We start from the raw sequence: 230,686 nt of genomic DNA, 5'->3' as shown, positions 1-230,686 counted from the left end.
TTCTTATGATCTGCGATGAAATCCAAACCGGTTTTGCCCGCACAGGCAAAGTGTTCGCAACAGAATATAGCGGTGTCGAGCCAGATATGATGACAGTTGCCAAAGCACTGGCCGGCGGCTTTCCGCTCTCGGGGTTGATTGGCAAGGCTGATATTATGGAAACTGTAGCGCCCGGTGGCCTTGGCGGCACATATGGCGGATCACCCCTTGGCTGTGTTGCAGGGCTCAAGGTACTTGATATTATAGAAGAAGACAAACTCTGTAACCGTGCCGTTCAAATTGGTGATATGTTCCGTGAGCGTTTACTATCTATCAAACAGTCTGGTATTGCAGCCATGGGCGACATTCGAAACCTTGGCGCGATGATTGCCCTTGAACTGGTAAAAGACGGCGACGCAAGCAAACCAGATGCAGACCTGACCCGCAAGATAGTGGCAGAGGCCGCAAGTGAAGGGCTTATCCTTCTTTCCTGCGGTGTGCGCGGCAATGTCATACGCTTCCTGCCTGCTTTAACTGCAAGTGATGCTGTTTTACATGAAGGTCTTGATATTTTGGAACGGGTTATCAAGCGCTTGGTTTAATGCACACGCCTACTCTACATACTAAAAAGCGGCCTTCAAATAGTGAAAGCCGCTTTTTCATTTCAAGCCATTAGCTTACTTTTCCAGAACCACTTTTCCCTGAAACAGAACCAGTTCAACCTTAGTTTCGGCTATATCTTCCGCAGGCGTTTTGAAAATATTATGGTCAAGCACAATCATGTCAGCCGACTTCCCAACCTTGATTGAGCCGGTCACATCATCTTTACGAAGTGCTTTAGCGCCGTCTATGGTGAATATTTCGAGAGCCTGTTCTAGGCTAATGGCCTGCTCAGGCCAAAGTGCGCCGGGTGTTTTACCATAAGGATCGCGCCGGGTTACCATTGCCTCTATACCAATCCAGGGGTTAAGCGATGGTACTGCTGCTGGCCAATCTGATCCAGCAAGCACAGGTGCGCCCGCCGCCAGCAAGTCTTTAATAGGCCAGTAGCGATCTGCCCGCTCTTTACCCAGAGCGGTTTCAATCGAGAATATAATTGGTGAAGGGTGCCACAAATAAGGCGACAGGTCAGCCACCACATTCAGAGACTTAAACCGCTTGATATCATCTGTTGTCATATAGCCCGCATGCGCAAGCTCGTGCCGCAGATCAGAACGGCCACTGATAGCGTGTGCCTTTTCAATGGCGTTCAAGGCCACATGAACAGACCTGTCACCTGCCGTATGAATTTTAACTGTGAAACCGCGTTTTTCCAACTCGGAAACATCTGTTACCAAAATATCTTCCCCCACATGCAGCATGCCGCGGTAATTGTCGGGGAAGTTCTCGTCTGGCAGGTATGGGTCCAGCATAGCTGCTGTACGCGATACAGTTGGCACACCGTCATCAAATATTTTCACGAACCGTGTATCAACAAGCGGGGAAGCATATTTACTGCTCAATTTTTCAATACGGTTATAGTCAAGGGGCACTTCACGGTGCCCGTAGGGCGTTGAAACAAGCGCTGCCACACGCAAGGTGAGTGCACCGCTTTGATCAACTGCCTGATAAGCTTTTAAAATTGGCTCGCGGGCATTCGCATCTTTAATACCGGTAATACCATACCTATTAGCAAGGCGTGCCATTTCCTTAACACCGGCAATATACTGGCTTTCACTCCAGTCCGGTAAGGCGGCTTCCATCACAACCTGAGCTTCTTCAAGCAGCAAACCGTTTGGCACAGTACTACCTGCCTCGCGCACAAATGTACCACCTGCGGGGTCTTTCGTTTCAGCTGTTACACCAACAAGTTCAAGGGCCTTGGTGTTTGCCCATCCGTTGTGGCCAGAATCGTCACTAAAATAAACAGCCTTGCCGCCAGCGTATTGATCAAGCCATTTGCGCGGTGATTCAATATCATTGTTTTCAAAGAAGTTACTGTCCCAGCGCCCGCCAATAATCCAGCCTGCATCTGGGTTTTCTGCAACACATTTTGTTAGTGTTGAAGCAATTTCATCTGCGGTTGCTGTAAATTCAAACTTGCAACTAAACAGGTTGGCGATAGCTCCGTCTGTCGGGTGGCTGTGTGCATCTACCAAACCGGGTAGTGCCACGCGCCCCATAAGGTCATGAACCTCTGTATCTGGCCCCGCCAGCTTTTTAATATCTGCACTTGTACCAAGCGCTATGAACTTTCCGTCCTTAACAGCTACAGCTTGTACAATGGGCTGTGCTGCTTCCATTGTATGAATTTCGCCGTTAATAACGATAGAATCGACCGTATCAGCAAAAGCTGTTTGCGCAGCAGATAGCGCCAACCCCAAAGCTAAAACCGCTTTAGTCAAATATTTCGTATTGGTGGATATAGTATATTTATACAACATTACCTTGCCCTCGAAGAAAAAGAGCCACGGCATTTTACCGTGGCTCGATTATCAGAATACTTAGAACTTAAATGATGCTGTAATCCCGTATGTTACAGGCATTCCCGCCATTCTCACATAGGGGCCATTACCACCAACAAACGCTGCTGGGTAATAGTATTTATTAAAGATATTACGGCCATAAAGCTTTATGCTCCAATCGCCGTCAACATCACTGATACCCATACGAGCATTAGCAAGGAAATAATCTTCTGTTGCGTATGCCAAACCTTGGGCACCGCCAGTGGTAGAATCTTTATAAATAGCATCACCTGCAACCATCATCATCAGCTTGCTTGAAATCGCCCATTCATACGTAACCGTGCTGTTAAACTGCCACTTAGGGGAATTCGCAAGCTCAAGGCCAGAAGCATCAAAGGTAACAATTGTTGGGTACACACTGTCCGTAGAGCTCACAGCTTCCCATTCAGTAATTTCCGTATCCAGATATGCGGCTCCCATATCAACTGTCAGGCCCTCTGTCGCAAGCCAGCGCACCTCAACTTCACCGCCCTTAATTTTAGATTTAGGCACGTTTGTCAGGCCCGAAATATTGCCTACAAAAGTAACAGCCGTATCCTGCTCCTGTTTGTCTTGATAATCATAATAGAAGAAAGCTGCATTCACTTGCAAACGACCTTCAGCAAGTGTTGACTTCATACCAAGCTCGTATGATATCAGGTCTTCTGGGCCGTACGGCACAAGCTGGCTGTGCGTATTGGCATTTGCGCCGTTAAAGCCACCCGATTTAAAGCCTTTAGAAATGGTACCGTAAAATAACAGATCATCTGTTGGGGCATAATCAAGTGTTGCCTTCCACATCCACTTGTTAGTAGCAATATCATCTGTAAACACAGAATACTGGCCGTAATTATCAGACCCTTCAATATCGTTATAAACAGCACATGCACCGTCTGCCACATCATCAGGAATTGGCAGGCCTGCAGGCGCAATCAAGAACGGTGTAATAATATTATTCGCGGCAAAAGCTAGTGTACCATTACGGTCATAGGTACAACCGCTCCACTCACGGTCTTCTTCAGTATAGCGTGCACCAACTGTTAGCTTGAACTTATCAGTCATTTGCCATTCAACATGACCAAACGCCGCGATAGATTCAGTCGTTTGATCATAACGGGTGTCTAGTTCTGTAATCCCTAAGGCAACTGAATAATATGAATCATTCATGAAGTAATTATAGTCTTCACTCATGTCATCTTTTGAATAATAGACCCCTGCAATCCAGCTAAGATTGGAATCGTTATTGGATGAAAGCCTAACTTCCTGAGAGAAAACTTCAATATCGGTAACATTGATATTGTTTGAATCGCGGATTTCAGCTCCATCCCAGTCATTAGCCTCTGACCGATCAAATTTATCATAGGCCGTGATTGAGGTAAGGCTCATGCCTTCAAAATCCCAATCGAGACGAGCGGAAATACCTTTCATCTCATTATCGCGGCGTGGGCGATATTCACCCGGTGTCCAGTCAGCGGCACGGTTATCGCCCAGTGAATAAGGTATTGCGCCTGCACTAATGAGGTTTTGGGTAGAATCCAGCCCTATATCCGTGCCGTCATAAGCAGTTGTTGCAAGGTTATCGGATTTATCGCGGATCAAATGCATATTTAGAAGTAGTTTTGCATTGTCGCTCAGGTCGAAGTTGATCAAACCGCGCACAGCCACTTCATCACGCTTACCAAGGGTATCGCCCTCGCGAGTTAGGCTTTGCTGCCATCCTTCACTTGACTGAACAACCTTTGCAGATAACCGGGCCTGAATACCACTAGTGATCGGGCCACTCGCGTATGTTTCTACATCCAGCACGTTAAAGCGGCTATAATCAACAGCTACACCTGCCTCAAATTCATCTGTGGGCTTTTTGCTGATAAAATTAATCTGGCCAGCCGTCGTGTTACGGCCATACAAGTCGCCTTGTGGGCCTTTCAAAACCTCTACCCGCTCCATATCAAACAGAACGCCGCGGCTCATAACAGCATAAGGAATAGCCACTTCGTCAAAGTACAAACCAACTGTGCTGGAAGCCGCCGTTGAATAATCAGAAAAACCAACACCTCGGATCGTGTAAATCGGCACTCCCGTTGCCGCCGTATTGGTAATAGTAAGGCCTGGGGTAACAAGCGCCATATCTTCCGCTGATTTCACGCCTAAGTCGTCGAGCATGTCGCCAGAAAATGCGTTAACCGTAATACCAACATCGTTGATACCCTGTTCGCGTTTTTGTGCCGTTACCGTAATTTCCTCAAGCACCATCTGTGCTGCAACAGGTGCTGTTGCTATAACGCCGGTTGTTGCCAAAGCTGTAGTCAGCAATAGCCCGCGGCAGGTTTTATAATGTGTTTTCATTTTTATACTCATTGTTTCCATCCCTTTCTGAATAGTTCGTCCCGTGAAACATCTTTTGTGCTTCGTCTTGTTGCCGTAGTTATTTTAAACGCTCCACAAGTTTGCAGGCTTCAGTAATAACTGCCTCTTGGTGGGGCTGTAGCGTCTGGCCTCCCATTCCCTCAAACAGCGGCATAAACGGATCATCTACCGCTGTTTTAATGCCGCTCAACTCTTCCATTACAGCAAGGCCGTAGAAAGGAACGGTAGGCGCATTATAACCGCCTTCATGGCTCATCACCAACCGGCCACCACATAGTTCTTCTGCGATTGTGCGCATCTTGTGGGTCAGCGATCTGTAGCCTTCGCTGTGCATCATCATACGGCCAAGCGGGTCGTGCGCACCGGCATCAAAGCCGCTTGGAACAAAGATCATATCTGGTTTAAAAGCGCGCAGCGCAGGTATAATCACCCGGTCAAAAACCGCTTCATAAGCCCCCACACCGCTACCTGCTGGCAGTGGGATATTAATATTATAATCTTCGCCCTCACCGCCGCCCGTGTCTGTCATATCGCCGGTATCAGGTGGGAAGTTCCTGTCCTGATGCACAGAAATGGTAAGCGCACGGGGGTCCTCCCAAAAAACCCGCTCCGTTCCATTACCGTGGTGAACATCCCAGTCAACATAGGCAATACGTTTAAGACCGCGTGCTTCCAGCGCATGCAGGCCAGCAATCGCGGCATTAGCCAGAAGGCAAAAGCCTTTGCCCATATCAGGTTCGGCGTGGTGGCCCGGCGGCCTAACAAGCGCATAGGCATTATCGGCTTTGCCGTCGAGCACAGCATCAACAGCGGCTATCACCCCGCCTGCTGAAAGCGCTGCAATCTCAAACCCGCCAGGCCCAAAAGGTGTTAGCATGCCAGCGTCCCCGCCCTTCGGCAGCGCGCTCTCTTCTTTTAAACGATTAATATATGCTGGGGTATGCGCACGCAGTATTTGCTCGTCTGTCGCGGGCTTTGGATCTATCCTGACCAGTTGATCATACAGGCCACTCACCTCAAGCAGATTTTTAAACCGCCTTTTAGTTTCAGGGTTTTCTGCATGAGTGCCCGGTTGAATGGGGTTCCCCGCAGGCAAAACACCTGCATGGGTGCCCGTATCATGCCACATATAAATTTCATGCCAGACAAGCCCTGTTTTACGCGTCATCTATATCTCCACTTTACTCTTTAAAAGCCGGGTATGAGCTGTGCCACGGCAAGGCCTGCTCGAGTTGCCCCGATAACTGAAACAAAATATCTTCACGCCCGAAAGGCGCAACAAACTGGTGGCCAATCGGTAACCCACTGTTGCTACGATGAAGAGGTAACGAGATTGCGGGCTGCCCTGTCATGTTATAAAGCGGCGTAAAAGCCCCGAACCCAAAGATGTGCTCGCACCATGACTGCGCCGTCCAGCCGGCGGCATTTGCATTATATGTCCCTATAGGCTGCGGCAGCAAAGATAAGGTGGGTGTCAGCAACACATCATATTTTTCAAAGAAAGGCGCAACCGTGCGGCTTACTTCGTTCATAACAGCAAAAGCTGCAAGCAAATCTGATGCACGTAATCGCTTGCCATGCTCGTAACAGGCAAGTGTTGCAGTCTCAAGCGTCTCAAGTGACGGTTTTCTAGCTGTCGCCACCGCCAGTTGGTCTATCCAGCTAGCAATGTTTGCGCACCAGATATTCATTGTTGCTTCTAAAAAACGGGCATAATCAATTTGCGGGCTGGCTTCTTCCATCCTGTGCCCAAGAGAAGCGCATGTAACAGCCGTCTTTTTCAAGCTGCTGATAATTTCAGGGTCTACAAACTGGCCGCCGTACGTGCTAGAGGAATATGCAATTCTTAGGTTCCCCGGTGCCTTCGTAACACATTCTAAATATGGCATTGTCGGGCGCGAAATCTGGTATGGGTCACCGCTTGCTGGCCCTTCCGTTGCATCAAGTACGGCCGCACTATCTCGCACCGACCGTGTTACAACATGCTCAATACCCAGACCGTTAAGGCCGTCTGCAGCTTCCGGCCCAATGGGCGTACGCCCCCGTGTGGGCTTTAAACCCACTAAACCGCAACATGCGGCGGGTATACGGATTGAACCACCACCGTCATTTGCATGCGCAATAGGCACCATGCCTGCTGCCACAGCAGACGCTGCGCCACCGCTTGAGCCACCCGTCATCAGGCTTGTATCCCATGGGTTCCGGCTTGGGCCGTTTAACACTGATTCTGTAGCAACATTAAACGCCATCTCAGGAACGGCTGTTCGCCCCAATGTATTAAACCCTGCGTCTTTGAACCGCGCCATCAAGTCGGTATCAAAAGGGGCAACCAACCCTTGCGCTAAACGAGACCCCATCTCACACTTGCGGCCTTCACTGTGCAGAACCACATCCTTAATCAGAAAAGGGACCCCCTTAAACGGCCCATCTGCCAGATCTGGTGCATCTGGCGTATCATCAAACACCTCCAAAACCACATTTAATGAGGGATTGAGCGTATTTATGGCGGTACGTGCAGTTTCTGCCAACTCGTCAGCACTGACTGTTTTCTTTCGAACCAGTTCCGCGAGACCTAAGCCATCATACTGAATATATTCAGAAAATTTCACCCTGTGCCCACCCTAAAATAAGAATTACAGGCATTTTGCGCCTTATTTTCAGGAAGAATGGCAAAACGGGAAAAAGAACACCCGACCCAAAAGTAGGGAACCTTTAAAAAAAACATTACCACCCGAAAGTATGGGTGGCTTCTTATAGGTGGTAGGTAGAGGTGTAAAATTTATATCAGGTTGAGTTCTTGAGCGGTCAGAACGGCAGACGTACGATTTTTAACGTCTAGTTTTTCAAACAGGTTTTTAATGTGCCACTTGACGGTATTTTCTGCGATTTTCAAGTGTAGACCAATTCTTTGGTTCGAATAGCCTTGAGATAACAATCTTAAAACTTCGCTTTCTCGGTCGCTCAACGGTTCTAATATTATCGCAGTTTCAAAAAAACTATTAGGTCCCTTATGAGGCGGTGTTTTCGCGGATTGAAGTAACAATGCATCTTCAGCATCAAATGCTGAAATCAACACACGAACATATGACCCTAAAGATGGTATAGGTGCATTATTTTGCTGATCTTCTGCACTTTTCTGCCAATTGAGCAAAAGCTTTTTAAGAACGGCTCCTTCATCCACAAACAACCGGATATATTTTTCTGGAGCGGCATGTAATAGGGCTTCTGTCAGCATTTTTTGTGCGGCGATCGTATCGCCTTTCAAGGCGTAAGCCTGCACCAGTAAAACCATTATTTCAAGCAGACGCCTATACCGTTTTACTGACGCCGCGAAACCAAGCAAACTCTGAAGCAAAAGGATAGCCTGATCCGTTTTACCAAGAGCAATTAAAAGCCGGGCCTTGGTAAGATAGCGGACACACTTTATTCGGTCCCAACTTTGCAAGCCTAAATCCTGTTCTTGTATATCTACATTGATACCAACAAGGCGAGAACGGCTAATGGCTTCTTCAATTTTACCATCGGCTATAAGCTGCACCGCATATTCATATTCCGTTAGAACATGCAAACGGTGCAATTGTTCCTGATCGCAAATTTTATGCGCCGCTATAAGAGGACTGTATATTTTATCACTTAAACCAAGGATGCGGTTAATGCGTGCAAGCAAGGTATAGCCAACAATAGGTGCCTCTGCCTGACCGCACTCTTCCACCAAACCAATATTTTCATTCAGCAGGCGTGCTGCTTCTGGAACCTTGCCCCATTCATAGAGAACCATTCCCTGATAGAGCCTGCTAACAGCTATGGCAGGCGAATTTGGTAAATTATCATCCCCCGCCATTGTCTCAGCATGTACAAAATATTCATAAGCTTTTTGAAGGTGGCCCTGCGCCATCTCAGAAATGCCACTAAAACAATCGGCATAAACAATACCATAAATGGAATTTATACGCGTGTGGGCAACGCGAGCCTCCAATAACGCTTCTTTAGCAACATCAAACTTATTAAGCGATATGCAGGCATATCCCAGAATATTTTTCATGGCCCCATGCATAAAGCCGCCCTGATCGAGATCAATTTCCAAGGGCACAGAAGCGTATTTTTCTGCTTGCATCACATCATCTGCCGCTACTGCAATACCTGCATTAATAACTTTAATTTCCTGTTTAAGCCGAAGCAAATAACGCTCAGAGAACAACCCCGCCTTTTCAGCTTTTTCAATGTTTTTTTCTGCTCTGTAGCTCGCGCTTGCAGCCTCAATAGGGCGGCGCATGTGAAACAGAGCATAGCCCTCATAAATGGTAATAATGGGTCTACTCTGCACAAAGTCTGCAGGAATCTTTTTAACCCAATCTAGTACTAGTGGCATATGGCCGCGCCGTATAATATTTACGGCATGTTTTTCTACCAAATCCGCCAAATAATCAAAGTCACCACTTTCATGCGCCAGCGAAACAGCATCAATAATCAAGCCATTTTCGGCAAACCACTGGCTAGCCTGTAGCCGCAGCGACGCTATCTTGCTTTTGTGCTCACGCCCAAACTGGCTCAGCAAAAAATCCCTAAACAGATGATGGTACCTAAACCAGCCCCGGCTTTGGTCAAGTGGTACAATAAAGAGGTTATTATCCTCCAGATATTCAAGCGTTTCCTGCCCTACCAGCTGACCCGTAAGAACTTCTGCAATTTCTGCGTTAAACCTATCCAAAACAGATGTATAGAGCATGAAGGTTCTTACCGGTTCTGGCTGATTGGAAAAGACGTTGGTTGCTAGAAAATCCACCACATCACGACTACGACCAGAAAACTGCTTAAGGAACGTTTCTTCAAGGTGTTTGTCGCGCACAGCAAGCGACACCAGTTGCAGCCCAGCAGCCCAGCCTTCCGTTGATTGAATAAGCCTGTTCAGGCTTGCTTCTGAAATTTCAAGTCCACCCTTATCTTTCATAAACTCGGTAGTTTCTGCGTCTGAAAATCTCAAATCCTGCTCAGAAAGAACAAGGAGTTCGTCGTGCACCTTAAGGGTAGCAAGTGGCAACTGCGGCCTAACGCGGCTCGCCAGCACAAAATGAATATTCTCGGGCGCTAAGCCTATAAAACTTTCCATTAACCGGCCAGTGCCAGCACCGTCTGCATAGTGGTAATCATCCAGAAACAAAGCCACACTTTGCTCTACCCCTGCCAACTCATTTATCAGTGCGGTAAGAACAGCCATAAACCGGTTCTCAAGTTTATTTTGCAATAAACTCTCAGCGGTTTCGCCTTTTATAATGCCGCTCTTCCTAAAGGCTTCAATAAGGTACCTTAAAAACTGGCCTTCCTCTTGGTCATATGCATCCAGCGATATCCATGCTGTTGCCATACCTTGCGAGCTTAATAGTTGATACGCTTCAGACATAAGGGTAGTTTTGCCAAAACCTGCACCCGCAGAAATTAGCGTTACCCGTCGCAGCACATCTTTACGCATTAAACGCTCAAGCTGAGGCCGTTTTACCCGCACAGACCTGTTGCCCGGTGGGGATAGCTTTGTAATTATCAGCTCTGTGATCATACCCCGCTACCAACACAAGTTAACCCGACTATTATTAAATACCCTGTTTTCTTATCAGAACAAGGTCAAACACTGCTTGCAAGGCCACTTTGGCCACATTTGCACATTCCGGCAGCGTATCGAACACTGTGGCCATATTGCCCTAACAGATTAGGCATGGTACATCACGGACAAAGGCAGCTTAGCGACCTATAATAAACAAGCCCTTAGCAAAAGGCAGTCTGGCGTGGAAAAAACAGATAGCACCAATAGAATACCCAATTGGCTTGTTGGTGCCAAAGTACGCCCCCCACGAACTGGCATTCAGGAAGTTTTACGGCAATCATCAACACCTTCAAGCCATGCAGCCCTCCTAACATATATTGAGGCTCCCGCAGGATACGGTAAAACAACCCTGCTTGCCCAGCACCGGCAGCAAAAGCTGGCCAATGAGGATATGCGAGTAGCATGGTTTACCATATCTGCCGATGATACATACCTCACGTTTGTAGAATACTTAGCATTCAGCTTTGCGAATAACGGCCTTGATATACCTGCCACATTTTTTGATGGTTTGCTGGATAGTTCTGACCCTGCCCATTTTCTCAATGTGCTTATTGCTGCCATCGAGCGCGATGCCAATGAATGGCAGCTTATTCTCGATGACCTTGAAAATGCTGGCGATGATATATGCCGCGCTATTGAACAGATGTTATCCATATGTCCTGAAAACATTACATTCCTTATGGCGGGCAGGAAGAACCCTGGCATCGGTTTATCTATCTACAAACTACAAGGGCAATTATCCGAGCATACACCCGATACACTTTGTTTTTCTAAAATAGAAATACACTCTTTGGTAGGTGATCGTATTTCCATTGAAGATGCAGAAAAAATCCATAATACAACACTCGGCTGGCCAATCGCCGTTCAGATGGTCAATATGGATATTAAAGCCGGAAAAACAGTTGATACTGCACTTTCAAGACTACGGTATCCTTCAGAAACAGCATCGCTTTATATTAAAGAACAGATTGACCAGCGTTTATCACCTGCTATCAGGAACATGCTCCTAGATGCCTCTATTCTGGAATGGCTAGAACCAGAAGCGCTAAACTTTGTAGTTGGTGCCCATAATATACTTACCCACATGGATGAATTGGGTGAGGTGAGTTCCCTTATCAGCAATATGGAAGGCAACCATGAAACATACCGGCTTCACCCATTGCTGCGTGAATTTTTGCAAAGTGCTCTGCACCGTGAAGCACCTGAGCGTTATAAAGAAATACAACGTAAAACTTCTGTTTGGATGTGCCAACAGAACCATCTTCGATTAGCGCTCACACACGCACAGTGTGCCGAAGACAGCAATCTTATTGGTGAAACAATAGAACACTTCGGGGCCATGCAGATTTTTGTTAGAGAAGGCGTTTCTCGGGCTTTTGACGCCGAACACTTTTTAACAGATGAAATATTGATCAACTTCCCTCGTGTCGCACTGTTGCAATGTGGTATTCACAGTAAAAAAGGCCGATTGGCAGAAGCCATAAACCTGTATCAAAAACTTGGCCCTATAACATCTGATTATCAATGTGACAGAGAGGGCGGTAACACAGCAGCCTTTCTGCTCGAAGATGCTTTATGTAAACCATTTATTGCGCATTACTGTTGCCAGCCCCTTGATAAGCTCGACTGTGATGAACCCAATAGACTATCTGAAAAAGACAGCACGTCACCTTTGGTTGCTGGTGCCTTAAATAATATATTATGCATGACATGGTTTGTGAAAGGCGACCTGCCAAACGCCAATAATGCCGGTATAAAAGCTAGGCGCTATTATGAAACGGCATCCTCCAATTACGGCATTATGTTCATTGACCTTCATGAAGGATCCATTGCCTTGAACCGCGGCGATATAGCAAAAGCCAATGAGCTATATTCCGCCGCCAAAAGCAAACAGCGCCAATATTTTAAAAATGACACAGGTGCCCACCTTGTTGTTGATATTCTTATGGCTGAACTGGCCACAAGCCAAGGTGACCTGGCAAATGCTGATAAATTTTTTTATGGCCTTTCCAAAAGACTCATCGCCAGTGAAGCATGGTTTGATATATATGGTATCGCTGTAGAACAGATTCTTGACTATATGCTATACCGAAGTAAAATTTCGGTGGCACTTGCCTTTATCGAAGATATGATTACCTACGCAGAAGCAGAGCAACTCCTCGCCTTACAGCCTATTCTATCCCGACAAAAATTATTATTACAAAGCCTGAGTACAGATGAGCCGCTTGCAGTTCATTATCCTGACAGTAAAGAATCTATCCTAAACACTTTACACCAAAATTTATGGCGTGAAACAGAACTACAAACCCTTACGCTATACCGCATCTATGCCCGGCAGCCAGAAAAAATACCTGAGCTATCAGGCCTTGCCAACAGTGTTGCTGCGTATTTCCAAAGCAAGGGCCTTCGTGTGCCTACAATCCGTATCTTGGTGACTGCCGCCGTGTCACAGTGGGTTTGTGGCAACCATGAAATAGCTGCAGACCACCTCAAACAAGCTATGCCCCTCATTATGGATTCAGGATTTTTATGGCCGTGCATCATGCACGCAGATACCCTTGACGCAATTCTGGACCATATCGAAACAATGGAACCCACAGCCCCCGTTACAGAATGGAAAACTTTCCTCAGCAAACAGGAAGATACATCTGTTAAAGGCCCTCTCTTTAGCCCAAGGGAAGTAGATGTACTGAAGCATTTGGTTCAAGGAAAACAGGATAAAGTTATTGCTCGCGAGCTGGGCGTCACAGAGCATGCTGTTAGATACCACCTAAAAAATATTTATGCCAAAGCACAAGTTTCAAACCGCTATGAAGCCATTACAACTATTCAGGCTTCGGGGATCTTATCCAACCGATGACAACCGTAAACCTACTAACATCAGTAGGTTTAAACCCGAAAACCTCCAGAATGCTAACCTACCGTTTTTTAACAGAAATCTATTAAGATACAGCTTTGCTTTCGCTGCGACCTCACCGCTACACTTCAGATAGTTAAAGTGTAAATCTGAGGTATTTTTGTTATGCGGATTGGTGTTGATGTTGGTGGTACAAATACTGATGCTGTACTCATGGATGGGCGTAAGATACTCGCCTCTGAAAAGCAGCCTACAACTGAAAATGTAAGTGACGGTATTGTTGCCGCTATCAAGGCCTTGTTTACTACGTCAGGTGTGGCCCCCACCCTCATTAAAAATGTGATGATTGGCACAACTCATTTCACCAATGCCTTTGTAGAGCGCAAAGGCTTGCTTGAAGTGGGTGTTATTCGCATTGCATTGCCTGCGACCAAGGGCGTAGCTCCCATGATTGACTGGCCGGAAGATATTGCACAGTCAATAGGGCACCACTGTTATATGATTGAAGGCGGCTACCAGTGTGATGGTTCCCTAAATGCACCTTTAGATGAAAAAGCTCTCCTGCAAGCGGTAAAAGAAATTGGCAAAAAAGGACTAAAAACAGTCGCTGTTACCGGCTTATTTTCCTCGGTTAACGCCTCTATGGAAGAGCGTGCCAAAGACATTATTCTAAACGAACTACCAGATATTTCTGTGACGCTTTCATCCACAATTGGCCGTATTGGGCTGCTAGAGCGCGAAAATGCCAGCATTATGAATGCGAGCCTTGCGCATATGTCTGCACGGGTTGTGAAATCATTTTCTGACGCGCTGAAAAGACTAAACATAACAGCACCTTTTTACATTAGCCAAAATGACGGCACCTTAATGAGCGCTGAGTATGTTGAAAAATACCCAGTACTAACTTTTGCGTCTGGGCCGACAAACAGTATGCGCGGCGCGGCTTATTTATCCGGTTTGAAGGATGCTATCGTCGCAGACATAGGCGGCACAACAACAGATATTGGCATGTTATCAAACGGGTTTCCGCGCGAATCAACCGTACCAGTGGACATTGGCGGCGTCAGAACGAATTTTAGAATGCCTGATATTTTAGCGATTGGCCTTGGTGGCGGCAGCATCATTAAAACCGGAGACGCTCTTACAATTGGTCCAAAGTCTGTTGGGTATAAACTGCTTCAGGACAGCCTTGTTTTTGGCGGGCAAACCCTCACCACAAGCGACATTGCTGTTGCAGCCGGATATGCCGATTTCGGCGATAAATCGCTTGTAAAGCACTTACCTGCCAAAACAATAGCCGATGCAGTGGCAGAAATTCACGCCCTTATTACAGAGGGCGTTGACCGAATGAAACTAAGCGCCGAACCAGTGCCACTGGTTCTTGTGGGCGGCGGTTCTATTCTCGTTAATCAAAAAATACCGGGCACATCCAATGTTATCACGCCAGAACATGCCAGTGTAGCCAACGCTGTTGGGGCGTCTATCGCGCAGATCGGCGGCGAAATAGACCAAGTTTATTCTTATGATGAAGTTGGCCGGGAAACCGCCTTGAAAACAGCAAAAGATTTGGCCGTACAAGCCGCCATTAGCGCAGGCGCCGTGCCAGATAGCATCATCGTAACCGATATGGAGGAAGTCCCGCTTGCCTATGTTCCAGGCGGCGCTGTTCGTGTCCGGGTGAAAGTAGCTGGCGATTTAGCGATGGAAGACAATTCATGAGTAAAAGTTCGATGAAATTTGACAAAAAAAGCCTTGAAGACTTTGCACGCGGAGCAGCATTCCTTGGTACAGGCGGCGGCGGAGATCCCTATATTGGCCGCTTACTTGCCCAGCAAGCTATTGCGGAATATGGCGCCCCTGAAATAATTGATGCCGATAGCCTTGATGATGATGCACTCATCCTACCAATCGCCATGCTCGGCGCCCCCACTGTGCTCGCTGAAAAAGCGGCGTGCGGCGACGATATAGACTTAGCTCTAAAACGCCTTTCTGAAGAACTAGGCCGCAAACCTGACGCCCTTATCCCGATTGAAATTGGCGGCATTAATTCTACCCTGCCTATTATGGCAGCGGCGCGTGCTGGCCTGCCTCTGGTAAATGCAGATGGCATGGGCCGCGCTTTCCCTGAAATTCAAATGGTTAGCTTTAATGTTTATGGCTGCTCAGCAACCCCGCTTGCCGTTGTTGATGAACATATGAATTCGGTCATTGTTCGGGCCTCTAGTGCCCAAAAAGCGGAAAGCCTTGTTCGGGCGATCGCCGTGTCTATGGGCATGTCTGTTATGATCAGTTGCTACCCTTTATCAGGCAAACAGGTAAAAGCGTATGCTGTTAAAAACACCCTTAGCCTTGCTACAGGCATTGGTCAGGCAATTGCGGATGGGCGCAAGACAGGATCACCGATTGAAGCTCTCTTAGGCTTTCTGAAAACCACAGAATACTACCGCCACTGCAAGGTATTGTTTGATGGAAAAATCACTGATTTAAGACGTGAGACCACCCGTGGTTTTTCCATCGGGCACTGTATCATGACCGAACTTAATGGTTCGGGCCGCGAAATGTCTGTTGAGTTTCAGAATGAAAACCTTGTTGCCCGTATCGACGGCACTGTCTGTGCCATCGTGCCAGACCTTATTTGTATTGTTGACCGCGAAACGGCAGAACCCCTGCCAACTGAAGCCCTTAAGTACGGCCAGCGGGTCAAGGTCATAGGTGCCAGTGTGCCACCCATTATGCGCACCCCCGAAGCTCTGAATGTTTTTGGCCCCCAAGCCTTTGGGATCAATGAACCTTTCACACCTATCGAAGAATTCAAATAACCACTTGTTAGTAGATGTCAAAAAAACCGATAAACAATATGTCGTTGGGAGAAACGAAATGACCACAAAGTTGAAAACCATGCTTTTTGCTACAGTTGGGGCTTCCATTATGGGATCAGTTCCCACTTTTGCTCAAACGGAGCAGAGTACAAATGATACAGGCATGATGTTCGAGGAAATTGTTGTAACCGCGCGCCTTCGTAAAGAAAGCCTGCAGGATATTCCGGATTCCATTACAGCCTTTAGCGCATCCCAGATCGAAGCGGCAGGCATTGATGATGTTCAAGACTTTATCGATATGACGCCAAACATCATTATGCGCGAAGCATACCGTGCAGGCGTTACCTTCATTACCATTCGCGGCATCACAACAGGGCAGCAAGGCTGGCCACCAGTAACCTATGTGGTTGACGGTGTGAAAGCTGGTACGCTTGACGCGATCAACCAAGGCGCCCTTCTTGATATTGAGCGCATCGAGGTTTTGAAAGGCCCACAAGGCGCGCTGTACGGTGCTGGTGCAATTGCAGGCGCTATCAACGTTATTACAAAACAACCAGGTGATACATTTGAAGGCGATCTCAAACTTTCCTATGGTAAAGGGAATGACATTAAAGCCTCTGGCGCTATTTCCGGCCCTATCGTTGAAGACAAGCTCGCCTTCCGGCTTGCTGGCTACTATAATAATAACGACGGCCTGATCGACAGCACTGACGGTGTTGATCTTGATTTTGAGGAACAGGCAACTGTTCGTGGCTTGCTGGTATTCACGCCAACAGACAACCTTAAAATAGACTTTCGTGCGGCCTATACTGACATCACTGCAGGCGCAGGTTTCCAGGACAAGCTCTCTGACGTTAGCCTGCTTGACGAATTTGACAAAGACATTAACCCCGGCCCAGAACGTAGCGGCATTATAGGTTCTGAAGACCGGCAAATTACAGACCTTTCAGTGAAGATTGAGTGGGATTTTGGCCCTGCCATTCTGACAAGCGTTGCAGGTTACCAAGACATTGAGCAGCACTTTACCAATACAGCATCATGGGGCAAAACACCTGCTGATGGATCGCAGACCCTCTTTGGACTACCACTTGCAGGCGCTGATGCCGCTGCTGGCGAATTCATGGATGAAATTCAGGACCTGAGTGACAACTTTGAAACCTACACGCTTGATACACGCCTGACTTCAAACTCTGACAGTCCACTGCGCTGGGTATTAGGGCTTGAGCTTCTGGAACGTAAAAGCGACAACCATTTGGGCCTTGGCTGGCTTGTTGGCCCCAACCCCGGCACACCCTTCCTTGCACTTGACCGGTTAGACAAGAAAAAAGATACCATGTGGGGTGTTTACGGCCAGATCAACTACGACCTGACAGACAAACTAGAGCTTACCCTTGCTGGCAGATATGATGAAAATAAATATAGCACAGGACAGATTGTCTCTGCCGATGACCCAACACCTGTTCCAACGGTAGACCCAGACGGGAACCCTGTTGATATACTGGAAACAAAAGACAGCAAGTTCCAGCCTAAGGTTCAGCTTTCATATGATTTCACAGATGCCTTCATGGCCTATGCAACCTATGCTGAAGGCTTTAGAAGCGGGTTCTATAATACAGGTAACAGAACACTGCCCGAAAGTACCAAAAACTATGAGATCGGCTTCAAAAGCTCTTTCATGGATCGCCGCCTAACACTGAACGGCGCCCTCTTTCACACAGATTATTCTGACCAACAATTTACAACCGTTGTAGCCACACCGCCTTTCCGCATTACAACAAACCTACCGTCAACAAACATTAACGGTGTTGAACTGGAAACTGCGTTCCATGTAACCTCATCGCTCGAAATATTCGGTAGTCTTGGATACCTTGATGCTGAAGTTGCAGATGGCACTGCTGCACCCGCCACTCCAAAATGGACAGCAAACGCGGGCTTCCAGTACGAGCAGCCTGTAACAGACACGATCGACTTTACCCTGCGTACAGACTATAGACGCCAAGGCGCCATGTACCTGATAACAGGTAACGGTTTCCCGATTGAGGCCAAAGACTATCTTGATATTCGGGCGGGTCTTATTACAAGCACATGGAGCCTCAAGGCCTATGTAGACAACGTACTTGATACACAGCAAGCAACAGAGGTTGCCTTTATTGCCGGTGGGTATGTACGCGGCTTCACAAAACCTCGTTCCTACGGCTTAGAGCTGTCATACAGCTTCTAAAAAATACAGCACAGCCTGCATCCCACGGGGTGCAGGCCAGCATTTTCCTTTCCTGCATCACAACCCGTGAACCCTTACTTCAGACAGAGATAAAATGACCCCAAAAGACCCCTATATAATCGACAGCCTTGATGAACTTCGTACATATTACGGCGAACCAAGTCCGCTTGCCACAAAACCAACATTAGACTTTCTACACGACCATATGGTGGACTTTATCCGCAAGGCGCCTTTTGTTGTTATCTCGTCTGAATCCGAAGAAGGCATGGATACATCGCCTCGTGGCGGTAAACCCGGCTGCGTTAAGGTAATTGACCGCACAACTGTTGCCATTGGTGATTGGCCCGGCAACAACAAACTGGAAACAGTTACCAACATCATTACATCAGGCCGGTGTAGTTTGTTATTACTGGTCCCAAAGCTTGATCTGTTCTTACGGATGAATGGAACAGCCACCTTTACCCGCGACCCTGAACTTCTAAAGCAGCTAATGGAGTTTAACAAACTGCCTAAAGCTGCCATCAAGCTACAGATAACACAGGCCTATTTCCACTGCGGCAAAGCCTTTAAACGCTCTGGCCTGTGGGATTCTGATAACTGGGAGTCTGTCGACGAGTACCCTAAGGTAGGTAAAGTCTTAAACGATCTTGTAAACCTGCCAGACCTTAACCCTGAGGAGCTAGAGAGTATGTACCGACAGGCTTTAAAGGATGATCTATATTAAGGTACGATAGGGTCATGGGCATTTTAACTGCCCAGCCCAAAGATCTACCTACACATCATCATGATAGCCTGAATCCTTGGTGAAGGCATTAAAGCATATGATGGTTTTGGTGTTGGCAACCCCGGCTATTGTCTGCACTTTGTCATTCACAAAGCGCCCAATATCATCTGTGGTGTGCACACTAAACTGTGCCAGCAGGTCGAAATCACCAGAGATGGAATAAACAGTTGGTGTTTCTTCAATTTCATCAACCAGTCGCTCAGCAACATCATACACTTTTCCAAGGTTGCACTTTATCATAACAAAAAAAGTTCTCATGTCGCCTATAGCCCACTTCATATGATTAATCAGGCACCATGTTTGCCTGCGGTGCCTAACTAATCATACAAAAATTATGCTGTAAAGGCTGCGTCTGTTATTCAGTATCTACCGCCTTTTTCATATACCATGTTGGTGCTAGTTTTTTGGGCGTTGGCCACACTTCATCAAGGGTATCATCATTATATAGCCGGCCATTTTTCATCACAAACTCAATTGATTTGGTATTTTTAATATCGCTTAGCGGGTTTTCGTTCAGGATCACCATATCCGCAAGCTTGCCTGCTTCAATGCTGCCAAGATCATCTTTTCTGCCGATTACCTCACTTGACCCAATAGTCGCAGCCATCAAAACCTCGTGCGGGGTAGCGCCGCCCGAAGCATATGCTTCCATCTCCCAGTGATAACCAAGGCCTTGCACCTCGCCGTGGCTGCCCATGCCAACAAGGCCCCCAGCCCGCTGTATTGCGATCGCATCAGCGGCAAACTGGGGATAGGCATGGTCTTTGGTGCGGATCCATTTCCTGTCTGAAAAAACGCTTTCGATCATATGGCTTGGCATAAAGCGCTGCAGTTTTTCACTGCCTGCCGGGTCGTGCCTTATAATCATATCATCTAGTGTCAGGGGGCCACCATACAAAACCGTCAGAGTTGGCGTATAGGCTATCCGGCTTTCAGCAAACAGCGTAATAACATCCTTATGGATGGGTGTTACGGGCAAGTTATGCTCATTCCCCGAAAACCCGTCTAGAGCATGGGTCAGGTTAAGCCGTAAATCGCTCGCGCCTTCTGTTGTTGGCATCATGCCCACTTCACGGGCGCCCTCAAGCATAAAGCCGCGCTGTTCCCTGTCTCCCACCATATAGGCTTTGATATTGCGGGTGCGGTAATAATCACGGTAGCGGGTTAATACATTAACCGCATCAGCCTTTGAATGAATATCGCTGTTTACAAAAACACCCGGTCCCGTGGAAAAGGCACGAGGCCCCAGCATCATGCCTGCGTCGATCATGTCCTGATAAGAAAAGGTATCAACCGTAAAAGTTTGCACATCAAGACCCGAGGTAACGCCGTATGCAAGGTTAGCAAGGAAATTCCAGTGGTTTTTCTCGAGCAGTTCCCTGCGAATACTGAACCAATGCGCATGGGTATCGATAAAGCCCGGTACAATGTATTTTCCTGTAATATCCAACACCTCTGCGCCTTCTGGGGCAGCAAGGCTGCCAACCTCGCCAACAGCGGTTATCCGGTTATTGGTTACAATAACATCAGCATTTTCGATAATTTCATCACCCTTCATGGTGATAGCTGTTGCGCCGCGCAGCACCAAAACACCCTCTGGCACATCACGGGGTATTTCAACAACAGCGGTGTATTTATCAGCTTTACCTTGAACTGGTTCATGCTTTGAAAAATCAATGTCCGCCAAATTAATTTGATAAAAACTGGCGCCAACAGACCATGTGATCACCTCACCGTCTTTTGCCCAGTCAAAATAATCAGCGCCAATATCTGTTAGTTTAAAGAGCGCAACACTAGGGCTTGCCAAGTTAATAACCGGTGCTTCGCCGTTTAAAGGGGGCACATTCACCAGATAGAGGTCTGACGAACTGGTTTTAGCAAGCGCCCAATCTCCTTGCGGTCTGATCCGCACTTCGCTTACGGGAACGGGATAACCAGTATACTGTGACCTTGATACTTCCGTAACGGAAACCTGTTGGCGCAGATCAACACCGTCGAGCCTTACAGAGCTTAGCCCAGACGCCCCGTAAAACTGGATACGGTTCTGATCAACAGTGGAGAAATGCGGCGCATGTATCCCTTTTGCATGTAGCACAAGCTTGCTTGGCCCACCAGAGAACGGAACTTGGACTATATCTGTTGCATAAACTGCCCATATCTCTGATGTAGATCGCAACCGGTCATAGTGGCTGGCTTGTAGAAAAACGACTGCCTTGCCGTCTGGGCTAACAACAGGCTCTGTATAGTAGGCTGAGGCCTTTGTAAGCTGCTTTGGCTTTGATGTACCATTAGCCGCGATAGACCAGACATGGCCACCTTCTGCTGCTGACCATGTTACATAGACAAGGGATTTTCCGTCCGGCGACCAGTTAGGCTGAAATATATCACCTGCAGTTGCCGCAACACGGCGCGGCTTGGCACCATCTTTTAAATCCATCACATACAGTTGCCCAAGCGCTGTAAATACAATTGATCTTCCGTCTGGTGAAAGCTTAGGGGCCTGAATAATTCTGGCCTTCACAGGGCCTGTTTCCACTTTTTGCGCAACCCGGGTTTGGCTGCCCAGCTTTACATCAACTTGCACCGAAAAAGGAATATCAGTGAGTGTTCGCTCTGCCATATCAAAGCGTTTTATCTTGCCGTCCACAGACAGGATTAAGGCTTTATCATCGGGGGTAAACGCATACCGTGGTATTAGCCCCATATAATAACCGCCGTAATGACCGTCGCGGTCCACACGCGCTATAAGGCTTGTATCGTTTCCAGTCTCAAGATCACGCAGCCTCAGGCCTGTTGTCTGGCCCTCACGGCTGGCATAAACTATCTTTTTACCGTCATGCGATAAAGCTGGCTCCATCGCGCCGCCCGTTGCGGGAATAATAGTGTCAACAACACCCGTTTGCAGGTCGCGCCGCACAATAGACCAGTGCGGCAGCTTATGCTCTGACCAAGTGGAACCTTGCTTTGTGGCATAATAAACATACCGCCCATCAGGAGAGGCTACTATACCGAGTGCATTGGTACGGTCATCAAACGATTCTGTTCCATTCGGCTGCGCTTTGGTCAGTTTTACACCAGCGCCGCCGTCAACATGAAACATAAACACTTCAAACGCGAGAAGGGAATAAGGCGCCTTTGAAACGTAAACATATTGGCCGTCAGCCGACCAGTTGGGAGAGGCATACAGCATGGCACCATCATCATGAGACAGCTTTTTCAGGCCAGACCCATCAACGTTAGCGATCCAGAGATTATTTGAACCATCTCTGTCACTGATAAAGGCAAACTTCTTACCATCTGGTGAGAAAACCGGGTGCCCTTCAAAAGCCTTTCCTGTCAGAACCGGTTTTGCAGCCCCACCACGAACATCAAGGGTGTAAATATCGCCCAGCACATCAACCAAAATTTCTTTGCCGTTTGGCGAAACATCAAGCGACATCCATGTGGCTTGATCGGTTGTAAACTGAAGGTTTTTACCTGCATCAACAGCATCTGCTGCTACACCTGCCTGATTGAAGGAAACTGTTGCAAGCAGCCCTGCCAACACTGCTGTAAAACGATTATGTAAAGCCACCACTGTGTTCCCCCTATGTCACCAACCGTATAAAACCCTCTTCAAACGGCCTGCAATTTGAATATGTGTAAAAAACTATAAGCATCGATTTTACTGAAAACAATCAACTGGCCCAGTCTAAACATTAATTGGCCCATAGAAAGCGCGACACCCCTAGAAAACGCAAAACACGCCACTAACAACCCACATTGTCTATTACAATAGTTTATTGACCGACCATTTGGTTTATTATACTGACTAAATGCAGTCACTTTACGGCTATCTCAGCATTTCTATTGAAACCTGCTATAAATGTAAGTGCTAACCGGGGAAATATGATGAACGCACACTATGAGCCACTACTTGATGAGCATGAAAAGCTTACAATTCAAGAGCTTAGAGAACTACAGCTTCAAAGGCTCAAGGCTTCTCTAAAGCACGCATATGAAAATTCTGCGCCGTATAAGGCAAAATTTAACGACGCTGGCGTTCACCCTGACGACCTTCAAAGTTTAGCAGATCTGGCCAAATTTCCTTTTACCACCAAAGCCGACCTGCGCGGCGCATACCCGTTTGGCATGTTTGCTGTACCCACTGAGAATGTTGCCAGAATTCATGCTTCTTCTGGCACCACGGGCCAGCCAACAGTTGTTGGCTACACTAAAGGCGACATTAAAACATGGGCTGGTGTTGTGGCACGGTCTATTCGGGCAGCAGGGGGCAGGCCCGGCATGAAAGTACATGTCGCTTATGGCTACGGCCTGTTCACAGGAGGGCTTGGCGCGCATTACGGCGCGGAGGAACTTGGCTGTACAGTTATCCCCATGTCCGGCGGCCAAACAGAAAAGCAGGTTCAACTCATTCTGGATTTCAAGCCTGAAATCATTATGGTTACCCCCAGTTATATGCTTTCCATTTTGGATGAGTTTAAACGCCGTGGGATTGATCCCAAAACAAGTTCATTAAAAATCGGTATCTTTGGCGCAGAACCATGGACAGATGCCATGCGTAGCGAAATTGAAACAGCATTTGATATTGATGCTGTTGATATTTACGGCCTGTCAGAAGTAATGGGGCCAGGTGTCGCCAACGAGTGCGTTGAAACAAAAGACGGTCTAACCATTTGGGAAGATCATTTCTACCCTGAAATTATTCACCCTGATACTGGCGAAGTTTTGCCTGACGGCGAACTGGGCGAACTGGTGTTTACATCCCTCACCAAAGAGGCCATGCCGGTTATTCGCTATAGAACACGCGACTTGACCCGTCTTTTACCGGGTACCGCCAGAAATATGCGCCGTATGGACCGTATCAGTGGCCGCAGCGACGATATGATGATCATCAGAGGGGTAAATGTTTTCCCGACCCAAATAGAAGAGATTATCCTGTCAATCCCCGCGCTTACCCCGCACTATCAATTAGTGCTTACAAAACCAGACCGGATGGACCAATTAACGGTTCTTGTTGAAGCGCGTATTGGAACCTCCACCGCTGATGCAGAAGCTGGCGTCAAAAAATTAAAAGAACGGATTAAAACCCTTATTGGCATTTCTACAACCGTGACCCTTGCCGAACATGAAACCATTACGCGTTCAACAGGCAAAGCTGCCAGAATTATTGATAAACGCAACCAGTAGGACTTTCAAATGATCAAGCTTATTGCCCTTTATAAACACCCCGAAAATAAAGAAGCCTTCATGGACTATTACATAAATACCCATATCCCGCTTGTTCACAAAATACCCGGACTTGCAAAAGTAGAAGTCCGACAGATAACCGACACCTTCATTCCCGGTGCAGATACATTTTTCCTGATGGCTGAAATGTCATTTCCAGATAGGGAAACATTTGATAAGGCACTACGTTCCCCAGAACAAAAGGCTGCCGGCAAAGATGTACAAAATTTTGCAGCTGGCCTAGTCAGCTTAATGGTGGCAGACGAACTATAAGCCCACATAAGGGCCAGCAAGACCGCGCAGCAAATCACCAATTGAGGCGTCGAAATGTGCTTTCATGGCTTGCCCTGCAGCCTCTGGGTCCCGGTTGGCAATTGCTGTAGCAACGTCTGTATGGCGTTCAATCATAACAGACTTTTGTTCTTCCGCCTTACGGGTTTGCCACGCAGTTGGTACGGCTACCTCCATTAAGGGGGCAAAGGATGTTACAATCTGAATAAACAGGGCATTATGGCTGGCCCGTGCAATCGCTTCATGAAAAGCAATGTCGTGCCGTGTCATAGCTTTAAGGTCGTCGTCTTCGCTGGCGATCGCATCTGCTAAATTCATAATCTGGATCGCTTCGGCCTCTGTCCTTGAAACGGCCGCCAGTGTTGCTGTGCGAATTTCAATAGTACGCCGCACATCCCACACTTCAGGTACGGTAATCTGTGCTGTATCAACGGCATGGTTCAGTGATGTAGCAATAAGGGTGCCGTCAATAGCCCCTACTTTTGGCTTGCGGCCATTGGCGACATCGATAAGCTGTAACGCAGCAAGCGCACCAAAAGCCTCCCGCATCACCGCTTTACTAACGCCGAGAGCTGCAACAAAGTGCCCTTCGCCAGGGAGCGTGTCGCCCACGCGCAAGCGATTATCCTTAATGTGGAAAGTAACAGCTTGCATGGCTTTTTTTACAAGCGATCCTTTTTCATCACCGTTATGCATATTCATACTAATCTGCGCCCTCTTAAGATACCCGCACTATGTGACAGTGCCATACTAAGCTGCTATTTTACCAGTCCTGTATTCTGTTGGCGACGCACCAAACCGGCGACCAAACGCCCGTGTAAAGCTCGCATTATTTCTGTAGCCTGCCTTATAGGCTATTGTCGATACAGAGAAATCAGTAACCGCAAGCATTTTTCGGGCCTCAACCAGCCGCTTCTCTATAAGCGCTTCTGAGACTGAACAATGAAAAAGTTGCCTAAAACCACACGTTAACTTGGATCTATTCAGGCCACACGCACGGGCGATAAGATCAAGGCTAAGTTTATCGCCCCATTTTTCATCAATGACCTGCCGTGCATACACTATTTTTTGAATATCAGCCGCTGACAAGCCACCCTGATCAAGACAGGGGATTAATTCACCGCGCGCACCAAGGCGAACCGTTTCGCACAATAATTCCAGTGCTTTAGCCGTACGGTATGTTGTCATCATTTCCGAGGCCATATCACACTCAAGCAAGGAGTTAACAATAAGACGCAGGCTTTCAGGCAAATAAACCCGACACCCGGCATAATGCCGGTATGGCTGCGGGTGCAGTTTCTCAAGTGTTTTAGGGGAGACAAAAAGCGTTACACAATATTGATCTATGACTGCGTCAATAGTGTCCGTAAAAGCTACTGCTTCATCAACCAACAAGGTGGGAGAACCACCTTCTTTTCCCAGAACATATACATAAGAAACATAGTGTTCATGCTGCAGTGCAAGCTCGGGCAACCCAAAGCCCATGAACATGCTAATTTCGGTAGAAACAATAATATGTTCCGTAGCGCTTACGCGCCCAAAGTTGGAATATTCCATTCCCATTCCCCTTGTAGTCCCCTATGAACACTTTAACCTATCTGATAGATTAGTCAATACCTATCAGATAGGTTAAGGAAGGGAGGAAATAGGCATGACGCAAAGTGCCATAATCAGACATTCTGCTTATAAAGCATTAATCGAACGAAAAGATTTTACCCGGATTAAAAAGATTGTGTGGATCAAGCGCTCGCTTAATCGTGCGCATCACCTCCACAGTTTCACCCAGTTCCTTTTTAAGCCAGTCCTGCTTGCCAAGGCCGATGCCGTGTTCGCCGGTACATGTGCCATTCATTGACAAAGCACGCTCAATCATGCGGGTATTTAAGCTCTCCGCTTCGATAAGGTCATCTGGATTATTGGGATCAAGTACAAAGATAACATGGAAGTTACCATCCCCCACATGGCCCAGAATTGTTGCGGGGATTGTTGCCTTTCTGAGGTCTGCTTTAGTAAGCTGAATACATTCAGCAAGCCTGCCCAGTGGCACACAGACATCTGTAGGCCAGCCAACACTACCAGGCTTTAGCCCAAGTGCTGCATAGTATGCTTCATGCCGGGCACGCCATAATTTTGTGCGCTCTTCAGGTAAGTTAGACCACTGAAAATCACCCCCGCCATTATCAGCAGCCACACTACTAACAATTTCGATCTGCTCTTTCACATTAGTTTCTGAGCCGTGAAATTCAAAAAACAGCGTCGTTAGTTCGGGGTAGTTCAGTTTTGACCATAAATTCACAGCTTTCATCTGGACATCGTCCAGAATTTCAACCCGGGCAAGCGGCACCCCAAGCTGAATAGACTGCACAACTGTATCTACAGCGCCGTCAATCGTGTCAAAACTACAAACCGCAGACGAGATAACCTCAGGGATACCATGTAACCGCAAAGTAATTTCCGTGATAATACCGAGCGTGCCCTCTGCCCCAATCATAAGGCGGGTAATATCATAACCAGCCGCTGATTTTCTGGCCCTGCCGCTCGTGCGGATATCGCGCCCATCTGGTGTAACAACACGAAGGGACAGGATGGCCTCGCGCATTGTGCCGTAGCGTACCGCATTTGTGCCAGACGCCCGTGTTGACGCCATGCCGCCAATAGTGGCGTTCGCGCCAGGGTCAATTGGGAAGAACACGCCCTTGTCGCGCAGATATTCGTTCAGTTCTTCACGGCGAACCCCCGCTTGCACTGTGCAATCAAGGTCCTCGGGGTTTACCGACAGAATATTATTCATTTCAGAAAGGTCAATGCACACGCCGCCACAAACAGGCGTTACATTACCTTCCACCGATGTACCTGCCCCAAACGGAACAACAGGCACCTTTGCCGCAACACACAGTTTTACCAGCGCAACCACTTCTTCTGTACTATGCGGAAACACAACCGCATCCGGCAGCATGGTATCAAAATGGCTTTCACTGCTACCATGTTGCTGGCGCATGGCTTCACCAAAGTGAAGCCTGTCACCAAAGAGGTCGCCAAGCTGACGGATAAATATATCCGTCAGTGGTTTGCTATGTTGCTCTATTTTGGACATATCCATTCCTAGAACCTTATACTTGCCCTAACACCAATGCGGCGGCGCTCACCCTGCAGGCCCAAGTTTTGGGCAACAGCCCCAAGCCCCGCACGAACAAGTAATGACTGGTCGATATAGCTTTCAAGGTATTCTTCATTGAAGAGGTTGCTTACAAATGCCGCGATTTCAAACTTCGGGAACCGCATAGTGATAGAGCCATTTACCAGATAATAGGATTCCAGTAGTGGCGCAACATCAGGATCAAGGCTTGATCCCATACGGCTACCTTTGCCAACAAGACCGGCATCAAAAACCAGCTGATTTTCTCCCACTGGCACAGTATAATTTGTACCAAGGCTGAAGTTCCAGTCAGGCGTAAAGATAATGCGGTCGCTTGGCAGTGCAAAGCCGGTGACATCTTCAAACTCGCTACCATCTACAATACGCGCATGCAGCAATGTTAAGCTGCTATCAATGCGCCAGGCCTCTGTTACCTGCCAGTGCATTTCAGCCTCTGCACCGTAGCTGTGCACCGTGCCGCTATTCAGGTTTACAGCCACATAGCCTGCGCCTGTTGTGCTTGGTGCAAGCGCATTTTGCCCAATAAAGTGCTTGTAATCATTATAGAAAACAGCTGCATCAACGGACAGACTCTTTTCAAGCGCGGTAAACTTTGTACCCAGCTCATATGTCCAAACATTGTCGCCTTGATAAATAAGGTTTGGGGCACCCGGACCATTTTGGCCACCGCCACGTACACCGCGCGCAATCGAAGCATAGGTCATTAAGTCGTCATCCCATGCTTTCGTTAACGTTACCCGTGGCTGAAGGTCGTTTGAACTGTATGCATCTGTACTGCCGGCGTTTGTTGCGTCAAGCTTCTGGTGATCATACCGCAGGCCTACTGCCAGATCGAGCGTATCGGTAAGATCAAGGAAAGCCGTACCAAACACAGCTTGTGATTCAATTTCTGCGAATGCAGACGACGGCGCATTCACACCCAGCGGCACAATGGTTGTTACGGCTGACGCATCTGTTGTCGAACGGCTGGCAAAAACACCCACAAGAGTTGAAAAGCCCTCAGTCCAGCTTGTATCAAACCGGGCTTCACCCGTTTTTGTAATAAGCTTGGACTCACCTGTACTCCGCACAAAATCTACCGGGCCAAAATCTCCGTCATTAGACGATTCCTGATCACGGCGGTTATAGGCAAGAACTGTCGTGATTGTTGTGGACAGCGAATCCACATCAAATTCACCCTTTAGATTCACACCTTTATAAACATGCTCTGCAAAGTTGTTTTGGTTAGAAACACCGTCGAGCGTATAATCTGTAGGGCCTGTAATACCCAGATATGCTGTATTGCCACCACTGATTTTATCATAGTTGGCATTCAGGGTAAGTTCTGCCGCTTCTGATGGTAAAAACCGGACAGTACCATTAACAGATTTCTGCGTAAGCGGGTTTGTATAACCGCCCGCCAAAAGGTTTTCCTGAAAACCATCATGGTGGTGGTAGGCAGCCCCCACACGAACCTGCAACACATCCTCAATGATAGGGCCGCTCACGCTACCAGAAAGCGACTTGAAATCATCGCTGCCTGCATAAGCGCCGTCCATTCTGGCTTCAAACTCATTACTTGGTTTGCGCGTAATAACATTAATAGCGCCGCCAAGCGTGTTGTTACCAAAAAGCGTACCTTGCGGGCCGCGCAGCACCTCAACACGCTCCACATCAACAAGGGGGCTGTTCAGGTACGATGTATTCGGCTGGTAAATGCCGTCAATGAAGATGCCAACACCCGGCTGTACTGTATCAATCAGCGTGGTGCCAATACCGCGCATGGAGACAAACGCACGGCCAACACTATCTGAGTTAATATTAAGGCCCGGCACATAAGCCGCGATATCTTTAACAGCATAGATTTGCTGCTCTTTAAGCTTGTTACCTGTTATCGCACTTACGGCAATAGGAACATCTTTGAGTGATTCTTCCCGCTGACGCGCTGTCACGATAATCTCTTCAAGCATAATAGTATCAGATGTGTTTGCAGATGTTTGTGCAAAGACTGATGATGTCAGGACAGCACTAAGGCATGTTCCTGCAAATAAACTATATTTCGAATATACAGACATATATTCTTCCTCCCGGTATGTGTCATTCCCCAGACAGAGCGACAAAGCCACTTTCTGTCATGTTGTATCAATAGCAAACAACCTACCTATCTGAAAGGTATAGATTACCCTCCGGCTTTGCTTTGCCGCTTGTTTTGTTAGCATTTGTAATTGGAAAGGTGTTTTGGCGAGAAAAAAGAGGCTCTTTCATGAGCCCCTTTCGATTAGTTATTCGCTACACGAAAAGCTGCTGGCGAGGTTTGGGTCTCCTGTACCATCATACTCTGGATACAAAGGGTATTTGCAAAGTGGCCTTGTTAAAAGGTCGTTTCCTGCATCATCTTTTTTTGCAGTAACCACTAATTGCTGTGATGGGGCTACACCTTTTTCAACCCAGTTGGCCATAGCAGATAGCAAATCAACTTTATCTGGCCCGCTGCCATGCCTGCAATGCCCAACACCCGGTGCCAGAAACAATTCCACACTCTTGTCTGCTTCCTGTTGCCCAATTGTATCAATGACATTCTGGTAGTAACCGATGGTATCTGTTGCACTGACAGAACTATCTGCAACACCGTGCCACAACAGCAGCTTACCGCCATTTTGTGTGAATTTGGAAATATCTGGGTTTGCGGCCTGAAACAGGCTCTCAATATGGCCAAGCGAAGCTTTCCAGTCATCCGCATGCCAGCTTTCAAGTTTATAGTCCGGGTCACGCGTTATAAAAGAACGAATAAACCCGCCCGAAAACAGGCCTTGCAACGAATTGCCACCCTGCACCAGCTTGGGCCAAATATACTCACCCCATGCTTCTTTGTTTGCCGCCCCCGTAATAGAAAACCCACTATGCTCAATCCCTGTAACATGAGAGGTATAAGGGCTGGTAATAGCGGATACCAAAGCAATCTGCTGCTCTGAAAGGCATGTCTCCCTATCTGCACTCGCCGTGTCGCATTGCAGGGTAGTAATATCAAAGGCGCAAGCATTGCTATTGGAGACAATACCATCTTTAAGGCCGTCTGCCATATCGCAGCTTTTTAAAACAGCGTTTTCAAGCAGCATTTGCTGAGCATCAGAAAGAGCCCCTGCCTTATCCACTGCCTCGGCGATCTGGTGAAATTTCACAAATAACCCCATCACATTGCCAGCCGGCGCGCGGGCAATAATGCCATCAAAATCATAGGGGAAACGCTGTGATTCCATCAAGGCATCATGCCCTCCCATGGAGCAGCCTTCAAAATAATTCCGCTCAGGCCGTTGCCCATATACAGCGGCCACCAGTTCTTTCACCACCGGCAGCGCCCGATGTTCAGATAAATAGGTAAAATCAACCAACTGCTGGGCATTAAGCGCAAAATCTGCATCAAAATAACTGGTTGGCAAGGGGCTGGTATGACCGCCGTTGGTCATAACAGCCACATATCTGTCAGTCATAATAGAGGGGCTAACAAAATCAGGCGTATCAATAAGCAAACCGTCAAAACCGCCGCCGCCAACCATAACCAGCCGCTTGTTCCAGCCTTCAAGCGGCAATCTAGCTTCAAATTTCAGTTCTGAATCAGTGAAAGACACTCCCGCAAAACAGTAAGCAGGCTTTAGACCCTTGGCTTCTGTTATTTCGGCCCGCGTTACAACCGCTTGGCCTTCAGCAAGAAAGCGTTGGTTCAGGCTAGCGCAGGCTGCGGGCGAAATGGTTTTTGCCGGAACACCAGAAACCTCAATGGTTTGCTTTGGCGGCACAGGTACATCAACCCCAGAGAAGAAGCCCCCATAAAAACCAAAAACTGTCAAAATTGCTGCAACAGCCACCACACCAACAATGGTTTTCTTTTGCTTAAACGCCATATCTGCCCTCCCGTTTAAAGTTCAAATTCGCACTCATACAAAGCAGTTTTAGTTTGCGGTCCTGCATGACAAGGCCAGTAAGCCCGCACATAACATCGCCGCAGCCAGTGCGAGCATTCCCCCGTTAAAGCTGTTTGTCTGCTCGTGTAAATACCCAATCACAACCGGCCCAACATACCCGCCAAGATTACCGATCGAGTTTATAAGAGCAATGCCCCCTGCGGCTGCCGTGCCCTGCAAAGCTGCAGTCGGTAATGTCCAAAAAACTGGGAGCGTCGCATAAATACCAATAGCACCACAGGTTAAAGCAACAAGGTTTAACACTGGGTTATCAATAAGGGTGCTAACTGCAAACGCTGCAAAACCGAGAAATGCAGGAAGCGCCAGATACAAAGCTCGGTCATGCGCGTCGTCAGATTTTTTACCCCACCAATATAATGCAATAGCAGCAAGGGCATACGGCGCAATCGATATAAGGCCAACCTGAATATTACTGATGCCCCCAAAAGCTTTAATAATCTGCGGGGACCAAAAGCTAAATCCATAAAGGCCAATAACAAGCCCGAGATATATCAAGGCAAAGCGCCAGACATTCAGGTTTAACAGCCCAGCTTTCAAGGACGTATGCTGGGTTGGTGTACGGTCACGCTCCAAAAGGTCTTCCAATATTTTCTGCTCTGTATCCGTCAGCCACTTCGCAGATGAAGGCCTGTTAGGGAGCAAAAACAAAACCGCAATACCCAGTATTATTGCCGGCAGCCCCTCCAGCAAAAACATGGTTTGCCAGCCCTTAAAACCCAGCACCGTAATCTCTAGCAACGATGTGGAAATAGGCGCACCAAGCACGCTTGAAAGTGGTACTGCAATCAGAAAGCCGCCAATCACACGGCCGCGCATGTTAGACGGAAACCAGTTTGTGAGATAATATATCATACCGGGGAAAAAGCCTGCTTCCGCCACCCCCAGCAAAAACCGCACAATCCAGAAACTGGTAGGCCCGGTTACAAAGGCTGTAGCGATAGACAAAATACCCCATGTTACCATGATGCGGGCAATCCATGTACGCGCGCCTACCCGCTTTAAAATAAGGTTGCTTGGCACCTCAAACAAAAAGTAGCCGATAAAGAAAATACCAGCCCCAAACCCGTAGGCGCTTGCTGAAAGGCCAATATCAGCGTTCATTGTCAGCGCTGCATAACCAATGTTTACCCGGTCAAGAAACGACACAAAATATAAAAGCGCCATAAAAGGGATAAGGCGCTTTGATGCTTTCGCAAGTGTCGCCTTTTCAACTTCAGACAAAGAAAATTTTGGTGCCATGGTGCTATATTCCTTTTCAAAGCATGCTCATGTCAGAAGGGAAAGGCCTTCCTTACATGATATCCGCCTGATTATGGAATATAGAAAACAAAACCTATCTGAAAGGTTTTAAATGCCCGCTACTATGCCGATCCGCATATATTCTTAGCATTTCCCCCAACACCCTAAAACAAAGCCAGCATGGACCTTTATCACTGCCCTAAAAAAAGAAAGGAGCGCCCTTCCCATGAAAGGCGCCCCAGCCTTTACTCATAGTATATTTTAATGAGAGCGACGCTCAATCGGAAATTCATACTCTACAATAGGCTTACCTGAGCCATCTGTTGGTGTTGAAATCATTCTGATAACACCTGTATCACCCGTAAGTTCAACATGGGTAAAGCCCCATATCATACCGCGTACATAATGTGCCGTTTGCTGAGGGTATGCTTTTGCCTGATACGCAGCAAACGTGCTATGCGTTGAGCGCTCTTTTGACGCAGCACCAGACAGAACATGCACAAGCGGTTTTTCTGCTCGTCCTTTAGGGGTTGTTTCGCAGGTATCCGTATGAAGTTCCAGTGAATGTTCATGCCCGGCAAAGTAAACATCGGCATAGTCACATAACATCGGCAGCAATAAGCGGCGCAGCGTCCGTGCCTGCTCAAATTTGGAACCACCAGTAGACCATAAAGGGTGATGCGCCACCACAAACTTCCATTTAGCAGTTGAGTTTTTAAGGCTGGTTTCCAGCCACTGAACCATGTGTTTTTCAGCATCATTGGCAGGCATTGCCCACGGGTCAATATCATCTGGGCCAGTGCCCTTCATTTCACTGCCATCGGCATTCAGGATAGCCTCTGGGTATCCTTCACCAGACAGGATAACTTCGGTATCAATCACAAATATCTCTACCTCGCCGTGAGCGGAGGCTGGCTTTACGCTATAGAAAATACCATCCATGTAAAACTGGTCTGACTGTTCCATATAGGCAACCTGCGCCATTGCACCCTCGCGGGATGTATGCCAGTCGTGGTTACCAAGCGCTGTATAAATTTTGAAATCTGCTTCATTGGCACCAAGGCCCTGATACGGCGTTTCAAAAAGATCCTTAAACCTTTTGGCATCATCAACACCGTCAGCCCCCATTGTAGCGCCGTCAGGGTAAATATTATCGCCCAGCATCAAGCCAAATTCGCACTCTTTTTCAGCACAGTAAGCCTTCATGGCATCAGCAACTGGCTGCTGTCCACTCCGCATTATATAGCCGCCCATGTCCTGGTGATAATAAAGGGATGGCATACTAAACTCTGATGCGGGCTTATTGTCCTCCGTCCAATCAGCACGGTAATCTGCCTCAAAATCGTCAAGCGTGCGTAGCGGCTTTTTATACAGGCTCTTTTTCTGGTAGCCATAGTGATAGCCGCTGTCACCAAAGGCCAAAAAGGAAATGGTTTCTTCCTTTTTAGGCGCAGTGTCGCTGCTTGCCCAAGCACCGCTTGCACCAAGCCCAAGTGCTAAAAATACAGATAGTGACTTTAAATAGAACATGGTGATCTCCCTGTGTATCTTTTACTGTGCCAGCAGCACGTAAAAGAGAATTGTTACAATTGAAATCGCAGCGCCCGCTTTCACAGCATGGGGCCACGGTGTAATATCAACATCCTTGGTGTAAACCTGCTCGTAAGCTTGCTTTGCGGGCCTTATTTTACTCACCAGCAACATCAGTCCTGTTGTCACAACAAAGACTAGTGCAAGGAAATGCAGGAAGTGAATTTCCTCGTTTGTACCCAACAAGCTTTGCACAAAAGCCTGCACACTATCGCCACAGGCAAAGACCAACAGGTAAAAAACAATGGGGCCAATGATCATGCCCATCTTTGCCGCAAAAGCCGAAACATACCGCGTTGTCATACCAAGAAGGATAACCGCCAGCATGGGACCAAAGAAGGTCGCATTAATTTTTTGCAGATAGTTAAACAGGCTGCCACTAGTATCAATAAGTGGGGCAAAAGCCATCGCGGCCAGAGCGAGCGCAATACTGCAATACCGGCCGCTACGTACAAGCGCCTGCCCACCCGCATCAGGTTTAACAAAAAGCTTGTAAATGCCTTGGCTAAACAGCGTTGCAGAACTATTGAGAACACTATTGAAGGTGCTCAGAACAGCGCCCACCATTACCGCCGCAAAAAAGCCCACCAGTGCATCCGGCAAAACCGCCTTCACCAGCATAGGATAGGCCATCAGATAATCTTCTGGGCCAAGCGTATCCTTAAACATGTGGTAGGCGATCACCCCCGGTAGAACAATTACAAACGGCCCAACAAGCTTGAAGCAGGCTGCAATAAGCACACCCTTTTGCCCCTCAGCAAGGTTTTTGGCCCCAAGGGCACGCTGGATAATGGACTGGTTTGTACACCAAAAAAATATCTGGTTCACTATCATGCCCGTAAACAACACACCAAAAGGCAAAAACGAACCGGGTTCATCACCCGTGATATCAAACTTTGGGCGTTCCTCTCTATATACTTCGGTTAACCCTGCCAGCATATCCCCGTCACCCACCATAATAAGGGCAAGTGCTGGTACAAGCAGGCCTGCTATCAGAAAGCCAACACCGTTTACTGTATCAGAAATTGCAACGGCCTTAAGACCACCAAAAATAGCATAGAGCGAACCAAGTGTCCCAACACCCCACACCATTATCCATGTGGCTTCATTTTGGCTAATACCAAAAGTTTCAGAGACATTAAACAGGCTCTCAAGCCCTGCGGCACCAAACAGTAAAACAACAGGCAAAATAGCAATAACATAGGAAAACAGAAACAGAAGTGATGCAATCACCCGTGTTTGCTCGTCAAACCTGTTTGCTAGATATTCTGGAATGGTTGTAAGGCCGCTTTTTAAGTAGCGCGGTAAAAAATAAAGCGCTGTTACCACCATGGCAAGAGCAGCCGTTGTTTCCCATGCCATAACCGCAATCGTATGGTTGAACGCGTCTGCATTTAACCCCACCAAATGCTCGGTTGACAGGTTGGTTAACATCAAGGAACCCGCAATAACCCATGCGGTTAAGCTCCGCCCACCCAGAAAATAGGCATCGGAACTATCCATCTTATCGTCTTTGGTTTTCCAGTAAGAAACCGCTGCAACAAACCCGGTAAAGCCCACAAAAGTGACCAGAGCCAACATAGTACCCCCTCCCCAGAGAGCTAATTGCTCAATAAAAGAATTTAAATTTTATTTAATATCATAATTAGAATTATTATTCCTTTTATGGAGAAAGTCAATATTTCTATTCCGAAACCGTAAATCAACAGGAAAACCATAGAAGAATGAGCACTTAATCTCTGATCAATTGCTTACCATTCAGGCCAAGACCAATAGCAAGCGCCTGTGCGAGGCACATGGTACCCGTGATGGTACGAAACCCGCTCACGGTAACTTTATCTGTCAAAAAATACGTATCGCTCACTTTCACAATTGGGCTAACAAGTTTGTCCGTCATCGCGATAACCTTGGCGCCGCTCTCACGCGCCTGCTGTCCCACGCTAATAACCTGATCGGCATAATTGGGGAAAGTTGCAACAACAAGTACATCGCCTTTACCAATAAGCCTTGATTGCTCGATCAAGTTACCACCAACACCGTCCAGCAAAAAGGCGCGCATATCCAGGTTGCGCATCATATAATAAAGATAAGCCGCAACAGGAAAGGACCTGCGCTGCCCCAGAATATAAACATTCTGCGCTGCTTTTATGGTGCTAATAGCTTCGTTTAGCCGGTCTATTGTTACCTCGCTTTGTAAATTGGTAAGGGCATCGTGGTTTGCTTCCAAAAACACATTCAATATAGGGTGCTCACCGCCAAGGTTTTCACTATTACCTTCTTTCAGTTTTTGGATACGGTCTGAATAATTGGCAGAATAACCCGGCAACTGTTGCACCAGATTACTACGGAAAATCTTTTGAATTTCTGAAAACCCTTCAAAATCCAGTGCCTGAGCAAAACGTATCAAGCTTGAGGGCTGTACTTCCAACTGTGCCGCTATCTCTGCTGCGGTATCAAGCGCGGTATCAACAGGGTTATCCAGAATGAAGCGAGCAATTTTTTTTAATTGTTTACTAAGCCCGTCAAACCTGCCTGCAAGAACAGCATTAAATTCATCAAACTTATAACCAGCTTTGCTCTCATTCTTTGCCATTCTACCCGTCGCCTTTTGTTACTAACTATCAACCCGTACCCTTAAAAATAATTATACCCATATCATCAAAAAAAGGAATGCAAATTTCCTTCTCAGAATATATATTCCTATGACGCCCATATAAACGAAATGAAAATTCTTAAGGAGGGGACTGATGCAGGAAATTGGCATCGGGCTGATAGGCAGTGGCTATATCGGCAAAACACATGCAATTGCCTATAATGCGCACCGGGCTGTTTTTGGTGGGCCTCTTGTGCCCGTTTGCCGGGCACTTGCCGAGATAGACCAGCAAAAAGCCACCTCAGCGGCGGCGGCACTGGGTTTTGATCGCGGCGTTAGCGACTGGCAGCAAATGATAGCCGCTGATGATATTGATATAGTCGCGATTGCCACACCAAATGCCCTGCATAAAGAAATGGCGATTGCAGCCATTGAAGCAGGTAAGCATATCTATATTGAAAAGCCACTCGCGCTTGATACTCATGAAGCAAATGAGATTATCGCAGCCTTGGAAAAACACAATGCGCGCCATGCGCCTCTTGTTCATATGCTTGGATACAACTACCTCTGTAACCCCATGATAAGTCTTGCAAAAGAGATCATTGCCAGCGGCGAGCTAGGCACCATTGTTCACTTTAGGGGCAGACATATTGAGGACTATATGGCAGACCCTAGCATCCCCTTTAGCTGGCGCTGTTCAAAGGCGGTATCAGGTACTGGCGCGCTCGGCGATATGGGGTCTCATATCATTAGCATGGCTATGTATCTTATCGGGCCAATTGTATCGCTTTGTGCAGATACAGACATCATCATTCCTGAACGAACCGACAGTAACGGCGCGGTTAAACGGGTTGAAAATGAAGATCAGGCGCAAGCAATGGTGCGGTTTGCATCAGGTGTTATGGGCTTTCTTGAAACAAGCCGCGTGGCAACAGGCAAAAAGCAGGGATTGGGTTTTGAGATTGTAGGCACAAAGGCAAGCCTTGAGTTTGATCAGGAAAGAATGAACGAACTGCGGCTTTATGAAACTTCGTCGCCTAATGGCCGAAAAGGGTTTAAAACCATTCTGGTTGATAGTAACTGCCCGGATTTTAAAGCCTTTTGCCCAGCACCCGGGCACGGCCTTGGCTATAACGACCTCAAAATAATTGAGGTTAACCGGTTGATGAAAGCCATAGCAGAAGGGGCTGCAGTACCGGTTGATATTTACCAAGGCCGAAATATCGAGATGGTGATCGACACCTGTGTGCTTTCAGCGAGCGAGCGAGCGTGGAAGGATGTCAGATAGGGGTGCACACGGCTGGCACTAATGTGCCAGCCCCGCCTCTTTTGCATAGGCACTAAGAGCCGCGCAGCCTTTTTTTGCATACTCAAAGGGGTTGGCTTTAGCGGGATCCTGTTCTGCCTCTACCACAAGCCAGCCCTCGTATTCCGCACCTGCCAGCACCTTAAGGATAGGCACAAAATCCACATCGCCGTCACTCGGCACCGTGAAAACACCCTCAACAACAGCATCCAGAAAACTGCTGCCTGCGGCTTGCACATGTGCCTGCACACTGCGCCGAACATCTTTGCAATGAACATGCTTTATGCGCGCAGCATGGCGCTTGGCTACAGCAAGCGGATCTGCCCCCGCAAAGGTCAAATGGCCGGTGTCCAGCAGCAAGCCAACGTCCGGTGTTGTCTCTGCCATAAGCCTGTCTACCTCGGCCTCGGTTTCAACAACCGTTCCCATATGATGATGGTAGGCAAGATGCAGGCCCCTGCTTTTGACGTGGGCCGCCACTGCGGACAAGCGTTTGCAGAACTCAGGCCATTCGCTATCCTTGAGAACTGGCCGTTTAGAGAGCGGTGCTGTTCTGTCGCCGTGTACACAGCCAGTGGTCTCGGCCCATACAACAACGTTTGACCCCATCGCAGCAAGCAGGGAAAGGTGTGGCTCAAGGGCCGCGATTTCTTCCTCAACTGATCTAGTCATCAGCTCTGATGAATACCAACCAGAGATAAGGTCGATACCATGTTTTGCCAAAATAGGCCTTAATACATCTGCACTGCGCGGGAATTTGTGGCCCAACTCAATACCTTCGTATCCGGCGAGCGCCGCCTCGGAGAGGCAGGTATCCAGGCTTGTTGCAGCCCCCAATTGCCGCATATCATCATTAGACCACGCAATGGGGTTGGTCCCAATACGAATACTCTTAACCATCTATTTTTTGCTTTCCTTTTTGCGTCTGATAATGGGCCAACCGCTCGCTGGCGCCCTCAGAATCTGAATGTTCAACAACGGGTACATCCCACCAGTTTCCGCCATCTTCTGTGCTGATTGCTGGGTCGGCATCAATCACGATAACCGCTGTCTTGGGTGCGGCTTTTGCCCGTGCGACAGCTGCAGGCAGATCTGCAAGCGTTTCTGCTTTCTCTGCCAGCGCCCCCATAGAGCGGGCATGGGCCACAAAATCAATCACAGGTCTTTCGCCGTCAATGCGGGTACCTTTTTCAAACAGGTTATTAAACGACGTGCCCGTTGTGCTGCCCTGCAATCTGTTAATGCAGCCAAAACCGCCATTATCAACCAAAATGATAATCAGCTTTTGCCCCATCATCACAGACGTTGAGATTTCAGAGTTCATCATCAGGTAGGAACCATCCCCCACCAGCACAAAGACATCGCTAGAAGGTGTCGCCATTTTAACACCCAAGCCACCAGCAATTTCATACCCCATACAGCTAAAGCCATATTCAAGGTGATACGTGCCGGGGCTTTTCACCTGCCATAATTTATGTAATTCTCCGGGTAACCCACCAGCTGCAGCGACAATCGTGTCGTTTGCATCCACCGCACGGTTAAGCACGCCCAATATTTGCGCGTCGGATGGCAGCTGGTGGGTATCTTCTGCGGTCACTTTTTCTGTAGTTTGTGACCATGCATTTCGTCGTTCTTCGATTATAGCTTTTGGCCCCGCTTTTTTAGGGAGCGCCGCTTTTAGGGCAATAAGGCCCGTACGCGCATCTGTTACAAGCGGAAGGCTACGGTGTTTAATGGCATCAAACGCCCCAACATTAAGATTGATAATTTCAACATCCGGGTTCTGAAATAGCGACCGCGACCCTGTGGTAAAATCTGCGAGCCGTGTACCCACAGCCAAAACAACATCTGCTTCAGCGGCAAAGGCATTGGCCGCAGAAGTACCTGTAACACCAATACCACCCACATTCAGCGGGTGCGCCCATGACAGGCTGCCTTTGCCTGCCTGTGTTTCCGCAACCGGCAGGCCGCAGTGCTCTGCAAATTCGGTAAGCGCCGCTTCAGCCGCACTATACCGAATGCCGCCACCGGCAACGATCATTGGCTTTTTCGCCTTTTTCAAAATGGCAACAGCCCGTTCAAATTCAAACGCATCTGGGGGCTGGCGCCTTAAGTGGTGCACTGTTTCCTTAAAAAACACTTCTGGGAAATCATAGGCTTCTGCTTGCACATCTTGCGGTAAACATATGGTAGCCGGGCCACAGTTTTCAGGGCATGTCAGCACCCGCATTGCCTGCGGCAAGCTTGTAATAAGCTGCTCTGGCCGCGTAATCCGGTCAAAGTAACGGCTGACCGGCTTAAAACAGTCATTTGCTACCTCGATCGGATTCTGGGGGTTTTCTATTTGCTGTAAAACTGGGTCTGGTCGCCGGTTGGCAAACGTATCGCCCGGCAACAACAGAACGGGCAAGCGGTTCACATGCGCAAGCGCTGCTGCGGTTATCATATTTGTCGCACCCGGCCCAACCGATGTTGTGCACGCCATCATCTGCCGCCGCCGTTTGGTTTTTGCATAGGCAATTGCCGCATGCGCCATTGCCTGTTCATTATGGGCACGATACGTGGGCAGGTCCTCTTGCACCCGTGACAAAGCCTCGCCAAAACCCGCCACATTGCCGTGCCCAAAAATTGCAAATACACCTGTGAACATAGGCAGGATAGTACCATCTACATTCACTTTTTGGGCGATCAGGAACTTTGCCAGTGCTTCCCCTGCCGTTAACCGAACCGTCATTATGCAATCGCCTTTTGTTTTGCTGCTTGGTCAGTTCTGGCATTTATCCAGCAATTTACCAACCGGCTATAGCGTGCGGCCATTTCATCAACCACCTCTGCATCACTGGACGAGCCTGCAAACCATGCTCTAGCTGCCTCGCCAAAAATTGTTCGGCCAACAGCAAAGCCTTTGCAGATAGGGTGCTGTGCTGCATTCTCGATTGCCAGCATGACCTCCTCCTCTGGGGCGTCAAGACCCAATAGCACAATGCCCCGGCAATGTGGGTCAGCCTTTACCACAAGCGCCCCAAGGGTCTGCCATTCTGCTTCAGAAAGCGGGGTTGGCAATTTCCACCAATCAGGATATATGCCCAAACCGTAAAACCGTTCTATGGCACGAGCAACTGTCTGGCTATCACGCGGCATTTGGGCTGGGGGAATAATCTCAACCAGTAATTCATGACGCGTAGACCGTGCAGCATCGGCAAGCTGTAACAGCATGGCTTCCTGCTCAAGCTTCATCGCTTCATCGTCGTCTGGATGATAAAATACCAAGCATTTGACACAGTGTTCTTGCGGCCATTCCCGCAAGGTTGCCATAACACTGGGGCCGCCTTCAAACCGTAAAGGGCGTGACCCGGGGTATTCTATCGGGCGGCCAATCCAGATACTATTACCACTTGCTTTTGTAAGGGCATCTTGGCCCAGCCGACCATCGCATAGTATACCTAACCCGCGCCCAGCATGCTGTTTTTGTACCTGTTCAAAAGCTTTCCAGCACAATAGTTTAAAGGCTTCTATTTCTTCAGGGCCTTTCCCTGTATCAAAGGCCATATCCTCAAGCTGCTTGCGGTGGTCATAGGCAAATGCCAATACCTCGTTTATCTCGCGGTGCCGGGTGGTAGACCAGTGCAATTGCTCTAGTGCTGTGTCGTGGCGCAGGCTATAATGCTCACTGCCATTACCCATAAAATACTGCACTTCTATATAGCTTGGAATAGCAGGTGCACAGCCATGGCGCGATACAACAAGCGCGCCAGATGCATTTGCCAGCCTGCAACTTTCTGACCAGCTAAGACCCTTCAAATAGCCCCGCAGCAAACCAGACATAAAAGCATCGCCCGCCCCCAGCACATTAAATACCTCTACAGGGAAACCACCGTACACTTCATTGTCCCTGATATTTGCCGGTATTTCAGCTTCAAAAACTGTACAGCCTTCAGGCCCAAGCTTTAGCACCAGGTCGGCAGATGTGAGGCTGCGAATGTATGCGAGAGCCTGCTGTGTATCAGTTGCCCCGCCTGCAATATGAAACTCTTCTTCCGTACCGACAATAAGATCGCAGTCAGGTAAAACATCGGCTAGAATTTTTGTAACATCACTTGATGCAACGAAGCGTTCTTCACCCAGTCCAAGCTCTGTTAATCCCCACAGCACCGGGCGGTAATCAATATCCAGCACCACTTTCGTGCCGTGGATCTTTGCCAGTTCTACCGCTTTCAATGTTGCCGCCCTCACGCCGGGCTTGGATAAATGTGTTCCGGTAATAACCAGCGCTTTTGCAGATGCTATAAAGTCTGCGTCAAAATCGTCTTCTGACAAAGCCATATCTGCACAGTTTTCACGGTAGAAAATAAGCGGAAAGGTTTCCTTATCCCTAATACCAAGAAACACAAGTGCCGTTAGTCTTTCAGGGTCTGTTTGCAAATGGCTGACATCAACGCCTTCCGCCACAAGCGTTTCTCGAATGAAGCGACCCATATGTTCATCACCAACACGGCTGAGCAAAGCACTTTTTAAGCCCATTCTGGCTGTACCAACAGCAATATTGGCAGGGCAGCCACCGATATATTTCGCAAAACTGCCCATATCTTCAAGCAGACCACCGACCTGCTCGCCGTATAGGTCAACCCCTGCACGCCCCATGCAAATTACATCAAGGCGCCGACCGGCCATCATAATTTTACCCCTTTAGGCTGCCAAAAATCAGCATCTGGCTCCATTGTCCAAGCGTGCTCGTCAACAAATTTCGGGATACCATACCGATCACCCGGCAAATGGCGAATAACCCAAGCATAATACATACCGTAACCGGGGGCCGCGACCTGCGCATGGGTTTTTTTGTCCATAATTCGCACACTGTCGTTTGGACGAATCTTTACAACATCATCCTCTAGTTCACCGTGCCCCCAACCTCGCGGATCTGTAAATCGGTAATGATATATCTCTGGCTGCGGGTGATGATGCGGGGGGTAAGACGACCATTTACCCGGCATGGTTATGACTTCACCCAAAACCAGTTCTGCCTCAGGCACAGAATTTGTGTCATCAAATATTGTGCGCACAAAACGAAGGCATGTGCCCCCAACCTGCCCTTTGCCCCGTGGCTCATCAACACCCGCATCTGGGGTATAAATTTCTGTAGGGAATTTCACCTCATTGCCACACTGGTAAACGGTAAACTCTGCGTCCGTGATAGCAGTTACCTGCAAGTTCACTCCTTTAGCACCGTGCACACAGGAAGGATGTTCATCAAACAAGGAACCCCGTGACCAGTGAACCGTCTGCCCATCAATATCGCATGTTACTTCACCGTCCATCAACAGCCATGCGCTTTCGTTTTCAAACACAGACGTGATGCTTTCGCCTGCACGCAAACGCTGCACAGCCACGCCTATACCTGTGGGTTCAGACGTGTCTTTATGGTCCGTAATAGATGTATACCCAAAAGCAAAGCCACTTCTGTGTTTCGTGATATGCTCAAACAAGAGCCCCTCCCAGTAATCTTTTACCCGTGATAGAATACGCTACGAGCTTTATACATAATAACCATTTACGAAAAGAAATATTTATTCTATTTTAGCTTTAAGTCAAGAATTTTAATTTCGTTTTGTTGTTTTATAAAGGAAAAATAAATGGTCTACCCAATTTGCCTTATCGGCGCAGGCCGCATAGGGCGCATACATGCTGCTAATTTTGCCAATCGCCCTGATATTGAGGTGCGATATATTGTAGATTACCTGCCTGAAGCTGCCGAAAGCCTTGCATCTGAAGTGGGGGCCAAGGCGGTTGATGTTGCAACAGCGCTTGCTGATTCTGATATTAAAGGGGTTGTTATTGCCAGTGCTACCAATACCCATGCCGACCTGATTGAAATGGCGGCAAAAGCTGGCAAAGCCATTTTTTGCGAGAAGCCAATAGATTTGGATATGGCACGCACCAAAGCCTGCATTAAAACAGCACACGATGCTGGTGTGCCGCTTCTTATCGGGTTTAACCGCCGGTTTGATCCCAACTTTGCGGCCTTAAAGGCAAGCCTTACAAAAGGCAGTGTCGGCGAGGTAGAAATGGTTCACATTACAAGCCGCGATCCTTCACCACCACCTGTGAGCTATATCAAGGTAAGCGGCGGCCTTTTTAAGGACATGATGATCCATGACCTAGACATGGCCAGATGGCTGCTGGGGGAAGAACCATGCGAGGTTTCTGCACAAGCAAGCTGCCTTATAGACCCAGAAATAGGCGCCGCCGGTGATGTGGACAGCGCCCTTGTCACCCTCAAAACGGCTTCTGGCAAACTGTGTCAGATTTCAAATAGCAGGCGCGCCTGCTATGGCTATGATCAGCGCGTTGAGGTGCATGGCAGCAAAGGCATTATTAAACTTGGTAACCAGCTTGACAGCACTGTTTCCCTCAATCAGGGAACCGGTGAGCAAAGCGACAAAATCCAGCATTTCTTTCTTGAACGTTACGCCGAAGCTTACAGGCATGAAGCTGCCCATTTTGCCGATATTTTAAACGGTAAAAACCAGCCGCTTGTTTCAGGCACTGACGGCGAGAAAGCCCTCGCCCTTGCGGAAGCGGCCAAACAGTCCTTGCTAAACGGTGTAACTATTAAACTATAAAACACCGCAGTTTACGCTAGCCCCACAAAAGCCGGCACATTTGCCGGCTTTTTTTAATGATTTTATCCTGCCATAAAAAAAGGGGCCCTTAGGCCCCTAAGTATCCTCCTTGTACTCAATGAGCACACCTGGAAGGAAGACTAGAAATTGTACCGTGCTGTTAAAAGGAAAACCCTTGTGGATTTTTCTCTTTCAACTTCAAACTCATCCACGACACCGGCCCGCATATCGTCCAGACTGTCAAAGTTGCGCTCTGCCTGACCACTTTCAGCATTCAACAGGTTGTTTGCTGTTAAGCGCAGAATAAGGCCGCTTTCAAAGCGTTTCTCAAGGAAAAGCTCTAGGTTGCCGCCGTAACGCTGGTCTTCAATTTCCGCATAAAACACACTTGTTGCGAGGCCCTGTTTCTGAAAACTAAAGCCTGCTGTTGCTTCAATCGACGGGAAGTTCTGCGTTAAGCCAAAATTGTAAACATATTTAGGCTGGTGATTAAAGCGCACATCTTCTTGCAGAAACTCATCATACCGGCTTGACCAGATACGGGTATAGTTTGCAAAAAAGCCTGTCTCATCAAGCCCCATAAACATAAGCGGCGTACTGATATCAAACTCGATACCATATGTTTTACCACTACCAACATTATCAAATGTATAAAGGCCGCCATCATCTGTATCGCCGATACGGATAAGCTGCGACAGGTCAGACACTTTGCGGTAAAAGAAGTTTACCCCAAAAATACCATTGCCGGGCAACACATGCTCGTAGCCAAGATCAAGACCCCATGATTTTTCCATCGCCAGATCAGGGTTACCAATCGTTACATCATCGTCGTCTGGCTCGTCCTGTAATTCAGCTGGAACCAACTGATCAAATGTTGGGCGGCGCACGGTGCGGGCAAGGCTTAAACGAAGCTGCCCGTCTTCAATGATGTCATACTGAATATGCATGGATGGATTGAGGAGTGTTACAGAGTTTGATGTCTCGGCCCCGCCAATAGCCTGAACCTTGGTGTTTGTATGCTCAAGCCGAACACCGGTTTCCAGTGTAACCTTGCTACCAAGCTGCCATTCACCAACCACATAGGCATCATAGCGGTTCTCTTTCACAGAAAATTCGCTTTCGCTTTCTGTCTCAAGGGTGCCAAAATCATCTGCTTCCTGAAGGATAAGCCCGTAATCACGGTTTTTGAACTTGGTTGATGCCCCGTATTTCAAAGACATACTGTCAAAATCGTGTTTGATACCAAAATCGGCCGCGATTTCTTTATCAAGGCTATCGATCAGTTCGCGTTCACGGTCATCAAGGCTCTCCGTGCCATCGTCGAAGTCAAACTCGCGGTCATACTGGTCTGAGGTATTATCAAACTGGCTGTATCGCACCATTGCGTCATAGGTTGTTACATCTGAAAACGCCCCTTCATACAGGGCACTAAAGCCAAAATTTCGCTGGCTTATTTCCGTATCCTGAGAGGCAGTTTTGTCGCCGACAAGCTCGTCGCCGTCCCGCTCCCATTCTGTCGTGTCTTCCCGTTCATCCCGGTCTGTGTCGATAAAGAAGCCATCAAACCGCAGTTCGCCGGTTTCCCCAACCTTGAAGGTCACATCGGCATTCAACGAGATATCAAGGTTTTCACGACTATCAAGCTGAACCGCGCGGCCATCTGCGACAGACGCATCAAAATTATCTGGCTGAAACAAGTCACGACCATCAAAAGAATCTGGAAAATCACCTGCTACAATTTTTTCTTCAACAAACTTTTTGGCATTAAAACGCTGCTGCAAGTTTGCGGTAACAGAGTAAAATATACGGTCATTATCGCTGCGGCCTGAATAGGAAATAGCGCCAGCACCCCGAAGTTTTTTATCTTTTGCGGAATAAAGCGCACTTGCACGAACCGAGCCACCCTCAGGCAAGGTCGCGCCTTCTTTCAAAATAATATTAATGGTACCGCCAACACCCTGGCTATCAATATCGGCGCCTGGGCTACGAATAATTTCAATACGTTCAATAATTTCGGCTGGCACCCGGTCTACAAGAACCGTTCGGTCATTACCCGCGCCCGGCAAAGGCCTGCCATTTACCAGAACCTGCGTAAAGCCATCTGCCATACCGCGCATTTGCGGCGCATCATATTCGCCAATATCACTGGTGAATGCGACCCCCGGCACGCGCTTCAGCATGTCGCCTGCGGATACCGGTTCAAACTTTTGAAAGAATTCCGTATCGTATGTAAGCTCTGGCGAAACAGATGCTGTTCTGTTTCTGGTAACAATCTGACCTGTTACAACAATTTCTTCCAGATTTAACGTTTTTGAAGTTTCGCCTTTAGTAGCTTGTTCTTCTTGTGCCATAGCATGCGGTGCAAAAGCGAGTACCATACAGCCACATAAAAGGCGTTGCTTGAATAAAGCACGTTTCATGTTCACCTCCCCAGGTTTCCTTTTAAAACTTCCAAATATTTAACCCGAACATTAACCAGCTTGGATCAAAGCCCGGCTCCTTCCCACGGGGCATAATTTACTGAATTACCCTTCCCGATGAATAGCATTATAGAATTTTTATTCTTTTTTGCAACAAAAATGAAAATTTTCTTCTTTTTTGTCTTGAAACTGTAACAAATCTGCGCATATACACTATAACGGAAGGTTACAACGGGAGCGATTACCATGAATAAAAGAAACCTATTTGCCACGGTAGCTGTGATTTCACTGGCAGCATGTTCACCTGAGCATGAAACAATCACGAACGAAACTATAAAACCAGATGCAACCCACATAATTCAGGTTAGCGCCGAAACTGAGCCCAGCACATCAGACAGCGCCAGTACAGCCATATGGTGGCCAGCGTCTGACAGTAGCACAGATGCCTATATTATCGGCGCGGTTGAAGACGGCATTGAAGTATATAGTACAGAGGGTACCCGCCTTTCCAAAACAGACGGCGGTGAAATCGAATCCCTTGGCCTCGTAACCCGTTTCGGCAAAAACAAGCAAACCACTTTACTGGCGCTTGATACATCATCCAGCACACTGAAACCTTATACCATAAAAGATGGCTCCCTGCAGCAGGCCTTAAGTGGCTCTGTCAAGTCTTCCTTGCTGCTTGAAGGCATGTGTAGTTTCACAAGCCCGCTTGACGGGCAAAGCTATGCTTTCCTTCTGGGTTCAAACGGCCAGATTGAACAGTGGCATATTTATGAGGACAAGACCGGCACCTTCAAGGGCACCCTTGCCCGCAACCTGCAAATGGGCACTGAGCCAAAATTCTGTGTAACAGACCCAAAAACCAATAGCGTTTATATAACGGAAGAAGCCGTCGGCGTATGGCACTTTGATGCTGATGTGGAAGCTGAAACTATCCCGAAACTGATTGATGTTAAAAAGTTTGGCAACTTCACAGGCGAAGTGGGCGGGCTTGCCGTTTATTACACAGCATCACATCAGGGTGTTTTACTGGCATCCGATGTAGAGACCAGCACTATTAATGCGTATGATATAATGAACGACCATAAATTTATTGGCCGCGCACAGTTTGCCGCTGGCACAGCGGTTGATCAGGTGGATAATGCTGGCAGCCTGTTTGCGTCGTCTGGCGGAAATGCCGTTTTGCTCCTCAGCGACGAGGATAACGGCGAGGATGCCACAAATTTCAAAATGGTGCCCATGTCTGCAATAGCCACCGCCTTTGGCTTTGATACAAACCTGACCGCCGCACCAGAGCATGATGTGACAGCAAACTTTGCCCTTGTGCAGCCCAGCCTTGAAACTGCGCCGGTTGCAACCGGCGGTGATGCAGCAGACGACCCGGCAATATGGGTGCACCCAACCGACCCAGATAAAAGCCTGATTATCGGCACCAACAAAAAGGGCGGCCTTTATACCTATAATCTGGATGGCAGTGTGCACCAATATTTGCCTGACGGTAAAATGAACAATGTGGATATTCGCTATAATGTGCATATTGGCGACAAAGCCATGACCCTCGTAACTGCCAGCGACCGTACCCACGAAAGCATTGCTATTTACCAGATGGATGAAAAAAGCAGGCAGCTTGTAGATGTGGCTGACGGCCTGCAACCAACGGGCATGCCTGACCCCTACGGCCTGTGCATGTACCAAAGTGCAGCAAGTGGCAAAGCCTATGTTTTCATTAATGAAAAAGATGGCCTTATTCGCCAGTGGGAACTGGGTGCGGGTAGTGAAGGCCGCGTGAAGGCAACCCCTGTACGTGAATTTGCGGTTGGCAGCACGGCTGAAGGCTGTGTCGCAGACGACGATACAGGCGCTCTGTATGCTGCGGAGGAAGATATCGCCCTCTGGAAATACGGTGCTGAACCAGACGCAGGTAGTGAGCGTGTAAAAATTACAGACCCAAAACAAAACCCTGCCCTGAAAGACGACCTTGAAGGTGTATCACTTTATTACGGTGAAAACGGCAAAGGCTATATCGTGCTATCGAGCCAAGGTAATAACAGTTATGCGCTGTTTGACCGCGCAGAACCCCATGCTTACATCGGCTCGTACCGGGTGATTGCTGACAGCGAAAACGGCATTGACGGTTCGTCAGAAACGGACGGGCTGGATATTATCAGCACGCCGCTTGGCAGCAAATTCCCTTATGGTGTTTTTGTGGCGCAGGATGGTCGCAATATCTCCCCCGCTGAAAACCAGAACTTCAAGCTGGTACCGTGGGAACGGATAGCAGATGCTTTCCAGCTTGAAAAATATACCGGTCATAACCCACGCGGGGAATAATCTCTCGTGCAAAATTAGGTGCGTTTTCCCGGGCACCTAAAAGAAAGGCGGCGGATACATTTGTACCCGCCGCCTTTTATTTTCTAACTGCTACAGCCTAGAACTTCTGGCCAAACCGTAGGCCAATTGTCCTTGGCCGGTTTGTCGCGATAGTTGTGTCTACCTCGCTTGGGTAACCCGGATAGAACTTACTGATTTCAGCGCGTGTATCAGTTACGTTGTCGGCAAAGACGCTAAACGTCCAGCCATCACCGCTAATACCAGCAGAAAGGTTAAGCAGCGCATAATTATGCTGCTTTTCCCGTATGCTTAAATCCAGATTGCTCCAACTGTCCCCAGTGTATGAAAGCGACGCCTGAAAGAAGGATGGTATATCTGCGATATCCTGCTCGTACCGCGCAGATGACGTGAACTGGAATACCGGCACATATGGCATCCGTGTGCCAGGAGGTGCGAGTACATCGCTATCAGGACTGCGCTTATATTCACTTGTCAGCTTGGCATCGTTATAAGAACCAGAGAAAGAAACAGTCAAATTCTCTGTGGCGGCAAAATCAAGGTCAAATTCGGCACCATATGTGCGCGCGCCCCCAACGTTCTGAATGATCGTAAGGTTGGAAACCGTGAAATCGAGGAAGTTGAACTGAATATCGCTCCATTTCATATAGTAGGCAGCGCCGTTGAACCGCAAGCGGTTATCAAGCCAGCTGGTTTTCCAGCCCAGTTCATAGTTGGTGACAAAGTCTTCATCATAGCCCGGGATATTTGGCACCCGTGCACGGTTCACGCCGCCGGGGCGGTACCCTTCCGAGTATGTAGCATAAACCATCTTGTCATCATCAATCTGATAGGTCAGGTTCAGCTTGAACAACACATCAGAATTTTTCTTACGTCCATCAAGTATCTTGGTATCAAAACACGGGTATTGCGGCGTACCATTTTCGCGGTCTTCTACAAACACGCCGTCTACATAGCTACCAGTACAGTGGCCAATAAAGCCGTTAAAGCCGTATAGGCTATTGTCGTATTTATAAAAACGCACACCGCCAAGCAAGGTTAGCTTTTCGGTAAGATCATAGCTTATTTCACTGAAGGCCGCATATTCACGGTCTGTGCGCACCTGTTTGGTTTGCCATGTTGTTGTACCGCCTTCGATCACAGAATCCGCCGGGTTCATTTCTGGCACAACCCACTGCAAATCAAAATCGTGGGTTTGGCGCTGGTAGAACACACCCGCAATAAACCGCAGTCTGTTTTCAGCCGGGGATTCTATACGAAGCTCGTGGCTTTGGCGTTTATATTTTTCATCGCCAAGCACATACTGCGATGGATCCACGCAGTTGCCGCCAGCATCATAATAATAACAGTAACCAAAGCTTTCCAAATATTCAGCATAGCCAGAATAATCATAAATACTGTCTACGTTACGGTTCAGGTAAGAACCGGCATAAACAATATCCATATCACCGATTTTACCTTCAACAGTCAGCGAAGCCTGATACCAGTCTTCATCATATTCTGTTGGGAAAAACTCGCGCGTGTTCAAATCGCCCAAGTCTTCCGGATCATGCGAAAACACGCCGGTTGATTTTTGCTTTTGGTAGGTAATACCGGGCGTAATAGTCCAGTTTTCATTCAGGTCAAACTTTAGAAGCGCCCGCATACCGGTTGTTGACGTATCGTTAAAATCATCCTCAACCAGATCATCATTATTGATCGTGATACCGCTACCTAGATAATTCAATTCGGCCGGTACGTTATCAATATAGCCACCGTCCTTTTCGTGCCAACCAACAAGGCGGATGGCAGATTTTTCACTAACTGGCAGGTTTACATACCCTTCAAGCGTATAGCCCATCTCGCCGTGGGAAACAGAATTTACCGCCACATCATAACCAGCTTCAAACTCGCCGATTACAGGCTTGTTGGTAATAATCCGCATTGTGCCAGCTTGGCTACTGGCACCAAACAGCGTACCTTGTGGGCCAGAAAGTGTCTCGATGCGGGCAACATCATAAACGTGCAGATCAAGCACCTGATTAATAGTGGTAATGGGCTGCTCGTCAAGATACACGCCTACGCTTGGCATAGAGGCAGAGTGGTTACCATCCCCGCCGCTTGAAATACCGCGCATATAGATTTGCGCAACACCAGGGCGGGATGACTGGAATGATACAGTTGGCAAAAACTGGATATAATCATCAAACGCATTCACGTTCAGGTCTTCCAGTTGCTTGTTACCTAAAACCTGAACAGAAACAGCAACATCCTGCAAGTTTGATTCACGTTTCTGTGCTGTTACAACGATTTCTTCAAGTGAAAACCCTTTATCCGCTTCTGCCGCATAAACAGGAGAAAGCCCGGGTGCAACCCCAGACAATAACATGGTTGATGCAAGAAGTGCGGGTTTCGAAAATGAGTGTCTACTCTTCATTTTGTTCTACTCCCTAAAGTGTGGCTTATTATTTCACGCAAATATCCCAGTGTATTTGCAATATTTGCCTGTTTTTTATGAAATGCCCCATGATTGACTACATGAAACTTTCCATATATGACGGTACATAGTTTTGAACAAATGTACAGGACTAATTACACTTAAAAGGTACAGTATTCGCCTATCCATTATTTGGCGGAATGCTGCCATTTATAAAGATTAGGGATAAAATATTTACAAATCTCTAAAATAGACTCAAAACGTGAAATGCTTGCCAGTTTTATTTGGATTTGTAATTTACTTCTTTGTAAAATGTATGTTTAGCTATGCCTGCTTCGCCTTAAAATTTCTAGTTACCTAACATCGTGGAACTTTATGAAACCTTCAGATGACACGCCTCGCGGGGATTTAAAAACTGCTCTGCAACATGCCGCTAGCTTACTGCAAAGTAACCCGCAGGCAGCTGGCATACAGGCGGAAGAAATTCTAAAGGTGTACCCAAACATCAACCCTGCAAAACAGATTTTGGGCGCGGCTTACAGGTTTCAGGGCAAGCTGCCACAGGCCCTTGCCACAATAGAACCATTGGCAAAAGGCTTGCCAAACTCTGCCCCCGTATGGCTTGAGTTTGGCTTATGCCTCAGTGCCGCTGGGCGCGGCAAAGAGGCTATTCAGGCTTTCCAGAAAACCGTTGCGATCACCCCCGAATATGCTGAAGCGTGGCGTGCGCTTGCTGAACAACTTTCTCTCTACGGCGATACGACAGGCGCTAATACCGCCATGACCAGATACTTGCAAACCCTGTCAAAACACCCTGAACTTGCAGAGGCAACAAACCTGTTTCAACAAGGCAATATTCCTGAAGCTGAACACCTTGCGCGCAATATATTAAAAAAACACCCAACAGATGTTGTTGCCATGCGGCTGTTGGCCGATATTGGCATCAAGGTTGGGCAGTATAAAGATGCCATACAGCTGCTTGAGCGCGCCCTTGAACTGGCACCCGGGTTTCACTTTGCCCGCAACACACTGGTTATTGCCCTGTTTCGCAAACAAGATCTTGAGCCTGCCCTAAAACAGGTTGATATTCTTTTATCAACCGACCCCGGCAACCCAAACCATCTTATTTTAAAAGCCAGTATTCTTGTGCGCGGCGGCGACCATGAAGCCGCCCTTGAAATCTATGAAAAAGTTCTGGCTGATTACCCGGATCAGGCCAGAGCACAGCTAAACTATGGCCACACCTTAAAAACAGTTGGCCGGCTACCTGATTCAATTGCAGCCTACAGGGCCTGTATTAAGCTTACACCCAGCATCGGCGAAGCATACTGGAGCCTCGCGAACCTTAAAACATTCAGATTTACAGATGAAGACGTCGACCTGATGCTATCACAAGTGACCGCAGAAGGCGGCGGTGAAGCAGAAGATCAGGCCAACCTCGCGTTTGCACTTGGCAAGGCCTATGAAGACAGGAAAGAATATGAGAACTCTTTCAAATACTATAAGCGCGGCAACGCGATCCGCCGGGTACAGCAACCTTACGATGCCAAAATCAACATTTATGATACCGCCCGCCAGATAAAGGTTCTAGATACAGACTTCTTTAAAACCAGAGAAGGACAAGGCTGCCCTGCCCCAGACCCCATTTTTATTGTCGGTCTTCCGCGTGCCGGTTCCACCCTTCTCGAGCAAATTCTGGCAAGCCATTCACAGGTAGAAGGCACGGCAGAACTGGTCGACATTATCGCTATGTCCCGCGACCTTGGCGGCAAGAAGCGTGTGAAAAGCGCCTCAAAATACCCGGAAATATTGAACGATTTATCAGCCGATGATTTTGCAAGACTAGGCGCACAATATCTGGAGACAACACGCATCCAACGCCTGAACAACACACCGTTTTTCATTGATAAAATGCCAAACAACTTCCAGCATATTGGCCTTATTCACATGATACTGCCAAATGCCAAAATTATTGATGCCAGACGCCACCCTATGGGCGGCTGCTTTTCAGGCTACAAGCAGCTTTTTGCGCGCGGACAGACCTTTTCCTATGACCTAAGCGACATTGGCCATTATTACCGTGATTATGTGAAATTGATGGACCACTGGGACGAGGTTTTGCCAGGCCGTGTTCACCGCGTACAATATGAAGAAATGGTTGCCGACACCGAAACCCAGATACGCAAGCTTTTAGATTACTGCGACCTTGAGTTCGAAGAAGCCTGCCTGAAATTCTACGAAACAGACAGGGCCGTTAGAACACCTAGTTCAGAGCAGGTACGCCAACCCATTTACGACAAAGGGCTAGAGCAGTGGCGACACTATGAAGAATTTTTAGGCCCGCTCAAAGAAGCATTAGGCCCGGTGCTGGATCGCTATCCCATTTAAAGTCTGAAAAAGCCTGAAATCACGAAAAAGCCTGAGCATTTCTACTCAGGCTTTTCTTTTAAGGCCCAGCTTATTTAGCCAGTTCAGTTAAAATGCTGTGCCACATTTTTAGGGCAACTGGCAGCGTCGCGGTTGGCACACGCTCGTTCAGACCGTGGGCATATTCATCGGACGATTTCATGAAAATGCCTGAGAAAGTATAGCTTGGAATACCATTGGCCCGGAAATGCACCCCGTCTGATGCGCCCGATGCCATGTGCGGAATAATCGGCAGGCCCGGGTAGGATGCATGCACACCGTTCGCAATCGCTGTAAACACATCTGCCCGAATTGGCGAAGCATCACTTTCAATCGGGTTATCAAGCACAGTCCATTCCAGCGCATCATTCCCGGCCACAGCTTTTAACTGCTCAAGGGTTTTCTGTACACCAACCCCTGGAAAAATACGGCAGTTCACTGTTGCAACAGCTGACTGCGGCAGGGCATTTTCTGCGTGCCCGCCTTTCAGCATTGTTGGCACACAGGTTGTGCCAGTTGAGCCAACATAGCTTGGGTAACTTCTGATAATGGCAACAGCCTCGGCATCATCCGGGTTTTCAGCAAAGCGCTTCATGGCTTCCCCCAGCTCGCCGCCAATAAGCGGGGCAGATTTGCCAAAAAATTCAAGGGTAAGTTCGCTTTTTTGCACAGGAAACTCGTAGTTAAAGATATTTGTAAGGGCAGTTGCCAAATCTTTAATCGCATTATCCTTGCGCGGCACAGAACTATGACCACCGGGGTTCACTGCCTTCATCTCAAATGTTGCATAGGTTTTTTCGGCACTATCAACACTGAAGGCAATGGCATTCCCGTCTTCATCAAGTTGACCACCACCGCCGTCTGCCACAAGTGCATATTCAGCGTCTGTTAAATTGCGGTATTCCGTTGCCAGCTTGCTGGTGGTGTACATCTCGGTTTCTTCATCGCCAGAGAGGGCAAGAACAATGTCACGACCCGGCACAAAACCTTCTGACTTTAACCGCATCAACGTGGCCGTAAGGACAGACACGCCAAACTTGTTATCACTCGTTCCGCGCCCGAAATAATAGCCGTTTTCTTTTACCATTGTGAAAGGGTCGCGTTCCCAGTCTGCCGGATCAGCCGCCACCACATCCATATGGGCAGACAGTAAAATTGGCTTTTTGCCGGCACTGCCATCACCTTTATAGCGTACAACAAGCGCAGCCGTTTCGCCGATTGGCAGAATGTGAATGTCCGCTTTGTCAAAGCCTGCTGCTTCAAATTCCCCAGCAAGATACGCCGCCATTTTAGGAACCTGACCAAAACCTTGTGACGTGCGCATGCCAATTGTGGTGCGCAACATTTCTTCGGCTTTTGCCTGAAATGGCTGCTCGGCCTCCAGTGCATATGCTGGCATACACACATGGCCCGCCAGCAAAATACTACTAATTATTCCTGTTATTTTTTTCATCGTCTGCCCTTTAATCATGTTGATTGTTATTTCAGTCACTGATCTTTTTTAGGTACCTATTATACCAGCTAAGATTACGCCTTATTCTGTCTTCTTGATAACTGGGTACTGTCAACCCGTGATGCTCGCCCGGATAAATAACCAGCTCTGTATCTGTGCCTAGCGATTTAAGCGCCTGATACATTTGTTCAGCCCCAAGGCATGGTACATTAAGGTCTTTTTCCGCACACTGGTAAAGTGTGGCCGTTGTAATTTTATCTGCCTTAAAAAACGGGAAACTAACCCTAAGGTAGGCATCCATATTATGCCACGGCGTGCCCAGTTCCAGTTCATATTCCCGGGCATACTGGTCATGCCCGTACATACCAAGCATGTTTGCCGATCCCGCGCCGCTCACCGCCGCTTTAAAAGTCGTGTCCGTTGCAATCACATAATTGGTAAGCATGCCGCCGTAACTCCAGCCACCGGTGCCAAGCCGCGTTTTATCTATAATACCTTTACCCGCCAGATACTGCACGCCTGCAATAATATCCTTTGAATCTACATTACCCCAATCAGCATAAATAGCCTTTGCAAACTCAAACCCTTTGCCGGACGACCCACGCGGATTAATACCCACAACAATATAACCACTAGCTGCGTATATTTGCCAATCTGCCTCAAATTCATGCGAATACTGATACACAGGTCCGCCGTGCAGCCTAAAAAGAGCCGGGTAGGTTTTGCTGGCATCATAATCAGGCGGATAAACAATCAGGCCGCCAATCATGTGACCATCGCTTTCAAAGTCAAATGCCTCGGTTTTTGCCAGAGAATAGCCCCTAAGCCAGTCGTTATGGGCTGTAAGTTTCTGCTCGTCGCTACCAACGCTATACAGCTCGTAAGGGGTATTATCATCAGACTGTAAAACCACGATATGATCATCACCAGCCAGATCAAAGCCGTAGGCAAACTTTGGCCCCTGTGTAAGACGGGTAATTTCCTCTGTTTCTGTGTTGATTTTTGTGACCCACGTGGCCCGGTCTTCTTCCAGCAGCGCAACAACATGCACGCTGTCAGCCGACCATTTTGGCACATAAAAGCAGCGGTCGATACGGGCAACCTCGCGCACATCACCCGTGTGGATATTCGCGACTGTCAGTTGCCACGGCGCATAATAAATCCATTTGCTTTCGCCGCTTGCAAGCCAGACAAGCTTTTCACTGTCTGGCGACCACGCGGGCGGCGATGCCCAGTCTGGGTCTACATCTGTACCGTCGAATGTGCTGATACGTTTTAACGCGCCCCCTTCAACCGGCGGCATGATAAAAACATCTGTATTCAGGTTTTTATCCACATCGCCTGTATCTTTGGAAACAACAGCTATCCACCGCCCGTCAGGTGACCATGCTGGCAACCAGAAATCCTGCTCGCCGCGGGTTATTTGAACAGTAGTTTTCTGTACCACGTCAACAATATGCATGTGCCGCCGCTGCCCGGTGAGATACCCTACCCAGTCTTCCTGATACTTAAACCTGTTCACTACCACAGGGGCTGCTGTACCCGCTGCATTTGCCTGAGCACTGCCTACAAAAGCCGTAAATACAAGGCGTTTGCTATCTGGTGCCCAGTCAAATTCAAGCACACCTTCTGCAACATCTGTTATCTGCTGAACCGTAGTTCCCGTGACCGGTACAGTGAACAGCTGGCTTGTACCGTCCTCGGCTTCCGACAGGAAGGCAATGGTTTTGCCGTCTGGGCTAAACTGTGGTGCCCATTCACTTTTATCGGGCGTATCTATAAGTTTATACGGCGTACCGCCTGCATAAGGTACAAGCCATATATCGCTCGTTGATACATCCTTTTCCACATCATTATAGCTAACGTCATAGACAACAAGGCTGCCATCAGGCGACAGAGAAGGTGTACCCACGGCCTGCACCTTGTGTAATGCCTGTAAGTCAAAAGACTGCCCTTTGTCAGCCGCGCTCGCTGCGGACAAAGCACCAGCCATGCAAAAAACAGCCAGCCACAACCCTTGTTGTACGTTCACCCATAGCCCCCTAAAATTACTCAACCAGCGCACCGCCCTTCATGACAGCATCCACATGCTCAAGCAGGGTAATATCTTTTAATACATCGCCTTTTACCGCAATGATATCTGCATATTTACCCGGCGTTATGGACCCTACATTCGCCTCAAGTGACATACAGCGCGCACCCCAAATGGTGGCAGACTGCACTGCCTGCATAGGGGTAAGGCCGTATTTAACCATATAGGCCATTTGCCGTGCGTTCAGGCCGTGCGGGAAAACGCCGCTATCTGTACCAAAAGCGATATTAACCCCGGCTTTAACAGCCTTTGTAAAGGCTACCCGCTGGGTATCCGTTGTATCGTTGTTTTTTTTCAGAATTTCGGCATCCCAGCCTTCGGCTGTGCCAACTTCCTTGATATAGTCGCCGTTATAAATGTCAGCCACAAGCCAGGTGCCATGCTCTTTCATCATGGCAACGCCTTCATCGTCCATAATCGAGCCATGCTGAATAGAGCGAACCCCGGCACGTACCGCCATTTTAATACCTTCGGCGCCGTGTGCATGGGCTGTTACATACTTGCCGTATTTAGCCGCTTCATCTACCGCTGCTTTCATCTCGGCTTCGGTAAACTCAGGCTGGCCCGGGTCTGTGCCATTGGTTAGAACGGCGCCGGTTGCTATCATTTTTATAAAGTCTGCACCGCCTTCAATAAGGTGCCGCACCACAGTGCGCACTTCTTCTTCGCCGGTTGCCACACCCATTCTGTATTCTGCCGGAATATCAACCCCTGCGTTCAGGCCAACAACTTCACCGCCGCCGCCAGGGATAGTAAGGTATGCACCCGCAACAATCATACGAGGGCCTAAAATTTCACCCGCATTTATCTGATCGCGCAGTTCAACATCGGTCAAGCCCCTATATGTGCCCACATCCACCACTGACGTAAACCCGGCTTTTAAAGTGGCATACGCATTTTTAACCCCGTAAGCCAGATCATCAGCCTTTGTTACCTTAAGCGGCGCCAGAACATCTTCTGACTGCGGGCCACCAACCAAGTGTGTGTGCCCGTCTATCATGCCCGGCAAAACGGTATAGCCTGACCAGTCTATCACATCTGTGCCAGAAGCCTGTTCATGCCAAGGTTCAACACTTACAATCCGTTCGCCTTCAACCGTGATAAGCTGGTCAGTAAGCATTTTACCTTCCAGTACATCAAGCAGCTTGCCCGCATGAATATATGTAAAATCGTCGCCCTGCGCATAGGCGCTAGTAGCCCACATAAGAGCTGAAACACAGCTTGCAACACGTGCTATTTTAGTGATTTTCCTTTTCAGGTTTACAATCATTATTACTGTCCCTTGCTGGTGTTTGATATGCTGTCCTTCATGCTGCTCAGATACCAGTTCAGGAAATGCTGCTCGAACGATTCCATCTCGGACAGGCGACCAGATGTGTAAAAGTGCGAGTTCACACCCTGCTGGTTATTGACGATAATTTCTTCATCCGACTGTGTGGTGATATCCCAAAGCCATGTCAGTGTTTCAAGGTCGTAGTCTATACCTTCGTCTGCATCGCCGCGTACAAACCAGAATACATCGCAGCAGCATGTCTCGTGCGATGTCGGTGTAAACCTGTAGCCAACCATATGATCATTATAGATCAGGAAAAAGCTAACCGGGCCAACCATAAACTCTGACGCACCGCCGTCAAACTCAGCAATAGTCCCCAGTAAAGGGGCAATGCCTTTGCCGCCAAGGCTGCCACTTTCCATGCCAGACAATAAGGGGTTACGGGCGTATTGATAGCCTTCTTCTCCCGCCTTTGCCTGATCAAAGTAATAAGGCGATTCCTGCGTTCTAACCTTGCCGGCAAGGGCTGCTAAATATTTTTCCCTGTGGGCTGCGAATGCCTCTTTTGAAAGCGCCATCGCATGCACCTTGGCATATTCCTGATGGGACGGTGCACAGTGATAACATTCCTGATAGTTTTCAGCCGCCAGTTTCCAGTTCGCCGCGATGGGGAAGCTTTTTTGGGCGGCAAGCTTCATGTTATCAAACCCAAAAGTTTCAAACACGTCTGCCAAATCTTCTTTCATGCCAGCAAGCGATAACGGCTTTTCTGCAAGGCTGACGAATATAAGCCCGCCCACAAGTTCTACATGCACCGGATGCAGGCCGTTGTCGGCCTTTTTAAAGTCTGTCCCCATTTGGCGCGCCGTCATCAGCTTACCGTTGAGGTCATAAGACCATGCGTGATAAGGGCAGGTAAGAAGCTTGGAACGCCCTTCTTTCTCCAGACAAATTCTGGATCCCCTATGCCGGCACACATTAAGGTGCGCTTTAACAGCCCCCTCTTTTGTGCGCACAACAATGACCGATTCCACGTCAAACTCGAACAGGAAAAAGTCGCCCGCTTCTGGAATTTGTGAAACATGGCCCGCCAGCATCCAGTGCTTTAGAAATATGCTCTTGATCTCGGCCTTATATATCTCAGGGTCTTTATAAAAGCGCTGCTCCAGAGAATAGCCAGGCCTATATTCACGTATAAGGTCTGCGAGCGTTCTGCGATCGGGGTTTTCACAGTGGGCACGTACGGGCATTAAATTCTACTTTCATACAAACAATAAAATTAAGTCGAAGTTTATGTGTTGACAGGTTTGTACATTTGTACAATACACTGCATACGTCAAGAACATTTTAGTGCTGGGAAAAAATATGACAAAAGAAGCAATCATTGTCGGCGGTGGACACAACGGGCTGGTATGCGCCAACTATTTGGCGAGCGCAGGTATTAAGGTAACAGTTCTTGAACGTCGTCCTGTAATAGGCGGCGCTGCTGTCACTGAAGAGTTTCACCCCGGTTTTAAAAATTCGGTTGCGTCTTACACTGTCAGCTTGCTGAACCCCAAGGTTATTAAAGACCTTGAACTCCATAAACACGGCCTTGAAATTGTAGGCCGCCGGGTTAACAACCTGTGGCCCCACAAAGACGGCAACTATCTTTCTTTCGTGGTTGGCAGTGAAAACCTTAAAAAAGAAATCGCTCTTTTCTCTGAAAAAGATGCAGCAGCCCTTGATCGTTATTTCCGTGACATTGAAATGGTTGCGGAGCTTATCCGCAACTTCCTGCTTGAAACACCCCCCAATGTGGGCGGCGGGCTGAAAGATATTTTCAAAGCAGCCAAGTTTGGTAACAGGCTTCGTAAACTCTCGCTTGAAGATGAACGCATCGTGATGGACATTTTTACAAAAAGTGTCGCCGATTTTCTGAACATGTATTTTGAAAATGACTATGTGAAAGGTGCTTTTGCTTTTGACGGGGTGGTTGGCAACTATGCTGATTCGCAGACACCCGGTTCAGCCTATGTTCTAATGCACCATGCGTTTGGTGAAGTGAACGGTAAAAAAGGCGTTTGGGGCCACGCGATTGGCGGCATGGGTGCCATCACGCAGGCGATGGCAAAGTCAGCCGAAGCAAAAGGCGTAACGATTAAAACAAACGCTGCTGTCAGAAAAATTCTGGTGACCAACAACAAGGTTGTAGGTGTTCTTCTGGAAAACGGCGAAAGCCTGAGGGCAGACATCGTAGCGTCTAACCTGAACCCTTCCCTGCTCTATAACAAGCTTCTGAATAGTGATGACCTGCCAGAAGATGTGAGCCGCCGCATGAAGCATTATAAAAATGGATCAGGCACTTTCCGCATGAATGTGGCGCTCAAGGGCCTGCCAAAGTTCACCTGCCTGGAAAAGCAAGACCGTGCAACTGACGATCACCTAACAGGCGGTATCGTTATTGCACCAACAATGGCGTATCTGGATGCAGCTTACCGCGATGCAAAACAGTTCGGCTGGTCAAAAGACCCCATTATAGAAATGCTCATCCCGTCAACACTGGACAGTACACTCGCGCCCGAAGGGCAGCATGTTGCCAGCCTGTTTTGCCAGCAATTTGACCCTGACGTAGACTGGGACAAACACCGCGAAGAAGTGGCAGACCTTATTATCGATAAGGTGAATAATTTTGCACCCGGCTTTAAAGACCTGGTTGTTGGCAGGCAAATTCTTAGCCCGCTTGACCTGGAGCGCATTTTTGGCCTGACAAGAGGCGATATTATGCACGGCAACCTGTCGCTTGATCAAATGTTCAGTGCACGGCCCCTCTTGGGCCACGGCAATTACCGTTCGCCGATCAAGAACCTTTATATGTGTGGATCAGGTACGCATCCGGGCGGCGGTGTAACAGGTGCGCCGGGCCATAATGCAGCCCATGAAATTATCAAGGACCATTAGGGGGTAGCTTCATACTCTGGCACTTCAAGGCCGGTTACTTTGGCAACAAAGCCTCTGACAATCTGCAAGCCCTCTGCCGGTGAAAAGGTTTCAGGGTTTAAGCACCACTCTAGCCACAAGCCATCAAGAATAGCATTTATGCCGATGGCTTGTGCCTTAATCACCTCTGGGTCAACAGACCGGCCTTCCATGGAATAGGCCTCTGTCAACATATCCTCAATAGACGTGATATATTCCTGATAAGTTTCCTTATGGATATGGCTTAATTCTTTGTGCAGAAGTGTAAGCGACCAGAAAGCCAGCCACACGCGCAGCACTTTTGGGTCAAGGTTATCTTTCTCAAAAGTTTTAAAAAAAAATATTTGCAGCGCCTCAAGTGGCTTGTTCTTTTTTTCAGCAATACGTTCCTGAAAAATGCCCAAAAACTTTTTGGTCATATACCTGTAGCTTTCAGCAATAAGAACTTCCTTACCGCTGTAATAATGGGTCAATAGGCCCGGCGCTACTTTTGCAATTTCAGCAATCTTCCTTACAGTTGTGCCCTTATACCCATGTTCTGACAACGACGCGATTGTTGCATCAATGAATAATTGCTTTTTGTCGTCGGTGGTATGGTCAACCGAAAAGATATTTTTGCTTCTTGTCATGCATTACTCACTTAAAGTGTCGCTAAAACAGCGGCACTAGCCTACCATATCTATAATGGCATAAAAAAGAGACCAGATAACAACTATAATGCTGTACATTTGTACAAATTAACCCTTATCATTCAAAAAAAATCAAGGGCCTGTATATATGCGTACAAAAACAGTTGTAAACCCTAGTTTGCTTGATGCACTCATACCAGTATTGTTTCTGATCGTTTCTTTATACTTTTCAGTCACGCTTTATGGCCCTAGCTCATCGTATGGTGCCAACCAGCTTGCTTTGATTTTAAGCGGCTGTATTGCCATTGTGATTGGCTTCAAGAATGGTAACAGCTGGAAAACTATTGAACATGCTATTAGCGAGGGCATTAGCAAAAGCATCAATGCCCTGTTTATCCTGCTTATGGTTGGCTCCCTGATTGGGACATGGATTCTCTCTGGCACAGTGCCCGCCATGATTTATTATGGCCTCCAGATCATCCACCCTGATGTGTTTTATGTAACGGCCTGTATCCTGTGTGCCCTTACCTCCCTGAGCATTGGCAGCAGCTGGTCAACGGCAGGCACCATCGGTGTTGGATTAATGGGGGTAGCATTTGGGCTTGGGCTATCGCCCGCCATTACAGCGGGGGCTATTATTTCCGGTGCTTATTTTGGTGATAAGCTTTCGCCATTATCAGACACAACAAATTTGGCGTCCGCCTCCACCGAAACAGACATATTTGAACATATCCGCCACATGTTATGGACAACAGTGCCCTCGATCAGCCTTGCGCTCATGCTGTATTTAATCATCGGGTTAAACTCCAGCCCGATTACAGGCGAAATAAACATTGGCGAAAACCTGCGGTTAATTGAACAGAATTTCAACATAGGTCCTCATTTATTTATCCCGCTTATTGTTGTGTTTTATATGGCGATTAAAAAATATCCGGCTTTTCCAACCCTCACAATAGGGATGCTGTTGGGGGCTGTTTTTGCCGTAGTTTTTCAACCTGAAACAATCCACACTTTTAGCCTGCTTGCGACAGAAAGATCTATGTCCCCTGACGAATTTGCAGCCTATTCTGCCCAAGTACAAAATGGCAATATTTCCCCAGCCATGCAAACGCTCGACGGTGTGTGGCGCGCCATGGTTGACCGGTTTATGATCTCCTCAGGCAACCCAGAATTTGATGAACTGTTTTATAATGGCGGCATGACAAAAATGGTCAACACCGTTTGGCTTGCCATGTGTTCCATGTTTTTTGGCTCTATCATGGAGCGCCTAGGCATGCTTCAGCGTGTTGTTGATAGCCTTGTAAAAAGCGTTAAAACAACCGGTGGCCTTATTCTAACAACAGCCGCATCGTGCATATCTGTTAATATACTTTCTGGTGATCAGTATATGGCTATTATCCTGCCTGGCCGCATGTTCAGGGCTGAATTCAAAGCTAAAAACCTTGCCTCAAAAAACCTGTCCCGCGCGGTTGAAGACACTGCTACCATGACATCGGTTTTAGTACCGTGGAACACATGCTCGGTTTACATGTTTGGCGTACTCGGGGTATCGGCCTTTGCTTTTGCGCCCTTTTGCTTTTTTAATATTATCAGCCCGTGCATGACTATTCTGTATGGGTATCTGAATTTCAAAATAGAACCGCTTGCAGAACAGGCCGTCACAGAAGAAGTACCCGAGAAAACCCTGTAGTTAAAAAGCCTTTAACCCGACATTATAACGCCACCAGAACCGGCAATTCTGGCTACTTCTGCATCGTTAAAACCTGCTTCAGATAAAATCTCTGCGCTGTTGCCGCCAAGGTTGGGGGCTAGTTTATCTGGCAGGCTTTCGGCCCCATCCATTTTAAAGGCAGACCTTATATTGCGAATTTTTCCCTCTGTCGGGTGATCCACAAACTCGAACAGGCCCACATCACTGAGGTGCTCGTCCGTCAACAGATCATCGAGCCGGTTTACTTTGGCACACGGTATATCAGCACTGTGCAGTAAGGTGAGCCATTCACCGGTTGTATGAATGTGTGTAGCCTCCGCCACCACAGCATACAGCATATCAAGGCTTCGACTACGCAAGGCAGGATCATTAACCCTTTCATCTTCCAGCAAGTCATCACGCTTAATAAGCTTCAGAAATTTTTTCCAGTGCGCCCCGTTATAAGGAATGATGCTGATATAGCCGTCTTTTGTGGCAAATGGCTTTCGGAATGCAGACATAAGCCGTGTATATCCAACGGGTCCATTCGCCGGGCTAAATGTTTCCCCTGATAAATGCTCAACCATCAGGAATGCGGCCATGCTTTCAAACATAGGCGTTTCAATGGCTATACCACGGCCTGATCTTGCCCGCGCGGCAACACCAGCCAGTATTGCAATAGCCAAATGCAAGCCTGCAACTTTATCGCATAAGACAGTTGGTAAATATTTTGGGGCACCTGTTGCATCTGCATTCAAATAAGCAAGCCCAGATGCTGCCTGCACTGTATCATCGTAGGCAGGGTCATTCTCGTAAGCGCCGCCTGCGCCGTACCCACAGGCATTGCAGTATATAATGTCTTTCTTTATTTTTTTCAGATCACTATATGAAAGCCCCAATTTCTTAGCTGATTTTGAGCGCATATTGTGTACAAAAACATCAGCCGTAGAAATCAGCCTGTGTAAAGCCTCAAGCCCTTCGGGTTTTGTCAGGTCCAGAATGATAGACCGCTTGTTCCGGTTACAATTCAGGAAAGGCGCGCCCATATTTTCAGACTGTCCGGGCCGAACACTGCGAAACAGGTCACCAGACGGTGCCTCAACCTTGATAACGTCTGCGCCAAAGTCGCCCAAAAACTGTGTCGCGTAAGGGCCAAGCACAATGGTTGTCAGATCAATAACTTTAACGCCGTTCAAGATATTAAACACAAAACTACCCTACCTTAAAATTGAAGCGCATGGCTGGGCCAAGCTATGTTTCGCAAAGCCCGCAGATGGCATCAAGGCCGCCATCTCGCGCATTTTTGGCTTATAATGGCAAGGCGGCACACCAAAACGGCGGCTAAAGGCCACAGTAAAAGCGCTGACACTTTCGTAGCCCACTTCATAGGCTGCTGACGTTATTTGCTCACCGCCAATAATAAGTGACAATGCATTCACCAGCCGTACTTCCCGGCGCCACGCACCAAATGTCATGCCTGTTTCCACCTTGAACGTGCGTGTGAAGTTCCGGCGGCTCATACCGGCTTTTATGCACCAATCATCCATATTGTCCGGCACAGCTGGTGCCTTCAAAAGCTCCTGACACACACGCATCAGCCGCTTGTCTTGGGGCATTGCAACAGTCACTTGGTCTGGCACTGTGTTTTTACGGGCCATTTCACAAACAAGCAGCGACAAAACAGCGTTTTCATAGGCGATATCTCTATTGCTGCCGTTCAGGGACACAACCTCTTTCATCAAGGAACGAATAAGGTCTGATGTCATCAAAATTCTAATATGCTGCTGCTGTCTGAAAACAGATTTTTCTAGCGAGACAATATGCGCCACACCGTCGGTGCTACTGAGCTTGCATGTGTTTATCTCAGGGCATACCAACACATGCGAGGGATGCAAAACAAAGTTCCTCCCCCCCACATCTGCTGAAAAAACACCTTGCTGCGGGCAAACCAAAAATACGCAGTCATCATTACCTATATGCATGCTCCGCTCACCGGTCAGAGCAATTTCTTCTCCCACAAGGCTTCTAAATGGCTTTCTCTGCATTGAATTTTGTATCATTTATATGAACTCCACAGAATAGAAGTTTCTTCAGGATCAGGTGTCAGAACTGTATCTTTCAGTCCCGTCTACTATCGTCCGCAGTATTTCCACCTCTGTAAGGTGCGCAGGGTCCATGGTCAGCAGGTTGTCTGCAAACACGACAAAATCCGCCACATACCCCGGTGCCAGCATGCCAAATCTATCCTCTTGGAAACCGGCATACGCATTGGTAACCGTATAAGCCTCAAGGGCAGCCTCTATAGAGATTTTCTCATCCGGCAACCAGCCTTCCGGGTTCGCACCGTCAATGGTCTGCCGTAGTACAGCCGCTTGCAACCCAGTACGCGGGTCCAGAGGGGCCACTGGCCAATCAGACCCAAAGCTTACCTTCACGCCAGCATCCAGAAGCGAGCCAAAAGCATACGTGCCGTGCAATCGTTCCTTGCCTATCTTCTTCACAGCCCAGCGGCCATCATCCACCGCATGATACGGCTGCACAGAGGCAACAACACCAAGCTCGGCAAAGCGCGGTATGCTGGCCGGGCTGATATGCTGTGCATGTTCAATAAGAAAGCGCCGGTCCCGCGCGCCGTTCACTGCCTCTGCTTCTGCATATATATCGAGGATCATATCATTCGCGCGGTCCCCAATCGCATGAACAGCGATATGCAGGTTGTGTTTGTCTGCCGCCAACACCCACTCGCGTAAATCAGCGGGGTCAACAAAAGTAATCCCTTTGTTTTCCGGCATGTCACTGTAAGGTTCTTTAAAGAGCGCTGTGCCTGAACCAAGCGAGCCATCAACCAGTCCTTTAAGGCCGCCCCAGCGCACCCAGTCATCACCGCGCCCTTCTTCGCGCACGATCGCATCAAGCTTTGCCCAGTCTTGCAGGGGTACAAAAGAACTAAACCGCATATCGGTTTCGCCTTTCGCCCGCATCCGCCGCAGTGCATTCTGGCTAGTCCAATCAAGCGCTTTAATATGCACCTGTGTCACACCCAGGCTTAAGCCGTGTTCAATACCCTTCCTGAATGTTGCCTCTATCTCGGCCTCACTTGGTTCCGGTATTACCCGCTGCACCAAATCTTTGGCTTTATCTTTCACAATACCGGTCGGTTCACCGTTCGCATCGCGGATAATAACGCCCCCATCCGGGTCCGGGGTGTTTCTGTCGATCCCCGCAAGCTTCAAGGCAAGCGAGTTCAAAAACCACATATGCAGGTCTAACCGCGCCACCGCGACCGGTGTATTGGGGGTAACAGCATCGATCCAGTCTTTGTGCGGTAGCTCGCCGCCCCAAAGCTGCTCATCCCAGTTACCGCCTTCAACCCATTTACCGGAGCCTACTTCTTGGGCTGCTTCTGCAATAATGCGGCTAAACTCTGCTGGCGTTGATGCCTGCCGCAAGTTCACACGGCTTAACGCCTGCGACCCCATCAGGAAATGGGTATGATTATCTATAATGCCGGGGGTTACAAACGCGCCGCCCAAATCAACCACACGGGTCATGGGGCCCGTTGAGGCAGCCACTTGATCTTTGCCAACTGCGGCAATTCTGTTGCCAACGGTACCAAAGGCAGAGGCAAGCGGCGCACCGCGCACACCTGTCCACACAGACCCGTTTACATAGGCTGCATCCAGGCGCACACCGCCCGCTCTTAAGGCATACGGCAACATAAAAGTTGCTGCGCCTGCCATTAGTAATTGCCTTCTATCGATCATTTCCACCCACCTGTTTTAAATTATCATCTTGATTTTCAACAGTTACCAGTATCAAAGCGCTTCACTCTCCCAGATATGCCGCTCGCACTTTTTTATCATCCAGCAGGTCATTCGCAGGACCAGAAAGTGTTATCTTTCCCTGCTGCAAGACATATGCGTAATCGACAAACCTTAAACTTAACTCTACATTCTGTTCTACCAGCAAAAGGCTAAGGCCAGTTTTTGAAAGCTCGCCTAACACTTCAAAAATCTCCCCCACTATACGCGGGGAAAGACCAATAGACGGTTCATCCAGAATTAAAAGCTGTGGCTGTGTCATCAGGGCGCGGCCTATCGCCACCATCTGTTGCTCACCGCCTGACAATGTACCAACACGCTGTGCTGACCGTTCGCCGAGGCGCGGAAAAAGCTTCATGATATTTTCAAGGCTTTCTTCACGCTTCTCTTTTGCTTTCGAAAAAATTGCCGCTGCCGTCAGATTTTCAAGTACCGAGCACTCAGGGAACAAATGCCTACCTTCTGGCACAGTTGCTATACCCGCTCTGGTACGCATGGCAGCCTTCACTGTTTGCACGGGTACAGTATCCCACAGTAAGTGCCCTGCCGATATCGGGATTAGGCCATTTATCGCCTTCACCAAGGTGCTTTTCCCGGCACCATTAGACCCAATAAGCGCTACTTTACTGCCCGTTTCCACATTAAGGCTAATGTCACTGATAATTTCTACCTTGTTATAACCAGCAGCAATATTTTGTGCAGATAGTATGCTCATGATGCCACCTTCCCAAGGTATGCACCCTGCACACGCTCGTCCTTAATCACTTCTGCCGTGGGGCCGCATAACAGCACTTGCCCAAAATCAATAACGACAGAGCGCTCACACAAACTGCTAATAACAGGCACAGAATGTTCCACAACAATAACAGCAATGCCCCTTGACGGTAAAAGCCGTATTTTTGCACATAAAGCATCGGCTTCCGCCTTGGTAAGACCAGCGAGCATTTCATCAAGCAAAAGCAGCCTTGGCTCTGTGGCCAGTGCGCGGGCAATCTCAAGGCTTCTGAGTTCAGAAACATTAAGCTCTCCGGCATCTACATATGCCTTGGAGGCTATATCCAATTCTTCCAGCACGGCAGCCGCAGCCTTCCGGGCAGCAAGTGTGGTTTTATGCTTTGCAAAAGCTGCAACCTGCACATTTTCCAGAACTGTCATGCCCCTAAAAGGTTTTACAATTTGAAATGTACGCGCCAAACCCCTTTTACAAATTGTATGCGGCGGTAAATGCTCAATACGCTCACCCTCAAAGAGGATTTGGCCACTATCTGGATGCAAAGCACCAGACAGGCAGTTAAACAGTGTTGTCTTGCCTGCCCCGTTTGGGCCTATCACAGCGAATATTTCATTTTCATCAACAGAGAAATGAACATCTTGCAGCGCTTTTAAACCACCAAATGATTTACTAATCGATTGTACATCAAGAAGTGCGGTCATTGCCCTGCCTCCTTGTTTGCAGCTGCCTGTTTTGCCTTGCGGCGGCGCATCATAGCGGTAAACCAGCCGCCAATGCCCTGAGGCAAGGCTATCGCAAGCAAGATAAGCAGCGTTGCATATACAATCACATTACTTCCCTGAAGTGATGTTATACTGCGCAGAAAATCATCAAGCGGCACTAAAATCGCAGCACCCAACAGCGGCCCCCATAACAATGACATGCCACCAATAATAGAGAAAACAAGCATCTGAATTGAAAGATCAATACCCAGAACAGAGCGCGGGTCCACGTATGAGATATAATTTGCATAAAAAGCGCCGCACAGACCTGCGATTGCGGCACTAATAACAAAAGCCCGCATTTTCATTTTGCGCGTGTCAATGCCAAGTGCTTCTGCCGCTTCTTCATTATCGCGCAGCGCTTGCCAATAATAGCCGGTTCTGGATTTAAGTAAAAAGTTTCCAAGCAGCAGCGTTATTATAAGGATAGCCGCAATAATCAAGCCGTAAGGCCATTTTTCGTAAAACTGCAGATAAAAGCCCCCATCCTCGCGCAGCGGGATCATAATACCATCTGAGCGGCCAAGGGCGGCAATGCCCGAAACCAGAAAAAAGGCAACTTCACTAAAGGCAAGGGTCGCGATACCAAAGAAATAGCCTTTCAAGCCGTACCTGAAACATAGCATCCCAATGATAAAGGCTACAGCCATTGCCAGTACAACTGCCAAAGGCCATGTTAAAAGCGGTGGCCACCCAAGGTGAACACTGCACCACGCAACTGTATAGGCACCAATACCAACAAAAAGCGCATGCCCCAGCGACACAAGCCCCGCCATACCACCCATAAGATTCCATGAAATGGCAAGCGTGCCGTAAAAACAGGTCAGGATAAAAATATCCATGAGGTATCGGTCAGCGAGCGCACCCGCAAAAGCCAGCACAATAAGTCCGCATACAATAATTATAGGCGACACTTTATACATTAGTGCGCCCCTTTCTGGCTAAACAGCCCTTGGGGCCGCACCAGCAAAATAAGAATAAGCAAGCCAAAGGGAACCGCCGCCGCAAAGGATGCAGGAAACCAAACCCCTGCAATGCTTTCAGCCAGCCCCACAATAAGGGCACCAACAAGCGCGCCGCCAAAACTCCCTAACCCGCCAATAATGACAATAACAAAGGCTTTGAGTGTAAAAAGTGCCCCCACATGAGGGTTGACATAAAGTACAGAAACCAAAAGCGGCCCGGCAACACCAAGTGTGCCAATACCAACTGCCATCGACCATTTGTATACTGATGAAATATCTATGCCTGAAAGGGCCGCCCCATCACTGGACTGGGACACACTGCGCATCATTAAGCCAAAGTCTGTGCGCTTTAAAATAAGATACAGTAGCGCCAGCAAACCAAAGGCGGCCGCGCCCGCTATCAATTGCGGCATTTGAATAATGGCAGAGCCAAACTCAAACCCTGTTGAAGAGCGCGGCAAGGTAACCAGCCTGTTATCGCCGGTAAAAAACACCAGCGCAAGGTGCTGTAGCAACAACGAAAGCCCAAGCGTAACCGCCATTTGGTTAATCTCTGGTGCCCCAATGGTAAACCTTATGATACCGCCGTATAACAGTACGCCTGCCAACATTAAAATGGGTGTAACAATGAAAACAGCCAACACAGGGTCTATGCCGGGTACAGCCCACGCAAAATAGCCAAGATACATGGCGATCATCAAAAACTCGCCATGCGCAAAATTGATAACCCGCATCACACCAAAAATAAGCGTTAGCCCAACAGCGATTAGCCCGTATATGGCCCCATTCGCCAAGCCGCTAATCACAGCCTGCATTATAATAGCTGACGAAAAACCAGATTGCTGGGTTTCAGCTTTCTCGCCAGCCTCAAGCGGCACATCAGAGGGTATATTGGTTGTTTCAATGCTTGCTGGCAACCGCACAATATTTTTCACTTCACTGCTGGCAACCGCTTCTGGCCAAACAGTAACAAAGGCACCGTCGACAACCTCGGCAATAACATTACCAACCGTATTCTGGCCGTTTTCATCAAACGCCAGAACGTCACCCGGCAGTAATGAAGCTGGCCCTGTTTCAACATGTAGCTGCCGGAGAGCATCACGCACTTTAACGGTATCGCGTGCTCCCGCGCCTTCAAGCGCAAGGGCCGCAACCCATGTACTAGCGTAAGCCTGTGCTGCATTACTCAGCGGCACGTCACCGTAGGCTGCTTTATAGGCTGTTACAAAGTCTGTGCTCGCCTGCTTCTGGATATCTGACATCCATTCAACAACGCCAAATGTGCCTTCTGCCAGATCACCAATTTGCAAAAGTGACGGGTGAACATGACCACCGCCAAAGCCCAACACAAAAGGAGAATAGCGCTGAGCTGCAAGCGCCCGCAGCAACACCACTTCATCATCAACATAAGCAACACTTAACACAAGATCAGCACCGGAGGCTTTAAGCTTTGCTGCCTGCGTACTAAGGTCTGGTGACCCGGTTTTAAAATTCTGTGCACTTACAATCGCAACATCTTCTGTTGCCAGAACATGTTTATACCCGTCCGATACAGTCTGCCCAAACGGGCCATCTTCATAGACCAAAGCAACTTTATCAATCGTCTGACCTTTTGCACGCATAAACCGGATAAATTTGGCCACATCCACGGCGGCCCAGCTACCCTTCGGGGCAACACGGAACACAAACTTCATATTCTGTTCGGTAATTTTATCGGTTACCGCACTGGTCACAATAAAAGGTGTGCGATAGCGCTCTGCCACCTGCATGGAAGGTATTGTCGCAGATGATGTCCATGCCCCCATAATAACGGATACTTTGCTTCGAGAAATGAGCCTTTCGGCCTCACTTCGGGCAATTTCAGGGCGCGACTGGGTGTCTGCCACAACCAGTTCTATTGTAGCGCCCCCCAAAGCGCGAATCCCACCGGCCTCGTTAATTTGCCGAGCCGCCAGTTCGTGTGCACGCAGCAACCTGCCACCATCTGCTGCACTAACACCTGTAAGCGGCACCAAAACACCCACCTTTACAGGTTCCACAGCATAAGCAGGGGAAACAAAGGCCATAAAAGCAACGGTAAGATACAGCACTAGCTGCCGGTAAAACCCTTTCACACTTCCCCTCCCCTATTAGTCAGATTGTCCGGTTATCACCGGCAAGTATAGCCACCATCAACCGGCAGAGCCACACCTGTCACAAAGGACGATTCGTCGGATGCCAGCCACAAGGCGGCTTTCGCCATTTCTTCCGGGCGACCAAGACGGCCAAGCGGTACAGACGCTAGCAGTTTCTTTTCGTTTGCCGCCAGCTGTTCAGGTGTTGCATCCCGGCCCACAAACCCGGGCATCATGGGTGTATCTGTCAGGCCCGGGCAGATAACATTCACGCGGATACCGTCTGGTGCAAAGCTTTGCGCCAGTGATTTACAAAGGCCAACAACTGCAAACTTGCCCGCAGAGTAAATCGGGCTAAACATCGACCCAACAAGCCCGGAAACAGAGGCCGTAAAAATAAGCGAACCGCCACCCCGTTTGCGCATATATTTTGCCACTTCGCCCGAGCCAAGCACAACCGATGTAACATTAAGTGCCATTGCTTTTTCATACGCTGCAAGATCAAGGTTTTCAACAGACCCAGGCCCCGGAATACCGGCATGAGCCCATAAAATATCAATACCGCCCAGCTTTTCTGCAGCTTCGTTAATGCTACCACGCGCACCTTCTGGTGTTGAAAGATCTGCTGTAACTGTTACAATTTCGCAGCCCTTAGCTTTCATTTCTGCGGCAAGTTCTGCAAGTGCATCAGCATTAATATCGACAGCCGCTACTTTGGCGCCTTCCTGCGCAAAATATTCAACACCAAATCGCCCCATCCCGGAAGCTGCTGCAGTAATAACCGCAAGTTTATTCTTTAAACGCATATCTACCTCTTCACATTATTAGTTGGCAAAACAGTAGGCCTTATTGTGCAAACGCATCAGGGAACTGGCCTGTTGCACTGATGACAGTTGTTTTTGTTTCCAAGTAGCTATCAAGCGCCTCAAGACCATTTTCGCGGCCCCAGCCACTGGCCTTAAAACCACCATAAGGCGTTGACCACCGGATATACCGATATGTATTCACCCACACGATACCGGCATTAATGCGCGCTGAAACACGGTGAGCACGGCCCACATCACCTGTCCACAATCCTGCAGCAAGGCCGTAGTTTGCATCATTTGCAATCGCAACAGCTTCTTCTTCACCGTCAAAAGGAATAAGGGCAGCAACAGGGCCAAAAATTTCCTCGCGGGCAATGCGCATGGTATTATTTGCGCTGGCAAAAACCGTAGGGCTTACAAAATAGCCATCTGCAAGTGGCCCTTCTGTCAGGCGCTTGCCGCCCGCCACAAGGTCTGCACCTTCCTGTTGCCCTATCTCAATATAAGAAAGGGTTTTTTCCAGTTGCTCCAAATGCGCTTGCGGCCCCATATGGGTTGCAGCATCCAGCGGCATACCAACACGCACCTTTGCCGAGCGTTTTACAAACTCATCAACCACGCGGTCATATACTGACCTTTCAACCAGCACTCTTGAGCCCAGCGCACAGCTTTGCCCGCAAAGCGCCCACGCTGATGATGTTGCAGCATTCAGGGCCTGATCAACATCAGCATCGCCGAATATTATGTGCGGTGCTTTGCCGCCCAGTTCGAAAGAGAAACGCTTTAGGGTTTCTGCCCCGGTGTGTAAAATCCGCTTTGCCGTTTCGCCCTCACCTGTAAAGGCAATTTTGTTTACATCAGGGTGCGCCACCAAATGGGCACCCGCTCCCGGTCCATCACCCGGCACAACATTCACCACGCCCGGCGGGAAACCGGCTTCTTCGAAAAGCTTTGCAAGCTCAAGCGATGTAACCGGCGTTTGCTCCGCAGGCTTCAACACAACCGTACAGCCTGCAGCAAGGGCAGGCCCAAGCTTCCATGCTGCCGACATCATTGGCACATTCCACGGCGTAATAGCGCCCACAACACCAACAGGCTGACGTGTTGTAAAGGCATGCACCGAATCTTCTATCGGTATGGTTCTGCCTGACATTTTATCTGCAAGGGATGCAAACCAGTGATACCAGTTATTGTGACTACCAATATCCATACGCGATTCTCTAATGGCACGACCATTATCACGTGTTTCAAGCTCGGCAAGGCGCGGTGCGTTTTCTTTGTATAGATCTGCAAAACGGCGCATTATTGCTGCACGCTCGTGGCCCGGCATTTTGCGCCATGGCCCCTCAAAGGCTGCACGCGCCGCAGCAACTGCACGATCAATATCTTTTGCCCCCCCAAAAGCAACTATAGCCCAAGGCTTTCCGGTAGAAGGGTCAATACTTTCAACCAAGCTGCCATCAACCGGCGCAACCCATTCACCACCAATAAAAAGCTTTTCGTACCGTGCCATATCTGCGGCAGACGCCGTTCCTGCACCTTGCATTGAAGTAGAATTGCTCACGCGTAACCCCTTACCCAATTTGTTCATATTTATGAATAAATTGTACATAATTATGATTTATGTCAAGGCATAAAAATTTCCACCACAACGCTATTTAAGCGAATACTCTTTAATAAACGCCATATATTAACAATTAAATGCTACTTTCCTTAAAAATAGCACCGCCATCAATTTCAATTTAAAGCTTAACATCAGCATTATATTCATATATATGAATTATTAATACAATATATGATGGTTTATTCATTTAACCGTCTTAAAATTAGGGAATACCTATTTATGGCAGGTTTGTTTTATGAGGAATTCAGCGAAGGTCAGGAATTTAATCATGCCTTTACCCGCACTGTTTCAGAGGCTGATAACACAACATTCAGCCTTATGACCATGAACCCCCAACCCTTGCATATTGATGCGCATTTTTCTGAAAATACAGAATGGGGCCAACGCCTGTTTAACAGCATCTATACTCTTGGCATCCTCATAGGCATGACTGTTTATGATACAACACTTGGCACAACAGTTGGCAACCTTGGCATGAAAGATGTTCGGTTCCCGAAACCTGTCTTTCACGGTGACACGCTCAGGGCACACACAAAAGTTATGTCAAAACGCCTTAGCAAATCAAACCCCGGCGCCGGGCTTGTTGAATTTGAACATACTTGCTTCAACCAGCACGGTACTATTGTTGCCACTTGCATAAGAACCGCCATGATGAAGCTAAAACAAAAGAGCGCAGCATTATGATACGGTCTTTCCTGTTTGTGCCCGGCGACAGCCCCTATAAGTTTGAAAAAGCAAAACAAGGCACCGCCGACGCACTGATCCTTGATTTAGAAGATTCCGTCGCAGACACACATAAAAACACCGCGCGTACAGAAACCCTTAAAATGCTGCAACAGCCTTCACGGCTGCAAAAGCTGTATGTACGCATAAATGGTTTTGACAGCCCCTATGCAGCATATGACCTAGCAAGCATTATGCCCGGCAGGCCCGATGGTATCGTTTTGCCAAAATGCGCAGGCCCAGAAGACATAAACCGGTTAGGCTACATGCTTGATGCCCTGGAAGCTGCACACACGATTGAAGCTGACACCACGCGCATTGTAGCGATTGTAACAGAAACAGCGCAGTCCCTTTTTACACTTGGTACATATACCCCAGCTCATAAAAGGTTATGGGGCATAATGTGGGGCGCAGAAGATTTAGCATGTTCGCTTGGCGCGCAAACAAACACTGAAAAGGGCATCCTGCTTGAGCCTTACCGCCTAGCACGCACATTATGCCTGATAGCGGCATCGGCGGCTGGGGTGGTTGCCATTGATGCTGTATCTACTGACATTCACAATCTTGACGCCATATCAGAAGAAGTACGGCAGGCGCGGCGCGATGGCTTTGGAGCCAAGGCCGTTATTCACCCCAAGCATGTTGATATTGTTAACACTGGATTTCAGCCAAGTACCGCAGAAATAGAATGGGCAGAACGCATTATTGAAGCATTTGACAACCATTCAAACGAGGGAGTACTTACGTTGGATGGAAAAATGCTTGATAAACCCCATCTTATCGGGGCCCGGCAAATATTGGCTTCCAATCGGTAGCAGAAACGTTCAATAAACAGAAAATAATGTAGGAATATTATGCTCGTCAAACAAGCGGCCAATGTAATCGAAATACTGGAATATTTCGTTCAAAGAAAACGCCCTGCTACCCTTTCAGAAATATCTGATGATCTGGGATGGCCGCGCTCCAGCACCTTCAATCTGGTTGGTACGCTTGCGGACAAAGGCTACCTGTATGAACCACGCAGCCGAGGCGGTTACTACCCAAGCCCGCGCTGGCTCACAACAGCACAGTCTCTTGCTGATGCCGAGCCCCTGCCCGAAGCCCTACTCTCACTCGTGCGCGAAATTGTGAAAGAAACCGGCGAAACAACATCCGTTTGTGCGCCAAGTGGCACTCATGCCGTCATGATCCACGTGTTCGAATCAATCCAGTCCATACGATATTATGCTCACGTCGGCAGCAGGGTACCCATTTATGCCAGCTCTGCAGGCCGCGCTCTTCTTGCCCAGTACGCCCCCCATGAACGCCTATCCATCTACAAAAAGATAAAGTTTGAACATTATACAGAGACAACACCGGTTAGCATAGAAACGCTGGAAGAAGAGTTACGCCGGGCCCATGAACGCGGCTACCATCAAAGCCATTCAGAATATATTCCAGATTTAGCTGGGGTTGCCCTCCCCCTACCTTTACCGTACCGCAAATTATCTATCGTAGTCGCAGGGCCTGTTTCCCGCTGCCTTGAAAAACGCGCAGCGATTGCGGAGATAATGATAAAAGGCTTACAGCGCTTTTCCAAGGAACTCGACATAAAGCCTGTTGAAGCCTAAAATGACAGATGGATCTTACTGAAAACTTCTCACAAGCCTTAACGACTGGAGAGAAACTTACCCCTCCGTAGCCATTGCGTTAAAACCGCTCAAATAGCGGTTGATCAAGGCACAATCACGCAAAAATAAAGCAGCCATTACTTACCCAGATGCGCTGCAATTTTAGGCCATGCAGCAGCACCTTCTGTCAATAATTGTTTCAGTAGTTCATCAGACCAATCAACTGCAGCAGCCGTTTGAGTTGATCTAGGATAGCCCGTAAACCTCAAAGGGCACGCCGCAACCCAAGATCACGGCGCAACCTCTGTGCATTGCCTAGCGAAATATCATTCACAAGCCTGTGGTAAACCAGACAAAATAGCCCATGTTTTCTCAAAACCCTTAACAGCAGCATCTGAAATGACTTTGCTTTTAATTGATGCAAAAACACCAATAACAGCATGTCCATCAGGGCCGAAAAAGGTTATGCCTTGTGTCTGCCATTTTCCATCTTTCGATTTTAAGTTAGTGGCATAAATGTAAGAGATGTTTTTAAGCTGGACATGTGCATGAACGCCCCCATCGCCATTAGCAACCATATCGAGGTAGCCTTCCTTGGCGCCTTCCTGTAGCAAAGGCACACGGTGCTTTGGAAACACAAAAGCATGCTGATCTGACGGCGAGAACACCATCCCTATATCTGTATCTGCCCCCCACGCATCAATAGATTTCCATATTTGCGTTGTAATTTCAGGGTTAGCCTTAACACCAACTGCTGCCGTTTTGGGCAGAGCACTCGTCAGAAGCGCTTCAGGCACCTCAAGCCCACGGCTTGCTATAGCAAGCGGCGCGCCCGGCTGATTTTTTTCGATATAATCAAGAAATTTCGTTTTATCACCTTGAGAGACACATAAATCACGAACATCATCAGAAGCCACTGAAACAGAAGTAAATGAAGCACTTGTTGCCAAAGCTATTGTAGCAAAGAGGGTGAGACCACGCATAAAAAATCCCTTACATTGTGTAATAATTTCGAAATTATTACACGGAAATATTATACACGCAAGTAGATGCTTACGGTCTTATATCGTTTATGAAATTTTAAATTATATTACAAACCCGGCACATAACCCTTGATACCAACATCCAAGATAAAAAACTTATTCCAAGACTGGAAGTTCAGATTTATTCTAAAAATACTTTGCAAATAAGATAATTTTCCTCCTTCTTGATGGTATCTTTGTACACATTCAGCACTATGTAATCCTTGGGCCAGCAGGTAGGATAAGATGCGAGTATATGTGTCAGGCATTCAGCATGAGACGAACACGTTTTTAGGGACTGAGACGTTATACGGTGCCTTTGAGGTAGCGGATGCGTGGCCGGGGTTGTTGCAAGGTACGGAAGTTATTACGGGAACGCGGGATATTAATCTGCCGGTTGCAGGGTTTATTGCCGTTGCCGAGGCTGAAGGCTGGGACCTGGTACCGGGCGTGTGGTGTTCAGCAGGGCCGTCAGGGCCGGTTGCAGCCGCCGCCTATGCAACGATCACAGAGGAAACCCTCTCCCGTCTCAAGGCTGCAGGGCCGGTGGATGCGGTGTATCTTGACCTGCACGGTGCTATGGTGGCAACCGGTACACCAGACGCAGACGGTGACCTCTTGCACCGGGTGCGGGTGCTGGTTGGGCCTGAGGTGTTTGTCGTTGCCAGCCTTGATATGCATGCCAATGTTTCCCAAAAAATGGTAGAAGCTACAGATGCGCTTGTTGTGTATCGAACATACCCCCATGTAGATATGGCAGAAACAGGGCAGCGTGCAGGCGTGCGTCTCAAGCGCCTGCTTTTGTCAGGCCGGCAGGAAAGCAACTTGAAGCAGCTTCCTTTCCTGTTACCCATGGGTACACAGTCCACCCTCGATAGCCCAATGGCAGAGATCATCCATCAGATCGAGGAGATTGAGCGCTGGGGTGGCAGTGTTGAACTGGCAACAGGTTTTCCCCTTGCCGATGTTGCAGAGTGCGGGCCTAGCATTATCAGCTATGGCCCCTGTGCTGCCGCCAGCAGCAAACAGTTATATCAGGCTATGCTGCAGCTTGAAGGGCGCTTTCGGGAAACGCTCCTGACACCGGACGCGGCACTAAGCGCTTGCAGGCAGCAGCTTGCAGCGAACCCCAAAGGGCCAGTGCTTCTGATCGATACACAGGATAACCCCGGCTGTGGTGGCACAGGTGATACTGTCGGCCTTCTCAAAGCCCTTATTGAAGCAGCGATACCGGGTACAGTCGTGGGTGTTGTCGCAGATGCCCAAACCTGCGCACAGGCTCATGCGGCTGGTGTAGGGGCCAGCCTTGATGTCAGTATCGGCGCACAGCACGGGTTTGGTGAAACACCCTTACAGCTACAGGCAACGGTTACAGCCCTTGGCGATGGTTTTTTCACCGGTACCGGGCCTTTTTATCTGGGCTGCAGGTTTAGCCTTGGGCTCACGGCCTTGCTCACCTATGGCACGGTTCAGGTTGTGCTTGCCAGCACACGGCAGCAGGCAGCAGACCAGGCCATGTTCCGGCACCTAGGCATAGAACCCGCTGACGCGAAGGTTCTCGCCCTTAAAAGCTCGGTCCATTACCGGGCTGACTTTGGCGCTATCGCAAGTGCCATCATCACCGTGATCAGCCCGGGCGCTAATACCGCAGACCTCACCGCAATCACATACAAAAATATCAGCCCTAACACACGCATCGCTGGCCGTAATAAAATCAGTAAAGGCGTTTAAACAGGAGGAGAGAAGAATGGATATGGATGGTTTGAGGGCGCGTCTTGAGGGTGGCGCGGACGAGTATATTAAGGTTGGTGTTGTTGATATGGACGGCATTGTTCGCGGGAAGTATATGTCCGGGAGCAAGTTTTTATCGGCGCTTGAGGGGGGTTTTGCATTTTGCGACGTTGTTTTGGGCTGGGATTCGAACGACAAGCTGTATGACAATGTGAGCTATACGGGGTGGCACACGGGGTATCCTGATGCGGCGGTACGGGTTATAGAGGAGAGTGGCCGGTTATTGCCGTTTGAGAATGATCAGCCGTTTTTTCTGTGTGAGTTCACGGGTGCGGCGGAGGCCTTGTGCCCACGGGGTGTGCTGCGGCGTGTTCTGGCAGATGCGGCATCGCTTGGTTACAGCGTCAAGGCCGGGATTGAGTATGAGTTTTTTGTTTTTGAAGAAACCCCGGAGAGCGCGCGGGAGAAAGGCTTCCGAAACCTGAAGCATCTGGCCCCGGGCACCTTTGGCTATTCTGTTCTGAGAAGCTCTGAACATGCGCCGTTTTATCAGGCGATCCTGGATGCCTGTACCGGGCTTGATATCCCGCTTGAGGGCCTGCACGAAGAGACCGGACCGGGAGTGCTGGAAGCCGCTATTGCGGTTGATGATTGCTTGGCGGCGGCGGATAAAGCAGCCCTGTTCAGAACCTTTACCAAGGTTGTTGCCCGCCAGCACGGCAAGATGGCAACTTTCATGGCCAAATGTACACAGGAATGGCCGGGCCAGAGCGGTCATATGCACCTGTCGCTTTGGAAAGACGGTGCCTCGGCTTTTTATGATGAGAAGGGTGAGCACCGGATGAGCGAGGAGATGCGCTACTTTTTGGGCGGCCAGCAGGCGCTGATGCCGGAGGTGCTGGCAATGATCTCGCCGACGATTAATTCTTTCACCCGGTTGATACCGGGGGCATGGGCACCAACCGCTGCCACATGGGGTGTTGAGAACAGAACCTGCGCGCTGAGGGTTATCCCAGGCTCGAGCAAAAGCCAGCGGATAGAATACCGGATATCAGCGGCAGATGCGAACCCCTATCTGGCCCTGGCGGCGGCGATTGCCTCAGGCTTATGGGGTATCAGGAACAAGATAGAGCCGGGTACAGAGATCCGGGGCAATGCCTATGATGTCCAGATGCCGGATAGCTATAGCCTGCCAACCACCTTGTGGGATGCAGCACAGCGCTTAAGGGCAAGTACAGCAGCCCGCGAGGCATTTGGTGACGCATTTGTCGAACATTTTGCCGCGACCCGGGAATGGGAAGAACGCGAGTTCCGCAAACATGTGACCGACTGGGAACTGAAGCGCTATTTTGAAATCATCTAGCGCTTCCCCCTATACCCCGCCGCCTTTCTGAAGGGGAAACGGCGGGGAACACCCCTAAAGCCGAACACCGGCTAGAACCAAGAGAACAGATGTGATGGACAGTGTAAAAACAGTTTCCCCCCTTGATGGCCGTATTGTTATTGAACGGCCCTTCGCTGATATGAATGCGGCCCTTAGTGCTGTCGCTGCGGCACTAAGGGCACAGACCTTGTGGCACGCTGTGCCTGTTGCTGACCGGGTTGCGGTGCTGGAAGCGGCTATTGCCTCTATGGTGGAGCGCAAGGCCGTGCTCGCCGCTGAGATTACCCTGCATATGGGGCGGCCCATCAGCCAGAGTGCGGGCGAGATTGACGGCATGGCCTACCGGGCGCGCCATATGCTGGCGCTGGCGGCAGAAGCGCTGGCTGACCGCGAGGAAGCAGCCCCTGATGGCAGGCGCTATTTTATCCGCCGGCAACCGCACGGTACGGTGCTGGCGATCACACCGTGGAACTATCCGTATCTGACAGCGGTGAACAGTATTATCCCGGCACTGGCGGCAGGCAATGCGGTGATCCTGAAGCCATCACCACAAACCCCGACCATTGGTGAGCATTTTGCAGAAGCCTTTAAGGCGGCCGGGGTGCCGGAGGGGGTGTTCCAGTCTTTACACCTGAGTGCAGATACGACCCTGAAGCTTATTGAAACCGCCTCGATCCACTATGTTGGCTTTACCGGGTCTGTTGCCGGGGGTACCGCGGTTGAGAAAGCGGCGGCTGGCCGGTTCCTGCCTGTGGGGCTTGAGCTTGGCGGCAAGGACGCAGCCTATGTACGGGCGGACGCTGATATTGATAACGCGGTCGCAAACCTTGTGGACGGGGCCTTGTTCAACAGCGGCCAGTCCTGCTGCGGGATTGAGCGCATTTATGTGGCAGAGGCTGTGTATGACCAGTTTATCGCAGCCTATGCAGCGCTTGTGCAAACCTACAGGCTTGGCGATCCGCAAGACCCTGCAACAACGCTGGGGCCGGTGGTGAGTGTTCAGGCGGCAGAGCGGATACGGGCCGAGATTGGGGCAGCCTGCGCGGCGGGTGCTGAAGCATTGATCCCTGAAAACCTGTTCCCGGCAGCAAAAGCGGGCACTGCCTATGTGGCACCGCAGGTGCTAGTGAAGGTTGATCACACCATGGCCTTTATGCGCGAGGAGACCTTTGGGCCTTGTGTCGGGATTATGGCGGTACAGTCAGACGGGGAAGCCATTAGCCGTATCAACGACAGCCCGTACGGCTTGACCGCCAGCCTCTGGACGGAAGACACAGCCACAGGGCTAGCCCTTGCTGACCAGGTAAATACCGGGACGGTGTATCTTAACCGCTGTGATGCGCTTGAGCCAGCACTTGCCTGGGCCGGGGTAAAACACTCTGGCCGGGGCTGTACGCTGTCGCGCTATGGCTATGATGCTCTGACCCGCGCCAAATCCTTCAACATTATTGACCGTTCATAAAGAGAGATCCCATGGTACCATCATCCCCCAGCCTTACGGCGAACTGGAACTACCCAACCCGCATGCATTTAGGTGCAGGGCGCATTCAGGAGATTGCGGCGATCTGCACAGAACACGGTATGAGCCGCCCCCTGGTGGTAACAGATACGGGTGCAGCCAGCCTGCCGTTCACGGCCCAGATTATGGAACTGCTGACAGAGGCTGGGCTGAAGGCTGGCCTATATAGCAATGTGCCCAGCAACCCGACCGATGCCTCTATCACCGAGGGCACAGACCTATACAGGGACGGTGACTATGACGGTGTGATCGCACTTGGCGGCGGGAGCGGGCTTGATGCCGGGAAAGCGATTGCGCTGTTGGCGGGGCAGGGCCGGCCGCTTGCTGACTTTGAGGATGTCGGCGATAACTGGCTACGGGCGGATGCCAACAGGATTGCACCGGTGATTGCGGTTCCCACCACTGCGGGGACCGGTTCAGAGGTAGGCAGGGCTTCGGTCATTACCTTCACCGCCACCCATGAGAAGAAGATCATCTTCCACCCGAAGATGATGCCTGTTGCGGTGATCAGTGATCCGGTGCTGACGGTGGGGCTTCCCGCTCACCTGACGGCAGCGACCGGGGTTGATGCCTTCACCCACTGTTTTGAGGCTTTCTGTGCGCCGTCCTATCACCCGATGGCAGATGGTATTGCGCTAGAGGGCATGCGCCTGATTAAAGACTGGTTGCCGGTCGCCTACAGAGAAGGCACCAATGTTACAGCGCGCACCCATATGCTGACAGCGGCCAGCATGGGGGCTACCGCCTTCCAGAAAGGGTTAGGGGCTGTACATGCGCTCAGCCATCCGGTTGGTGCCGTCTACAACGCCCATCACGGTCTGACCAATGCGATCTTCCTACCCTATGTGATGCAGGAGAACCGCCCCCTGATCGCTGCAAAGATGGAACGGCTCGCCGCCTATCTCGACCTCGGCCAAAATGGCTTCAATGAGGTGCTCGACTGGGTGCTCGCCTTCCGCGAAAGCCTTGGCATACCCCACGATGCTAAATCTCTCGGCATCAAGGATGCAGACATACCAGACCTCGCCCTCGCTGCAACACTCGACCCCTCAATGGCCGGTAACCCAAAACCCCTGAACATAGATACCGTACAAAAGCTCTACTCATCGGCAATATTAGGTAATCTATAACGCTAAAAGATAGACATATAATACGCCTGCAAAAAATGCAGCGCCTTAAAGGCTCAGCACACTAAAAGCTGAGCCTTTTCTTTTTTTTCCCACCTTTGGCAGGTTAATTATTCGGAATACTCCACCCTAATCAGATAAATCCTACTTCTGCCGATTGCTATCATATCGATCAAACTTAAATTCGTTTAATGGTTAAAATGATATGACGCAAAAACAGGCAATCCTGTCACACATCAAAAACAACGCTTTGTTGGATGTCTTGCAGCTTGAACATGCTGGCACTAGCTTTTCTATTACCAACCCAGCTACAGGGGATGTGCTGGGAACTGTTGCCAATATGGGCGCACGGGAAACTGTTGCTGCTATCGCGCACGCTGAGGGTGCGCTTGATGGCTGGCAAGCGCTAGGCGCTTACAAACGCGGCGATATTTTGCATAAATGGGCAAGCCTAATGGCAGAGAACAAGGAAGATCTCGCCGTTATCATGACCCTTGAGCAAGGCAAACCACTGTTTGAAGCGCGCGGCGAGATCGATTATGCGCTTTCATTCTTGCACTGGTTTGCAGAAGAAGGCAAACGCCATTACGGCGAAACAATACCCTCGCACAAAGACGGGGCGCGACTTTTAACAATGCGTCAGCCTATCGGCGTTACAGCTGCCATTACCCCGTGGAACTTTCCTTCCGCCATGATCACGCGGAAAGCAGGGGCTGCCCTTGCTGCTGGCTGCAGTATGATTGTACGCCCAGCAAATGAAACCCCTTTTTCAGCCATCGCGCTGCAATATCTGGCACAGCAAGCTGGTGTTCCGGGTGGTGTTTTTCAAACGATTACAGGCGACCCTGAGCCTATTGTTGGTGAACTGGTAAAAAGTGACAGGGTCCGTGCCCTTAGTTTTACTGGCTCAACACATATTGGTAAAATGCTGGCGAAAAGCAGCATGGATACACTGAAGAAAGTATCAATGGAACTTGGCGGCCATGCCCCGTTCATCGCCCTGCCTGACGCTAAGCTCGATGATATAGTAGAGGGTGTCATGGCAGCCAAATTTGCGACATCCGGGCAAGACTGCCTTGCTGTTAACAAATGCTATATTCCTGAAACACTCTATACCGACTTTTGCGAACGCATCACCAAGCGTGTAAAAGCTCTTAAAGTGGGTAACGGCATGGCAGACGGGGTTGATATTGGCCCGCTTATGCATGAAAACGCCGTACTGAAGTGTGAAGAGCATGTTGCTGACGCCCTAGCAAAAACAGCAAAGCTGACCTGTGGCGGTAAACGCCAAAAGGCTGGCAGCCTGTTTTATGAACCCACCGTACTCACAGATGTTACGCCCGATATGCTTATCCACACAGACGAGACATTTGGGCCTATTCTGCCTGTAAGCCGCTATTCGAACCTGACAGACGTTATTAAGGATGCCAACACGAGCCCCTACGGCCTTGCCGCCTATGTATATGGCCGCGATATTGCCGCCCTGTGGCATGTGGGCGAAAAACTGGAATACGGCATGATTGCTGTGAACACACCTTCCTTTACCGGCCCGCCTGCTCCTTTTGGCGGGTTCAAGCAATCTGGCCTTGGCCGTGAGGGCAGCAAGCACGGCCTCGATGAATATACTGAAATTAAATATATGTGCCTTGGGAATATGTCGACCCTAGCACCAGAATTTGCAGGAGATGCAGCATGACAACAATCAATGACCTAGACAGGAAAACACTGGTCCACCCCTTTGCACACCTTGCAGACCACGATGCAGGTAACACGCCCTCACGCGTGATTAAAAAGGGTAAAGGTATCCGTATTTACGACACGGACGGCATTGAGCTGATTGATGCCTTCTCAGGCCTTTACTGCGTCAACATTGGCTACGGCAATGAAGCTGTAGCGGATGCGATTGCAGAGCAAGCACGCGAACTTGCTTACTATCATGCCTATGCTGGCCACGGCAGCGAGCCATCCATTAAGCTTTCAGACGAAATTTTAAAGTGGTATGGCCCCGGCATGGCACGGGTATTTTATGGCCTTTCGGGGTCTGATGCCAATGAAACACAGGCCAAGATTGTATGGTACTATAATAATGTCCTTGGCCGCCCGGCTAAGAAGAAAATTATCTCACGCCTGCGTGGCTATCACGGGGCCACTGTTATCTCTGGCAGCATGACAGGCCTGCCGTTTTACCACACTGCTTTTGATATGCCGTGTGGCCCCATATTGCACACAACCAACCCGCATTATTATTTTGAAGCAGAAGACGGCATGACAGAAGCCGAGTTTTCAAAAAAATGTGCGCGCGATCTTGAAGAAATGATTTTGAGAGAAGGGCCAGACACGGTTGCAGCCTTTATCGGCGAGCCTATGCTGGGCACAGGCGGCATTATTACACCGCCAGAAAATTACTGGGCAGAAATACAGGCCGTTCTGAACAAATATGATATTCTGCTGATCGCAGATGAAGTGGTTTGCGGCTTTGGGCGCACGGGCGAAAACTTTGGTTCGCACCTCTACGGCATGAAACCTGACCTGATCACAATAGCCAAAGGCCTGACAAGTGCATACCTGCCGCTATCTGGTTCTATTGTCGGCGATAAAGTATGGGACGTGCTGAAACAGGGATCTGAGAAATACGGCCCGTTTAGCCACGGCTACACATACACAGCGCACCCTTTGTGTGCGGCAGCGGGCCTTGCCAACCTGAAAGTTTTGAAAGACAATAACATTGTTGCAAACGCCAAAGACACCGGCGCTTACTTCAATAGTGAACTGAGAAAAGCCTTTAGCCAACACCCCCTTGTTGGTGAAGTGCGCGGCCAAGGCATGCTGGGCGCACTTGAGTTTGTTCAAGACAGAAGCCAAAAACAGCGCTTTGATGCAGCCCTTAAAGTGGGGGCACAAGTTTCTGCTGCCACCCTGAAACGCGGCATTATTGCCCGCGCCATGCCACACGGCGATATTTTAGGGTTTGCCCCGCCGCTGATTACCACAAAAGAGGATGTCGATCACATTATCAAAACTGTGGCAGAAGCAGTAAACGAAGTTACTGACACCCTAACAGCGCAAGGTGTAAAATTGGCCTAACGGTATAGAAAACACTGCTGTCATAAAGAAAGGCCCGCTTAACAAAGCGGGCCTTTTGCTATCACAAGGGCTTAAGCCTCGTTATTTCATCATCAGATCAGACAGAGGGTAGCCAGCATATTCTTTAACCGGCTTGGTAACAAAGTGGGTGAAATACTGGTTAATGCCAATATTGCTTTCAAGCAAACCTTCCATAAAGTTCTGATAGTCCGTAATATTATGAGCAATAACCTTTAGAATATAGTCAATGCCCCCACCAAGTGCGTGGCACTCGAGCACCTCAGGATACTGCTTTATATTACGTTCAAATATCGTAAAGTCACTCGCCCTGTGGCTCCCCAGTGTGATGGTAACATACACAAGGGAGATTTTCATGAAGCGGTTAATATCAACCTGTGCGTGGTAGCTTTTAATGTATTTATCTTTTTCAAGGCGCTTGACGCGTTCGTGACACGGTGTAGGGGAAAGCCCCACAACTTCAGACAGTTTGACACGCGTCATGCGGCCATCTCGCTGCAAAGCCTCGAGTATAGCCACATCAAAGCGGTCAAGTTTATGTGTCATCACAGGCACCTATTTATCAAAAGCATCACAAGCACACATCTTTACCCTACCTCGGTATTATCGGCAAAGTTATATATGATGGATATTCGGCCGTGTGGTAGATCGTTTGTTCTGCGGTCTGTATTTCTGCATCCTCAGCAAATTTATGCCCGGTATTTGGGTTACGGTCAAAGCGCGGGAAATTACTGCTGGAAATATCCACCCGTATCTTGTGCCCCTTTTTAAACAGGTTGCTTGTTGCCCAAAGGTCAATTGTATATTCATACACTTTACCCGGTGTGAGCAGCTTTTCAGACTTGAAAGATTCCCGGTGGCGCGCCCTGATAATACCATCAGCCAAATTATAGGCTTTGCCGTCTGGATGCACATCAACAAGCTTTGCTGTAAAGTCTGTATCGAGCGCAGAAGACGCCGCATATAACGTAACCTCTATTGGCCCTGTCACCTCTGTATCAGCCTCCAGTGGCCCTGTCGTATAGACAAGAATGTCTTTACGCTCTTCAAGGGCAGCTTGGTCATATGGCCCCGCAGGTGTTGTTTTAAACATCAGGTTGCCGCCCAGAGTAGGTACTGGGTTATTCGGGTCATATACAAACTGGTCATGACCTTTTTTGGCTTCAGGCTTTTCTGTACTTAGCGTGCCGTTACCTTGCGCACTGTTAGCGCTGCCTTTGCTGTTAAAATAATATTTTGTGTACTGCGTGCGGGCGAGCGGCCATTCCTGCTCATCACGCCACTTATTTTCGCCCATCACAAACAGGCGTACGGGTGCCTCATTTAGTACGCCGTTTTCTGTGCCCTTCAGCCAGTAGTCGAACCATTTGATATGTATATCGTCAAAGCTAACAACAGCCGCGTCTGTAAAGTCTAATTCACCTAATTTGGCTGACGGGGCTGCTGTGTGCGGCCACGGCCCAATAATGAGCTTTTGAGCATGCCGGTTTTTCTCGCTGCGGGCTTTTTTACCCATATCAGCAAAGCTTGTAAGGTTGCCGCGTAAGAAAACATCATACCAGCCCGCAATATTATAGGCCGGAACATCAATCTGGTCGGCCTGAGCCTCTACATTATATTCCATCCAGTACTCATCATGAGACGGATGTGCCAGCCAATCGCGGAAATGAGGCAGGTCGTGACCAATCGCTTTATCAAGGGTTTTCAGCGGTAAATGTAAAAGCTTTTCATCCCAGTCATAATGGCGAATCTGGTTTGTGCGGCCACTAATAAGCGCCGCCCAACCAATGCGAGATGAAAGCTGGAATGCCCCCCCGGTGTAAGCCACATCCTGATAATAATTATAGGGTGTCATGCGCGGTGCAAGGGCTGTGAGGGAAGGCGCCCGCAGCGGTGCGCTTAACCACTGTACAGATGCAAGGTATGACCCCCCCATCATGCCAACTTTACCGTTTGACCAAGGCTGTTCACCTGCCCAAACCTGCGTATCATAGCCATCTTCAGCTTCATATTTATAAGGGTAATGCTGACCGCCGTCAGAATCATAACGGCCGCGCACGTCCTGGTGGATAAAAACATAGCCTCGTTCTGCCCATGTATAGCCTTCTGCAATATCCTGATCACGCGATCCATTATCATAGGTATCTCGCGTTAAAATAACGGGGTATTTACCGGGTTTTGCTGGCCTGTAAATATCCGTTGAAAGGCGTACGCCGTCCCGCATGGGTACCATTACATTATATTCCGGGATCACGGATTTATTCCCAAAGTGAATGGGGTCAGCAGCATATGCGCCGTGCAGATACGCCGGAGCCACAAGTGCGGCAAACATTAATACTTTAAAGATCAGTCTTTGCATTTCAAAATCCCTTACCTCTTTCATACCATAACAAAACGACACACCGCGTACGCTATAAATGGTTATTTTCTATTTGTGTAAGCCCCGCACCAAGTCCGGCCATAGCAACACCAAATTCATTTAAAGCAACAAGCCAGGCCGCGTTGTTTTCAAGAGAAAACTGCCTTTCCGCTTGCGTCCATGCTGGCATTATCCATGGTTTTTTAAATTTTTCCGCCGCTACTGCGATACGTTTAATGTCTGTCCTGTCGTCACCGTCAAAACAGTAAGTTGACCGGCCCCTTGAAAGCGCAAGGTCTGACGGGCCAACAAAAAGGCCGTCCACTGTTGGCAAAGCCAAAATTGCTTCCACATCAGTGAGTGCCGCAGAAGATTCAACCATTGGGTAACATTTAACCCGGTTATTTTCGTTTTGAAAAAAACCCGCAGGCAAAGCATCATAGCGCACTATGCGCCCCGCTGCATAACTACGGTTACCAAGCGGGGGATATTTTGCATGTGCCGTTACTTCACGGGCATGATCAACGCCCTCCACATGGGGAATAATTACAGCGTCCGCGCCAAAATCCAGCGCCTGCTGGATTGCCATGGCTTCTGGTGCCAAAACCTTGGCGCAAATTTCAAAGCCAAGCGCTTTGCAAAAAGGAATAAACATATTCAACTGGGACTGGTCAAACGCCCCGTGCTCAAGATCCAGCACTAGCCGTGTTAGCCCTTTATCGTGTGCAGCTTCCACCATCATCGGGTTAGGCGTTGAGAGCCAGAAAGCAAAATTCTTAAATTTACTATGCATTTTGATATCCCTTTCTACTGGCCCAAAACATGGTGCCGCTGAACAGGGATGTCTGCTCGCACTTTATTCAAGTAATCAAAGTCTAGTGAGGCAACAATATGGCCTGTTCTCGCCTGTGCGCGGGCCAACACTGTGCCCCACGGGTCAACCACCATTGAATGACCATAAGAAGCCCGTGGTTCACCATTTTCAGAGTATGTGCCCACTTGATTTGTTGCCAGTACATAGGTTTGGGTCTCCATTGCGCGCGACCGGCACAATATTTCCCAGTGATCTTTGCCTGTCATAAGCGTAAAGGCTGCCGGGGCAATAATAATGTCGGCGCCAGCCTTGCTTAATTCGGCATAAAGTTCAGGGAAACGCAAATCGTAGCAAATACTGCAGCCAACTATATGATCATCTACCTTGTAAGTGACAATATTTTCACCGCGCCCAAACACATCGGATTCCCGGAAGACAGCGCCGTCAGGTGCCACAACATCAAACAGGTGAATTTTCCGGTATTTGGCAATTTCGCTGCCCTTGGGGTCAAACACAACTGTTGTATTGTAAAGCCGGTCGCCGTCCCGTTCGATCATGCTTCCGCCGTGCAGATAAACACCATACTCTTTGGCAAGCGACTGTAAAAGCCGATACGCACCACTTTCAGGGAAAACCTGCCCAGCCTCGCGTTTACCTTCCTTTGTGCCACCAAGATATGTAAACAGCTCTGGCAAAACAACCAGCCTTGCGTGTGTATCTGCAACGGCTGAACGCACTGCGTTTTCTGCCTGTTGCAGATTTTCAACGAGGCTATCGCGAGAGTTCATTTGTATTAGGCAAACTTTCATTTTTTTTCCTACATATTCTAAAATATTCAAACAGGTTTCAGGCAGATTTTTCGACCATCTGGGTCGCACCGGTAATATCAGGCAGGCATTCACCGCCGTATAAACGGGCCAGCACCTCAATTTCACGCTGCTGCATATCGAGCGCCGTATTAGCAACCATTATTGCATCGGCTTTCGAGAGAGCGATAACGCCGCTTTCATCGGCCAAAATAGCGTCACCAGGATGAACAATTTGCCCGCCCACAGTAACCGGCACATTAATGGCACCGTCGAGCCCAAGCAGTTTTGTTGTGATAGATGAAGGCCCCCTGCACCACACTGGCAACCCAAGAGAGCGTATTTCTGCAAAATCTGTTGCAGGCCCATCAATAACCGCGCCCACAATGCCCGCACGTTTCATGGCATGGGTAACAACCCCGCCCCAGCAGGCATGCCGGCTATCGCCGCAACGCTCCACAACAACAAAATCGCCCGGGCGTACGGTTTTCAGTAAATAATGCAAGGCTGTTGAGTCTGCATGCGGTATGCGAACTGTTACAGCCGTTCCTGCAACCCGCGCTTCTGGCAATACTGCCCGAATATCGCGGTCTATAAATCCTGTGTGCAGGAAATGACCAACAGTGGCTGTTTCAACTTGCTGCAAAAGTTCCACCAAACTAGGGGAAATTTGCTCGGGCATTTTATGAACATCAAACATTTCTTTCCTTTTCTGACAAAGCCTGAAACGCAACCAAATGCCCAGCTCCCACATCGTGTAACGTTGCTTCTCCCACGCTTCTGGTCACTGCCAATTCAGGGTGCCAACCGCCAAACATAAAGCCCTCTGGGGGCCTTGGGTTTTGTTCTTTAAGGGATATAAGCTCGTAGCTGTCGCCTCTAGACTTCACAAGCCTGGGTGCCGCTTCAAGAAGCGCACATGTATAGGGATGACGCGGGTCATCAAAAACCTGATCACGTGTACCGGCTTCTACCAGTTTGCCCTGATACATAACGGCAATTCTATCGCCGACTTGCTCTGCTACACTCAGGTCATGTGTAATAAAAAGACACGCAAACTTGTGGCGCTGCTGCAAGGCCTTGAACAGCTCTAAAATCTCTTCCTGCACAGTTATATCCAGTGCCGAAACAGGCTCATCAGCAACAACAAAATCAGGCTGCGAAACAAGTGCCCGTGCAATGTTCACCCGCTGCCGCTGCCCCCCTGAAAGCTCGTGAGGGAACCTGTCATAATAGCTTTCATCAAGGCCAACCTCGCGCAGAATATCAAGTGTGGCAGCCCTAACCTTGGCTCTCGTCATGTTGCTTTCATGACGCAGGCCTTCGGCAATGGTTGCCCCAACAAACATCCGGGGATCAAGTGCAGAATATGGATCCTGAAATACCATTTGCATTTTCTGACGAAGCACCAGAAAAGCACTTTTATCTAATGTCCCAATATCGGTTCCATTATAGATAACAGAACCAGAATCAGGCCTGATCAAACCCAGCATTGTTCGGGCCAATGTTGTTTTGCCCGAACCAGACTCGCCCACGACAACAAAGGTTTCGCCTTGCCGCAAATCAAGGCTGACATCATGCAGTACTTTATGCACAGGCTGTGCTTGCCACGGCCACTGACGCCGCCCCCTATAAGCAACAGACACCCCTTTTATTTCGCAAAGCGGCGGTGTTTTCACTTCGGCTTTTATATCAGTGTAGCGAACAGGCAGAGCGCCCATTAGTGACTGTGTATAAGCATGCTTGGGGGCTAGCAAAGTGTCGCTGATAGACCCCATTTCTATCAGATCGCCTTTTTTTATAACAGCAACCTGATCTGCATACTGCGCAACGAGGCCCAGATCATGGGTAATCAACAGCACAGCAACACCCAGTTCGTGCACAATTTCGCACATAATATCCATCACCTGCTTTTGTGCGAGAACATCAAGAGCAGTTGTCGGTTCATCTGCAATCAGCACCGCAGGTTTCATCAGCAAAACACTTGCAAGCAGAATACGCTGGCGCATGCCGCCCGAAAACTCATGCGGAAATTTTGCAAGGCAGGTTTCAGGGTCGGTAATCCGCACCCGCTTCAGCATAGCAATAGATCGTTCGCGGCATTCCCCGTCGGGCAGGTTAAAGTGCCATTTCAGGGCCTCTGCCATTTGAAACCCAACCGTTAAAGTAGGGTTGAGGGAAGTCATTGGCTCTTGGAAAACCATGCCTATGCTGACACCTCTAACGTCTTGCATCTCGCGGGCTGAAAGAGCAGCCAGGTCTTTGCCCTTAAACAGAATACGCCCACCAGATATGTGCCCGCCAGGGGGCAGTAATCTCAGCACAGCTCTGGAGACCATGGTTTTACCGCTACCGGATTCGCCGACTAATGCCAGAATCTTACCTGCATGCAGGCTCGCAGAAAAGCCCTTCACTACGGATACACCGTAGTCTGCACTACCAAAGCGAATACTCAAGCCCTCAAAGCGCAAGAGCGGTTCTGCGGTTTCTTTGGCTATGGTATCTGGTGCTGTCATCACATCTGTCATAGCCCTGACATCCTCGGGTCGTAGCGATCTCTTAGGGCATCGCCGAACAGGTTAATCCCCAGTAGCGTTACAGTGATGGCAAGGCCGGGGAAAATAACAAGCCACGGCGCGATCGAAAAATATATGCGCGCATCAGAAAGCATGCCGCCCCAGCTTGGGTATGGTGGCGGCACGCCTAAACCCAAAAAGCTAAGCGCACTTTCTGATAGAATGGAGAGCGCAAAAAAAACGGTACCCAGCACAATAAGGGGACCAACGCAGTTAGGAATAACGTGCCGAATAACTGTGTAAAGCTCGCTATTGCCCATAACCCGCGAGGCATCGACATACTCTTTTTCCCGGATAGAAAGGACAGACCCCCGCACAACCCTGATTACACTCGGTGTATAAGCAAGACCCAGTGCCAGAACCACACCCCATTTACCCGGGCCGATCGCGCTCATGATAGCAAGCGCAAGAAGCAAACTGGGAAGCGCCATAAACGCATCCGTTACAGACATAACCACCCGGTCAACCCAGTTACCGCAATACCCTGCCAGCGCACCAATGGGCACACCAAGCAGCATAGCAAAAGCAACAACATAAAAACTTACACTTAAACTAACCCACGAGGCCGACATAAGACGGCTAAAAACATCGCGGCCAAACTGATCAGTACCAAACCAGTGATCAGCAGAAGGGGCCGCTAGATATGCCTCAAAATCTAACGCAATAGGGCTGTAGGGCGTATAAATCTGTGCCATCACCGCCAGAATAAACGCAACACTAATAAGGAAAAGGCCTACTGCTCCGTTTACACGGCGCAGGTACCATGGACGGCTACTCGTCATAGTCTTACCCTTGGATCAAGTACTGGATACAGCAGGTCCACACACAAGTTTACAAGCACGTAAACCCCTGCCACAAATATCAACACACCCTGCACAACAGCATAGTCGCGAGCGTATATCGCCTCGACAAGGAAACGCCCCAAACCCGGTAATGTGAAGACAGTTTCAATAACCGCTGCGCCGCCAAGGAGCGAGCCAAGCGTTAAGCCCAGCATTGTAAGTGTGGGTGCAAAAGCATTTTTAAACACATGCCGCCTCAGCACCACACCTTCACTAAGACCTTTTGCACGGGCGTGCGTCACATATTCCTGACGCAGAACTTCAATAGAACTGGCACGCATCATCCGTGTAAGGGTAGCAACCTCCAGAAACACCAGAGACAAAACCGGCATCAGTAGATATTTCATACCGCCGCTGAAGTCCTCGGCAAGCGATACATAGCCAATAGTAGGTAACCAGTTAAGATAAACCCCAAACAAAAAGATGAACATCAGGGCCATCCAAAAACCCGGAATAGACAAAAATACATTCATCAAAAACACGATGGAGAAATCTGTCGGCCTATTTTGCCGCCACGCCGCTACCATACCTGCAGGAATTGCAATCGACGCAGAAAAGAGGATTGCAACAAGAACCACCTGAGCCGTAACAGTAAACCGCGATAGAAGCCCCGTTAAAATATCCTCGCCGGTAATAAGCGAAACCCCAAGATCGCCCCCAAGGGCGCGGCTAAGCCATAGCCAAAACTGCACATAAGCGGGTTTATCCAAACCAAGTTCCAACCGCACTTGTGCCAGTACCGCAGGGTCTGCAAGGTCGCCCACAATAAGAACGGCAGGATCACCGGGGACAGACCGCATCAACATGAAAATAAGGAGCGCAAGAATGAACAGCGTCGGTATCGTCATGATTATTTTTTTAAGTGTATAACTAAACATAACAATCGCCTGTTAGCGCTCCTCTTTCCGCACACCCCATAAACGGGGCCGCCCCATAACCCATGGTTCGTACCCTTGGATGTTCGTGCGGGTTACGTCGGCACCGTATTCGTTGAAAAGCCCGATGATGGGGACCTCGTCGTACATGGCGAGATGGATTTGCTCAAATAGCTGTTTTTGGCGCTCAACAAGGGGCTCCTGCTCTGCCTTTTGCAGCAGTTCCAGCATGGCATGATTATCCCACTGCATATTTGGCTTGTCGTCCTTAAGCCCGAGAAAGCTGTCATAGTTCAATGCAGGATGTGTACGGCCAGAATACCCAAATGCCGAAAGCTGAAAATTTCCACTGAAAAAATCACTAAGCTGGGTTGCCCAGTCTACCACCTCGAGTGGAGCATTTATGCCAACCGCTGTTAGCATTGCTTGAATTGCAATGGCATTTTCAAACATGTACGGAATTTTGCGGTTAGTTTTGATCGTTAGCGCTTGGCCGTGATAGCCCGCCTCTTTCAGCAGCGCCTTTGCCTTTGCCGGGCTATATTCGTACCATGTCTTATGAACAGGGGTATGAAAGGGACTATCAAGGGGTATAGCAGAAGGGTTTGCCTGCGCATTACCAAATGTAGAAATAGCCGCGACCTGATCAATATTGATAGCGTGGGCTATCGCCTTCCTAATGCGAACATCCTTCAGGGTTTCATCGTTTGACTGCATCAAAAGTACAGACCAGGAAAGAAGGTTTTTACCCTGAATTTTAACATCTGGCCTTCTTTTAAAGTCAGGCACCAAATGCAGCGGTAAAAGCGGTAAAATATCAATATTGCCCGAGAGAATACTGGCAACACCAATCGCCATTTCACCCACCACCATAAACCTTATACGGGGAACAAGAGCTTCACGGCGGCCAGCATAACCATCCCGCGGTTCCGTGCGTGCTGAATATTCATCAAATTTAGTCAGCAGCACATATTCACCGCGTTTCCATTCCTCAAACTTATAAGGCCCGGTTGCAATAGGCTCTATCCACGTTCCATCAGCGCTTACAGAATCCGGGTGTAAAATGGCTGTAATACACTGCACATTAGCCATTCGATCGAGAAAAACAGAGCTTGGTTTTTCAAGCTGAAAGACAATAGTTTGCGGGTCTGGTGTTGTGATTTCTTCTATTTTGCTGCTTTGCACATTGCTGCCGTCATACCAGTGCCTGCACCGCCAGCGTGTTGCCGGGTCTAACATGCGGTCCCAGCTCCATTTCACTTCTTTCGACGTCATAACGGATCCGTTATGAAATTTCACCCCGCCCCGCAAGGTAAAGGTAAATCGTGTCATATCGTCTGAAACCTGAATGCTTTTAGCAAGCATAGGGGCAACCGATAAATCAGATCTGTAGGCAACCAGCGATTCCGCAATATGATGTATAACAGTGTCAGTATTACCGTCGCGGGTTACACCGGGGTTTGTACCTTTAATATCACCCTGCAAAACAACCTTCAGCTCATCTGCTTCACTGGGTGCCCATGCACCAACTGGCAATGATCCCAACAGTAAAGTCACAAAGGCAAGAAACAAAAGCCCCTGACCTCGCCTTAGGGAAAACAAAGATATATTTGGCACAGGTAAAATCATTACAGGCTATACTCTGTATAAACAGCCCCGTCGTAAGGAGCGGGCGCAAGCCACATTTTGCCGGCTGTCGTATCCATGATCAAGTTTGCGACAGTGCATGAATAAGCGCCGTCTGCCCGGTAAGCAGGTGTGCGACATATTGCATTAGGGCTGTCAAATTTGTCCGCAAGAATGGTTTTAAAAGTCTCTGCGGTTATCTTGCCATTAGCCGCCTCAAGCTGGCGTCGGGCACGGCCATCGCGGTGCAATGATTCCGGGTGCCGGGCCAAGCTTAAATCTTCAACAGATAACAGCGCTGTTGGGTGCTTGAAATGGTTAGCATGGCTCAAAATGCCTTTTTGCGGCTCAATCCAGAAAGCTGATTTTGGTGTCGTTTCAAGGCAGATAGCCTCACCTTCCCGGTGGCTGATTATAATATTATGGGAAAAAGACCGTTTACTATTAAGCAAAATACCAATCGCTGCCGAATAATTATCCTGTGTGAACATTTTACGGCGCGTAAAAGGTGTTGGAATACCGTTGCTGGTGGTATCATGATTACTTTGTAAACCATTTGCGGTAAGTGCCAAGCCTGCACTGTTCATACCGTGGCGCGCCAATTGCCCAGCCTCGCAAAACAATAGCATGCGCGGGCCAGTTTTAGGTGTAATACGCAAAACGATAGAGGTGTGCGCACAGTCTGGGCGCCAATCCCAGCTTTGGCCGTGCAACAGATTACCTGCCGCCGTTGCCTCAGGCAGGGCCAAAATAGCAGTACAGCCATCAACATCCAAGGAGGCTGTATCTTTTTTCGAGAACGCCAATTCTGTACGGGCATTTAGCAGCAGGATCGCTTCTGTTGGCTGCTCACTACCCGCCGCGATACCGCGTATTTCCTGCCATAGATCATCTGAATATGCAGCAATAACAGGCTCATAATGTTTTGCAGCCAGCAGCGCATCTGCCCACGAGATGCCCCGGCGCTCAAAATCTGCCTGATATAATTGAAGCCCACGAACAATGCGCTCGCCAGCAAGCCGACCATGCTGCTCACCGCATTCAAACGGTGAACCAGATACATCAATTAAAGGGAAAGGCGTTGTCATAGAAATATTATCCACTGTTACTGTCTATTATGTGATTGAGATTGTTTTAAAATGCTGGCGAAGAAGGCTTTTACTGGCTCAAGAAGCTTAAACCCGTCGTGTCCCACACCCGTTACAAGGCTGTACTGTACCGACACGCCTTGTGCCTCGTAACTGTGCCTAAGCGCGGCTAGCCGCTCTAACCTCGTACGGCCTGCATCGTTTACACCCGGCATCCAGAGGGGGTCATCTTCTTCAATAGTGATTTCCCATGTCTCGGTATCATCTGCGCCAACAACCATGTGGACCGCAACACCGCGCATCGATTCATAATCAAGTGCTTGACCAAAGCGGCCTTCAAAGTCTTTCACACCGCAGTGCCAGTTCTGACTTGCGTCCAGTAAAGTCACCATGCCCGGCGCGCCAATTGAAACAGCCTTCAGGGCCTGTGGGTGGAAATAGAAAAACCTGTGAGCAAAGTGACCGCCACCAGAAAAACCATGCATATAGAACGGCACATCTGGAAGCATGTAGCGCCCGCGTACTTCCTTCACCATTTCAAGCAAAATGGTATCAAAATTGAGACCACCCGAACGAAGAAACTTATAATTCGCCTCGGTACCGTCTTCATAAATGCCCGCTGGGAAAAGCGGCGTTAAAACAATACACTTATGTGCGGTTGCAAAATCCTTGAACAGGTCGCGGTAGGTTTGAGGCGTCCGGTTTGAACCATGAATAACAACAATAAGCTGATAGTCTGCTGCACAGTCAAAGCTAAAAGCCTCAGGCACATAAAGATAATACCCAAAGCGCTGATCATACCTTGATGCGACATAAGCAGTTGCGCCCTTTTCATAAACATTAAGCATTGCCAGCTCCTTTTGCGCGGTGCACTTTGGGCTTCCTAATTTGATACCGACGCCACCATAAAATCGGGCCAGTGATTGTTAAAAGCGTAATCACCAAACCACCCAAAAAGCTTAACAACTGACCAAAGCGACCCAATGCAAAATCAACATGAAGTGGGTACATCCACGCAAAGAACGCTTCAACAAAGCTCATGTCTGACGCCTGCTTCTGTGCGGTGACTGCACCTGTCACAGGGTTAATCCAAACCTGCGAAGCTGGCGCGGTTGCGCCGAGGGTGCTATGATAAAAAACCACCCGGTTTAATACGGCACCTGACGTAAAACGAACATTTCGCACTTTGGCAAACGGTATTGCCTCTTTTGCAAGCTTGAGCAATTGAGCATTAGGAAGCGCGACTTCCCCTTCTTGCACAGCAATGGCTTTCGGTGATGTCACCCCTAGAAAAGGTTTTATCTTCGATCCAAAAATCAAAAATATGCCAGTGAACGCCAACAAGAAAATAACAACCAGAGACACCATGCCCGCACTGCGGTGCAGTTCAAAGAGTGTGCGCGTTGTATTTTTAAATGTAACTTTTAAGGATCGCTTTAATCGCTTAAAGCCTGGCCACGCAATGATAATACCCGTCACAATACCAACAACCAGTATTATACCCATAATGCCAATAAAATAAGCGCCCGCCTGCCCCGCCAACAAATCAACATGAAGATCGAACACAAATTGCAAAGCCCGGTCTGCAAAATTTTGTTCGGACACAGTGCCTAGTTCAGGGCGCACCATGAGAAACCCTGCGGCACCTGTATCTGTGATCATTCTACCAACATAGGGGGCACCAGGACTTGCGGGAAAATCGATCCGCCGAACAGACCACTTGGGGTATTGATTTGCTATCAAATCGATGGTGGTTTCTAAAGCGCGCTCTTCACTTTCCAGAACTGGTACTTCTGCAACAGAAATACCAGCGCCAGCCATATGCAAAATATCAGCACGGTAAACGAGGGCCAAGCCAGTAACAGCCTGCAATAAAAGAAATGCTGCCGCAGAAAGCCCCACCCACTTATGTACTGTAAATACCTTCTTTTGCATCCCTGCCTCTTACCGAAACATCGCAACCAAGCACATGATCCAAGTTTTTTTAAAAATAGTAGAAACGTGAAAGTCACAAACCTTTATTTTGGTTTATAATATATAATAAGTACCTCAAGTCAAATATATTAAGTGAAATATTTGGTATTTTGTTAAAATAAGTACCAAAATAGCATTTTCTGAAATGTGGTTCCTGCTATGCTACATGCATGGCAAATTTAAAAAGGCCGCAACAATGGTGCAGCCTTACAAAATCATGTGCTTTTTACTGGAGTAGCAGCGGCTTTATGAACCAAACGATAGCTTGGCCAAACCAAAGCTGCTCTGCGATGCTTTGGTAAGGTGGCTAAACATTAAGTTTGCTGCAGTGGTTCGGTTTCCGTCTGCAACAGCCTCTAAAATGCGCATATGTTCCTGACAAGAGTCCATCATGCGTGCAGCGTGTCTTGCAGCCCTGTTTTCCATAATAAGGCGAAGCTGGTTTTGCTTGCGAATAGCTTCATGGAAAAAATCATTATTCGAAAAGTCAGCCAGCATTTGATGCACTTCTGCGTTTGCTTCAAACACCTCACTGCTCGACATATATTGCAAGCGGCCTTCGCTCATTTCTTTTTGCAAATTATAACAGCGCTGTAACCTTGCCTTATCAACCACAAAGCTATCAGATAAAATAATTCTGGGCTCTAACGCCAAGCGGAACTCATAACTTTTAAAATTAGCTTCCATGGTATTAATGATAGGAAGGCAGCGCCATCCATGGCCCTGCCGCCGCTCAATGAGACCTTCATTGGACATTTTACCCAGAACCTTCATTAAAAGGCCCCTTGCCACATCATACCGGCGCAGCAAATCCGCCTCTGTAAACTGCTCTGGTAGTTTACCGGCTATTTGCTCATTGATAATTGTATCATAGAGATCGCCAAGCGGGTTCGCGGGCGCAGAAATAGCATATTTTTCAAGTTCCTTTTGGTCAACCGCCAAGAAGCGCCCACCACTTTCTTTTGCCTCAACAACACCTTCATCTGCGAGTAAATTAAGCGCAATACGCACTGGTGAACGGGAAACATCAAACTGTTTTGCAAGCGCACGCTCTGTCAAACGATAACCAGGCTCGGCAGAGATCTGCCGCAAGTAGCCTATAATCTGCTTTGACAAATCCATGGGTAAAAGGTTTGCATTATCAGTGGTCATTGTGTGCTTCCTGCGTCGTTGGCCCCGCTTTAGAACCTTCCCTTAGCCTATACAGGCTTGTAAAGTTTGGTTCAATATAAAGAAAAAAAACCAGCTAATTTATCCATACACCTACCATGCGCCCATACGTGAAACGCCTTACCGCGAAGGCACCTTCCCTTCCGTTTGCCAGTAAAAGCCAGAGAATTTTTTCTGTACAGGCCAAACCTGATTCATGGTCGCGCCCTCCCACATCTGGCCACCCTTCATAACATAGCTAACAGTGTTTGTATGACGAATATCGGCAAGTGGATTTTGGTTCAATATCACCAGGTCAGCATATTTACCTGCCTCCAAAGAGCCAATATCAGAATCTAACCCCAAGGCAAAAGCTGCATTAATTGTTGAAGCTTGCAATGTTTCCAAAGGTGTTAAGCCCCCCATCGCCATTGCCCACATCTCCCAGTGGGCACCTAGCCCCTGAAGATTACCGTGTGCCCCCATAACCACTTTGCCACCTTCATGAAAAACTTCGGCTGTCGATTTTGCCAACCATTTAAAATAAAAGTCCTCCTCAGGGCGCATGGTACGGTTGCGGCCCAAGTCTGCCAAAACTGTATATGGAGTAAAGCGCCGCAGCTTTTCATCGCGGAAAACGTCGCTTTGCTGAAAAAAGTAATCTTGTGCTGAACCACCGGTCGAAATGATAAGGGTTGGGGTATAAGATGTCCCAGTAGCGGTTAAAAGTGACCGCATGTCTTTATAAAGAACTTTGGTTTTCACCGCATGCTCAAGGTTTGTATACCCATCCATCAAAAGTGTCATGTTCATGAAAACTTTTGATGCGCCTTCAGCAACTGCATTCATACCTTCCTCGCGTGCAGCCTCCAGCACCCATTGGCGCTGTTCGCGGCGGCGCTGGCTATACTGCTTCACAGCGGTTGCCCCCAGTTTTTTCATGCGTTTCACTTGAATGCGTGCATCATCAAGGCTTTTAACTGGGTTAGAAAAAGGCATGCGCACATAATACATAACCTCGCCCGTGCTATAGCTACGTGGCCCTAATGTACGGCCCATTTCTATCATTTCAGCTTGGGTGAAAACCGCTTGCGAACGGGCTGAAGGGTTTCGTACCGTGGTTACCCCGTAAGCAAGCTGGGCAACATAACCCCAATCATTTTCCGGGAATACTTCCGTATTATAACTGGTACGATAATGGTAATGCACATCAATCAAACCGGGGATAATTGTTTTCCCTGTAACATCTATAACCTTTGCTGTAGCAGGCACCTCAAGTGTGCCTGTATCACCCAGCGCTTTAATCCGGTTATTCTCTACAAGAATATCCCCCTTCTCGATGACACCAGCGCCGCCCATTGTCACAATACGGGCGCCTTGCAGCAAAACCTGCCCTATTCCCATAACTCTGGGTTCAGTAAAGGAAATAGAAGCCATTTCAGGTTTCGCGTTTTCCCCTAACAGCAGAGCATCCTGAAGCGAAAGCCGAAAATATTCAGGCCCCCAGCTCCATGTAATCATATTGCCATTTTCAGCCCAATTTACAAAATAGCCACCCGCTTTACTAAGCTTGATAACCGGTAGTGCGCCTTTTCTCTCAGGGCTCACATAAACGGGCTTGCTGTGCGCCAAAGGCATTGGCACAAGATAGGTTTCAAAATGCTCAGTGAAAACAACCCATTTACCGTCAGGCGACGGTATAACATCGTCAGCAAACCGAAATTCGAGATACTGTTGCTTATCGCTACCATCAAGCCGGACCGAATTGAAATAGGTTGATTGCCGCTTTACCGGTGTTTCGGCAAAAAACACCCGGGTTGCATCTGCATTAAAAACCGGCCGAATAGCCTGCCGCCGGTCGCCGCGTGGCTGCACTGTAATCACATGCTGCGCTACCCCGCCGTCACTTGATATCCAACAGATAGATTTTTGGAGCGTTTCTTCCAGATTTCCTTCACCGCGCTGTTCACCGCCTGAGCTTTTCAGAAAAACCAGTTTCGCATTATCGGCAGACCATGCCAGATTTTCATAAAGCCCCGCGCTTTGTGTAAGACGCACCGTTTCCTTGGTCACAAGAGAGGTTTTGTATATATGGCCAAGGCCTGCATCTGTCCACGCCGTATAGGCCAGCCATTTACCGTCTGGCGAAACAGTGGGCGAATACCCAAGACCGTAGGCTTCCCCAACCGGGGTAACCTTTCCGGTATCAAGCGTATACTGATAGTTTTTACCTGCCGCACTGAAAAATAGCGTTTTTCCGTCAGGTGCTTCGTGGGTCCAACGTAATAACTTAGGCGTAACCGGGCCGTCTTCTATCTTTCTTTTAAAATGTACTGCCTTATGCAGTGTCTGCGTAAATGTGGCCTTGAACGGTATAATCCTAGTGTCTTTATTCTTTAAGTTATAGCGCCGTATTTTACCGTGTGACGCATATATAATTGCAGACCCATCTGGCAAAAAGCTATAGCCCGGCAGTTGGTCGCCGTCGCGAAAGGCATTATCTTGCTGGTCCCAGTCTAGTTCAACGTCCAGCACCTGTTCTGCACCTGAACTTATATCACGTAGAACCATGCGTTCCTGATTATCGAAGCGACGCCCAAACGCGAGAAAGCGCCCATCCGGGCTTACGGCTGGCCTTACAGATCCGCCGTACGCGTCTGCAACTGTGTACGTTTCGCCTGTTAGAAGATTATACCGCTCGATAGTCGCTTTAGCTGTATTGCTACTCTCTGTGTAATATACCCATTTGCCATCAGGTGACGGGGCAGCACCTAACGGGCTGCGAGCTTTGTCAACCAAAGCAACGCCTTCCCCACCCTCTATGCTATAGGCGTATAAAGCACTTGAGTTTGTAAATAGTAAATCATCATGACGGCTTACAAGAATATCTTGACCGTCTGCACTCCACTCTGGCGAAAAGAAACTGGCATCCGCTTCCTCGGTTAGTTTTTGCAAGCCTTCCCCGTCAGGCGCAATGAGCCATATGTTACTGGTACCGCTGCGATCTGATACAAAAACAATGCGTTTTCCGTCTGGTGAAAAGCGTGGCTGGCCATCGTATGCTGGTCCATTTGTAAGCCGCTTTGCCGCACCACCCTTGATAGGCATGATATAAAGGTCGCCCAAAATATCAAAAACCACTTGTTCGCCATCGGGAGAGACATCGAGAGATACCCATGTCGCTTCATCCAGTGATACTTCAAAGGGAATAGATGACCCGCGTATAGCATCCACAGGCCACTCTATTGCAGATGCGCTAGTATGTGCTCTCGCGCACAAGGCCAGCAGAAGAAGAAGACAATATAGATGATGGCAAATAGACACGTTTAACCGCCCACTTTTTACATACGTGAAAGATTTACTACGGTGAAAGTTAAAATAGCCCAAATCGTAACCAATAGGGAAATTTCATACCCTACCGACATCCGGGCTTTACCAATTGTTTTCATGCTAACGTGTAAAACGGCATATGAAAGAGGCAACAATAAAATATTATTAATATTAGCGCCCTTTAAAACAAGCTCCAGTGCACCGGGGTTAACAAGAATAAAAAGCAACCACACAAACGGGAAAAAGATTTGTAAAATACGAACCCACCGTGTTTTCCCCGCTGCATCTACTATAGGTTTCACGCCAGCTTTTTGTAGAAAGTCCACAGCAATGCGTGCTGAGGCCGCAGCAACAACAAGCAATGACGAAAACAAAGTGCAAAACCCACCAAGCATAAAAATATAGTATGCCCAAGAACCGATTGTTTCCGTAAAGATGAGAGACACCTGCTCAACAACACGCATACCCTGCGGGATGATATTGTTGTCTGCCAATACTGAGGCTCCCAACACATAATATGAACTCGTGATCGACAGAGCGATTGCCATACATACCAGCGCATCTAGCTTGACAACACGCATCCAACCTTTATAGCGCTCTTCCCATTCAGCAGAACCATCCGGCTTCCCCACAAAACCCGGGTAGCCCTTTTCTTGTATCAAATATGGGTACATAAAGAGTTCAGTAGCAGTGGTGCCCACTGCCCCCATCAGGGCAAGTGCCACAAAAGCGCCCTCTGCGGGCAATTCAAATGTTAGGCCAGAGAGAATATCATCAGGTGAAATTGCGTAAGGTGTCCATTGAAGCACAAACACAGAGCCAATCACGATAAGACTAAAACCAGTAACAAGAACCATAACCATCGTTTCAAGGTCGCTGTAAAGGCCGCGCCATAACAATGCCGTCATAATCAAAAAGACTACAACAGCCCACAATTTTTCAGAACCAAATGGGAAAATGGTAGCCATAAGGCCGGACACAGAACCCAATATGCCAATAAGGGAGAGCATGACGGCGAAAAAACCAATCACACAGACCCATACCATCCAAGATATACCAACAAAGCGAACGCCTGAAACTTTGTCTAAAATATCGATCGTTGAACTGTTACCAATGATGGCTTGCCTGCCTAATTCCAGTTGAATGAAGAACTTCACGATACACGCAAGAATAACACCCCACAGGAAAACAAAACCCACTTCAGCGCCCATTCTTGTCGTTACCAACAATTCGCCAGAGCCTACCACAGACCCTGAGATAACAATCCCAGGGCCTATGTTTTTGAGTATGTGCTTAAAACCTGACGGGGCATTTCTAATCGTACTCACTGTACTCATGACATTACCTTTCCAGGCATTAAAATCAGTTACTTACGGTTGTTTGATAACAATAGCCTTACCGGTCCACTCCAATGGGTCTACGGCATCAACCACATGGGGCACCCTCTTGCCGTTAACCAGAAAAGAAACCTCGATTTTTACTGGAGCCGTATCTTTCAATCCAAAATGGACAGGGACAGCGCTTTGTGAATTATAACCATCACCGGTCGAAACCAAGCGGGTTGCAAGTATATTACCTTTTGCATCAAAGATACGTACTTCTGACCCGGCTTTGGTATAGTTTCCAGCTGAATCTAGCACCAGAACCTTCAAGGAATTTTGCCTGCCCTCAAGCGGCATTTCACTCCGTAACAATGGGTGAGACCCATCCTCAGGGTACCCTTCTGTCAGCGAGACATCCAGATCGCCATCATTGTCAAAATCAACCCATTGTATACCGTGATCAGAAGCGTTTAGCGGGCTGTCTGCCGTGAGAATATTGGTAAATTTACCATTTTCATTCTCATATAACCGATCATCTGCTTTTGAAGCTTCATCCACTGTCATATAACCCGCTACATACAGGTCAAGATCACCATCGTTATCATAATCTGCCCAGCTTGCCCCAACCATATGGTTGGCCCCAGTTATGCCAGAAATAGCAGCGATTTCTTTAAAGATCCCATTTCCGACATTACGATATAAAAGGTCGGCACCGTATGTAGGGACAAACAGGTCTAGGTGGCCGTCATTGTCAAAATCACCAACGGTACAGCCAACGCCGCCTTCTTCTGTAGTTCTTGCAATTTTCCCAATGTCACTTTTAGCAGCAATATCTGAGAATGTTCCATTGGTGTTTTCATACAGAGCATCATTGTCACCGCTCATGTTGGTCGTAAACAGATCTAGATCACCATCTTCATCCATATCAAACCAGCAAGCACCTACAGTATGACGTTTCTCTGTAAAACCTACGCTCTCACTGACATCGGTAAAAGTACCATTATGGTTTTGCAGCAAGTGATTTGGCCCACTTCTATCGGGAACAAAAATGTCCAGATCGCCGTCTCCATCATAGTCAATCATGCTGGCCTGACGGCTATTAACATTTTCAAGGGCTAGAGCTGTCCCGTCACTAACCGCAACAAATTTTGTTCCCTGATCATTTCTATATAAAGTGTTATAACTTGGTAATGGCCTGATCTGTGTACCTACATACAAATCCAGATCGCCGTCTCCATCATAATCGCCCCATGCGGCGGACCGTACCTGCTGAGGGCCTTCCGTTGGCAAACCTGCAACAGCGCCAACATTCTTAAAAACATTGTTATTATTTTGGAAAAGGCGAATTTCACCATTTCCGAATGTCACAACAAAATCTAGGTCGCCATCATTATCATAATCACCCCAAGCATTTGACAAAGCGCCTGGTGTTGCAAAAAGCTCCGTTTGAACGGAGGTGAACTTGATCTCCGTAGGGCTTAATGAGTTAGCACATGCCGACACCCCTAAGGCCATTGAAGAAAGTAGTACAAAACGATTTAAGAAAGACTTGGTCATGGATATATACACCTGCAACTCCTGAAAATAACAAAACTTGAGTAACGGGGGAACACACACCGCATTCCCCCAACACATATTTTATTTAATAGCCATTCTAAGTTGTTTAGAATGTCACGCCGGTTCGTAGAATAATTGTACGGCCTCGCCCTGCATCATACAGCGAGTTCGCTGAAGTAGCGGCTTGCGCAAAATATGTAATATACTGCTGATCAAGAAGGTTACTAACAGACAAGCTCACTTCAAACGGGCTCAGATCAACAGATACAGAGGCATCGACCGTTGTATAGTTATCGAAGCTTGCAACCTCAGCACCAGCAGCATTCAGGAACGACTTGCTGAAGTATGTGAAAGCTTGAACGCGACCACTAAATTTGCCTTTTGGTGTAATATCCATAGACAGACTTAAACGGTCTGGCCCAATTTCACTTGCACCAAGGTCCCTGTCCAGCACACCGTCGTCATTGCTGTCATACACACCGTTCAACAGAGAGTAGCCAGCCCCCAAAGAGAGCCATTCAGCTGGGCGTAATTTACCGGAAACTTCCCAACCACTGGTTTTTGTTGCTTGGCGAGCAAGGTCAAATGTACCGTCGTCCCGCGCTATCAACCGTGAACCAAAGTCAGAAGACGATTCAAAATAGTTCAGTCGAAGTTCCCACTTGTCAGCAACATAGGAGGCACCCACTTCTTTGTTAGCCGTCACAAGCGGCCCAATATCCAGAAGCGTGTTAATGCTTTCACCAAACGTTGAAACAGAGCGCAGCACACGCCCAACATCAGGCATTGAGAAGGCCTCAGCATAGGAAGCATAAACAGTTAATTTGTCAGTTGGCGTAATAACCAGGCCTGCATTAAACAAGAAATCATCAAAACTACGCTTACCACCTTCAACAGGCACAGGCAGGAAGTCACTGCTCGCACGGTTACCTGCGCGCGTGATATAGTCTGGCACTTTCAGGTTTGCCACTTCCCAGCGGATACCGCCAGACAGTGTTGCCCATTCAGCAAGCTCATAGTTTAACTGCATAAATGGTGCATAGTTAAAGAATGTGGTTGGCGGTACTGAAACTCGTCCTGTCAACACAAGCGGCTGCGCTGTCTGGTCACGCAGGAAGTCAAAACCAAGAATAAGGTTCAAGGGCAGACCGCCTATATCATCAAGCCCGTATGTTAAGCGTGATCCATATTTTTCAGAATTATTCTGGGATTGCTCCAGTAGTGTACCAACAACAGCAATAGCTGGATCTTGAAAGGATGCTACAATATCAGCACCGTAAAGGGCCTGAAATTTCTGGTAATAAGCCTGAAGCACAAACCGGCCACCCATAAAATCATCATGGTGGTAATCAAACGACATGGTCGTCACATCGTTGTACGGTAGGCCGCCCTCTGGATCGCCCTCAATCGAAGTTGTAGGAATACCAAGCGTACGGTCGCCGTCTAGCGGGATGTAATTACCGTTCTGTTCCAGATAAAAGTCATTTACCATAAACTGAAAGCGCTGGTCTTCATCTGGCTCGTAGCCAACCTTACCAAAGAAGTTACGACTATAGGAATCTGCCACATCACCCTGAAAGTTTGAAATACCAATGGCATTATCATTTGCATCAAACATCAAACCACGCTCTTCATAGCTTGCTGATGCAGTGACATCCCATTTTTCAAACTTTTTCGCGACCAGATAATGCGCACGCCAGCCAAAGCTATCGCCGTTAAAATCATCATTAGAGGTAAGAGAAACAGACGCCCGCTGATGCAACTCACCGGTTTTTGGCGGGCTAACGGTAATATAGTTGATCATACCACCGGTACCACCAAGACCCTGAATAGCATTCGCACCAAAAATAACCTCAATACGCTCAATAACCTCAAGATCAATCGTGAAGCCTTCGCGGGCACCAGGGCGCAGCGGTGTTGATTGCGGCACACCGTCAATCAGGAACAAAGGGGTCCGACCACGGAATGTCTCGCCAGACCCTGTAAGCTTTTGCCGGCTTGGCGCAAAGCTTGGTACCATGTTCGCCAGCGCTTCCGCCGGGTTAGTTGACAGAGACTGCTGCAAACGCACTTCATCTTCCCTGAAAACATCAATCTTGATTGGAATATCTTTACCGCTTTTACCTGCACGGAATGACTGAATGATAATTTCTTCCAGTTGCTCTGGGGCATCAGCATCGCTTGACTGTGCAATTGCCGGCATACCAAGCGCAAGGGACATAATGCCCGCGCCAGCCCTTAACATGTTCTTTTTAATTTTATAACTTTTCAACTCACATCTCCCTGTAATGTTTCAGTCTCGTATCCAATAAACCTTGCTGGCAACTGAAAACTGCCTATTGCAAAATCCATCCCTTCACTTTCGAACCTAAGCCCTCCACCACTTTATCATTTAGGTATAAATAACCTACACACCAATATGGTCATTAATTATTATAAAATACCTTATTTTTGGCGAATTTACTTATAATTATGGTATTTATATTAAAAAGTACCAAATAGCAAGTGCATTTTTGTATTTATAGCATGAGATATACCAAATAAAAACTTTTACACGAACGTAAGCAAGGCCAATTTTACGCCAGATACCCCCTCTAAAAGGAGACGTTAAATAAAAATAAATACATTTATAATAATTAGTTAACGTTAAAAGTATGCCAAAATACGCACAAAATTGATGGTGTTTATTTTTGGTACTAATTAATTACAAATACCAAAAATAATTTTCCCATTAGATAGAAATCTTTTTGAAGCATACCTAACAAGAGCGTGCCTGCCTGAAACAAGCTCCAGAGCACACTATAAATCCACAAGGCTTTTGGTATGTTACTATGCCATGTGGCACAGAGATAAGCACAAGCTTGCTACGCTAGTTATGGGTACTGTAAGGAATATAATAAGGGAGAGGGATTCTATTTCACTGAAAGAGGCGACACGGATACAGATGGTAGCAAGATAATACACAACCTTGCCCTCAGCTATCGCCTGCAGATAATTTTAAAGAGAAAAACACATGCCACAGACTGAAAGGCTCATGCCCCCGAAAGCAGCATGCTAACCAGCGCCAACGTATCTGCATGCACCTTAACGTCAATAAATATGTCATTGCATAGGGAAAACACAGCAATACACCCTGCATAGGTTCATCTGCAGGCATGCTTAATCATGTTACTTTATCTCCCAATTGTGCCCAGTGATTACCACTCAAGCCCAAGTCTTAGGCCAAACAGCAAGGTATTATCGGTCACCGGGTTCATGCCCGGATTAATCACATACTGTATGTCTGGCTGAATATAAGCCCAGTTTGCAAGCGGCGCTTTATAGGTAAGCTCGACAGAGACTTCTCTCTTATTTGTTTGCTCACCTATAAGAGCCTGCGACTGCCTGTAAGGCTGACCTGCTTCGGTTACAACAACTGCAAAGCCGATCTGGTCTGTATCACGCCCAGAAAACAGCCCTGTGTAGACACCGCCTGCGCTCCAGTATCCGTCAATAGTATTAAAATCACTATCGGCAACACCAGCTCGAATGAAGCCCACCAGACCTTGCCCATCAGCCTCAGTCCAAACTGGCACTTCAACAAGACCGTAAAAACCATCGTTTCCTTTACGGTTCAATGGTTGCGCGGAGGAATCAACTTCCAGAATATCGTCATATGTCGCCGTATAACGCCACACACCCCCAGAAACCTTCACGTTACCTTGTTCGTAACCCGCTTCAATAACGATTAGAGCACCCTCTTGACTATCAAGTTTAATTGCTGTGCTTTTGGGGGCAGCAGGATTGCCAGGAACACCATCAAAAACGCCCAGCTGCACATAATAGCCTTCTTTATAGCTTTGCTTTACGCGAATACCCAGACCAGTATAGGGGTATGTGGAAGGCCCGGTTACGCCACTTGAACCAAATTCACCGCCTACGCCGTGCGAAGAATGCAGAAACACTGCCCGTGTTTCGCTGGCATCAAATTCTTCATTGATTTCCTGCAACCCTACCTTCACCGAAATCTTGTTGGAAAATACATGTTCCACCCAAGCTTCATAAAGCCATACAGAACTAACATCAGTTTCGATATTACTAAGCGGCTGTGATGCACCAGCCATTTCTGTAACAGAAACACCATTGCTGTAAATCGCGGAAACTCTGGCCTTCATGCCTTTCCAGCCTAACGCCGCCATGCCGTCAACGCTAATTCCAAGGTCACCATATGCCAGATATCTGGTGTCTTCTTTAATACCACCATCAACATTTGACCAGACCTCGCTGATGTGTGATGCATCAAATTCAAGAGCCTGCTCCGCATTACCGGCACAAGTAAGTGCCATGCCAGCGAACAGACCCGCTGCAGTTTTTTTCATTCTAAAATCACTTGGTTAAATTTGGCCCGTAAAGGGGGGAGTTATAGATCAGACCCAGAGTGTTATATTTCGTTCAAGGGAAATAAGCACACAGTACTGAGCCTGATCAAAGAGACGCTGACCTTGTTTATTAAGGCTTGATATTAAAGACAAAGCTGCTTTCTATGCTGATAGGCAGCTCTTTATCGCTTTTGTAAGCATCAACATCATTGCTAGATCCTTGGTAAGCAACATCAACACGCCACAGGCCAGCAACCGGCACGCGGAACTCACCCTCACCGTGTTTCAGTTCTGAAAACAAACCCCAGCGATCCCCAAAGCTCATGTTATAGGCAACAATGTGGGATTCATCCGAAAGGGTTTCGCCGTTCAACATAACTTTAAAGCGAACAACATCCCCTACGCGGGTTTTGTGAAGATCAGTAAGAGGAACAATTTCAAGAGGCATGCCAACTGGTTCTGGGTCGCTCCACGCACCAACACTGAATGACGCCTTCATCAGGTTTACGCCCAGCTTTTCTTTCGTAACCTTAACGCCTTTTGGCAACTTTGTAAGGTTAGCATCTATAAAGCCAGGCTTGCCGTCTTTATCCATATAATTAATAACATGGGCAACTGGTGTTGTGGCATATAACTGGTAGGTGCCTTTCAGTGTATCAGGCTTGATAACAAACTTGCGCCTACCTGTATCACCGCCAGCCTGAAATTCCATACCTGAAGAAAGCTTTTGTTTTTCCTTGGTTACAAGCTGTGGAACACCCAGTGCTGTCCGTGTACCTTCTGGGTCAATAACATCATATTCGGCAATATACATTGGCCACCAGTCTGGTGTTAACAGTTCACTGCCTGACATAGCATCACCGTATGCAATTGCGGCCAATACGTGCTTATCAAACTCAGGAATAACATTAATCCACATTGTATGCGCTTGTGCAGGCACTGTAAGAAACGCAAAGGCACTCGCACCAGTAATTAAAGCTTTAATCCGGTTTTTCATCATCTGTCCTCATTATTGGTTAGAAGTTTTATGTTCTACAGCCCGCTATAATTAGCGGCGATATATTCCCCTGATTCAGTCAGAAAAATGTAAAGCGTTTGCTGCGTAGGGTCGGTAGCTTTTGGGTTTGTGAAAACAACGATATACTCGTTTGCCTCCTCATCCTCTCTCAGTTCAACCTTTTCCAGTTTTGACAGAGCCCATGAACTTGGTAATTTTTCGGCATCAACCAGCCGTGTAATTTGCTGGGTTGCAATCATGGCCGCTTCATCCTCAGGGATAACTCCGCCGTGCCCGCCAGGATGAGCATTTGCAGAAAACGTTGCTGCCACCAACAAGCACACTGATAGTAAAGTCTTTTTAAGCATTGCTTTTCCTTAATCGATTGAATTATGCCGTGATTTCAGCGCTTCACGCTCCATATCGGCATGAGCATGGCTGTGCATATCTTCACTAAAGCCAAAGTCGTCAGGGTATGCTGTATGGGCATAACCATGTAGCTGGAACAACAGCAGCATAAAGCCCGCAAAGATAAGAGCCTTATTGGCAACATCGCTGAATTTATCGAAGGACGGCAGCTTGCGCCACGCAGCAAGCAACACCAGAATAACTGTGAGTGCCGCTATTTGCCCTAGTTCAACACCAAGGTTGAAAGATAAGATCTTTAACACCAGACCTTCATCACCGAGCGGCAAAACTGAAAGCCTAGTGGCTAACCCAAATCCGTGGACCAGACCAAAAAGGAACACCATGGTAACCAAGTTTGGCGGCGTAAAATGAAAATATCGCTGAAATCCTTTAATATTTTCAAGGCCTTTATAAGCAACAGTAAGTGCAATAAACGCATCCACCAAATAAGGATTAGCTGATATCCCCATTAATGTACCAAACAAAAGCGTGATACTGTGCCCAAGAGTGAAAGCCGTTATAAACTTAACGATTTCGCCCATTTTTGTTAGAAAAAACATTACGCCAAAAAGGAACAATATATGGTCGTATCCTGTAACCATATGCTTGGCGCCAGACTTAACAAATGCCCAGTTTCCGCCTTCAATAAGTGCTTGAATATCTTCTAGCGGTACACCGTGAGCAAAAGCAGCACTAGGCGTTAAAAGGCACGCCAGAATACCAATCGAAAACATTCCAAGATATTTTGAGAGATTATTGAACGGTGCAGATGTGCCTGCTTTTTCAGAAACACCTGAAGTCCTACACATGGGATTAGTCCCATGTGTAGTTGCCACAGCGTTCAACCGTTTAAGGTAAGAGATAAACATAACAGCTCGGCTCCCTTAAGGTTGATGTTATTATCCTTAGAATGATGTAGAAACTGAGAATTTAACGGTGCTAGGCTTGCCCTGAGCAAGAAGTCCTGCCCCAGTTGCCTCCCAGTAGCGTTTGCCCGTAACATTTTCTGCATTCAGGCGCAGCACAACCGGATGGCCGTCAGCGTCAAAGCTATAGTTCGCCCCTAAATCAAGCAGCGTGTAAGCAGGTGTAAAGCCATCATTTGCAGGGTTTACTGCGCGTTTACCGGTATAAAACACACCGCCATTCAAGCTTAAGCCCTCAAGAGCTGGTACTTTATACTCAAGGAAGAAAGATCCTGTATATTTAGGTGTGTTTTCAATAAGCTTGCCAACAATGGAGGCTGCACCGCTATCCATTTTTGCGTCAATGTACGTAGCACTTGTAGCGATCGCCAAATCTTTGGTTATCTCACCCGCCAGATTAAACTCAAACCCCTGATAAACAGCCTGACCATCCTGCACGAAGAAATTAGCTGCGTTAATATACGAGGATGACCGTTCAATATTAAAATAAGCCACTGTCATTAGCAGGCCGCGTTTAGGCTCGAACTTGATACCACCTTCCCACTGTGTACTCAGAGCTGCGGGTAGAACCTCCCCTGTATTATTAGCAATACCAGGTGCAATACCGCCTTCTTCAAGGCCCTCAATATATGTACCGTAAAGACTTATGTTTTCCATTGGCTTAAACAGAACACTGGCAGACAAAGTTCCCGGTGATGTTTCATAAGTGGAGGTATTAGATTCGTTGGTATATTTGGTAAAGCGATAGCCAATTGTTGCCTGCAACCACTCTGTAATTTGCATGCGGTCAGCAAGAAACACACCAAAATCTGTTGTTTTTGACTTAACACCAAGAGTGAAGGCAGCATCGCCCATTACAGGCAAATCACCATTTTGCGTATAATAGTTTTGTGTGATGACGCCTTGCCCAACACCCGCTGGGTTTACAACGGTAAGAAACTGCTTTGAAATACCAACAATAAACTCGTGCTCAATACCTGCGGTTTCTGCAGCAGCTGCCAGATCACCCCGAATGATAGAGCTTTCAAATGTATTTTCCGGGTACGTAAAGACCTGAACAGTACCATCACCTGTATCCAGATCATAATCACGGAACCACGAGAAACGGCGCGTTCTGTTAAGGTAAGAACGCCCAGCACTCACAGAGGCAGATATAGCAGAATTAAACTTATAAGTAGCCTTACCCATTAAGTTCAGCTCTTTACCATCTGCATAAAGCCATTCTGAACCCAGATTAGCAGAGGATGGTAATAGTGGCGGCAGTTCATAATCCGCAGCAGCAACCGGGTTAATACGTACAAGCGTGGCTTCGGTAACAGTGTTATCGATATACTCACCGTCTAGCTCTAAAGAGAACTGGTCAGTAGGGCGCCAGTCATAAGCGGCCGATACAAAAAAACGATCACCACCCGTATTATCAACGCCAATTTCAGTATTCGCTGCGGCCAAGTTTACGCGCAGGCCACTGTTGCCCCAAACATGGCTAATATCAACATCGCCGCCGTAACCACCATGGCTATTAACGCTGGCAGAAATACCTATTTCATTATCATCGGGGCGTTCTGTCACCAAGTTCACAACACCAGAAGGCGAAGCAAAGCCATAGTACAAACCGGCAGCACCTTTCAACACTTCAACCCGGCTTTTATTTTCAAGCGGCATATGAATATAGTTCACGACAGGCAACACACCATTCATCCGGTAGTTGCTCAGGTTACCAAGGCTGATCCCTCGAACTGCGAGGTTGCTATAAATAACCGTGTTAATTTGCGATGTCGTGACACCAGCAGTATTTTTCATGGCGTCTGACATATTCAGCGCCTGCTGCGATTCCAACAGCTCTTTCGTCATCACTGTTGCTGTTAACGGTGTATCAATCAAACGCGCATTCCGAAATGTTCCCGCCTGAACAAAATCAGCACTGAAGCTGCTTTTTCTATCTGCAGATACAATAATTTCTTCCAGCACAACCCCTTCGTCCTTATCGGCGGCCTGAACAGCAACCGGCATGAAAGCTGTACCACTCAGCAAGGCGGTACCAGACAGCACCAATGATATAAAATTACTTTTTTTCCGAGCGCTCTCAGACGCAATCAATTCCGCAGACATGTTAAATCTCCCATTAAATATTGTTTTTAACATCGGGCTTTTGCTGTTTTCAAAAACAGCGCCGCAAACAAATAAGCCCGACAGCCATGACCGATCTCTCCCGTTGATCAATCAAATTTATCAGTCAATTAATGAAACCAGATGCGCTTGGGAATGTCGATTTCAATAAGTGGAAGCATGGGGCGCAAAAAAGTTGGGTTCAAATTACACCTTAAATTTTCATTATAAAACAATATGTTAAATATAACAAAACCAGAAACACACACCCCAATTACAAACTAAATGCTTTTAAAATAAGAAAAGGGGCTCGCAAAGAAGCCCCTTTCACATAGTCAGCTTGGTCTTTTGAAAAACTTCTGGCTAGTCATCAAGAGCACGACCAACTGCCGCATAAAAAGCATCATCATCAAGCTCTACCCTATTCAGAGAACTAGGCTTTGAACGAGCACACAGAGTTACAATAACAAGCTGCTTTTTGGGGTTTACATAAATAGCCTGCCCGTAAATACCAAAGGCAATAAACGCCCCTTCATGTTCTGGCACATTTTGGTCAGGCACCCACCACATATATCCATAATCATACCCTTGAACAGCAGGCAAAAGTGGTGCTCCAGCCTCTTTAAACCAACCTTCGGGCACAAGGCGCTCACCGTCCACAACGCCGTCATCAACCACAAATTGGCCAAACCGGCCATAATCACGCAGCGAGGCACAAATACCACTACCGGCCAGTATCATACCGCCCGGTGCCTCAAGCCACCATCCTGCCGCTTGCTCCATGCCAAGTTTTGACCACAGCTTTTCAGAAAGATACTGTGCACCAGACATGCCGGTGGCATTCTCGAGGATTGCACCCATTATGTAACTTTCACCTGTATTATAAACAGACTTTATACCCGGCGCGCACGCACGCTTCAATGTCTTCATATAGCCAACGATACTGCCTTTACCGCCAGAAAGTGTCGCCTCAAGCAGGCGACGCCTGTGTGATGTTGGGTCTATGTATGTTTCGTCCCATTCAACTCCCGATGCCATCATAAGAACATGGCGCACACTAACACCTTCATAGGCACTGCCAACAAGCTCTGGCACATACTGGGTTACGGGGTCGTCTACACTGCCAATCGCCCCTTCTTTTACAGCAACACCAATCAATGTTGACGCAATAGATTTCGCGACTGAGCACGAAGCCCAGTGCTGATCAGGGTTTAGTCCATATTCATAATTTTCAAGCGCAACAGCACCATTTTTCAAAACAAGCAGCCCCGCAACCCGGTTTATAGTCAAGTAATCATTCAGGTCACAAATCCGGTCATGGCTTTCAAAGCTAATAGCAGGGAACGGCGTACCAGATACAGCAAGCGGTTTCGCATTATCTCCCCTTGCTACCTTTGCGGTAGGAAATAGCTGGTCACTATTCATAAGGGTACTTACAGCCACTGAAGGCCGCATTTTGCCACCAAACATATCCTGAAGGCTAGCAATAGGGGGATTTATCATACTCATTTTAGGTACCTTTTAGGTTTTATCATGGCCACACACGCATGACCTCTTATCTTTTGACTATAATGAATACCCCCCTGTGTCGATTTCAATAAATAGATGCCCGGTTACAAAAAACACTTCGTGGGGCATATAATAATCAGCCTCTCAACATAGGTGGTTTTCATCACAGAAAACGCCCGACAAAATTCGCACCCAACATTTTTGAGGCGCCCGGTTCAATTTATTGAAATCGACAATACACCAAAATTATGGCCCTTATTGTAGCTGATTTTACACATAGCACACCATTCGTTGCACTAATCTAAGTAAGGGTACCAAACATATGCAGGCAGATATTATAATTGTTGGTGGGGGTATAGCGGGTATATCTGCGGCATATTTTATTTCAAAATATGCTTCTGTGGTTGTTGTTGAGCGTGAAACAGCTATTGGCACACACAGCTCGTCACGAACTGCCGGGCAGTTTACTGTTGGTATATACGCAGATACCATGCGGCGGTTGGCAAAGGCGAGCCGCTCATTTTTAGAAACACCGCCTGCAGGCTTTGCCGATTATCCACTTTTATCACCGCGAGGCTGCCTAACTGTTGGTCGCCGAGACCAGCAGGACAAGCTTGATAAACTATATGACTATCTTGATGAGGCCGGTGCAGCTCTGCGCCGCGTAAGCGGAGAAGAAGCTTTGAGCCTGTTCCCAGCTCTGCGCCCAGAGAATGTTCACTGCGGAGTCTATGAAGAGAATGCAATGGATATTGATGTTGACCTGTTGCTGCAAAGTTATGCTAAGGGCGCAAAGGCAAACGGCGCTAAAATACTGACCAATATTCAAGTGAATTCTATTCGTCGAACCTCAGGGAAATGGGCAGTTGAAACACCGGATGAGGCCATTTCAGCGCCGCTCCTGCTGAACGCGTCCGGCGCATGGACTGATGAGGTTGGCAAGCTTGCAGGCCTTCCACCTATTGGCCTAACCCCTTGTCGCAGAACTGCTTTCACATTTGCATCTCCCGACAACCAAGATGTTTCACAGTGGCCTCATGTTAGCAATGCTGACTATAAATGGTATCTGCACCCCGAAAGCCATGGCTTTATGGGTAGCCCGGTTGATACCGTTCCAACACCTCCGAGCGATGTTTATCCTGACGACATGGATGTTGCGCAGGGCATTTATAATATTGAGCAGGATACCATATTCCAAATCAGACGGCCTACAGGCACGTGGGCTGGCCTTAGAAGTTTTATGGCCGATAAAAACCCGGTACTGGGCACTCGCCCAGATGCAGAAGGTTTTTACTGGCTAGCAGGCCACGGTGGCTGCGGGGTACTAACATCCCCGGCCCTTGGTCAAGCAGCGGCATCCCTCTTGTTAAATAGCGACCTGCCGGAAGAACAAAAAAGCCTTGGTATATCGGTAGCAGCTTTGGCTCCAGACCGCGCCAGCCTTCGTGTGTAAGGCCCCAAGATACCATTTATAAAATGAATTTGGAGACAACCTTTTATGCAGGCGCTTAGTCTATACCCTCATAGCCCCGACGATGTACTCTCGCGCATAAAGCAGAAGCATGAGGTTATGCCCAAAAATGCCGATGTTATCATTATTGGCGGAGGTATTGTTGGCACTACATCAGCTTATTATTTAAGCAAAAAAGGCCTAAACGTTGTTCTGGTTGAAAAAGACAAGGTTGCCTCTCAGCAATCAGGCAGAAACTGGGGTTTTGTGCGCACCCAGTATCGTGACTTGGCCGAACTTCCCCTTGCAAGCCTTGCTCTTTCGCTTTGGCCTAACCTTGAGAAAGAGCTAGCTGTTGACATTGGCTGGAAAAAAAACGGCTGTATTTTTGTCGCGGAAAACGAAGCTGAACATGAAAAGTTTAAAGCATGGCAACTGGATGCAAAAGACATTGCCTCAGATGCTAGAATGTTGTCCAGCACAGAGACAGCAAAATATATTCCTAATTTAAAAACAAAAGTGGCCGGCGCCCTTTATACTGAAACTGACGGCCAAGCAGAACCGTGCCTTGCAACAATAGCTTTTGCAAAAGCCGCGAGCGAAAACGGCGCGCACATTCTGGAAGATTGCGGCGCTGTAGAAATTGAAACAACCGCACGCAGTGTATCAGGGGTTTTAACAGAGCACGGCCTAATAAAGGCACCTATTGTTATATGTGCGGCAGGCGCAACATCTTACCGGTTCTTATCAAAACTCAAGTTAAAGTTGCCACAACAAATTGTGCGCAACACAGTTTCGCTAACAGAACCCCTGAACCTATTAAGTGAAGCATGTTTCTGCGGCATGGGCATTGGTATCCGTCAACGACCAGATGGATCATGCATTCTGTCTTCAGAGTCAGATGTTGATATTGATTTTACCCTAGATACCATGCGTGCTGCGCGTTTCTTTTTGCCCAGCCTTCTGAACCACTGGAGTACATTTTCCTTCAATTTGGGTGCCCCTTTTATTGATGACCTCCACAGAAAAGTTTTTGCTGCAAAAGAAGATAGGTTACTAGAGCCCCGTCGCCCTAAAATTAAACCTAACACCCGAAAAGTAAATGAGACATTGGGTCTGCTAAAGCGGCATTTTCAAATGCCGCAAGAGGCCGCAATTGTAAAATCATGGGCAGGCTATATTGACGTGTTACCCGATGCCATCCCTGTAATCGACAGCCCCCCCTCTGTACCAGGGTTAATTGTTGCGACCGGCTTTTCCGGGCACGGCTTTGGCTTGGGGCCTGGCGTTGGCACCGTCGTTGCGCAACTGGCAACAGAGGGAAAGTCAGATATATCCCTAAACGATTTTCGGCTGGATCGTTTCGTTTTAGGCACATTCAAGCCCCCCCACGCACCTCTTTAAACCCGGAGAATATAGTATGGCGCTAAAAGACAAAGCTTATTATCAAGCCATTGCAGACCAACTGGTTTTACCGTCGCAAGCTTTTATTGATGGAAGCTTTGCACCTGCCGCATCCGGGGCGGTTATAAGGTCTATAAACCCTGCAACTGGTGAAACGCTTGGCACTGTTAGCCACTGCCAGCCAGAGGATGTAGACCGGGCGGTGAAAGCGGCGCGTCGTGTATTCGGCGCAGGCACTTGGTCGCGCTGCGCCCCTGAAGAGCGCAAAGCAGTGCTGCTGAAGCTTGCAAATCTGATCAGAGAAAACTCAGACGAACTTGCCGTTATGGAAAGCATTGATAGTGGAAAACCTATTAAAGACTGCATCCATGAAATTTCAACAGAAGTACCAAACACATTTCAGTGGTATGCAGAACTGATAGATAAAAGTTTTGGTAAAATAGCCCCCACTGACGCCAGCGCCTGCGCCATGATAATAAAAGAGCCTATCGGCGTAGCGGGTCTTGTGCTGCCTTGGAACTTCCCGCTTTTAATGGCGGCATGGAAACTGGCGCCAGCCTTAGCAAGTGGATGCTCGGCCATTGTAAAACCCGCTGAACAAACATCCTATACCGCACTGCGCCTCGCTGAGCTCGCAGCAGAGGCTGGCATCCCGGCTGGAGTGCTTAATATTCTCCCCGGCCTTGGTGAAACAACAGGGCAGGCTATTGGCCGCCATCACGGGATAGATGTTGTTTCTTTCACAGGTTCTACCGAAGTTGGCCGGTATTTCCTGAAATATTCAAGCGAAAGCAACCTAAAGCCAATCGGCCTTGAAATGGGTGGTAAAAGCCCATTCATTATACTCGGTGATACCAAAATAACAGACGACCTTATAGACAATGCTGTATCATCCGCCTTTTGGAATGGCGGCCAAAACTGTTCAGCAAACATGCGGCAGATTGTCGATAAAAAAATAGTGGAGGAATTCACCCACCGTGTTGTTGAAAAAACCAAAAAAATCGCTGTTGGCAACCCGCTAGACCCTCTGACGGAACTTGGTCCTATGGTAACGCTGGAACACCGTAATACCGTTATGCGTTATGTTGAAGCTGGCCGAACTGGCGGAGCAGATATTGCCCTTGATATGGCTGATGCCTACACCAGCACATCAGACTGTTTTGTTGGCCCTTCTGTTTTCACAAATATGACACCAGAGATGAAAATTGCCCGCGAAGAAATCTTTGGTCCGGTTCTTGGCATTTTAACTGTAGACGGCATGGAAGAAGCGCTCGCCTGTGCTAACAATAGCGATTACGGCCTACACGCAACTGTCTTCACACAAGACATAGATAAGGCATTATACATGGCCCGCCGGCTTGCTTGTGGCACAGTAGGCATCAATGGCTTTACAGAAGGCGACATTAAAACACCATTTGGTGGCTATAAGCAATCTGGTTCCCTTGCCCGAGACAAAGGAACAGAAGCCATGGACCAATACCTGCAATCAAAAACAATATGGATTAATGTGAACCAAGGCTAAAATACGCTTATGAAAAAGCCTTTTTATGAAAAATATGGTACAAAGATTTATCGGACTGCCACACAGGCTTGCCGGTAGCACCTGTACCTAACCGAAGGGAGTACATTATGGCACGCCGACTTCCATCCCTGAATGCTCTACGCTGCTTTGAAATCGTTGCTGACCAGATGAGCATTAAAAAAGCAGCCAATTATATGCGCATCAGCGAAAGTGCTGTCAGCAGGCAGGTACGCATACTGGAAGAACAGCTTGGCACCCCTTTATTCCACCGCAAGCATAGCGGCCTTGAAATCACTGATGTGGGTATTGCTCTCGCCGCAAGCACCAAAGATGCTTTCAGCCAGATTGCCAAAACCATTGAAACTTTCCAGCGCGATAAAGATACCGTACAAATAAAAGTATTGCCTACCATGGCGCTGCGCTGGTTTTACCCCCGCCTAAAACGCTTTCAAAGCCAATACCCCTTAATTCAGGTTATTGTACAAACACGCTGGCACGACATGATCTCGGGCGACGGTGAAGCAGAGCTTGGCATTCGCTATGGCCGTGGCAACTGGTCCCCTGAATATGTAACGGAATTATACCCAGAATGGCTAACACCTGTTTGCGCACCGGACTATCTAAATGGCCGCAAACTGGAATGCGCAGCAGACTTTGACAAGGTAACTCTCTTACACCCGCTGCCCAGCCACCAAGACTGGAAAATGTGGTCAGAAAGGTGGGGCGGCGAAAGCTTCAACACGGAAGATGGCCTTGATTTTGACGTGCTTGATATGGCACTGCGCGCAGCTGAAGCTGGGTTTGGCATTACCATGAGCGATGTTGTTCTAGGCGCTGACGCCATTGAAAGCGGGAGGTTGGTAACTCCAGTGAACATCGCTGTTCCAAGCGATATATCCTACTATCTTGTCCACCCCCCCATGCAACAGCAACGACGAGAAGTGCGCTTACTGCGTGAATGGATATGCGATGAAATGAGCGATACCAAGCGTATTATCAGCTCTTACCAATAAACCTATGTCGCCGCACAGCACACAATGTGGCCAGGGGCTATCTCAACCATAACTGATTCTGCTGAAGTTATAGCTGCGCCCGGAATACTGCCGTGGTTAAAAAACACATACCCTTCAGGGGCATTCGTTCTTGTGGCTACCGTATCAACAAGTCTGTAAGAGGTATCATCCTGCTTCACCAAGCGTGGGGTGGCTTCTAGCAGGCGTATTGTATAGGGATGGCAGGGCCTGTCAAAAATATCATCGCGGCTACCCACCTCCAGAATTTTACCTCTGTACATAACCACAACCCGATCAGCAACCTGCTCTACCACGCCTAGGTCATGGGATATGAATAAATAGCTAAAACCATATTTTTCCTGCAACCGCGCAAGTAGTTTTAGAACCTGATGCTGGATAGTTACATCAAGGGCAGAAACCGGCTCGTCAGCAACAATAAACATGGGCTGCGCGACAATAGCCCGCGCGATACAAACACGTTGGCGCTGACCGCCAGATAGCTCATGAGGGTAGCGGCCAGCAAAGTCACCCGGCAAACCCACTTCTGTTAACATATTCTGTGCTTGTGCACGCTTTTCCTTCGCTGTGAGGGATTTATTATGCCGCAGGCCTTCCGCCACCGTGGCTTCAAGTGTCATGCGTGGGTCAAGCGAAGAAAAGGGATCCTGAAACACCATTTGCATATTACCGCGCACGGAAGCGAGCTTCCCCTTTGCCATACTATCCAAATCCTGACCTTCAAAAAATATCTGGCCAGATGACTTTGCACACAACTGCATAATGGTGCGGCCAATCGTTGTTTTACCAGAACCGGATTCGCCTACTACAGCAAGGATTTCACCCTGATTAACAGCAAAACTGGCTCGGTCAACAGCCCGCACCATATTCGATTTTTTCCAGAATGATGAGCCAGACCGTTTGAAGTCAACACATAGGTTTTTAATATCCAGAAGTGGCTTAGTATATGTTTTTTCTAGCATATCTGTTCTACGCGCGGGCAAAGCCCCCATCAGGTCACGCGTATAATCATGTTGTGGGCTTAGCAAAATATCAGAACACTTGCCGCTTTCAATTTGCACCCCTTTACGCAGCACAACCACATCCTCGGCATACTGTGCAACCATGCCTAGGTCATGGCTGATAAGCAAAACACCCGTTCCTATATCTTTGGTAATTTCCAGCATCAACTCCATGATCTCTTTGCGGATGAGGGCATCAAGCGCTGTTGTTGGTTCGTCAGCGATCAATAAAGCCGGCCGCATTGCCAGTACCGATGCCAGCATGATGCGCTGCCGCATACCACCTGAAAACTGGTAAGGATACGCATTAAAGCTTTCTTCCGGATTGGTTATTTGCACCCGTTTAAGCATCTCAATACTGTGTATGCGCGCTTCTTCTCTGGTCATGTTCTTATGCAGCATCAACGCTTCTGACATCTGGAAGCCAATTCGAAGTGCCGGATTAAGTGAAGACATAGGCTCCTGAAAAACCATACCTATGTGATTGCCCCTTAAGCTGCGCATGCCTGCATCATTCGCAAGCTGCAGGTTTGTACCTTTAAACAGCATAGTCCCGGCGCTAACTCTTGCCACAGGAGGTAACAGCCTCAACAAGGCGCGGCCTATCATGGTTTTACCGCTGCCAGATTCCCCAACAAGGGCTGTTATACCACCAGCTTGAATGCCAAAGCTTACATCATTCACAATAGGTTTAGGCTTTTCACCGGCCACAGTAATATCAATATGCAGGTTCTCAACTGCGAGCACCGTATCATTTGCAAGAACAGAATTTGTCACAGATTTTTCATCCTTGGATCAAGATAATCCCGCAGCGCATCACCAAAAAGGTTGATGCCGAGTAAAGAGATAGAAATAGCAAGGCCCGGTGCCACCGCAAGCCAAGGGGCGTTTTCAAAATAATAGCGACTATCAGCAAGCATCCCGCCCCAACTGGCAGCAGGCGGCGAAACACCGAGCCCCAGAAAGGACAAAGCACTCTCTGCAAGCAATGCCCAGCCAAACAGCGATGTACCCAGTACAATAATGGGAGCGAGCGTATTAGGCAGGATATGTTTTAAAAGCGTAAAAAAGCGGCTATTGCCCATAATTGCAGACGCATCAATAAACTCGCGCCGCTTCAGTGACAGGCCAGAAGTGCGAACAACCCGCACCACGGAAGGCACATAGGCAATACTAAGTGCAATGATAACGGCGTACTCACCAGAACCATATATAGCAATAACCGACAGCGCTAATATAAGCGAAGGAAACGCTAAGAGAGAGTCCATAAATACAAGCATTATTCTATCGAACCAACCGCCGTAGAAAGCTGTTGCTGCCCCAATAAAAGCACCAATAGCCGTAGCAATAATTGCCGTAATACCGCTTATCGCAACACTCACTGTTGCCGCAGATAAAAGCCTACTCAGAACATCACGCCCCCATTCGTCTGTACCTAAAAGATGCGCGAGAGACGGGGCTGCAAGCCGTTCGGTCGTACTAACCGCGATAGGATCGTAGGGCGTATAAAAACTGCCAATAACAGCAACCACAAACACCAGTAGCATCAATAAGCTACCCACAAAGGCATTAGGCCTGCTTTTACAAATTTTCCACCATTCACTAATCATAGCTTGCTCCTGGGCTTAGGAGTAAATAAGTCGTGTCTACGATCACATTGACACATACATAAGAAAGGGTAACGATAAGCATACAGCCTTGGATCACCGGATAATCACGGGCAAAAATGCTTTCCACCAACAGCCTGCCAAGCCCCGGCAGCGTAAACACCGTTTCCGTTACAACCGCACCGCCAAGTAGCGCACCCAAAATCAAGCCAATCATGGTCCATGTAGGTGCTATGGCATTCGGCAATGCATGCCGTGTTCTAACTGTCCAGTTCGTTAAACCTTTAGCATAGGCATGGGTAATATATTCCAGCCGAAGCACATCAATAGTGCTAGAGCGCATCAATCGAACAATAACCCCCGCCTCAGTTAAGGCCAGAGCACTCACTGGCATTATCAGGTAGGTGACGCCTTCCCAAAAGTTATCGAACATGGACACATACCCAACAACGGGTAAGAACTCTAGCTTAAGACCAAAGAACAACAGGAACAGAAGACCTAGCCAAAAGCTTGGTATCGAGAGCGCAATTGTTGCAGCCGTCATCACAATAACATCAATTTTTGTGTTTTGTTTCCATGCTGCAACCGAACCCGCCGGAATTGCAATAAGGGCGGCAATAATAACGGCCGGGATCACAAGAGACGCCGTTACACCAAAACTGGGGATAATAATGCTCAGCACAGACCTATCCTGTGTAATAGAGACACCAAGATCGCCCTGAACAAGGCGGTGCAGCCAATTTAAAAATTGCATGATCACCGGTTGGTCAAGCGCAAGAGCCGCGCGCATTCTCTCCAGCGCGACAGGATCATCAATATTACCCAGCATGATCTGGGCCGGGTCACCGGGAATTAAGCGAATAAGGAAGAAGATGATAGCCAGTGATATAAACAACGTCATCGACGCCAGCAGTACCCGGATCAGTAAATATTTTGCAATGGACATAATCAGCTGCCCTCTTCCATACGTTTCACACCCCAAAAGCGCGCTCGCCCAAACACCCAAGAATTAAAACCCTTAATGCTGGTGCGCACAGCATTCACATCTGAAAGGCTATAAAGTACAATGATGGGGCAATCCTCGATCATCAGCGTGTGTAATTCATTGAACAATTGCTGGCGCTTGTCTGGGTCGGAAACACGCGCAGACTCTGCCAACAAGTCAATCGCCTCAGGCTTGTCCCACAGCTTCGTTTTATTGGCGTCTCTATCACCGAGAATAGATTGGTAATTAAAATACGGGTCTGCGCGCGCTGAATAACCAAACGACATCAATTGATAGTTGCCGGAACGCCAGCGATCGATTTGTGTAGCCCATTCTATTACCTCAAGTTCTATATTAATACCTGCCTGCCGCGCCATAGCCTGCACCAAAAGCGCCTGATTAAACATGGCCGGATACCGGCGGTTTGTTACCAATTTTATAGGCTGCCCCTTATAGCCGATCTCATCCAAAATCCTCTTCACCCTATCTGGATGAAAGCCATCACTTTGCTTTTGAATATCGCTGTGGAATACACTGGAACTAGGGATCACAGAAGCATTTGCAACCCCCACGTCTTCCGTGACAAGGCTTGCCACCGTTGTTCGGTCAATGCTCATTGCCAGCGCTTTACGCATCCGTACATCTGATAATAAAGTGTCACGGTCTTGAATAAGAATGCCGTAATTCACCAGCATCGGTTTGCTGATAATCTGCACATTATGCATGCGCCTAACTTGCAGCATCTCGGCGGCGGGAAGTTCTGGCATAGCCTGCACCTGCCCCTTGGACAAAGCCGCCAAACGCGCCGCAGAATCCCTAATAATCAACCACTTTATTTTAGTGGCATAGGCAATTTTTCCGCCCGTATTACCATCCCTTGGCTCAACACGACTTTGATAATCCGCAAAGGCGTCCAGCTCAATATACTGGCCCCTAACCCACTTGCCCAGCATATAAGGCCCCGTTGCAACAGGCCTGTTCCAGCTGCCATCTGCATTCAAGGAACTGGGGTGAATAATACCGCTGGCGCCGCAGTGTATAACAGCCATTTGGCTTAAAAACATAGGCTGCGGATGGTTTAGCTTGAAAACAACAGCATCATCACCCACCGCTTCGATAGATTCAATTTTATCACCGTTTGAACCATCAAAACTTGCGAGACACCCCCACCCTGTAGCGGGGTCAAGGTATCGCTTCCATGTCCAAACCACATGCTCTGCTTTTAAGAGATCACCATTATGAAAGCGCACCCCTGAGCGTAAATGAAAAGTATATGTTTTTTCATCTTCTGAAATATCAACAAAGTCAGCAAGCAACGGCCCTGTGCTCCCATCTTCACGGTAAGCAACCAGCCCTTCCAGAACATGCATCATAACTGTATCTGTATTGGCGTCTCGGTTTACGCCTGGGTCTGTACTTCTGATATCAGAGGTTAGAGCAACGTCAATAACCTCCATCTCAGCAGCCTGCACTGCAACACTGTAACAAGATAAAACCAGCCCCAGCAAAAAGACTTTTAATCCGCAGTGGTGCAAATCGAATATGCTCTTTTTCTGAGGGCACTTGCCTTGCATGGCTTTTATCTCTCCTGACAAATCTGTGTGTTAGATAAATATTTTCACCCCTATGTAGCGCCAAAATAACTGTGCTTGTCCATTGCAATAAAGAGAATGGGGGGTCTTAAAAATTTCAGCAGCTTTTGAGTAATGCCTAAAACCGCCTTTCAATATGAAGCTATAGCTCACATTTATAAGGCCGTTGTGCCAGACAGTAATTTGCGCGCACGAGCATAAACAGGCTGATCAACCATCTCGCCGTCAAGAGTTGTAATTGCTTGCCCTGCTGCCCGCGCTTTTTCAAATACAGTAATCACATTTTGCGCCCAAGCTACTGCATCCTCTGTAATAGAAAATACTGTATTCAAAATTTCAATCTGGCGTGGGTGAATGGCAAAGGCTCCATCACCGCCCGCATGCTTGGCAAAACAAGCAGCTTTGTTGAAAGCCTCAAGGTTTTTATAATCAGCAATACCTATTGGCATACCATACGCCTTTACGCCTGCTGCTTTAGCAACCATTACCATACGCACATAAGCAGCTGTAATGAGCGGTGCATCAGGCGAACAGCCACAGTATGCACTAAAATCTTCCGTTCCCAGCAAAAGCGCGTCTACTGCTCCTGGCATCATTGCTTCTTGTTCAAATGCCAGTAATGCCTTTGGGTCTTCAATCATGGCGACAAGCCTTAGATTACCAGACAGACTCAAGCCTTTAGTGACACTTGCCGCTTGCAACCACCCCTCTGCTTTTGGCAGTACAATACCATCCGGCTGTACCGTTAAAGCGGCTAAATCCTGCACGTGGTTAGCCCTGTCCTGTAGTGGGTTAACCCTAACATAAGCCGTGCACCCTGCCTCTATCACGACCTGAAGAGCCTCAGGAAGCATGTAGCGCGCCGTATCTTTTGCCGTGCCTGCCACCCCGTCTTCAAGGTCAATACATATGGCATCCGACGAGCCTTTTACAGCCTTTGAAACCAGATCGAGCCTATCCCCTGGCACAAACAGGAATGAGCGACACACTGTGCCAAAATGCCTTTCATTATCTGTCATTTCTGGGCTTCAAACTCGGCCCACACCCGGTCCGTTGCATCCCCCAAACCGGGCACTGCATGAACTTTGGGGTTTGTCATATGCGTAAACTGCACCGGCAACGCAGGCAGCGCGACCTGTTGCCCTGTGCTTGTCATAGTGTGCCGTAGCCTGAGCGCCTTGTGCCTCGCCAGACCTGCAACATCATTTAAAGCGCCAAAAGCAATGGATGCATCAAGCAGCCGCATACGCAGCTCACTCGCTGTTAGCGTGATAAATACTGCATTGAGCTTTTGGTCCATATCTGCACGGTTTTGAACCCTTTGAGTATTACTGTAAAAACGCGGGTCGTTAACAAGCTCAGGCAAAAAGAGAACAGTTTCACACAAACGCTGCCATTCCCGCTCATTTTGGATAGAGAGTATGGTCAGCGCCTTATCTGCCGTTTGATAAGCACCGTAAGGCGCAATGGAACAATGCTGCAACCCTTGCCGCGCTGGCGCACCTTGCCCGTATTCACTCTGCAGAAAAGGCACTGTCATCCAGTCGGCGGCTACATCAAAAAGGGAAACTTTAACACCAGTTCCCACACTGCTCACACTTCGATAAAGCAAGGCCTCAAGAATACCCGCGTGCGCAGAAAGGCCCGCACCAATATCACACACAGAAACACCAATTCGCCCCAGTTCGGTTGGCCCACCAGAAACACTAACCAAACCGCTCTCTGCTTGAACAAGAAAATCATAGGCTTTCATATCCGTTGCAGCAGAGGTTTCACCGTAGCCCGAAATGTCACATGTAATAAGCCGAGGGTGCCTTGCACGTAGGTCAGCCGAGCCAAAACCTGCCCTTTGCAGAGTGCCGGGCGATAGGTTTTGTACAAAAACGTCTGCTTTCGCAATTAGGGTATGTAAAAGCGCATTATCTGCAGGCTGCTTGTAATCAAGCACAACAGACTCTTTATTTTGGTTTGCCCAAACAAAGTAAGCGCTGTCACCCTTTGCTGCTGTATCATACCCTCTGGCAAAGTCACCTTCAGGACGCTCTATTTTTATCACTCTCGCCCCCGCTTCTGCAAGCCGAGCGGTACAAAGCGGTGCGGCAACAGCCTGCTCAACTGATACAACAAGTAACCCTGTAAGAGCCTGCATAGAAGCAATCCTTTTATAATGCCCGAACCGGCATAAAAAATACGTTGCTATTGAGGTACAGCAAAAGTTATCTTTTAAAAATTGCTTTGATGTAACGAATTAGTTCTAAAAATTAGAAGTATAAACATGTACCCACCGCTTAATGCCTTGCGCGCCTTCGAGGTTGTAGCCCGCAGCGGCAGCATTCGCGCTGCCAGCGAAATCCTGAATGTGACCCAGTCTTCTATCAGCAGGCATGTATCAATTCTGGAGGGCCACTTACAGAGAAAGCTTTTCTACCGTGAAGGACGCGGCCTTAGGCTAACAGAGGCAGGAGAAGATTATCTGCTGCAAATAGCAGACGCGTTTGAAACAATCAGTAATGCCACCGCTGCCATTAAAAATCGCTCAAAACGCGCACAACTCACGCTTTCTGCACCGCTTAGCCTTACAGCGAACTGGCTTATTCCGCGCTTGAAAGGCTTTCTTGCCGAAAACACTGATATAGATATACGCCTTGTTGAGGGACTGACTTTTGATCCATCCAAGAAGGATATAGACTGTGCGATTGAGTACCGCTTTCAACCAGCCCCAGAACTAGCATCAACACTGTTGCTCCGAGATGAAATTGTGCCCTTGATATCACCCAACCATTTTAATGTTTTGGCACTTTCCACGCTTGACTGTGTAAAAGGAATTACCCTTATAGAAACATCTAGGCGGCTTGTTTCATGGCATAACCTACTGGAAGGCAAACATTGGTTATGCCAGCAACCGTTCTTTACCGTGAACCATACAGTTCATGCTTTAGAAGCTGCCCAAAGGGGTATCGGCATTGCTCTTGCTAACCGGCATAATGCCCACCATCTGATAGATACAAAAAAGCTTGTCATTCCTTTTCTGATTGCCCCTTCAAGCCTACCGCGTACACCGCGGTATTATATATCTGTTCCGCCCCACCGGGGGCAAAACAAACAGGTGCTCAAGCTGCAAAGCTGGCTTCTGAAAGAAAGCAAAGACCGCCCAAGCCCCAATAATTAGACCCAGTGCATCAATTGTTGCAGGTTGACAATAAAACGGCTTCGCACGAAGCTTTTCCCTATGAAAAAACTTGCACAAATACATAAATGGATCGCATTGGGCTTTGGCATTTTCTGGGTCTTACAGGCCGTAAGTGGCGCATTGCTTGTATTTCAGCGCGAACTAACAGACCTCACGACCATAGCACCATACGGCAAAGACATGCCTTATACCAACGCCGGGCTTTCAATCGGTATTGAGAAACTAAAACAAACCAACCCAACCCATAAGCCGGTTTTTCTGATTAACAACAGCACCAGTTATAATATCTTTGACCTCATCACAGAAACCCCAGAAAAAGAACTGCCTGTATACCGCCTATCGGCCACAACCGGGGACACATACAAAACCTATTACTGGGAAGGGTCAGTTTCCACGCTTAGTTTTTTCCGTGCCCTCCATTTATTTCACACACGGTTGCTTGCCGGTAATCTCGGGCACTGGATAATAGGCCTAAGTGGCATATTTTTAACAACATCTCTTGCCTTGGGCCTTTATATCGGCTGGCCACGAAACAGAACCGCAAAACATGTTTTAAAACCAAAGGCCTTCAAATTTAAAATAGCCAGCTTGTATGCTTGGCACAGGGCAGTAGGGCTGTGGTGTGTGTTTTTGCTTTTATTCATTACTGTTTCCGGCACTATTCAGGTTTGGCAATCTTCATTACGGTCTATGTTAGGGGCTACCCATAACCCCACCATAGAAAGAGCAGAAAACAGCGGCCTTACCCTGTCCCTGACAGATGCCATCAATATCGCAAAACAGGAATTTCCCGGTAGTGCACTGGCTATGGTTAGCTTTCCGCAAGCATCCACACCATACTATCAGGTGCGGCTTACCCAACCAGATGAAAGCAGGCTGGTATACGGCACCACAACGCTTTACATCAGCGAGCAGGATGGCCGTATTCTGCGCATCTATAACCCGCTAACCACTAAGTCCCTTAAACTTAAAGTCTTTGATGCCCTTTATCCACTTCATACAGGTGAGTTTTGGGGCCTTACAGGCCGCATCCTATACCTGATTGCAGCAATAGGACTGGTCCTGTTAACAGTGATGGGTTTAAGCTTGTGGATGCTTAAAAGCAGGCGTACTACCCGTAAAAAAATAACCAGCTGATAGCTGGTTATTTTACTGATCTATACCTTCATGCGTTAGTGCAAGATACTAAGCTTCCACAATAGCATCCATGTCCATTTCGATCTTGATTTCCGGATCAAACAGCCCAGCCTGAACAGTTGTACATGCGGGGCTAATACCTTTGAAAGTCTCTGCAAAAATATCCATGATAGCGTCATAGTCATCAACTTCCGCTATATACATCCTGACCCGCACCACATCTGAAAGGCTACCGCCAGCCTTAACCAGTGCATTATTTGCATTCTGCATCAACTGGGCGGTTTGTGCGGCGGCACCTGCTGCCAGTGTGTCGGTAGAATAATCGTAGCCTGTTGTGCCTGACAAAAACACTTGCGGCCCAACTTTTACAGCCCTGCTATAGCTATATGTTTTTTCATAATCGCTGCCAGAAAAAATATTCTGACGTTCATAGCCTGCCTTAGAAATCATACTCATAATAACACCCTGTATGTGATTTACGTTACGCGAAAATCACCTGGAAACCATAGCAGGGTCAATTTCAAAAACCTGTGGTAAGGCTCAGATTTACGAGCTGTTTAGCCTGAACTGCACCCCACCGCATAGTTGGTATTTGTCCTGCCCCTGTTTCCCGATGGCCATTTCTATGAGGATACTGGCTGGCGAAGGCTAAAAAACCTCGAAGAAAATGGTTATATATTAAGGAAAGCCCCACTTTTGGCTGTTGCGTTCACGCCTACGGCGCACCAGAATACAGTATAAAAGCACTTCCTTTACCGAATTTGAAGCCCTGCACCAAGAAAGCCCCCATCTACAGCCAGCACATGTCCTGTTATATAGGCCGATTGTGGTAATGCCAAAAATAGCGCGGCGTGCGCCACATCTTCCGGCAAGCCATACCGGTTGGCCGGAATGGCTGCTTGATACAGTTCCCTCGTAAGCTTGGAATGCATTTCCTGAACTAATTCCGTATCTATTGCACCGGGTGCCAAACAGTTCACCGTGACATTCTTGCTGGCAAGCTCCACCGCAAGGGTGCGAGAGAGCATAATCACCCCAGCCTTTGCCGCACCGTACGCGGCACGGAATGTCCCGCCGCGAACACCCGCTGTTGAAGACAGAGTAACAATACGGCCATACCCGGCTTCCGCCATAATACGCCCTGCCTCCCGCATGACATAGAAGGTTCCCGAAAGATCAATATCAATAATGCGCTGCCAGTCTGCATCCGTTGTTTCTAGAAAACCACGTTCTACACCTACCCCTGCACTGTGAACAAGGATATCGATGCCGCCCATCAGTTGGCTTGCTTCATCTATAGTTTTTTTAACCTGTTCCGGCCTCGAAACATCCACTGATAATGTATGCACGACCGCACCATCAGCCTGAAGGTCTTCTGCAATTGACTTTAGTTTCTCAGCGTTCAAATCCAGCAAAACAAGGTCCGCGCCCGCACGGGCAAAGAGGCGTGCGGTTGCTGCCCCTATGCCACTGGCCGCACCAGTGATTACAGCCCGCTGCTGTTTTAGGGAATATAGACTGCTTTTATCCATGATGGACCTCTGATATTTTCATGCGCATTTCAAGCTTGAAACCATCAGCGTTTCTTCTTTTGGGCGGTTCGCCACACATGGGCCGCGATACCAACGAGCGGCAATAAAAAGACAATCAGACCCAAAATGAAAACAAGTGTTTCACCAACGATACCACCGATTTTACCATTATGAAAATCGAGCATGTAGCTAAGCATCACGTCACCAATCCTATTAGCTTCAGCGGGGCGAAAATGTGTTAATGTTGAGCATTCTGAAAGAACACGTACCTCTGAATTTCCACGTGTTGGATAGCGAGTTCCCTCTGGGCCCATAAATATCTGATATCCAGCATTTCTCTCACTCGGGAGAAAGAACATTGTAATCTCAGAACCGGGGTTGGCCTCAAGCGCCGTTGTCCATGCTCTGTCAGCCGAAGGGGTAGCACACATCTGCTGATTTTCAGATGCTACAGTGCCATCAGCCATACCTAATAGGCTGGCAAACGCCATGGAAATATCAAACCGGGCCAACCCAAAGCCTGTAATGGCAAAAAGAAAAAGGGGGACACACAACCATATGCCCAATGTGGCATGCGAGCGCCGCATTTTGGGAGGGGATGAAAATCCGGCGATTTTTAAATCTGACTTTTTTGTTTTTGGTCGCTGAAGCCATAAAAATACCCCAGACACGCAGAACACCATGATCAGAATACTTAGAATCATTATCGTGGGTATCGCAGCATCCCCCATAAACATACTATGGTGCAACCACAGAGGCCAAACTGCTGCTGTGTCTTCCGCAATAAAATGTGCCTTAGGTTCACCTGTGTACGGATCTACAACAACCACCCCGTGCCCGTGGCCACCGCCAGCACGTTCAGTATCATATATAATAGTTGGGGCCCCAATACGCATAGGCGTTGTTTCTGGCCCAAAAATACCCTCTATATGCTCGATAGGCCCATACTTAGCCTGTGCATTTTCAAGCCAAACTGACGGCAAAGCCCACGCCTGAGGCTTGTCTTCATAAGACATGATATCCGCGCCAAATTCCCACTCATAGAACGTTGACTGCAATACCATCGCTGTCCCGCTGATGCCCATAAGGGCCACATACAGGCCTAAAACAAGCCCACTCCAACGATGCAAAATCGATATATTTATTCTCAGGCGTCTCATACTCAGTTCCCTCCCGGCATTTACCACGGCGGTAGATTTCAAGGGGCCATGGTTTTATTATTGTAAACTACCAATCGATACGGCCATTGGCCCTTTTCATCCACGCTGCGATATCAGCTTTATCCGCACTCATAAGGCCCGCAACCATCTCTTTCAGAACATCAGGTTCTTCATTTTGCCCAAGCTTGAAACGGCGATTAACGGACTTAACCGCTGCCCTGAACCCAATAACGTAGCGCGACATAGGCTCAAAGCGCTCTTCCATACTGTCCACACTCCAGCTTGATCCATTGATCTTTTCCATAAAGACAACAAGGCGCTTCAAGTGTTCTTGGGTGTCCTTTTCAGCAGGCAGTAACGTGACATCAACCAAAAACGTTGCCGATGAAAACATCCATGTTGGCGCCAGACGTTTATTTGCCACCCACGCTGTCGGCATATAGGAATCAGGGCCTTTATATAGAATGGTCGCTGATTTTTCTGTTTCGAGGGTTTTAATGTGCGGGTTAGTCCGCGCCATATGGCCTTCAATCGCCACAATATTCTGCTGGTCATCAACAATAGGTAAGAGCGGCAGCAAAGTAGCATCCACCAAATTTGGCGAAACAAGCCATGCAAGCGGGTTGGTTGTCACCAGATCAACCAGAATATTTTTATCCTCATCTTCGGTTAAAACCACGCCCATGCTTCACCTTTTTTCGCACAAAATTACTGCGCAGCATTACTGCTGGCGCTTTCCGAAACACCTATCACCCACTGCAAAGCTGCCATGATTTAGCGTTGCTTTATGTCAAACATAATTATACAATGAACAATAGATTGTCAATTTAACAATTAAAACATAAACCACTGCACGGCAATTTGCCTCGTAAAAATGGCTCAAATCAGAGAGAAAATGGCAAAAAAAGCCCCAACAGAAGCGCCAAGAGCGCGAATGTTCTTTGATCACAGATGCTACTTTGGCAGTAAAAAATAAGGGAACCATTCATATGCATATAAAATGTTTGCACGTTTTTTTTGAAAATTCAGACCGTATTTCTAAACGCACCGCGACAACCGGGGAGTTATAGAATGTCCATCACAAACCATGGTGTTCTTCCTTTTCAAACAGATAAAGGAATTGGTCTGCGCGGTAATATAGCGCTGGTTGCGCTAGAGTATGACCAAACAATAGAGCATGAATTTTATCGCTTGACCGTGGAACTAGGTATGGGTGTTTATTGTACTCGCATACGCAGCCTGCCCGAAGTCACGCCTGAAGTACTGGGTAAAATGGAAGACGAAATCATTAACTGCGTTTCCATGCTACCCCCCGGTGTAAACATAAATGTTGCAGCCTTTGCCTGCACGTCTGCTGCTCTCGTTATCGGGGAGCAGCGGGTTGCGGAAAAAATCCAGCAAGTTCACCCAGGCGCCCATGTAACTGACCCCTTTACAGCAGCAAGTGCAGCCTTAAAGCATTTGGGCGCGCGCCGGATCGGGTTGTTGACCCCTTATATTCCTGAAGTGGCTTCCTTGATACAAACCCGCCTTGAAGATCAAGGGTTTGAGGTTGTCTCAGTGGGCTCTTTTTGCGAGTCTGCTGACAGCATTGTCGCAAAAATTGATCTGGAATCTATTAAAGCGGCTATGAAAACTGTGGGAAGCAATGAAACGTGCGATGCTATATTCATGTCCTGCACCAGCCTTCGGTCCATAGATATCATTGATGAACTGGAGCAAGAATTAGGTATACCAATTACAACAAGTACCCATGCACTGGCGTGGCATGCGCTGCGCCTTTGCGGGCAAACATCGCACAACCCTGTTGGCGCCTTAATGCGGTCTACCTAAGGCCAGACCACAGTACCAACATATGCTTCATTCGGTGTGAACAGCCCGCACCGAATGATAAAGCCCAATTAGTCTTTACTAGCCTTTTTCCTAGGCACCACAACCCGCCACGCCCCCACCGTTAAAACAGGCACAATAAATACTGCTAGTGAAACGAGGGTAAAAGCGCCGTACCCTTTTGAAACCAAGTCTATCAAGCCCACGCGTTCGGCAGCAAAAACAGATATTATAGTGATACCTATGCTTAAAGCACTGCGGTGCAAGGCTGTGAATGGTTTCTTTTTATGGTGAAAAGCTTGGTTCACACGTTCATTAAAACCATGAATAAAAGCAGCGCCTGTGTTGATCACCGTTCCAATCAATAATATTTGAAAAAATACAGAGAAAACAGGCATATCAATCACCTGCAAAAGCGTGTTGGTTGGAATTGGTTCTGACATTACCAATGGATACTGGCTGAGCAAAGACAAAAAGAGCAGAAGCGCAGGTGCCATAATGATAGGCCCAGAAAGCGCGCCAGAAATTAATGCGTTCTTTTTTGACTGCAAATGCACAACGCAAAACAAAGCAGCAGGAATAATACCTGCATTTAATGCTGCATATTTAGCACCACTGAAAAACCAACTAAATTCAATAGGGGATGGTTTGAACTGCGCGAAAATACTCTCGCCGTAGCGGCTAACCGTAATAAAAATAAGGATGCCATAAGCAATATAAATGAGGATGGACCAAGCCGCAAACAACCGCTTTATAAACTCACTGCCCCTATATGTTATATAGGCAATGGAAACCATAGCCAGCACCACCCCAACAATGGTGGGAGCGCCGGTAAGGCTGTGAAACAATTCACCCGAGGCGGCTCCGACAATCGATAAAACAAGAACTGTCCCAAGAAGATAAACTGCCTCGAACATAATCCAACCCGGGCCAAGAAGGCATTTTATAAAACTGATATAATCATACGCCTTGAACACCCGGGCCAACTCAAAACTGATGGCTAAAGCTGCGCTCCACACCAATGTGGCGGCAAGCAAGGCAAAAAGGCCACCGTATGGCCCCTCAGACAACAGAAATTCAGCAATTTCCCGGCCGGTACCATAGCCACCCCCGATGACAATAGATTGCATCACAAGACCAGGAAGAACATAGAGCGCCAGTAAGGAACGTGTGTTTTTAGCCATGATAAAGAGCACCCTTCACTAGTTTATTGACGGCCAAGAATTTTCCAGCAAATCACGTGTTTCTGCCACTGCAACACGCCACATTTCCAACATGTCTTCTTCCGGCGCTACATACCGCCCACCATAGCTGCCATCACCCAGCATTTTTTTTGCATGCTCCGGCGGGGAAGCATCCATATGCCCTTCATTGATAGGGGCTTTAGGAGGTCGTGCTTCAGCATCAAGCCGGGTCCACGGTAAATTCTCAAGCCAATTCGCGTGGGTACCATCTGGTCCTATTTTGCGGATCGCCGCCGCAGTTTCAGGACCCGTCCACCAACTATGAAAAATGATGGAACTGGAAGGATGTTTAGCGAGTATTTCCTGTGCCAAAATCTTGGCGGGTGTATTGCCCCCATGCCCATTTACAATTAATATGCGACGAAATCCGCCTTGCAGCAGGGATGTTAAAATATCCTCCACCATATTCAAAAATGTACTGAGCCGAACCGATATCGTACCCGGAAATGCTGCATGAGAAGGTGTTGCAGAATAAGACAGCACCGGGCAAACAGGAATGCCCAGCGGCTCTGCTGCCTCCACCGCCATCCGCTCAGAAACAATGGCATCCACACAGAGGGACAGTGCTGCATGCTGCTCAACACAGCCAAGGGGCAAGACACACCTGTCGTCTCTCGCCAGATAGTCTGCCATGTGCGACCAATTCATTTCAGAAAAACGCATAAGCTAGCCCTTTTAAGATGAGTAAATACGCTTGATATCCCACTCCTCTGGTGGATTAAGCGATTGAAGAATTTGCCGTGCCCGCACTTGTGCACGGGTATAGCGGCGTAAGCACTTAGATGCAGATGACAGCGCCTTATCTGTTCGATTAGTGTCGCTGAACGTAGGAAGTTCTGTCGCTAAAAGAGCCTGTATTTCTTTAAAGTGATCGGCCGTTTTCTTATTCGCATGCTTAGCCCGCAAAGCCTGACCCATTGCCTTCTCGGCTTTGGCCGCTAATTCACAAGCAACACTTTTGGCAATTTCAAGCATATCAATAATGCTGTCAGCCAGCGTCACTTCCCAGTAAGCATTCGTTTCATCATAGATAAAGTATCCATGCCCCGGACGATTAGGAGACACAGAGCGGTGCGTTATAGGCCCGATTGCTGCCAGATATTTCCGGTCTGCCGGGGCACCCGCCGCAACAAAAGCATTCAATCGGTGTGCTGCCGAGTGACGAGGAAGTAGGCCACCCGCATTCATATCCGCCTCGGCCTCACCCCAAGTCACAGCACCAACATCTGGGCCTTGTTGAAACAAAGACACCATTTTCTGCAGATCAAGAGCACCCTCATGGGCCCTTAAAGCATCATACAGATACTGGTTTCTGGAAGCCGCTGAAACAGACCATAACCGCCGCGTTAATAGGCCAGCATCGTCTGCTTTATCAGCCTGTTCACATATCCAGCCCTGAACTGGGTGCCACGTTTCCCCCACTGTACCGGGGAACACAGGCGAGGATATATTTTTGCTGATTATATTATTGGTCGCATACAAAAATTGGTGCCGAATGCCCGCAGTATCTTGCGTATCATACCGTATCACAGGCTTATCCCGGTCCCGGGATTCGTAAACAAAACCACCGCAATCATCAGCATAAAATCCACCGGGTGAGCCAAGCACATGCCCTACATTACCAATTGGGAAATCACCTTCCATGCTTTCCGCCTGCCCGGCTGATTTCGCATACCGTAAAACATGAAATGTGGATGCCCCTTTGGGAATACCGTAGCCCCACTCCTTGGTATTTTCAGCGCAGGCACCGCCGCCGCCATGATGAATATAAGCAAGCCCTGCGCTATTGAAACCCGGATGGCCCGCCAAACCAAACCTACCTACCCCCGGCACTGACCCGTTCACGGAAAAGGGTGTATATATAAAAGGATAGCCCTCGTCCGGGTATGCAATAATCGTTACCTGAAACGTACAATCATGGTCTGTAGAGGAGGAGAAATAAAGATGCCCATCTTTGGTGGCACTGCCCCATGCCGCAGCACCGCTGCAAAGCCCTTCCCCAATATCACCGTGCAGGGGCTCTGCACCTTCAACATTACCAAAATATGCCCCCATAACACCGCCCCCTTCTGCATCAAGCACACCAATGGGCGCTGGAGAAGTTGCAGGCTGCAGGGTGCCTATCCACAAGGATAATGCCTGATCTTGGCTTAGGGCAATGCCGCACTGGCTTGCCCCTTCGGCAATGCCAGTTGCCATATCAAGTACTTCAGGTGTGAACTGCCGGATCTTATCCGCCCATGCGTTTAAATGATCTTTTTCCGCCTTGGAAAAACATTTTTCGGCAAAGGCTTCAAAAATAAAGGGGCCAAAAATTTCAATGCACTGGCTGGCATATTGCCGCCCCATATCCACAGAAGAGCCTGCCAAAATCACCAGCGGGCATATGCTGGGGACAATGGGGGTATCCTGAAACCATGTAAGTTCGTTTTTCTGTGTGATACCGTCAGCTGGAACAGGCTGTTCTGCGAGGGTACTTTCGCTTATCTCGTCAATTATCCTGATCGCTTGGGTAAAACTTTTGCAAGCCTCGGTTAAATCATCCACTGAGAAGCTTCTTAATGCAAAATCTGCTAATTCCCCTGTTGCACGGCCATATAACCATTTCCCGCGGGATAGGTGTAAAATAGACCTATCCAGACATGCAAGCTGCGCAGTATAATGATCACCCGATAAGTCTTTCACAGACATAGACCCCTGCAAGATTGCATAATGAGCCCTCGACATCAGGCTTTGGGTCTGCAGGGTTAAGTCTGACGGCAACTTTAAATTACTCATTACCCAATATCTTTCGGTCTGCCTTTAACGTGGCCCAAAACCCAAGGGCCGCACCGCATACAGATGTAGTAGCAATCACAACCATCAAAACAAAGCCCAACCCCTGATCAGGGAATACAAACTCTGAAAGGCCTGCAATAACAACGGGGCCTGCACCAAGGCCAACCAAATTACTGATCATCAGACTTAGCCCAGAAACTTGGCCACGCATGCGGTTAGGAGTTGCAAGCTGTAACGCTATAGGCGGCAGCCCAAGCATTGCCGACCCAAACAAAGCAACCATGCCACAACCAACCAACGCAAGTTCAAAAGTATCCGCACGGAATGCAAACAAGGAAACCACGGCTAGTACGGCAAAAAAGCCACCGGCTGTAAACAGCGGTGCCGTGGCGCCGTACCGCACCTGCAAGCGATCAGCAATCCACCCAGCTAACAAGGGGCCTGTTATGCCCGCAGCAATAGCCAATAAGCCAAACCGAGGCCCCACAATTTGCGGCCCCATAGCAAAATCACGGATTAAATAAGACGGTGCCCAATTATAAAAACCATAGAGCACACCAGCAATAAGGGCATGAAGAACAAAGATGGAAGCATAGAACCTACCATGCCCTATAATATACCCAGCAACCGCAGCAACAGGTTCGACTGTTCGTTGTGCGCCCGCTCGTTCTGGCTCCTGCACACCAAAGTAAATTACAAAGGCAATCGCTATGCCCGGAATGCCTAGCACCACGAATGTCATTTGCCACGGCAAAAGCACACCAAAGCCAAGGAGGGAAACAGGCCCTATACTACTGAAATAGCCAAATAATGCCCCACCCAGCAACAGAGAAAGCCCAACCCCCGCAATCCCTCCAACGGTAAACACAGAGATCGCACGCCCCAATCGCCCTTTGTCGAACATATCCGCAAACATGGAATATGCCGATGGGCTAAGAGCAGCTTCCCCAACACCAACACCGATGCGGGCAATCAGCAGGCTTATAAAACCACCTGCCAAGCCACACCCCATTGTTGCAACACTCCAGAGCGCTATAGCAATTGAGATAAGATTTTTACGGTTCCAAATATCTGCGACACGCCCCAAGGGCACGCCCAGTACTGCATACAGAATCGCAAATGCAGGCCCTTGCAGCAAAGCGATTTCAAAGTCGCTTAAACCAAGCGATGCTTTCATGGGCTCCACTAACAGCCCAACAATCAACCGGTCAATTAACGAAAGAACATAGCAGACCGTCAATAGCCCAACAACATACCAAGAATGCCTGTTTTTTGCCGGCATGGTTTTCATCTATCCTAGATCAGGGTATTTATTAATCCATGGCTGCGCCTTCTCAAGCTGTGCGGACAATTGCAGCAAACGTGCATCTTGCCCAATAGCAGATTGGAACAGTACACCAACAGGCAAGCCCTCTGGCGTCCAATGCAATGGCACTGATGCCCCCGGAATACCTGAGAGAGACCCTAACACAGTCGTTGTGCCATACACCTGAGTAACCTTGGACACACCATCAATTGGCCCAGTAAGCGGGCTAAGCTTGCTTGGGTGCACAGGAGGCTGCCCAAGAGTTGGTGTTACAAGCACATCGTAATTGGTAAAAAAATCACCCATTTTTGCAGTCAGTTCAGCAAATTTTGAATGCGCTGCCATATAGGTGGCTCCATCGATTTTTTTGCCCTCTTCAGCTGCAATCCATTTACCTGCGTCAACATCACCCGGCTGGATCGGACGACCGTGAATATGCTCAAGAAACTGAACGAGACGCAGCATACCCACCTTAAAGAGGGTCGTGAAAGGCTGATACAACCCGGCCATATCAACCGGGGGTTTCACCTCCTCCACATGATGCCCTAGACTTTCACACAGCCGTACAGCATTGCGCGTGGCAATTTTGCATTCTTCATGCGTTTCGTACCCTTCGTACGAGTCAAAGAATGCCATTTTCAATTTTTTAGGTTCACGGTCCAAAAGCTCAAGATACGTATCGTCTTCGGGCATGGGTGCGCGGTACATGCTACGGTGATATGGCCCCGCAACTGCATCCAGCAAGGCTGCACTGTCACGCACAGTTTTTGTTACCGCATGCGCAACACTCAAGTCGCCCCCATAAGGGGTAAGCCCACGACTAACTTTCAGGCCGTATATGCCGCACTGTGATGCAGGCGCCCGAATGGAACCCCCGCCATCAGAAGCCTCTGCCGCTGGCACCATACCAGAGGCAACGGCCACACAGGAACCGCCAGACGAGCCACCCGCTGCAACCTCGGGGTTCCACGGATTTAAGGTAAGGCCATGCATCATAGATTCCGTAGAGCCCGCAGTACCACCTTCCGGCGCCGCCGCTTTTGCAAACATAACAAGCCCTGCTTTGCGATACCGCGCCACCAGCTCGCTATCCTGATCTGCTTTTTTTTGCATAAGCTTGCTACCGTTAGTGGTCACAGTGCCTGCAAGCTCAACTTCAAGGTCTTTCAGTATAAAAGGGACCCCTTTTAAAGGGCCATCAGGCAGGCCTGCTGCAATATCCGCACGGGCTTTTTCATAATGCTTGATCGATAGAGCATTGACCTTTTCATCTATGTGTTCGCATCGGGCTATTGTTGCATTCAACAACTCAAGCGGAGAGATCTGCCCTGTGCGGACCAGTTCTGCTAACCCAATCGCATCATACTTCCATAATGCCTGATCTTTTGTCAGCGCCCTAACTGCTGTGGGCAAACCCGCCATAGCAGCAACCCCTACTGCACTTAAAACAAATTCCCGCCTATCCATTTTCACGATCCCATACAATTCAATTTCAATATAGCCAACACCGTAACATGGCGCATATAAATCCACAATAGACAATTGATTGTTTATTTACAAATAACATCACATCATCACGCCATGTAGTAAACAACTAGGTCTCTTGTTCACAGTAAGCCTTGCAAATACCCCCAATTTAGTGAATAAGCTTTGTCAACAGGGCTGGTATAACTTTAAACCAATATCATACAATAATACGTCAGATATGATCAGACCAAACGACTGGAATTTCGTAAGGATAACAACACCAATGGCACGCAGATCTTCGGACTCAAAGATTGAAAATCGCAGAGGTGTTCAATCAGTTGACATTGGTGTCTCTATATTGAAAGCAATGGCAAAGGCCAACGGCCCCTTACCCCTGAAGGAACTCAGCGAAGCTGTTGGGATGGCATCCAGTAATGTACATAGGTACGTGTCCAGCTTTCTTCAGTCTGGCCTTTTGCGGCAAGACCCCTACACATCTCATTATGACCTAGGCCCCCTCGCGCTCGATATTGGGCTATCAGCACTCAGCCGCACCAATATTGTGGAAATTGCCACGCCGGAAATGAAGCGCTTAGCGCATGAGCACCATGTTATGGTTGCACTCACTGTTTATAGCGTACAAGGGCCTACCATTGTGAAGCTTGAGCAGTGCAGCCCCCCAATAATCACCTCTATTGCTCTGGGTTCCCTACTCCCGATGCGATCGGCAACCGGGCGCATCTTCAGGGCCTTTCTCCCTGAGCAAGTTACCAAACCTGCTGTGGATTTGGAATTCAAGACCAGGCGCGAAAAGGCCGCACAAAAAGCTATACTCAAGACTATCGAGTCATCCCTTGAAAACTTACGCAAAACGCGCCTCTCCTTTATTGATGTTGATGTCTTGCCTCATCTTCAAGCCGTTGCCAGCCCGATATTAAATTTTCACGGCGAAGCCAGCGCAGTCCTATCTGTAACAGGTGAGAATGAAAAACTGGACGACCCAGATCACCCGGCACTTAAGGACTTGCTGGAAACAACTACAGCCCTTTCCTATCACTTGGGCTTTAAGGACACCTAATTTTCAGGTGCTCCTTTGAAATCAAGGGCAACAACTCAGCTTCATACACCAGCGTGAGCATAACCGCTTACTCACCCGCTGCATTGGTTTTTTCTTGTTCGAAGCACAGCAGAATGCCATGTGCATATTCAGGTGGAATAATAACATAGTGCTCCCGCAGCACAGGCTTGATCTGTCGCTTTAATAAAAAATCGAGCGTTTCATCAATATTATTAACAGATATGTGCACACCCGCAGCATAGGGAAGCACTTCTTGCCTGTCAGCGCCTGTCTTAACAGGAACACCATAGGTATGCTCGAACCTTTCAGGTGTGAAAATCTTTAGGCGCATTTCGCTAGGACCAACCGCAACCATACCCTCATCATCAAGGTGAATATCACCACCCCACACAGCCTGCATACCCTTAGCTGTTTCCAGAGGTGTCTTTGATACTGCTATTGTAGAAAGCCATGAGCAGGCTCCGTTCGGATGGGTCCGCCAGACAGAATCCATATAAAAATCCAGCGTTTTGATCTGCGATGTAGAAATATATAAAGGTGGCTCAAGATCAGGCATAATACAATTACTGAAATTCACCCGGTACGGCATACCATCCGGCCCATTCTGCACAAAATCCTGTTCCAACAAAACAGGGGAAAAACCACCAGACGGGTCTGCCTGATGTCGTTTTTCAAAATGCGTAAAGGCGGCTCGTGCGTCATCGGTACGCATGATAAAAGAATGAATACCCTCATCACCTCGCACGCTAGCACCAAGCCATTTTTTCAGGTAGGATGGAATATCTCCAGACGCCCCTCCAAGCTGCATAAACTCAATATAATTCGCAATATTTTTATGTTTGGGCGTTAATAGGATACGGCGATTTACTACACCAACGCCTTCTAGTGGTGTAACCGGCCCCATGGTAAAGCCTAACATCTTAAATGCATCTTCTACTGCCTCTACATCCTTCACTCCGCACATAAGATGATCAAATTCTCGTATCGGCTTTATGTTTATATCTTCTATCATAGTCTGTACTGTATTTCCTTTCTAGCTGCGCCCCGCAGCCACCACAGACGTGACAGATACCTTGCTGGCCAACCATCAGGCTGCCCAGTTGGGTTACATCACCAACCATGGCTTTTGATTAGTGCAGATAGCCTTAGCCACCTGCCTGTATCAATTCAGATCTGGCGTTAAAATGCCTCACGACCTTCGTGTACTATTCCAGTGTAAGCATGATCATCATGAGTACCAGTCCAGGTTTCCCCTGCACCGCGACCAAGCACATCATCAAAACAAGCAGCATCATCCCCCACACGGAAACACACGGTTTTATCTGTCACATCCCAGACACCATCAAACACCCGTCCATCTTTCAGTTTAACCTTCATCGACATATCTTTGTTGATGTGCAGAAGCTTAAATCCTTCATGGTCCTTGTATTCCCATGTGTTGCCATAATAACCTGTCATTAGGTCTTCTGCATGGCTACCAGCATAAGCGGTGGCGTTTGCAGACCACAAAACCAAACCAGCCATCGCAAGAGGCAATACAGACATTTTAAAAGTAGACATAAATCAACCCTTTCCCTTGTATTTATTGTTGTGAGCTGACGCACGCGGCAGCTTCAGTACGACCTGAAAAAATATTACGCAGCGCGCCAGGCATCGTTTCACGCCATGCCAAATAATCGTGTCCACCCTCATAGGTGCGGAAAGAGACAGAATACCCCTTTTTCACAAGTGCATCTTTCAGCTGTATGTTGGAATTAACCTGCCAGTTTCCTTCCCATGCCCCTACATCCATATAAAAGCGCAGCGGCAGCTTTTGTCCGGCAGTGAAAGACCGCGCAAGTTCGTTTGCTTCAGGAGGCATTGACTCCAGAAGGCTAAAAGGAGGCCGGAGGGTTGATGACCACCAAGCTGAAGAAGAATGGGCAATAACTGCTCCGATCAGGTCAGAGTTCTTGAGGCCTGCATTCAAGGCTGCAAGCCCGCCGTGGCTAAAGCCCATAACTGCCGTTTGCTGATTATCCACTGAAAGAGCATAGGTTTTCCGCGCCCAAGGGATAAGCTCATCGCGCACAAAGCCTTCCATGCGGGGGTTTGGCGCCAGATCAGGCACCCGGCTCGCGCCAGTATGTATAAAAACGGCACCCATTGGCGGTACTATCTTTTCTGCGATCATATTATCAAGAACTATCGTTGTTGACATAAGCGACAGATAGTTTTCCGCATCGAAAACCAATACCCATGGGTAACGGCAACCTTCAGAATAGCCATTAGGTAAATAAACCGAAACCTGACGCGGACCGCCAAACGCTGCACTCTCAAGAGTTTTATGCTCCAAAGTACCTTTAGGAATATCCGCTTGTGCTTTTGAATAAGGCAAGCGCTGATCCGGAGAGGCAAAAAACACAGACATTTTTTTGTCTGGAAACTGTGGTTGTATAGTCCCCCTAATACTATGGCCCGCATTCGGGTCTGCAAAAAATTCATAATGAATTCCGTCACGGTGCGGATAGTCAAACACGGCCTCGCTGTTGCCGTCCTTACCGCGCGGCCAAGCCAGCCAATACATGCCCATAGCTTCATCTGATACTTCAAGCGTGGCAGACCACAGGTTTGTACCAACAACCGGAGAGAAGGCATAAAGTGGATGTTCAGGCACCATCATCGCGACGCGCACATTGCGAGGGTCTGCACCGTTTCCTGCACGCAGGAGGAATGTCATGGTCACCAGCCCCTCTTCAGCGCCCGTTTCCAGCATCGGCAGGCCTTCTTTGGTAACAGCAGCCCAGAATACGTCCTGCGCCTTGCTGTCGCCAGCCTGAACTTTCTCCGTTAGCTGCTGTAACCGAGGGCTTATGGCCACTTCGGGTGCGCCTTCCGCAAGTGCAGGAAAAACCAGCACTATCGCCATGGCCGCACTAAGCAGCCATGGCAGGATCGCATATGATATACGATTGGTTGAGAACATTGTTATCTCCGGGACCAAGAATTTAGAAGTTAAGCGTCACACCAGCAATCAAGCGCCGCTTTGGCACAAGAAAGGCATGATCAAGACTTGCTGTATTTCCTGGAAGAATGCCAACAGGATGGTCTGAATCAAACAAGTTGCTCACACTGGCGTATACTCGCACATTGTCCCACGCGTAGGAAAGTTGCGCATTCGCCAACCAGAACGGATCTATATAGCCGCGCGGGTCATTTAGCTCGTCTGTATAATATGACCCTGAGTAACTAGCGTCGACCGCAGCCCGGAAACCGCCACTTGTAAATATGACACCTGCATTACCCGTGATACTAGCTGAGCGTGTTAATTCGTTACCATCAATAAGAGAGCCGGGAGAATCTACATCACTTTCCAAAAGACCTACTTCACCGTAAAACTCGAAGTTTTCATTAACCGTCCAACGCAGTCCAAGCTCGGCTCCATACGTAATCACTTCATCAGCATTCAGAATAATCTGCGAATTCAGTGCAGGATCAGGGTTTTGATCAAACGGAATTTGCATGCCGCTATAATCTGAATAAAAGACGTTAGCCGTCAGAAGCACACCGTCTGCAAGACTGCTACGAGCATAAACTTCATAGTTCCACACAAATTCGGGGTCGAACTCAAAGTTTGTAAATGGAGGCTCGAATGTAAAGCCCGCACCACCGCCGTTATAGCCTTTGGACACAATGGCACCGATGGTGGTGGCATCACTTACATTATAGGCAATGCCAAATTTGGGCAGAAATACGCTGGATTTGTCATCAAGGTTGATAGTGAACAAGCCGGCATTTGTATTTTCCCGTACACGATGCTCTTCCTCATAGCGCGCACCTAAGGTAAGCGTAAAACTGTCCGAAATATCATAGTTAAATTCAGCGAAGGCTGCTTTTGTTGTTGTTTCATCACTAAAAGTAGACGGCACGCCAAACAGAATTTCTTCATCCTGTTCAGCCTCAAAATAATAGAGGCCCACGATACCACTGATCCCAGCATCAGCAGACGCGAAAGCCAGACGCGGCTCCAGAACAAATTCCGTACCGTCAACACGCGCTGGCGCGCTGGAAGCATAGCGGATCATTTTAAAATCTGTGTAAGAGAGAATATTCTGGAGCGTAACTGTCTCGTTTATGTCGTAGGACATATCCAAAATACCACTCAACGCTTCGGTTTTGTGCACAGGATCACCCGTGGCAAGAGCACTAACCCGGTCAGAAAATGGCCGTCCGACCCGCTCCACCTGTGGACCCTCGAAAGAAACAGAGGTGATAGTTGCCAGCGTCCGGAAACCTTCAAGGTTTTCAGGCTCTATCAGAATTTTCCCGCGCAAGGTGGTCGCTGTATAATGTTCAGGGCTGTCAATACCTAGGCCAGGCACAGGCACCAATTCTGCGCCCGCATCATATTCCCTGTGGTCTGCCGAAAAGCGTACTGCCACCTGATCGGCAACAATCGGGCCAGAGAGAGCGATAGAACCCTGATATAGATCCTGCGTACCCGCTTGCCCGCGAATGGCACCTTCAAATTCATATGTAGGGTTTTTTGTCGTGATAGCGATCGTACCACCAACAGCATTTCGCCCCTGAAGGGTGCTTTGTGGCCCGCGCAACACTTCAACCTGCTGCACATCCCACATCTGGGCATCGCCATAAGCAACTTCATTATAGCTGAGCGCACGCCCATCCACTTGCACATTAAGCCGGTTCCGTGTGCCTGCAAAAAACGCATTTGCTCCAATAGCCGGGCCTGTACCATCAACACCACGTACGGTTGGTACCAATCCACTTTTGCCAAATGAATTCGCATTTGGAAGGCGCATCACCAAATCACTTAAAGCCGCAATTCCGGCACGCTCTTTGAGGTCATCTTCATTGAAAAAAGACACACTAGTCGCGGTGTCCTTTATAGACCGCCCCTGCTTTTCAGCTGTAATGACGATTTCTTCAAAGGCGGAAACAGTACTATCCGCCGTTTCAGCCATAACTGCTTTTGGAAAAACCGCATAAGCAGCTGCACTTATAAGCCCAACTTTCAGACCAATTGTTCTTTTGGATGTCATTTTATTAAGCAATGTTTTCCTCCCTTTTTTATTGATGACTATACGAGCTCATCATTCGTGAACTGCTATCCTTACAGCGAAGAATGCGACTCTATCATCATTTATAAAATTGTAATATAGATAATTAATTTGTCAATTAATAATTAAAAAGGCTGAAGCTTACCCTAAACTCATTAGTCTACATGACTATATTTTCCATATTATGCTGCTCAAGAAAAAGCCCCTCCATGGAGGGGCTTTTTTAGTTACGTCACGTTAACTATTTGTATTTAAATAAAATTTTATGTCATCCGGTTCTTTTAGTAATTTCAGAAGAAACCAAATCTTGCATCAGAAATCATACGTTACAGACACTCCAATGCGTCTGGGATTTACTGTTGCTAAAACACCCGTAATAGAATTCGGGGGCAAATATCCGGTTGTGTAATCAGACCCGGTCAAGTTTTCTATATATGCAAGCACACGAATCTGTCCTACATCAAAACCAGCACGCAGGTTCAAGTAATCATAGGCCCCTACAAAGTCCGGAGGTGTTGCCCGCGCTTCATTATCCGTAAACACACTGTCACGGTAAATATATTCCAATCGCACGAAAGCTTCAGCATCTTGAAACATAAACCAGTTATATTCTGCAGACGCATTATATGTCCACTCAGGTGCAAGGGGTAGCCGATTGCCTGATGCATCTGCTGTGTTGCCGGTAGAGTCAATGATCGCATCCGGGAAATCACCAAATGTTGAATCCTGGTATCCAATTGCAGCCTTAAACTCAAGCCCCTCAACCGGCCGGATTGCAATATCTGCCTCAAACCCTTTAGAGCTTGCTTCCGCACCATTTTGCGTTACGACGCCACTGTCAAATGTAACCGGATCAAAGAAGAAACTGGAAACCTGAATTTTACTCCAGTCAATATAAAAGGCTGCCAGATTCAAAAGGACTTTGCGATCTGCAAGAACAGCCTTCATACCAACCTCATAGTTCCAGAGGCTTTCACTATCGAACGTTTCCGGAAGCCCAAGGTCAGGGAATGTCACGGTGGCCAAGTTAAATCCACCCGGCTTGGCCCCTTTCGAAACAGTACCGTAGATACTCACTTCATCTGATACTGCATAATTGGCTGTCAGGCGCGGCATAAAGCTATCAAACGACGCTTCGCCTGCTTCGTCTTGTGGGACAGCTGTAAAGGGTGGAAATACAGCATTCCGGAGCGCATAAAAGGTTGAGGCCACTTCATCATGCTGCCAACGCAGACCAGCGCTAACCGTTAACCGATCATCAAGACCTGTCCAGCTCAGTTCGCCGAACAAACCAAAAGACGTTACATCAAAGGTTTCCAAATCATTGATTGGGGTCACAATCGTCCCCTCAGGCACTGTTACACCAAAGAATGTGCTGAAGAAGGTGGGAGAAAAAGGCCTACGATCAAGTGTTTCGTTTTTGTCTTCTGCGTACACACCTCCAAGGAGCCAGTTAAAGCCCGTGTCATTCCCCGTTTGCAACCGCAGCTCTGTGCTCCAGCTGTTCAATTTTATATAGTTTTCATCGTTCCATAGGTCGAGACCAGACTGATCAGCCTCGCCGTTAATCGTTGCATCATGGTCAATAATACCGGTAACAGACACCAGTGTGACATTTTCAAAGTCATACTGAACCCGGGCTGTTGCCATCGTGGTTTCTGCTTTAATATCGCGTCCCCGGTCAGTCTGAATGGTATCATTGTTTTCCGGGAAATATCCTGCATCAAGAGTAAAGATAGGAAACCCAAGAGACGCCAGCGTATCGCCCTGAATGCCCGTTGGTACGGAATTCATGAAGCCTTGCTCATGGTCCTGATGCGAGAGCGCAAGGTCCACTGTCAGCTCTTCACTTGGCTGGAAACGCACGGCACCCCGGACAGCGTAGCTGGTGTAATCATTTGTTGCATCGCTCGGGCCTTCATTCTTCAAAAAGCCTGCGCTGTCCTCCAGAAAACCATTCACTCTCACAAACACAGTGTCTGACACTGGTACATTCACCGCTGCTTTCACCAACTTTGTCTTAAAACTGCTATAGCCGGCGGTTACATACCCACCAAATTCACTGGATGGTTTTTTGGTTGTAATGCTGATGGCGCCGCCAGATGCATTGCGTCCAAACAGCGTTCCTTGCGGGCCGCGCAACACTTCCAGCCGCTCAACGTCAATAAGGCGCTGATCGTAAGTCGCGTTTTCTACAAGGGGCGCCACATTAAATTCATCGACAAAGAAGCCAACAACATTCTGGGCACCACCAATGTTGGAAACACCGCGAACGGACACCTGATTATCAATAAGCGACCCCAAATTCACAGCTGCAATGTTCGGCGTGAGGTCAAAATAATCGCCCAGCTCTGTAATATTCTGCTTTGCAATGGCTGGGCCACCAAAAACAGAAACACTAATCGGCACGTCCTGAAGCGATTGTTCCCGCTTTTGCGCAGTAACCACAATCTCATCAAGCCACATTTCTGGCTTTTCAGTTTCTTCCCCTAACGCCGCTCCACCAGGAAATAGAGCTATTACTACCTGAACACACCCTGCCAGACAGCTAGCATTCAGCAACCGTTTTTTCATCGATCCCAATCCTGACACGACTTCCACTCCCTATATTAGAATATTTATTATTTCGGCCCTGCACAAACTTATCAAACTTGTGCTGTAACATGATTTAAATTTGTTATAAAATAATTAATTTGTCAATAGATAATTAAAATCACTCAAACTCATGGCCAAACAACCCTCCACGCCGTTACTATAAACGGTGAAAAAACCAGTCATAACAATGTGCTGCATGTAAAAAATTTACTGGAACTTACCGCCATCACCTTTGCCCGCAAAGAAGGTCGGGAAAAACAACTGGCATGAACAGGAATGTCCGTTGTTATAGAAAACTAGGCACAATCTCACAGATAGCCGAACAGTTTAACAAACTGAAAAGCTCTAAACGGCACCGCAATAGCGTAGTATAAAGGCTTAATCTGAATGTGCATTGGCGGCTATGCCTTATACCATCGCGTGGTATAATAACGCCTGCCTTCGGTGTGTGGATTGATACCTTGCAGTCATCGGCATTATGACAATGCACGCTAATGCAGCACAGTCACAAAACCGTGGCAATGATATCGTTATTAAAAAGAAAGACGGCAAATTGACAAGTGCTATCACAGCACAAACCAGCAACACTTACCCGAGGCTCATATCAGATATTGAACTGCTCTTTGTATGGTCTAGCATTGTTGATCAGCCCACTAAATATTATCAGTTTATCTGGAATAAATCTGACCGTGCCCCCACAGCTTTAATGCCACACCAATAAATATCAGAGGCAAAAGTCTCTCTTTATTTTTGAGACTTAACAAGAAAGTGGTGGACTTGGACGAAGAAACCTCGAACAAGGTTTTCGAGGTTTTGGGGGATTGGGAACACCAGCTAAAACATGCTGAAATTGACTTTGAAAGGCTGGAACCATGACCCAGCCTTCAACCGCAAAACCAGCCAAGAAACCAGCACCCTTTTCCCTGCGTCTGACCAAGGATGAGAAAGCCAAGCTTGTACGCCGGGCCAAGGGGAAGCCGCTTGGCGCATTTATCAAGGCGCAGTTGTTTGAGGGCAATCGCGCCGCCATCACAAAATCAGATGCCGCCACGGTGCTGGCTATCCTCGGTTCCTCTGATTTGGCGCGCAGCATGGCCTGTATCGCCAAAGCTGCCGAGATTGGTGCGCTACCTGTAACAGAGGAGCTTTCAGAGCAGCTAGAACAAGCGTGTACCGATATTCGCACCATGCGCGCCGCTTTGCTGCGTAAGCTGGGGGTGCGGCCTCAATGATCCTTGTCGGTAATCAGCGCGGCGGGGCATATGACCTTGCCCACCATCTAATGAAAGATGAAAATGAACATGTGGATGTTCATGAACTGCGCGGCTTTGCCTCAGATGATCTCCATGGTGCGTTTCAAGAAGCACATGCAATCAGCAAGGCCACCAAGTGCAAGCAATTCCTGTTCTCCCTTAGCCTCAACCCGCCGCCAGATGTGGAAGTACCCACGCAGGACTTTGAAGCGGCCATTGAGCGCGTGGAAAACAAGCTTGGCCTAGATGGACAGCCCCGCGCCATTGTCTTCCATGAAAAAGAAGGGGCTGACGGTATGATGCGCCGTCATGCCCATGCGGTGTGGTCCCGTATTGATGCGCAAGAGCTAAAGGCAAGGCAGCTTTCCTTTGACAGAAACAAGATGCAGGAAATTTCCCGCGAATTATATCTGGAACATGGCTGGAAGATGCCAGAAGGTCTTTCCAAGTCCAGCCAAGCTGATCCGCGTAATTTTACACTGGAAGAGTGGCAGCAAGCCAAGCGGCAAGATAAAGACCCGCGAGACATCAAGACCGCCCTGCAAGATGCATGGGCGATTTCTGATAATAAGGCCGCATTCACGCATGCTTTGGAAGAACGGGGCTACCGCCTTGCCCGTGGTGATCGGCGCGGCTTTCTGGCTGTGAATACGGATGGCAAGCATTATTCCCTGTCCAGATGGTCGGATGTCAAACCCAAAGACCTGAAAGCCCGCCTTGGTGATGCCAGCAAGCTGCCCGGCCTTGAGGAAACCAAAGCGGTAATCTCTCAAGATATGGGGGATATGCTGGACCGCTTTGATACGGAACTGGCACAGAAAGAACAACTGCGCAAAGAAGCGCTGCAAAAAGAGAAACAAGCGCTTATTGCCAAGCAGAGGGAACAACGCGCCGAGCAAAAACGAATGATGGAAGCCCGGCTGCAAGCTGAGGCCATACGAAGACAAGCACGTTTTCGCAAAGGCACGAAAGGTTTGTGGGATCGGATCAACGGCCAGCACAAACGCATTCGTGAACGCAATGAAATAGAAGCATGGCAAGCTACCCGGCGTGATCAAGCCCGGCGGGATGAATTGATATTCCGGCACATGGAGCAACGCAAACGGCTAGCCCGTAACGCCAAGCAAGACTTGGTGCAGATTAGGCAGCAACAGCGAGTAATCGCGCAAGATCGCAAAGTCACGGCTCAAATCACAGCGGAACACGTTCCGCCACAGCAAACGCGGCGCAGACGCAGCCCGCAAAAAATTGATGCAACCCGCACCATAAGCACTTCATTCAATGAAGCCGCCAATCGTGATGCGCGCCGAGAGGCTTTCATGAAGAAAAGAGAAATGCAAAAGAGTGATCCAGCCCGCCAAAGAAGGGGCAAAAACTCAGGCCCTGAGCGATGAAACTCTCGCTCATAATTCTGAACGAGAGACTTATGCTCCGAAGGTAATGAAAACGGCCTTGCTTTAAATTGTGTTTGGCTTGCCCATATGCATTATTGGGTATTTGTGGGTATATTATTGGGTATTTATTCTAATTTATTGCACTTATGGATATTTTTGGGTAAATATATGGATATGACATTTAATCTTGATACATTAAAAATAACACCGGAAATTGTCTTGTTGATTGCTGAAATCGACGAGTTTAAAGGGGCATGGAGAGCGCTTGGTACACTTGCCCCGGATCGCCTGTCTGCGCTACGCCGCGTTGCCACGATTGAAAGCATTGGTTCCTCAACACGTATTGAAGGAAGCAAGCTTTCCGACAAAGATGTTGAACGGCTGTTGTCCAATCTGGAAATCAAGAAATTTGAAACGCGCGATGAACAAGAGGTCGCTGGGTACGCAGAGGTAATGGAAACGATTTTCGCCCATGCGGATACAATCAATATTACAGAAAACTATATCAAGCAACTTCACCGCGACCTTCTTAAATATAGCGCCAAAGATGAACGGCATCGTGGGGAGTATAAAATCAACCCCAATCATGTTGTTGCATTTGATACGGACGGTAAAGAAATCGGGATCGTTTTTGAAACCGCTACCCCATTTGATACACCTCGGTTAATGACTGAATTAGTCGAGTGGACCCGAACGGCGCTAGAGGAAGGTAGACTGCACCCACTCCTTATCATTGGCATATTCACTGTTACCTTTCTGGAAATTCATCCGTTTCAAGATGGCAACGGTAGATTATCTCGGGTTCTAACAACGCTATTGCTGCTGAAAAGTGGTTATAATTATGTACCTTACAGCTCGCTTGAAAGCGTAGTGGAGCAAAGCAAAGAAGGTTACTATATAGCGCTCCGTAAAACGCAAGGTACGATCCGTAGTGATGCACCAGATTGGCAACCATGGGTGATTTATTTCCTGAGGGCCTTACAACAGCAAAAAAACAGACTTCAGGTTAAGATTGAGCGTGAGCGTATTGTCATTGAAACCCTGCCTGAGCTTTCCATACAAATACTGGAATTGGCAAAGGAACACGGCAAGCTCACTAATAGTCAAATTGTGAAACTAACAGGAGCAAACCGCAACACTGTTAAAAAGCACCTGCAAGCCCTAGTTTTAGCTAACCATTTATCCCAGCATGGAAGCGGAAAAGGCACGTGGTATGGCCGATTAAATGGCTAACACGGCAAGGTAGCGCTGGTGCTATGAAATATATGCAGTCGCCGCTTACTCTCAAGGAAGAAATATGAGTAAAAAACACGGAAAAGAAAAACTGGATGATAGCCTTCCCAAAAACACCAAGCTAGCCACCGATGACATAGAGTTAGCTCGGCAAATGGAAATAGGGAGAGAAATCATGCGCCGTAATCACGAGGTCTTAAAAGCACTCGCGAAAAAGTAGGCTTTATTTCCAAAGCGAATAATGCCCCTCATCAGCTACACCTATACACAATGCTCTGACCATTGATAACAGTTTCCGTGTAATCCACGCCCAGATCGCGTGCAATGGCATCGTAATCAAGATAACAGGCAATGTTCATGGGAATGTCACCAAACAGACCTTCATCAACAAATTGGTAAGCAAGGTCTTTCAGATTATCCACGTCATAGATATCGATATCAAAATCATAGGGGCTATCAGTATCTATATCGAAATCATAGCCGCATTCACCAGCGGCGATAATGATGTTGTATTTCTCATGGTCTTCCCACTCTTCGCATTTTTCAATGAAGGTGCAGATGTTGGACTGATTGATAGATAAGGCTTTAAAAAGCTCAAGGTCCAGTGTTTCACCATCTATGGGCTGAATTTCAAATTCTTCAACGATTTCATAATATTCATTCAAATGATTGGCTGATTTTTTACGGTATTCATCAGCGGAACTGAAATAGAAACCCGCGGCTGAAATATCGAAAGGTGTTGCGTGAAATGTGAATGTCATGATGTTCCTCCTTTGCTTTGAACAAGGAGGGAGCACTGGCTGCATAGGGGGTGGGTGCAACTGCCTTCTCAGTGCATGTGTGGAAGGTGGTTGCTCACAGCCCCGCAGCCATTAAAGTGCCAATCCTCAAAGCAAAGGGGGAATATCTAGATCATCGAGGATGTCTTCTGCAGTTTTAACACTGAGTTTATAGGCTACGGCTTATAATGACATAGAGGTGAGAGAACCAGCTTCGGCCAGAATATCACTCATGGATTTTTGACCCTCACCGCTTTCGAGTGCTTCTGTCACCAGCGTTTGCATATGGGCAATCTTGTCTTTGCGTTCCTGATCGTGACGAATGAGGTCGCGCACATAGTCACTGGCGTTGCTGTAACGGCCTGTTTGAGCCTGACCCTCAACCCAGTTTTTCATTTCATCAGGAAGTGAAACATTCATGGTCGCCATATCATAATCTCCATTTCTCAATATTGATTATTGACATATTTTGGCAAAAATTGTCAATTTTAAGCATAGACACTAGCGCAAGGGTTGGGCAGCCTGCACTCTTTGCACTATGGTGCCTTGAATTCTCTCGACCAAGCAAGCTTGAGTTTGAACATTAATTGGGGAAGAGTGTTTGCCACGCAGAACAAAGTTCTCGCTATTTTCATTAATTTTAGCGTAAAAATACTAAACAACAATAGTTTAAAATGATTTTAATCAAGGTTCAACAGTGAGCAAAAAGGTCCATTTCAAAGTCTCAGCACGAACAGCTCGGCTGATAGGCCGGGAAAACGTTAGTAGTGCCGAAAGCGCCCTAATTGAACTTGTGAAGAATGCCTATGATGCCGACGCACAGAATTGTATAATTTATTTCGACAACAAAGGACAACTCCATATAATGGATGATGGTCATGGAATGTCCGATACAATTATCGAAGATTATTGGATGACCATTGGCACCAATAACAAAGAGAGAGACTATATATCCTCAAAGCTAGGACGCATAAAATCAGGTGAAAAAGGTATTGGCCGCTTTGCCCTAGACCGATTGGGCCAAACCTGCTCAATGCTTACAAAACCTATAAAGTCAGAAGTGGGCTTTATTTGGGTGGCTGACTGGAAAGATTTCGAAAGTGACGAGTTTGATACAGTCGAGCAGATTGAGGCTGACCTTGATACTGTTAAACTGCAATTATCTAATACCGCAAATGAAATTTTTTCTGCCACAAAAACTCCCGCAATAAAAAGTATAAAACAGTTCCCCTTTAATTCAGGCACTTTTATTAGCGTAGAAGATTTGAGAGACTCTTGGCAATCAAATGAATTAGAGCGGTTATACAAGTCTTTAAGCACCCTAATACCGCCAAAAGAACAAACAACTTTCGACATTTATCTTTTTTCAGAACAATACCCAAAACGTTTTGGCAAAATAGAAACCAGTCCTTGTGATGACTACGACTACAAAGTAATCGCAGAGGTATCACAAGACAATAAAGCTCTTATCACAATTACTAGAAATGAATTTGATCTAAAGCGCATTGATCCAGACCTATTTAAACGTGGGGGAATGAAGGAGTTTCCCTTCGATATGCAAACGTTTTCTAATAAAACCTTCAAGTATGAGAAAACCTTATCACAACTCATGCCCGGTTTTGAACGCGAAGCCGCAGAAAGCGCAGTGGAAAATATAGGCGGTTTTACTTTTACTTTTTACTTTATGAAGAAACACCTTGGCTCTGAAGAGAAAGAAAAATTCTTTCACAAGGATATAAATGCCAAACTCAGAAATGATTGGCTTCAAGAACATGTAGGGATAAAGATATTTCGGGATAACTTCAGAGTTCGGCCATATGGCGAACCCAATAGTTCTTCAATGGACTGGTTAGGTCTAGGGCCGAGGTATGGTTCAAACCCCGCGGGTGTGGCAAGAAAAGGTCAGTATAAAACTCGTGAACACAACCTTTCAGGCATTGTAGATATTTCGCGGGTTAACAATCCATTTTTAAAAGACCTTTCTAGTCGCACAGGTATCCATGAAAATAGTGCATTCGACTTATTTAAACAGCTGTTAATTAGTATTGTGAATGAATTCGAGTACGATAGAAGTTATATAGCTTATGAAATGGATGCCTTGCATAAGGCAAAAAGTCCAAAAGAAGAAAGAGCCAAGCGCGCTGAAGAAATTGCCAAAAGAACAAAAAAAAACCAGAAACGCACTGAAACTGAAGAAGAAGATACAACAGAAGATATAGAAGTTTTAATCCAACACGCAGAAGACCTTAAAGAAGAACGTGACGAGCTTTTAAATGAACAAAAAATACTTCGGGTGCTAGCTAGCAGCGGGTCAATGCTTGCTACGTTTGGTCACGAAGTCCATGCGATGCAAAATATTATAAATGATAGAGCCGCGACACTGAAAAGCCTTATTGAACCGTATTTAGATGAAGCCACAGCGATTGACATTCCAAGTGCCTTCAACCCTTACTCATACATTGACCAAACAGCAGAGACTGATGAGAAACTTCTGCATTGGATGAAATTTGCACTATCCGGCATTAGAAAAGACAAACGAAATAGACGAAAAATTGGTCTGAAAAAGTACTTTTCCGACTTTGAAAGTCTGTGGAAACTATTTCTTGAAGATAGAAAAATAGAGATAAAGATCAATCCTGTTGAGGATGATGTAAAGTTTCGAGGTTTTGAGGCAGAACTTGATGCGTTGTTTAACAACTTAATTATTAACTCAGTTGAGGTTTTCAGTAAAAAAATTAAATTTGATGAAAGAAGAATTTCATTTTCAGTAGCTCGTAAAGATCAAGAAATTCATATTTCTTACAGAGATACTGGTACGGGCCTATCTCCAGACATTGACGACCCAAGCAAGATTTTTAATCTCTACTTTTCTACAAAACGCAACCCAAATACTGGCCAAACCATAGGAACCGGTATTGGAATGTACTTGGTTAAGTCTATTGTTGATGATTACGAAGGCTCCATGAGTTTTGGGAAAGCTCAAAATGGCTTTTCATTAAACATTACACTTCCAGCAGCATGAGAAACAAAATGGCTCCATACAAGATTTTGTATATAGATGAGGAAAAAATCTGGAGAGATAACTTCACCCGCTACACTTATGACGCTTTTGAAGTTGAAACCATTGCTCCGTTTGAAGATCAAGATGAACTATTACATTACATCCGTTACTCATCCGCTGAGGCTGTGATCTTGGATCATCTATTGTCAGAGAAAATGCCAGAAATAAATTATGATGGTGTTGATATTGTTAAAAAACTGAAACAATACAATGAACGATTTCCACTTTTTGTCCTTACTTCTCATGATGTCAAAGCAATGGAGCAAGCCGAAGATGTCAATTATGTTTATCCAAAAAATGTGATTTCACAAAAAGAGAAACAAGTTGATGGCAAAGGCGAGTTTAATGAGAGAATCCGATTACAAATCGAGCACTATCAAAAAGCGTGTGAAGCTTCAGAAAACGAGTTTATGGCCTTAATCCAAAAAGCAGATACAGGTCCATTAAACGCATTAGAAGAAGAGCGCCTAATCGAGCTTGATACATTTTTAAGCCAACAAGTTGGCCATGACCTTGATATACCTGAACACCTAAAAAAAACATCCAATGCTGAATTAACCCAAAAACTAATAAACATTTCCGAAGAACTAATTTCAAAAATAACGGCTCAAAAGATAGACAATGCTTAGGCGTAGCATACCAACCAGAACACATACTGATCAATCAGGCAATTATCGCGCTTACCGTGATCCACTGAAGGCTGACTTTAGTAATCGTTGCGGATATTGTGATATTCATGATGAAGTTTTGGGTGTTCCCTTCCATATTGACCACTTCGCTCCACTGGAACGCTTCGGAGAGCTAGAGACTGACTATTCGAATCTAGTATATGCTTGCCCAAGTTGTAATCGTGCAAAATGGAATCATTGGCCAATGAGTACCGCCCGGCCATCGCATGACAATCAACGAGGCTTTATTGATCCTTGCGAAAGTGAATATGATGACCATTTGGAGCGGCGCACTGATGGTAGTATTGCGGGTAAAACCCCTTTAGGTGCCTATATATCCAAGAGACTCAAATTGCAGTTAAGGAAACACCGTTTTCTATGGCTCCTAGACCGCGTGATGGAACAATGTGAGAAAGTGGAAGTTGTTTTACAATCCGTTGACGAGGATGATCCGGATATAGAAGAACTCAAAAAGCAGCATTATGAATTATTAAGACATTATCAGGCTTACCATAAAATTATCAGGACTAAAGTATGACGGCAAAAGATCATGGGGTCTATTATACCCCACCCTTACTTGCCAAGTTTTTAGCGGAACATGCTTTAGCTGCTTCGATGAAGGGTAAACCCCTATCAATTTTAGAGCCTAGTTGTGGTGATGGCGTATTTATTGAAGCCATCATGAGCTGTTTTCTTAAACACAAAAATAATGGTCACATAATTGACTGTGTAGAGCTAGATGAAACTGCATTGACGTTGGCACAAAAACGTTCGTCTCATAAAGTTATGCGCTGTAATTATATTAACGCAGATTTTTTTGATTTTTCTTTAGAAAATACAAAAAAATATGACTTAGTTATTGGAAACCCGCCGTATGTCGTTAAAAAACGACTCTCCCTAGAGACCACGGACAAATGCAAAGAAGTATACAATGCAGCAGGATTGAATAGTCGATGCTTTAGAAACCTGTGGGGTGGATTTTTAGTACAATCGGCCTCTTTCCTTTCGGAAAACGGCATATTAGCTTTTGTGCTACCCGCTGAATTACTGCAGGTAAAGTACTCAGAAGAGTTAAGAAGCTTTCTGCTGAAATGTTTTGATCGTGTGGAGATAATAGCCTTCGAGGATATTATTTTTGAGGACATTGAACAAGACACGATTCTGCTAATCGCTCACAAAAAACACTCTAATAAGGGTCTCTTTTCAACCAGTCGAAAGAACATTTCTAAATTACTAGAAAATAAGCCAAAATTTAAAAGAAGACCTATAAGTACGCACACTTTCAAATGGACTAGTCACATTCTAACACAAGAAGAACTTAAGCTTCTTGTGGACTTAGAAAAACAATTTAAACCAGTGTCCAGCTATTGTACTGCAGTCGCAGGTATAGTTACCGCCGCAAATAATTTTTTTATCGTAAATGATGAAACCCTTAATGAATACGATTTGGAAGAGTTTGCGCAGCCTATCATACAGAAAGGAATGTACGTAAATGGCAGTGCATCCTTTACCCCCGAAGCATTTAAAAAAATCAAAAAAAGTGGAAAAGCTTGCCATTTATTAGATTTCAGCAAGGTTAAAAAAAATAATTTCTCGGCTCAGACGCGGCGATATTTGGAGCTTGGTGAAAAACTGGAAATTGATCAAAGATACAAATGTCGAAAAAGATCACCTTGGTACAATGTTCCTGGAATATGGTCTTCAGAAGGACTCTTCTTTAAGAGAAGTCATCTTTACCCTAAGCTCTTAGAAAACACCTCTGATGCAGTAGCTACTGATTCAGCTTATCGCATTACAATGCTGGACGACTATGACATCCAAAGCCTTGTCCACTCCTTTTATAATTCTCTAACTCTTTCTTTGGCAGAATTAAGAGGTAGGTTTTACGGTGGCGGTGTGCTCGAGCTAACTCCAAATGAGTTTAAATCGATTCCGGTTCCCTACACTAAAATTAGCAAATCGGATTTTATAGAGTTTGCTGGTCACTTTGACAATAAAGGGTCGATTGATGAGATACTTCTCAAATCAGATCGTAAAATTCTGATTGAAACATTTCACTTAAATGATGAAGTGGTAGATAAATTACAAATCATAAGACAGAAGCTTACACAACGGCGTTTAGGCTAACCTTGCCTCCAGCATATCAAAGCCGGAGGGGATGCAACGGGGAACCGGGAACGGGTTCCCCTTGCCGAGCAAATGCGCAGCATTTGGGAGCACAAGATGCGTGGGTACTACCCCACGCACATCTTGCATTAGTTTTTAAATTTGAAATTATTGTGAAAATCTTTGGGTTAATTGAATTGGTATGACCCTATATTGCGTCTTTTATATTGCCCTTGACCTTGTAATTTTAAGCTTAATCTTATTCAAAAATTAACGATATTCGTAATATAATGATGCCATGAAAATGAGGGTTCATGGCTGGTGACGACTATTATTCAGGTGAGAAGGTAACTGCCCGCGCTGCTGAAAAGCGGCAGGTTGATTTTGATGATCTTCAACATGAACTGGCTGGCCGTGATAATGGCAAAATTTCCCGCTTTGTTACTGACGAAGAACGCAAACGGCGCAGCGGCAAAACCGCTTCTGACAAAGTGTTTCAGACTATGCTTGATGCCATGCTTGCCGATCCCGCATATGCAGCCGCCTATCAAGACACCATGAACGCAATAAACGATGCCGATAGCGCTGTTTATGATGCGATGGTTGAATCAGCCGATAAACTGCACGATGCCAGTGACGCTTTAGAAGATGCCAGAGAGCGCGGTGCCAGCCCTGAGGAAATCGCTCGGCTTCAAAAGGAATATGAAGATGCCAAAGAACGGCATCGCCGTATGCAGGAATATGAAGCCGAGCTTGCGGCGATCAGAGCGCGCATGGAAAACGAGAACGATCCACCTTCGCCGGAAGAACTAGAAGCCCTCAAAAAACGTGCTATCGATATTCAAGAGGGTGTTCAACCGGACCTTACATCAAATAACGAGTTAAAAGTTTCAAAGCCTCAAGATACCTCTGTACCCGATTTACCGTTGGGTTCCCCATAATGAGGGTCATTCAATCTTGGTATATTTACCGCATGCGCGTTCTGTCAGTGCTACCAGTATAACCACGGGCTGATGATCAGGATATTTCTTCATACTTTCCAGTATCAGCCAATTTCGTTCCCCAAATTTTTCACCAAAATACCAGTCATTCACGCATTGACCGATCTCTGCCTTCTTAAAGGCTGCAATATAGACAAGTGTACCAATAGAACCATTGAGCCAGTATTGCTGTTGCTCTGGCGGCATTTCGAGAAATTGCTTTCCCCGAAAGCCCTCGGCCAAAACATTCTGTGGATTAAAAGTGGTAAATGCCAGTGCGATACTGGCTGAAACCGCCAGTTTCTTTAGAGTCATAAGGGAACCCTTATGTAACCTTATACAACAACTTATTATGGAAATGAAATACGAACCGCACACCCGCAGAAATCAGGCATTTATATACCGGAAAGGACATCGCCATGACCTCCCTTCAAAAGGGTTCCCTTTTGGCAAGCAAGGAGTGCGGCCATGAGCAAGAAAAATGTGCCTTCCAAACGAAGCCGCAAGATCGGCTACGCGCGGGTTTCCACGGACAAGCAAACGCTCTATCAGTATCTTGATGCGCTGGAAGATGCCGGGTGTGATAAAGTCTTCACCGATGATGCAACCTCAGCCGTTGCTGCAGATAGACCCGGACTTCAAGACGCACGTCAAGCCCTGCGGCCCGGTGATGTATTTGTGGTGCTGTCCATAGACCGGGCGTTTCGTTCCGCTATCGAAGGGTTGCTGTTTCTCGATGTCCTACACAGGGAAGGCATTACCTTTTATTCCATCTATCAGCAGATGGACACGCGGACCCCGGAAGGGCGTAAGCGTTTTACCTATGATGTAGCGGATGCTGAATATGAACGTGCGGTTATCTCCCGCCGAACACGAGACAAGATGGCCGCAGCCAAGCGCCGGGGCTTGCATATGGGCAGGCCCTACAAGATCAGCCGCCGCAAAGCCGTAAATGCATGGCGCTTGCTTTCATCTGGTATGGATATTGGCCTTATCGCCCATAAATACCGCGTTGCTCCGGTGACACTGGGGCGAGCATTCAAGAGATACGGCATGGAAGGTGAAGTATGACCCGCTGGACCCCGGACGAGCCAATTAATCAGCATATTTGCCAGCGTGTGCGAGAGCGGCGATTAGACCTTGGAATCAGCCTTAAAACACTAGCCGGTGTTTTAGATGTAAGCTGGCAACAAATGCAGAAATATGACCGAGGCAAAAGCATTATAAGCGCGACGAAGCTGCATACGCTCGCTCATGAACTCGGCGTGCCCGTGGCGTGGTTTTATGAGGGGTTGTAGGGTGGGAGTTCGAGAGCGCCTGCCGCTTCAAGCATTTCTATGATTTCTTGATGACCTTTTTCTCTTGCCAGCCCAAGCGCAGTAGCTTTAATTTCCTCATATTCCCATACATCATCTGTACGCACATTCCGTTTCATTAGGGCTCTCACAACGTATTTCTGATTAGCATTGGCTGCAAACATCAGAGTGGTCAGGCCAATACTATTTTTACAATTGATCTCAACATCACTTTTAATCAGTTTCAGCGCCACGACTTCATGATCATAGGAACAGGCAAACATCAGGGCGGTCATGCCAACTTTATTCTTTGCCTCAAGGTTGGCTTGCGCCTCAATCAACTTCATGGCCGCAGCTTCTTGACCCTTGGCGCAAGCAATCATCAATGCCGTCCAGCCCTCATTATCCTGTGCCTTAAGATTAGCTTTCTCTTCAATCAACTGCAGTGCCACTATTTCCTGATCATAGTGGCAGGCAATCATAAGCGCCGTCGAGCCGGTATCACTCTGTGCTTCAAGGTTGGCTTTTTCTGCAATCAAACGTAAGGCCACTGCTTTTAAGCCATAGCGACAGGCAAGCATCAACGCTGTCAACTTCCCTTCGTTTTGTATGGATAGATTGGCTTTTGCATTGATCAACTTAAGTGCCACAGCTTCCTGACCATGAAAGCAAGCAACCATTAAAGCTGTCCATCTACCTTCGTTTTGCAAATTAAGCTTGGCGTTTGCATCTATTAATCTTTGCACAATGTTCTCGTGCCCATAGCAGCAAGCAAACATCAATGCCGTCCAACCTTTCTTGCCTTGGATATTTAAATTAGCTTTGGCTCCGATTAACTGGAATGCCAAAGCCTCCCGCCCATAATTGCAGGCAAATATCAGTGCTGTATTTTTATCTTTGTTCTGCACATTAAGATTGGCTTTTGCAGTTATTAGCCTGCAAGCCAAGCTCTCTAAGCCGTTGATGCTGGCGAGCATTAACGCTGTTACCTTTTCTCTATTTTGTATATTGAGGCCTACTTTTTTACTAACTAGTTTGACCCCCAAACTCTCTTGACTACTACCGCAGGCCATCATGAGCGCAGTCCAGCCATCTCTATTAACAGCGTCAAGATAGGCCTCACGATCAATCAAATAATCCGCTACGGTTGAGTTTGTAGCTAAAATAGCCAACATAAGGACGGTATAATTCTGATCCCCTTCTTGATCCCATATTTTCAGTAAGTTCTTCAGTTCTTTCGGTAGCTCAGAGCTTTCATTTTTTTTGACACCAAAATACCGGATTGCCTGCCAAACATGCCTTGCTGTCATATGATCTTTGGGCGGAATATATAGATCATCAGCGACAATTTTGCTGAAGAATTGATTGGCCCTATTCTTCAACTTTCTTCTCTTCCAAAATCTCCGCCAACTCAAAACAGGCGCTGGCTACAGCCCACCTGAAAGGGCTGTTTTCTGGAAACCGTTCAGGTGTTAGGAAAGTCTCAATAGCGTCCCAATGTTGTTGAGTTTCCATGAGCGATTGATCATCATTCGTTAGGTTGCGAGCCAGCCGTGTCATAAAAGCGACAAACTGCACGGCACTTTGCTCGGCAACGGACCTTTCTCCTTCAACGATGAGAGCCAAAAGTACCCTATCAAAGTCCCACAGGTTGCTTTTAATTTCCTGCAAAAGAAGCAAGAAGTGGCTCTCACCAAGAATATCAGGCTCAAAGGCTTTCAGATGTGTTTCCGTCTCACCCGAGACCACCCCGGCGCATAGAGCCTTGAAGTCCATTAAATCTTGCATAATCTGTTTTTTAGCATCTTCAAAACCATCGGGAATACAGTCAACTAACACCCGATAGTCTGCTCCTCGGCGTGCTGTAGCAGCAGCAATAAAGCATGCTGCCCACGCACCTTTCCGATAGGATAAATTCACATATTCTCTCTGATCCATACGCCAAGTGATCCGATGGCGATGCTGCAAAAATCCGGCGATCAACTCTCGACGATCTCCAGACACAAAGGATAGATTATTGAGAATCGCATCGCCCACAAGAGCTGCAAAAAGGGGCTGGCGAGCACCAATGGTATCCTTCAAGTAAGCAACACCTTTTTGAATCTCAACATGATCTGGTGGATACTTACAAACCCCAGAAATGATATCTGCTAAAAATTGGTCCCCTTGTTTATTTTCTGTGACTAAAAGCTTCAGAGGTTCGTCTTTGAAAAAGTAATTTTCCTCCACAATACCGGAATCTGCTAATTGAGTACCTCCGTAATCAAAACGAGGACCTTTTAAAAGGTCCTCCATATGATCTGGTGTTGCATGATCAAGTAATAACAATCGTACAGGATGAACAAAATCACCATCTCTTGCACAAGATAAAATGGCCGCGATTAGGTCCTCATAGCCATAAATATAGTCAATGGTTATAAGCGTTGGCTGATCAATATTGGTAAGGTCTGGTTGACGATATTGATCAACATTTATCACCCGCCACTTATCCAGAACCCCGCTGTTACCCCAGTGGACCATAAGGCGCGTTTTACCAGCCCCAGACGGACCAACAATAGCCCACATTTGAAAATTCTTTTGAGTTTCAATGGATATAAAGTCCGTCAGCGCAGACATCTCTTTCTCACGCCCTACAAAGGGAATGAACGTATCGTTATTTGCGCGTAGCCAATGCTTTTCTTCGTTAACCGTCTCGAACGGATTGACCTTTTTCCCGTATTTCTTGATGTAGGCATTCAATACCCATTCGTTGTCTTTTATTCGACCATATTTAACGCTGGTAAAATAATATTTTAGCCATGCTTTCTTTGCTGAATTGATAGACTTAGAGATTCGCTTGCGTTCACTCAGGGTTAAGTTATCGTTTCGGAGCATTTTGAGACCTTCTCTGAGCTCAATAATTGCGTCTTGAGAATAATCGCTCCCATTTCCGACAAAATTTGCAATCTCATTCAGTTGATCAAAAGCTTGTACCCTATTATCGTTGTAAAGTTCCTTGATGATTGATTTTACATGCTCAACCAAGTTTCCAGCTTTGGATAGCTTCGGATTTTCATCCAAATTGTGTGCTTGCTCACCATCCGATTTATTGTGATCTTTGGCCAATATTACCCCCTAAAATTCAGGGACAATTCTTGCCATAACTTTTAGAAATATCAACTTTTAGTATAGGAAAAGTGTGTTTAGGGTGCGGGTTGGAAGCGATCCATCCCGGGTAGGCCAACCAGCTCACGCATGGTCTCTTCTCCCGTATACCTGTTCCGCTCAATTGCTACTACGCCTCGTTTTGGCTGATCACCGCGCCGCCAATATTCTTCACGCACTACAATACCATTAGGTGCCGTCCATGTAACTGCTGGGCCCCGGGGACGACCAACATGGCCATCTTCATGCCAAATAGAGAGGGTGTCTTCACTACTTTCATCAATAATCGATGGCAGATCGTTCGCCCTGCCGTGCAAACCTTTATCGTACCATTCACGCCTGAAAACCTTTCTGGTGTCAGGGTGTCGATAAAGAACAGCAGGCTGGTCATTTATACTGTGTCTAACTCTATGTTTCCAGCGTGATTCAATGAGGCATGGCCCTACAATATCGTGTGTGCCCTCTAATTCAGAAACGCGTAATTCACCGGGTAACTCAAAACTCGAACTCATTCATGATAGTATCATTTGAGCAAACTTACCTGCAATGTTACTATGTAATGCATTCATATAGTTTTGTAATTCGGGCTGATAAAATTTGCAGAATCACCGAATTTCACCTGTTTTCACCTAAACCTTCACCTCGATAACCGCCTGTGTTTGTGGGATTATTTTCCTGTCAGCGGGTAATGAAGCCTGTTGATCGGTCTAAGGGCCCTTTGGACCGTAACGCAGTGCACTGCTCACTTTTCTTTGAGGACAAAGAAATGAGCAACCGGAACCAAAACAGGAATATCTCTACCGCTTCATCTGCACAGCAACGTGCGTATGCAAGAGTAGATAGGATGCTGGCGAAAACCCGCCGCCGGGCAAAAGCCCACCAGCAGGAACGAGCAGCCCTAAAAGCTGGAAAGCCGAGAAAACGGTTTCAAGACCGCATCCTTCTGATCGGTGTGATTGCCGGAATTATGTCTGATCGGGTTATCGCACTGGGCGGTTACTGCAAACAGGCCGTTGAACAGGTCGATCCGCTCATCTTCGCAAACGCGTTCCTCAGCTTCCTGAGCTGAGGGGCAATTCCAAGAATAATAATAGCGAAGGAGATAAATTATGGCTCTATGCACCCAATGCATCACCATCGGTTACTGCACCAAACGCAAAGTGCAACTGCTCACCGATAAGGAACTGGCTAACCCTTATATGATCCGCGATATCCGCGCCTATGCCTATACGCTCAACATTCCATATACCGGGTGGCATGAATATGCCGTCAACCTGTACCGGGACTTTCGCGGCTGGATTGCCGGACCGGATGGCAAAGAGGTGCTTCTGGACACCGAAGTATTCGAAACCGGAAACATTCAATACTGGTTTCGCGCCTTCTGTTGCACGCCCATTTCAGATGACATTACGCCCTATGTACGCGGAGAAGCCCGTGAACGGGTCAGGGTGCTTGCTACTATCCTGCGGGCCAATAACTCTAAAGCAGCCCTGATGTGGGGTGTACGGGCAGCAAACGACAATGAAAAACCCTAAAATCTGTCGCGTATCCTCCTCTGGCCTCCTGTGAACGCTGGTATCTCTTAAGGGGAACACCAGCACACAGCGAAAGGAGGCATCATGTCTAGTTCCACTAAAAACGCAGCGAAGGGTGTTTATGAGAAGTCGGTCCAGTCGATTGCCAACCTGTCGGCAATTGTGGCGGCGTTTTTCGCGACGGGTCCGCTTTATGCGGTGAGTATCGGATGGGTTCTTGACTTCACATCAACACAATACGGCGATGGATTTGAATGGGTCATTCAAGCCTTCTGGTTCGTAGTGACGGCCCTTTCCACATATGCCTTGGCGAGAGCCACCATTGCCACCGTCATCACCATTGGCGGCTTCGCTCTAGCCTCGAAAATCTTTTAATCCTCAGCAAAAGGAGAAAGCCAATGGCTAAATACGACAAAGTCGCAGGCGGTAGTTATGGCGTTTACAAGAAACGTCCTGAACCTACGAACTGGGGGGCAATTATTTTTGTAGTCGCCCTCATCCTGCTAATCGCCTCTTGCGCAACATAATCAGGAATAACGCTTTGACCGGGTGGTGCGCCGCCCGGTCTTTTTTTGACCCTTTGGAATTTTCACATGACAGATTTTGATAATGAACGGGACCGCTATGGAAGCGCCGGGTTTATCGATGCGGATGATCCGGCCCTGCGGCCCTGTTTCAAGAAAACGCCAGACTCGCTGTTTTGCGGATTTGTCGGCAACAGGCCCTTGTATTGGAACGGTATGGGCGGTGTGCTTCTGACCGCTGGCGCGCGCGGTGGCAAGCTCCGCGATATACTGGCCTACAGCATGCTTGATGGCATGTATGAGGGCACTTTGGTCATGCTCGACATGAAGGGCGAATGCGCCTATATCAGCCAAAATCAGACCCGCCTTGGTAAGCCCTGTATCTACTGGAATCCCTTGGCGCTTCACGGCGGGAGCCTGCCTCAGCACCGGATCAACCCAGTTGATTATATCCATGCGGATAGCCCCACCCTGATTGCAGATACCAAGGTCTTTGCCGAGAATATGATCGCACTCTCCGGCTCGAACAATGGAGAGTATTTTGAGCTTCGGGGCCGTGAGTTTCTCGAAGCTGTTATTCTGACCATAGTCGATATGGATGGCGCATTAACCCTGCCACGCCTGTATGAAATCATCAACCTGATCCCCGGCAATAGCGAAGCGTGGGTGGAGTTTGCTTTTCAGATGAATGAATGCGGGTTTGAAATCTCCCGCCGTATTGAAGAAGAAATCGCCGAAAGCAGACACGGCGAAAGCGCAGGTATGCGCGGTATATTGGGTGAGATATTCAAATCTTTCTCGGCGCTCTCTGATCCAGTTCTCCTAGACTCTATATCCCCGCCGTATGACTTCTCATTGTCACAGCTATGCGAGGGCAGCCAAGCCTACAATTTTTATATGATGCCACCAGCCGAGTTTATTGATGGTTGGAGATCAGTCATCAAAGCCATATTTGTCGGCGCTATGATCTATAAATCCCGCGCCCCATCCGCGCCGCGTCAAACATGGATTTTGGATGAATGCGCGCAGCTTGGCAGCTTCCCACTTGTACCCAAGCTCTTTACATACACCGCAGGAATCGGCATCCGTCCGGTCGCCGTTTACCAAAGCGCAGACCAAATGGAACTGACCGGGCGCGGGGCCAAGACCATCATTCCGTCATCGGCGGCGGTGAGGATTTACTTCACGATCCGTGATGAGGAAGGTTCCGCGCGCCTATCGCGGATGCTAGGGCACCAAACCCTTGAGTATGATGACACACTAACGCAAGGGCGCGATGACATGGCCCGTAAGGAAGCCATTCACGCCATGCTAAATGGGGCCAGCCCGGTAGAAACCGCGCATAAGCTGAATCATTACCGCATGGCGGCCAAGAACCGCAGCAAGCAACAACGGCTTTTGCGCACCCCGGATGAAATTCTCAAAACACCGAATGATAAAGCCTATGTCTTCATGGATGATGTACCTCTGCCCATCTACGCAGACCGTAGGCCGTATTACAAAGAGCGCTCCATGGCCGGGCGCTTCCATCCCAATCCATACCACCCGCCGATAGACCGTGTGCGCGTTAAGGCCCTCATTGGCTATCGCTGGAAAAACATCATCAACGAACCTGTGCCAGCGTGCTTTGCGCACCTGCCGCAATATGCGGATGGCATGTGGTCTTATGTGGAGGGCTTTAAGTGAGTACACCCCCTAAAAAACCAGCCGGACAGCGTGAGGGCGTAAGCTATGCGCATAAGAACCGAGACAACCTGCCACGGGCAAATGCGCCCTCCGGCCTCTCTAAGACACATATGCGCAGCAACTTTTACGTGGCGAGTGATCCTGAGCGTGTGCGTATTCAGCAGGAAGAATATATCGCCAAGCAAGTAAAGGGCAATCGCCTGTTCAAGCCAAGCCCATACGGATTGGAAGGACCAGCCGTAAAACGCAAACCTCAAACGCCCCGCATTCCGCGTGAAGAATTGGAAGGTATCCGGCAACGTATGGATGCGTTCAAAAAAACGCGCATGCATAATGAAGCCGTCAAAGCACAGAGCAAAACGCAGGCCCAAGCGCAGACCAAAGCACAAAGTGGAGCCGCCAATCTGGACAAAATGAGGCGTAAGGCCCTGTTCATGGCCCGGCGGCAAGTACAAACCCACAGCCAATCCCGAATACATCAGAAATCCAAAACCCAGAAAAGATAGGAGAGCATAATGAATGACCAGCAGTTACAGGCACCACTTGAGGAACAAACGCAGCAAGCGCAAAATCAGGGGCAATCCACCCCTGCACAAGTGCCCGCACAAAACAGACAGCCCGAAGACACGGTACGCGATGTCAATATCAAGGCGACAATCTGGCGGCGTGAGGGGCAGAAACAGGATTTCTTCACCACCGATCTTGCCAAGACCTACCGCGACAAAGACGGGGTGCTCAAAGACACGCATAACTTCAACAAGGATGACCTCCTGCGCGTGGCTGAGATCGCCCGGCGCGCTCATAACCGCGTGAGCGAACTATCCCGTCTTGAATTTATGAAACGCCGGGATAACGGGCAAAGTCGCAGCCAAAGCCAAGCTCGACAGCCCGGCCCTAATAAAGGTCGATAATGAGGAATATTTTCCTATACAAGCGGATATTTTTATATAAAAATGTTCTCTTTTTGTTCCGTTGCAGTGATGGAGCAGTAAACAGGAGAAAGTGAACGATAAGGATACAAAATATGACAGTTAAAAGGGCAAATAAACATAAAGATAATGGCTCAATTCAAGGTGTGTGGCTCAAGGCCAGCGGCGTACCGGGCATTCCCAAAGTGGACTATGATCGCTATATGGCCGAGCTTGAGGGCTACGATTATAGTGATGAGGAAGCGCACCAGCTTATTGAAACATTACATGCCCTTGCTGTCGGTTTTGTTGATATTGCAATGCGGGTCAGTGCCACGCAAACCGCCTGTGGAAAACAAAATGCACAGCAAACACCTTTGCCAAAATCTGCCGTAAATATGCTAAAATCATCCGGTAAATCCATAAAACCTAAAGCAGACAAAGGCGGCTGTGATATGCCGCTTGCGAGGAGTCACCGATGAAACCAGTATTATCCCAAAACACACCGGGCAAAGCGGCCCTTATATACTGCCGAGTTTCAGATTCGAAACAGCGTTTAGAAGGCCACGGATTAGATAGTCAAGAGCACCGCTGTCGCCAATATGCGGCTTTCCAAGGGTATGATGTTGAAGAAGTCTTCCCCGATGATGTGTCCGGCGGTGGTGATTTTATGAAGCGTAAGGGGATGGTGGCGCTTCTGGCGTATTTAGATGCTAACACTAGCAAGGATTATGTGATTGTGTTTGATGATCTGAAACGCTTTGCTCGTGACCGGGACTTCCATTTCAAACTTCGCGCTACTCTCGCTGCAAAAGGCGCTAGTGTTGAATGTTTGAACTTCAATTTTGAAGACACGCCAGAGGGTGAATTTATTGAAACCATATTCGCGGCCCAAGGCCAATTGGAGCGCAAACAAAATCAGCGCCAAGTCGTTCAAAAAATGAAGGCTCGTATTGAAAAAGGCTATTGGTGTTTTGCGCCTGTACTTGGCTACACTTACGCCAACGTACCGGGACACGGCAAAATGATCGTACGGGATGAACCTAACGCCTCTATCGTAGCTGAGGCGCTTGAGGGCTATGCCTGTGGCCGCTTTCAAAATGCCAATGAGGTACGCCGCTTCCTTGGTACATTCCCCAGCATACAAAAAGGCAAATACGGTGATGTGCCTCTCAACACTGTAGTCGATATGCTGGACCGTGTTCTTTACACCGGACATATCAGCGTTCCCAAATGGAACATCCATCTACATCCCGGCAAGCATGAGCCACCTGTGAGCAACCCATGACAGCTTCTTGGAGCAAGGGACGCAATAGCCGTTACGCCTATTATTTTTGTCATCAGAAAGCATGCAGCGAATACCGCAAGTCCATACGCGGTGATAAAATTGAGAGCGAGTTTGAGGATATGATCCGCACCCTCAAACCAGCGCCAAGGCTGTTCAAACTGTTCCACATGATGCTCAGTGATGAATGGGGCAAGCGCTCCGCTGCCGTTAAAACGCGCCAAGCATCCCTGAAAGCTGAACTGGTAAAAGCCGAGCAAGCGATTGATAAGCTCATGGACCGGATTGTCAGCGCAGACAATCCCAAGCTGATTCCGGCCTATGAAGCCCGCATTGAAAAGCTGGAAACCGAAAAAGCCCTTATGCGCGAAAAAGTAGACACTACGGCCTCGCCGCTGGCTACCTTTGACGAAACTTTTCGAACCGCTTGTAAATTTCTCGCGAACCCTTGGAAACTCTGGACATCCGAGCTATTGGAGCATAAAAGAATGTTACTAAGATTGGCGTTTCCGCAGCGTCTTGCCTATGACCGTGAAACAGGTATACGAACCGCCGCAATCGCCCAGCCACTAAAGCTTTTTGGGGTGTTTGATACCATGAAGTGCGGTGTGGTGGGCCCGGAGGGACTCGAACCCCCGGCCAGACCGTTATGAGCGGTCTGCTCTAACCAACTGAGCTACAGGCCCGTACCACGCGCACTACCTAGCAAAGGTTTTTTGTGAAGAATAGCAAAAAATGCAGTTTTTGCTTAAAGGGCGTCAATTTCTTCCTGAAGGTGGCTGCTTTTGTCTGTAGCTATCCGCTCCAACACTCTGATACGCTTTTCTAGCACATCGACACGCCCTGCAAGAACACCATCTTCTTGCTTGCTGGCATCCAGTGCTTTTTCCTTCAACTTAAGCCAGTGCTGAATAACAATTAAAAGTGACCCAATGGCCACCACTACCACCACCATTGTAAAAACATCCATTGAATGGTTTCCTCCCTATTTGCAATAATCATAAATATGGGTGTAATCACAAATATTTGCAATGCCTTATAGAACTACCTAGCCCATACTATTACGACTGATATTACAAATGACAAATAAGAACACAAGAGAGCCCACCATGCGTTTTTTCACTGTTATTGCGACCCTTTTGTTTCTTCATCTTCAGCTAACAGGTAGCGCCAAAGCCTGCCCGCAAGGAATCTGTGAAAACAGCTGGAAAACAGCCAGTAAAAGCCAAAAAGAACAGGCGTTTGATATTGGCGATTCTTACAAAGACTTTTTATTCACAGCCCGCACAGAGCTGACAACAGTTCAAAAAACCATTGCTCTTGCAGAAAAGCGCGGGTTCAAGCCATGGCAGACAGGTACCTCAATAAAGCCAGGCGATAAATATTATCATAACAACCGTGACCGGGGCCTACTGCTAATTTTAGGCGGGAAAAAGCCGGTTTCAAAGGGTGTACGTATTGTTGCAAGCCATATAGACAGCCCGCGGCTAGACCTGAAACTGCGCCCTCTTTATGCCACTAATGAATTTGCACTTGTGCAAACCAATTATCATGGTCGCATAAAGGCATATCAATGGACAAATGTACCGCTTGCGCTTGTCGGGCGTATTGATAAAAAAGATGGTACAATAGTAAATGTGTCTGTCGGGTTGCAGCCGGATGACCCAATTTTCATGATCACTGACCTATCACCCCATGTTGCAAAAGACCAAATGAAACGCTCTGCCGAAACGGTTATTAGCTATGAAGACCTCGACGCCATTATAAACCACGGGCCTGACGGTAAGCTTGATGTTTTGGCCTCCGTGCTTGCATACCTAAAAAATACATATGGCGTTGAGCAAGCTGACCTTGTTTCATCGGAGCTGGCGCTGGTACCGGCCATGCCGCCCCGTGACATGGGCCTTAATCGGCATTTGATTGCAGCAGACGGCCACGACGACCGGCTTGGTGCCTACACAAGCCTTGCTGCCCTGTTTAGCATGGCAACCCCAGAACAAACGGCCATCATCCTGTTTGCAGATAATGAAGAAGGCGGCAATGTGAATGTTACAGGGGCCTCTTCGAGTTACCTACAGGATATTATCGGCGAGTTGATCTATGCGGAAACAGGCGATGCCTACCGCCAGCCCATGCTGGCACGGGCGCTGCGCGCCTCTACTGCGCTGTCGATTGACATGAACCCTGGCATTAACCCGCTTGATACTAGCGTTTGGGAAGAAGGTAATGCACCGCGCCTTGGGTACGGCGTGAATATAAAGGCTTATGGTAGAGGGCTGAATGCTGACAGTGAAACAACGGCATGGATACGAGCAGCCTTCGATAGCCGTAACATTCCGTGGCAAACAACAACCTACAAGGTTGGTAAAGCCGGTGGTGGCACACTGGGCACAGAACTGTCTAAGCTGAATATTGACACGATTGACTTTGGGGCGCCCGTGCTTTCCATTCATTCGCCTTACGGTGTATGCGATAAAATGGACATTCTCTCGCTTAAAAATGCTGTGCAGGCGTTTCTTGAATATAACCGCCCATAAGAACGGGCTTTCATGGTGCGCTGCATAATGCTACAGTGAAATATGGACTAGAAGGCGCGGGTGTGCGCAAAAAATATATGGTGCTACAGTATGGTTAACCCTATTACGCCGGCAGCGGGCAATGTAACAAGCCCTAAAGCCACAGATAAACAGGCAGTCACAGGCAAAGCGCAAGACCAATCCGCGCTTGCTAAAAAACCTGCCCACACGGCAGACGACACAACCAGCCTTTCCAAAAATGCAAGCGCCGCGCTTGAGAAAGAAGAAAAGCTCGAAGGCCTTGTGCAGGAAGACCTGAACAAACAGGATGCTGCCGCACTCGCCAATCAGCTTAAGGAAGCACTGAGCGGGCAATCACAGCCGATTGCAAACGGTAACCCTTCTGCTATTTTTTCCCTGCTGGAAGAAGCAGCTTAACAAACACAGCGACGCACACCATGAAGCACCCATAAAAAAAGCGGCTTATACAGCCGCTTTTCTATTTCTGAGGCTAAAAAGCCCTTATGTATCAAGAAAGCTTCTAAGCTGGCGCGACCGGCTTGGGTGCTTCAGTTTCCGAAGTGCTTTTGCTTCAATCTGCCTGATACGTTCCCGTGTTACCGAGAACTGCTGACCTACTTCTTCCAACGTATGGTCGGTGTTCATGCCAATACCAAAGCGCATACGAAGCACACGTTCCTCGCGCGGCGTCAGGCTTGCAAGAACCCGTGTTGTGGTTTCGCGCAGGTTACTTTGGATAGCTGCATCAACTGGCAGGATCGCGTTTTTATCTTCGATAAAGTCACCAAGGTGGCTATCTTCCTCATCACCAATCGGTGTCTCCAAGGAGATAGGCTCTTTCGCGATTTTCATCACTTTGCGCACTTTTTCAAGCGGCATGGAAAGGCGTTCCGCCAGCTCTTCCGGCGTTGCCTCACGGCCAATTTCGTGCAGCATTTGGCGGCCAGTCCGCACCAGCTTGTTGATCGTCTCGATCATATGTACCGGAATACGGATCGTGCGGGCCTGATCAGCGATAGACCGCGTAATTGCCTGCCTGATCCACCACGTAGCATAAGTCGAGAACTTGTAGCCTCGGCGGTATTCAAACTTATCCACCGCCTTCATCAAGCCAATGTTACCTTCCTGAATAAGATCAAGGAACTGAAGGCCACGATTGGTATATTTTTTCGCGATCGAAATCACGAGGCGGAGGTTAGCCTCCACCATTTCTTTTTTAGCAATACGAGCTTCTTTTTCACCCTTTTGCACAGTCCGCACGATGGTGCGGAACTCATTCACATGCAGGCCAGTACGGTTTACAATTTCACTAACCTGATCACGGATATTATTAATTGCCACAGCTTCTGCTGTAACAAAAGCAGCCCAACCTTTAGCTTTCAGATTGCTAACACGGTCTGTCCAGCCATCTTCAAGCTCGTTACCTTGATATTCATCAAGGAAAGACTGCCGCGAAACCTTGTGCGATTCTGCAAGACGCAGTAAACGTCCAGAAAGGCTCATCAAGCGCTTGTTAAGGCCGTAAAGCTCGTCCACCAGTTCCTCAATCCGAAGATTGTTGAACTTAACAGAACTGATCAGTTCAATCAGTTCATCACCAAGTTTCTGAAACCGGCGTTCTTGCGTGCCAGAAAGCTCTTCACCCTGCACCGCAGCAGACATACGCGCTTCTTCCAGCTTCACATATTTTTTGTGTGTCGCAGTAATAAGGCGAAATTTCTCGATAGTTTCAGGTGTCAGATGCGCTTCCATAGCAGAAAGAGACATGGCCGCTTCATCGTCTTCGTCGTCATCGCGGCGACGTGGGCGGGCTTCGCCTTCTTCATCAGAATTGCGCTCACCGTCATCGTCTTCACTATCTTCATCTTTTTCAGGCTGCTCTGGCTCGTCGTCGTCATCGTCGTCGTTAGACTGTGCTTCCGCACCCGTCATCACGTCGCCGGCATTTTCGTCCTCAAGCTCATTTGCAGAAGGCTGTTTACCAAGCGTTGCCTCAAGGTCGATAATATCACGCAGCAACATATCTTCATTTTCAAGGCGCTCAGCCCATTCAATGATGGCATTGAAAGTTAGCGGGCTCATGCAAAGGCCCGTGATCATGGTGGCGCGGCCAGCCTCAATACGCTTGGCGATCGCAATCTCGCCCTCGCGTGAAAGCAGCTCTACAGAACCCATCTCGCGCAAGTACATGCGCACAGGGTCATCTGTTCTGTCACCAACTTCCTTTTTGGTTTCAGAAACCTTAAATTCCTCTTCAGGCTCGGCGGTCTCTTCTTCATTCTCATTGCTATCATCGTCCGAATCATCGCCGTCGATCACATTAATGCCCATTTCAGAGAGCATCGTCATGATGTCTTCAATTTGTTCGGAAGAGATTTCATCCGTTGGCAAGGCAGCGTTTAGCTCGTCATACGATATATAACCGCGCTCTTTTGCCTTCGCTATCATCTTTTTGACAGCAGCCTCAGCAACATCAGTCATAGGGCTATCGCCACTATCATCCTGTGCTACCGATGTGTTGTCATCATCTTCCTGAGTCGTAGCTTTCGCCATACAAAAAATCTCCAGATATACTCGCGAATCGGAGTAATAGCATATTAGCTGAAAGAAAACCGCCCTGATTCGAGCCTATAGCCCTCTTTATCCGCTTCTTTTTCCTCTAAAGCCCGGAAAACCTGCTGCGCTGCAACAAACCGGGCCTGATTTTCTTCTGTCATATTTGCCGCAAAATCAGCTTCAGCCTGCGCATAGGCTTTCTTTGCCATAATATATTGATACCGCATCATCAAGTGTTCAAAACCCGTAAGCGCATCAGAGAGAGCCGCCTCTGGCCACGCGAACCAGTCATCTCTAAGGCTATTATCCTGCATCATCTTGCTAACAGGCGCTAAAAGGCCCTTTTGATTGAGCCATATTTCAATCGCTTCCCGTTCAAGATGGTCACCACTTACTGCTTTTTCAAGTAGGGCAGACCTAATAGAATCAAGCTCTGGCACTGTAAAGTGAATACCGGCTATCCTTTCATCGTGCCGCACCAGAATTTCAGGATGGTTCACAAGCGTTAGAATAATAAGTTTTTCGATCTTGTCTTTTACGGCGATCGACCCTGCGCTACGACCAAGCGATGTTTTGGAAAGTAGCCCGGTGGCTGGCGGTTTAAAGGCAAACCCGCGCCCCCCTCGTGCCTGCCCTTTGCCTGCCGCGTAAGGCACAAAGGGTGCTTTTGCTTGCTTTTTAGGGCGAAAAAGCTGGAATAGCCTATCCTTGAATTCGCTTTGATAAAGCTTTCTGACATTTTCATCGGTAATTTCAGCGAGCTTTACAAATATCTTTTTCTCTAATCCAGCGCGGCGTTCTGGCGTGTCGTAAGCGGTGCCTGCAAGCAGCATATTCCATAACATGTTAACCAGTGGATCAGCACTATCAACCAGGCTATCAATAGCGCCCTTGCCTTCGCGCTGAACCAGTGTATCGGGATCATCACCTTCTGGCATTAAAATAAATCGAAGCGACTTTCCGGGTTTTAACATTGGCAGGGCCCGCTCTACCGCGCGTTCAGCGGCGCGCATACCAGCGTTGTCACCGTCGAAACACAGGGTAGGTTCATCCACCATTTGCCATAAGTGGCTAATCTGTTCTTCTGTAAGGGCTGTACCAAGGGGGGCAACCGCATGATCAATCCCGGCCTGTGCCAAGGCAATCACATCCATATAACCTTCAACTACCAGTATCTGGCCTGTGTCATAGCTTGCAGCCCGCGCATTCGCCCAGTTATAAAGCGTCGCACCCTTATGAAACAAAACCGTTTCCGGGCTGTTCAGGTATTTTGCCTTCACGTCTTTTGACAGTGCTCGCCCACCAAAGGCTATCATGCGGCCCTGCCGGTCAGTGATCGGGAACATAAGCCTATCGCGGAACCTGTCATAACCGGCACTGCCATCTTCTGGTTTAATCAACATGCCTGTTTCAACAAGCTGGTCTTCTTTAATACCGCGTGCCTGCATGGCTTCTTTCAGGGTGGTACGCCCATCAGGGGCATAACCAAGCCCGAAGCGCTTGATGGTTTCGTCCCTTAGGCCGCGCCCTTTTATATAGTCGTGTGCCGCTTTACCTATCTGGCCCACAAGCTGTGCCTGATACCAGCTTGAAACCGCATCCATAACTTCTGTACTGGAGGCGCGCTGCTTGTCGCGCTCCATTTGCTCGCGCGTAGGCTTTGGAACATCAACACCCACTTCCGAGGCTAACTGCTCTATTGCCTCAGGGAAGGTCATACCCTGTGTATTCATTACAAAGTCAATAACACTACCATGAGCACCACAACCGAAGCAGTGGTAAAAACCCTTTTGGTCGTTCACGGTAAAAGACGGCGACTTTTCACTGTGAAATGGGCATAGGCCGCTATGCTCGCGGCCGTTGCGCACAAGCTTCACCTGCCGCCCTACCACATCAGAAAGGGTGAAACGGTGTTTCAGGTCATCCAAAAACTGCGGACTAAGCGCCATTGATCACATCACTGTTGTTTGACTGTCTGCCACAATAGAAAAAGAACAGGGGCTATGAAAGCCCCTTTTATGCAGCGCTAACGCATTACAAACTGCTATTTTTAGCTCAGCATACCTTTAATCATGCCGCTGGCTTTGGCAAAGTCCATCTGGCCGGGGTATTTCCCTTTCAACGCAGCCATGCAGCGGCCAATATCTTTCAGGCCTTCTGCATCCAGTTCACCCACCACTTCCTTGCAGGCAACTTTGATCTCGGTTTCATCCATTTGTTTTGGCAAAAATTGCTGGATGATCTCAATCTCATCGCGTTCCTGTTCAGCCAGCTCGCAGCGCCCACCTTCTTCGTAAGCCTTGATGCTGTCGCCCCGCTGCTTTACCATTTTAGCCAGAATTTCAGTAATTACCGCATCGTCGTCTAGCTCGGCAGTATCAGAGCCACGCATTTCAATATCTCTTTCCTTAATAGCCGCCAGAATCAGGCGAACTGTGGAAAGAGTGCGCTTGTCTTTAGCGCGCATTGCGTCTTTCATCGACTGGGTAAGTTCTTCACGTAACATTTTTTTTGCACCCCGTTAGAACGAGTCGGAAGCGCCCATACTATATCACCTGCCCGCATGAAGCAATGAAGAATGTGCTCTGTAACTCATTGTTTTTATTGTGTTTTTTAATAAATAGTTTTACTTGACCCCAAGGGCCCTTTTGCTTATGTTCCCGACAATTTGGCCGCAGCCCGACACCTGACCGGGCGCGTGTATTTAGCGGCTATTCCCTTGTAGCGCAAGGGTCATCGTATGATAGACTGGCTCGATCGCCCACTAGGCCAGTATGAAAGGAAGGCAACTAATGACCGAATCCACCAAGGCTGTGCCGCCCTCACCCGATATTACGGCTGTTCTTGTTCTTGCAGACGGCACACTATTCTGGGGTTATGGGTTTGGCCGCGAGGGGGATACTGTTGGCGAAGTTTGCTTCAACACCTCCATCACCGGGTATCAGGAAATACTGACAGACCCGTCTTATGCCGGACAGATCATTACCTTTACCTTCCCGCACATCGGGAATGTAGGGGCAAACATTGAAGATACAGAAACCCGCACTCCGGCCGCACGCGGCCTTGTGGTGCGCGAAGACGTTACCGAACCTTCAAGCTATAGGTCAACAAGCCACCTGTGCGACTGGGCAGAAAGCATGAATCTGATAGGCATTTCCGGTATTGATACCAGAAAGCTTACCCGCCACATTCGGGCCGTTGGGGCACCAACAGGGGTAATCGCCTACAACAAAGATGGGGTGTTTGATATTCCATCCCTGCTCGCTAAGGCAACAGCATGGCCCGGCCTAAAGGGCATGGACCTCGCAAAAGATGTTTCCCGTACGCAGATAGAAAAATGGGATGGCACACGCTGGACCATAGCAGATGGTTACGGAAGCCTAACAAACATAAGGGCCCATGTAGTTGCCGTTGATTACGGCGCAAAAGATAATATCCTACGCTGCCTTGCAGAAACAGGCGCTGCTGTAACTGTGGTACCCGCAACAGCCAGCTTTGAAGAGATTATGGCCCATAAACCAGACGGGATTTTTCTGTCTAACGGCCCTGGCGATCCGGCAGCCACAGGCGAATATGCCCTACCGGTTTTAAAAGACCTTATAAATACCGGGCTGCCAATTTTTGGTATCTGTCTTGGGCATCAGCTCTTGGCACTCGCGTTTGGCGGCAAGACATACAAAATGAAACAGGGCCATCGGGGCGCGAACCATCCGGTGCAGGACCTGCGTTCAGGCAAGGTGGAAATCACCAGTATGAACCACGGCTTCAGTGTTGACGGCGACAGCCTGCCGAAAAATGTAAAAATCAGCCACATATCACTGTTTGATAAAACAGTATGCGGTATTGAATGCACTGATAAACCGATCTTCAGCGTGCAACAACACCCCGAAGCCTCGCCCGGACCGCAAGACAGCTTCTATCTGTTTGAGCAGTTCATGGACATGATCGTAAAAAGCAAAGCCGCATAAGGACACCTAATGCCAAAAAGAACCGACATCAAAAGTATCCTTATCATCGGTGCAGGCCCCATTATTATTGGGCAGGCATGCGAGTTTGATTATTCTGGCACACAGGCCTGTAAAGCACTTCGGGAAGAAGGCTACCGGATTATTCTGGTAAACAGCAATCCTGCTACCATAATGACCGACCCAGATCTGGCCGATGCCACTTACATAGAGCCAATCACACCTGAGGTCGTTGCCAAAATTATTGAAAAAGAACGACCTGATGCAGTGCTTCCCACTATGGGCGGCCAAACAGGCCTTAACACGGCACTGGCGCTGGCACAGGATGGCACACTTGAAAAGTACGGTGTGCAACTGATCGGCGCAGACGCAGACGCGATCGACAAAGCTGAAAATCGCACACGCTTTAATCAGGCTATGACAAAAATTGGCCTAGAGGTATGCCGCGGCAAAACCGCCCACAACCTTGCAGAAGCATATGAAGTGCTGGAATGGGTTGGCCTGCCGGTCATTATTCGCCCCAGCTTTACAATGGGCGGTACCGGCGGCGGCGTTGCTTATAATAAAGACGAGTTTGTTGAATTTGTTACCAGCGGGCTAGATGCCTCGCCCACCAATGAAGTGCTGATTGAAGAAAGCATTTTAGGCTGGAAAGAATACGAGATGGAAGTTGTGCGCGACAAGGCGGACAACTGTATCATTGTATGTTCTATCGAGAACGTCGACCCAATGGGCGTGCACACAGGCGACAGTATCACGGTTGCCCCAGCCCTTACACTGACCGACAAAGAATACCAGATCATGCGAAACGCCTCGATCGCGGTTCTGCGGGAAATTGGCGTGGAAACAGGCGGGTCAAACGTACAGTTTGCTGTCAACCCAAAGGATGGTCGCCTAATTGTTATTGAAATGAACCCTCGTGTTAGCCGCTCAAGCGCACTGGCATCGAAGGCAACAGGCTTTCCAATTGCCAAAGTGGCAGCAAAACTGGCTGTTGGATACACACTAGATGAGCTTTCAAACGACATAACAGGCGTTACCCCCGCCGCTTTTGAACCCACAATTGATTATGTGGTTACCAAAATACCGCGTTTCACTTTTGAAAAATTTGCGGATACCACCCCTGTTCTTTCCACCGCTATGAAATCTGTTGGTGAAGTAATGGCCGTTGGCCGCAATTTTGCGGAAAGCCTGCAAAAGGCCATGCGGTCAATGGAAACTGGCCTAACGGGCTTGAATGAGGTGGTGTTTGACGGCTATGACCGGCAAAACCCTGACAAAAGCATTATCCTGAACGACCTTGGCACAGCAAAACCAGAGCGTATTCTGCGTATCACTCAGGCAATTCGCGAAGGCGTTAGCCTTGAGGATATTAACAGGGTAAGCCACTTTGACCCTTGGTTCCTGAAGCAGCTTGAAGCCCTTGTTACTGCGGAAAAACACATTATTAAAGACGGCCTGCCAACAGACGCGCGCGCGTTACGCAAAATCAAAATGCTTGGCTTCTCTGATGCCCGCCTTGCAGAATTAACCAACATGCCAGAGGCTGATGTTCTGAAAGCCCGGCTAGATGCTGGTGTACGCCCAAGCTACAAGCGCATAGATACCTGCGCCGCAGAATTTGACGCCAAAACACCCTATATGTATTCCACTTACGAAACATTTGCGGACGGTGAAGCGCCAGAATGCGAATCTGCCCCTACAAACCGCGAAAAGATTGTTATTTTGGGTGGCGGCCCAAACCGCATTGGACAGGGTATTGAGTTTGACTATTGCTGCTGTCATGCCTGTTTCTCCCTGTCTGAAGCGGGTTATGAGACCATCATGGTAAACTGTAACCCTGAAACGGTATCGACCGACTATGATACATCAGACCGACTATATTTTGAGCCGCTGACATCGGAAGATGTGGTTGAGATTATCCGCAAGGAACAGGAAAACGGCACCGTAAAAGGCGTGATCGTTCAGTTTGGCGGCCAAACGCCCCTAAAGCTGAGTCAATCGCTTGAAGATGCTGGCATTCCAATTTTGGGCACCAGCCCCGATGCGATTGACCTTGCTGAAGACCGCGAACGTTTTCAGGAACTGGTGCAAAAACTGGGCCTAAAGCAACCCCGTAACGGCATTGCCCGCAGCCACGACGAAGCGGTAAAGGTCGCAGACGACGTCGGATATCCAGTTCTTATCCGCCCTAGCTATGTGCTTGGTGGGCGAGCTATGGAAATTGTTCACGACCGTCAAGGCCTCGACCGTTACATTAATGAAGCTGTGCATGTATCAGGCAAAAGCCCTGTGCTGATTGATGGCTTCCTGAATGACGCAACAGAGCTGGATGTTGATGCCCTTTCTGACGGCGAAACAATCCACATAGCTGGCATTATGGAGCATATCGAAGAAGCAGGCGTCCACTCTGGGGACAGCGCTTGTAGCCTGCCACCCTATAGCTTGCCTGCAGACATTATCGAAGAAGTGAAAAAACAGTCTATCCAACTAGCCCGTGCACTGCATGTTGTAGGCCTGATGAACGTGCAGTTTGCAGTTAAAGACGGCGAAGTCTACCTGATTGAAGTGAACCCGCGCGCCAGCCGCACAGTACCCTTTGTTGCAAAAGCAATTGGTAGCCCAATTGCGGCTTTTGCAGCGCGGGCCATGGCGGGTGAAAAGCTTTCAGCTTTTGACCTCAAAGACCCGATCACCAAGCATATTTCAGTGAAAGAAGTGTTGATACCGTGGGCCCGTTTCCCTGGTGTTGACGTGCTTCTTGGCCCTGAAATGAAATCAACCGGCGAGGTTATGGGGATCGATACCACCTTCCCCATGGCCTTTTATAAAGCACAGCTTGCAGCAGGTGTTAAACTACCACTTAGCGGCAAGGTTTTTGTATCTGTGAAAGATAGCGACAAGGAACGCTTCCTGCCGCTTGTTAAAGCCCTGACCGAAATGGGGTACGGTGTTGTGGCAACAGGCGGCACAGCATCGTTTATGGCACAGAACGGCATTACCGTTGAAACTGTCTTTAAAGTTGTAGAGGGCCAGCGCCCCCATGTGCTGGATATCATGAAAAACGGCGATATCAAGCTGATGTTTAACACGACAGAAGGCAAACAAGCCATCAAGGATAGCTATGCCTTGCGGCGCACGGCCCTTGTGATGAAAGTGCCTTATTTCACAACCTATGCCGCCTCAAGCGCAACAACAGAGGCCCTGCATGCCCTCAAAACACAGGAACTATCTGTTAAACGCCTGCAGGATTACGCATAAAAACATAGCGGTTTAATAATTTGCCTGTTTTAGCCCCGCATAATGATATGTGCGGGGCTTTTTAATATGTCGTGCCCTTGGTAAAACCCAAAACCCCGGTAAAGATGTAGATAGTTCGGGCAACACACATGGATAGAACCCCGTATTTTTGCTAAATCAGCACGTATCCCCACACCACTTTATGCAACAAATCATTGAAAATTAGGGATTTTTCAGGTGTCTCATACACACAGCCTTGATTTTTGACGATAATATGCCTAAATAGTAATTAGGTTGCGCCGGCCCTTCGGGTCGGCGCTCCTGTTTTGTATAGGGTGGAACATAAAATAACACCTGCCGTAATAACTATAAACGATGGACGGGACACATGAACGACAAAGTGCCCATGCTGGCAGACGGTCATAAAAAACTGGAAGCCGAGCTTAAAAACCTGAAAAGTGTACAGCGCCCTGCAGTAGTGGCAGCTATTGAAGAAGCGCGCGCACACGGCGACCTTTCGGAAAATGCTGAGTATCATGCTGCAAAAGAACAGCAAGGCCACATTGAGACCCGTATCGCTGATCTTGAAAGCAAGCTGTCTCGCGCTGATGTGATTGATCCGACCACACTCTCTGGTAACAGGGTTATGTTTGGCGCTACCCTGACACTGCTTGATGAAGACGATCATGAAGTAAAGTATCAGATTGTCGGCGTTGAAGAAGGCGATGTTAAACAGGGCAAGATCTCTTACCAGTCCCCCATTGCACGTGCACTTATTGGCCGCCAAATTGGTGAAGAAGTCGAAGTGAAAACGCCCGGCGGTGAGCGTTATTATGAAATCACTAAGATCGAATTCATTTAGACCGTGTCACACAGAAACACCAAAGCCCGCAAGTGCGGGCTTTTTTTATGGGTGTCTCAATTTTAAAAACTAGCCTATTTCAGGCATAGGCACACCAGGTAGGTGTTTTGATGTCCGGATCGTGAGCGATGTTTTGACGCTGGCAACATTCGGGGCTGGTGTCAGCTTGCCGGTTAGAAATTTCTGAAATGACGACAGGTCATGCGCTACAATTTTCAACATAAAATCAATTTCACCGTTTAACATAAAGCACTCGCGCACTTCTTCCCAGCCTAGCACCTGTTTTTCAAAAGCCTGCAAATCGCTTTCGGCCTGACTATGAAGGCCAACCATCGCAAAAACGATCAAACCATACCCCAAAACTTCCTGATTAAGCTGGGCATGATATCCTTGAATATAGCCTTCTTCCTCAAGTGCACGCACCCGGCGCAAGCACGGCGGGGCTGTAATACCCACACGCTCGGCAAGTTCCACATTCGTGATGCGACCTTCTGCTTGCAGACACGTCAAAATTTTTCTATCAACTTGGTCAAGTTTGACACGCCCCATCAGGCAACTCCTTAGCTTAAACTTTCAATTACGCTTACTATCTATCTTACAGAAGGGCTTTTGGGAAATAAAGTTCCAAATACTTATAATTTTATTTCCAATCTTAATCATCACTAGCTTCTGAGGCATTTTTGAGTACAATACGCGCAAAGGGTGATTCGGGAGCAGAAATCGCCCACCTTAAAAACAATATTTTATAGGCTGGGACGGCCAATCAGATTTATGCCGAGCATAGAGTCTGCTTGAAATGGGTTACAAGTTGTGAGCAAGGCATCCGCGTTCGACATGAACGCACTTGACAACAGAATCAAGGAACTTGTCGCTTACGCACGTTCGCGTGACGGCGAAGATAGATCAACCTTGTACCGTAACCTTATTGATCTGTTTCTGACAGGCAAGGCCCCAAAAGCAGACCATACCCGCAGCCAGTTACTTGATGTTATTGAAGCCATGATCCCGCATGTTGATAGCGAAACCAGACGCACGGCAGCAGATCTGCTTGCCAACATGCTCTTGCCACCCTCTGATCTTGCCTTAAGACTGTGCCGTGACCGCGCCAGTATTGTAGCAAACCTTATTAAATTAGCTCCGTTTGATGAAGATGATATCATTGAGTTGATTGGCCGGACAGGGCGTGAGCACCATCAAATTTTGGCAACACGAGAAGACCTGTCTGCAAACGTGTGGATTGCCCTTGCCCGTGCTGCGCCAAGCGCCCCTCCTTTTGACCACCAGTCTACCCTTGCACTCTGGAGTGATGATTTAGGTATTCTGCGCACGGCACCAAAACATAGTCCGCGCCAAGACACCGCAACCGTTACACCGCTGCACCCGGCTCGCCTTGATCAGATGCACGCAGAAACACCGCATCAAGCGGCCACAAACGGTATTCGCATTATAAAAACCGGCGATGATCTGATTGCAGAGCGTGCAGACACAAAACCTAATGCTGCGCAAGACAATGAAAAGCTTCCGCACACGGCATTAAAACAGCCAGCACCAAAAGAAACGGAGCCGGAACGAAAAACTGTTTCCAAGCCATCGGTGAATAACGCAGCGCTGCAACAGTTTTTAACCGAAGATTTTGCAACCTCCCCCCTAAAAGACCCCGGCCCCGGTGGCTGGTCATGGCAAACAGACCGGGATGGCATTGTAATGCAGCTTTCACCTTACGGCGAAAAACTTCTCGGCGAAACCAGCGTTGCACTTGGGGCATCCGTCCTTGACTTGCTGGGTTTGAACGCAAAGCTGGGGCATCCGGTTGCGCGGGCTTTCCAGCGCCGCAGCACGATCCATGATGCGCCCATTCACCTTGGCATGCTCGACAAACCGCACCAGCACTGGACGCTGGAGGCAACGCCTCTCTTCAGCGCACACGGTGGCATATTTGAAGGATATGAGGGCATTTTAACACCCGTAGTGCCCGCCAGCAACGATGACAGCTTTTTGCTGAACGATGATGATGGCAGCGCCATGTTCCTAGATGATCTGCACGGGGACGATGAAGACGATGCCCCAATAGAGAAACAGCCTTATTTCAAGCGCCTCGACAAAGAGCCTTTACCCTCGCAAGAAAGGCTTAATACACCAGAAGAATCGGTATCTCTTACAGACGATACCACCTCTCTTATATCTGCGACAACAGCCACAGCGGTAGCAGATATAATTAAAGATGCTTTTGGTGGCTTGCACACAAATAATGCACCAAAAGAGCCACAAGAAACCGCCGCACCACAACCAGCAGAAAGCACACCCGATACAAACGTTGCTGCCGCACCGGGCATTGAACAAATGCTTGCCACACTCGAAGTGTTGGATGAAGCTTTGAAACGGTTAACTGATGCTGCAAAAACATCAACAAACCCTGGCGTTCGCCTTCAGGGTGATATTGCCACAGCTTGTGCCCGCTCGCTGAAAGAGCAGTTGCTCAGTAAACAGTAACATCCTGTTGCCATAATTGATATTTACTTCCATTCTATGTATACCGGATATGCAATTATGGGAGCTATGCATGACACTTTACGGGGCTACCTGCTACAAACTATATCGCCGCATTACTGCTATTCTGGTGCTCACCTTCCTGAGCATAACTGCTACAGCAGGTGAAGGTCCGGCCATTTGGAAAGTGTCCGATGAGGATAGTGAAATCTGGCTTTTTGGCACAATCCATATTCTAAAACCCGATACAGATTGGTATTCTCCGGCTCTGAACAAAGCGTATAATCGGGCAGATGTAGTATATTTCGAAGCCCCGGCTGACCCAGCGGGAATCAAGCCTTATGTTATGAAATACGGCCTGAACACAACAGCCCCCTTGAGCGCCCAAATGACTTCAGAAGGCACGGAATATCTGGCGCAGGTTATTCAGATGCTTGGCTTGCCGCAAAACTTTCCGCAGCAGCTAGAACCTCTAAAGCCTTGGCTTGCTGCCGTGCAGATAGCCAATGTACAAATGCAGGCAAGCGGCGCTGACCCTGAACTGGGCGCTGACCGGGTATTATCAAAACGCGCAGCAACTGACGGCAAAAAAATGGCCTATCTGGAAACAGATGCAGACCAGGTGATGGCACTTGCCAACCTCTCCCCTTCTGCACAATTGTTTTTTCTGGAAGATGGCCTGAAAACCATGATTGAAGACCCAGACATGGTCGATGAGCTGATTGAAGGCTGGCGCACAGGTAATGTGGCTCAGGTTGATACAATTTTACTAGAAACTTTGGAAGCTCACCCTGAACTGCAAAAAGCGCTTTTGCTGGACAGAAACCAAAACTGGGCCAATCAGATCAACGAAATTTTAAAAGGGTCTGGCACAGTATTGATAGCTGTTGGTGCTGGCCACCTTGTAGGGCCTGATTCTGTTCAGGAATTACTACGTCAAAACTTTGGTATTATTGCAGCACGTGAATAACACTTTGTATATATAGAGGCACAGGCAGGCTAGGTATTCCCGGACCCGCCTGTGTAAAACTATCAGCCTTATAGCCTAGCCTCCAGAGCGCAAGCCCGCTGCCGCAGTCATACTGCTGCTCGGGCGCGACCAAATGCTGTAAGTACAGCTTGATCCTTTGCAAATACTAACCTTTAAACCTTCTTCAATAAGGTCCAGTTTACCGTCCAGCCCCCTACCTTTTGTAGACATTGCCACTTTGCCTTGGGCCCATTTATCTGAGGCCTTTTTATCAATAGGCCGAAAACCTTTCAGTATTTCGCCGCCCAAAACCTGCTCGGCACCGGTTTCTGCCCACACAATGGTGCCGCATATCCGCTTTGCTGAAGTACCGCACGGTGCGATCTCAACAATTGCCTGCTGCCCTTCCGTAAGCCAGTAACCAGCAACCATATTTTGATCTTCCGCCTGCACAGGCACTAAAGCACCCGCACATAATACCCCAGCTAGTAAGCTGTTTTTCATATAGAAATTCATGAGTGTATCCTCGCTCTTCATTAAGGTTGTATGGATGCTGCACATTCCGCCAGCTTCGCCATCACAGTAAGATGGGTACCTTATGAAAGGTTTACAGATACGCGTCCTGCTGATTTTTAAATCAGCTATAGTTTTAAGAAATCAGCTGATATTTTCAAAAATCAGCAAGCGCTTTTTTGCGAAACTCAGTGGGGGTCATGCCTGCACGCTCTTTAAAAGCGCGATTAAAAGGCCCAAGAGATCCATACCCAAGCGTCATGGCGACAGTCAACACAGGCACATGGCGTTTATCCACATCAGCTAAATGCGATTTGGCAGCTTCTACGCGGTGATGATTAATATAATCAGAAAAATTACGATACCCTAAATGCTGATTAATAAGGCGGCGCAAGCGGTGCTCCGGCATGAGTGCCGCAGAGGCAAGACTGCTTATTGTCATGCCTTGCTCAAGCAGCGCTCCAATTTTTACAAGTTTTTCAAGCGCCAACAAATCATGCCTGTCTTGCTCATTCGGCTTTTCTGTCCGTAATTTAACCTCTTGCTCAGCTTTACCAAAAACCCATTCGCCTTCAATGCGCGTCATATGCATAAGAAGATAAAACATAATGGCAAGAATAAAGCCTGACTGCACAACCCTAAAAATATGTGCCACTTCAGGGGCATAGCCCACCAACCATGTTTCATTGATGATGACCGCTGCAAAAATAACCGAAACAGCGCTTACAAATACCATTCGGAATTGCCTGCGTTTTTCCACAAGGTCTTCATCACGGCCAGACCAGGCAACCAACAGTAAGTGACACACAATAACAACCTTGATCAGCACGATTAGGGTGCTTGTAAGCCAGCCAAACGGACCAGCCCCCAGAAGAACCGGGTGGGTGCCAGACGGTAAAATCAGTGGCAACTGACCAGTTATGATGTAATATTGAATATACTGACCTATGCACAGAGCTTTAAAAGCACCTCCAACAACATAATGCAGGCGGCTTAACCGAAAAGAATCGTCAAATAAAGATAAGCAAAACAGCCATATGGCAATGGGCGAGATAATACAAACCAGCAACAGCAGTAGCATCCATGCGCCAATGGCATCACTAAGCCCTGGCCAGTAGCACATCATATAAGAGGCATTAGTAAGGGCTGCTAATACAGCAAGTCTGGCTGGCAGGCCGTGAACCGCATCGCGCCATATAAGTACAGCTATATAAACAGAACATGTGATGGCACCAAATCTGAACAAATTGTCCAGTAACTCCAGCATTTGTATTCCCCACGCTTTAATTGCTAGCCGGTCATGGCAATATTATACAGGCACAGGCTGCCTCATTCAAAGCAGAAGATTACATACCCCCGGTTACAATTATGAATATACCATTTTACCTAGCCCCCCACATTTCGCATGGCATTAGGCACTTGCATAAAAAGCCATGTTACGTTAAAAGTGACAATATTGTTTTTTATATTGATATTTAATCGAAAAAAACGATTACAGTAATCACTTTAAACCGCGTTGATTTTACCTTGAAAAAGCATAAAGTAACGCCGACTTAGTTAAGCAGTACTGCTGTCATATAAACAGCGTATGCATAACTGAAATTCAGTTAACCTTTAATTTTAAGACGAACAGGAGGCCCTAATGGCTGTACTAGCAGGCAAACCAGCACCAGATTTTACCGCAGCAGCGGTAATGGAAGATGGCAGCATCAACGAATCCTTCAACCTGAAAGAATATATCGGCGATGGGTACGGCTTGGTATTTTTCTATCCGCTCGATTTTACATTTGTGTGCCCTTCTGAAATTCTGGCATTCCACAACCGCATGAAAAAGTTCAAAGAACTTGGCGTGAAAGTTGTTGCCGTTTCTGTTGATAGCCAGTTCTCGCACGCTGCATGGCGCAACACGCCAACAGCAGAAGGCGGCCTTGGCCCTGTTGACTTCCCAATGGTTGCAGATATCACAAAACAGATTTCACGCGACTATGACGTTCTGATCGAAGCAGACGGCGTTGCTCTGCGCGGCACATTCCTTATTGGTAAAGACGGTAACGTTTGGCACCAGTATGTAAACTTCCTGCCGCTTGGCCGGAATGTTGACGAGTTTGTTCGCCTTGTTGAAGCACTTCAGTTCCATGAAGAGCACGGCGAAGTTTGCCCTGCTGGCTGGAACAAGGGCGATGAAGGCATGAAAGCTGATGCAGACGGTGTTGCGGCTTACCTCAGCAAGCATGCTGGCAAGCTCTAAACCTTCTGAATAATGTTTATTTTAAGGGCCTGCATTTTGTAGGCCCTTATTTTTTGCGCCTAACCCATCAATTTTTTCAAAAATTTTACAAATCTGCTAAGGAAATATTAACTGAAACTGTTTCATAATATTCTCTAATAATTTATAATATTTACAGACATTGCGATTGGGGTCATTTATGTCTGACATTATATTTAAAAAAGCTAATTCAACGACACGTGAGCCTTTATGTTGCTAAAGAACATATCCCTCAGTATTTTACTGTTTGCAATTGTATGCCTGACGCTCCTTTTGTTCGTCCACCCTACGCCTGCAGCCATAGTCAGCCTGCTAGTGGTTTTGCCAATTATCTCACTCGCCATTGTGCAACCCAAAAGACGCTGTAAATCTTGCGGTGAAATTTTCACTCTGACACCGCTTACCTACCTTCACTCACGCTTCAATATGTTAAAGTGCCCGCGCTGCAACGAAGCGGTTAAGCATTCCCATTCCATCTAACTGAAAACGATAGGCCTTTCTGACTTGAGGCTCCTAAAATATAGGTAACGCCTGCAGTATCGGCTTTCTCGATTAACATAATCGAAACAATCCATTGTAATTGCGCAGCTTATGGATTGGCATTTTCCACCAGAACCATTATGTAAAACAGCAAGAGACAACACGCTGGTGAACACTGGCGCCCCAGAGATACATAAGGATAGTATTATGAGTGATGTAAAACATACCAGTATGCTGATAATTGGTTCTGGCCCGGCGGGCTATACAGCCGCGATTTATGCAGCACGTGCCAATCTAAAACCTACTATTGTTACAGGCATGCAGGCAGGTGGCCAGCTCACTATAACTACCGACGTGGAAAACTATCCAGGCTTTGCTGAAGCTATTCAAGGCCCAGAATTGATGGAGGCAATGCGCCAACAGGCCGAAAATGTGGGTACAGAAATTATTTACGACCTTATCACAGAAGTAGACCTGAAAGCCGTACCAAAGCGTGCAGTAGGTGATAGCGGAACTGTTTACACAGCCGATACCATTGTTATCTCCACAGGCGCACAGGCCAAATGGCTTGGCTTGCCAACAGAAGAAAAGTTTAACGGGTACGGTGTTTCAGCCTGTGCCACGTGCGATGGCTTTTTTTACCGCGGCAAGGAAGTAATCGTTATTGGTGGTGGCAACACCGCTGTTGAGGAAGCTCTGTATTTGGCCAATATTTGCAGTAAAGTAACCCTTGTCCACCGCCGCGATGAATTGCGCAGCGAGAAAATTCTGCAAGACCGCCTCTTCAAACTACCTAATGTTGAGGTTAAGTGGAATTCTGTTCTTGATGAAGTTTTGGGAACAGAGGCGCCCTTAGGTGTAACCGGTGTACGTCTTAAAAATACCCAAACCGGCGAAACCGAAGAACTATCGGTACACGGTGTTTTCATTGCTATTGGTCACACACCATCAACCGAACTGTTCAAAGGCCAGTTACCTATGGATAGCGAAGGCTACCTTATCAAGCACCCAGACAGCACTAAAACCGATATTCCGGGTGTTTTTGCAGCAGGTGACGTAACCGACAAAGTTTACAGGCAGGCTGTAACCGCAGCAGGTATGGGCTGTATGGCAGCACTCGAAGCAGAAAAATATATTGCAGGCCTCGAGCACGCCTAAACGATGGCATAACTCAGTAAAGGCCCTTCAAACCTGAGGGGCCTTACTTTAAGCAGTTGCAACACTGGCCATTAAATTATCTTTGGCAGCATAGCCTTCGTCAGTAAGGCTTATAATGGTGTCGTCTCCACCCGTATTTTCCAATGAGAGCAACCCGGCACCACCCGCTGCCAGCAATGTTAAATGATTGTAAACATCCAGCTCAGCCATGTGCACTTCCTGCGCAAGCGAGCCAACAGTCACCAATGATGGCAAATCAATGAAAACCAAAAAACAAACAACAGCTTCTGCTGTCACCCCAGGATAGCTGGTTTTAAAAAAATTGGCCGCGCTTTCAAGTAGAGCTTTATTATTCACTCAGCAACTCACTTTGATCATATTATGACGAAGCAAAACCAAGTATGGTTTCCTGCGCAAAAGATTACCAGAAAAAAACCATCCCTCATACTTCTGCTAAAGCTTGATCAATCCGTAAAGGAATGAAATAGTTAATATTCGCGTTCAAAAGGATAGTCTATGGACTGGGACAGACTTCGGATTTTTCACACAGTAGCAGAATCAGGCAGCTTCACCAATGCCGGTGCACGCCTAAACTCTAGCCAATCCGCCGTTAGCCGGCAGATCAGGGCGCTTGAAGAAAGCATGAAGGTTTCCCTTTTCACCCGTCATGCACGCGGCCTTGTTCTCACTCAGGAAGGACAGGAGCTTTATAATACCGCCCGCGAAGTTGTGCTGCGTATCGAAGAAACCGAACGCAGCCTGATGGAATCTAAGGAGCGCCCTTCCGGGCTGTTACGGGTTACAACCATGGTAACCTTTGGTGCTGTATGGCTCACGCCTCATCTTGAGCACTTCATGTCAGAATACCCTGATATTGATATCAAGCTGATTCTGGATGATGAAGATCTTGATCTGGCAGCAGGTGAAGCTGATGTTGCGATCCGCCTGCACGAACCAGAGCAAGCAGACCTGATACAGCGACCACTGGCAACCTTTCATACGCATATCTATGCAAGCCCTGAATACCTTGACCGCAAGGGTATGCCCATCCGTATTGAAGACCTCGATCAGCACGACTTGATTGCCTTCGGGAACAGCAAGGTTAGCACCCTGCAAAACTTGAACTGGCTTGTGGAACTCAGCACAGGTAAAAAACGGCGCAGACCCCGACTTGAAATTAATAACCTCTACGGCATGCTTCATGCCGTTGAAGCCGGGCTTGGTATTGCAGTATTACCAGATTACCTTGTGCACAACAGAAAAAAGCTTGTCCGTGTTTTACCTGATGTTGAGGAACAACCGTTCAATAGTTACTATTGCTATCCTCCCGAACTGAGAGGTTCCTTAAGGGTTGCTTTATTCAGAGATTTTATGGTCCGCCAGATTCGATCTGAAAGTAATATTTTATAGTATTTCACAGCACCTAAAAATTAATTTTTATTAACGTTTTCACTATTTTAGCAGCTTTTACCGTGAATGCCTACAAAGGCTCTTTATTGCTTATCTTCCCGGACAAATAGCTAAACTATTGCAAAATAAAGATATTTTTTTCATAGCGATACCATTAACCAAGCAATGCGTTTCACAAATAGTTCACATAGCACAGACATGCAAAAAACGCATATCTGATACGACTATAAAAAGGGTTTTCCAGGCAAGAATTCAATCCTATATACCCATCAAGCCAAACGGAAACGTATCTCCCTGCGAATTTGTTAAAGGCTTTAGTTTTGAGTAAATGTACAGTGATTTGACGGTTTTCCGTCATAAAGGCCGGCTCCGGGACCCTCCCCCCTCCCCCACTTCCCCCGGGGCCGGCCCTTTTATTTAGCTCCTAGTGAGCTTCCTCCCTGAATGATACCTATACGGCTTGCTTTTGCAGGCCGTTTTTTTTTGCGCGCTTTATAAAAAGGGCCACCCCAAAAGGGGCAGCCCAAATTGTAATCGATGAAGAATCTATACTGGTATATTTCTAGCCAGCAAGTTCGGCGCCGCGCTTTGATGCAGCTGCAATCGCACGCTCCAGCAAACGGGTCATTGCGCTATCATCCATCAAAACATCAAGCGCCGCAGCCGTCGTGCCGCCTGGGCTTGTAACACGCTTACGCAGTTCAGCCGCTTCTGTTGCCTGATCATCTTCCATCAAACGCCCTGCGCCAATAACAGTCTGCCGCGCAAGTGCCATAGCCGTCTTCGCATCTAGGCCTTCTTTTACGCCAGCAGCGGCCATGGCCTCAACCAAATGAAAGACATATGCAGGGCCACTGCCCGATACCGCCGTTACCGCGTTCATCAATGTTTCAGATGGTATCCATACAGCCGACCCTGTTGCAGAGAGAATATCAAGCGCAAGCTGTTGGTTTTCAGGTGAAATATCATCAGCCGTTACACCCGTAATGCCAGCACCAACAGCCGCTGGTGTATTGGGCATAGACCGCACGTAAACCGCTGGCTTGCCAATACCCTTTTGCATCTGGTTAAGCGTTACACCCGCAGCAATGGAAATGATCAGCGTTGTGGGTGCCGTAATCGTTGCAACAGCAAGCAATATAGTGTTCATGATCTGTGGCTTAACCGCAAGAATAACCCCGCGTGCCATAATGCCTTTTGGCAGGGCATCTGCCCCTTTAACAAAATTAGCCGCCGGAACAGATGGAAAAGAATCAGCTGTTGCAAATGGGTCTGCCACATACAAGGCTTCTGCGGGCAGACCTGCCTTTAACCAGCCACTGGCAAGTGCCCGTCCCATATTACCAAAACCAACAAGAACAAGTGGATGCTGTGCAGAAAATACATGGTGCATGAAAAAACCCTGAACTGATTATAAAAAAAGAAGGGCAGAGCATAGCCCCACCCGTCTCGTACATCAAGCCTGCCAATCATGCAGACTGTATAAACTAAAACCTGACCACAGTAATTATTTTAAGCGCAGCCTGCACACTCTAGCATTGCTGATTCTATGGCTTCGGCAGGCGTTTGACCGCCCCACATAACAAACTGGAATACAGGATAAAAACGCTCGCATTCACCCAAGGCTGTTTCAATCATTGTTACCATATGGTCCTCGCCGATTCCCCCAAGAAGTGGGTCATTAGCAAGGCTTGCATGGCGGAACAAAAGAACTTCTTCTTCTGACCAATATTCAAAATGGCCAATCCACATACGCTCGTTAATAAGGCCAATGACCTGATAAATATCAGATTGGCGCCCTTCAGGCACCCTAAGGTCAAACAAACAGGCAAATTGCAGCGTTTTGAAATCTTCACGCCAGAAAACCCGAAACTGCATTTCGGTGTATTGGCCCGAAATAAACATGGTTAATTCATGGTCGCTATGGCGCTCAACAGCCCAATCATTAGCGCCTGCAAGCTCTTCTGCCATGTCAACAGGATTACTGACGGTTATTTCCGAATGGCCGGTACTGAGTGTGGTCATCTCAAATCCCCCTCGGAGATGCTCTTGCCGGAAGCCAATCCGACAAGATGGGTTGTCGGTAGCGCCTTAGTATTGATCAACCAGAAACACGAAATCTGGATCCCTTTAACTAACTTAACACTAAATATAGGGTGCCAGCCCACAGCGACGCTTGCAAGGGTTTAATTATATTTTTGTATTTTTTCTGTGGAAAACTTATTAAAAGCATCATTCTATTTTGCTGATTCAAGTAGAAAATTCAGCTTGTTAGCAACAAGAATTGAAGCAGATTATTGGAAGAAATTTTCATGAAAATAGCGTAAATTATTTTGCTTTTTTCTTCTTCATGAGCTCTATTTCAGCGCGTAAATCTTCATTTTCCATACGGGCCTTTTCTGCCATCGCCCGAACTGTTTCAAATTCTTCCCGCGTAACGAGGTCCATTCCAGCAAGCTGCCGATCAAGCCATGACCGAAATGCCTCTTCCATTTCGCTTTTAACACTATGGGCTGCACCAACCGCGCCGGTTGCGAGTTTTGCCATATCATCAAAAAACTTGTTGCTTGTTTGCATGTCATCTTCCCTTCATGTCTACAAATCACATATGGGGCAATAAATACAAAATTGCAATGGCGGCGTGCACCACCACAAGAGCGACATATTCCTGTATGAATACTTGACACCTGAGCCTTACCCCGCATGATGCAGAAAATTCATAGGACATACAAATATGCAGGAACTTTTCGCCGCTAGCGTGCTGACATACCCCCAGATTGATCCAATTATTTTTGCAATCGGCCCTGTGGCAATCCGCTGGTATAGCCTTGCCTACATTGGCGGTATCATGTTTGGCTGGTGGTATATTCGCACCTTATCCAGAAAACCCGGTGCTGCCATGTCAGAGAGTCACGTGGATGATTTTGTAACATGGGCAGTGCTTGCCGTCATTATTGGCGGCCGCATTGGGTATGTGCTGTTTTATAATTTGCCTGCCTATATGAACGACCCTCTTGCCATATTTCGCCTGTGGGATGGCGGCATGTCTTTCCACGGCGGGTTCGCAGGTGTGGTTGTTGCGGTTATTCTGTTTTGCCGCAAGCACGGGCTCGAACTGATGCGGGTTTCTGACCTGATGGCGATTGTCGCCCCGGTTGGGCTTTTTGCAGGGCGCATTGCCAACTTTATAAACGGCGAGTTATGGGGCCGGCCAACAGATGTAAGCTGGGCAATGATATTCCCAAGCGACCCCCTGCAGGTGCCCCGACACCCAAGCCAGCTTTACGAAGCGCTTGGCGAGGGGCTGATTCTTTTTCTTATTCTACAGCTTTTGTACCATAAAACCCGTGTCGCAAAAGATATGCCGGGTGTTCTAGCAGGCCTCTTTATTGCAGGCTACGGCTTGGTGCGCATCTTGGTGGAATTTGTAAGGGAACCAGACGCACAGCTTGGGCTAACCTCTGGCATATCACGCGGACAGATGCTTTCTGTTCCCATGTTCCTACTAGCGCTTTGGCTTATCTCAAAAGGCTTTCAGCACAAGGCAAAGAAAGCGAAAAAACCATGACAGAAAACGCCCTTAAAAAGCTAATGATCGAGCGCATTGCCACATCAGGCCCCATGACTATTGCAGACTATATGGCCGAGTGCCTGATGCACCCAGAGCATGGGTATTACCAGAAAGAAACAGTTTTTGGGGCAGACGGTGATTTCATAACCGCGCCTGAAGTTAGCCAGATGTACGGCGAAATGCTCGGCCTTTGGCTTGCTGACCGCTGGTATAAAATGGGTAAACCTGACGGTGTACAGCTTATAGAACTAGGGCCGGGGCGCGGCACATTAATGTCTGACATGCTACGCGCCACAGCTGCGGTTGAAGGCTTTCAGTCTGCCCTTACCGTTCATTTTGTTGAAGCAAGCGAGCAGCTTAGAAAGCTGCAAGCAGAGCTGGTGCCCTTTGCACACTGGCACGATACGCTGGCACAGGTGCCAGACGGCCCAAGCCTGATTGTGGCGAACGAATTCTTCGACGCCCTGCCCATTCATCAATTTGAAAAGTTCCAAGGCAACTGGCTGGAGCGCCGCATAAATGCAGAGGGAGAGGACTTCACCCTTGTGCTTACGCCGCCCACACCCAAGCTGGCGCTGACTGAGGAAACATTAAGGCAATCAGGTGCTGAAGGGAGTATTCTAGAGGTCTGCCCCAGCGCGCTTTCTATCGCTGGCGACATTGCTGAACGGCTGGATAAAAACGGCGGTGCAGCGCTTATTATTGATTATGGCTATAGGAAAAGTGCCCACGGCGATACATTCCAAGCCCTTAAAGAACATACATTTATCAGCCCGCTTTTAGAGCCAGGCACCGCCGATATTACCGCCCATGTTGCGTTCGATCAACTTGCAAAGGCAGCCACATCAAAGGGCGCTGTATCATACGGTCCTGCCGCCCAAGGCATGTTCCTAATGGCGCTGGGAATCGGCGCTCGCGCCCAACAGCTTTCAGACCATATTGGGTCAGAAGAAGGGCAATCACGCATTTTGTCTGAATTAAAACGCCTGACAGCCGGTGAAGAAATGGGTACACTTTTTAAAGTGTTAGCCTTGCAGGATAAAAAGCTTGCACCACCGGCGGGATTTTAAAAATGAAAAATGCACCCATGATGAAAGGGCTGATCAAGTCGCCCTACATTCAACTGCCCCATGCTTTTTTTCCAAGCAAAGGCGGTATATCAAGCGGCATATACGCAAGCCTTAACTGCGGCACGGGGTCTGATGACCTACCGGAAAACATTGCTGCCAACAGGCGAATCGCCTTGCAATATCTAACAAACGGCAAACGCCCGCCGCCACTTGCAACCCTGTACCAAATCCACAGTGCAGATGTTCTAACCCTTACAGATGACTGGGAAGTAGACCCGGATAACAGGCCCAGAGCTGATGCCCTTGTTACCAAACAAACCGGGGTTGTTCTTGGCATTTTAACCGCAGACTGCACCCCGGTATTATTCATTGATTCTGATGCAGGCGTTATTGGTGCAGCTCATGCTGGCTGGAAAGGCGCTCTTGCGGGTATTCTGGAAAACACCATTGCTGCGATGGAGGCCTTGGGCGCAAGCAGGGACCGAATCCATGCAGCTGTTGGCCCTACTATCCACCAGCAAAGCTATGAAGTAGGCAGTGATTTCAAAACCGTTTTCACAGATACAGACCCTGATAACGATTCTTTTTTCATCGCTGGCACAAACCCAGACCATTACCAGTTTGACCTGCCCGGCTTTGTTTGCACGCAACTTGGGAAAAGTGGTCTTACATCTGTCTGGAGTGCCGGCACTGACACCTATAAAAGCCTGGATCACTTTTCTTACAGACGCACCACCCATAGGGGCGAACCAGACTATGGCCGGCAACTTTCCGCCATTATGATACCGGCTTAAAATACCGGTGCCCTTGTCCTGTATTTTACATAATCCAGCAACTTATTTGAAACATTTTGCCCGTGCGGCTTTACACAGTGGCTTTGCACTGTTAAAGGTCCGGCAATATTGGTCAATCTTCATCACCGTGGAGGCCATTTGATGGGCATGAAGATTTTAACCGGGAACTCGAACCCGGAACTAGCGGAAGCAATCGCCGCTTATCTTAATATCCCGCTCGCGAAAGCGTCTATAAAGCGCTTTTCAGATCAGGAAGTATTTATTGAAATTCTGGAAAACGTTCGCGGTGAGGATGTTTTCCTTGTGCAGCCGACAAGTTACCCAGCAAACGACCACATGATGGAGCTGCTTGTTTGTATTGATGCCCTAAGACGGGCTTCAGCACGGCGTATTACAGCAGTTATTCCGTATTTCGGTTATGCTAGGCAGGACCGTAAACCCGGCCCCCGCACACCAATTTCAGCAAAGCTGGTTGCCAACCTGATCACAACAGCAGGCGCTGACAGGGTTCTGACAATTGACCTACACGCAGGCCAAATTCAGGGCTTCTTTGATATCCCGACAGATAATCTCTATGCCATGCCTGTGCTGGTGCGTGATATGAAAGAAAAATATGCAGGCCGCCCTACAACAATCGTATCGCCCGATGTTGGCGGTGTGGTTCGGGCACGCGCCTATGCTAAACGAATGGATTCGCCGATTGCGATCATTGATAAACGCCGCGAACGCGCCGGTGTTTCTGAGGTGATGCACATTGTGGGTGAAGTAGAAGGCACAAACTGCGTGCTGGTTGATGATATTGTCGACAGCGCCGGTACCCTTTGTAATGCAGCCCAAGCTTTGCTAAGCGCTGGTGCAAAATCTGTTTCAGCGTATGTTGCGCACGGTGTTCTCTCTGGCCCTGCTATTGACCGCATTGCGGCGAGCGGCCTTGATGAAGTGATTATCACAGACAGCATCAGACCAACAGCCGGTGTGAACACCAGCAAAAAGGTGAGAGTTGTTACTGTGGCACCGCTTCTGGCAGAGGCAATGAACCGCATTGCTCATGAAACAAGTGTTTCAAGCCTGTTTGATTAAAGCAGCAACGACATAATACCCAAAAGCCCTGCTTCTTAGCGGGGCTTTTTTATAGCCAGACTTATAAGCAGATAATGCTGTGTATCCCAGACAAAACCTTTACCGGCACCCCTCAACCGCCTTGCTGAAGGCCGCCTTAAACGCTGGATTTTTGGCTTGATAAGCTGGTGTTACTTCAAACCCGGTTTTGTAACGCGCATATACCGTGCGGCGCAGGCTTTCTGCAATAGCGCGTGCGCCAGGTTTCAGCAAATGTATAAAGTCAGGCGCCAAAATCGCATCAATTCGCCCCTCCAGAAGCCAGAGCATCATGTGGTTTTCATCGTCAGTACTGAGGACATAGCGATAGCCATTATCTTTGAGGTATCCCTCTGGAGCAGATTTTGGAAATGCTGTTACTTTCACCGTTTTCTTAAAATCGTCTGTAATGGGATCCAAGGTAATTTCAGGCCGAATAAACCAATAAATAATTATTTCGCCTAATGGCACCAACTTCTCTTTTTTGCCGGGTGCGCCGTCATCAAACAGCGGGAACCAAAGATCAAGACCGCCGGCTTCCTCCACCCATTCTTTTCGGTTCATGGTTACGGCATTAATTGAATAAGACATATGAAGCGCTGCCATACTGCATTTAAACACATCAACCACAGGCCCTGTAAAAGAACCATCTGGCTGCTGTTTCGCCTCGTCACTTTCACCGTGAACATAAAGCCGAACAGGCGCTGGTTTCTGTACAAGTTGCCCGGCATCTAATGCGTAGGAAGCCTTCGACCCGACGGATAAGAAGCACAAACAAAAAAGTGTAAAATACAGTAGCCGCATAACAAAATACTCAATACAAAATAATATCCTGGCCCTAGCCGCCATGACTAAACCTGCCTGAATTATGGCTATCTTTTACTAAAACTCGTTAATAACAGGCTAACTTTTTAAATTAAAGTGTCAATATGCTTGCAATTCTGCGGGATTCACGCTAAATCGCGCGCACTTGGGAAGGATTGCCTTTTCAGGAAAACCCGTCCTTGCATCCCTGGAGGAAGTGACGGTCAGTAACCGGATGGTCCGGCTACTGAATATAGTTTGGAGAAAGTGAATGGCAAAAGTCATCACCATCGAAGCGGAACCACGTGATCGGGTTGGCAAGGGAGCCTCTCGCGCAACACGTCGTTCGGGCTTTGTACCTGCCGTTATATACGGCGACAAAAAAGAGCCAGAATCAGTAAAAATTCGTCTGAACGAAGTGGTTCGTCTCTTGAACCGTGGCGGTTTCATGTCTCATACATTTGAAATCAAAGTGAGCGGCAAGAAAACATCTGTTCTACCACGCGATCTGCAACTACACCCTGTTTCTGACGTACCAATGCACATCGACTTCTTGCGTCTTGGCAAAGGTGCTACAGTGATTATGGCTGTACCAGTGCATGTAACAGGCGAAGAGAAATCAACTGGCCTGAAACGCGGCGGTGTTATCAACCATACCCGTCACGAGATCGAGCTTGAAGTACAGGCAGATGCTATTCCAGAATTTATCGAAGTATCAGTTGCGAAACTTGATATCGGTGACGCCATTAAAATTTCTGACGTAACACTGCCAAAAGGCGCAAAACCAACAATCACTGACCGCGATTTCACAATCTGCGCGATTGTTGCACCGTCTGGCCTCAAGTCTACAGAAAATGCTGAAGCAGATTCTGACGAAGACGAAGAAGACACAGAATAAACAGCAACTTATGGGTATGCCAGTTATACTCATAACTGAAGGGGTTTTTCATGCTGCTATTTGTAGGGTTAGGTAATCCCGGCAGCAAATATGAAAACCACCGTCACAATGTTGGTTTTATGGCGGTGAATGAAATCGTTCGCCGCCATAATTTTTCGCCAGACCGAAGCCGCTGGCAGGCCCTAACATGCGAGGGCACACTCTCTGGCACAAAAATCGTTGCCATTAAGCCCCAAACCTTCATGAACGAAAGTGGCCGGGCTGTTGGCGAGGCTATGCGCTTTTTCAAGCTTACCCCTGCTGATGTTGTGGTTTTCTATGATGAGCTTGACTTGGCATTTGGCAAGGTGAAGGTAAAGGTTGGCGGCGGTGCTGCTGGCCATAATGGCATACGGTCTATCACCAGCCATATTGGCCCTGATTTCACCCGTGTTCGCATAGGCATTGGCCACCCGGGTGACAAAGCCCGTGTACATGGTCATGTGCTGGGGGATTTTGCAAAAGCAGAAATGCCCGAGCTGGAAAAAATACTGTCTGCTTTAGCATCAGAAGCTCGCTATCTGGCAGAAAATGACTACCCGCGCTATATGAGCCAACTGGCACTTGTAATGCAGCCACAGCGACCAAGCTCTGGCACCTTAAAACCGGAAACGGTCGTGACCACTTCCCCTGTAAAAAAGGCGGATCAGTTTAAAAAGCAATCTGATGAAGGGCCGCTTGCTGATGCACTGCGCGCTCTCAAAAACGGAGATACATAATGGGTTTTAAATGCGGCATTGTCGGATTGCCAAATGTGGGTAAATCAACCCTGTTTAACGCGCTTACGAACACAGCAAGCGCGGCGGCGGCCAACTACCCCTTTTGCACGATTGAGCCAAACGTTGGCCAAGTACCAGTGCCTGATGAACGCCTGTTCAAACTTGCTAAAATTGCTGGCTCAAAGGAAATTATCCCCACACAGCTTTCCTTTGTTGATATTGCGGGCCTTGTTCGCGGTGCCTCTAAGGGCGAAGGCCTCGGTAACCAATTCCTTGCCAATATCCGCGAAACTGACGCCATTTGCCATGTGCTACGCTGTTTTGAAGACGATGACATCACCCATGTTGATGGCCGCGTTGACCCAGTATCTGACGCAGAAACCATTGAAGTAGAGCTGATGCTTGCAGACCTTGAAAGCCTAGAGGGCCGTATCCACGGTCTTGGGCGCCGGGTGCGCGGCGGCGACAAGGAAGCCATTGCTATTATGGCCCTGATCGACAAGATCATACCACTATTGAAAGACGGCAAACCTGCGCGGATAGTGGATGTTAAAGACGAAGAAGAAGCAAAGGTTCTGCAAGGCATGCAACTGTTAACCGGCAAGCCTATCCTTTATATCTGCAACGTGGATGAAGATAGCGCCGCTGAAGGCAACGCGTTTTCTACAGCTGTTGCTGAGATGGCGGCCAAACAAGGTGCTGGATGTGTTATTATTTCTGCGGCGGTCGAATCAGAAATTGCACAGCTTGATAATGATGCAGAGAAAGCCGAGTTTTTAGAAACTCTTGGCCTTGGCCAAACTGGCCTCGCCCGCGTTATTCGCGCAGGCTACGACCTTTTGGAACTAATCACCTATTTCACTGTTGGCCCCAAAGAAGCCCGTGCATGGACAATCACCAAAGGCACCAAGGCACCGCAAGCCGCAGGGGTGATCCATACTGACTTTGAAAAAGGCTTTATCCGCGCTGAAACCATTGCCTACAATGAGTATGTAACCTTAGGCGGTGAGCAAGGGGCGAAAGATGCAGGCAAGATGCGTCTGGAAGGCAAAGAATATCTGGTAGTAGACGGCGACGTTCTGCACTTCCGGTTTGCTAACTAATCTCTAAAAGAATATTTTACCGCCTGATCTTCTAGCTTTATATAGCTATTCAGGCGGTATTTTTTTGCCCGCTACACAAGTATTTACGCTTAATCAAAAACAACCCATTCAGCAATACCTCAGGTAACCTTTTGTTTTTATTTACATTTAAATAAAAAATCTTTTCAAAAAAGTCTTTTACGCCCCCCTTGCCTTGTTAAGAACAATATGCAATAAGCCTTTTCTAATATTAATAATCATTATTAATTGCATATAAGCATTCAGTGTGAATTACCACCATGAGTGCACATTAGTGTAAAGGGAATTTCATCATGCCTTCCAGTTGTTATCAGTACCTGACGCCTTCAACCTACAGAAAAAACCGTATTCTGCTAGGCCTTGTTACATCATGTGCCTTAAGCGCTGTAACACCTCAGATTGCTCAGGCAGCCAGTACAAAAACAGCAGACGATATGGAAGAGATTATCGTCACCGGTTCATATACAACAAACGACAGGCTGGATTCGGCAACAGGCCTTGGTTTATCGTTGCAGGAAACACCGCAATCCGTATCTGTAATGACATTTCAGCGTATTGAAGACCAAAACCTTAACTCCTTAACCGATATTGTGATGAACGCTGTTGGTGTTTCTGCAAAGGAATATGATAGTTCCCGCTTTGGCTTTTCAGCACGCGGTTTTGCCATTCAGAACTACCAGCTTGACGGTGTGCCTTTGGCGTGGAGCCCTGGCGGTGATTCTGGCGAAACACAGGTTGATACAGCCCTTTATGAGCGCATTGAAATTGTGCGCGGCGCGACTGGCCTGCTAACTGGCGCTGGCGACCCCTCTGCTTCGATCAATTTGGTGAGAAAACAAGCTAGCAGCCGCGAATTTAAAGGCAGCATTGCGGTTGATGCCGGTAGCTGGGATACATACGGCATAACAGCCGATGTCAGCACGCCGCTGAATAAGGATGGCTCTATTCGCGGACGTGTTGTTGCTAAATACCGCGACGGCGATTCTTTCCGTGACTGGGGCAGCAATGAAAAAACTGTTCTATACGGTGTACTGGAAGCCGACGTTACAGATCATTTCCTTATCCGTGCTGGCGCAAGCTACCAAGATAATAACCCAAAAGGCTCAACATGGGGCGGCCTACCCACATGGCACAGCGACGGTACCAGAACAGATTGGGACCGCACAAAAACGATAGCGCCTGACTGGTCTTTCTGGGCATCAAAAACTGAAAATTATTTTGCAAGCCTGATTTATGATTTTGCTGGTGGCTGGCAGGCAAAACTGAACCTGAACCGGAATGAAACATCCGCTGACCTGAAACTGCTGTATCTTTACGGCACGCCAGACATAGATACCGGCCTTGGCCTTGGGGCCTCCCCTTACCGGGCTAAAACAAGTAGCAAACAAAACAGTATTGATTTTCAGCTTACCGGCACCGTCAATCTGTTTGGGCGCAGTCACGAACTGGTTTTTGGTGGCCTGCATAGCAAGCAGCATTCAGAAGCACTCACTTTTGCGGCTACAGACATAGCACCAATCGGTAACTTTAACACGTGGGACGGCTCATACCCTGAACCAACATTTGCAGCCACCGGCGCTGTTGACGGTGATTATGATACCACGCAAACCGGCTTTTACGCGGCCACACGCCTGAATGTCAGCGATGCGTTGAAACTGGTTGTAGGAGGGCGTCTTTCAGAATGGCAGCAAAAAGGCCAGCTATACGGCACCGTGCGTGATTACGGTGATAGCGGCGTGTTTATCCCTTACGCTGGGGCGCTTTATACACTCGCTGAAAACCACACTGTTTATGCAAGCTATACAGAAATTTTCGAACCCCAAAACAGCCGCGACCGAAATGGTGACTTTCTGCCGCCTCTCACGGGGAAAAGCTATGAGGTTGGTTTGAAAAGCACCTTCCTAGATGATGCCCTGCACACAACAGCAACCTTGTTCCTTATCGAGCAGGATAATCTGGCGCAGCCCGACACCGGCTACCTGATCCCCGGCACTATATTTGAAGCATCGCGCGCTGCCCAAGGCACCAAAAGTAAAGGCTTCGAGCTTGAGGTTGTGGGTGAAATTCTACCCGGTTTGAACATGAGCATGGGCTATACCCAGTTTAAAGCTGAGGACGCAAACGGTGATGCTGTAAACACATCGCACCCCCGCAAAATATTTAAACTGTTTAGCACTTATACCCTGCCGGGTGAGCTAGACAGGCTAACAGTAGGCGGCGGCATTAACTGGGAAGGGAGCAACTATACTAATGCTACAAACCCCCTAACAGCTGCACCTGACCGGCTTGAGCAGGAAGGCTATATTTTAGCAAACCTGATGGCGCGCTTTGAGGTTAACGAGCAGATTTCCCTGCAAGCGAATGTGGAAAACCTGTTTGATAAAACCTATTACAGCCAAATTGGTTTTTATAGCCAGCTTGCTTACGGCGAACCACGCAGCTTTAGCGTAAAAGCCCAGTATAAATTCTAAGGCTGCACAACGGGGGCAAGTGGATGGCTTTATTCGACAAGAATTATAAGCCATCCATTTTACCATATGGGCCATTTAATAAGTAGACTAAAACATGCGTACAATTTTTGTGTATCTGCATCGCTGGGTTGGCTTAACAATAGCCGCCTTCCTGTTTGTAACAGGGCTGACCGGCGCTATTATTTCATGGGATCACGAACTTGATGCATGGCTAAACCCGCATCTGGTTGAGACACAAACACAGGGTACACCGCACCCTGTTCTTGAAATAATACAATCTATTGAACAAAAGTACCCCGAAATGGAAGTGCTTTATGCCCCGCTGATCACGGAAAAAGGCCATGCACTCGAACTATTTGTTGCGCCTAAAACCAACCCGGAAACAGGTGAGCTTTACCCCGCACATTTCAACCAGATATTTATAGACCCAGTAAGCAAAAAAGAACTGGGAACCCGATATTGGGGCACCGTGTGGCCAATCACCACAGAAAACTTTGTCTCCTTTCTCTATGTACTGCATTATAGTTTACATATCCCCGAAATGTGGGGGATAGACAGGTGGGGCGTGTGGCTGCTTGGCATCATAGCCTTGCTTTGGACACTGGACTGCTTTAGCGGATTTATCCTGACACTCCCCCGAAGGCAGCGAAAAAAGCCTGCGGCACAGTCACTAAAATCATGGTGGCAGCGCTGGAAGCCTGCATGGCTGATACGCTGGCGCGCTGGCGGCTACAAGCTGAATTTTGACCTGCACCGGGCTTTCAGCCTGTGGACATGGGGCCTTTTATTTGTTGTCGCCTTCACTGCCTTTTCCCTTAATCTTTACCGGGAAGTTTTTTACCCGGTTATGACACTGGTTTCTGATGTCACGCCCTCGCCTTATGATAGCCGCATACCAACGGCTGATAACCAGTATATTACGCCGCTTATCAGTAAAGCTGCTATTATTGCAAAGGCAAAGGAACAGGCTGGTACGCATGGCTGGCAGGAGCCTGCATCAAGCATATTTTACGCTCGGAACTTTGGCATATACAGGATAGAGTTTTCTAACCCTGAGGACGGCCACGGCGCAGGTGGTGTAGGCCACAAGGCCTTGTATTTTGACAGTTCAGATGGTCGTGAACTGGGCAGTTTTGAGCCGTGGAAAGGCACCGCAGCAGATATTTTTGTACAGGCTCAGTTCCCTGTACACTCAGGGCGCATCCTTGGGTTGCCGGGCCGTATTCTTATTTCAGGTATGGGGCTGGTTATCGCTATGCTTTCCGTTACAGGTGTTATTATCTGGCTTAAAAAACGAAAAGCGAGAAACCTGAAAAAAAGAAAAACGCCTTAATCGTTTTCAGTGCTGTATTCTTCTTCTGCTGAAACGGTTACAAGGCCGCTCCTAATGTAAGGAACCGCTGCCTGCGTATAGAGTAAAAAAGGCAGCCATAAGTAGCTCGTATTTTCACGCCTTATCAAATCAATAATAATGACAGCCCCTGCACCGATCAGAGGTAATGACCATGCTATATGAAACTTGCGGCGCAGTATAAGTCTCACGCGCTTATCATCAGCGCCTCTCCTCCGTTTCCAAAGCCGTGGCATAAGTGAGGCAAATGTCCAGAACACAACCATCGTTCCCAATAAAGCATCTATGGTGTTTTTACCCGGCAGCACATAAAACCAACCCAAATATGCACTAAGAAGCGCAATCCATGTGGGCACAAGAACCGCAAATAAGCTAAGGGCAAGGCGCATTCGCATTTGCACCGCAACAATAGGGTCAGGGCCGTTGATACGCTCCAGATAACAAAACCACATAGTGGCTAGGCAGAAAATCTGCAAATTAAGGATAATTTCCCAGAGCCAGCGCGCACGTAGAATACCAGAGCCCGTATATGCTTGCTCAAAATATAGGTACGACATCGCGCTCAGGACAATACCTGCAACGATAAGGGATAACCCCCCCAACAGCGACCGACCATCTTTTACTCGTACCATCACACGTGTACTCAAATAATACCCAACAGCCTAATATGCACCCGTCAAATATTTTACACTCGCCCCATCGCTATAGGTGTAATTATGCAAGTATAAATCATCAATAGTTTTCAATATATTAACAGCAAAGCAAAATTAATAAAAACTTTACTATAAGAATTACTTGAATTTCTCTCTTAATTTATTAGGTACGGCCATAAAATGGGTAACATGAGAGCTGTTACAAGCCCATTTGAGGCCATGGAAAATGCCGCGGCAGCCCCCATCAGGTCACTTCTACGAACACTTTCCGCCATACCAAGCCCGTGGCCAACAGTGCCGAGCGCAAGCCCCATACTCAGGTCATCATCAACACCCAGCAATCGCAAAAACCCCGGCCCGAAAACAGCAACAAATAGACCCGCAATAATAACTGTAGCCGCTGCAACAGACGGTATACCGCCAATAACCCTGACAATTTCTACCGCTATCGGCGTGGTGACAGATTTTGTCGCAAGGCTGGCCATAAGTTCGGGCGGGGCATGCAGGAAATAGGCGACCACCAACGCGCTGCCCGTGCTACTGATGGAACCGCCAGCAATTGCAGCCAAAATAGCCGCAGGATCACGCTTGAGAGCAGAAAGATTGCGGTACAGGGGCAGCGCAAGCGCCGCTACAGCAGCAGCCAGCAAAATAGTAAAAACATAGGTTCCCGCCACAAATGGTTCGAGCGGCATATTGAAAATACAAAAAACCGATACCAGCACAAAAACCGGTATAAAAACTGGGTGCAAAAATGCCTTATGCCCCGATTTCTGGTACAGTATGTCAGCAACAGCATAAAGAAACAGTGTCGCCGCAAACCAGTAAAACGCCGTCATTTTACCACCTTGCCTTTTTGCCTGCGGGCAAACAGCCTGTATATAAAAGCCGAGGTAGCAAGGCCCAGCAGACAACTGGCTGTAACAGCAAACAAAAGCGCCGCCATATTTGTCAGCAGCAAATCTTTTACCGCTACAACCATAACAACAGGGGGAATGAACAAAAGCGGAAATAGCCTGAACAGGCTGTTTGCCCCCGCATCTAAAAGAGCTGGCACACGGCCATAGATACGTAAAAAAACAAGCAACCCAACCATCACGGCAATAGACGGCATAACGGGTACTGAAGACAGCTCTATTACCCACGAGGCAAAGCCAACAAGAACGATAAAAATAATGATGCCGCCTATCGCTTTCACTCTAAAACACCCTATATTCTTCTATGAGCCAAACTGTATAACACAACAATCAGGGTTACCATTTATGTACAAGCTTTTTTTTGAAGATTTAGAAGTTGGCCGAGAAGTTACTTTTGGGTCATACAAAGTCACAAAAGAAGAGGTGATAGAGTTTGCCCAAAAGTATGACCCACAGTATTTTCACACAGATGAAGAGCTTGCCAAAAAATCTGTTTTTGGGGGGCTTTGCGCCAGTGGCTGGCACACATCTGCCATGTTAATGCGTATGATGGTGGACAGAATGGCAGACGAAGGCCTTGCAGGGCTGGGGTCTCCCGGCATTGACAATTTAAGGTGGTTAAAACCTGTTTTCCCGGGGGATACACTCTCTGCAACGGCAAAACTACTTGAAAAGCGGGATAGTAAATCGCGCCCCGAACTAGGCCTTGTCAAAGACCACACCACTGTTTTCAACGACAAGGGTGAAAAGTTGATGGAAGTAACGTCAAACTATATGGTTGCTAAACGCCCGCGTTAATAGGCTTTTGCTGGGTGCGACGCCGTAGCCAGCTCTTTACCATAGGCAAGCGAAAGACCATTAAGCCAGCGAGCACTGCACCGTATATAAGGGGTTCAAACTGAAAACCCTTGCGCATCATAATAAAATGAATAACCGCAAGAACCCCCACAGCATACACAAGCTTGTGCAGTTTTTGCCAGCGCTTAGCCCCAAGCCGCCTTACCCACCCCGCCGTGCTGGTTATAGCAAGCGGCAACAGGCATAACAGCGCCGTAAAGCCAACTGTAATATAAATACGTTTTACAACATCGGTCCACAGCTCAGACCAGTCAAACTGCATATCAAGCCATATATAACTGGTGATATGTAGGCACACATAAAAGAATGCAAATAACCCGGTCATGCGGCGAAATAATATCCAGCGCGGCGACCCGGTAAGCAGGGATAGCGGCGTCAGAGCAAGAGACAAAAGTAGTATCCGCAAGGCCCAATCCCCCGTGAAGCGGTTAGACGTTTCCTGCGGGTTAAACCCAAGGTCGTGCGGCGCACCGGCATAAGCTTGCACCCAATTATAAATGAGCCATACAGCTGGAATTAAAAACAGGGCAAACACAAACGGCTTACCGTAACGCCGCAGGTTTTTCTGACTAAAAAGCGCCATACCTAGAAGTTCTTTTCCAAATCTAGCCCAGTATAAAGGTGCGCCACTTGTTCGCCGTACCCGTTAAACATCAAGGTTTTACGGCGGCTAAACTCACCAATGCGCCTTTCTCTTGCCTGGCTCCAGCGTGGGTGGTCTACCTCAGGGTTTACGTTCGAGTAAAACCCATATTCGTTACTGGCGGATTTATTCCAGCTTGTTGCTGGTTTCCGGTCTGTTAATTTAATACTAACAATCGACTTTATTGACTTAAAACCATATTTCCAAGGCACGACAAGCCTTAGCGGTGCACCGTTCTGATTCGGGATTTCCTTACCGTACAGGCCAACCGCGATGAAAGCCAATTCATTCATGGCCTCAGGTAGCGTTAATCCTTCAACATACGGCCAGTCTAGTACAGGGTACCTAATACCCGGCATTTGGTCACGATCAGCAAGTGTCTCAAACGCAACATACTTAGCACCAGATTGTGGCCCAAGCTTTTTCAAAACACTTGCAAGCGGAACCCCTATCCACGGAACAACCATGGACCAACCCTCAACGCAGCGCAGCCTGTAAATACGTTCCTCAAGTGCCTTCATATCAATAAGGTCTTCAAAGGCATAATCACCCGGCGCATCCACCATGCCAGAGACTTTAACACTCCATGGCTTTGGCTCAAGCCGCCAGGCATTTTCAGAGGGATTGCTTTTATCCAGCCCAAACTCGTAAAAATTATTATAGCTTGTGATGGCATCTTCCGGTGTTAAGTCTTCGCCCGGATTGTAAGCTGTTTTGCTGTAAGTCAGTGGCTGAAGGGTCCGGTTTTCCCTTGCAAATACAGTCTGGCTGACACCCAGTGCCGTTGCAGCTAAAACACCCCCCGTCGCAGAGCGTATAAAATGCCTGCGATTCAGATAATGCTGTTCTGATGTCACTTCATTTTCACTGGCATGCCAGTTTTCACGGTGTTTTATCAGCATACTATATATCTCCTGCAACAATATGCAGCTTAGAATAGCGCCTTATTTTCCAAGGTCCAGTAACGTCTTGTTACCATTTTCGTGATCAAAAAAAGAAAGTTACTTAAAAATATAGTTAAATTTTATTTAATAAAAATGATTGAAGTTTATTTTTTTTGAAATACAGTCTAGCAATGGTAGAATTTAATAAAAGCATACATTTCTGTGAAGAAGCATCTACACTTGTAGGTATTTGGAATAATTTGCCAAAAACTGATTCTATACAGTGCCCAAGAAAGGATAGCTTTAACCCTATAAAATTAGGTAAGTTCCTTAGAACCGTATTCCTTTATGAACGTCTTGACCAGAACTGCATTGTAACCCGCGTTGCAGGAACTAGTCTTAGGGAATACTTGGACCGGGAAACAACCGGTGAAAATATTCTCCAGACAAGCTACGCTGCCTTGCAGCAAACTTACAGTAATTATTTCACCAGCCTTTCAGAAAGTGCCTCTGCTGGGTATTTGGAACACCCTTTTCAACTGCCATCAGGGTCCCTGCGACTTCAACGCGCCATTCACTTGCCTTTACTGGATAAAAACAATGAGCCGCGCTATTTTATTGGTGTTGTGAAATACAGTTCTTTACCACGAGAAACCGCAGATCATTATCACCGTAACGGTATTACAGATAACGACATTGTCACCCAGCTTGGGTCAGTTAGCGACATATAAAAAAGGCCGGGATAAAACACCCGGCCCATAAATACGTTACATTGAACGTTACCCGCGCTGAAAGTCGAACACACTACCAAGACGCAAAATTTGTGTCAGCTCGTCCATAGCAAAAAACGATTCCTCCATCAGTTTTACATCACCAAGGTCCTCTGGCATCAACCGGTCACGGTAATATTTTTTCGCCCAGACCTTCAGTGTTTCATATAGCGTGTCATCAAGAAGGCTATTAGCGCCCATTGCGGCCAGTTCCTCGTCACTTAACACAACACGAAGCCTAAGGCACGCTGGCCCGCCTCCATTACGCATGCTTTGCCGCACATCCAGTATTTCAGCCTGCCCTATAGGCCCACCAGATGAAACAAGCCCCTCCACATATGCCTTTGTAGATGCAGTTTCCTCAACCTCTCGCGGTAATATAAGGGTCATGCCTTTTCTGTTTGGCACACTTAAAAGCTGGCTGTTAAAAAGGTACGACTTTACAGCGTCAGCAAGCGGCACTTCGCTTTCCAGCACCCGCACAAACTGCATTTCCACATCGCCCATTGCGTTTTGAATATCAGCCTCAAGTGCATCAGGGCTATCAAAGGCATGCTCATGATAGAAAAAGCTATTGCGGTTTGAAACGGCCACCACATCATTATGGAAAGCGCCCGTATTAATTGCCCTGCTGCTTTGCCGTGCAAAAAGGGTTTTCTCTGGTGCTGTCGCATGCTGGCGGGCAACAGCGGCGCTTGCCTCGCGGGTTTGCCTACCTGGGAACTTCAATTCTGCCGCATTTTCAAAAGCGCCGCGCCCATAAACATAAAGCGCAACACCCACCTCACCGTATTCAGCGCAAAAACGGTTATGGTTTGCAGCACCCTCGTCGCCCATGTGCGTGCCACCTTCAAGCGGCGCATGGTGGGCAAAATTCTGCCCTTCCGGGAACATGGCTTGCAGTATTCTAGCCGTTGTTGGTGCCTCAATAGAACGGTGATACATGGCTGCCAAATTGGCAGGCGTAAAATGCACACGGCCATCTGCCGTATCAGGACTGGGCGAAACTGTCGCTGCATTTGCTGTCCACATGGTGGAGGCTGATGTCACATTCCTGATAAGGGCCGGGTTTTCCCGCCATGCCGCCGCTAATATTTCAGCGTCAGAACCGCTAAACCCGTGCTTGCGCAGCGTACTGATATGAGGCCGGTCATGCGGGGGCAAAACCCCCTGCACCATACCAAGACCGCTTAAAAAACGTGCTTTTTCAAGACCTTCAAGCACGCCCTCAAGCGGGTTGGCAACCAGCCCCTTATTACTGGCAGACGCCACATTACCGTATGAAAGCCCAGCATAATTATGAACAGGGCCAACAAGGCCGTCAAAGTTTACTTCCTGCCACATTATGCACCCTCACCGTCAAGCTTTAAGCCAATCGGCATGGCAGCAACAGCGACCTTGCCTTCTGCCTGCTCCATGGTTGCAACAGCATGGGCGCAGTAATCAGCTGCATAATAAGCGCTTGGCCGGTGGTTGCCCGACCAACCTATACCACCAAACGGTGCCGTGGAGGCTGCACCCGTTAACTGCTGGTTCCAGTTCACAATGCCTGCCTTCGCACGCGGGAAAAACTGGTTATACAGCTCTGTAGAATCGGAAATAAGCCCAGAGGCCAAACCATACTTGGTATTATTAGCTTCCTTGATAGCCGCCGCAAAATCTGGCACCCGAATAAGCTGTAACATAGGGCCAAACACTTCTTCATCTGGCCGGTCTTTCGTATGGGTTACATCAAGCAAACCTGGCGACAGGAAAGCATCACCGCGCGCTAACTGCGTAACAGGCACCAGCGCCTCAGCACCGTTATCAATAAGGTTTTTCTGAGCGGCCAGCACCACACCAGCAGCATGCTTGCTAACAACCGGTCCCATAAAGCTTTGCTCGGCATCATCCCATGCGCCCACTGTAATTTTTGCCATTGCTACTTTTAAAGCTTCAACAAAAGCATCACCTTCAGCACCTGTCGGCACAATGAGCCTCCTAGCACATGTGCAACGCTGACCAGAGCTTACAAAAGCTGAAAGAATGGTCATAACCGCTGCTGCGGTTTTGTCTTCCACCTCAGCAACAATAAGCGGGTTATTACCGCCCATTTCAAGTGCCTGAATAACCTGCGGTCGTTCTAGCAGAGTGCGTGCCATGAAAAGCCCGGTTTTAGCACTACCGGTAAACAGAAGGCCGTTAATACCCTCTGCCGCCAAAAGTGCCGCGCCTGTATCGCGCCCACCCTGTACAAGGTTCAGCACACCTTTAGGCAGACCAGCCTCTGCCCACACTTTTACCATATAGTCAGCAACGGCTGGCGTTATCTCGCTTGGCTTAAACACCACAGTGTTACCGGCAATAAGCGCCGGTACAATATGCCCGTTTGGCAAATGGCCGGGGAAATTATACGGCCCAAAAACCGCCATTACACCGTGTGGCCTGTGAGAAAGCCGTGATTTTATAAGCCCGTTAACAGCCTCGCGCTCGCCCGTGCGCTCAGTGTGTGCTTTGATCGATATCTCGATTTTGCCAGCCATTGCGGTTGCTTCACCGGTTGCATCCCACAATGTTTTACCGGCCTCACGGGCGATAAGCTCTGCCAGTTCCGGGCGTTTTTCCACCAGAAGCTCTGCATAGCGCCGAATAATGGCAAGCCGCTCATCAAGAGGCGTGAACCCCCATGTTTCAAAGGCACTTTCTGCCGCCAGCACAGCTTCGTTTACCTGCGCTGCCGTTGCTTCACTACCTGTCCATATTTCAGACCCGTTTGAAGGATCAAACGATTTGAAGGTCTGGCCAGCGCCTTGCTGCCAGTTACCATTTATATAATGTGTCATTTTTAAACCCCTATTCGGCTATACGTGCTTTTTCAATTGGTGCATACAGAAGGGCATCTCCTTCTTTCAGGTCCAAGGCTTGGGCTGCATCGCTGCATAGCCAAACACCCCTTGAACCATCAACAACATGCGCCATTGTGACACGGAAATTTTTAAGGTCAGGGTTCGCGATAAGGTAAGCCGGGTTTTCTGTCACCCCGTCAACTGTACCGCCAAGAGTTGCCTCGATGCTGTTTCTCGCTGTCCAGATCAGGCTTTTATCAACCTCCAGCACGGGGCCAGCATCAAAAATATCAACCGCGCCTGTATAGCGGAAACCTTCTTTTTCAAGCAAGCGATAAGCTGGGCGTGCTGCATCTTGCGGGCGGCCAATAACTTCTTGTGCCGCCTCAGGCAGTAAGGCTGTATAAATGGGGAACTTAGGCATAAGATCAGCAATAAACTGGCTGTTGCCCATGCCATTTATTTCATCAGCCGTTTTAAAGTCCATCCCAAAGAAATGACGACCAATAGCCTCCCAAAAGGGGGAATTATTATTTTCATCCACCCAGCCGCGCATTTCTGCAAACACACGGTCAGTAAAGCGTTCAGGATGTGATGCAATAAACATATAGCGTGCTTTGGCAAGCAGCTTACCAAGGTTGTCGCGCCTGTAATCAGGATCCAGAAACAGGGTCGCAACCTCTGTATCCAGCGAAAAATCATTTGCGAGGTGCAAAAGTTCTGTATCAACCCGTGTTGGCGGATCATAACAAACCTGCGTTTGACGCAGTAAACGGTAATTATAAAAAGGGCGCTCTAAACCCACACCGACAATGATAGCGGCAGTGCCGACTATCTTACCTGTCTTGGTATCTTCCATCATCAGAAGATAGCTGTTGCTGGTTGCTGTATCGCCGTCACTTTCAAACGCTTCGATCGACGCTTGAAGTTTCTTTTTAAGTGTAGGGCGATCATCAGGCAGTGATGTGAAACCTATTCCTGTTTTCTGAGCGAGAGCCTGTAACCCGTCCAGATCATTCATTCGTGAGGGTCGAACCACAAACATGTGATTTTTCCTTATTTTCGGGACCAAACAAGATTTTTATCTATGTTGCATCTTCGTTTGGTCCAGACGTCCGGGCAACTCTTCAGGGCCCCGGTTGCCTTTGGCCTCAATGGGCCTTTGCTTTTACAACGTCATCCAAAAGACCATTTGCAAAAGCCATCAGAATGAGCGCCGATAATTTGGCACGTTCTGAAAAACTGTCAATAAGGGCAAATTCTTCTGCCGAATGAATTTTACCGCCCCTAACGCCGAGTGTATCAACATTTGGCAACCCTGCTGCAGCAAGGTTATTTCCTTCGCAGCACCCACCTGTTGGCACATAGTTTACATCAATACCCAGATCAGCGCCGCATAGTTTAATTTTTTCCATCAACAGCAAATTCGCCGGTGTAAGCGCTTTAGGCGGTCGGTTAATACCGCCGTGCAACATCACGCTATAACCCTCAACGGCATTTGCTTTGTCGATAATATTCTGTACCTTATTTTCAAACCAGATCGCATCTTCAGGTTCTTTGAGACGTACATTAAACCGGCACCATGCCATATCAGGCACCACATTTGCTGCAACCCCGCCCTGAACAACAGCAGGGTTAACGGTTAGCTCTGGCCTGCCGCCTGTAAGTGACGCAAGTTCACCTACAATCTGAGATAAAGCGACAACAGCATTACGGCCCACATGAAATTCGCGGCCTGCATGCGCCGCCTTGCCCTGCACCACAACCGTATAATTACCACTGCCTTTGCGCGCACCAGCAAGGGTGCCGTCCGCAAGTGCTGGTTCGTATGTAAGGCCAATATCAGCAGTTTTAGCCCGCTCAGCGAGTATAGCACCCGAAGCAAGAGAGCCGGTTTCCTCGTCGGGCGACAACAGCACTTCCCAGCCCACACTTGCAGCGTCTGGCGTTTCTTCAAACGCCTTTAGAGCATTCAACATCACAATAATACCGCCCTTCATATCAGCCACACCAGGGCCATTCAGGGTAATATCATCCAGATATTTGGGGGCCTGAAAAGGGTGATCGACGGCAAAAACCGTATCTGTATGGCCTGTAAGCAGTACTTTTCTGTTCGCCGTTGGCCGCTTGAAAATACGGATACATCTACCGTTTTTCATGGTCTCAACCTGACCCTTGGCATTCACCATTTCACCGTCAGGCAGCTGTATATAAGCCACTTCAGCGCCTAGCGGCTCAAAGGCTTTCACAATTTCGGCTTCCATCGTGTCAAGGCCCACCAAATTACGGCTACCGCTGTTTATTTTTGACCATGCCTCAACAAGCGCAACCATTTCTAACTGGCGTTCGCTGACCTGCTCTAGCGCCGCTGCGCAAGCATCTTTGTTGGAAAAGGCATTTACAATACTGGACATTAAAGAAACCTGATTTTTAACCTGACTAAAGAATTACAAGGTCGGCACCATAACACTATCTGTAATTTGCCTGCTATGTATTTCGGGCCAAAATTTAGCATTTACGAGACTTTGCTCGCTTTATCGCAATTTTTACTCACTTCATCTAATAAGCCTCAGTATTCATCCCGTTTTTGCTATGGTTTCAGTGGGAAAGTTCTGGGGAACAGGCTTTCCCATCTCTGGCGGGCAAGCCATAAACGCCATAAAGCACAGCAGGAAGCTGTTTTCAGTTTTACATCCTGCCAGCCCGTCAGCCGATTAGCGCGACAGCAAAAGAGGATACAATGAAAGCACTTATAATAGACGGGGAAGAGCTATACCGCCTTTCAGTTAGAGAAGTTGTGGCCCTTGCAGGGCGCTTTACTGACATTATTGAAATTGGCACCGAGCAGGACTTTCTCTCGAAAACAGCAAGTTATACAGATGTATCACTAATTGTACTGCATGCTGACAGCATGAAAAACCCAGCCAGCGACTGGATAAAACTGATCCGCAGGCTTTACCCTGGTGTTAGCATACTGGTGATAACAAATGCACCGGGTGATACGGCTTTCCGGTTTTTGGGCACCACTGTGCTACCGCGCAGTGCAGCCGTACCAGAATTGATCGCGGCAATCAGGAAAGCCCTGCATTTGCCAGCAGATGCGTTTCAAGCAAAAGCACCCACCACCGTTGGCACTGGCATCCAGCAATCAATCAACACTGAATTTTCGCGCTTTCGGAAAAATATTGATGCCCATGAACCATCGATTGATCTAACAAAGCTTTCTTACCGCCAGAAACAAATTCTGGCCATGGCTGCCGCTGGCCTGCCAAACAAAGAAATAGCCGCCCGCCTCAGAATTGCAGAAGGCACGGTAAAAGCGCATATGCACGCTATATTCAAGGTCATGGGTGTTTCAAACCGAACACAGGCGGTTATACGCTACGGGGCATCTGGCCATAATATCGCGTCAAGTGACAGCTATATGGCAAGGCCAGAAAGACAGCAGCAATCTGCAGTCATGCGGTTTTAGGGCAGGAAAGCCCACCCTAAAACTGGCACCAAACTTATTTGCCTTTAGCGAGATAGTTTATCACGCCTGAAAAATCTGTACCGCCGTGGCCTGCACTATCCATTGCGGTATAAATATCGCGGCTAAGCTTACCAAGCGGTGTATCTGTTGCTGTTTCACCCGCTGCTGCCATAGCTAGATTTAAGTCTTTCAGCATCAGAGCTGTTGCAAAACCCGGTTTATAATCGTTGTTAGCCGGCGACGTTGGCACGGGCCCCGGTACAGGGCAATAGGTTGTCAGCGACCAGCACTGGCCAGACGCATTAGAAGCCACATCAAAAAACACCTGATCATCAAGCCCAAGCGACCGGCCAAGGTTGAAGGCCTCTGATACACCAATCATGGAAATGGCAAGCAGCATGTTATTGCAGGCTTTTGCCGCCTGCCCTGTACCACTATCACCGCAGTGCACAATTTTTGCGCCCATTGGGTCAAGCACAGGCTCAGCACGTTTGAAAGCATCCTTGCTGCCCCCCACCATAAAAGCGAGTGTACCGGCAGCTGCGCCGCCCACACCACCAGACACGGGCGCATCCACCATATCGAAGCCAAGTTCTTTGGCTTTAGCAGAAATATCACGGCTGGTTGCCACATCAATGGTGGAACTATCAATGAACAGCGCGCCTTTTTCAGCGTTTGCAAAAACACCGTCCTCACCTTCATAAACCGCGCTTACAATTTTACCTGATGGCAGCATGCTGATAACGATATCAGCACCGACCACAGCATCTGCAACAGCAGCAGAGGCACTGCCCCCCGCTGTTACAAGGCCAGCACGCGCAGTTTCTGCAAGGTCAAAGCCCTGCACATGCATGCCTGCTTTTAAAAGGTTTTTCGCCATTGGAAGGCCCATGTTACCAAGGCCGATGAATGCAACTGTTGTCATGTTTTATATTCCCTATTTCTTTTATTTCGCGAGCAAATCAAGCCTGCCCAAACTTTCAAAAAAGCTTTCCACTTCGCTGTCTTTCACAGCATCCAGTGTGGCTGGTGACCATTTCGGACTATTGTCTTTATCGATAAGAAGCGCGCGCACCCCTTCATGAAAATCAGGGTGGGCCATCATATGGTTCACGACCCGGTATTCCATTGCCATATTCTCGCGAAAGGTTTCCAGCGCTGCACCGCGCTGAAGCTGTGCAAAGGTTACCTTTAAGCTTGTGGGTGATTTTGTGGCGATAATACCAGCCTGCTTCTGCGCCCATTCACGGTTATCCGCTTCCAGAGATGCAACCACAGCTTCAACACTGGCATGATCGAAATGGTCGTCGATATCTTCAAAATACGGCGATAGCGGCGCGGGTTCCGGGTCGCTATGGAAAGTGTCTAAAATATCTGCAACATCATTGTTTGAAGCGATACTTGCCTCAGCCAGTGCCTCTATAATCAGCGGTACATTCACAGAAAGCACCGTATGACTGGCAATACCAAGGGCATAAAGGTCTGGTGTTTTAAGCCGGGCACCGGTAAGCGCCAAATACATGCCAGCCTCACCCGGAAGGCGCGGCAGGAACCAGCCACCCCCTACATCAGGGAATAGGCCAAGGCCGGTTTCCGGCATGGCAAACAGGGTTTTCTCTGTCGCAACCCAGAAATCACCAGGAATGGAAATACCAACACCGCCGCCCATAACAATACCATCAACAAAGCTAATGTAAGGTTTTGGGAACTCACTGATTGCAATATTCATCAAATATTCGTCGTAGAAAAAGCCGCGCCATTCATCAGAACCTGCCTGATAAGAACTAGAGACCTTCACCACATCTCCACCAGCACAGAAGGCTTTTTCGCCGCTGCCAACAACAACCACAGCCTTTACAGAAGGCGTAAGCCGCCATTTCTCTAACTGCACCCGCACCAGCGCGCACATGTTTTGTGTCAGGCTGTTCAGCGCCTTTGGGCGATTAAGGGTAATAAGGCCAATAGTGCCTTTTTCTTCAAATAATATTTCGTCTTCCACGGGATTAGTCCTTCAAAAGTTCACGGCTGATCACAACGCGCATAATCTCGTTTGTGCCTTCAAGAATTTGGTGCACACGCAGATCGCGTAGTAGTTTTTCAATCGGATAATCGCTAAGGTAGCCATAGCCGCCGTGTAATTGCAGGGCCGCGTTTACCACATCAAAACCGGTATCAGTTGCAAAGCGTTTTGCCATAGCGGAAGCAGCCGCTGCATCTGGTGCTTTGTTCGCCACTTTCTGTGCCGCTGCATATAACAGCAGGCGGGCCGCTTCTAGTTCTGTCGCCATATCGGCAAGCTTAAACTGGGTGTTCTGGAAACCGGCAATTGCTTTGCCAAACTGTTTGCGATCTTTGGTGTAGGCCACCGCTTCATCCAGCGCGCGCTGTGCCCCACCAATCGAGCATGCCCCGATATTCAAACGCCCGCCGTCAAGGCCCTGCATGGCAATTTTGAACCCTTGCCCTTCTATGCCCAGCATATTGCCCGCAGGCACGCGGCAATCATCGAAGTTTACGGTTGCTGTGCGCTGACAGTTCCAACCAAGTTTTTTCTCCCGTGCGCCAAAGGAAAGGCCCGGTGTGCCTTTCTCAATAAGAAAGCAGCTTATACCCTTGGGGCCGTCCTCGCCCGTGCGGGCCATAACCACGTAATAATCGCTATCACCCGAGCCTGAAATAAAGGCCTTCGCGCCGTTTAAAATATACGTGTCACCGTCTTTTACCGCACGGGTTTTAAGCGCCGCTGCGTCAGACCCTGCACCCGGTTCAGTGAGGCAGTAACTTGCCATTTTTTCAAGTGTTACAAGCTCTGGCATCACCCGTGCTTTCAAGTCATCAGACCCAAAAGCATCCACCATCCATGTGGCCATATTATGAATAGAAAACATCGCAGAGGTTGCAGGGCAACCATAGGAAAGCTGCTCAAATACCAGAACGGATTCTACCCGGCTCAGGCCGCAACCACCCGCTTCCTCGCTTACATAAATACTGCCAAAGCCAAGCTCACCAGCCGCTTTTGCAACATCCACCGGCCAGATATGGTCTTCATCCCATTTGCTTGCATTCGGTGTAATCTGATCTGCCGTAAAAGCCCGCGCCATATCCTGAATTGCGCGCTGGTCCTCATTCAAGGAAAAATCCATTCTCGTCTCCTGAACAGTCTGGCCCAGCCTTCAGCCATATAACAATAGTCTTTCCCGCAGGGCCAAAGCCCCACGAGATACTTTAAAAAACCATTAGTCGATGCGGTTACCGTTTTTGTCCCAAACCTCAATATCGCCAAGGCCAAGATCACGGATACCCGCTTCAATCTGGGTGCGGTCGCCCACAATAAGCCATGTCAGGCTGTCAGGCTTGATAGTTTCAAGAGCTTGTTTCTTGATGTCATCAATCTGTAGGCCTTCGTATTTGGCTTTAAGGCTTGGCACATAGTCGTTATCGCGGCCAAATCTGTCATTTGACAGCAGGCTACCCAGCACTGATCCAGCAGTTTCAAACTGTCCGGGCATGCTGTTAATGCGATTGGCGACAATACGTGCCAATTCCGCGTCCGTTGCAGGCTTGTCTGTGAGGTAGGCTGTAAACTCTTTCTCAAGTTCTGCTAGGGACTCTTTGGTTTTGTCGGTTTGAACAGGGGCATAAACCAGCCACATACGCTGGCCTCTGGCATCTGTCGTGAAGGTATAAGCGCCGTAAGCCCAGCCCTTGTCTTCCCTTAAGTTCATATTCACACGGCTAGTGAATTCGCCGCCCAGAATATCGTTTGCCATTTCCTGTACAAGATTGTTTTCATCACCGGTTGACGGGAACAGGTGCCCCGCCAGAATAAGCGACTGCGGCGAACCCGGTTTATCCATAATGATAACCCGGCCCTTTTCAGGGGCTGCTGCCGTGCCAATATTTTTAACCGGAATAGCAGCCGCTGGTGCCTGCCAGTTGCCAAACGCTTTTTCAAGCGCCGCTCTCGCTTCATCAAGCGTAATATCACCGACCATAAAGATCGTAGCGTTATCAGGCCTGATCCAGTCGCTGTGGAACTTCACCAGATCATCGCGGGTTAACCCTGTGATTGAGGCTTCTGTGCCTGTACCTGTGTAAGGCACACCGTAAGAATGTTCTGTACCGTACAGAAGCGGCGGTAATGTTCTTAGGGCAAGCTGCACCGGCTGGGCTTTTTCCTGCCCAATGCCCGCTATCCAGCGCTGGCGCAAGCGGTCCATCTCTGTTTGGTCAAACGCCGGGTTCCGCACCACATCTGCCGCAAGCGCAAGGCTGGCATCCAGATTTGGCTTCAATGCAGAAACATTCACCATGCTCATATCAAGGTTAGAGCCTGTACTGAGGTTTGCACCAAGGCTTTCAGCTTCTGCCGAAATTTCAAGAGCAGACTTTGATTTTGTACCTTCATCCAGCATTGCAAGCGCAAAGCTTGCTGTACCAAGTGGCCTGCCACTGTCTGCTGCATAGCCTGCGTCAAACTGCATTGCCATGGTAACAACCGGTACTGTTGGGCGGTTCGCCACAACAACACGCATGCCGTTTTCAAGGGTGGTTTCTTCAATGGCAGGAAAGGTCAGGTCTGGCATTTCACCAACGGCTGGAAGGCCCTTGCTTCTGTCTACCACCGTTGCCGCCGTGGCATACTTAGGCTCTGGCTTTATGGTAAGCTGGTAAAAACCCTGTCCAAGCCAATCATTTGCAGCTGTCTGTACTTCTGTAGCGGTTGCCATGTTTATCCAGTCGAGCGACTTTTTATAAAAGCCAGCGTCACCCGCATAAAGCTCGGCCTGCGCCAGTGCTGTTGCCTTGCCGCCAAAACCACCAATTTGCTCCAGCCCCCGGATGGTATTTGCAAGCAAGCTGGTTTTAGCGCGCTTCAATTCATCTGCTGTTGGGCCTGAAGCAAAAAACTTATCCAGTTCAGCATTCATAAGGGCTTCAACCTCAACAGGGTCGCTGCCTTCTTTCAGGTCAATCTGAATTTCAAACATGCTCGATAGTTCAAATGGCTGAATACTGGCACTAATGCTGGTTGCAAGCTGGTTGTTGTAAACCAGCGCCTGATACAGGCGGGAGTTTTTACCGCCGCCCAGAATATCCGCCGCCAAATTGAGAATAGCTGCATCTTTTGTGGTGCGCGGTGCCACAGCCCAGTTGCGCGAAATACGCACTTGCGGGGCAGACGGGTCTACCATCTCTTCCACGGTGTCATGAAGCCGGGTTGGGACCCATGCTTTATGCTGCTTTAGTGCCGGGCCCGCCGCAATATCACCAAAGTATTTTTCCATCAGTGGCTTGGCGGTTGCCACATCAATATCACCCGCCAGCACAATAACCGTGTTCGCCGCACCGTAATACTGGTTGAACCAGCTTTTTACGTCGTCAAGAGAAGCATTATTCAGATCGTCCATCGACCCAATGGTTGAATGACGGTACGGGTGCCCAACAGGAAACAGACCTTCAAGCTGGCGGTATTCAACAAGCCCGTATGGCTGGTTATCGCCCTGCCGCTTTTCGTTTTGCACAACACCGCGCTGCTCATCAAGCTTGGCCTGATCAATGGCCCCAACCAAGTGGCCCATGCGGTCACTTTCCATCCAGAGCGCCATTTCAAGTGCTGGGGTGGGTACATTTTCAAAATAATTTGTCCGGTCAAACCATGTTGTGCCGTTCATCGCAGTTGCGCCCACAGCCTCAAACGGTTTGAAATATTCGTCGTTATAATTTTCACTGCCATTGAACATCAGATGTTCAAACAAGTGTGCAAAGCCGGTCTTTCCTTCTGGCTCGTCCTTGGAACCAACATGATACCAGATGCCCACAGCCACGATAGGCGCTTTTCTGTCTTCGTGCACAATCACACGCAGGCCATTTGCTAGCTCGAATTTTTCATATGGTAGCTGGATTTCCATATCCAGCCCCGGCTCAGCCTTTTCATCCATCACCAGTTTGGTTGGCGATTCCGGCTGGCAGCCAGCTAACAGCGCTACTGCTGTGCATCCTAACAATAGTTTAGTGATCTTCATGAGAATCAATCCCTGCTTTCGAATATTTTTCCGGGCGTGCCTGCCCTTGCCATATCAACCAGAAGTCACTGTAAACTATTAAAACTATTATGTTTTACCTCTAGAAAAATATGGCTCCCACTGGATGTCCCAATGGAAGCCATTAATTTAACCGTTCAAGGTAGGAATTACAAACTCTGCACCAGCACGAATGCCAGTTGGCCAGCGAGATGTAACCGTTTTGGTTTTGGTATAGAAACGAACGCCTTCCATACCGTGCTGGTTAATGTCGCCAAAGGCAGAGCCTTTCCAGCCACCAAAGGAATGGAATGCAAGTGGCACAGGGATTGGCACATTCACACCAACCATGCCCACTTCAACCCGGTTTGCATATTCACGGGCCGTATCACCGTCACGGGTAAAAATAGACGTACCATTACCGTATTCATGCTCGGATGGCAGACGCAGCGCTTCTTCAAAACTTTCTGTCCGCAGAATTTGCAGTGTTGGGCCGAAAATCTCTTCTTTATATGACCGCATACCCGGCTTTACATTATCAAGCAGTGTACCACCAAGATAATAGCCGTTCTCATAGCCCTGCATGTTGTATTTAAACGCACGACCGTCAACCACAAGGTCAGAGCCTTCGGTTTCTGCAAGGTCAATATAACCCCGTACTTTCGCAAGGTGATCTGCCGTTACAAGCGGGCCCATTTCTGCCAGTGGGTCCATCGAATGGCCAACTTTCAGTTCTTCAACACGTGGCTTGAGCATCTCAACCATTTTGTCTGCCACGGCTTTACCAACAGGCACAGCAACAGAGATCGCCATGCAGCGCTCGCCCGCAGAGCCATAAGCCGCACCGATAAGCGCATCTGCCACTTGGTCGAGGTCGGCATCTGGCATAATAAGCATGTGGTTTTTAGCGCCGCCCATAGCCTGACAGCGTTTGCCGTGGGCTGTGGCTGTTGCGTACACATACTGAGCAATAGGCGTTGAACCCACAAAAGAAACCGCTTTCACGCGCGGGTCAGTACAGATTGTATCAACCGATTCCTTATCGCCGTTAATCACGTTAAACACGCCGTCAGGCAGGCCAGCTTCTTTCCAGCATTTGGCAAACATCAGCGGCACTGTTGGGTCTTTTTCAGATGGCTTCATCACGAAAGTATTGCCGCAGGCAATCGCCACACAGCTCATCCACAAGGGGATCATCGCAGGAAAGTTAAACGGCGTGATACCAGCCACAACACCAAGCGGCTTGCGCATGCTGTACATATCAATGCCAGTTGAAACGTTATCACTGTATTCGCCCTTCAAAAGGTGCGGAATGCCCTGCGCAAATTCTGCAACTTCCAGACCGCGCTGCACATCGCCCTGTGCGTCAGAAAATACTTTACCGTGCTCAGATGAAAGCGCCGCAGCCAGTGCATCTTTTTCGCGGTACAGTATCTGCACCAAATCTTGCAGCACCCGTGCGCGCTTTACAACAGACGTGCCAGACCAAGCAGGGAAAGCAGCTTCTGCTGTTGCAATAGCGTTTTCAACTTCAGCCTTGGTTGCCAGCGCAACCTTGCCAGCCTGTTCGCCAGTTGACGGATTAAAAATAGGGCCAAAGCGACCAGAAGTGCCTTCAACTTCTTTACCGCCGACAAAATGATGACGTTCGTACATTGGTTATCTCCACCAGTTATGACACTGGGCACCCTGCCACTACGGCCAAAGCGCCTTCATAAGTTTGTATCGTTAGGTACACCCATTCCCCGTAGGTATTTTGGCGGGTAGTTTTGGGCTACCTGACATGCTTACCGTTGAGCCAGACCATACTTTGTGAAAATACGCATGTCACTAAGAAGTTTTGCACTTTACTTTGTGTATTTTTGCACAAATAATACAGACACAAGCCACACAGGTACACCTTATATGTTTGACTGGAACGACCTTCGATATTTTCTAGAGCTGTCGCGCAGGGGCAGGCTATCGCACGCTGGCATGCATTTAGGGGTTGACCATACT

General features: G+C 48.0%; 188 protein-coding genes and 1 tRNA gene (2 of these 189 only partly in view). 75 read left to right on the top strand and 114 right to left on the bottom strand.

From position 1 onward, the window contains the following. On the top strand, window positions 1-581 hold the end of the coding sequence (gabT, locus tag ICL80_RS07035; RefSeq protein WP_194215382.1) for a 4-aminobutyrate--2-oxoglutarate transaminase. The gene continues 706 nt to the left of window position 1, outside the view; the window shows 581 of its 1,287 coding nt (coding positions 707-1,287); its start codon lies beyond the left edge, outside the window; its stop codon occupies window positions 579-581. Between the two features lie 75 nt (window positions 582-656). Here the strand turns inward: gabT and ICL80_RS07030 are convergent, their stop codons facing one another. The 5 genes from ICL80_RS07030 to ICL80_RS07010 all read right to left on the bottom strand — a co-directional run bounded on the left by ICL80_RS07030 (window position 657) and on the right by ICL80_RS07010 (window position 10,380). Then, entirely contained in the window at window positions 657-2,402 is a 1,746-nt protein-coding gene (locus tag ICL80_RS07030) for an amidohydrolase (protein WP_194215381.1), read from the bottom strand. 60 nt (window positions 2,403-2,462) lie between these two features. After that, window positions 2,463-4,808 (bottom strand): TonB-dependent receptor, encoded by a 2,346-nt coding sequence (locus ICL80_RS07025; RefSeq protein ID WP_194215380.1) that lies wholly within the window; start codon window positions 4,806-4,808, stop codon window positions 2,463-2,465. 79 nt (window positions 4,809-4,887) lie between these two features. Continuing rightward, entirely contained in the window at window positions 4,888-5,997 is a 1,110-nt protein-coding gene (locus ICL80_RS07020) for a class II histone deacetylase (RefSeq protein WP_194215379.1), read from the bottom strand. A gap of 13 nt (window positions 5,998-6,010) precedes the next feature. After that, complete coding sequence (locus ICL80_RS07015) at window positions 6,011-7,438, bottom strand: amidase (RefSeq protein WP_194215378.1); 1,428 nt, start codon at window positions 7,436-7,438, stop codon at window positions 6,011-6,013. 170 nt (window positions 7,439-7,608) lie between these two features. Next, the gene (locus tag ICL80_RS07010) at window positions 7,609-10,380 is read right to left on the bottom strand and encodes a LuxR C-terminal-related transcriptional regulator (protein ID WP_194215377.1); all 2,772 of its coding nucleotides are present in this window, start codon (window positions 10,378-10,380) and stop codon (window positions 7,609-7,611) included. A gap of 226 nt (window positions 10,381-10,606) precedes the next feature. Between ICL80_RS07010 and ICL80_RS07005 the strand changes: the two genes are divergently transcribed. The 5 genes from ICL80_RS07005 to ICL80_RS06985 all read left to right on the top strand — a co-directional run bounded on the left by ICL80_RS07005 (window position 10,607) and on the right by ICL80_RS06985 (window position 19,046). Next, a complete protein-coding gene (locus ICL80_RS07005; protein WP_194215376.1) occupies window positions 10,607-13,285 on the top strand; it encodes a helix-turn-helix transcriptional regulator in 2,679 nt (892 codons plus the stop codon). A gap of 162 nt (window positions 13,286-13,447) precedes the next feature. Next, entirely contained in the window at window positions 13,448-15,001 is a 1,554-nt protein-coding gene (locus ICL80_RS07000; protein ID WP_194215375.1) for a hydantoinase/oxoprolinase N-terminal domain-containing protein, read from the top strand. Window positions 15,002-15,012: 11 nt separating this feature from the next. Beyond that, window positions 15,013-16,101, top strand: coding sequence for a DUF917 domain-containing protein (locus ICL80_RS06995; protein ID WP_194215374.1), 1,089 nt, complete (start codon window positions 15,013-15,015; stop codon window positions 16,099-16,101). Between the two features lie 58 nt (window positions 16,102-16,159). Next, complete coding sequence (locus ICL80_RS06990) at window positions 16,160-18,322, top strand: TonB-dependent receptor (RefSeq protein ID WP_194215373.1); 2,163 nt, start codon at window positions 16,160-16,162, stop codon at window positions 18,320-18,322. A 94-nt stretch (window positions 18,323-18,416) separates the two neighbouring features. Further along, window positions 18,417-19,046 carry an MSMEG_1061 family FMN-dependent PPOX-type flavoprotein gene (locus ICL80_RS06985; protein WP_194215372.1) on the top strand — a complete coding sequence of 210 codons (630 nt, stop codon included), beginning with the start codon at window positions 18,417-18,419 and terminating at the stop codon, window positions 19,044-19,046. A gap of 48 nt (window positions 19,047-19,094) precedes the next feature. On the opposite strand, the gene ICL80_RS06980 is transcribed toward ICL80_RS06985, so the two are convergent. Both ICL80_RS06980 and ICL80_RS06975 read right to left on the bottom strand, forming a co-directional pair. Then, the gene (locus tag ICL80_RS06980) at window positions 19,095-19,346 is read right to left on the bottom strand and encodes an Lrp/AsnC ligand binding domain-containing protein (protein WP_228073845.1); all 252 of its coding nucleotides are present in this window, start codon (window positions 19,344-19,346) and stop codon (window positions 19,095-19,097) included. A 115-nt stretch (window positions 19,347-19,461) separates the two neighbouring features. Next, on the bottom strand, window positions 19,462-22,680 hold the full coding sequence (locus tag ICL80_RS06975) for an amidohydrolase family protein (RefSeq protein ID WP_194215370.1): 3,219 nt from the start codon (window positions 22,678-22,680) through the stop codon (window positions 19,462-19,464). Window positions 22,681-22,994: 314 nt separating this feature from the next. Here ICL80_RS06975 and paaK point away from each other — a divergent pair, with 314 nt between their 5' ends. Both paaK and ICL80_RS06965 read left to right on the top strand, forming a co-directional pair. After that, window positions 22,995-24,296: a phenylacetate--CoA ligase PaaK gene (gene paaK, locus ICL80_RS06970; RefSeq protein WP_194215369.1), complete on the top strand. Its 1,302-nt coding sequence runs from the start codon at window positions 22,995-22,997 to the stop codon at window positions 24,294-24,296. Between the two features lie 9 nt (window positions 24,297-24,305). Continuing rightward, window positions 24,306-24,608, top strand: coding sequence for an EthD family reductase (locus ICL80_RS06965; protein ID WP_194215368.1), 303 nt, complete (start codon window positions 24,306-24,308; stop codon window positions 24,606-24,608). Here ICL80_RS06965 and ICL80_RS06960 read toward each other — a convergent pair. From ICL80_RS06960 to ICL80_RS06920, 9 genes are all read right to left on the bottom strand, one after another. Then, window positions 24,603-25,328, bottom strand: coding sequence for a FadR/GntR family transcriptional regulator (locus ICL80_RS06960; protein WP_194215367.1), 726 nt, complete (start codon window positions 25,326-25,328; stop codon window positions 24,603-24,605). The genes ICL80_RS06965 and ICL80_RS06960 overlap by 6 nt on opposite strands. 48 nt (window positions 25,329-25,376) lie before the next feature. Then, complete coding sequence (locus tag ICL80_RS06955) at window positions 25,377-26,183, bottom strand: helix-turn-helix transcriptional regulator (RefSeq protein WP_194215366.1); 807 nt, start codon at window positions 26,181-26,183, stop codon at window positions 25,377-25,379. A gap of 136 nt (window positions 26,184-26,319) precedes the next feature. Further along, a complete protein-coding gene (locus ICL80_RS06950) occupies window positions 26,320-27,720 on the bottom strand; it encodes an FAD-binding oxidoreductase (protein ID WP_194215365.1) in 1,401 nt (466 codons plus the stop codon). Window positions 27,721-27,728: 8 nt separating this feature from the next. Further along, window positions 27,729-29,837: a TonB-dependent receptor gene (locus tag ICL80_RS06945; RefSeq protein ID WP_194215364.1), complete on the bottom strand. Its 2,109-nt coding sequence runs from the start codon at window positions 29,835-29,837 to the stop codon at window positions 27,729-27,731. Between the two features lie 207 nt (window positions 29,838-30,044). Beyond that, on the bottom strand, window positions 30,045-31,661 hold the full coding sequence (locus tag ICL80_RS06940; RefSeq protein WP_194215363.1) for a tannase/feruloyl esterase family alpha/beta hydrolase: 1,617 nt from the start codon (window positions 31,659-31,661) through the stop codon (window positions 30,045-30,047). Window positions 31,662-31,709: 48 nt separating this feature from the next. Next, the gene (locus ICL80_RS06935) at window positions 31,710-32,981 is read right to left on the bottom strand and encodes an MFS transporter (RefSeq protein WP_194215362.1); all 1,272 of its coding nucleotides are present in this window, start codon (window positions 32,979-32,981) and stop codon (window positions 31,710-31,712) included. A gap of 261 nt (window positions 32,982-33,242) precedes the next feature. Beyond that, window positions 33,243-34,511 (bottom strand): metallophosphoesterase, encoded by a 1,269-nt coding sequence (locus tag ICL80_RS06930; protein ID WP_194215361.1) that lies wholly within the window; start codon window positions 34,509-34,511, stop codon window positions 33,243-33,245. A gap of 21 nt (window positions 34,512-34,532) precedes the next feature. Continuing rightward, window positions 34,533-36,152, bottom strand: coding sequence for a solute:sodium symporter family transporter (locus tag ICL80_RS06925; RefSeq protein WP_194215360.1), 1,620 nt, complete (start codon window positions 36,150-36,152; stop codon window positions 34,533-34,535). Window positions 36,153-36,303: 151 nt separating this feature from the next. Then, window positions 36,304-37,164: a MurR/RpiR family transcriptional regulator gene (locus ICL80_RS06920; RefSeq protein ID WP_194215359.1), complete on the bottom strand. Its 861-nt coding sequence runs from the start codon at window positions 37,162-37,164 to the stop codon at window positions 36,304-36,306. 154 nt (window positions 37,165-37,318) lie between these two features. On the opposite strand from ICL80_RS06920, the gene ICL80_RS06915 reads away from it, so the two are divergent. Continuing rightward, complete coding sequence (locus ICL80_RS06915) at window positions 37,319-38,452, top strand: Gfo/Idh/MocA family protein (protein ID WP_194215358.1); 1,134 nt, start codon at window positions 37,319-37,321, stop codon at window positions 38,450-38,452. An 18-nt stretch (window positions 38,453-38,470) separates the two neighbouring features. On the opposite strand, the gene iolE is transcribed toward ICL80_RS06915, so the two are convergent. Genes iolE through ICL80_RS06895 form a run of 4 tightly spaced genes read right to left on the bottom strand, consistent with a single transcriptional unit; the run spans window position 38,471 to window position 43,953 of the window. After that, window positions 38,471-39,370, bottom strand: coding sequence for a myo-inosose-2 dehydratase (iolE, locus tag ICL80_RS06910; protein ID WP_194215357.1), 900 nt, complete (start codon window positions 39,368-39,370; stop codon window positions 38,471-38,473). After that, a complete protein-coding gene (gene iolD / locus ICL80_RS06905; RefSeq protein ID WP_228073844.1) occupies window positions 39,363-41,204 on the bottom strand; it encodes a 3D-(3,5/4)-trihydroxycyclohexane-1,2-dione acylhydrolase (decyclizing) in 1,842 nt (613 codons plus the stop codon). Before iolD ends, iolE begins: the two co-directional genes overlap by 8 nt. Then, window positions 41,204-43,144, bottom strand: a complete 1,941-nt coding sequence (locus ICL80_RS06900; RefSeq protein WP_194215356.1) for a bifunctional 5-dehydro-2-deoxygluconokinase/5-dehydro-2-deoxyphosphogluconate aldolase — start codon at window positions 43,142-43,144, stop codon at window positions 41,204-41,206. The genes iolD and ICL80_RS06900 overlap by 1 nt, the downstream gene beginning before the upstream one ends. After that, window positions 43,141-43,953 carry a 5-deoxy-glucuronate isomerase gene (locus ICL80_RS06895; RefSeq protein ID WP_194215355.1) on the bottom strand — a complete coding sequence of 271 codons (813 nt, stop codon included), beginning with the start codon at window positions 43,951-43,953 and terminating at the stop codon, window positions 43,141-43,143. Before ICL80_RS06895 ends, ICL80_RS06900 begins: the two co-directional genes overlap by 4 nt. 147 nt (window positions 43,954-44,100) lie before the next feature. Between ICL80_RS06895 and iolG the strand changes: the two genes are divergently transcribed. Next, the gene (iolG, locus tag ICL80_RS06890) at window positions 44,101-45,090 is read left to right on the top strand and encodes an inositol 2-dehydrogenase (protein WP_194215354.1); all 990 of its coding nucleotides are present in this window, start codon (window positions 44,101-44,103) and stop codon (window positions 45,088-45,090) included. 140 nt (window positions 45,091-45,230) lie between these two features. Here iolG and ICL80_RS06885 read toward each other — a convergent pair whose 3' ends face one another. Next, the gene (locus tag ICL80_RS06885; RefSeq protein WP_194215353.1) at window positions 45,231-47,510 is read right to left on the bottom strand and encodes a TonB-dependent receptor plug domain-containing protein; all 2,280 of its coding nucleotides are present in this window, start codon (window positions 47,508-47,510) and stop codon (window positions 45,231-45,233) included. A gap of 246 nt (window positions 47,511-47,756) precedes the next feature. On the opposite strand from ICL80_RS06885, the gene ICL80_RS06880 reads away from it, so the two are divergent. Then, on the top strand, window positions 47,757-49,844 hold the full coding sequence (locus ICL80_RS06880; protein ID WP_194215352.1) for a phytase: 2,088 nt from the start codon (window positions 47,757-47,759) through the stop codon (window positions 49,842-49,844). 97 nt (window positions 49,845-49,941) lie between these two features. Here the strand turns inward: ICL80_RS06880 and ICL80_RS06875 are convergent, their stop codons facing one another. After that, entirely contained in the window at window positions 49,942-52,278 is a 2,337-nt protein-coding gene (locus ICL80_RS06875; RefSeq protein WP_194215351.1) for a TonB-dependent receptor, read from the bottom strand. 375 nt (window positions 52,279-52,653) lie between these two features. Between ICL80_RS06875 and ICL80_RS06870 the strand changes: the two genes are divergently transcribed. Further along, on the top strand, window positions 52,654-54,666 hold the full coding sequence (locus ICL80_RS06870) for a tetratricopeptide repeat-containing sulfotransferase family protein (RefSeq protein ID WP_194215350.1): 2,013 nt from the start codon (window positions 52,654-52,656) through the stop codon (window positions 54,664-54,666). Window positions 54,667-54,736: 70 nt separating this feature from the next. On the opposite strand, the gene ICL80_RS06865 is transcribed toward ICL80_RS06870, so the two are convergent. The 4 genes from ICL80_RS06865 to ICL80_RS06850 are packed head-to-tail and all read right to left on the bottom strand — an operon-like array spanning window position 54,737 to window position 60,752. After that, on the bottom strand, window positions 54,737-56,137 hold the full coding sequence (locus ICL80_RS06865) for a M20/M25/M40 family metallo-hydrolase (protein WP_194215349.1): 1,401 nt from the start codon (window positions 56,135-56,137) through the stop codon (window positions 54,737-54,739). A gap of 31 nt (window positions 56,138-56,168) precedes the next feature. Further along, window positions 56,169-58,169 (bottom strand): S9 family peptidase, encoded by a 2,001-nt coding sequence (locus tag ICL80_RS06860; RefSeq protein ID WP_228073843.1) that lies wholly within the window; start codon window positions 58,167-58,169, stop codon window positions 56,169-56,171. Between the two features lie 16 nt (window positions 58,170-58,185). Further along, a complete protein-coding gene (locus tag ICL80_RS06855) occupies window positions 58,186-59,499 on the bottom strand; it encodes a metal-dependent hydrolase family protein (RefSeq protein WP_194215348.1) in 1,314 nt (437 codons plus the stop codon). A 2-nt stretch (window positions 59,500-59,501) separates the two neighbouring features. Then, window positions 59,502-60,752 (bottom strand): aromatic ring-hydroxylating oxygenase subunit alpha, encoded by a 1,251-nt coding sequence (locus ICL80_RS06850; protein ID WP_194215347.1) that lies wholly within the window; start codon window positions 60,750-60,752, stop codon window positions 59,502-59,504. 115 nt (window positions 60,753-60,867) lie between these two features. Here ICL80_RS06850 and ICL80_RS06845 point away from each other — a divergent pair, with 115 nt between their 5' ends. Beyond that, a complete protein-coding gene (locus ICL80_RS06845; RefSeq protein ID WP_194215346.1) occupies window positions 60,868-62,442 on the top strand; it encodes a phytoene desaturase family protein in 1,575 nt (524 codons plus the stop codon). Here ICL80_RS06845 and ICL80_RS06840 read toward each other — a convergent pair. Then, entirely contained in the window at window positions 62,439-63,089 is a 651-nt protein-coding gene (locus ICL80_RS06840) for a TetR family transcriptional regulator C-terminal domain-containing protein (RefSeq protein WP_194215345.1), read from the bottom strand. The genes ICL80_RS06845 and ICL80_RS06840 overlap by 4 nt on opposite strands. Window positions 63,090-63,237: 148 nt before the next feature. Between ICL80_RS06840 and nhaC the strand changes: the two genes are divergently transcribed. Continuing rightward, window positions 63,238-64,779: a Na+/H+ antiporter NhaC gene (nhaC, locus tag ICL80_RS06835; protein WP_194215344.1), complete on the top strand. Its 1,542-nt coding sequence runs from the start codon at window positions 63,238-63,240 to the stop codon at window positions 64,777-64,779. Window positions 64,780-64,790: 11 nt separating this feature from the next. On the opposite strand, the gene ICL80_RS06830 is transcribed toward nhaC, so the two are convergent. The 9 genes from ICL80_RS06830 to ICL80_RS06790 form a co-directional block, all read right to left on the bottom strand. Then, window positions 64,791-65,987 carry a CaiB/BaiF CoA transferase family protein gene (locus tag ICL80_RS06830; protein WP_194215343.1) on the bottom strand — a complete coding sequence of 399 codons (1,197 nt, stop codon included), beginning with the start codon at window positions 65,985-65,987 and terminating at the stop codon, window positions 64,791-64,793. A gap of 9 nt (window positions 65,988-65,996) precedes the next feature. Further along, the gene (locus tag ICL80_RS06825) at window positions 65,997-66,839 is read right to left on the bottom strand and encodes a helix-turn-helix domain-containing protein (RefSeq protein WP_194215342.1); all 843 of its coding nucleotides are present in this window, start codon (window positions 66,837-66,839) and stop codon (window positions 65,997-65,999) included. 36 nt (window positions 66,840-66,875) lie between these two features. After that, the gene (locus ICL80_RS06820; RefSeq protein ID WP_194215341.1) at window positions 66,876-68,543 is read right to left on the bottom strand and encodes an amidohydrolase; all 1,668 of its coding nucleotides are present in this window, start codon (window positions 68,541-68,543) and stop codon (window positions 66,876-66,878) included. Between the two features lie 61 nt (window positions 68,544-68,604). Continuing rightward, window positions 68,605-69,315: an ABC transporter ATP-binding protein gene (locus tag ICL80_RS06815; RefSeq protein WP_194215340.1), complete on the bottom strand. Its 711-nt coding sequence runs from the start codon at window positions 69,313-69,315 to the stop codon at window positions 68,605-68,607. Next, window positions 69,312-70,034, bottom strand: a complete 723-nt coding sequence (locus ICL80_RS06810) for an ABC transporter ATP-binding protein (RefSeq protein WP_194215339.1) — start codon at window positions 70,032-70,034, stop codon at window positions 69,312-69,314. The genes ICL80_RS06815 and ICL80_RS06810 overlap by 4 nt, the downstream gene beginning before the upstream one ends. Continuing rightward, a complete protein-coding gene (locus ICL80_RS06805) occupies window positions 70,031-71,017 on the bottom strand; it encodes a branched-chain amino acid ABC transporter permease (RefSeq protein WP_194215338.1) in 987 nt (328 codons plus the stop codon). The genes ICL80_RS06810 and ICL80_RS06805 overlap by 4 nt, the downstream gene beginning before the upstream one ends. Continuing rightward, window positions 71,017-73,173: an ABC transporter substrate-binding protein gene (locus ICL80_RS06800; RefSeq protein WP_194215337.1), complete on the bottom strand. Its 2,157-nt coding sequence runs from the start codon at window positions 73,171-73,173 to the stop codon at window positions 71,017-71,019. The genes ICL80_RS06805 and ICL80_RS06800 overlap by 1 nt, the downstream gene beginning before the upstream one ends. A 35-nt stretch (window positions 73,174-73,208) precedes the next feature. Continuing rightward, the gene (locus tag ICL80_RS06795) at window positions 73,209-73,979 is read right to left on the bottom strand and encodes an SDR family NAD(P)-dependent oxidoreductase (protein ID WP_194215336.1); all 771 of its coding nucleotides are present in this window, start codon (window positions 73,977-73,979) and stop codon (window positions 73,209-73,211) included. Window positions 73,980-74,019: 40 nt separating this feature from the next. After that, window positions 74,020-75,492, bottom strand: coding sequence for an aldehyde dehydrogenase (locus ICL80_RS06790; protein ID WP_194215789.1), 1,473 nt, complete (start codon window positions 75,490-75,492; stop codon window positions 74,020-74,022). Between the two features lie 330 nt (window positions 75,493-75,822). Here ICL80_RS06790 and ICL80_RS06785 point away from each other — a divergent pair, with 330 nt between their 5' ends. From ICL80_RS06785 to ICL80_RS06775, 3 genes are read left to right on the top strand one after another with little or no spacing between them, the layout of a single operon-like run. Beyond that, window positions 75,823-76,287, top strand: a complete 465-nt coding sequence (locus ICL80_RS06785) for a MaoC family dehydratase (protein WP_194215335.1) — start codon at window positions 75,823-75,825, stop codon at window positions 76,285-76,287. Continuing rightward, window positions 76,287-77,141 (top strand): HpcH/HpaI aldolase/citrate lyase family protein, encoded by an 855-nt coding sequence (locus ICL80_RS06780; RefSeq protein ID WP_194215788.1) that lies wholly within the window; start codon window positions 76,287-76,289, stop codon window positions 77,139-77,141. Before ICL80_RS06785 ends, ICL80_RS06780 begins: the two co-directional genes overlap by 1 nt. A 39-nt stretch (window positions 77,142-77,180) precedes the next feature. Beyond that, window positions 77,181-77,936, top strand: coding sequence for an IclR family transcriptional regulator (locus tag ICL80_RS06775; RefSeq protein ID WP_194215334.1), 756 nt, complete (start codon window positions 77,181-77,183; stop codon window positions 77,934-77,936). Window positions 77,937-78,262: 326 nt separating this feature from the next. Here the strand turns inward: ICL80_RS06775 and ICL80_RS06770 are convergent, their stop codons facing one another. Further along, on the bottom strand, window positions 78,263-78,919 hold the full coding sequence (locus tag ICL80_RS06770; protein ID WP_194215333.1) for a ChuX/HutX family heme-like substrate-binding protein: 657 nt from the start codon (window positions 78,917-78,919) through the stop codon (window positions 78,263-78,265). A gap of 285 nt (window positions 78,920-79,204) precedes the next feature. On the opposite strand from ICL80_RS06770, the gene ICL80_RS06765 reads away from it, so the two are divergent. The 6 genes from ICL80_RS06765 (at window position 79,205) to ICL80_RS06740 (ending at window position 87,803) form a co-directional block, all read left to right on the top strand. Next, complete coding sequence (locus ICL80_RS06765) at window positions 79,205-80,689, top strand: M81 family metallopeptidase (RefSeq protein ID WP_194215332.1); 1,485 nt, start codon at window positions 79,205-79,207, stop codon at window positions 80,687-80,689. A gap of 16 nt (window positions 80,690-80,705) precedes the next feature. Further along, window positions 80,706-82,052, top strand: a complete 1,347-nt coding sequence (locus tag ICL80_RS06760; RefSeq protein WP_194214194.1) for a glutamine synthetase family protein — start codon at window positions 80,706-80,708, stop codon at window positions 82,050-82,052. Between the two features lie 94 nt (window positions 82,053-82,146). Further along, window positions 82,147-83,535 (top strand): aldehyde dehydrogenase family protein, encoded by a 1,389-nt coding sequence (locus tag ICL80_RS06755; RefSeq protein ID WP_228073873.1) that lies wholly within the window; start codon window positions 82,147-82,149, stop codon window positions 83,533-83,535. A gap of 11 nt (window positions 83,536-83,546) precedes the next feature. Beyond that, window positions 83,547-84,722, top strand: a complete 1,176-nt coding sequence (locus ICL80_RS06750) for an iron-containing alcohol dehydrogenase (RefSeq protein ID WP_194215330.1) — start codon at window positions 83,547-83,549, stop codon at window positions 84,720-84,722. A 202-nt stretch (window positions 84,723-84,924) separates the two neighbouring features. Further along, window positions 84,925-86,415, top strand: coding sequence for an NAD-dependent succinate-semialdehyde dehydrogenase (locus ICL80_RS06745; RefSeq protein ID WP_194215329.1), 1,491 nt, complete (start codon window positions 84,925-84,927; stop codon window positions 86,413-86,415). After that, entirely contained in the window at window positions 86,412-87,803 is a 1,392-nt protein-coding gene (locus tag ICL80_RS06740; RefSeq protein WP_194215328.1) for an aminotransferase, read from the top strand. The genes ICL80_RS06745 and ICL80_RS06740 overlap by 4 nt, the downstream gene beginning before the upstream one ends. An 81-nt stretch (window positions 87,804-87,884) precedes the next feature. Here the strand turns inward: ICL80_RS06740 and ICL80_RS06735 are convergent, their stop codons facing one another. From ICL80_RS06735 to ICL80_RS06625, 23 genes are all read right to left on the bottom strand, one after another. Next, window positions 87,885-88,367 (bottom strand): Lrp/AsnC family transcriptional regulator, encoded by a 483-nt coding sequence (locus tag ICL80_RS06735; RefSeq protein WP_194215327.1) that lies wholly within the window; start codon window positions 88,365-88,367, stop codon window positions 87,885-87,887. A 46-nt stretch (window positions 88,368-88,413) separates the two neighbouring features. Further along, window positions 88,414-90,180, bottom strand: a complete 1,767-nt coding sequence (locus ICL80_RS06730) for a CocE/NonD family hydrolase (protein WP_194215326.1) — start codon at window positions 90,178-90,180, stop codon at window positions 88,414-88,416. Window positions 90,181-90,232: 52 nt separating this feature from the next. Next, window positions 90,233-90,973, bottom strand: coding sequence for an HpcH/HpaI aldolase family protein (locus ICL80_RS06725; protein ID WP_194215325.1), 741 nt, complete (start codon window positions 90,971-90,973; stop codon window positions 90,233-90,235). Window positions 90,974-90,987: 14 nt separating this feature from the next. Then, complete coding sequence (locus ICL80_RS06720) at window positions 90,988-91,803, bottom strand: carbon-nitrogen hydrolase family protein (protein WP_194215324.1); 816 nt, start codon at window positions 91,801-91,803, stop codon at window positions 90,988-90,990. 37 nt (window positions 91,804-91,840) lie between these two features. Beyond that, complete coding sequence (locus tag ICL80_RS06715) at window positions 91,841-92,500, bottom strand: RraA family protein (protein ID WP_194215323.1); 660 nt, start codon at window positions 92,498-92,500, stop codon at window positions 91,841-91,843. Beyond that, entirely contained in the window at window positions 92,493-94,328 is a 1,836-nt protein-coding gene (locus ICL80_RS06710; RefSeq protein ID WP_228073840.1) for a dipeptide ABC transporter ATP-binding protein, read from the bottom strand. Before ICL80_RS06710 ends, ICL80_RS06715 begins: the two co-directional genes overlap by 8 nt. After that, window positions 94,325-95,158 carry an ABC transporter permease gene (locus ICL80_RS06705; RefSeq protein ID WP_194215322.1) on the bottom strand — a complete coding sequence of 278 codons (834 nt, stop codon included), beginning with the start codon at window positions 95,156-95,158 and terminating at the stop codon, window positions 94,325-94,327. The genes ICL80_RS06710 and ICL80_RS06705 overlap by 4 nt, the downstream gene beginning before the upstream one ends. Beyond that, a complete protein-coding gene (locus tag ICL80_RS06700) occupies window positions 95,155-96,096 on the bottom strand; it encodes an ABC transporter permease (protein ID WP_194215321.1) in 942 nt (313 codons plus the stop codon). The genes ICL80_RS06705 and ICL80_RS06700 overlap by 4 nt, the downstream gene beginning before the upstream one ends. A 12-nt stretch (window positions 96,097-96,108) precedes the next feature. Next, a complete protein-coding gene (locus ICL80_RS06695) occupies window positions 96,109-97,710 on the bottom strand; it encodes an ABC transporter substrate-binding protein (protein WP_194215320.1) in 1,602 nt (533 codons plus the stop codon). An 11-nt stretch (window positions 97,711-97,721) separates the two neighbouring features. Next, window positions 97,722-98,807: a C45 family autoproteolytic acyltransferase/hydolase gene (locus ICL80_RS06690; RefSeq protein WP_194215319.1), complete on the bottom strand. Its 1,086-nt coding sequence runs from the start codon at window positions 98,805-98,807 to the stop codon at window positions 97,722-97,724. 17 nt (window positions 98,808-98,824) lie between these two features. Next, on the bottom strand, window positions 98,825-99,655 hold the full coding sequence (locus ICL80_RS06685) for an alpha/beta hydrolase (RefSeq protein WP_194215318.1): 831 nt from the start codon (window positions 99,653-99,655) through the stop codon (window positions 98,825-98,827). Next, entirely contained in the window at window positions 99,648-100,742 is a 1,095-nt protein-coding gene (locus ICL80_RS06680; RefSeq protein ID WP_194215317.1) for a PepSY-associated TM helix domain-containing protein, read from the bottom strand. The genes ICL80_RS06685 and ICL80_RS06680 overlap by 8 nt, the downstream gene beginning before the upstream one ends. A gap of 285 nt (window positions 100,743-101,027) precedes the next feature. Then, entirely contained in the window at window positions 101,028-101,933 is a 906-nt protein-coding gene (locus ICL80_RS06675; protein WP_194215316.1) for a GntR family transcriptional regulator, read from the bottom strand. A gap of 138 nt (window positions 101,934-102,071) precedes the next feature. Beyond that, window positions 102,072-105,164, bottom strand: coding sequence for an amidohydrolase family protein (locus ICL80_RS06670; RefSeq protein WP_194215315.1), 3,093 nt, complete (start codon window positions 105,162-105,164; stop codon window positions 102,072-102,074). Window positions 105,165-105,271: 107 nt separating this feature from the next. After that, window positions 105,272-106,597, bottom strand: a complete 1,326-nt coding sequence (locus tag ICL80_RS06665) for an Nramp family divalent metal transporter (RefSeq protein ID WP_194215314.1) — start codon at window positions 106,595-106,597, stop codon at window positions 105,272-105,274. A 33-nt stretch (window positions 106,598-106,630) separates the two neighbouring features. Continuing rightward, complete coding sequence (locus ICL80_RS06660; protein ID WP_194215313.1) at window positions 106,631-108,139, bottom strand: CRTAC1 family protein; 1,509 nt, start codon at window positions 108,137-108,139, stop codon at window positions 106,631-106,633. Between the two features lie 106 nt (window positions 108,140-108,245). Continuing rightward, window positions 108,246-110,411, bottom strand: a complete 2,166-nt coding sequence (locus tag ICL80_RS06655) for a TonB-dependent receptor (protein WP_194215312.1) — start codon at window positions 110,409-110,411, stop codon at window positions 108,246-108,248. 925 nt (window positions 110,412-111,336) lie between these two features. Next, the gene (locus ICL80_RS06650) at window positions 111,337-112,497 is read right to left on the bottom strand and encodes a carbohydrate porin (RefSeq protein ID WP_194215311.1); all 1,161 of its coding nucleotides are present in this window, start codon (window positions 112,495-112,497) and stop codon (window positions 111,337-111,339) included. Between the two features lie 130 nt (window positions 112,498-112,627). Further along, complete coding sequence (locus tag ICL80_RS06645; RefSeq protein ID WP_194215310.1) at window positions 112,628-113,497, bottom strand: DUF4198 domain-containing protein; 870 nt, start codon at window positions 113,495-113,497, stop codon at window positions 112,628-112,630. A 32-nt stretch (window positions 113,498-113,529) separates the two neighbouring features. Continuing rightward, complete coding sequence (locus tag ICL80_RS06640) at window positions 113,530-113,862, bottom strand: DUF6488 family protein (protein ID WP_194215309.1); 333 nt, start codon at window positions 113,860-113,862, stop codon at window positions 113,530-113,532. Between the two features lie 9 nt (window positions 113,863-113,871). Then, a complete protein-coding gene (locus ICL80_RS06635) occupies window positions 113,872-114,711 on the bottom strand; it encodes a HupE/UreJ family protein (protein WP_228073839.1) in 840 nt (279 codons plus the stop codon). Between the two features lie 96 nt (window positions 114,712-114,807). Next, complete coding sequence (locus tag ICL80_RS06630) at window positions 114,808-116,937, bottom strand: TonB-dependent siderophore receptor (protein WP_194215308.1); 2,130 nt, start codon at window positions 116,935-116,937, stop codon at window positions 114,808-114,810. Window positions 116,938-117,297: 360 nt separating this feature from the next. Beyond that, entirely contained in the window at window positions 117,298-118,443 is a 1,146-nt protein-coding gene (locus tag ICL80_RS06625) for a serine hydrolase domain-containing protein (protein WP_194215307.1), read from the bottom strand. Window positions 118,444-118,765: 322 nt separating this feature from the next. Here ICL80_RS06625 and ICL80_RS06620 point away from each other — a divergent pair, with 322 nt between their 5' ends. The 4 genes from ICL80_RS06620 (at window position 118,766) to ICL80_RS06605 (ending at window position 123,832) form a co-directional block, all read left to right on the top strand. Continuing rightward, window positions 118,766-119,896 (top strand): NAD(P)/FAD-dependent oxidoreductase, encoded by a 1,131-nt coding sequence (locus ICL80_RS06620; protein ID WP_194215306.1) that lies wholly within the window; start codon window positions 118,766-118,768, stop codon window positions 119,894-119,896. 45 nt (window positions 119,897-119,941) lie between these two features. Next, window positions 119,942-121,297, top strand: coding sequence for an NAD(P)/FAD-dependent oxidoreductase (locus ICL80_RS06615; RefSeq protein ID WP_194215305.1), 1,356 nt, complete (start codon window positions 119,942-119,944; stop codon window positions 121,295-121,297). Between the two features lie 16 nt (window positions 121,298-121,313). Further along, a complete protein-coding gene (locus tag ICL80_RS06610; protein WP_194215304.1) occupies window positions 121,314-122,819 on the top strand; it encodes an aldehyde dehydrogenase in 1,506 nt (501 codons plus the stop codon). A 107-nt stretch (window positions 122,820-122,926) separates the two neighbouring features. After that, window positions 122,927-123,832, top strand: a complete 906-nt coding sequence (locus ICL80_RS06605; protein WP_194215303.1) for a LysR substrate-binding domain-containing protein — start codon at window positions 122,927-122,929, stop codon at window positions 123,830-123,832. Between the two features lie 2 nt (window positions 123,833-123,834). On the opposite strand, the gene ICL80_RS06600 is transcribed toward ICL80_RS06605, so the two are convergent. The 6 genes from ICL80_RS06600 to ICL80_RS06575 all read right to left on the bottom strand — a co-directional run bounded on the left by ICL80_RS06600 (window position 123,835) and on the right by ICL80_RS06575 (window position 131,184). Continuing rightward, window positions 123,835-125,628 (bottom strand): ABC transporter ATP-binding protein, encoded by a 1,794-nt coding sequence (locus ICL80_RS06600; protein ID WP_194215302.1) that lies wholly within the window; start codon window positions 125,626-125,628, stop codon window positions 123,835-123,837. Continuing rightward, the gene (locus ICL80_RS06595) at window positions 125,625-126,461 is read right to left on the bottom strand and encodes an ABC transporter permease (RefSeq protein WP_194215301.1); all 837 of its coding nucleotides are present in this window, start codon (window positions 126,459-126,461) and stop codon (window positions 125,625-125,627) included. The genes ICL80_RS06600 and ICL80_RS06595 overlap by 4 nt, the downstream gene beginning before the upstream one ends. Beyond that, window positions 126,454-127,404: an ABC transporter permease gene (locus ICL80_RS06590; RefSeq protein WP_228073838.1), complete on the bottom strand. Its 951-nt coding sequence runs from the start codon at window positions 127,402-127,404 to the stop codon at window positions 126,454-126,456. Before ICL80_RS06590 ends, ICL80_RS06595 begins: the two co-directional genes overlap by 8 nt. A 2-nt stretch (window positions 127,405-127,406) precedes the next feature. After that, a complete protein-coding gene (locus ICL80_RS06585; RefSeq protein ID WP_194215300.1) occupies window positions 127,407-129,017 on the bottom strand; it encodes an ABC transporter substrate-binding protein in 1,611 nt (536 codons plus the stop codon). Window positions 129,018-129,190: 173 nt separating this feature from the next. Next, window positions 129,191-130,054 (bottom strand): HpcH/HpaI aldolase/citrate lyase family protein, encoded by an 864-nt coding sequence (locus ICL80_RS06580; RefSeq protein WP_194215299.1) that lies wholly within the window; start codon window positions 130,052-130,054, stop codon window positions 129,191-129,193. After that, window positions 130,051-131,184, bottom strand: a complete 1,134-nt coding sequence (locus tag ICL80_RS06575) for a CaiB/BaiF CoA transferase family protein (protein WP_194215298.1) — start codon at window positions 131,182-131,184, stop codon at window positions 130,051-130,053. Before ICL80_RS06575 ends, ICL80_RS06580 begins: the two co-directional genes overlap by 4 nt. A 126-nt stretch (window positions 131,185-131,310) precedes the next feature. Between ICL80_RS06575 and ICL80_RS06570 the strand changes: the two genes are divergently transcribed. Beyond that, window positions 131,311-132,204, top strand: a complete 894-nt coding sequence (locus ICL80_RS06570; RefSeq protein ID WP_194215297.1) for a LysR family transcriptional regulator — start codon at window positions 131,311-131,313, stop codon at window positions 132,202-132,204. A 60-nt stretch (window positions 132,205-132,264) separates the two neighbouring features. Continuing rightward, window positions 132,265-133,362 carry a PepSY-associated TM helix domain-containing protein gene (locus ICL80_RS06565; RefSeq protein WP_194215296.1) on the top strand — a complete coding sequence of 366 codons (1,098 nt, stop codon included), beginning with the start codon at window positions 132,265-132,267 and terminating at the stop codon, window positions 133,360-133,362. A gap of 48 nt (window positions 133,363-133,410) precedes the next feature. Here the strand turns inward: ICL80_RS06565 and ICL80_RS06560 are convergent, their stop codons facing one another. The 4 genes from ICL80_RS06560 to ICL80_RS06545 all read right to left on the bottom strand — a co-directional run bounded on the left by ICL80_RS06560 (window position 133,411) and on the right by ICL80_RS06545 (window position 136,739). Continuing rightward, window positions 133,411-133,818: a Rid family hydrolase gene (locus ICL80_RS06560; protein ID WP_194215295.1), complete on the bottom strand. Its 408-nt coding sequence runs from the start codon at window positions 133,816-133,818 to the stop codon at window positions 133,411-133,413. Between the two features lie 296 nt (window positions 133,819-134,114). Next, complete coding sequence (locus ICL80_RS06555; RefSeq protein ID WP_194215294.1) at window positions 134,115-134,894, bottom strand: SDR family NAD(P)-dependent oxidoreductase; 780 nt, start codon at window positions 134,892-134,894, stop codon at window positions 134,115-134,117. A 44-nt stretch (window positions 134,895-134,938) separates the two neighbouring features. After that, a complete protein-coding gene (locus ICL80_RS06550; RefSeq protein ID WP_194215293.1) occupies window positions 134,939-136,054 on the bottom strand; it encodes a PepSY-associated TM helix domain-containing protein in 1,116 nt (371 codons plus the stop codon). Between the two features lie 67 nt (window positions 136,055-136,121). Next, on the bottom strand, window positions 136,122-136,739 hold the full coding sequence (locus tag ICL80_RS06545) for an FMN-binding negative transcriptional regulator (RefSeq protein ID WP_194215292.1): 618 nt from the start codon (window positions 136,737-136,739) through the stop codon (window positions 136,122-136,124). A gap of 386 nt (window positions 136,740-137,125) precedes the next feature. On the opposite strand from ICL80_RS06545, the gene ICL80_RS06540 reads away from it, so the two are divergent. Then, window positions 137,126-137,887: a maleate cis-trans isomerase family protein gene (locus ICL80_RS06540; protein ID WP_194215291.1), complete on the top strand. Its 762-nt coding sequence runs from the start codon at window positions 137,126-137,128 to the stop codon at window positions 137,885-137,887. 68 nt (window positions 137,888-137,955) lie between these two features. Here ICL80_RS06540 and ICL80_RS06535 read toward each other — a convergent pair whose 3' ends face one another. The 5 genes from ICL80_RS06535 to ICL80_RS06515 are packed head-to-tail and all read right to left on the bottom strand — an operon-like array spanning window position 137,956 to window position 144,679. Beyond that, window positions 137,956-139,068: a hypothetical protein gene (locus tag ICL80_RS06535; RefSeq protein ID WP_194215290.1), complete on the bottom strand. Its 1,113-nt coding sequence runs from the start codon at window positions 139,066-139,068 to the stop codon at window positions 137,956-137,958. An 18-nt stretch (window positions 139,069-139,086) separates the two neighbouring features. Next, on the bottom strand, window positions 139,087-139,791 hold the full coding sequence (locus ICL80_RS06530; RefSeq protein WP_194215289.1) for a creatininase family protein: 705 nt from the start codon (window positions 139,789-139,791) through the stop codon (window positions 139,087-139,089). 12 nt (window positions 139,792-139,803) lie between these two features. After that, a complete protein-coding gene (locus ICL80_RS06525) occupies window positions 139,804-141,906 on the bottom strand; it encodes a C45 family peptidase (RefSeq protein ID WP_194215288.1) in 2,103 nt (700 codons plus the stop codon). Continuing rightward, window positions 141,899-143,188 carry an MFS transporter gene (locus ICL80_RS06520; RefSeq protein WP_194215287.1) on the bottom strand — a complete coding sequence of 430 codons (1,290 nt, stop codon included), beginning with the start codon at window positions 143,186-143,188 and terminating at the stop codon, window positions 141,899-141,901. The genes ICL80_RS06525 and ICL80_RS06520 overlap by 8 nt, the downstream gene beginning before the upstream one ends. A gap of 9 nt (window positions 143,189-143,197) precedes the next feature. Then, window positions 143,198-144,679: an amidase gene (locus tag ICL80_RS06515; RefSeq protein WP_194215286.1), complete on the bottom strand. Its 1,482-nt coding sequence runs from the start codon at window positions 144,677-144,679 to the stop codon at window positions 143,198-143,200. A 283-nt stretch (window positions 144,680-144,962) separates the two neighbouring features. Here ICL80_RS06515 and ICL80_RS06510 point away from each other — a divergent pair, with 283 nt between their 5' ends. Further along, window positions 144,963-145,757, top strand: coding sequence for an IclR family transcriptional regulator (locus ICL80_RS06510; protein WP_194215285.1), 795 nt, complete (start codon window positions 144,963-144,965; stop codon window positions 145,755-145,757). Window positions 145,758-145,824: 67 nt separating this feature from the next. Here the strand turns inward: ICL80_RS06510 and ICL80_RS06505 are convergent, their stop codons facing one another. The 5 genes from ICL80_RS06505 to ICL80_RS06485 all read right to left on the bottom strand — a co-directional run bounded on the left by ICL80_RS06505 (window position 145,825) and on the right by ICL80_RS06485 (window position 153,391). Further along, complete coding sequence (locus ICL80_RS06505) at window positions 145,825-146,769, bottom strand: VOC family protein (protein WP_194215284.1); 945 nt, start codon at window positions 146,767-146,769, stop codon at window positions 145,825-145,827. A gap of 167 nt (window positions 146,770-146,936) precedes the next feature. After that, window positions 146,937-147,317: a hypothetical protein gene (locus ICL80_RS06500; protein WP_194215283.1), complete on the bottom strand. Its 381-nt coding sequence runs from the start codon at window positions 147,315-147,317 to the stop codon at window positions 146,937-146,939. Between the two features lie 22 nt (window positions 147,318-147,339). Then, on the bottom strand, window positions 147,340-148,722 hold the full coding sequence (locus tag ICL80_RS06495; RefSeq protein WP_194215282.1) for an alpha/beta hydrolase: 1,383 nt from the start codon (window positions 148,720-148,722) through the stop codon (window positions 147,340-147,342). Window positions 148,723-148,744: 22 nt separating this feature from the next. Next, entirely contained in the window at window positions 148,745-150,811 is a 2,067-nt protein-coding gene (locus tag ICL80_RS06490; protein WP_194215281.1) for a TonB-dependent receptor, read from the bottom strand. A 318-nt stretch (window positions 150,812-151,129) separates the two neighbouring features. Next, window positions 151,130-153,391 carry a TonB-dependent receptor gene (locus ICL80_RS06485; RefSeq protein ID WP_194215280.1) on the bottom strand — a complete coding sequence of 754 codons (2,262 nt, stop codon included), beginning with the start codon at window positions 153,389-153,391 and terminating at the stop codon, window positions 151,130-151,132. Between the two features lie 499 nt (window positions 153,392-153,890). On the opposite strand from ICL80_RS06485, the gene ICL80_RS06480 reads away from it, so the two are divergent. From ICL80_RS06480 to ICL80_RS06460, 5 genes are all read left to right on the top strand, one after another. Next, entirely contained in the window at window positions 153,891-154,133 is a 243-nt protein-coding gene (locus tag ICL80_RS06480) for a hypothetical protein (RefSeq protein ID WP_194215279.1), read from the top strand. A gap of 151 nt (window positions 154,134-154,284) precedes the next feature. Then, a complete protein-coding gene (locus tag ICL80_RS06475; protein WP_194215278.1) occupies window positions 154,285-154,644 on the top strand; it encodes a hypothetical protein in 360 nt (119 codons plus the stop codon). Then, window positions 154,641-156,059 carry a relaxase/mobilization nuclease domain-containing protein gene (locus ICL80_RS06470; RefSeq protein ID WP_194215277.1) on the top strand — a complete coding sequence of 473 codons (1,419 nt, stop codon included), beginning with the start codon at window positions 154,641-154,643 and terminating at the stop codon, window positions 156,057-156,059. The genes ICL80_RS06475 and ICL80_RS06470 overlap by 4 nt, the downstream gene beginning before the upstream one ends. Window positions 156,060-156,233: 174 nt before the next feature. Then, window positions 156,234-157,292, top strand: a complete 1,059-nt coding sequence (locus ICL80_RS06465) for a Fic family protein (RefSeq protein ID WP_194215784.1) — start codon at window positions 156,234-156,236, stop codon at window positions 157,290-157,292. 64 nt (window positions 157,293-157,356) lie between these two features. Continuing rightward, window positions 157,357-157,512 (top strand): hypothetical protein, encoded by a 156-nt coding sequence (locus ICL80_RS06460; protein ID WP_194215276.1) that lies wholly within the window; start codon window positions 157,357-157,359, stop codon window positions 157,510-157,512. Window positions 157,513-157,543: 31 nt separating this feature from the next. Here ICL80_RS06460 and ICL80_RS06455 read toward each other — a convergent pair whose 3' ends face one another. Both ICL80_RS06455 and ICL80_RS06450 read right to left on the bottom strand, forming a co-directional pair. Then, window positions 157,544-158,053, bottom strand: a complete 510-nt coding sequence (locus ICL80_RS06455) for an antirestriction protein ArdA (protein ID WP_194215275.1) — start codon at window positions 158,051-158,053, stop codon at window positions 157,544-157,546. A 201-nt stretch (window positions 158,054-158,254) separates the two neighbouring features. Then, entirely contained in the window at window positions 158,255-158,500 is a 246-nt protein-coding gene (locus ICL80_RS06450) for a type II toxin-antitoxin system ParD family antitoxin (protein WP_194215274.1), read from the bottom strand. A gap of 268 nt (window positions 158,501-158,768) precedes the next feature. Here ICL80_RS06450 and ICL80_RS06445 point away from each other — a divergent pair, with 268 nt between their 5' ends. The 5 genes from ICL80_RS06445 (at window position 158,769) to ICL80_RS06425 (ending at window position 164,847) form a co-directional block, all read left to right on the top strand. Next, the gene (locus tag ICL80_RS06445) at window positions 158,769-161,093 is read left to right on the top strand and encodes a sensor histidine kinase (RefSeq protein WP_194215273.1); all 2,325 of its coding nucleotides are present in this window, start codon (window positions 158,769-158,771) and stop codon (window positions 161,091-161,093) included. A gap of 8 nt (window positions 161,094-161,101) precedes the next feature. Further along, entirely contained in the window at window positions 161,102-161,761 is a 660-nt protein-coding gene (locus tag ICL80_RS06440) for a DNA-binding transcriptional response regulator (protein ID WP_194215272.1), read from the top strand. Next, window positions 161,754-162,338, top strand: a complete 585-nt coding sequence (locus ICL80_RS06435) for an HNH endonuclease signature motif containing protein (RefSeq protein ID WP_194215271.1) — start codon at window positions 161,754-161,756, stop codon at window positions 162,336-162,338. Before ICL80_RS06440 ends, ICL80_RS06435 begins: the two co-directional genes overlap by 8 nt. Next, window positions 162,335-163,927: an Eco57I restriction-modification methylase domain-containing protein gene (locus ICL80_RS06430; protein WP_194215270.1), complete on the top strand. Its 1,593-nt coding sequence runs from the start codon at window positions 162,335-162,337 to the stop codon at window positions 163,925-163,927. Before ICL80_RS06435 ends, ICL80_RS06430 begins: the two co-directional genes overlap by 4 nt. 293 nt (window positions 163,928-164,220) lie before the next feature. Then, window positions 164,221-164,847 carry a hypothetical protein gene (locus tag ICL80_RS06425; protein WP_194215269.1) on the top strand — a complete coding sequence of 209 codons (627 nt, stop codon included), beginning with the start codon at window positions 164,221-164,223 and terminating at the stop codon, window positions 164,845-164,847. 6 nt (window positions 164,848-164,853) lie between these two features. On the opposite strand, the gene ICL80_RS06420 is transcribed toward ICL80_RS06425, so the two are convergent. After that, a complete protein-coding gene (locus ICL80_RS06420; protein WP_194215268.1) occupies window positions 164,854-165,201 on the bottom strand; it encodes a hypothetical protein in 348 nt (115 codons plus the stop codon). A 153-nt stretch (window positions 165,202-165,354) separates the two neighbouring features. Here ICL80_RS06420 and ICL80_RS06415 point away from each other — a divergent pair, with 153 nt between their 5' ends. Together ICL80_RS06415 and ICL80_RS06410 are read left to right on the top strand one after the other, a co-directional pair. Continuing rightward, entirely contained in the window at window positions 165,355-165,957 is a 603-nt protein-coding gene (locus ICL80_RS06415) for a recombinase family protein (RefSeq protein ID WP_194215267.1), read from the top strand. Then, window positions 165,954-166,184 (top strand): helix-turn-helix domain-containing protein, encoded by a 231-nt coding sequence (locus tag ICL80_RS06410; protein ID WP_194215266.1) that lies wholly within the window; start codon window positions 165,954-165,956, stop codon window positions 166,182-166,184. Before ICL80_RS06415 ends, ICL80_RS06410 begins: the two co-directional genes overlap by 4 nt. Here the strand turns inward: ICL80_RS06410 and ICL80_RS06405 are convergent. From ICL80_RS06405 to ICL80_RS06395, 3 genes are all read right to left on the bottom strand, one after another. Then, window positions 166,169-167,563, bottom strand: coding sequence for an ankyrin repeat domain-containing protein (locus ICL80_RS06405; protein WP_194215265.1), 1,395 nt, complete (start codon window positions 167,561-167,563; stop codon window positions 166,169-166,171). The genes ICL80_RS06410 and ICL80_RS06405 overlap by 16 nt on opposite strands. Further along, entirely contained in the window at window positions 167,553-169,286 is a 1,734-nt protein-coding gene (locus ICL80_RS06400; RefSeq protein ID WP_194215264.1) for an ATP-binding protein, read from the bottom strand. The genes ICL80_RS06405 and ICL80_RS06400 overlap by 11 nt, the downstream gene beginning before the upstream one ends. Window positions 169,287-169,363: 77 nt before the next feature. Further along, the gene (locus ICL80_RS06395; protein ID WP_194215263.1) at window positions 169,364-169,837 is read right to left on the bottom strand and encodes a hypothetical protein; all 474 of its coding nucleotides are present in this window, start codon (window positions 169,835-169,837) and stop codon (window positions 169,364-169,366) included. Window positions 169,838-170,091: 254 nt separating this feature from the next. On the opposite strand from ICL80_RS06395, the gene ICL80_RS06390 reads away from it, so the two are divergent. The 9 genes from ICL80_RS06390 (at window position 170,092) to ICL80_RS06355 (ending at window position 175,266) form a co-directional block, all read left to right on the top strand. Next, a complete protein-coding gene (locus ICL80_RS06390) occupies window positions 170,092-170,394 on the top strand; it encodes a hypothetical protein (protein WP_194215262.1) in 303 nt (100 codons plus the stop codon). A gap of 40 nt (window positions 170,395-170,434) precedes the next feature. Further along, window positions 170,435-170,860, top strand: a complete 426-nt coding sequence (locus ICL80_RS06385) for a hypothetical protein (protein ID WP_194215261.1) — start codon at window positions 170,435-170,437, stop codon at window positions 170,858-170,860. Window positions 170,861-170,944: 84 nt separating this feature from the next. Continuing rightward, window positions 170,945-171,235, top strand: coding sequence for a hypothetical protein (locus tag ICL80_RS06380; RefSeq protein WP_194215260.1), 291 nt, complete (start codon window positions 170,945-170,947; stop codon window positions 171,233-171,235). Between the two features lie 23 nt (window positions 171,236-171,258). Next, complete coding sequence (locus ICL80_RS18185) at window positions 171,259-171,387, top strand: hypothetical protein (protein ID WP_265588828.1); 129 nt, start codon at window positions 171,259-171,261, stop codon at window positions 171,385-171,387. Between the two features lie 66 nt (window positions 171,388-171,453). Next, window positions 171,454-173,070, top strand: a complete 1,617-nt coding sequence (locus ICL80_RS06375) for a type IV secretory system conjugative DNA transfer family protein (RefSeq protein WP_194215259.1) — start codon at window positions 171,454-171,456, stop codon at window positions 173,068-173,070. Next, window positions 173,067-173,576: a hypothetical protein gene (locus ICL80_RS06370; protein WP_194215258.1), complete on the top strand. Its 510-nt coding sequence runs from the start codon at window positions 173,067-173,069 to the stop codon at window positions 173,574-173,576. The genes ICL80_RS06375 and ICL80_RS06370 overlap by 4 nt, the downstream gene beginning before the upstream one ends. 9 nt (window positions 173,577-173,585) lie before the next feature. Then, window positions 173,586-173,981: a hypothetical protein gene (locus tag ICL80_RS06365; RefSeq protein ID WP_194215257.1), complete on the top strand. Its 396-nt coding sequence runs from the start codon at window positions 173,586-173,588 to the stop codon at window positions 173,979-173,981. A 113-nt stretch (window positions 173,982-174,094) separates the two neighbouring features. Continuing rightward, entirely contained in the window at window positions 174,095-174,460 is a 366-nt protein-coding gene (locus tag ICL80_RS06360) for a hypothetical protein (RefSeq protein WP_194215256.1), read from the top strand. Continuing rightward, entirely contained in the window at window positions 174,457-175,266 is an 810-nt protein-coding gene (locus ICL80_RS06355; RefSeq protein ID WP_194215255.1) for a recombinase family protein, read from the top strand. The genes ICL80_RS06360 and ICL80_RS06355 overlap by 4 nt, the downstream gene beginning before the upstream one ends. Window positions 175,267-175,318: 52 nt before the next feature. Here the strand turns inward: ICL80_RS06355 and ICL80_RS06350 are convergent, their stop codons facing one another. The 3 genes from ICL80_RS06350 to ICL80_RS06340 all read right to left on the bottom strand — a co-directional run bounded on the left by ICL80_RS06350 (window position 175,319) and on the right by ICL80_RS06340 (window position 176,233). Then, window positions 175,319-175,564 (bottom strand): hypothetical protein, encoded by a 246-nt coding sequence (locus tag ICL80_RS06350; RefSeq protein ID WP_194215254.1) that lies wholly within the window; start codon window positions 175,562-175,564, stop codon window positions 175,319-175,321. Between the two features lie 308 nt (window positions 175,565-175,872). Continuing rightward, window positions 175,873-175,949, bottom strand: a tRNA-Ile gene (locus ICL80_RS06345). 62 nt (window positions 175,950-176,011) lie between these two features. Then, window positions 176,012-176,233: a hypothetical protein gene (locus ICL80_RS06340; RefSeq protein ID WP_194215253.1), complete on the bottom strand. Its 222-nt coding sequence runs from the start codon at window positions 176,231-176,233 to the stop codon at window positions 176,012-176,014. A 139-nt stretch (window positions 176,234-176,372) separates the two neighbouring features. Here ICL80_RS06340 and ICL80_RS06335 point away from each other — a divergent pair, with 139 nt between their 5' ends. Together ICL80_RS06335 and ICL80_RS06330 are read left to right on the top strand one after the other, a co-directional pair. Then, on the top strand, window positions 176,373-177,800 hold the full coding sequence (locus tag ICL80_RS06335; RefSeq protein ID WP_194215252.1) for a zinc-binding metallopeptidase family protein: 1,428 nt from the start codon (window positions 176,373-176,375) through the stop codon (window positions 177,798-177,800). 90 nt (window positions 177,801-177,890) lie between these two features. Continuing rightward, complete coding sequence (locus ICL80_RS06330; RefSeq protein WP_194215251.1) at window positions 177,891-178,217, top strand: hypothetical protein; 327 nt, start codon at window positions 177,891-177,893, stop codon at window positions 178,215-178,217. A gap of 84 nt (window positions 178,218-178,301) precedes the next feature. On the opposite strand, the gene rpoD is transcribed toward ICL80_RS06330, so the two are convergent. From rpoD to ICL80_RS06315, 3 genes are all read right to left on the bottom strand, one after another. Next, window positions 178,302-180,353 carry an RNA polymerase sigma factor RpoD gene (gene rpoD, locus ICL80_RS06325; RefSeq protein WP_194215250.1) on the bottom strand — a complete coding sequence of 684 codons (2,052 nt, stop codon included), beginning with the start codon at window positions 180,351-180,353 and terminating at the stop codon, window positions 178,302-178,304. Window positions 180,354-180,397: 44 nt separating this feature from the next. After that, complete coding sequence (gene dnaG, locus ICL80_RS06320; RefSeq protein WP_194215249.1) at window positions 180,398-182,305, bottom strand: DNA primase; 1,908 nt, start codon at window positions 182,303-182,305, stop codon at window positions 180,398-180,400. Window positions 182,306-182,406: 101 nt separating this feature from the next. Continuing rightward, on the bottom strand, window positions 182,407-182,862 hold the full coding sequence (locus ICL80_RS06315; protein WP_194215248.1) for a GatB/YqeY domain-containing protein: 456 nt from the start codon (window positions 182,860-182,862) through the stop codon (window positions 182,407-182,409). A gap of 286 nt (window positions 182,863-183,148) precedes the next feature. Here ICL80_RS06315 and carA point away from each other — a divergent pair, with 286 nt between their 5' ends. The 3 genes from carA to greA all read left to right on the top strand — a co-directional run bounded on the left by carA (window position 183,149) and on the right by greA (window position 188,423). Continuing rightward, window positions 183,149-184,324 (top strand): glutamine-hydrolyzing carbamoyl-phosphate synthase small subunit, encoded by a 1,176-nt coding sequence (gene carA, locus ICL80_RS06310; protein ID WP_194215247.1) that lies wholly within the window; start codon window positions 183,149-183,151, stop codon window positions 184,322-184,324. 9 nt (window positions 184,325-184,333) lie between these two features. Beyond that, window positions 184,334-187,582, top strand: coding sequence for a carbamoyl-phosphate synthase large subunit (gene carB / locus ICL80_RS06305; protein ID WP_194215246.1), 3,249 nt, complete (start codon window positions 184,334-184,336; stop codon window positions 187,580-187,582). Window positions 187,583-187,949: 367 nt separating this feature from the next. Next, window positions 187,950-188,423 (top strand): transcription elongation factor GreA, encoded by a 474-nt coding sequence (gene greA, locus ICL80_RS06300; RefSeq protein ID WP_194215245.1) that lies wholly within the window; start codon window positions 187,950-187,952, stop codon window positions 188,421-188,423. Between the two features lie 69 nt (window positions 188,424-188,492). Here greA and ICL80_RS06295 read toward each other — a convergent pair whose 3' ends face one another. Beyond that, on the bottom strand, window positions 188,493-188,972 hold the full coding sequence (locus tag ICL80_RS06295; RefSeq protein WP_194215244.1) for an Lrp/AsnC family transcriptional regulator: 480 nt from the start codon (window positions 188,970-188,972) through the stop codon (window positions 188,493-188,495). 261 nt (window positions 188,973-189,233) lie between these two features. Here ICL80_RS06295 and ICL80_RS06290 point away from each other — a divergent pair, with 261 nt between their 5' ends. After that, a complete protein-coding gene (locus tag ICL80_RS06290) occupies window positions 189,234-190,913 on the top strand; it encodes a hypothetical protein (RefSeq protein ID WP_194215243.1) in 1,680 nt (559 codons plus the stop codon). Between the two features lie 70 nt (window positions 190,914-190,983). Continuing rightward, window positions 190,984-191,880, top strand: coding sequence for a TraB/GumN family protein (locus tag ICL80_RS06285; RefSeq protein WP_194215242.1), 897 nt, complete (start codon window positions 190,984-190,986; stop codon window positions 191,878-191,880). A 75-nt stretch (window positions 191,881-191,955) separates the two neighbouring features. On the opposite strand, the gene ICL80_RS06280 is transcribed toward ICL80_RS06285, so the two are convergent. Together ICL80_RS06280 and ICL80_RS06275 are read right to left on the bottom strand one after the other, a co-directional pair. Beyond that, on the bottom strand, window positions 191,956-192,396 hold the full coding sequence (locus tag ICL80_RS06280; protein WP_194215241.1) for a DUF2147 domain-containing protein: 441 nt from the start codon (window positions 192,394-192,396) through the stop codon (window positions 191,956-191,958). Between the two features lie 154 nt (window positions 192,397-192,550). Continuing rightward, window positions 192,551-193,660, bottom strand: coding sequence for an AraC family transcriptional regulator (locus ICL80_RS06275; protein ID WP_194215240.1), 1,110 nt, complete (start codon window positions 193,658-193,660; stop codon window positions 192,551-192,553). Window positions 193,661-194,035: 375 nt separating this feature from the next. Here ICL80_RS06275 and ICL80_RS06270 point away from each other — a divergent pair, with 375 nt between their 5' ends. Continuing rightward, entirely contained in the window at window positions 194,036-194,641 is a 606-nt protein-coding gene (locus tag ICL80_RS06270; RefSeq protein WP_194215239.1) for a peroxiredoxin, read from the top strand. A gap of 705 nt (window positions 194,642-195,346) precedes the next feature. After that, window positions 195,347-196,297 (top strand): thioredoxin-disulfide reductase, encoded by a 951-nt coding sequence (gene trxB / locus ICL80_RS06265; RefSeq protein ID WP_194215238.1) that lies wholly within the window; start codon window positions 195,347-195,349, stop codon window positions 196,295-196,297. A 48-nt stretch (window positions 196,298-196,345) separates the two neighbouring features. Here the strand turns inward: trxB and ICL80_RS06260 are convergent, their stop codons facing one another. Further along, window positions 196,346-196,654, bottom strand: a complete 309-nt coding sequence (locus ICL80_RS06260) for a hypothetical protein (protein ID WP_194215237.1) — start codon at window positions 196,652-196,654, stop codon at window positions 196,346-196,348. A gap of 159 nt (window positions 196,655-196,813) precedes the next feature. On the opposite strand from ICL80_RS06260, the gene ICL80_RS06255 reads away from it, so the two are divergent. Next, window positions 196,814-197,707 carry a LysR family transcriptional regulator gene (locus ICL80_RS06255; protein WP_194215236.1) on the top strand — a complete coding sequence of 298 codons (894 nt, stop codon included), beginning with the start codon at window positions 196,814-196,816 and terminating at the stop codon, window positions 197,705-197,707. Between the two features lie 562 nt (window positions 197,708-198,269). Here ICL80_RS06255 and proC read toward each other — a convergent pair. The 3 genes from proC to ICL80_RS06240 all read right to left on the bottom strand — a co-directional run bounded on the left by proC (window position 198,270) and on the right by ICL80_RS06240 (window position 200,284). Further along, a complete protein-coding gene (gene proC, locus ICL80_RS06250; protein WP_194215235.1) occupies window positions 198,270-199,100 on the bottom strand; it encodes a pyrroline-5-carboxylate reductase in 831 nt (276 codons plus the stop codon). A gap of 119 nt (window positions 199,101-199,219) precedes the next feature. Then, window positions 199,220-199,732: a type III secretion system chaperone family protein gene (locus ICL80_RS06245; protein ID WP_194215234.1), complete on the bottom strand. Its 513-nt coding sequence runs from the start codon at window positions 199,730-199,732 to the stop codon at window positions 199,220-199,222. Window positions 199,733-200,035: 303 nt separating this feature from the next. Further along, a complete protein-coding gene (locus tag ICL80_RS06240; protein WP_194215233.1) occupies window positions 200,036-200,284 on the bottom strand; it encodes an accessory factor UbiK family protein in 249 nt (82 codons plus the stop codon). A 157-nt stretch (window positions 200,285-200,441) separates the two neighbouring features. Between ICL80_RS06240 and lgt the strand changes: the two genes are divergently transcribed. From lgt to ICL80_RS06220, 4 genes are all read left to right on the top strand, one after another. Next, window positions 200,442-201,275: a prolipoprotein diacylglyceryl transferase gene (lgt, locus tag ICL80_RS06235; protein ID WP_194215232.1), complete on the top strand. Its 834-nt coding sequence runs from the start codon at window positions 200,442-200,444 to the stop codon at window positions 201,273-201,275. After that, a complete protein-coding gene (locus ICL80_RS06230; protein ID WP_194215231.1) occupies window positions 201,272-202,348 on the top strand; it encodes a class I SAM-dependent methyltransferase in 1,077 nt (358 codons plus the stop codon). Before lgt ends, ICL80_RS06230 begins: the two co-directional genes overlap by 4 nt. 2 nt (window positions 202,349-202,350) lie before the next feature. Continuing rightward, on the top strand, window positions 202,351-203,142 hold the full coding sequence (gene pgeF / locus ICL80_RS06225) for a peptidoglycan editing factor PgeF (protein ID WP_228073836.1): 792 nt from the start codon (window positions 202,351-202,353) through the stop codon (window positions 203,140-203,142). Between the two features lie 147 nt (window positions 203,143-203,289). After that, window positions 203,290-204,222 carry a ribose-phosphate pyrophosphokinase gene (locus tag ICL80_RS06220; RefSeq protein ID WP_194215782.1) on the top strand — a complete coding sequence of 311 codons (933 nt, stop codon included), beginning with the start codon at window positions 203,290-203,292 and terminating at the stop codon, window positions 204,220-204,222. A 99-nt stretch (window positions 204,223-204,321) separates the two neighbouring features. On the opposite strand, the gene ICL80_RS06215 is transcribed toward ICL80_RS06220, so the two are convergent. After that, window positions 204,322-205,044, bottom strand: coding sequence for a hypothetical protein (locus tag ICL80_RS06215; RefSeq protein ID WP_194215230.1), 723 nt, complete (start codon window positions 205,042-205,044; stop codon window positions 204,322-204,324). 271 nt (window positions 205,045-205,315) lie between these two features. Here ICL80_RS06215 and ICL80_RS06210 point away from each other — a divergent pair, with 271 nt between their 5' ends. From ICL80_RS06210 to ICL80_RS06190, 5 genes are all read left to right on the top strand, one after another. Next, window positions 205,316-205,942: a 50S ribosomal protein L25/general stress protein Ctc gene (locus ICL80_RS06210; RefSeq protein ID WP_194215229.1), complete on the top strand. Its 627-nt coding sequence runs from the start codon at window positions 205,316-205,318 to the stop codon at window positions 205,940-205,942. A gap of 50 nt (window positions 205,943-205,992) precedes the next feature. Beyond that, window positions 205,993-206,700 (top strand): aminoacyl-tRNA hydrolase, encoded by a 708-nt coding sequence (gene pth / locus ICL80_RS06205; protein WP_194215228.1) that lies wholly within the window; start codon window positions 205,993-205,995, stop codon window positions 206,698-206,700. After that, entirely contained in the window at window positions 206,700-207,803 is a 1,104-nt protein-coding gene (gene ychF, locus ICL80_RS06200) for a redox-regulated ATPase YchF (protein ID WP_194215227.1), read from the top strand. The genes pth and ychF overlap by 1 nt, the downstream gene beginning before the upstream one ends. A 311-nt stretch (window positions 207,804-208,114) precedes the next feature. Beyond that, entirely contained in the window at window positions 208,115-210,292 is a 2,178-nt protein-coding gene (locus ICL80_RS06195) for a TonB-dependent siderophore receptor (protein ID WP_194215226.1), read from the top strand. A 94-nt stretch (window positions 210,293-210,386) separates the two neighbouring features. After that, window positions 210,387-211,625, top strand: coding sequence for a PepSY-associated TM helix domain-containing protein (locus ICL80_RS06190; RefSeq protein ID WP_194215225.1), 1,239 nt, complete (start codon window positions 210,387-210,389; stop codon window positions 211,623-211,625). On the opposite strand, the gene ICL80_RS06185 is transcribed toward ICL80_RS06190, so the two are convergent. From ICL80_RS06185 to ICL80_RS06175, 3 genes are all read right to left on the bottom strand, one after another. After that, a complete protein-coding gene (locus ICL80_RS06185; protein ID WP_194215224.1) occupies window positions 211,622-212,290 on the bottom strand; it encodes a hypothetical protein in 669 nt (222 codons plus the stop codon). The two genes, ICL80_RS06190 and ICL80_RS06185, sit on opposite strands and share 4 nt — an antisense overlap. 161 nt (window positions 212,291-212,451) lie before the next feature. After that, on the bottom strand, window positions 212,452-213,135 hold the full coding sequence (locus tag ICL80_RS06180) for an LrgB family protein (RefSeq protein WP_194215223.1): 684 nt from the start codon (window positions 213,133-213,135) through the stop codon (window positions 212,452-212,454). Next, window positions 213,132-213,494: a CidA/LrgA family protein gene (locus ICL80_RS06175; RefSeq protein WP_194215222.1), complete on the bottom strand. Its 363-nt coding sequence runs from the start codon at window positions 213,492-213,494 to the stop codon at window positions 213,132-213,134. The genes ICL80_RS06180 and ICL80_RS06175 overlap by 4 nt, the downstream gene beginning before the upstream one ends. Window positions 213,495-213,558: 64 nt before the next feature. On the opposite strand from ICL80_RS06175, the gene ICL80_RS06170 reads away from it, so the two are divergent. Then, complete coding sequence (locus ICL80_RS06170) at window positions 213,559-214,011, top strand: MaoC family dehydratase (protein ID WP_194215221.1); 453 nt, start codon at window positions 213,559-213,561, stop codon at window positions 214,009-214,011. Here ICL80_RS06170 and ICL80_RS06165 read toward each other — a convergent pair. Continuing rightward, a complete protein-coding gene (locus tag ICL80_RS06165; RefSeq protein ID WP_194215220.1) occupies window positions 213,995-214,654 on the bottom strand; it encodes a protein-methionine-sulfoxide reductase heme-binding subunit MsrQ in 660 nt (219 codons plus the stop codon). The two genes, ICL80_RS06170 and ICL80_RS06165, sit on opposite strands and share 17 nt — an antisense overlap. 2 nt (window positions 214,655-214,656) lie before the next feature. Next, complete coding sequence (msrP, locus tag ICL80_RS06160; protein ID WP_194215219.1) at window positions 214,657-215,616, bottom strand: protein-methionine-sulfoxide reductase catalytic subunit MsrP; 960 nt, start codon at window positions 215,614-215,616, stop codon at window positions 214,657-214,659. Between the two features lie 173 nt (window positions 215,617-215,789). Here msrP and ICL80_RS06155 point away from each other — a divergent pair, with 173 nt between their 5' ends. Beyond that, on the top strand, window positions 215,790-216,329 hold the full coding sequence (locus tag ICL80_RS06155; RefSeq protein WP_194215218.1) for a PAS domain-containing protein: 540 nt from the start codon (window positions 215,790-215,792) through the stop codon (window positions 216,327-216,329). A 48-nt stretch (window positions 216,330-216,377) separates the two neighbouring features. Here the strand turns inward: ICL80_RS06155 and astB are convergent, their stop codons facing one another. The 4 genes from astB to ICL80_RS06135 all read right to left on the bottom strand — a co-directional run bounded on the left by astB (window position 216,378) and on the right by ICL80_RS06135 (window position 221,607). Beyond that, window positions 216,378-217,712 (bottom strand): N-succinylarginine dihydrolase, encoded by a 1,335-nt coding sequence (gene astB / locus ICL80_RS06150; protein ID WP_194215217.1) that lies wholly within the window; start codon window positions 217,710-217,712, stop codon window positions 216,378-216,380. Next, window positions 217,712-219,190 (bottom strand): succinylglutamate-semialdehyde dehydrogenase, encoded by a 1,479-nt coding sequence (astD, locus tag ICL80_RS06145; protein ID WP_194215216.1) that lies wholly within the window; start codon window positions 219,188-219,190, stop codon window positions 217,712-217,714. Before astD ends, astB begins: the two co-directional genes overlap by 1 nt. Window positions 219,191-219,200: 10 nt before the next feature. Then, the gene (locus tag ICL80_RS06140; RefSeq protein ID WP_194215215.1) at window positions 219,201-220,238 is read right to left on the bottom strand and encodes an arginine N-succinyltransferase; all 1,038 of its coding nucleotides are present in this window, start codon (window positions 220,236-220,238) and stop codon (window positions 219,201-219,203) included. A 106-nt stretch (window positions 220,239-220,344) separates the two neighbouring features. Then, on the bottom strand, window positions 220,345-221,607 hold the full coding sequence (locus ICL80_RS06135) for a hydrolase (protein WP_194215214.1): 1,263 nt from the start codon (window positions 221,605-221,607) through the stop codon (window positions 220,345-220,347). A gap of 326 nt (window positions 221,608-221,933) precedes the next feature. On the opposite strand from ICL80_RS06135, the gene ICL80_RS06130 reads away from it, so the two are divergent. Then, on the top strand, window positions 221,934-222,665 hold the full coding sequence (locus ICL80_RS06130; RefSeq protein ID WP_194215213.1) for a response regulator transcription factor: 732 nt from the start codon (window positions 221,934-221,936) through the stop codon (window positions 222,663-222,665). 34 nt (window positions 222,666-222,699) lie between these two features. Here the strand turns inward: ICL80_RS06130 and mmsB are convergent, their stop codons facing one another. From mmsB to ICL80_RS06105, 5 genes are all read right to left on the bottom strand, one after another. Further along, entirely contained in the window at window positions 222,700-223,590 is an 891-nt protein-coding gene (gene mmsB / locus ICL80_RS06125) for a 3-hydroxyisobutyrate dehydrogenase (protein WP_194215212.1), read from the bottom strand. Window positions 223,591-223,611: 21 nt separating this feature from the next. Beyond that, complete coding sequence (locus ICL80_RS06120) at window positions 223,612-224,664, bottom strand: enoyl-CoA hydratase/isomerase family protein (RefSeq protein WP_194215211.1); 1,053 nt, start codon at window positions 224,662-224,664, stop codon at window positions 223,612-223,614. A 4-nt stretch (window positions 224,665-224,668) separates the two neighbouring features. Continuing rightward, window positions 224,669-225,808: an acyl-CoA dehydrogenase family protein gene (locus ICL80_RS06115; RefSeq protein ID WP_194215210.1), complete on the bottom strand. Its 1,140-nt coding sequence runs from the start codon at window positions 225,806-225,808 to the stop codon at window positions 224,669-224,671. A 93-nt stretch (window positions 225,809-225,901) separates the two neighbouring features. Then, complete coding sequence (locus ICL80_RS06110; protein WP_228073834.1) at window positions 225,902-228,691, bottom strand: M16 family metallopeptidase; 2,790 nt, start codon at window positions 228,689-228,691, stop codon at window positions 225,902-225,904. A 147-nt stretch (window positions 228,692-228,838) separates the two neighbouring features. Then, a complete protein-coding gene (locus ICL80_RS06105) occupies window positions 228,839-230,344 on the bottom strand; it encodes a CoA-acylating methylmalonate-semialdehyde dehydrogenase (RefSeq protein ID WP_194215208.1) in 1,506 nt (501 codons plus the stop codon). Between the two features lie 168 nt (window positions 230,345-230,512). Between ICL80_RS06105 and ICL80_RS06100 the strand changes: the two genes are divergently transcribed. Beyond that, window positions 230,513-230,686 carry the start of a LysR family transcriptional regulator gene (locus ICL80_RS06100; RefSeq protein WP_194215207.1) on the top strand. The gene runs 804 nt beyond the window's last position, so 174 of the gene's 978 nt are visible here — the first part of the coding sequence; its start codon is at window positions 230,513-230,515; its stop codon lies off the right edge, out of view.

The sequence above is a fragment of the Kordiimonas pumila genome (genome assembly GCF_015240255.1).
GTDB lineage: Bacteria > Pseudomonadota > Alphaproteobacteria > Sphingomonadales > Kordiimonadaceae > Kordiimonas > Kordiimonas pumila.
Note: the sequence above shows the minus strand (reverse complement) of the source record. Positions and strands in the feature narration are given on the sequence as shown.

Bases quoted from the DNA above. Each gene is read 5' to 3' on its own strand.
- ICL80_RS07030 (WP_194215381.1), bottom strand. From the start codon at position 2,402: ATGTTGTATAAATATACTATATCCACCAATACGAAATATTTGACTAAA.
- ICL80_RS07025 (WP_194215380.1), bottom strand. From the start codon at position 4,808: ATGAAAACACATTATAAAACCTGCCGCGGGCTATTGCTGACTACAGCT.
- ICL80_RS07020 (WP_194215379.1), bottom strand. From the start codon at position 5,997: ATGACGCGTAAAACAGGGCTTGTCTGGCATGAAATTTATATGTGGCAT.
- ICL80_RS07010 (WP_194215377.1), bottom strand. From the start codon at position 10,380: ATGATCACAGAGCTGATAATTACAAAGCTATCCCCACCGGGCAACAGG.
- ICL80_RS07000 (WP_194215375.1), top strand. From the start codon at position 13,448: ATGCGGATTGGTGTTGATGTTGGTGGTACAAATACTGATGCTGTACTC.
- ICL80_RS06995 (WP_194215374.1), top strand. From the start codon at position 15,013: ATGAAATTTGACAAAAAAAGCCTTGAAGACTTTGCACGCGGAGCAGCA.
- ICL80_RS06990 (WP_194215373.1), top strand. From the start codon at position 16,160: ATGACCACAAAGTTGAAAACCATGCTTTTTGCTACAGTTGGGGCTTCC.
- ICL80_RS06985 (WP_194215372.1), top strand. From the start codon at position 18,417: ATGACCCCAAAAGACCCCTATATAATCGACAGCCTTGATGAACTTCGT.
- ICL80_RS06980 (WP_228073845.1), bottom strand. From the start codon at position 19,346: ATGATAAAGTGCAACCTTGGAAAAGTGTATGATGTTGCTGAGCGACTG.
- paaK (WP_194215369.1), top strand. From the start codon at position 22,995: ATGATGAACGCACACTATGAGCCACTACTTGATGAGCATGAAAAGCTT.
- ICL80_RS06965 (WP_194215368.1), top strand. From the start codon at position 24,306: ATGATCAAGCTTATTGCCCTTTATAAACACCCCGAAAATAAAGAAGCC.
- ICL80_RS06960 (WP_194215367.1), bottom strand. From the start codon at position 25,328: ATGAATATGCATAACGGTGATGAAAAAGGATCGCTTGTAAAAAAAGCC.
- ICL80_RS06955 (WP_194215366.1), bottom strand. From the start codon at position 26,183: ATGGAATATTCCAACTTTGGGCGCGTAAGCGCTACGGAACATATTATT.
- ICL80_RS06950 (WP_194215365.1), bottom strand. From the start codon at position 27,720: ATGTCCAAAATAGAGCAACATAGCAAACCACTGACGGATATATTTATC.
- ICL80_RS06945 (WP_194215364.1), bottom strand. From the start codon at position 29,837: ATGTCTGTATATTCGAAATATAGTTTATTTGCAGGAACATGCCTTAGT.
- ICL80_RS06940 (WP_194215363.1), bottom strand. From the start codon at position 31,661: ATGGCGTTTAAGCAAAAGAAAACCATTGTTGGTGTGGTGGCTGTTGCA.
- ICL80_RS06935 (WP_194215362.1), bottom strand. From the start codon at position 32,981: ATGGCACCAAAATTTTCTTTGTCTGAAGTTGAAAAGGCGACACTTGCG.
- ICL80_RS06930 (WP_194215361.1), bottom strand. From the start codon at position 34,511: ATGTTCTATTTAAAGTCACTATCTGTATTTTTAGCACTTGGGCTTGGT.
- ICL80_RS06925 (WP_194215360.1), bottom strand. From the start codon at position 36,152: ATGTTGGCTCTGGTCACTTTTGTGGGCTTTACCGGGTTTGTTGCAGCG.
- ICL80_RS06920 (WP_194215359.1), bottom strand. From the start codon at position 37,164: ATGGCAAAGAATGAGAGCAAAGCTGGTTATAAGTTTGATGAATTTAAT.
- ICL80_RS06915 (WP_194215358.1), top strand. From the start codon at position 37,319: ATGCAGGAAATTGGCATCGGGCTGATAGGCAGTGGCTATATCGGCAAA.
- iolE (WP_194215357.1), bottom strand. From the start codon at position 39,370: ATGGTTAAGAGTATTCGTATTGGGACCAACCCCATTGCGTGGTCTAAT.
- iolD (WP_228073844.1), bottom strand. From the start codon at position 41,204: ATGACGGTTCGGTTAACGGCAGGGGAAGCACTGGCAAAGTTCCTGATC.
- ICL80_RS06900 (WP_194215356.1), bottom strand. From the start codon at position 43,144: ATGATGGCCGGTCGGCGCCTTGATGTAATTTGCATGGGGCGTGCAGGG.
- iolG (WP_194215354.1), top strand. From the start codon at position 44,101: ATGGTCTACCCAATTTGCCTTATCGGCGCAGGCCGCATAGGGCGCATA.
- ICL80_RS06885 (WP_194215353.1), bottom strand. From the start codon at position 47,510: ATGAAACGTGCTTTATTCAAGCAACGCCTTTTATGTGGCTGTATGGTA.
- ICL80_RS06880 (WP_194215352.1), top strand. From the start codon at position 47,757: ATGAATAAAAGAAACCTATTTGCCACGGTAGCTGTGATTTCACTGGCA.
- ICL80_RS06875 (WP_194215351.1), bottom strand. From the start codon at position 52,278: ATGAAGAGTAGACACTCATTTTCGAAACCCGCACTTCTTGCATCAACC.
- ICL80_RS06870 (WP_194215350.1), top strand. From the start codon at position 52,654: ATGAAACCTTCAGATGACACGCCTCGCGGGGATTTAAAAACTGCTCTG.
- ICL80_RS06865 (WP_194215349.1), bottom strand. From the start codon at position 56,137: ATGAAAAAAATAACAGGAATAATTAGTAGTATTTTGCTGGCGGGCCAT.
- ICL80_RS06855 (WP_194215348.1), bottom strand. From the start codon at position 59,499: ATGATTGTAAACCTGAAAAGGAAAATCACTAAAATAGCACGTGTTGCA.
- ICL80_RS06850 (WP_194215347.1), bottom strand. From the start codon at position 60,752: ATGCCCGTACGTGCCCACTGTGAAAACCCCGATCGCAGAACGCTCGCA.
- ICL80_RS06845 (WP_194215346.1), top strand. From the start codon at position 60,868: ATGACAAAAGAAGCAATCATTGTCGGCGGTGGACACAACGGGCTGGTA.
- ICL80_RS06840 (WP_194215345.1), bottom strand. From the start codon at position 63,089: ATGACAAGAAGCAAAAATATCTTTTCGGTTGACCATACCACCGACGAC.
- nhaC (WP_194215344.1), top strand. From the start codon at position 63,238: ATGCGTACAAAAACAGTTGTAAACCCTAGTTTGCTTGATGCACTCATA.
- ICL80_RS06825 (WP_194215342.1), bottom strand. From the start codon at position 66,839: ATGATACAAAATTCAATGCAGAGAAAGCCATTTAGAAGCCTTGTGGGA.
- ICL80_RS06820 (WP_194215341.1), bottom strand. From the start codon at position 68,543: ATGATCGATAGAAGGCAATTACTAATGGCAGGCGCAGCAACTTTTATG.
- ICL80_RS06815 (WP_194215340.1), bottom strand. From the start codon at position 69,315: ATGAGCATACTATCTGCACAAAATATTGCTGCTGGTTATAACAAGGTA.
- ICL80_RS06810 (WP_194215339.1), bottom strand. From the start codon at position 70,034: ATGACCGCACTTCTTGATGTACAATCGATTAGTAAATCATTTGGTGGT.
- ICL80_RS06805 (WP_194215338.1), bottom strand. From the start codon at position 71,017: ATGTATAAAGTGTCGCCTATAATTATTGTATGCGGACTTATTGTGCTG.
- ICL80_RS06795 (WP_194215336.1), bottom strand. From the start codon at position 73,979: ATGCGTTTAAAGAATAAACTTGCGGTTATTACTGCAGCAGCTTCCGGG.
- ICL80_RS06790 (WP_194215789.1), bottom strand. From the start codon at position 75,492: ATGGCACGGTACGAAAAGCTTTTTATTGGTGGTGAATGGGTTGCGCCG.
- ICL80_RS06785 (WP_194215335.1), top strand. From the start codon at position 75,823: ATGGCAGGTTTGTTTTATGAGGAATTCAGCGAAGGTCAGGAATTTAAT.
- ICL80_RS06775 (WP_194215334.1), top strand. From the start codon at position 77,181: ATGCTCGTCAAACAAGCGGCCAATGTAATCGAAATACTGGAATATTTC.
- ICL80_RS06770 (WP_194215333.1), bottom strand. From the start codon at position 78,919: ATGCGTGGTCTCACCCTCTTTGCTACAATAGCTTTGGCAACAAGTGCT.
- ICL80_RS06765 (WP_194215332.1), top strand. From the start codon at position 79,205: ATGCGAGTATATGTGTCAGGCATTCAGCATGAGACGAACACGTTTTTA.
- ICL80_RS06760 (WP_194214194.1), top strand. From the start codon at position 80,706: ATGGATATGGATGGTTTGAGGGCGCGTCTTGAGGGTGGCGCGGACGAG.
- ICL80_RS06755 (WP_228073873.1), top strand. From the start codon at position 82,147: ATGGACAGTGTAAAAACAGTTTCCCCCCTTGATGGCCGTATTGTTATT.
- ICL80_RS06750 (WP_194215330.1), top strand. From the start codon at position 83,547: ATGGTACCATCATCCCCCAGCCTTACGGCGAACTGGAACTACCCAACC.
- ICL80_RS06745 (WP_194215329.1), top strand. From the start codon at position 84,925: ATGACGCAAAAACAGGCAATCCTGTCACACATCAAAAACAACGCTTTG.
- ICL80_RS06740 (WP_194215328.1), top strand. From the start codon at position 86,412: ATGACAACAATCAATGACCTAGACAGGAAAACACTGGTCCACCCCTTT.
- ICL80_RS06735 (WP_194215327.1), bottom strand. From the start codon at position 88,367: ATGACACATAAACTTGACCGCTTTGATGTGGCTATACTCGAGGCTTTG.
- ICL80_RS06730 (WP_194215326.1), bottom strand. From the start codon at position 90,180: ATGCAAAGACTGATCTTTAAAGTATTAATGTTTGCCGCACTTGTGGCT.
- ICL80_RS06725 (WP_194215325.1), bottom strand. From the start codon at position 90,973: ATGCATAGTAAATTTAAGAATTTTGCTTTCTGGCTCTCAACGCCTAAC.
- ICL80_RS06720 (WP_194215324.1), bottom strand. From the start codon at position 91,803: ATGAAAGTTTGCCTAATACAAATGAACTCTCGCGATAGCCTCGTTGAA.
- ICL80_RS06715 (WP_194215323.1), bottom strand. From the start codon at position 92,500: ATGTTTGATGTTCATAAAATGCCCGAGCAAATTTCCCCTAGTTTGGTG.
- ICL80_RS06710 (WP_228073840.1), bottom strand. From the start codon at position 94,328: ATGACAGATGTGATGACAGCACCAGATACCATAGCCAAAGAAACCGCA.
- ICL80_RS06705 (WP_194215322.1), bottom strand. From the start codon at position 95,158: ATGACGAGTAGCCGTCCATGGTACCTGCGCCGTGTAAACGGAGCAGTA.
- ICL80_RS06700 (WP_194215321.1), bottom strand. From the start codon at position 96,096: ATGTTTAGTTATACACTTAAAAAAATAATCATGACGATACCGACGCTG.
- ICL80_RS06690 (WP_194215319.1), bottom strand. From the start codon at position 98,807: ATGACAACGCCTTTCCCTTTAATTGATGTATCTGGTTCACCGTTTGAA.
- ICL80_RS06685 (WP_194215318.1), bottom strand. From the start codon at position 99,655: ATGCTTAATGTTTATGAAAAGGGCGCAACTGCTTATGTCGCATCAAGG.
- ICL80_RS06680 (WP_194215317.1), bottom strand. From the start codon at position 100,742: ATGCAAAAGAAGGTATTTACAGTACATAAGTGGGTGGGGCTTTCTGCG.
- ICL80_RS06675 (WP_194215316.1), bottom strand. From the start codon at position 101,933: ATGACCACTGATAATGCAAACCTTTTACCCATGGATTTGTCAAAGCAG.
- ICL80_RS06665 (WP_194215314.1), bottom strand. From the start codon at position 106,597: ATGAGTACAGTGAGTACGATTAGAAATGCCCCGTCAGGTTTTAAGCAC.
- ICL80_RS06660 (WP_194215313.1), bottom strand. From the start codon at position 108,139: ATGACCAAGTCTTTCTTAAATCGTTTTGTACTACTTTCTTCAATGGCC.
- ICL80_RS06650 (WP_194215311.1), bottom strand. From the start codon at position 112,497: ATGAAAAAAACTGCAGCGGGTCTGTTCGCTGGCATGGCACTTACTTGT.
- ICL80_RS06645 (WP_194215310.1), bottom strand. From the start codon at position 113,497: ATGATGAAAAACCGGATTAAAGCTTTAATTACTGGTGCGAGTGCCTTT.
- ICL80_RS06640 (WP_194215309.1), bottom strand. From the start codon at position 113,862: ATGCTTAAAAAGACTTTACTATCAGTGTGCTTGTTGGTGGCAGCAACG.
- ICL80_RS06635 (WP_228073839.1), bottom strand. From the start codon at position 114,711: ATGTGTAGGACTTCAGGTGTTTCTGAAAAAGCAGGCACATCTGCACCG.
- ICL80_RS06630 (WP_194215308.1), bottom strand. From the start codon at position 116,937: ATGTCTGCGGAATTGATTGCGTCTGAGAGCGCTCGGAAAAAAAGTAAT.
- ICL80_RS06625 (WP_194215307.1), bottom strand. From the start codon at position 118,443: ATGAGTATGATAAATCCCCCTATTGCTAGCCTTCAGGATATGTTTGGT.
- ICL80_RS06620 (WP_194215306.1), top strand. From the start codon at position 118,766: ATGCAGGCAGATATTATAATTGTTGGTGGGGGTATAGCGGGTATATCT.
- ICL80_RS06615 (WP_194215305.1), top strand. From the start codon at position 119,942: ATGCAGGCGCTTAGTCTATACCCTCATAGCCCCGACGATGTACTCTCG.
- ICL80_RS06610 (WP_194215304.1), top strand. From the start codon at position 121,314: ATGGCGCTAAAAGACAAAGCTTATTATCAAGCCATTGCAGACCAACTG.
- ICL80_RS06605 (WP_194215303.1), top strand. From the start codon at position 122,927: ATGGCACGCCGACTTCCATCCCTGAATGCTCTACGCTGCTTTGAAATC.
- ICL80_RS06595 (WP_194215301.1), bottom strand. From the start codon at position 126,461: ATGATTAGTGAATGGTGGAAAATTTGTAAAAGCAGGCCTAATGCCTTT.
- ICL80_RS06590 (WP_228073838.1), bottom strand. From the start codon at position 127,404: ATGTCCATTGCAAAATATTTACTGATCCGGGTACTGCTGGCGTCGATG.
- ICL80_RS06585 (WP_194215300.1), bottom strand. From the start codon at position 129,017: ATGCAAGGCAAGTGCCCTCAGAAAAAGAGCATATTCGATTTGCACCAC.
- ICL80_RS06580 (WP_194215299.1), bottom strand. From the start codon at position 130,054: ATGACAGATAATGAAAGGCATTTTGGCACAGTGTGTCGCTCATTCCTG.
- ICL80_RS06575 (WP_194215298.1), bottom strand. From the start codon at position 131,184: ATGCAGGCTCTTACAGGGTTACTTGTTGTATCAGTTGAGCAGGCTGTT.
- ICL80_RS06570 (WP_194215297.1), top strand. From the start codon at position 131,311: ATGTACCCACCGCTTAATGCCTTGCGCGCCTTCGAGGTTGTAGCCCGC.
- ICL80_RS06565 (WP_194215296.1), top strand. From the start codon at position 132,265: ATGAAAAAACTTGCACAAATACATAAATGGATCGCATTGGGCTTTGGC.
- ICL80_RS06560 (WP_194215295.1), bottom strand. From the start codon at position 133,818: ATGAGTATGATTTCTAAGGCAGGCTATGAACGTCAGAATATTTTTTCT.
- ICL80_RS06555 (WP_194215294.1), bottom strand. From the start codon at position 134,894: ATGGATAAAAGCAGTCTATATTCCCTAAAACAGCAGCGGGCTGTAATC.
- ICL80_RS06550 (WP_194215293.1), bottom strand. From the start codon at position 136,054: ATGAGACGCCTGAGAATAAATATATCGATTTTGCATCGTTGGAGTGGG.
- ICL80_RS06545 (WP_194215292.1), bottom strand. From the start codon at position 136,739: ATGGGCGTGGTTTTAACCGAAGATGAGGATAAAAATATTCTGGTTGAT.
- ICL80_RS06540 (WP_194215291.1), top strand. From the start codon at position 137,126: ATGTCCATCACAAACCATGGTGTTCTTCCTTTTCAAACAGATAAAGGA.
- ICL80_RS06535 (WP_194215290.1), bottom strand. From the start codon at position 139,068: ATGGCTAAAAACACACGTTCCTTACTGGCGCTCTATGTTCTTCCTGGT.
- ICL80_RS06530 (WP_194215289.1), bottom strand. From the start codon at position 139,791: ATGCGTTTTTCTGAAATGAATTGGTCGCACATGGCAGACTATCTGGCG.
- ICL80_RS06525 (WP_194215288.1), bottom strand. From the start codon at position 141,906: ATGAGTAATTTAAAGTTGCCGTCAGACTTAACCCTGCAGACCCAAAGC.
- ICL80_RS06520 (WP_194215287.1), bottom strand. From the start codon at position 143,188: ATGCCGGCAAAAAACAGGCATTCTTGGTATGTTGTTGGGCTATTGACG.
- ICL80_RS06515 (WP_194215286.1), bottom strand. From the start codon at position 144,679: ATGGATAGGCGGGAATTTGTTTTAAGTGCAGTAGGGGTTGCTGCTATG.
- ICL80_RS06510 (WP_194215285.1), top strand. From the start codon at position 144,963: ATGGCACGCAGATCTTCGGACTCAAAGATTGAAAATCGCAGAGGTGTT.
- ICL80_RS06505 (WP_194215284.1), bottom strand. From the start codon at position 146,769: ATGATAGAAGATATAAACATAAAGCCGATACGAGAATTTGATCATCTT.
- ICL80_RS06500 (WP_194215283.1), bottom strand. From the start codon at position 147,317: ATGTCTACTTTTAAAATGTCTGTATTGCCTCTTGCGATGGCTGGTTTG.
- ICL80_RS06495 (WP_194215282.1), bottom strand. From the start codon at position 148,722: ATGTTCTCAACCAATCGTATATCATATGCGATCCTGCCATGGCTGCTT.
- ICL80_RS06485 (WP_194215280.1), bottom strand. From the start codon at position 153,391: ATGAAAAAACGGTTGCTGAATGCTAGCTGTCTGGCAGGGTGTGTTCAG.
- ICL80_RS06480 (WP_194215279.1), top strand. From the start codon at position 153,891: ATGACAATGCACGCTAATGCAGCACAGTCACAAAACCGTGGCAATGAT.
- ICL80_RS06475 (WP_194215278.1), top strand. From the start codon at position 154,285: ATGACCCAGCCTTCAACCGCAAAACCAGCCAAGAAACCAGCACCCTTT.
- ICL80_RS06470 (WP_194215277.1), top strand. From the start codon at position 154,641: ATGATCCTTGTCGGTAATCAGCGCGGCGGGGCATATGACCTTGCCCAC.
- ICL80_RS06465 (WP_194215784.1), top strand. From the start codon at position 156,234: ATGACATTTAATCTTGATACATTAAAAATAACACCGGAAATTGTCTTG.
- ICL80_RS06460 (WP_194215276.1), top strand. From the start codon at position 157,357: ATGAGTAAAAAACACGGAAAAGAAAAACTGGATGATAGCCTTCCCAAA.
- ICL80_RS06455 (WP_194215275.1), bottom strand. From the start codon at position 158,053: ATGACATTCACATTTCACGCAACACCTTTCGATATTTCAGCCGCGGGT.
- ICL80_RS06450 (WP_194215274.1), bottom strand. From the start codon at position 158,500: ATGGCGACCATGAATGTTTCACTTCCTGATGAAATGAAAAACTGGGTT.
- ICL80_RS06440 (WP_194215272.1), top strand. From the start codon at position 161,102: ATGGCTCCATACAAGATTTTGTATATAGATGAGGAAAAAATCTGGAGA.
- ICL80_RS06435 (WP_194215271.1), top strand. From the start codon at position 161,754: ATGCTTAGGCGTAGCATACCAACCAGAACACATACTGATCAATCAGGC.
- ICL80_RS06430 (WP_194215270.1), top strand. From the start codon at position 162,335: ATGACGGCAAAAGATCATGGGGTCTATTATACCCCACCCTTACTTGCC.
- ICL80_RS06425 (WP_194215269.1), top strand. From the start codon at position 164,221: ATGGCTGGTGACGACTATTATTCAGGTGAGAAGGTAACTGCCCGCGCT.
- ICL80_RS06420 (WP_194215268.1), bottom strand. From the start codon at position 165,201: ATGACTCTAAAGAAACTGGCGGTTTCAGCCAGTATCGCACTGGCATTT.
- ICL80_RS06415 (WP_194215267.1), top strand. From the start codon at position 165,355: ATGAGCAAGAAAAATGTGCCTTCCAAACGAAGCCGCAAGATCGGCTAC.
- ICL80_RS06410 (WP_194215266.1), top strand. From the start codon at position 165,954: ATGACCCGCTGGACCCCGGACGAGCCAATTAATCAGCATATTTGCCAG.
- ICL80_RS06395 (WP_194215263.1), bottom strand. From the start codon at position 169,837: ATGAGTTCGAGTTTTGAGTTACCCGGTGAATTACGCGTTTCTGAATTA.
- ICL80_RS06390 (WP_194215262.1), top strand. From the start codon at position 170,092: ATGAGCAACCGGAACCAAAACAGGAATATCTCTACCGCTTCATCTGCA.
- ICL80_RS06385 (WP_194215261.1), top strand. From the start codon at position 170,435: ATGGCTCTATGCACCCAATGCATCACCATCGGTTACTGCACCAAACGC.
- ICL80_RS06380 (WP_194215260.1), top strand. From the start codon at position 170,945: ATGTCTAGTTCCACTAAAAACGCAGCGAAGGGTGTTTATGAGAAGTCG.
- ICL80_RS18185 (WP_265588828.1), top strand. From the start codon at position 171,259: ATGGCTAAATACGACAAAGTCGCAGGCGGTAGTTATGGCGTTTACAAG.
- ICL80_RS06375 (WP_194215259.1), top strand. From the start codon at position 171,454: ATGACAGATTTTGATAATGAACGGGACCGCTATGGAAGCGCCGGGTTT.
- ICL80_RS06365 (WP_194215257.1), top strand. From the start codon at position 173,586: ATGAATGACCAGCAGTTACAGGCACCACTTGAGGAACAAACGCAGCAA.
- ICL80_RS06360 (WP_194215256.1), top strand. From the start codon at position 174,095: ATGACAGTTAAAAGGGCAAATAAACATAAAGATAATGGCTCAATTCAA.
- ICL80_RS06355 (WP_194215255.1), top strand. From the start codon at position 174,457: ATGAAACCAGTATTATCCCAAAACACACCGGGCAAAGCGGCCCTTATA.
- ICL80_RS06340 (WP_194215253.1), bottom strand. From the start codon at position 176,233: ATGGATGTTTTTACAATGGTGGTGGTAGTGGTGGCCATTGGGTCACTT.
- ICL80_RS06335 (WP_194215252.1), top strand. From the start codon at position 176,373: ATGCGTTTTTTCACTGTTATTGCGACCCTTTTGTTTCTTCATCTTCAG.
- ICL80_RS06330 (WP_194215251.1), top strand. From the start codon at position 177,891: ATGGTTAACCCTATTACGCCGGCAGCGGGCAATGTAACAAGCCCTAAA.
- rpoD (WP_194215250.1), bottom strand. From the start codon at position 180,353: ATGGCGAAAGCTACGACTCAGGAAGATGATGACAACACATCGGTAGCA.
- dnaG (WP_194215249.1), bottom strand. From the start codon at position 182,305: ATGGCGCTTAGTCCGCAGTTTTTGGATGACCTGAAACACCGTTTCACC.
- ICL80_RS06315 (WP_194215248.1), bottom strand. From the start codon at position 182,862: ATGTTACGTGAAGAACTTACCCAGTCGATGAAAGACGCAATGCGCGCT.
- carA (WP_194215247.1), top strand. From the start codon at position 183,149: ATGACCGAATCCACCAAGGCTGTGCCGCCCTCACCCGATATTACGGCT.
- carB (WP_194215246.1), top strand. From the start codon at position 184,334: ATGCCAAAAAGAACCGACATCAAAAGTATCCTTATCATCGGTGCAGGC.
- greA (WP_194215245.1), top strand. From the start codon at position 187,950: ATGAACGACAAAGTGCCCATGCTGGCAGACGGTCATAAAAAACTGGAA.
- ICL80_RS06295 (WP_194215244.1), bottom strand. From the start codon at position 188,972: ATGGGGCGTGTCAAACTTGACCAAGTTGATAGAAAAATTTTGACGTGT.
- ICL80_RS06285 (WP_194215242.1), top strand. From the start codon at position 190,984: ATGACACTTTACGGGGCTACCTGCTACAAACTATATCGCCGCATTACT.
- ICL80_RS06280 (WP_194215241.1), bottom strand. From the start codon at position 192,396: ATGAATTTCTATATGAAAAACAGCTTACTAGCTGGGGTATTATGTGCG.
- ICL80_RS06275 (WP_194215240.1), bottom strand. From the start codon at position 193,660: ATGCTGGAGTTACTGGACAATTTGTTCAGATTTGGTGCCATCACATGT.
- ICL80_RS06270 (WP_194215239.1), top strand. From the start codon at position 194,036: ATGGCTGTACTAGCAGGCAAACCAGCACCAGATTTTACCGCAGCAGCG.
- trxB (WP_194215238.1), top strand. From the start codon at position 195,347: ATGAGTGATGTAAAACATACCAGTATGCTGATAATTGGTTCTGGCCCG.
- ICL80_RS06255 (WP_194215236.1), top strand. From the start codon at position 196,814: ATGGACTGGGACAGACTTCGGATTTTTCACACAGTAGCAGAATCAGGC.
- proC (WP_194215235.1), bottom strand. From the start codon at position 199,100: ATGCACCATGTATTTTCTGCACAGCATCCACTTGTTCTTGTTGGTTTT.
- ICL80_RS06245 (WP_194215234.1), bottom strand. From the start codon at position 199,732: ATGACCACACTCAGTACCGGCCATTCGGAAATAACCGTCAGTAATCCT.
- ICL80_RS06240 (WP_194215233.1), bottom strand. From the start codon at position 200,284: ATGCAAACAAGCAACAAGTTTTTTGATGATATGGCAAAACTCGCAACC.
- lgt (WP_194215232.1), top strand. From the start codon at position 200,442: ATGCAGGAACTTTTCGCCGCTAGCGTGCTGACATACCCCCAGATTGAT.
- ICL80_RS06230 (WP_194215231.1), top strand. From the start codon at position 201,272: ATGACAGAAAACGCCCTTAAAAAGCTAATGATCGAGCGCATTGCCACA.
- pgeF (WP_228073836.1), top strand. From the start codon at position 202,351: ATGAAAAATGCACCCATGATGAAAGGGCTGATCAAGTCGCCCTACATT.
- ICL80_RS06220 (WP_194215782.1), top strand. From the start codon at position 203,290: ATGAAGATTTTAACCGGGAACTCGAACCCGGAACTAGCGGAAGCAATC.
- ICL80_RS06215 (WP_194215230.1), bottom strand. From the start codon at position 205,044: ATGCGGCTACTGTATTTTACACTTTTTTGTTTGTGCTTCTTATCCGTC.
- ICL80_RS06210 (WP_194215229.1), top strand. From the start codon at position 205,316: ATGGCAAAAGTCATCACCATCGAAGCGGAACCACGTGATCGGGTTGGC.
- pth (WP_194215228.1), top strand. From the start codon at position 205,993: ATGCTGCTATTTGTAGGGTTAGGTAATCCCGGCAGCAAATATGAAAAC.
- ychF (WP_194215227.1), top strand. From the start codon at position 206,700: ATGGGTTTTAAATGCGGCATTGTCGGATTGCCAAATGTGGGTAAATCA.
- ICL80_RS06195 (WP_194215226.1), top strand. From the start codon at position 208,115: ATGCCTTCCAGTTGTTATCAGTACCTGACGCCTTCAACCTACAGAAAA.
- ICL80_RS06190 (WP_194215225.1), top strand. From the start codon at position 210,387: ATGCGTACAATTTTTGTGTATCTGCATCGCTGGGTTGGCTTAACAATA.
- ICL80_RS06180 (WP_194215223.1), bottom strand. From the start codon at position 213,135: ATGACGGCGTTTTACTGGTTTGCGGCGACACTGTTTCTTTATGCTGTT.
- ICL80_RS06170 (WP_194215221.1), top strand. From the start codon at position 213,559: ATGTACAAGCTTTTTTTTGAAGATTTAGAAGTTGGCCGAGAAGTTACT.
- ICL80_RS06165 (WP_194215220.1), bottom strand. From the start codon at position 214,654: ATGGCGCTTTTTAGTCAGAAAAACCTGCGGCGTTACGGTAAGCCGTTT.
- msrP (WP_194215219.1), bottom strand. From the start codon at position 215,616: ATGCTGATAAAACACCGTGAAAACTGGCATGCCAGTGAAAATGAAGTG.
- ICL80_RS06155 (WP_194215218.1), top strand. From the start codon at position 215,790: ATGGTAGAATTTAATAAAAGCATACATTTCTGTGAAGAAGCATCTACA.
- astB (WP_194215217.1), bottom strand. From the start codon at position 217,712: ATGTGGCAGGAAGTAAACTTTGACGGCCTTGTTGGCCCTGTTCATAAT.
- astD (WP_194215216.1), bottom strand. From the start codon at position 219,190: ATGACACATTATATAAATGGTAACTGGCAGCAAGGCGCTGGCCAGACC.
- ICL80_RS06140 (WP_194215215.1), bottom strand. From the start codon at position 220,238: ATGTTTGTGGTTCGACCCTCACGAATGAATGATCTGGACGGGTTACAG.
- ICL80_RS06135 (WP_194215214.1), bottom strand. From the start codon at position 221,607: ATGTCCAGTATTGTAAATGCCTTTTCCAACAAAGATGCTTGCGCAGCG.
- ICL80_RS06130 (WP_194215213.1), top strand. From the start codon at position 221,934: ATGAAAGCACTTATAATAGACGGGGAAGAGCTATACCGCCTTTCAGTT.
- mmsB (WP_194215212.1), bottom strand. From the start codon at position 223,590: ATGACAACAGTTGCATTCATCGGCCTTGGTAACATGGGCCTTCCAATG.
- ICL80_RS06115 (WP_194215210.1), bottom strand. From the start codon at position 225,808: ATGGATTTTTCCTTGAATGAGGACCAGCGCGCAATTCAGGATATGGCG.
- ICL80_RS06110 (WP_228073834.1), bottom strand. From the start codon at position 228,691: ATGAAGATCACTAAACTATTGTTAGGATGCACAGCAGTAGCGCTGTTA.
- ICL80_RS06105 (WP_194215208.1), bottom strand. From the start codon at position 230,344: ATGTACGAACGTCATCATTTTGTCGGCGGTAAAGAAGTTGAAGGCACT.